Here is a 165,338-nt window from a genome sequence, read left to right as displayed (position 1 = left end):
TGTTACTATAGCCATCCTTAGTTACAATTCCCTCGACTTTTGTTACTATAGACGCCCTTAGTTACATTTCCACAGACTTTTGTTACTATAGACACCCTTAGTTACAATTCCCTCGACTTTTGTTACCATAGGCGTCCTTAGTTACACTTCGAACGACTTTTGTTACTATGGCCGCCCTTAGTTACATTTCCTACGACTTTTGTTACTATGGCCGTCCTTAGTTACATTTCGCCCAACTTTTGTTACCATGGCTGCCCTTAGTTACAATTCCTACGACTTTTGTTACTATAGACGCCCTTAGTTACACTTCGCCCAAATTTTGTTACTATGGCCTCCCTTATTTACTCTTCCCACGACTTTTGTTACTATAGCCAGCCTATTCATACTGCCACCAACCCATTACTTTATCTTCTCAATCACCATCACTCACTCCCCCCCAAAATCCACACAAAAAACCCTCAAAGCTTAAGCTTTGAGGGTTAATAGCAATTAGTATTGCTTCATATATTGATCTCTTTCCCATTCTGATACTTGTGTTCTGTAATAATCCCACTCTAATGATTTAGATTGTATGAATTGGCGATAGATATGATTACCTAATGCTTGTTTAACAACTTTATTTTCTTTCATTGCTTTAACAGCTGTATAAAGTGTTGATGGTAAGTCTTGTACGCCTACCGCTTCACGTTCTTCTCTATCCATTTCATAGATGTTTTGATCTACTGATTCTGGTGGTGTTAATTTATTTTTAATACCATCTAATCCAGCTTCTAGGATAGTAGCTAATGCTAAGTAAGGATTAGCTGCTGGGTCTACTGAACGAATTTCAACACGTGTTGATAATCCGCGAGATACAGGTATTCTTACTAATGGTGAACGGTTTTGACCACTCCATGCGATATAACATGGTGCTTCATAACCAGGCACTAAACGTTTGTATGAATTTACTAATGGGTTACATACTGCTGTAAATCCACGTGCATTTTTCAAGATACCAGCAATAAAGTGATATGCATCATCAGTTAATTGCATTTCTCCATTTGGATCGAAGAACGCATTTTCTTTACCTTTGAATAATGAAACGTTAAAGTGCATTCCGCTTCCGTTTACACCAAATAATGGTTTTGGCATGAATGTCGCATGCAAGTTATGTTTACGCGCAATTGTTTTTACAACTAGTTTGAATGTTTGAATGTTATCACATGCTGTTATAGCATCAGCATATTTAAAGTCGATTTCATGTTGACCAGGTGCTACTTCGTGGTGACTTGCTTCAATGTCAAAGCCCATATCTTCTAATTCTAGAACGATATCACGACGACAGTTTTCACCTAAATCTGTAGGTGCTAAGTCGAAGTATCCACCATTATCGTTTAATTCTAATGTTGGTTCTCCTTTTTCATCTAATTTGAATAAGAAGAATTCTGGTTCAGGTCCTAAGTTGAAATCTGTAAATCCTAACTCTTCCATCTCTTTTAATACACGTTTTAAGTTTGTACGTGGATCACCAGGGAATGGTTTGCCATCTGGATTGTAAATGTCACAAATTAATCGTGCTACTTTGCCTTTTCCTGCAGTCCAAGGGAAAATTACCCAAGTGTCTAAGTCAGGACATAAATACATATCCGATTCTTCAATTCGCACGAATCCTTCAATTGAAGAACCGTCAAACATCATTTCATTGTTTAATACTTTTTCTAATTGTGCAATTGGTACTTCAACATTTTTAATTGTTCCTAAAATATCAGTAAATTGTAATCTTAAATAACGTACGTTTTCTTCGTCAGCAAAACGAAAAATATCTTCTTTTGTAAAAGTTTGTTTAGCCATGTGATTATCCTCCAGTTTTTAATTAAAAAATCTTGATAAATCTCCACGGTTAAGTGGTCCCTCTGTTTTAGAAGTTCCTCTAATTACCCGCTCTCTCATCTTCAGTTCTTCATCAGAAAGGTCATTTTCTTCTTCTAAAAGAATTTGTTTGATCCCTTTCATATTAAATCCCTTTTCGATAAGATTTTTAATTTCCAGTAATCGTTCAAGGTCATTTAAAGAAAATAACCGTTGATTACCTTCAGTCCTTTTGGGCGAAACGAGCTCATTGCTTTCGTAGTATCTGATTTGTCTGGCTGTTAGCTCTGTTAACTTGATTACGACACCAATCGGGAACACGGCCATGTTTCTTCTGATTATATCTCTTGACAGCACGACCGCCTCCTTTTGTAAGAACTTGTTATAAATTTAGCACATAAATTTTCAGAAAACAAATGAATGTCAGGAAACCTTACATCTTTTATAATTCAACAAGCTTTTGCTTGATTAAATGCTCTACAGCACGCGTTATCGCAATTTTAACATGTTCATAAGTTAAGCCACCTTGAATGTATGCTTCATATGGTGGTCTAATTGGACCATCTGCCGTTAATTCAATTGAAGATCCTTGAATAAATGTACCTGCAGCCATGATAACATCATCTTCATAACCTGGCATATAGCTAGGCATCGGACTAAAATGCGCATTAATTGGAGATGCGTGTTGTATCGACTGACAAAATGCAATCATTTGTTCTTTTGTTTCAAAAGTAACAGATTGAATAATATCTGTGCGTTTATCTTGGTAATGCGGTGTCGTTGTCATATTTAATTTTTCTAACAAGCGAGAAGTAAATAATGCACCTTTCAAACTTTGACTGACAACATGTGGTGCTAAGAAGAACCCTTGATACATTTCTGGTAAACTTCCTAAAGATGCGCCCGCTTCTTTACCAATTCCTGGTGCTGTTAATCTGTATGCACAACGTTCTATCAGGTCAGCTTTTCCTGAAATATAACCGCCAATTTTAGCTAAACCACCTCCTGGATTTTTAATTAAAGAACCTGCTATTAAATCTGCACCAATTTCAATGGGTTCTTTATCTTCAACAAATTCTCCATAACAATTATCTACAAAGACAATTTTATCTGGATGTCTTTCTTTAATCGCTTTGATTGCTTGTTCAATTTGTGCAATTGTTAATGAAGGTCGCGAACTATAACCTTTAGATCTTTGTATCGCAATGACTTTAGTATTTTCATTAATATTTTCTAACACTGAGTTTATATCTATTTCATTTTGTTTCAATGGTACTTCTCGGTATGTGATACCTTGTTCGATAAAACTTCCTATACCATTACCATTTATACCGATTACTTCTAATAACGTATCATAAGGTGTTCCTGTAATATATAATAATTCGTCTCCATATTTCAGTTGGCTGTTAAGCGCTAATGTTATAGCGTGCGTACCTGAAATAATTTGAGGTCTTACTAAACTGTCTTCAGCTTTAAATACTTTACTATAAACATCTTCTAAATGATCTCGACCTACATCATCGTACCCATATCCAGTTGTACCGATTAAGTCTGATTCAGTGATTTTTACTTCATGAAATGCATCAAGTACATGTTCTTGCGCAATTAATGCATTATGTTCGATTTGATCAAAATATGGTCTTAATTCTTTTTCTACATCAATAATTAATTCTTTTAATTTCTGTTCCATTTGTTTACCTCTTATTTCTGTTTATAACCTTTTATGTGATATGTTTCTGTTTCTTCATCAAAATTCATTTTTTCAACTAAAGTATGGTTTTTTTGCCAATATAATTTGTCAGCATCACTTGATGGAATATCCATTTCATAGTAATCCATTGTCTCTTTAATCATATCGACTAATTTTTCTTTAAATATAGCTTTATCATTAGAATCTTTAGCTGAAACAAATATAGATTGTCCTGATATTGCTGAATGATTAGAAGGCGCTAAATCTTTTTTATTAAATACGACTAACATCGGAATATGGCCCATATCTAATTGATTGACTAAAGACATAACCGTTTCATACTGTTCCATATAGTGTGGATGACTTGCATCTACAACATGAACGAGTAATTGTGCATATTTCGCTTCTTCTAAAGTAGACTTAAATGCTGCAATCAATGTTGTAGGCAACTTCTGAATAAACCCAACTGTATCAGAAAGTATGACGTTAAACCCGTCATTTATTGTAATGGCGCGAGATTTAGGATCTAAAGTCGCAAATAATAAATCTTGTTCAAATGTTTCATCATTTGATAACTGATTAAACCACGAAGATTTACCGGCATTTGTATAACCAATTAATGCAACTTGGTATGCTTGATTATGTTGACGTCGTTCTCTATAACGTGAACGATGAGAAACGATTGTTTCTAGTTGATGCTTTATTTCATTCATTCGAGTACGAATATGTCTTCTATCTGTTTCTAATTTCGTTTCACCTGGACCTCTCGTACCGATTCCGCCACCTAAACGAGATAAGCTTTTGCCGTGTCCAGATAATCTCGGCAATAAATAATCTAACTGTGCTAATTCAACTTGCAATTGACCTTCTCTACTTGAAGCTCTTTGCGCAAAAATTTCTAAAATCAATTGAGTGCGGTCTATAATTTTTGTGTTAAATAACTCATCTAAATGTTTCGATTGCGCAGTTGTCAATTCATCATTTGCGATGACTGCATTCACTTTAATATCATTCAATTCGATATATTCAATGACTTCTTCTATTTTACCTTTACCAAAATAATATTGTTGATCAGGTCGCTCTCTTTTTTGAGTGAAGACTTCCATGACTTCTAGTTGGCTTGTAACAGCAAGAGATTCCAATTCTTGAACTGTTGATTTAAATGTTGCTTCATCATCTTTTTTATCATGAATTGCTAACAGGATTACTTTTTCAGTTTCTTGCTTTGTCGACTTCATATCATTTTTCATTTTTATCACGCTCACTTTAAATATATTTTAACATATAAACATGCATGCAAATTGATATGACTTTGATAAATTTTTGATTATAATAGAAATAAGAAAAGGAGTGATGGCAATGTCAATTTATGACTTCGTTGTTGCAAAAACGAACGGTGAAGAATATTCATTATCTGAGTATAAAGGAAAAGCAATTTTAATTGTTAATACAGCAAGTGAATGTGGTTTCACACCTCAATTTGAAGGGTTAGAAGCTTTATACCAAGATTATAAAGATCAAGATTTCGTGGTGTTAGGATTCCCATGTAATCAATTTGGTAATCAAGAACCTGGTGACTCTTATGAAGCATACCAAAATTGTAAATTAAATTATGGTGTAACTTTCCCAATGCATGAAAAAATAAAAGTTAAAGGTTCAGAACAACATCCACTTTATGAATATCTTACTTCTGCTAAAAAAGGTATTTTAAATGGATCAATTAAATGGAACTTTACTAAGTTCTTAGTAAATAAAGACGGAGAAGTTGTGAATCGATTTTCTCCACAAAAAAGTCCTGAACAATTGAGAAGTTCAATAGAAGCAGTATTATAATTGATTACACATAAATAAGCGGCTAAGACAATAAAATGTCCTAGCCGCTTATTTTTTCATACACGATTATTGTTCGCTATCTTGATTTTCATCATCTTGAGCATCTACGAAAGTTGAGATAGCATGTTTGTAAATTAGATGTTCTTTCCCTAGAATATCTAATAATACAACTTTGTCGTCAAAGTCGACAATTTTCCCTTTCATTTGAAATCCATTTAGTAAGAATACTGTAAGTTCAGTTCCTTCTGATTTGAATTTCTTAAGTAAAACTTCTTGAATATTTTCTTTCTCTGCCATATGACTTTCCCCTTCACTTGGATAATTGGATTACGTTGTCTGCGATTTCTGTTAAAGACTGTTTATCCCGTTGAAACCAAGTCACATTCATTTTATTTTTAAACCATGTCATTTGACGTTTGGCATATCTTCTTGAATTTTGCTTGATTTGTTCTGTAGAAGTTTCTATGTCTATTTCTCCTTTTACTACTGGTATCAATTCTTTGTATCCAATTGCTTGCATACTTTGTGAATCTTCATACCCTTTCTCAACAAGATTAGACACTTCTCTTAATAATCCTCGCTGCAACATCATGTCAACGCGCATATTAATTCTTTGATATAATGTTTCGCGCGACATTTCTATCCCAATTAATATTGTACTATATTTTCCAGAAAATGTCTGGCTTTTCTTTCTTTCACTTAAAGTTTTTTTTGTATTTAAGTAATATTCAATTGCTCGTTCTACTCTTTTACGATTGTTCGGATGCACTGATGACGCAGTTTCTGGGTCGATTTCATATAAATAATTGCGCAATTCAATATTTGAGCATTTAGATAATTTATTTAATTTATTTTTTGTAATTTCCATTTTTTCAGAACTGATTTTTTCTTCTTCAAGGTTATAATCATATAAAACTGACTGTACATATAAACCTGTTCCACCGACAAGTATCGGCAATTTACCTCTAGCATGAATATCCTTTACAATTCTTTCAAAGTCTTGTTTAAATCGATACACTGAATATGGTTCATCCGGTTCATATACATCTATTAAATGATGAACAACGCCTTCTTTTTCTTCTTCTGTCACTTTTGCTGTACCAATATCTAGACCTTTATAAATTTGAAAGGCATCACCATTAATAACTTCACCGTTTAAAGATTTTGCTAATTTAATGCTTAATTCTGTTTTACCTACTGCAGTAGGGCCTACTATTGCAATTAATGGTTTTTCATTCATTTGATATTTCCTCTTTTTCTAATTGTTTAATTTGTACCATCAACCAATTATATAAATGTTCATACACTGCATAACGGTTCGTCTCAAATAAAACTTCGTGACGCTTATTCTTATATAATTGTACTGTGACATGCTTAACGCCTGAACGTTTATAAATAGAAGCTAACTGTTTAATACCGTTACCGAATCCACCAAAGTGATCTTCTTTACCTGATACTAGTAAAATCGGCATATTTAAATTTTGTTTTTTAATATAATTGATTTTCTTCGTTTGGACAGCTGCCTTTACTGTTTCTAAAAGTACTTTATGTGAAATTGGAAATCCTGAATAAACATCTTTTTCATATTGCTCGCGATTTTCATCACTTTGACTTAACCATTTATTATCTTTATTTAAATCTTTATGTTGTCGATTCATTGTCTTAAAAGCAATATTATTGATAAATTTTGATTTCGTGCGACTACCTAAAAATAAATTCACAAACTTTAATGCATATAAATTTAACTTGCCTTGAATTTTAGGGTAAACAACCGTCCCTGAAAGTATCAACGCATCTACATCATTAGGATAATCGTGAACAAATTGTCTCGCAACTAGCGAACCCATAGAGTGTCCTAGCATTATAAATGGCAATTTTGGATTAAGTTCATTTTTAAACGTATCACTTACTTCTTTAACATCATCGACTAATTCTTGTAATGCATTAAAATGACCTCTTGAAGAAGCTTCTATGTTCATACCGTGACCTCTGTGGTTATGACGGATAACATGAAAACCTCTTTTACATAAATATTCTGCTACTGCATCATATCTATCTTTATGTTCAGCCACACCATGCAGTATATGTATAATTCCAAACGGTTTTTCATCCGTTTTATCAATTGTAACTTCTAAAGTTTGTTCTGTAGATAATGTAATTCTATGATTAAATCGTCTCAAAGACATGCGCCTCCCTTATAAGACATTATAGCAAAATCTATAGTGCTTAAAAATATATTCACAAATCAATCACATAATATATAAAAAACCTGCCGACAAAAATTGTCAGCAGGTTTAAATAGTTGGTTTATAAATTATTTAACAATAGCTGGTTGATCATTTGGATTAACCGCTTCTTTAATAGCTTGTTCTAATTCATCTTTATAAACACGTTTAGTATCATTATCATAATTTAATACTTGAGCCATTACTTCAACTATCGCATCTTTATGATCTAATACATATTGAATATCAAAGTATAAACGACCTGAACGACGTACTAAGAAGTCAGTTGGTTTATGAACCATTTCTTTTTGAATGCTGTAAATAACTTCAGCATATACTTCGATTGGAAGATTAACATCTGCAACTTGTGTAGCATGAGCAATAGCAAATACTTCATCTACATTAGATCCGTATTTTCTAGCTAAATAACGTGCTGCATCTTCTGATAAGTTGTAGTTTTTAGCTTCTTTAACTTTACTTTCAACGAATGATTCATAATTTTTACTACCACCAACGTTACCGCCAGAAATGTAAGTTTCTTTTGTACGACAAGGTTTGAACGATAATTTATATTCTTCTTTAAGACGTTTACTTAATAAATCAACAATATCTTGAGCCATATGACGGTAACCTGTTAATTTACCACCAGCGATTGTAAGTAAGCCTGAATCGCCTTCCCAAATTTCGTCTTTACGAGAAATTTCTGATGGATCTTTACCTTTTTCAAAGATTAATGGTCTAACACCAGCCCAAGTTGATTCGATATCCTTATCTTCAACTTTTACAGTTGGGAACATATAGTGAATAGCATCTAATAAATATTGACGATCTTCTTCTGTAACTTTAGGAGAAGATTTATCATTATCATAAATTGTATCAGTAGTACCAACGTATGCTTTTCCATCTCTAGGAATTGCGAAAATCATTCTGCCATCATTTTCTGTATCAAAGTATACAGCTTGACCTAATGGGAATATGCTTTGGTCTATTACAATATGAACACCTTTAGTTAATCTAAGTTGTTTATTGTTTGTTGAATAGTCTTTACCACGTACTTCATCAACCCATGGACCTGCCGCGTTGATAACTCTTTTACCTTTAATTTCGAAAATTTCATTTTGCAATAAATCAGTTACTTCGATACCTGATACTTTTTTCTTTTTGTTGTATAAGAATTTATTTGATTTAGCATAGTTAATGATATCTGCACCAAATTCACGTGCGCGTTTCATAACTTCAATTGTTAAACGAGCATCATCTGTACGGTACTCAACATAGTAACCACCAGCTTTTAAACCGTCTTGTTTTACAAGTGGTTCTTTCTTAATTGTTTCTTCTCTGTTTAACATTGTACGACGTTCAGCTTTTTTAACACCTGCTAAGAAATCATAAACTTTCAAGCCGATTGATGTTGTAAATGGACCCATGCTACCGCCTTTGTGTAAAGGTAATAACATCCATTCTGGTGTTGTTACGTGAGGACCATTTTCATAAACGATCGCTCTTTCTTTACCAGTTTCAGCAACTACGCCAACTTGGAATTGTTTTAAGTAACGTAATCCACCATGAACTAATTTCGTACTTCTAGAACTTGTACCTTGTGCAAAGTCTTGCATTTCAACTAATGCTACTTTCATACCACGTTGCGCTGCATCTAAAGCAATACCTGCACCAGTGATTCCTCCACCGATAACAACTACGTCATATTCAGTATTTTTAAGTTGATCTTTAACTTGATTACGATTTAATGCTGATAATTGTTGCATAACCATTTCCTCCTATAAAATGTAAAAAAATGAGAGACTTATCCCTACAAAAATGTACGAACAAAGCCTCTCATGTCTCTACGAAATATTAACTTAACTATATGATAACACAACTTAATCTAATTTAAAAGCTTGAGTGGCTTTTACTGCAGTTTTCCAACCTTTATAAAGTTTTTCACGTTCTTCTTCTTCAAGTTCAGGTTTGAATTCTGTTTCTAATTTCCAACGTTGTTTTATCTCATCTTTAGATTTCCAGAAACCTACTGCTAATCCAGCTAAGTATGCTGCACCTAATGCAGTTGTTTCATTTACTTCTGGTCTTTCTACTGGCGTATTTACAATATCAGCTTGGAATTGCATTAAGAAATTATTCTTAACAGCACCGCCATCAACTCTTAATGTTTCAACATTAATGCCAGAATCTTTTTCCATTGCTTCTAACACATCTCTAGTTTGGTAACATAATGATTCTAAAGTTGCTCTAATGAAATGTTCTTTTTCAGTACCACGTGTTAAGCCGAAGATTGCACCTCTAGCATCTGCATCCCAATAAGGTGTACCTAAACCAACAAACGCTGGTACGACGTATACGCCTTCTGTAGATTTAACACGATTTGCATAATCTTCTGATGCTGGTGCTGATTTAATCATTCTTAAACCATCTCTTAACCATTGAATAGCAGATCCTGATACGAAAATACTACCTTCAAGTGCGTAGTTTACTTTACCATCTAGACCATAAGCTAATGTTGTTAATAAACCACTTTCAGATTTTACAGCTTTTTCACCAGTGTTCATTAACATAAATCCACCAGTACCGTATGTGTTCTTAACTTCTCCACTTTCGAAGCAAGCTTGTCCGAATAATGCAGCTTGTTGGTCACCTGCTACACCAGCGATTGCAATTTTTTCACCGAAGAAGTGATGTTGTTGAGTATAACCATATACTTCACTTGAAGGTTTAACTTCTGGCAACATAGAAGCTGGTACATCAAGATATTCTAATAATTCTTCGTCCCATTTCAAGTCATAAATGTTATACATTAATGTTCTACTTGCGTTTGAATAATCTGTTACATGAACGTCACCTGTAAATTTCCAGATTAACCATGTATCAATTGTTCCGAATAATAAATCGCCGTTTTCAGCTTTTTCTCTAGCACCTTCAACATTATCAAGAATCCATTTAACTTTTGTACCTGAGAAATATGGATCTAATAATAGACCAGTTTTTTCTTTAAAAATTGGTTCTAAATCTTTAGATTTTAATTCTGTACAAATGTCTTGAGTTTGTCGAGATTGCCAAACAATTGCATGATAAACTGGGCGTCCCGTATTTTTATCCCATACGACAGCAGTTTCCCTTTGGTTTGTGATACCAATACCTTCGATTTGTTTTGGACTAATGTTATTTTCATTAAGTACACTTGAAATAACTGCTAATACTGAAGTCCAAATTTCATTCGCATCATGCTCAACCCAACCACCTTTAGGGAAGTATTGCTTAAATTCTCTTTGACTCACAAATTTGATAGTACCTTCTTTATCAAAAAGTATTGCTCTAGAACTTGTTGTACCTTGGTCAATTGATAAAATGTATTTTTCCATATTAAACACTCCTATAAATTTGTATATTACAGAATTTCTGAAACTTCGTCTTTAAGTATTGATTTATTTAAGAAAATACCAGACAATACGACAATCACTGTAAAGATGATTGAGAATATAACAAAACCGTTTACAACCCCGTTAAATAAAATATTAAATAATGCTGCACCTAACATACCGCCTGAAATCGGTCCTAAAATTGGCACAATTGCATATTTCCAATTTGAACTTCCTTTACCCGGAATTGGTAATAGCATATGCATGATACGTGGTCCGATATCACGAGCTGGGTTAATCGCATAACCTGTCGCACCACCTAAACTTAAACCAATTGCTACGATTAATAAACCAACAATTAAAGGATTTAAGCCATCAGTAAATTTATTAGTTCCTATAAATAATAATCCCATAACTAAGATCATAGTTCCAATAATCTCACTTAAGAAGTTTGCTACATAGTTTGGATAAGATGGACCAGTTGAGAATACACCTAACTTAGCACCTTGATCTTCAGTTTTTTTCCAATGTGGTAAATAAGTAGCCCATACTAAAAATGCACCAATCATAGCACCAAGCATTTGAGCCACAATAAATGGAACAACTTTAGACCATGGGAATGATCCGTCAATTGCAAAGCCAAGCGTAACAGCTGGGTTTAAATGTGCCCCGGAAACATTACCAACTGCATAAACACCAAGCATAACAGCTAGCCCCCAACCTAATGAAATAACAATCCAGTCTGCACCTTTACCAAGTGCCCCTTTTAGATTGACGTTAGCACATACACCGCCACCAAATAATATTAAGATGGCTGTACCAATTAATTCGCCTAAAAATTCACTCATATTAAACACCCTCCTAAATATAATATGCTAATACATAAAAAGCCCCCTACGTTGAACTACACATCATATTCATATAGTAATTTATACAAATTTAACGCATAGTTTCTTTTCGTAGAGGGTCTCATTTACTCATCTCATATATTAACTTAATTAGAAGTATAATACTTTATGAAAACGTTGTCAAATAAATTTACCAAATTGTAATATCGCTAGATGTAACATATTGTGCACCGCTTTCAATTGCTAAATCAATTTCTTCTTTCGTATTAATTAATCCACCTGCAATAATTCGCTTACCTGTTTTATCACTAATTTCCTTGATCACTTTAGTAGCAACTCCTGGCAGTACTTCTACTAAATCAGGGTCTGATTGTTTAATCAGTTCAATACTTCTACTTAACGCTGTGCTATCAAGAATGAACACACGTAATATCGTTAACGTATTTAATTTTTTGGCACGTTTAATAATTTTTGATTTCGTTGATATAATGCCATGTGGTTTATATTGTTGTATAACATATTCAACAGCCGCTTCATCATTTGATAAACCTTTAATTAAATCAATGTGTAGCATCACTTCTTTTTGATGCTTTTTCATTTGCTCTAAAATGCCTTGCAAATGACCGATATGTGTATCTAATAAAACGCATCTTTCATAATCCATTTTTAAAAACTTTTCCATATCTTTCATAGAGCGAATAGCCGGTAATATATGCTTATTCATTTTATCCTCCTACATAACGCGTTTAAATAATTTTTCTAATTCATACGTCGTCAATTCAATAATAATTGGTCTTCCGTGCGGACAAGTAAACGGGTCAGTTGTTTCTCTTAATTCATCAATCAAATGACTCATTTCATGATTTCTTAAATAATGATTAGCTTTAATAGATTTCTTACAACTCATCATAATTGCTGCATCTTCTCTTAATTTTTTAATATCAACTTTTTCATGATTTAACACGTAATCGATCATATCTTTTATGATTTCTTCTGCATCAACATTTGGTAGCCAAACTGGATATTCACTCACCATATAGTCATGATGACCAATTGGTTCTAAAAATACGCCCGCTTCAGCAAGTGATTGTAAATATTTTTCAATAATCATGTGCTCATCTTTAGAAAAATTAAATGTTAGTGGCAACAACAAACTTTGTGTTTCGTTTGTGACTTCACCAATTTTTTCTTTGAAAAATTCATATTTAATTCGTTCTTGCGCTGCATGTTGATCAATCATAAACATGCCCGTATCATTTTGTGCCACAATATATGTTCCGTGAACTTGACCTACAACTTCCATATACGGTACACGTGGCGCTTCAGATACTTGCTCTTCTTCAATTGGCGCTTGATATGGTGTATCGACATGCTCTACTGTATCTTGAACTTCATAAGTTTCTTCATTATTTTCAATATGCTCGGGTTCATCATGTTGAACATCTAAATCTCTATTAGTTTCCTGTTTGATAGTATCTTCTTGTATAACCGAATGATGTTCTGTCTTATCTTTAAATTGCCAAGAAGGTGAAGGTTCTCTGCTTGCAATGTCATTTGTTTTTTCAATTTCTTCAACACTTTTAGTATTATGAGATATATGCTGATGTTGAGTTGTATTTTGATTTCTTTTAGCTTCAAAATCTATTTTTTGTTGTTCAAAAATTTCTTTTTGTGATTTTTTAGGTTTTTGCTTTTCTAAAGATGTATCTGGAATTAATGACATACCTCTAAATGCTTCTTTAATTTTTTGATTAATCAAATCATAAAGTAGTTGTTCTTTAGAAAGCCTTACTTCTAGTTTAGTTGGATGTACGTTAACATCTACTAAAATCGGATCCATTTCAATATTTAAATAAACGATTGGATATCTACCGATTGGTAAGAGTGTATGATAACCTTCTATAATCGCTTTGTTAAGTACAAAGTTCTTAATATATCGCCCGTTGATAAATATAGAAATATAATGACGATTACTTCTCGTGTGCTCAGGTTTACAAATAAATCCGTTTACGACGTAATCATCTGTTTCTCCATTTATTGGTACAAGGTCTTTCGCAATTTTCATGCCATAAATTTCAGCCATTACTTCATTTGTTCTTCCCGAACCATTCGTTGAAATAACTGTTTTATCATCTGATACGAGATTAAATGCAATATTCGGATGACTCATTGCCATTCTATTCACTATATCCGTAATTTTACCCAGTTCAGTATACAAACTTTTAACATATTTTAATCTTGCTGGCGTATTATAGAATAAATCTTCAACAAGAATATCTGTACCTTTTTTAGCTTTAGCAGGTTGTTTTTTCGTAATTTCACCATTTTCAACGCGCACTTCATGTCCAAGCATACCATCCGTACAAGTCTTCATCGTCACTCTACTCACTGATGAAATACTCGCCAAAGCTTCTCCTCTAAAGCCAAGTGTACGAATATGAAACAAATCATAATCGTTATTAATTTTACTTGTCGCATGTCTACCAAATGCTTTGGCAATATCCTCTTCTTCAATGCCTGTTCCATTATCTACGACTCTAATAGATTGAATACCTGATTCTTTAATCGAAATATCAATTTGAGTTGCTTGAGCATCAATTGCATTTTCCAACAATTCTTTCACAACAGAAGCTGGTCTTTCTACCACTTCACCTGCAGCTATTTTGTTGGCTAAAGATAATTCAAGTTCTTTAATTTTTCCCAATGCACTCACACTTTCTATTTAAGTTGTTTTTGTAATTCATGCAGTTTTGATAATGCTTCAATAGGTGTTATGTTCATTAAATCAATTGATTTAAGTTTCTTTTCAATTTCAGATTGCCCTTGTTCTTCAAATAATTGGAATGACGGTTGTTCATACTTATCTGCTTCTTTCTCTACTTTTGTATGAGATTCAAGTTCTTGTAAAATAGTATTTGCTCTTTCAATAATTTCATCAGGTAAATCCGTTAACTTCGCTACATGAATACCATAACTTTGATCAACTGCGCCTTCTTTTACTTTATGCAAGAAAATCAATTCTCCTTGATATTCTTGTGCAGCTACGTGAATATTTTTAAGTCCAGATAACGTTTCATCTAAATGTGTTAACTCATGATAATGTGTTGAGAATAACGTTTTTGCTTTTGTATGATGATGTACATATTCAATCATAGACTGTGCAAGCGCTAGACCATCAAATGTAGATGTACCTCTTCCAATTTCATCAAATATAATTAAGCTATCTTCAGTTGCACCTACCATGGCTTTTTCAGCTTCTAACATTTCGACCATAAATGTACTTTTCCCTGATACTAAATCATCTGCAGCACCAATTCTCGTAAAGATTTGATCAAATATTGGCAATTGCGCATAATCTGCAGGCACGTATGCCCCCATTTGAGCCATAATACTAATAATAGCTATTTGACGCATATACGTACTCTTACCAGACATATTTGGTCCTGTTATTAAATAGATAAAGCCTTCTTTATCTAAATAACAGTCATTTGGAACATAGTCATTATGATCCATTACGCGTTCAACAACTGGGTGTCTCGATGATTTAAGTGATAATGTTTTATCTTCACTAAAAATCGGACGTGTATAATGATATTTTTGAGCAATTTCAGCAAAGCTTTGTAAACAGTCTATTTCTGATAGTAATTTAGCTTGTGCTTGTAACTTTTCAGTATAGGCTTTCACTTCTTGTCTTAAATCCAGGAATAGTTGATATTCTAGTTCGATTGCTTTATCTTCTGCACCTAAAATGATAGATTCTTTTTCTTTTAATTCTTCAGTTATAAAACGTTCAGCATTTGATAATGTTTGCTTACGTTGATATCCTAGAGCATCTGTATCAATATGATTTAAATTTGCTTTTGTAATTTCAATATAGTACCCAAAAACTTTGTTAAAGCTTACCTTTAATGATTTAACACCCGTTCGTTCACGTTCTTTTAATTGTAATTCTGCAATCCATTGCTTACCATTTGTTGAAGCTTCTTTATATTGATCTAGTGTTTCGTTAAAGCCTTTTTTAAATATCCCACCTTCTTTAACAGAAATCGGTGGATCTTCTACTAAACTTTCATCTAATAATCGTTCTAAATCATTTAATGGTTCAAGATCTTTAAATCGATCTATAGACGTTGAGTCTAATCTTTCAATAATTTCTTTAACATATGGAATTTGTTTTATTGAATAATTCAACTGTACTAAATCTTTAGCATTCACATTGCCGTAGCTAACTCTTCCGACTAATCTTTCAATATCATATACCATATTCAAATAACTTCTAAGTTCATCACGTTCAATAAACCCATTCACTAATTGTTCAACAGCATCTAATCTTTGTTCGATATCTCTTTGGTTAATAAGTGGTCTATCTATCCATTGCTTTAATCTTCTTGCGCCCATAGGTGTCTTTGTATCATCCATCAACCATAATAATGTACCTTTTTTAGATTTAAGTCTGATACTTTCTGTTAATTCAAGATTTCGTTTCGCGTAAAAGTCCATTTTCATATAATCTAAAGCTCTATATACGACAACTTCTTCTAAGTGTGGCATATCGCGTTTACCATTATCATGAATATAATTTAATAAATAATTTAATGATCTTTTTTGAGCGTGAGATGTGCCCGTGACAACTTCATAATCTCGTTCTTCATAGCTATCAATAACTGTGATTGTTTCAGTTATGAGCTGAATTTGTTTATATAAATTATCTGGTAACACTTTATTGACAATAATTTCATTAGGGTGAATCGTTGTAATTTCATTAATTAAAGTTGTTTCATCTACAAATGATGTTACTTTTAATTCACCTGTTGTGACATCACAGTAACTTAAATGAAACTCTCCGTCTTCTTTTATAAATCCTAATATATAATTATTTGTTTTTTCATCCATACCCTTTTGATCCATAACCGTACCTGGCGTTATGACTTGCACAACTTCTCTACGAACCATTCCTTTAGTTTGTGTTGGATCTTCCATTTGTTCACAAATCGCGACTTTATAACCTTTTGAAATAAGTTTTTCGATATATCCAGAAGCAGAATGATACGGTACCCCGCACATTGGAATTGGATCTTTCTTAGCATCTCTTCTTGTTAGTGTTATTTCTAATACTCTCGATGCTTCAATTGCATCATCGTAGAACATTTCATAAAAATCACCTAATCTGAAAAATAATAATGTATCTTGATATTGAGATTTTATCTTTAAATATTGAGCCATCATTGGCGTTGGTTTAGACATCTTTATTCACGTTCCTTTTTTTAACTTTCGATTTATCTATTTTATCAAAATTTCTACTATTAAACGAGTATGTTTATTTATTAAAAAAAAGAGCGTAATGAAGCAATTTATGCTTCACGCCCTTTAATTCATGATGTATCTTTAATTATCATTTTTTAATTTCTTTAATATACCTCTTTTTTCAAAAGCCTTTAATAATATATAACTTGCGATAGCGCCTATTAGACTACTAAAGAAAAATGATAAAAATAATGGCCAAAATGCAATTTTCCCTAGTCCTAGTAACCAACTTATCGGAATACAAACGAAGCTACCTATCACACCAGTACCTATAACTTCTCCTAGAGATGCAATCGATAATTGTTTGCGATATTTATAAAGTAAACTTGCTAATAATACACCTATCATACTACCTGGAAAAGCAAAAATCGTGCCTAAACCTAGTAAGTTTCTAATAAACGAAGATAACAAAGCTTGCGCTAAGCCATACCATGGTCCAAGAAATACGGCTGATATAACATTAATGAAATGTTGCATTGGCAATGCTTTTATTGGACCTATTGGTATCGTGATAAATGTACTAAAGACAACATTTATTGTTGTTAATATTGCGGTTAAAGTCATTAATTTTGTCTTCTTCATTATATTTCCTCCATAAAAAAATCATTAGTCTACGTATTGGCAGACTAATGATTATGAGCATATATAATCTTTAGTTGCACAATCTCTACGCCAGTATTACCTGGATCAAATCTACACGTATATTCTCAGCCTTGTTAGGCACCGTGTGTGCAATATATTAAATATTAATTTGAGCAGCTACTTGTATTTGGCGCATTTCTAACTGCTGCACCAGTTTCACCAGTAAGTTGATTACCACCTGTTGATTCAATAATTTCATTTGTAACTGTGTGGCTAATTGAATGAGATACCATTTGTAAAAGTTCATTTACTTCAACTTGTGCTTCTTTAAATTCACTTACAATTGGCATTTCATCTAATTCTTTTTCAATATTTTTAATTTTTTCTTCAACCATAGCTAATGCTTTATCTTTACCATAGTTTTGGAAATTAACTGCTTGTTTTTGTAAAGATTTCAAACTAGCCATTTTTTCTCTGACTGTTTGATTCTCATGAATTTGCGCTTCTGCACGTTTAAAGAAATCTACTTCTTCTGTTTCTGACATCATTTTCCCCAGTTTACGCGCTTGTTCTAAAATATCATCTTTTGTATACATTTAATGTACCACCTTTTCTTTAGATACAACATCTATAAATTCACCATTTAATGAATATTGTTTTGCTTCAGTAATTTTTACTTTTACGATTTTGCCGATTACATCTTTTGGTGCTTTAAAGTTAACTAATTTATTCTTTTCAGTATAGCCTGCTAATACCGCTTCATCTCTCTTACTTGAACCTTCACATAGAACAAACACTTCTTGTCCTTCGTATGGTTTCAATGATTCCGCAGCATATTCACCAACTACTTTATTTAATCTTTGAAGTCTTTCTTTTTTCTCTTTATCAGGCACATTATCTTTCATCTTAGCTGCTGGTGTACCTTCTCTCGGAGAATATACATATGTGTAAGCATGTTCGAAACCAACTTCATGATACAACTTTATTGTTTCTAAAAATTGTTCTTCTGTTTCATTAGGATAGCCAACAATGATATCCGTTGTCAATGCTACATCTGGAATTGCTGCTCTTATTTTTTGAACTAATTCCAAATAACTTTCACGTGTATATTTTCTACCCATAATTTTTAACACTTGGTTATTACCAGATTGTACTGGTAAATGTATATGAGGTACGATATTTCCACCATTAGCAATCACTTCAATTAAACGATCATCAAAGTCCCAAGGATGACTCGTCGTAAAACGTACGCGCGGTATATCGATTTTAGTGATGTCATTTAACAAATCACCTAATCCATAATTTAAACCTTCGATATCTTTACCGTATGCATTTACATTTTGACCTAATAAACATATTTCTTGGTAGCCTTGTCTTGCTAAGTCTCTTACTTCAGCAATAATTTCTTCAGGCATACGACTTCTCTCTTTACCACGAGTGAACGGTACAATACAATACGTACAGAATTTGTCACAACCGTACATAATATTTACCCACGCTTTAATTCTACCATTTCTTACTTTAGGTAAATTTTCGATGACGTCGCCTTCTTTAGACCATACTTCAACAACCATCGCTTTAGACATATATGCTTCTTCTAAAATTTCAGGCAATCTATGGATGTTGTGTGTACCGAAAATCATATCAACATTCTGGTATGATTTAAGAATCTTATTAACGACAGATTCTTCTTGTGACATACATCCACATACACCAATTAAACAATCTGGTCGCTCTTGTTTAAGATGCTTTAAATTCCCAATTTCACTGAACACTTTATTTTCAGCATTCTCTCTTATCGCACACGTATTAAGTAATATTACATCTGCATCTTCTACTGAATTCGTCGGTCCAAAACCTAACGCCTGTAAAATACCAGCCATTACTTCTGTATCATGTTCATTCATTTGACAACCATATGTTCTAATATAGAATTTACGACCTTTCCCCATACCTCTATGTCGTTCGTCTATTTTAAAATCATCATGATATTCAACTTGTGATTTCCCTCTTTGTTTAGCGTCCTTTAAATTTGGAGGTTGATAAACATGTTCGAAGTACTTGCTATAATCCTTCTCTAAATTAGGTTCTGTCTTCGCTTTGGCCCCATGTTTTCTTTGCTCTTCATTCAATTTCAAAACCCTTTCTGCCCATATATTTATACCTATATATTATATTAGAGTTCAACATAAAGTGCAAAAATGTTCCGACATTTTTGCACTTTCATTTCATGTATCAAATATTTAATTTTAAAGATGCTTAATCCAAAATCTTCTCGTATTTTCTTCTTCATCTGATTTATACGGTTCATCTTCTACACCATTATTATTTATAATGACTTTCGCACTTGCATCATTCGATTCATCACAAGTTACAAGAACAGAATGAACACCTTCATTATTTAAATTCTTAACTGCATAATTTAACAACTTTGTCGCATAGCCTTTTCCTCGTTCGCTTTTTCTAACACCGTAACCGACATGTCCACCCTTTTTATTTAAATAGTCATTTAAGGCATATCTAATATTTACAGCGCCAACAATTTTATCATCATCAATAAGTACATACGTTTTTGCTTTTACAAAGTTTGCGTCAACTGGGTCAATTGCTTCTTCTAACATGATTAACATCTTATCAAAACCACCGTGTTGACGGACGTCAGTCGCCCATGGAACAACGTGTTCTTCGTTTTCATACCATTCATTTATATATTCTGTGAATAACGATTCAATATCTTTATCTATTTCTCTGAATTCCATAAATGCATCCCCTTTTAATTTAATTCTTTTATTTGTTCATCATCATTTGTATTTAACATATGATAATAAATGCCTTGTTGTTCGATTAATGCATCTTGAGAGCCAGATTCAATCAATTCACCGTGTGATAATACAAAGACTAAGTCTGCTTTTTTAACTGTATTTAAACGGTGCGCAATAATAACACTCGTTCTACCTTGCATTAATGTATCTAACGCTTCTTGAATTTTAATTTCAGTAACTGTATCGATACTACTTGTTGCTTCATCCAATAAAAGTATTTTAGGATCTTGAAGTAAACATCTTGCGATAGAAATAAGCTGTTTCTCACCTTGAGATAATGAACCAGATTCACCTTTCAATACTGTATCATAACCATTTTCTAAAGCTTCTATAAAGTCATGTGCATTTGCTTTTTTGGCAGCTTCTACAACTTCTTCATATGTAGCATTTGGCGTTCCATACATAATATTGTCTTTAATCGTTCCATCAAATAAATAGGAATCTTGTAACACGACACCTATAGAACTTCTCAAAGATTCACGTGTTATTTTATTAATTGGAATGCCATCAATAAGAATGCGTCCTTTATTCACTTCATAATAATGTAGAATAAGTTGCACGATTGTCGTTTTACCTGCACCAGTTGCGCCGACTAATGCAACAGATTCACCGTTATTAATTTTAAAGGATAAATCTTTTATAGTCGGTACTTTTTGGTTAGGATCATATTTGAATTCAACATGTTCGAATTCAATTTTTCCATTAATATTTTGATAATCTTGCGCCTCTTTATCATCTTTCTCACTTGGCTCATCCATAATATCAAAGACACGTTCGGCACCTGCTATTGCAGATAATACTGTATTAAATTGGTTTGCTAAATCTGATAATGGTCTTGTAAACTGTCTCGCATATTCAGCGAAAATCACGATTACCCCAACTGTAACACCAGCAGTTTGATTAAGAGCTAATATACCACCAATACCGGCTACAATGGCAAAGCTTAAATTATTTAAATAGTTCATTACTTTCGGTATTAAACCACCAAATGTGATTGACCAAAAACTATATTCTCTCACGTCTTTCGCTTTTTCATTAAATGTATCTATAACATACTTTTCTTGAGAAAAAGCTTTAACTACTGTTTGTCCATTTACAATTTCCTCGATATATCCATTCATAATACCAAATTGTTTTTGGCGTAAAGCATATAACACACTTGTTCGTGTAGTAATCCATCTTAAACTTATAAACATGATTGGAATAATAATGACCGTCAATAATGTAAGTAAAGGACTTAAATAAAGCATAATTGAAAGTGTACCAATGAGTGTCACGACACTAGAAGTAAACTGTATAAATGATGAATTTAATACTTGTGATACATTTTCAATATCATTTTGCATTCGACTCATCAGTTCACCGTGTTGCTTTTGATCATAATAAGCGACAGGCAAAGTTTGAAAATGTTTAAAGAGTTGATTTCTTAATAAATATACCGTGCGCTGGGCAATACTGACCATCATAAATGAGCCTATATATGATGTAACTGACAGCATTATATATACAATAGCAAGCAGTATGATATATTGTGGCAGCCCATTTAATTCTTTCGGTATAATTTTCGTATCAATGATATGTCCGATTAAAAACGGTCCAACTAAACTTAATATGGATGAACAAATAATCATTAGAATTACGACAATCAATTGTATTCGCTTTTCATCTATTAATTTCCATATATTTAATAATGTACCTTTCGTATCTCTTGCTCTTTTTTTCTTTTTAGTTGGATTTTGAGTACGATTTTTATCTTCAAATACTGATTTATGACCATAAGGGTTTCTTAGACTCATGATGAACTCACCGCACTTTCTTGACTACTTGCAATTTCTTTATACAATGGTGATGTTTCTAATAGTGTTTCATGTGTCCCAATCGCTTCAATACGTCCATCGACTAGTAACATAATTCGATCTGCTGTTTGAGCAGTTGAAATTTTTTGTGTCACAATTAATTTAGTCGTTTCTTCATCTTCCAAAGCATCCCATAAAGCAGATTCCGTCTTAATATCTAATGCTGATGTTGAATCATCTAAAATTAATAAACCTGGTTTCCTAACAAGTGCTCTAGCAATAGATAGTCTTTGCTTTTGACCACCTGATAACGTCACACCTTGTTGGCCAATCATCGTATCATATTGATGATCAAAACGTTCGATAGATTGATGTATTTGGGCTTTTTCTGAAGATAATTCTAACATTTCACTTTCGGCTGATGGATCTCCAAATTGTAAATTCTCATAAATTGTTCCTGAGAATAACAATGCTTTTTGAGGTACGTATCCAATTGCATCTCTTAAAGATTCAATTTCCCAATCGTTTACGTTTTTATTGTTAAGCAATATTTCTCCAGATGTCACTTTATACATTTTAGGTATCAAACTGAGTAAAGTTGATTTACCAGAACCAGTAGATCCCATAATGGCAAAAGTTTCTCTCGGTTTCACTTCAAATGATATATGTTCTAAAACAGGCTTATGACTATTTGGATACGTGAAAGAAACATCTTTAAATTGAATAGGATATGCATAATTTGGCTTATGTTCGATTTCATTATTGAACACTTTTTCATCTGATGGCGTAATTAATACTTCTTCAATTCGTTCACTTGATGCTTTCATTCTGCTAAGTGTCATGATTAAGAAAGCAAGCATCCCAAATCCACCTTGCATTCTCATACCATAATTTAATATAGCAACTAATTTACCAACTTCTAAAGTAGAATGATCGACCATATCTGAACCAAACCATACAACAGCTAATATACTGCCATTTATAATCAATAATAATGAAGGATTGATAAATTCCATGAGGCGTAACGCGTATGTATAATTGCTTCTAATATCTTTGATTTTTTCATTAAATTGATTGATTTCTTGTTTGCTCGTTTGGCTTGCTTTAATTAATCTAACCGCTTCTAAATTCTGTTGGAAAAATCTATTCATTTCATCAAATTTTCTTTGTATTTTTGTGAATAGTTTAGATCCTTTTCGCGCAATTACAAATATAATAATAAAAATAATCGGAGAACCTATTACTAAATAAATTGCTAATTTCGGTTCGACTGCAAAACTTAATATAATGCTCCCAATAATCATTAAAGGTGCTCGTAACATGATTCGAATTGACATATATACTGCTTGATCACAATTGGTTACATCACTTGTTAACCTCGTAATTAAACTTGAAGTCTTAAACCTCTCTAATGTTGCTAAAGAAAAAGATTGGATTTTCTTAAATTGTTCAGTTCTTAAATCATAAGCAAATGCTTGTGATACATGACCCGCAACAAAACTATTCCATATCCCTGATAAAAGGGCTACTAATCCTGTTACAAGCATAATCATTAAATATAAATATACGTGGTTCAAATCATTCTTTAAAATGCCGTTATCAATAATTTCTGATATAAAAATGGGTTGAATGAGTTCAACCGCTAATTCTACTAACATTAATATTAAACCGAGTATAAACAACCATTTATACGGTCTAATAAATTTAAGTACCGTTTTCAATTTACATATCCCCTTTAATATATTTTCCTATAACATTCTCCTTTTCTTCTAACTCATTATTTTGAAATTATGATTTATACTTATCCGTTAATGTATCCATTGTTATACCTTCAGGCACATGATAGAACTTTATCTGAGAAATAATACTGTCACATTCAAGTTCAACCATACGTTCATTTATTTGTTCAATGAGAATAAGACATGCATTTAAATCTCCTTCTATCGTTGTTTCTAAAGGATGCACTTCATATTTAAGACCCGATTGATCGATGATACTGATTGCCTCATCAACTAATGGAATAACACCTGTTTGTTGATGTTCTGGAATAATTTGAATACTCATTAATGTATTTGTCATTTCGAATCCCCCTTTTCTATGTATAAAAGCTCATAGATAAATCTATGAGCTTAAAGTGGTATAATTATATAATTATTTAAACTGAGAAACAAGTTCATCAAATTGATTTTGTTCTAGTTTAAGTGATTTTTTAACAAGCGGTTGCTCATCAAACTGTTCAATTTGTGATTCATATGATGGTGTATCTTTATCTTGATAAATAATACCTGTAATCATTGATTCAGTATCTAATACAGTTTGCATTGCTTGAGATTTATTCGTATTATCATAACCTTCAATATCTGCAAGCTTTGTTAAATTTTCTTTAAACCAGTCGTACGTATTAATTTTATTATACGTTACACATGGTGAAAATACATTTACAAATGAAAATCCTTTATGTTTAATCGCTTCTTCAATAATACTTGTTAATTCTTTAATATCACTAGAGAAACTTTGAGCGACAAATGTTGCACCAGATGATATCGCCAATTCTAAAGGTGCAATATTTTGTTCGATGTTACCTTTTGGAGTTGATTTCGTTACAAATCCTTTAGCTGAACTTGGTGATGTTTGTCCTTTTGTTAAACCATAAATTTGGTTATCCATAACGATATAAGTCATATCCATATTTCTTCTTAATGCATGAACAGTATGACCCATACCAATCGCAAATCCATCACCGTCACCACCTGAAGCGATAACAGTTAAATCTTTATTTGCCATTTTAACACCTTGTGCTAATGGTAAAGAACGGCCATGTATAGAATGAACGCCGTATGAATTCACATAACCACTTAAACGGCCTGAACATCCAATCCCTGTAATAATGGCAACTTCTTCTGGCTCTAACCCAACATTAGCTGCAGCTTTTTGAATCGCAGCTTGTACTGAGAAATCTCCACAACCTGGACACCAGTTTGGTTTAACATTATTTCTAAAATCTTTAAATGTTGCCAATTAAATCAACTCCTTCATATTACTTACGATTTCTAACGCTTTATCTTCTATTTCATGTGGTAAGAACGGTGTACCGTCATATTTAGTTTGGTTAATAATTTTATTTTGATGATTAATATTCATCTTAATAATATTAGATAGTTGTCCTTGATAGTTATGCTCAGCTACAACAACTTTTTTAGCTTTGTTAAATGCTTCTTGCACAACATCTGAAGGGAACGGATGAAGTTGTCTTATTTGAATGTGATTGACTTTCACATTTTGTTGATCCAATCTTGAAATAGCTTCTTCGATTGCACCAGCTGTTGAGATAAAGCCAACATATAATATATCCGCTTCTTCATATTTTTCATTAGATTCTACTGGCTCATCTATCAATAATTGAGCTGTCTTGCGCATACGTTTATCCATTTGTTTTTGTCTGTTTTCAGCACTTTCAGAAGGTTTTCCTTCTTCATCATGTTCAACACCTGTTACGTGATGGATACCGCCTTTTGTACCTGGTAAGATACGTGGTGAAATACCTGAATCTGTTAAAGCATAACGTTTAAAGTACGCTTTATCTTCTTGTTTTTCTAAATCACCTTCAACCAATGCACCTCTACGAATTTCAACTTTGCTATAATCTAATGATTCGACAGTTTGTTTACCTAATGATAATTGTAAATCTGATAATAAAATAACTGGACATTGATATTCTTCAGCTAAGTTAAACGCTTCTACAGTTAAGTAGAACGCATCACTTGCACTAGTTGGTGCCAATACGATTTTAGGAATGTCACCATGTGTACCATAAATCATTTGCATTAAATCTGATTGTTCTTGTTTCGTTGGCAGACCAGTAGAAGGACCTCCACGTTGTGTATTGACAATCACAAGTGGTGTTTCAGTCATACCTGATAAACCTATTGATTCCATCATTAATGATAAACCTGGACCTGCTGAAGATGTGAATGAACGTACACCTGCATAGTTTGAACCTATAGCCATTGTACATGCTGCAATTTCATCTTCTGTTTGAATAACCGTACCGCCTAATGCTGGTAAACGATCAATCATATACTCCATAATTTCTGATGCTGGTGTAATTGGATATGCTGCCATAAATCTAACACCTGCTGCAACAGCACCTAAACCAATTGCATCATTCCCTATCATAAATAAATGACCTTCTGAGTCAGTTGGTTCTAATGTATGTTCACTTTGTAAATCGTCCATTTGTTCAGACATTAAGCGATATCCTTCATTTAAAGCTTGAATGTTTAAATCTACTACACTCTCACCTTTTTTACCGAATAGATCTTTTATTAATGATTCAAATACTGTCGTATCTAAATTCATTACAGCACAAGTTGCACCAACTGCGACCATATTTTTCATAAGTGCAGTGCCCAATTCTTTTGCTACACCTGTGAATGGTAAACTAACCAATTGTGCTTTACTATCTTCTGGATTTTGTGGTTTCGCTTTTTCATCTGCAATAATAATGCTGCCTTCAAGCATTTCATGATAGTTAACTTCTATCGTCTCTTGATCAAATGCAATTAATATATCTAAATCGTCACTAATAGCTCTTACTGGTTTTGACGATACTCTAATTTTATTATTTGTATGCCCACCTTTAATTCTACTTGAAAAATGGCGATATCCGTATAAATAATATCCTTGACGGTTCATAGCAGTTGCAAAAATTTCACCTGTTGATTCAATTCCTTCGCCTTGCTGTCCGCCCACTTTCCATGAAATTTGTGATTTCATTTTATGGCCTCCCCATGTAATATCTCATGTTATATCATAACAAAAAAACCCTTTTAATCCTATGAAATTAAAGGGTTTTAGTAAAAATCAGTCTAATGGACGATACTATTCAAATGGATGATCGTCATTAATTAATATACGTTGTATTTTTTTAGCTTTACCCGCACTATCAAGGTCAATAATAACACCTGACAATACTTTTCTACCTTCGTCTGGTAAATTATGACGTTGAGGTAAACTTGTTATAAATCTTTCTATAACTTCATCTTTATTAATACCTAATATGCCATCATAATAACCTGTCATACCTACGTCAGTAATATAAGCAGTACCTTCATTTAACACGCGCTCATCAGATGTTTGAATATGCGTATGTGTACCAACCATGGCACTTACTCTACCATTCAAATACCACCCCATTGCGTTTTTCTCTGAAGTTGTTTCAGCATGAAAATCGACAAATATATACGGCGTTATTTTTGAAGCTTGTTCTATAAGTTCATCTGCTTTTTTGAATGGGCAGTCAATTGCTGGCATAAATGAACGTCCTTGTAAATTAATGATTGCGATATCTTTATCATTAACTCTAATAATTCTCATGCCAAGACCTGGCGCTTCTTCAGGGAAATTCGCTGGACGAACCATTCTATTTGCTTGTCCGATAAAGTCATATATTTCTCTTTGACCATAAGTATGATTACCCATCGTTAAAAAGTCGGCACCCATTCTTAAAATATCTTTATAAATTTTCTCTGTTAAACCTTTACCATGTGCAGCATTTTCTGCATTCACAATCGTAAACGTTGGTTTATAACTCGCTTTAATTTTTGGTAAATATGTTTCTAACTGTTCTCTTCCTAGTTTGCCTACAATATCACCTATAAATAAAATTCTCAATATTGACATCCTCTCTATTCACTCTATATTCTAATTCAAATTAAAAAATTTTAAAAGAGATGATTATTAATTTTTTATTAGGGTATACATAATACGAGCGTTATTCAAACACATTTGTTTAGTAACGTTACAAAATCTAATAGGAGTGTTTATTTAAACATGGGAATTGAAATCCAACCAGAAAAATTTGCAGAATTAGTGGTTAGAGCAAATCCATCCGTAGAAGAAAATGCAGAAGATATCGCGAAAGACAGTTTAGAACTATACGTTACAGCATTCAAACTCGCTGAAAAATATGGTAGTTGTGGCGTAAATTCACAAGAAACGTCCAACGTTTTAAAAGAAGCATTAGATTTAGAACTGAACTTAACACGTTAAATTTATTATAAAATACTAATATCAAAAACCATCGCTATAGACTGTAGCGATGGTTTTTGGTTTGTATAATAAAAATGTTTGAATAGACGTGAGTTAAAAGATGAATAAACTCACGAGTTCTCTAATCTTGTGGGTTAATGTCTTCGTTAACTCACGAGTTCCCTAATCTTGTGGGTTAATGTCCTCATTAACTCACGAGTTTTCTAATCTTGTGGGTTAATGTCCTCATTAACTCACGAGTTTTCTAATCTTGTGGATTAATGTCCTCGTTAACTCACGAGTTCTCTAATCTTGTGGGTTAATGTCCTCGTTAACTCACGAGTTTTCTAATCTTGCGTGTTAATGTCCTCATTAACTCACGACTTTCCTAATCTTGTGGGTTAATGTCCTCATTAACTCACGAGTTTCCTAATCTTGTGGGTTAATGTCCTCATTAACTCACGAGTTCTCCAATCTTGTGGGTTAATGTCTTCGTTAACTCACGAGTTCTAAGATAACTATTTAAAATCAACACTTTGTATAATACTTACTTAAATATATAATTCACGATATTTTCAGTGGTACCTATTTTGTCATCTTGTAATAGTTGGTCTGTTATATTTTGATAATCTGGTTGTTTATTTTCTAGTAATTGTCTAGCCAGTATGCGTTCATCATTACTTGCAATTTCTATTGTGACAAGTTCGAATATATCAAAGTAAAAACCTATTTGTTCTGAGTAAACTTCTGTATCTTCTTGCAATAAGAAAATGGGTTTATTTAAATGTGCATAATCAAATATCGTAGATGAATAATCTGTAATCATGGCATCTGAAATTAAATATAGTTCTTGAATGTCTACAAGTTCATTATAAAAACAATGAATTCGATCACTTAATTCACTATATGTTACTCTCAAATGTGATTCGTTAGGATGTAATTTAACAATAATTTCATATTCTTCAGGCAATTGTTCTAATAAGATATTTAAATTGATTTTTGACAATAATGCTCTTTTTTCTTTTCTCCATGTCGGACAGAACAAAATATATTTTTTATCATTACTTTTAGTAAAGAAATATTTCGTAAGTACGCGTTCTTTCTCTGTTTCGTCATGCTTCATTAAATATTCATTTCTTGGTGCACCGAGTTGAAGGATTTGTAAGTCCTGCTCTGGTTGAATGTTAAATGATGACTCTAGTAACATTGTGTTTACTGCTGAAGAGGTTAATAAGTAATCCCACTTCTTCATTCTTGGTTTAAATGCTGCGACTTGAGCGTTTCTTTCAGTTTTATCTTCTAAATCATTCAACATTCTTTTAAGTGGAAAGCCATGCCATGTTTGTACAAATATTTGATCTTTATGTTTAAACACACTATCTAAAGTATTGCCATTCACCACGACATATTTACATGACCTAAATGTTTGATTATAGATGGCACTACCAAACCTTATAGGTATTAAATTATGATTTCTAATTTCCATATCTACTAACGCATTTCTAGAACTTACATATACTTCTTTTTCAGGAAAATGTTCTTTAATATATAATGCGATATATTTCGGATCTCCACTAAAGTTATTCCCATGAAATGATTCAATGAACACTTTGTTTTCTAATGGTGTAATAGCATCATATTGCTGTTTAAGCTTATCCATTTTTCTTTTTTCGTATTTCTTTTTAGCAAAATTAAAGACTTTTTCATTATTTAACACTGTTCTAATAACTGGTTTAGTCTTATATTGTTCATACAAATCTCTACCATATTCAAGCTTTGATTTTTTGCGGACTTTTTGTGTAACTTGTGACTTACTTCCTGACCCAACTTTTAAACCATCCATACATCCTTTAGATGCTTCAATAAAATCAGAAGCATAGTCTCTATCAATAAATGTTGCATTCAATAACGCTACATCTTCACCTCGTTCTTCCTTTGTATATTTATTATCAATAAACTCAATTAAGCGCTCACTATCTTCTTGAATATCTTTCTCCAAAAATTGAACGGCATGATACGGTTCATATATACGTTTAAGCACACCATCTTCTCCAGCGTAAATAAATGCTTTATTTCCTTCTGCTATAGATTCTAATATAGAATAACCTAATGTTTCATACGGAGAAGATGATATATAAATATAGTTTTTAGGTTCACGTTCATTCATATGAACATGTTCCTCTAGTTGATAATAATGAATTAAATTCTTATATAAAATTTCAGATGGTCCATACCCCTTGATATATAAATGTATATCATCATACCCCTTAACATTAATGATACGATTCATCATTTTTATAACATATGAAATATCCTTTATATTATCTTCAAATCTCGCTTTAATTAATAAATTTCTTCGTGTCACACTAGGTTCTTCATTCACAATAATATGTGACGCATCAACATATTGATTAAAGACATTCTCTTTTCCATAACGTTCGATGAAATCATGCTTAATATCAATAGAACTCACTCTATACGCATCAATTGCATCAAAAGCTAAATCTTGGTTATCATCAATATATGCTAATGGCCCATGTATCTCCCCTACGACCATTGCATTTGGATTGATGGATTTTATTTCTCTTGCTAAATAAAAGAAAGTTTCTCTCGTTAGTATAACGAGATCTACATTTACAAAATCTTCACTTGTTTTAAATTCTTCGAAACTTAAATGCTTATCAAATAATTGTTCATTAATCATTGTATTAAATTTCGCTGTCTTATCAAAAGTTTTAAAATTATAATAAACAACTTCATGATTAGCTTTAATAAACGATTTAATTAAATTGATATTACTTCTTGATGTTCCACCTTTAGCAAAAAGATTGAACCCTAAAATTTTAATTTTCATTCAATCTCGCCCCTTTGTAATTGTTTTTATCTTATAATTAAATTTTCATTCATACTAACACTCCTTATATACTTATTCCACAATTTTTAATTATTTTACACAGAATTATTTGTTAGAAATAATTAATTCTATTGAATATAAAAATAGAAGACAATCTAATATAAGATTATCTTCTATATTACAATATTAAATTCAATTTCTTTTTCTCATCAATCACTTACTAGTATATCTCTTTTTAATTGTATAGCTTGAATAACACCCTTTGAAATTTCTTCATGATTCAGCCAACGTTTAGTTCCATCATCATTTACTCGATGACCCAATTTTACCGTGAATACATTAAAGCCTTTATTCTTAAGCTTATTAATAAACTCAGCATCATCAAATTTATTTGTACCGACGACGTGAACATAAATTGGTTCAGCATGCTTATCCATACTTATATTTTTCTCAATGAACTTAAGATGATTGAAATAACCATTACTATGCACCCAACTCACCATAATATTGACATCTCGTATATGCTCATCACCTAACACATTATCATTTTCATAATCATATTGTTTAAAATGTATATTTTTTGAATGAAGTAAGTCCTCTGAGTATTTATTTTGATTTCTAGAAAGTAGCCAAATATCATCATCAAAATGTTCTTTAATCCATTTCGTTGCATCCCTCAACATACCAGATCCACCAGCAATCACAATTGTCACTTTATTCACCTACTTTAATTTTAAAATTTTTTCTTAAGTATGCTTAATATAACACAAGCTTTCAATAGATTTTCATTTATTAAGTCAAATTTATCTCTCACATTTCACTTTACAAACACGAACACTTGTTCGTATAATAAAAGAAAAGATTCTACGGGAGGTGTTTGTGATGAATAAGTATATTAACTTAATGATTCATAAATTTGAAACTTACATTTACATGTTAGATAGCGTTGAACCGACTAATGATACAGCGATATTTTTAAATGGTGAAGTCATTTATAAAGAAATAGACAAAGTTGAACGCTACCTTCAATCATTTGATTACCGAACTGAGAAGTTCATTTTATTTACGGGATATTTAAAGATTTTACGCGTCATTTATCGTGATGTTTATACATCTTCAACACAACGAAATACGATGATCGTTTCTTTGAATAACGCGATCCATTGCTTAAATAAAATGAATAAGGAGCTTGTATATGAAAATTATTAATCCTGACTTACCAGAACCTTATAAATATGAGACAGATTATCGCAAAATTCCTAATCATTATCTACAACGTAATATTCCTAAAGGAAGAGGCATGATTAAATGGGCACCATTTGCAACAATGCCTCAACAATATGAAATGATTAAACAATTTATAGCCGATCAAACAAAAGTAGAGAAACCTATATTAGAAGAAACTGCATTAAATGATTTGAATAACGTATTAGCAGAGAAAATATTTTATAATCCACAAGCACTTATTAAATATTGGGAAGATGGTTATTTTAAAGAAATAGCATGTGAAATTAATAAATTTGATAGTGAGCATAAAAAATTAGAAGTCATTGCAGAGGATAAGAAAGTACGATTGAGCATGGATTGTATTGTTAGTATTGAATAGTGTAAAACCATTTTCTTCGCTTATGCTATGATATGTAAACGGGGGTGGCATCATTTATGATAACGATTGAACGTATTACTAAAAATAATGAGCATGCACTTAAATTACCTAATGAACCATTTGAATTGTTCGGTAAACTTGTCGTTACGAGAACTGCTGATACATGGCAATATCATGAAGAGTTAACTGGTTCTGATACGATGATTTTTCCTGATGAAGATTATCAGCTTGATTCAATTGATCAGAAAGGCTTTGCAATAGGTGCCTTTGATGATAACAAATGTATTGGTTTAGGTGTTTTTGAAAAGGATTGGAATAAATATTTGTATTTAAGTGATTTAAAAGTCTCTTCTTCTTACCGCGGTCAAAATGTTGCATCAACATTGTTAAATGCAGCTATAGAATTCGCCAAAGATGAAGGAATGAAAGGGATTTATACGATTGCTCAAGACAATAATTTAAATGCTAATCGCTTTTATTTAAAATATGGATTTGAAATTGGTGGACTAAATACCAAATCATATCAATTCACACAACAAAAAGGTAAATTTGATATTTACTATTATTTGGATTTTGATTCGTAACTAAAAAGCGGGACGGAAATCTTTTTAAATAAATTAGATTTCTATCCCACTCTCATTTTCACTATATTACATTTAGTTTATTTTCTTCGCTTTAAAACATGATATCAGAATGAAAGCAATAAATTTAATGTTTTAATAACCCCGCTATCGTTATGATTGATAGCGATGAGGTTTGCCTCTTTTTTCAATTCTGGATAGGCGTTATCCATTGCTACTTTATATTTAGCTGATTTGAATAAATCTATATCATTAAGTCCGTCTCCAAAAGCAATTGTTTCAGCTGGATCAATGTTTAATATGCTTTGTATTTTATGAATAGTCGTTCCTTTATTCACACCTAACTTCGTAATATCAATCCAATAATCTTCAGATGCAATAATATACACTTCGTTGTTAAAGTAATCAATTTGTTGTGCTGTTTGTTTACATTTACCTGAAGCGTCATGAACCGTAATTTTCAAGAAATCACTTTTAATTTCTGTAAATTCTTTAATGTATGTAACATTTTGATATGACCCATGTACAGCTTTTCTCTCTTCATCAGAAACAGTATCTAGAACATATGCTACATCTTCCGTACATGCAATAATTGTTTGCTCTGGATCTATTTTTGTTAAAGCATCAATAATATTTAATCCTAGTTCATTTTGTATCGTTGCTGTGTAAAGAAATTCACCGTTATATTTTATACGTGTTGCACTATCTCCAATGATAAATGTATCTTTCGTTAAATCACCTACAATATTTTCAACTCTTTCACATTGTTTCCCTGTACAGAACACAAATCTAATATTATGTGAACCTAGATTTTCTTTTAATATACCAAACGCTTCTCTATCAAACTCACTATTCTCATCTAAAAAAGTACCATCCATATCTGTAACAACTAATTTTATATCCATCTTATTATCCCCTTTACTTTGTAACTATTTAATCATATTGTATCGGTATAATTATAATTTTTCAATAGAAAGCGTTTACTTTTTTATTTGTTTAAGAAATTGTTTTGGTGTTTGGCCATACCTTTCTTTAAACTTTTGTATAAAATAACTCGTTGTTGAAAAGCCACACGCGTATGAAATATCTGTAATCGACTTATCTGTATGTTTATTTAACATACTGACACTTTTTTCTAATCTATAGTTTAAGATATATTGAAATGGCGTTTGATGAACATATTTACTAAACAGTCGAACAGTCTCAGATTTACTCATATGGATATTGTCACTTAAATCATTCAAAGTTATTTTAGATTGATAATGATCTTGTATATACTTAATCAATGTTTTGATACGTTGATCAAAATAGTAATGTGCGTCTGTTTCAATTTGCGACATGATATTTATCAAATATTTCAATGACTCATAATAGCAAATTGAAATATCTAGTTTAAAATGTTGTTCTTTTTTATCAAATTTATCACCCGCTTCTTTAATAATATTAATCAACATTTGATGTTCAGAGAGATTCGGTGACAAATATATATAAGGTATTTTATGTGCTAATTCTAATACTTGCGTTAAATATTCCATCTCAATCTGTTTATGCATATCAGCAAGATCAATATTCCAACAAAAATATTCTGTATCAGACATACTTTCATTTATTTCATGAACAACTTGAGAATTGATAAATAACCCGTGCCCTTTTGGAATATATATCAACTCTTCACCTATCCCAACTTTAAGTTCACCATTAATGACATAAACATATTGCAAAGCACTGTGCCAATGAATGGGGATATATCCGTATAACGTTTTGTTTAAAACAGTATGTAAAATAATATGATGCCAATTTTTATAAGGATATTGAATTAATTCTTCTCTTGTTTCTTCAACAATAATTTCAGTATACAATCAACAATCACCTCAATATTTTGATATTATTACACAATATTTATGTATTATATCATGTTTTAAATCACTATAATCAATATATAATTATAAAATGAAGGTGAAACATATGGACAAGTATAATCGCATTAAAGGTATAACTTTAGCAATAGTTGGTGCTAGCTTTTGGGGACTTGGTGGTACAGTTTCTGATTATTTATTTCAACATCAACATATTGATATGAATTGGTATGTCACAGCAAGACTGCTTATAAGTGGTGTATTACTATTATGCTTGTTTAAATTAACGCATAAACAACATAGCTTGTTTAGTATATTTAAAGATAAGGCCAGTATCATTCAGTTGTTGCTATTTTCAATTTTTGGGATGTTTCTCGTTCAATACTCATATATGGCATCCATCAATTACGGTAATGCAGCAGTAGCAACACTTTTACAATATATCGCGCCAGTCTATATCATTATTTGGTATGTCTTAAGAAAGAAAGACACTTTTAAAGCATTTGATTTAATAGCCATTATTTTAACTATCGCTGGTTCTTTTTTATTATTAACAAATGGGAGTATCCACAACTTAATGGTTGCTAAAAGTAGTATTATTTGGGGAATTATATCTGGTTTATCATTAGCTTTTTATACGATTTATGTTGGTAATTTATTAAAAAAATATCCGTCAGTTCTCGTTGTTGGATGGTCAATGCTCATATCTGGTATATTTATCAATTTTAAAGCGCCTATTTGGGATATTGATATTCAACTATTAAATGGCCAAACTATTTTCTATCTCTTATTTGGGATTATTGCAGGTACAACGATTGCGTTCTTTTTCTTTATTTCTAGTTTGAATTATTTAAGTGCTAAAGAAACCGCATTTTTTGGAACAATTGAACCTGTAATTGCAATATTAAGCAGTGCAATTTGGTTAAATGTCGCGTTTTTACCATTTCAAATATTAGGGATATTGTTAATATTAGTATTAATACTCACAATAACATTAAAAAAAGGAAATACTTCCGAAGTTTAAAAATTAAAAACAACCATACTAAAACAAATATTATTGTCTCAGTATGGTTGTAAATCATTTATAAAAATATTTGATAAAAGTCTAAATCTAACCACTTATCAAATTTATATCCTACTTTTTCAATTTTTCCACTATATTTAAATCCTAATTTTTTATGTAAATCAATACTGCCTTGATTATCACCATCAATTCCTGCAACAATCGTTTTATAGCCATTTTTCTTAGCTAAATCAATAATTTCTAATAATAACTTTGAAGCAATACCTTGTCTTCTGAAATCTGGATTTACATAAATAGAATGTTCAATTGTATATTGATATGCTGGCCAATCTCTGAAAGATCCGTATGTTGCAAAACCAGCAACTTGACCATCCACTTCATACACAATAACAGGTTGGTTATTTTCTACTTTCGTATTAAACCATTTATGACGTTCTTCTAATGTTGTTTCATCATATGTGTATACAGCTGTCGTATTCTTAATTGCATCATTATAAATATATAGGATATCTTTTAAATCTTCTTCTTTTGCTAATCTAATCATCTTTCCATCCTCCTTATTTATATTTAGTATACATAAAGAATATAACTATACAAATTTATGTAAATATAACTGACATGCCCGTACAATTATTCAACAACATACTTTTGTTAACATAATATTATTATTTGAAATGCTTTTCTATCCATTTATTTAAACGTAATCTATTTGGATTGATTTGATCCATTTGTTCAAAATCTACAACATATCCTTTTTCTTCTAGCCAACTTTTTTCAGCAGTTTGACTAGAAAATTGACCTTTTATTTCAGTTTTTATGCCTGTTACATTTGTAAACGTATCAACGACTTCGTTTAATGTTAATTCATCAGAAGCAATTTCAATAGATTGATGATTGTATTCATCTACGTTTTTGAATATTTGAACAGTTATTTTAGCGATATCTTCAGAAGGAATCATCGCAAATTTTATATCAGGTGAAATAAGTTCTGGAATATATATGTTATCCGCTTCTACTTTTACAATGCGCAGAAAATTATCCATGAAAAATGATGGTTTAATAATTGTATAATTTAATGGAGATTCACTAAGCATGTCTTCAATTTTAGCTAACGCTTCGAAGTGTGGACCTGTACGATTTCTATTAACGCCTCCTGCAGTACTATATACGACATAAGAAATATTTTGTTTTACTGCTGTATCGATTATAGCTTTACCTTGTTGTAATTCTTGTTCTACATCATTCGGTATAATTGGCTGAACACAATATACACCATATTGTTCGTTCATAGCTTGTTCTAAATCACTTTGATTACTTAAATCACCTTCAAATATTTCTAAATTGTCATCTTTAATATTTGTTAATTTATCATTATGTTTATTACGCGTAAATGCACGAACTTTCCATCCATCACTTAGTAATTCTCGAACGACCGCATTACCTTGCTTACCTGTAGATCCTATTACTAAAATACTTTGAGTCATCTATTTCCTCTCCCTTGTAAGAAACTATAATCCTCTTTATTACCTTTTAAATACGTATACTCAATCGGTTCATTTCCTTGTGCTTTAATTTCTTTATTTATAAAATCTCTAACATCCCATACTAAATGAATAAAATCCATTAATCTATTTCTCATTAATCCATTTGGTGCTTCCATATTTAATGCTTTATGAATATCTTTAGGTGTTACATTCAATCCCTCAGCAATTGCTTCCTCTGTTAAATGAGATTCTTTAAAATGCTCAATTAATTCTTTGCTCGTAACTTTTCTTTGTTCTTTATTTAAAGACATGATATTCCTTCTTTCAATTCAAATTCTTTGAACTTTAACTTTATATTCCATATAATAAACGGACAGGTATCCGATTGTCAATTTATAAGCAAGGAGGCGTCAACATGAGGAGAGATGCCGAAGAAAATAAACATCGTATAGAAACTAAAGCTAAAGCACTTTTTAATGAATTTGGTGTTGAAAATATTAGCATGAAACGAATTTCTAATGAACTCAATATAGGCATGGGAACACTTTATAGACATTTTGAAGATAAAAGTGCCCTTTGCTACAAATTAATCTCAAATGATTTTGAAATGTTCATGTCGGATCTAAACACAATTTCACAAAAAGAGCATTCAAACAAAATGATTTTTATACAGTCAATCGATCGATTTTTACAGTTCAAAATGGAACATCAAGCATTACTGAAGTGTGTTGAAAATAGTACAAGTAAAAAGGATTTCAAACAAACTGAATTCTATCAACTGTTACATGACTATTATTCAAACCTATTTAATTATGAAGAAAATAAGCACTTTATTACATTCAAAGTAGATATCCTATTAAATGCACTTACGACTAAAAATTATGAGTTTTTAACAGAAAATAGGGAAATGTCTAATGAAGAACTTCGTAATGCACTTGTCCAATTATTTTATAACGATTATCAAGGAGACGATGAACAATGAGAAATGTACTGATTACAGGTGGAAACAAAGGTTTAGGATTTGAAACAGCGCGTGTATTGAAAGAACAAGGTTATAAAGTATATATCGGTTCTCGCGATGAATCACGTGGTAAAAAAGCAGCTGAGGATATTGGTGTTGATTACGTTCAATTAGATGTAACAGATGATCAATCAGTTACATCTGCTGCAGAAACAATTCTTAATCAAGAAGGACATTTAGATATTCTCATTAATAATGCAGGTATCTCAGGTGGTTTTACTAAAGTTAGAGATATTAAACCTGAAGATATGGAAAAAGTATATCAAACAAATGTATTTGGTATCGTACGTGTGACAAACCAATTCATTCCATTATTAGAGAAATCTGAGCAACCTGTCATTGTGAATGTTAGCAGTGGATTAGGCTCATTTGGAATGGTTACAAATGAAGAAACTATGGAATCCAAAGTTAACTCACTTGCTTATTGTTCTTCAAAATCTGCTGTCACAATGTTAACGGTACAATATGCAAAAGGATTACCACATATTCAAATAAATGCAGCAGACCCAGGTTCAACAAATACAGACTTAGTTGGAGATGCAAGTAACCAATCGAAACCAGTATCTGAAGGCGCTAAAGCAATTATTGAACTTGCGACAATAGATCAAAACGGTCCTACAGGTACATTTATAGATGCTAATGGAATAATGCCTTGGTAATACAAACAAATTAAATTTCAATTAATGATTTTTAAAAGGAGTTCTAACAATGAAAAGTATTAATTTCGAAGAACATTTTGTATTAAAAGAAGTTCAAGAACAAATGAGTAAAATTATTCAACCATCAGAAAACGGTGTGCCATTAAAAGCGATGTTAGAAGCATTGGAACATCAAACTGGTTTTACGAATGAAGATGAAATTAATCAACATGAGCAACGCATTAAGTTTATGGACGAACAAAATGTTCAAATGCAAGTGTTGTCATATGGTAATGGCTCACCTTCCCTTCTTACTGGTGATAAAGCAATCGAATTATGCCGATATACAAATGACACTTTAAAAAAATATATTGATCAATATCCTGATCGTTTTCTAGGATTTGCTACATTACCTATTAACGAACCAAAAGCAGCTGCTGAAGAATTCAAAAGATGTGTGAATGAACTCAACTTTAAAGGTGCGCTCATCTTTGGTCGTCCAAATGGTAAGTTTTTAGATAGTCCTGAATTTCATACCATTTTTGAAACTGCAGAAGCTTTAGATGTACCTATTTATTTACATCCAGCGCCCATAAGTAACGAAGCATATCAAGCTTATTATCAAAGTGATCAATATTCAGATGCAACTGCTGGATCATTTGCTTGCTTTGGTTATGGTTGGCATGTTGATGTCGGTGTCCATGCAATGCGTATTATTTTAAGCGGTATTATGGATAAATATCCAAACTTAAAAATGATTATAGGACATTGGGGAGAATTTACGCCTTTCTTCTATGAAAGAATGGATGAAACTATTTATGCACCAAACTTAAAACATAAACCAAGTCACTACTTCAAAAATAATTTCTTTATTACACCAAGTGGTATGTTAACTAAACCTCAATTTGAAATGGTTAAAAATGCTGTCGGTGTTGATCACATATTATATTCTGCAGATTATCCTTATATTCAACCTGAAGAATTAGGTACATTCTTAGATGAATTAGACTTAACAACTGAAGAAAAAGAAAAGATTAGTTTTAAAAATGCACAAAAATTATTAAAACTTTAAAAATGGAGGCAATATAATGAATACATTAAAATTGCAAGGCGCAAACTTGAATTACTATAAAGTTGGAGAAGGACCTGTTTTAATACTTGTCCCAGGTGCTAACGGTACTGGAGATATATTCTTACCTTTAGCTGAACAATTGAAAGATCGATTTACAGTTGTTGCTATAGATAGAAGAGATTACGGACATAGTGAATTAACAGAACCGCTTCCAGAACGTGCACAAAATCCAGACGATGACTATCGTGTTAAACGAGACGCACAAGATGTTGCAGAACTTGCGAAACATTTAAGTGATGAGCCAGTATATATATTAGGTTCAAGCTCAGGATCAATCGTTACGATGCACGTATTAAAAGATTATCCAGAAGTCGTTAAACAAATTGCATTCCATGAACCTCCAATCAATACTTTCCTTCCAGATAGTCAATATTGGAAAGAAAAAAATGATCAAATCGTAGAACAAATTGCATCTGAAGGATTACAAAAAGGCATGCAAACATTCGGAGAAACATTAAACATCTCAGCAATTGATGCTAAAGACATGTCTAAACCAGTTTCAGAAGACGACGAAGCACAAAAAGCACAATACGAACGTATGATTTTCTGGGCAAATTATGAAATCAGACAATATACACATTCAGATATTACATTAGGAGATTTATCAAAACATAAAGATATTGTCACATTATTAAACGGTACAGATTCAGTAGGTTCATTCCCACAAGACGTTAACTTCTATATAGAAGAACAAACAGGTATTAAAATCGTAGACATACCTGGTGGACACTTAGGTTATGTTCAAAAACCAGAAGGATTTGCAGAAACTTTAACAAAAATGTGGTTATAATATCATAAAACATCGCATGTCACTCATAAACGAATGGCATGCGATGTTTTTTGTACAAAATGTGATTGAGTTTATATATTTATTTACTCATGAAAATACTTAAGCATAAGCTATTTCTTTACTTTTTTTCTTTTAGTAAAATTAATATTTAGTTTAGGTGTACCACTCCATACAGAGAAAGTATCCATAAGAAAAGATATCAACTGTTTTAACAGATCAACCATTATATCTCCCTCCTATATTCCACTAAATAAAAAATATTATATAATTACTATACCCTATCTAATACTATAAAACTTTATCTTCAATCAACTTTTCAATAACTCTTTTAGTATTTTGATTATCTTTAAATTCGTTAATTTCTTCATACTTATGATTATATTCTTCATTTAGAATATAATTTCCATCAATTGCTTTGTTTATCTCGTCAATTAATTCCGCTTCATCGTAAGCAATTGGTCCTGGTGCATTTGATTCATTTAGGGGTGGTGTTGCTTTATAATTTTTGATTAAGTAATCTTTTTCTTTCCAATAAAATATTGGATATGCACCTCTATAAACAGCATCATATATAATAGACGAATAATCTGTAATAAAAATAATAGAATTTTTTAATGATTCTGTTGGATTAGTATCAATAATATGAGCATACTTTTTAAAGTTTTCTTTAAAGTACTGGGCAAATTTATTATGAGGTACGATCAATAATCTATCGAGTAAACCTGCTTTTTCAAATGCATCGATTACTTCAATAATTGATTGATAGTATGAAGTTTTTTCTATCTCATTATTTACAACATACATCTCTTCCCAATATCTCCAAGTTGGCATAAATGCTATTTTATTTGCATTTTTATTAAGATATGCATGATCTAATTTAGGCAATCCTGTTTTCATAAGATCCTGTTTATCATATCCCATTTTATAAAATTCTAAAGCTTCTAAATCAGAACTAATAACACTCTTTACTAAATTATTATTTTGATTTTCTTTATAAAAACTCCTACCTTGTGGATTTTCTACAGGTTTGGCAAACATAATACCATGTTGTAAAAAGTACAATGGTGTCTTTTTTATTTTATTAGAAAGTATATTATCAAAAGTTTTGGTTGCTATAACATGATTGCTAAGTTCACTTGAAATAAAATGATCTGCCATAAACAAATAATAGTAATGTTTGAATGAGAAACGTTTTAAAATATCGTGTTTATATTGCTTTCGTAAAATTTCATAACTACTAGATCTCTTATCGATAACAAATTTATTCACTGAGTTTAAATGTTCTAATTTTTTAATTGCTTCAAACATTACAAACCCTGATTCAGATGCACTTGAGGCATCTTTTTCAAAATACAAATTTACACTTTTCTTTTTAAATTTCACAACAGAATCAGCAATCATTTTCGATAAGCGAATTTTAAATTGATTGAATTGATTATAAATAGGTAATTTAGGTATTGCCGTAATAACTGCTTTATCAACTGCACTTATTCTTGAAATATATGATGTTTTTTATGATTATTTGTACATAATACTGTATTCTTTAGATTATCTGGATTTTCTACTATTAGCGGATGTATGATGATTTCGTTATATGCAAAGTATAAATTATTATGAACTTCTTTTAATTCCTTTAGTTTATTTTTGGAAACTTCAAATTCAAAATCCCCGTTATCTTCCCATTGAATTTTGGCTAAGATAAGTCCATCACGTGTCACAACATTATTAAAAAGATTATGAAAATGATACTTATAATCTATATGCCCACTAAATTTAATTCCATGCCTTGTATTACTCGAATTAATATGTGAAACATTGAAAGTCGGCTTTTCAACAAGATCTTGTTCTATATTTATTAAATCTGGACTATTGTACGAAATAGTAAATAGTCTATTATTTAATTTAACAATAACAGGATTAAAATTTTGCAAAGCAATTTTTGATTTTATTTTTAAATGTTTTTCTTTAATAAGTTCGCTTATCTTTATGACTTCATTTGATAAATTAGAAAGTTCAAAAGTGTTATTAGATATCAAATTAAAACCTGAGCGCTCTTCCAAATCTATCATCTGAACATATGACGTTTTTAACGAAAATTCCTTTTTAGAAATCGTATACTCTAAAAAACCCACTATGTGATGATATCTAATCTTTAAATAAATATAAGGTTCATTAGAATGAATTCTTTCTAATGAATCGATTTTTGAGTATCCCTTCAAAAAAATTGATTCATTTATTTCATATTTATTATTGTTCTCATCTAATACTTCATAAGCGTATTTAGTCTTTTGAATTTTAAATTTGTCATAATATGATTCAATGCTAATATCTAAACTTTTTTCTGTATTACCATTTAAATAAGGTGAAATATAAATCATGCCATTTTTAATATGAACATATAAAATCATTTGATCGATTTCTAATATCATTAAAATGTTATCTTCAAAATTAGTCTTTTTAATGGCATGTTCTCGTAAATCTAAATATTTTGGAGTGATATAGAAAAATTCATCGCTATCAAACATTTTAATTTTTAAAAATTCATTAGTATATTTTTCTATTAAACAAACTTCATTAAAAATCTTTTTTATATTCATTACATACCTTCCCCATTATTTTGACTTGTATTAATTTTAATTCCAACTTAATCATTATATTAACATACATACAATTTTAACTTTATAACTTATGAATTTTACCTTCTTCTAAAAATTTCACTTTTTAAAATGTCACATTTTAGACACAACGAATATAAATTCATTTTTCAAGCTCCCTCTCTTGTATTTGCAATAAATACATGTTTATTTATTCATCATTAAGTGACTTTATAATATTTATGAAATTTTAATGTGAGCATATATTCAATAAACCACAATTTATTAATTTATTTATCTTGCCTAGAACATATCCCCAAATGTATACTACAAAAGTTATTATTTTAAGGAGACAAATTATGAAAAAATTAAATTATCTATTTTGGTTGTGTTTTTTAGCTTTGATAACGATTATACCAATGCTTTGGGGAGGGCAAGGTTTATTAGTTATTATATTTACGGGATTAATGCTTCTATCATTCTATTTCACAATTGTATATTCATATAATATGATTGTTTCATTTTTTGGATTTAAAAACATAAAAAGAGATTACCTTATTAAACAAGATAGAACAAAGTTTTTAATTTTAGTTGCAGCTCATAATGAAGAAAGTGTGATTCGGGAAACAATTAGAAATCTTAAACAAATTAATTACGATAAAAATTTATATGATATATGCATCGTTAGTGATAACTCCACTGATCTTACAACACAAATTGCTTTAAATGAAAATGTACTTGTTGTAGATACTATTAAAAATGAATTTGAACGAGAAGGTGTTGGTAAACCTGCAGGTATTCAATACGCACTTAGAAAATTAGGTTTTGAAAATGTTAAACGTCAATATGACATGATTATGGTTTTAGATGCTGATAATTTTGTTAGTAAAAATATTTTAAAAGAAGTCAATTCACAATTTATTACTAAAGGTAGACCAACAGCAATTCAAACTTATCTTGATAGTAAAAACTACTCTAAATTTATGAGTTTAGCCTACTCAGTTGTATTTTGGACAAATAATCGATTTATGCAATTAGCAAAATATAAATTAAACTTACCTAATTCTATTGGTGGTACAGGATTTTTTGTGAAAACAGATTGGCTAATTGATAAAGGTGGCTTCAAGTTTGATTCACTTACAGAAGATTTAGAAATGGAAATTGAGATTATCAATGATGGCGGACGTATATTATGGAATGACCATGCGTCTATTTATGATGAAAAGCCAGAAAAGACAAAAGTAAGTATGGTACAAAGACATAGATGGATAAAAGGTCATTGGTACGTTGCTTTTAAACAAATTTTGCCATTAACTAAGAAATTTATTATGACTTTAAATATTAAATACTTAGACAAAATATTCTTCTTAATGAGTATGGGTAAAGCATTTCATATACTCTTAATATTTATGGTACTCATCATTAATATTATATTATTAACCTATCATCACATGTTGGTATCAACATTAGCAGCTTTGAATATTTTAGGTGCATTGCATTTATTGAATGATTACATGTTTTATATTACAGGAATAAACGCATTACTTATTATTTATAGTTTCGTCATTTTACCTATGTATAGTGTTTATGCAAAACTTAGAAATATTAATCCAATTAAAATTGTTTTATCTTTACAATGGTTTATGATAACTGATTTTATCGTACAATTATTCGGTTTATTTACATGGCCAAATCAACAAACTTGGATTAGAACACCCCACTCTAAAGTTAGTATAGAAACAAGTGAAGAAGCTTACCAAACACCAGGTATTTATGAACACGATAACCAACCTGCAATACAAGTACCAGAAGTTGGTTTAAATACAAGTAATCATATTGTAGAGCAACATAAATAAATAAAATCCCTTATGACTAATTGAAACATTAATCATAAGGGATTTTTTAATTACTAATACCTCAATAAACACCAAATATTCTTCCTGCTAATCCGAGTAGGACGAGTATGGTTGCTATAAACCATTTATTTTGAGCGTCTTTCATATTACTAATGTTGACGATAATTTTTTGATCTACTAAATTGATAATATCTTCTTTTAATGATTCAGATTCTCTCATTCTTTGATAACTTTCACTCTTTATATCATTCTTCAATTCGTTTTTCACTTCTCTTAAAGAGCTTTCTATTAGATCAAATCTTGTGTTCATATGTATTTCTAGCATTTGAAATTCTGCTCTTGTTACGTAGTCATTATTCATATATCACACCTCACTTTATATAAATCTACTATGAATGGTATTGTCATTTTCAGTTTAAATTACATTAAATATTTTTTTGCTTCCATATTATACATATATATTATACTATAATTTTGTATTGTGCAAAAGTATTTTTGATAACAACATAAAAAACCCTAACCTCATTTGGTTAGGGTTTTTAAAATTTGAGAACTCTTCTACTTAGCGTATTCAGTAGCTCTCATTTCCCGGACAACTGTCACCTTAATATGCCCTGGATATTGTAATTCGCCTTCTATTTGATCTTTAATATCTCTAGCTATTCTATGTGCTTTCAAGTCGTCAATATCTTCAGGAGAAACGATTACTCTAATTTCTCTACCTGCTTGTATTGCGAATGCTTTTTCAACACCTTGATAACCTTCTGATATTTCTTCTAATCTTTCTAAACGTTTCACATAATTTTCTAAAGTTTCTCGTCTAGCTCCAGGTCTTGCAGCACTTAACGCATCTGCTGCTGCTACCAGTATAGAAATAACTGATGTTGGTTCTACATCCCCATGATGTGAGTGTATTGCATTTATGACTGTATCATGTTCATGATATTTCTTTGCAAGTTCTACCCCTATTTCAACATGGCTACCTTCAACTTCGTGATCAATAGCTTTACCAATATCATGTAATAAACCTGCACGTTTTGCTAAAGTAACATCTTCACCTAGTTCAGCTGCTAACATTCCTGAAAGTTGTGCAACTTCTACTGAGTGTTTCAGTACACTTTGGCCATAACTTGTACGATATTTCATACGTCCTAAAATTTTAACCAATTCTGGGTGTAAGTTATGAATACCTAATTCAAATGTCGCTTGTTCACCTGATTCTCTCATTAGGTCATCCACTTCTCTTCTCGCTTTTTCAACCATATCTTCAATTCTACCTGGATGGATACGTCCATCAGATACTAAATTAGTTAAGGCTGTCTTAGCGATTTCTCTTCGAATTGGATCAAATCCAGATAATATAACCGCTTCTGGTGTATCGTCTATAATTAAATCTACACCTGTTAATGTTTCTAAAGTACGAATATTACGACCTTCACGACCGATAATACGTCCTTTCATCTCATCATTTGGTAAATTTACTACGGATACAGTCGATTCTGAAGTATGATCTGCTGCTAATCTTTGTACAGTAATAGACAACAGTTCTTTAGCTTTTTTATCGACATTTGCTTTTAGTTCTCTTTCTTTTTCTTTTACAAGTACAGCAATATCATGTGACAGTTCTTCTTCTACTTGTGAGAATTGCTCTTTACGAGCTTCTTCACGTGTGAGTCCGGAGATGCGTTCTAGTTCTTGTTCATGTTTCATTATTATTTCTTGAACATTACTCTCTTTTGCATCTACCTGTTGTTGTCGCTCTTCAATTTTAGCTTCTTTGTTTTCTAGAATTTCATCTTTTTTGTCTAAAAGATCAGATTTGCGCTCTAAATTTTCTTCTTTTTGAAGTAATCTTGCTTCTTGCTTTTGTAGGTCACTTCTTCTCTCTCTAATTTCACTATCAAGATGATCTCTAATTTGTTGATTTTCTTCTTTAGCTTCAATCAACTTTTCTTTCTTAAGACTCTCAGCTTCTTTATTCGCTTCACTTATAATATAGTGAGCAGACTGACGAGCTTGATCTTGCTTTTTCGTTAAGCTATTATGTGCGAAAAAGTATCCTACAACAACACCTAGAATAACTCCTAGCAAAATGAGTAAGAGGGTTAATAAGTCCACATAAACACCTCCTTCTATCTAGGTTCTACGTCTTATATATACAAAAATATGATTAAATGAAACTATGGAATCATACAACTCAATTGTACGTTTAAATTTGTACAAGTGTCAAGGACATGGACTTTAATTTTTAATTCTATTTTTATAAAAAAACATTCTATAGATTACACAATGAAACGTAATCTATAGAATGTTTAATTTAATGACAAAATACTATTTAGTCTAATAAAGTCTCTTGTTCAGGCTCATTAGGTTTTTCTTCTTTTTTAGCTTCTTCTTTCTTCTTACCGTTAAAGCCTAATTGATCTCTTAAGATTCCATCAATTTCTTCGATAATAGCTGGATTTTCTTTTAAGTAAGTCTTAACGTTTTCTTTACCTTGACCCATACGTTCTCCATTATATGAATACCAAGCACCTGATTTATCTACAATATCAAATTCAACTGCTAAGTCGATTAATTCACCTTCACGTGAAATACCTTCACCGTACATAATATCAACTTCTGCTACTCTGAATGGAGGCGCAACTTTGTTTTTAACAACTTTAATTTTAGTACGGTTACCCACTACTTCTTGACCTTGTTTCAATTGTTCAGCACGACGTACTTCTAAACGAACAGAACTATAGAATTTCAACGCACGTCCACCTGGTGTAACTTCAGGATTACCGAACATAACGCCAACTTTTTCACGAATTTGGTTGATAAAGATAGCTGTTGTATTTGATTTAGAAATAGCACCTGATAATTTACGTAAAGCTTGACTCATTAATCTTGCTTGTAAACCAACGTGTGTATCTCCCATTTCACCTTCAATTTCAGCTTTAGGTGTTAATGCAGCTACTGAGTCGACAATAACAATATCAACTGCACCACTACGAACAAATGCTTCTGCAATCTCTAAACCTTGTTCACCGTGGTCTGGTTGTGATAAATATAGGTTATCAATATCTACGCCTAAGTTTTTAGCATAAACAGGATCTAGTGCGTGCTCAGCATCAATAAAAGCAGCTACGCCACCTTGTCTTTGTGCTTCAGCGATAGCGTGTAAAGCTACTGTTGTTTTACCAGAACTTTCTGGACCATATATTTCAATGATACGTCCTTTAGGGTAACCACCCACACCTAATGCTTTATCAAGTGTGATTGAGCCACTAGAAACTGCTGATACTTCTCTGCTTGTATTATCCCCTAGCTTCATTACTGCCCCTTTACCAAAGGATTTTTCCATATTCTTAATTACTGTATCGAGTGCTTTTTGACGTTCGTTCACGCGATAACCTCCTATATATATAAAATGAATTTACTTGTTTAATTAGCTATTATTACTATAAATGCTTTTGTTCTAAATTGCAAGCATAAAGCGAATATTTGTTCGTGTTTTTGTACGCATTTTTTAAAATTAAGCGAACATAAGTACCGATTTTATGAATTATTGCAAGTTACCTTAATTGGTTCAAAAACTTTATAAGTGCTATATTGCTTATTCTATCACGTCTTCCAGCATATGATTGACTTAATGACGAAATAAATTTTTCCGTTTTTTGCATATGTGAAATATATACTGTTGATTCTTTATGAGCTTGTTTTAACACGATAACACTTTCTACGTTAAATGTTGATTTTAATTTATTTGCAATTTGTTCAATTGAATCATCTTGACTAATATTCAACATTTCATCAGTCCATGAATTTTGTAAGAGATATGATTTTAAATATTGCTTGCTGTCTTTAGATAGTTTAAGTCGAGCATTTAATACACCGTCTGTAATGCCATCATAGATAACAAGTGGTTGGTCTAATTCATTAAATACAGCATCTTCAACTGTTAAATCATCACTACCATAATAAAATTCGCCGATTCTATTTAATATTTCTGTTTTAACAGGCTGGATTAAATCTATCGCTTGTTGTTTAGTATTCGCATTAGCCGTAATGCGGAGTGATACTTCATGTTGACCAGCAAGTGGTGCAATTGTAGGATTGGATTGATTATCTATTAAGTCAATCAACTCTGTTTCCAAACTAGATTCACCAATACCCATGAATTTCAACGACTCTGAAAAGATGACACGTTCTTCATTTAAGAAGAAAGGTACAAGATATTGATTGACCATTGGTTGAAGTTCTTTCGGCGGACCTGGTAATAATACGACTTTTTTGTCATCCACTTCTAAATACATGCCTGGTGCCATACCAAAGTCATTCTTCAGTACTTCACTACCTTCAATAACAAGTGCTTGTTGTCTGTTATTAGGTGTCATCGTACGGTTTTCATTTTTGAAATATTGTTCAATCTGATCCATAGCTTGTTTATTTGTTTCTAGCGATTTACCTAATACTTTACCAACAGTTTGTTTTGTTAAATCATCTTTCGTTGGTCCTAAACCACCTGTTAAAATTACAACGTCATGATGCGCTAATTCTTCTTTAAAAGTACGTTCTAACCTTCCAGGATTATCACCTACAGCAACATGTCTCATCACACTTGCACCGAGTTCATTAAGTACTTTTGATATAAACTGTGCATTTGTATTTGCAATTTGTCCTAATAAAATTTCAGTACCTACGCTTAAAATACTAACTTTCATACTTTTGCCTCCTACAGAAAAACCTACAAACGAAATGTTGTAGGTTAAATGTTGTTATTATTTTGATCCTTTAAATACATCTCTACCATGATAAAAATACTCTATACCAGATAGAATTGTAAAGAAAGTAGCAATATACATGAGCCATTGCCCAAGATTAATTTGCCATAAAGTAGAGAATGGTTCTTGTAATAGGATAAATACGATTGCAACCATCGTTACAGCCGTTTTAATTTTACCTAATTGACCAGCCGCACTTACAAAGCCTTGTTCAATTTGAAGTAATCTTAGACCTGTTACAGCGAATTCTCTAGCAATGATGATAATAGCAATAACTGATGATACTTTATCAAGTTCTACTAATGCAATTAATGCACTCGCAACTAATAATTTATCAGCTAGAGGGTCTAAAAATTTCCCCATGTTTGTAACAAGTTCCCATTTTCTCGCTAAATAGCCATCAAACCAATCTGTAACAGAAGCTAAAATAAATATAATACCAGCTATAAATTGTTCTATTCTCATTTCTTGTCCAAATAAGAAATGAATGTCACCCATATTAAAATCTACAAGTAAAAATAAAACAAATACAGGTATTAAAATAACACGTAATACTGTTAATTGATTAGGAATATTCATATTCGTTCTCCTTCTTTTCTTACAACTGCATAATAATACTATTATAAATCAATACTATATATAATTAAATGATAATTATTAATAATATCCATCCAATTAAACATATACCAAAGAAGGTAACCATTTGTGTTATGAGTTTAGCTACCATTTTATTCTCTGATATTTCAGTTTGGCTTCTTTTTTCTTGCGTAAGCTGTCTAAAAGCTTCTTTAGCAGAAGGTGCTGTTTTAGGCAACTCACTTTGATGTTTATCAATTAATTCTGGTGCACTCATATTGATTGCCGAAGCATATTTCGTTATGAAACCTCTTGTATAATCGGGATTTGGTAGATTTTCAAATTCATTCTTTTCAATCATCATTAAAAATGGTCGTTGTATCTTTGTTTTTTCTTCAAGTTCAACTAAAGTCATCCCTAATTGTTCTCTTTTACTTCTTAACGTTTCTCCAATATATTTCAAATATATTCACCTCAAACAATTTATTCAAAAAATCCAAATCCATCTCCAAATGCCATATTGTCATTTGTAAATAAATCATTTTTATTTAATTGCTCATATGTAATTTCTTGGTCTTCTGTTTCTCTTAGTTCAATAATATAATCAAAATCTTCAAGGCTATATTCAGAGCGCTGTACAAATAAATCAGGATGTTCTACTACTTTAATTGTTGGTAAACTCATAACTTCTCTAACGAGTTGTTTATGCTTTTCGTCGGTTTGTTTAGACGTTACAGCCCCATCAATAATATAAACATTTTCATCACTATATTCACCTTTTAATAAAGAGCTTCTTACAGTTTGCTTAATAAGCGTCGAACTAATAAACAGCCATTTTTTATGGGCACACACACTTGCAGCAACAACAGATTCAGTTTTACCTACTCTTGGCATACCTCTTACACCAATCAATTTATGACGGTTCTCTTTAAACAGTTCTGCCATAAAATCAACTAACAAACCTAAATCTTTTCTTTCGAATCTAAATGTCTTTTTGTCATCAACATCTCGTTTAATATATCTACCGTGTCTTACCGCTAATCGATCTCTTAAGCCTGGTGTACGTAATTTTTTAATTGTGATATCATCAATTTCTTTAACAATATTTTCAAAACGTTTAACTTTATTCATATCATCTGTCTTAATGAGTAGCCCTCTTCGACCTTGATCGACACCATTTATCGTTATGATATTAATACCTAATATACCAAGCAAACTAGAGATATCCCCTAATAAACCTGCTCTATTTACTTGAATATCGTATTCTAAGTACCATTCTTTTTTAATGACTTCTTCCATAATATCCACCCCAATATTAAATATACCATCCTCCGTTTACACGAAGTACTTGACCGGTCACACTTTGAGATAACGGATTTAATAAATATCCCACCGTTGCCGCAACTTCTTTAGTTTGAACAAACCGACCTTGTGGTATTTCATCTTTTAATTGTGTTTGTGTAATTTCATCAAGTTCATCTGTCATTTTACCATGAACGACACCTGGACATATAGCATTTACTGTAATAGATGTTAAAGCAAGTTCTTTTGCTAAAGATTTAACAAAGCCAAGTTGAGCTGCTTTCATTGTTGAATAAATTGTTTCATAACTTGCACCAGTCTCGCCCCAAATAGATGATATAACGATTATTCTGCCATTTTCACTCTTTCTAATATCATCAACAAATAATTGAACAATTTTTATGAGCGCATATACATTCAAATTATATTGAACATCAATATTATCATCTGTAAAATCTTGAATCGCACCAAATGACGATTGCCCAGCTGCATATATTAATTGATCAATATGTCCGATTGATGTTAAGGATTGTAGATTATCTTTATTTGTTAAATCGAATTGTAGAAATGTTACGGGTTGTCCGCCATACCTTTCTTTGAGTTCATTAATATTAGATTGATTATAATGCAGTATCACTTCATGACCTAGTGATAAACATTCATCAACAATTGATAGTCCAATGTCACCACTACCACCAACAATAAATGTTCTAGCCATTTTGTTTCACCAAACGACTTTCTACAACATGATCGAAGTCTATTAATGAAGCCAATGTTTCTTGTACACTTTCTACTGTTATAGATTCTAAAATGTTTACAAGTTCAAATAGTTCTACACCTTCGAAATAGAATTTAGTATATTGATTCGCAATATATTCTGGAGAGTTTAAGCTTGATACAATTTCCCCTAAAGTTTGTTTTCTCACTCTTTCTAACTCTTCTGGAACAAATCCATTTTCAATATATTTCTTAAGTTCAGCTTTAACCGCTTCTTTAAATTCATGATGGTAATCAGTTGTCACAGCTAGAATTAAATAACTATATGTCATTTCGTTAGCAAATTGATAACCAAACGTATCATCAATCACTTCTTTTTCTAAATTTGATTGATAAAATTCAGTTTGTTCACCAAACATTAAGTCTAAAGCAATCATCATTTCCATATCATTTTTGACGCGAACTTTATCAGAAATTGTATTAGGCTTGAATTTATATGCCAGCATTGATTTTTCTTGAACGATATCCATTTTCGTTTCGACATATGGTGTATGTACAGATGTCGGTTCGTCTATAGCTTTTCTCGTAATAGGTGGCATTTCATGCATATTTCTTTTATCTTCATGTTCACGCACTAATTGTATAGTCTCATCTGGATCGACGTCTCCAACAATGATTAACACCATATTTGCTGGATGATAAAATGTTTCATATGATAAATATAAATCTTCAGCCGTAATATCATAAATACTTTCAACAGATCCTGCTATATCCACCTGTACAGGATGATTATGATAAAGTGCACCTAAAGTTTGGAACATTAATTTATAATTAGGCTGTTCTTGGTACATTTTAATTTCTTCAGCGATTATTCCTTTTTCTTTTTCTACTGTTTTCTCAGTAAAATATGGGCTTTCAATCATCTTTAATAAACGAATAATATTATCGTGTACATTTCCTGTCGCACTAAATAAATAGCTTGTTCTATCAAATGTTGTAAATGCATTAACTTGTGCATCATTTTCAGCGAAACTTGTAAAGACATCGCCATCTTCTTTTTCAAACAATTTATGTTCTAAGAAATGGGCTACCCCGTCCGGAACAGTTACAAAATCATCTTTGCCATGTGGCTTAAATGTATGATCAAGTGAACCGAAATGTGTTGTATATGTCACAAAAGTCTTTGAAAAACCTGCTTTCGGAATAACTACTACTTTTAAACCATTCTCTAAAGTCTCTTCAAATACAGTTTCATCAATCTGTTTATAATATTGATTACGCATTGTTATCACCTTCAGTCAGTATATATATTGTATCTAATTGTCCAAGTTGTGCGATCTTTTTAATATCTTCAATAGTGATAGATTCAATTTCTTTAATCCACTCATCATAGTTATAAACGGATTGATATCTCGCATGTGTATGCAATAAGTCAATCATTTGTCGTTGCTTATCAAACATTTCTCGTGCATGTGAGATTAGGACTTTCTTCGCTAACGTCAGTCTCTCTGTTTCAATTTCACCTTGTTGAATATCTTTAAAAATTTTTAAAATTGTTTCTTTAGCGACATGTACTTTATCTTTAGAGATGCCACCAACTATATATAAGAATCCATTTCTTGCATCGATTTGAGAATGTATTGAATATGCTAAACTTTGTTTTTCACGTACTTCACTAAATAAAATTGAAGAAGCATCTCCACCAAGTAACATATTTAATACTAAGAACGAATAATATTCTTTAGAATGGAATGTTATTGGGAACCTATATCCCATATTTAATTTTGCTTGATCAATCTTTGTATAATCTACTATTTCTTTTACTTCTTTAATATCTTTTAATAATGTCGTTTCGATTTCTAATTGACTATTATGATCAAAATTAAAATATTCATGACACAGTGATTTAACTTCATCTAATTCAACATTTCCAATAATATATGTAGATATCGCATTCTCATGTAACAAATCATGATATGTATTCACTAAAGATTCAGGCGTTACATTATCAATGTCTTCTAGTCGACCTGAAGCTAAATATTTATAAGGCTCATCTTCAAACATATGATTCATAAATTGAATAAATGCGCGTTGAGATTTATTGTCTTCAATTGCAGTTAATTTTTTATGTAGTAATGATTTTTCTTGCTTCGTATATTTTTCGTTAAATTTCCCATTTTCAATAAGTGGGTTAAAAATCACTTCGTGCAATAATTTAACGGCTTGCTCAAACAGTGGAATTTCACTATTTAAATATTTTTCATTTACGATTTCAATACCAATTGTCATGATATGATTATTAGCTTGTTTATTGACATAGCTAAATAAATGCGCACCATATAAGTCCGCAAGCAAATTATTCATTTCTTTATCAGTTTGGTATTGTTTTGTAACACGTGTAATTAATTTACTTAAAATTGACCTAGATGTAATCGTCTCACTGTTTAATGGTGCTACAAATTTAAAAACGATAGTCGTTGTTTTAAATTTTTCAGTTGGTATCACATAAACGTCATTTGAAGATAATTGTATATGTTCTGTTGTTATCATAATAGATACCTCTCTTATATGTATGTATATAGAGAAACAAAGCAACAATTGTTACTTTGTTTCTCTCAATATATTTATTATATCCTATTTCTTGTAATTCGAAACTTTACAAGACTGCTTTTAAAATAATTTAATGAATAAAGTACAGGTGTACCATGTTCGTTATAATGAACTTGAGTTAATAACATCATTGCATCGTCTGGCTCAGAGTTCAATATTTCACTAATATACGGCTCATAACTAATAGATTCTATAGATGTATTAGCATGTGTTATTTTAAATTCTACTTTACTTTCAATTGCGGATAGAATAGATGAATTGGATCGGTAGTCACTGCATGCAAATAAATCAGTAGCAATTTTATCTAAACAATAAACGACCGGTTCACCATTAGCTGTACGTACTCTTTCAATTACTGAAATATATGCGTCTTTTTCTAAGTTTAATACTTCTATATCTTTTAAAGTTGCAACTTCTTCATCTAAACTAATAAATTCAGTTCCAGCAACTTCACCATTTTTTTCAATCATTTTTGTAATACTGACTAATTCGTCTAATGGATAATAATATGGTTGTGTAGGTTTCACCACTGTTACGTCGCCTGTTTTTTGAGATAAAATTTGTTCCGTGACAAGTTCATGTATGGCTTTTTCGATTTCATCATAATTTATATTTAACAACTTTTTAATTTCAAACTCATTCGGAATAGCATCTCCCGGTTTAAGTTCAGCTGTTTGAATTTTTTCTAATATCCAATTTTTAACGAAATTTGTACTTGCATTTGTAGACATAATATCCCCCTATTCGTCTTGATAAATATCAACCAATACTTGTCTAGGTTTACTACCTGATTGAGGACCAATAACACCATTACTTTCCAAATCATCCATTAACCTAGATGCCCTATTATAACCTATTCTAAATCTTCTTTGTAATAAACTCGCACTTGCTTTTTGTTCTTCTACAACAAATAAATATGCTTCTTTATATAAAGCATCTTCACTTTCCATTTCATTTGTTTCAGTTGGTTCGTCAGGTTCCATCTCTTTAACATAGTTCGCTGTTTGCTCTCCAACAACATGTTGAACAACTGATTCAACTTCACCATCAGAAAGAAATGCACCTTGTATTCTTGTTGGTTTTGAAGAGTCTCTAGATAAGAATAGCATATCACCTCTACCTAGTAATTTTTCAGCACCACCACTATCTAAAATTGTTCTAGAATCTGTTGCAGAACTTACTGCAAATGCAATTCTAGAAGGTATATTAGCTTTAATACTACCAGTGATAACATCAACAGATGGTCTTTGTGTTGCAATAATTAAGTGAATACCTGCTGCACGTGCAAGTTGTGCGATTCTCATAATGGATGATTCAACATCTTTACCAGCAACCATCATTAAGTCAGCAAGTTCATCAACAATGACGACAATATAAGGTAATTGCGCTTGTTTTTCTTCCATTTCTTGATTCGTACGTTCAATAAATTGATTATATCCTTCAATATTTCTTGCACCAACGTGTTGGAACAAGTCATATCTTTTTTCCATTTCGGATACAATTTTTTGTAATGCTTGATTTGCCTTTTGAGGATTTGTAACAACAGGTGTTAATAAATGTGGTATCCCGTTATACACATTTAATTCAACCATCTTAGGATCAATAAGCATTAATTTTACTTCATGTGGTTTAGCATTCATTAATATACTTGTGATAATACCATTAATACAAACTGATTTACCACTCCCTGTAGCACCTGCTACGAGTAAGTGAGGTAATTTGTTTAATTCTGCTGTAATCGGTTCACCTGAAATATCTCTTCCTAAAGCAACTTCAAGTTTATTAGACGTTGGTTTTGCCTCATTCAGTACTTCTTTCAACGTTACCATTGAAATATGTTCATTAGGTACTTCAATCCCAACTGCAGACTTACCTGGAATAGGCGCTTCAATTCTAATATCTTTTGCTGCTAAATTCAGTGCAATATCATTACTCAAATTAACAATTTTATTTACTTTCACACCTTGAGCTGGCTGTACTTCGTATTGCGTAACAGCTGGTCCAATTCTTATTTGAGTCACTTTCGCATCGACATTAAAGTTTCTTAACGTAGCTTCGAGTAGTTTACCTTTTTCTTGCACGGTCTTTTTAGACACAGATTGTGATTTAGGCGGATCATTTAAAATCGTAATCGGTGGTAATTTATAATTTAAATTCTCAGTCTCATCTATTGTTGACTCGTTCATTTCAGGTTCATGATTTTCATGCTCTTTTTGAACCGTTTGTTTAGGTTGTTGCGCTCTTTTAGCAGCTAACTTTTCTTGTGATTCAAAGATTGGAATTTCTTCATTAGTTTGTAGTTGGTCATTTTTAGAAATTTCTTGAACTGGTTCGACTTCTTCTAAATGTGAAACGTCTTTAGGTTGCTCTTTTTGACGCTTTTCTTTTTCTAGTTGTTTAGCTTTCGCCTTTTCTTCTCTTTTTTGTTCAAGATTTGTCATTTTTGATTTAGTTTTACTTTGCGCCATATCAAATGCTGATTTCGTAATATCACGATGTCTTTTCTTCATGATTAAAATGACACTAGAAAGTAAAACGAGAACCGTTAATAAACTATATCCAAAGACAGAAATAAGCTTGCTTATGACATTAAACGCATAATAACCAATATAACCACCACCGTTAAAGTAAAATGCATTTCGTTCTAAACTTGAATATGTTTCACTCAATGTTGTCTTAAACGTATTAAACGATGGATCTTTGAAATATAATACTAACTGCATAATAAACAGCAATGCTACTTGAAAGACGAGCAATCCGTTTACTCTTCTTGTGAATTTTAATTTACCATTCACTGTTATTAACAGTGAAATAATTGCTATCAGTATATAGGTGAAGTATTTTGAGAATCCAAATAAGAAATGAAAGAAGCTATCAATCATTAAACCTATAAATCCTAATTGAAAAATACCTAACACGAGTAAAAACAACACAATCATCTGTATGACGTATTTTAAAGTATTATCTTTTTGCTTTTTCTTGCCACGTGTTGTTTTTCTTTTACGTGTTGCTGGCTTCTTCTTTTGTACCATTTTTGAAATAGCCTCCTTATCTATAATGCAAAAAGAGGCTGGGACATAAATAGATGTCTCAGCCTCATATAGTATGTAGGCAGTTAATGAACAGATAGCGTGTAAGACACATTATTTGTTCACCTTTGCCGAGATGGAAAAATCCATTATATTGATATAGAATTTAGTCTCATCTCTTGACTGTTAAAAATCATCCATAAAACAATTCATTAGATTTCTGAAATAATTGGAATAATCATCGGGCGACGTTTCGTTTGTTCATAAAGATACTTACCGAGTTTATCACGCATATTTTGTTTCATTTCAGACCATTCAATTTTCTTTTGAAGTAAACCTTCTTCAACAATTTCACGGACTTTTTCTGAAGCGTCGTTTAATAATTCTTCACTTTCTCTAACATAAACGAATCCACGTGATTGAATTTCAGGTCCACCAACGATTTTTCTATTTTTAGGATCTAAAGTTACAACAGCAATAAATATACCATCTTCAGCTAATAAGTGTCTGTCTCTCAAAACAATATTACCGACGTCTCCAACACCGATACCGTCAATTAATACGTTACCAGCTGTAACTTTTTCATTAGCAATCATTTTTTCGCCATCAAAGTTAACAACGTCACCTTTTTCTAGTAAGAAAATTTTCTCAGGATCTACGCCTGTTTCAGCTGCTAATTTCGCGTGTGCGATTTGCATTTTAAATTCACCTTGTACTGGAATAAAGTATTCAGGTTTCATTAAATTAAGCATCATTTTAAGTTCTTCCATACAACCATGACTAGATGCATGTGTTTTTTTGTTATTAGGCATAATGTGTGCGCCAGCTTTAACTAATTCATTTAAAGTTTGACCAATAATTACTTCCATATTAGCAGAAGCTGTTGTAGAAATATAAACATTATCGCCTTCTAAAATGTTTAAAATAGGATGTCTTTGTTGAGCCATTTGGCCTAATGCTTCAATTGGTTCACCTTGCATACCTGTAGCAATAATAATTAATTCATTTTTAGGATATTTACTAATGTCATGCACAGGTACTAAAAGATTTTCTGGAATATTAAAGTAACCTAATTTACGTGCAACATTGAAAGAACTTTCTAAAGAACGTCCTAAGAATGAAACTTTACGGTTTAATTTACTAGCCGCATTCAACACTTGTTGAATACGAATAAAGTTAGATGCATAACAAGACACGATAATGCGTCCGCTTGCTTTTGCAAATTCATCAACCATATGACTTTCGATTACATTTTCAGGAACGTTATAGCCAGGCTTTTCCGCTTCTGTTGAATCACTTATCAACGCAAATACGCCATTTTGACCAATTTCAGTCATCTTAGCGATATCTGGTGCATAGGCACCTTGTAAACTTTGGTCGAATTTAAATTCTCCAGTATAAACGATTGCACCATATGATGTATGGATACATACACCTAAACTATCTGGGATAGAATGTGTTGTATTAAAGAATGTCACGTTAACGTTTTTAAATCTCATGACAGAATCTTTATTTACTGTATAATAACGTACTTTTTTATTGATTTTTCTTGCTTTCATATGATCTTTAACTAATGCGATCGTCAATCTTGATCCGTATACTGGTGCATCAAGCTTTTCAAGTATATAACTTACAGCACCGATAGAATCTTCATGTCCGTGTGATAAAAAGATACCTTTAAGTTTATCTTTATTCTCAATAACATATTGTATGTCTGGTATAACAACGTCTACACCTAACATTTCGTCTTCTGGAAACATTAAACCAGCGTCTAACATGAACATTTCTTCGTCCACTTCAACGATATACATGTTTTTTGCAATTTCTCCTACACCACCGAGTGGTATGATACGAATTTTATCATTTTTCTTTTTTATTAAACTCAAAATTGTTCCTCCTAAATGTAGTCCCGTCCATAATATATTTATTTAATCATACCATTTATATAATCGATTATACAAGCACATACAACAGTCTTATACATATTTTAAATTAAGGAAGACAATAATTTTTATATCAGGTCATATCTTTATGATTTCTCTGTCAAAATAAACTCAGAATAAGGTGCATCTAGTAATCTTTTCGTAGCTGATTTAATATCTGCTAACTGTATTTGATTAATCTCGTGCTCGAACTGCTCATTCGTAACTAATTCACTATGAAACATGATTGAACGTGCATTTCTCGTCATTTTATTTTGGTTAGATTCAGATGCCATTAAAAAGCTTGTGATGATATGGCTTTTAGCATCGTCTAATTCATTCTGTGTAATACCGTCACTTAATAATGACTCGAGCACTTCAGTAATAAGTTCACTTGATGCATCAACATTTTCTTTATCAGTTGCTACATAAATTGTCAGCAAACCATCATTGTGAAAACTTTGAAAATCTGAGTAAACATTATAACATAATCCATGTTCTTCTCTTAGAACTTGGAACAATTTAGAGCTCATTGTTTCTCCTAAAATCGTGTTCAATATATTCGTTGCATAATAGTGTTCATCATTATAACTTGGTGCATCATAACTTCTCATAAAATGCGTTTGTTCTAGCTCGTTTTTATAATAAGTTTCTTTCTTCTCAATAAAAGTCATGTTTTGTTCTTGTTGATTAACTGGTATTTCTCCCCCATCAGATAATTGCTTAAGCAATGTTTCTTTCATAGACTTGCTATAGGCACCTGCAACTGAAACAATTAATCGATTACTTTGATAATATTTTTTATGGAAATCAACTAATGTATCTCTATCAATTTGATTGACACTATCCGGCGTACCAAGAATCATTCGTCCTAATGGTTGATCTTTATAAATTTCATGTTCCAATTTATCCATTAACCATTCTTCTGGTGTATCTTCAATCATTTTAATTTCTTCTAAAATGACTTTTTTCTCACGAATAATTTCTTCTTCAAGAAACAGTGGATTTTTAACCATATCTATAAGTAAATCAATTGCTTTATGTTCAAATCTTTTTAATGTTTTACAGAAATAACAAGTGTACATTTTTGTCGTATATGCATTGTTATAGCCACCAATTTTATCAAATTCATTTGATAATTGCTGTCTCGTATAGTGTTCACTACCTTTAAACAACATATGTTCCATAAAATGAGCAATACCTTCTGGATAATCACCTTCATCACCCGTTCCAGTATTGACATAAACACCTACACTAATTGTTTCACTGTTAGGAACTTCTTCAAAAATCACAGTCGTTCCATTATTCAGTCGTTGTAAATCAGCCATATTTATTCACCTCAAAATAAATAGGGACACGTCAATGTCCCTCTATTAGTAGACATACATACTTTCATAACCTCTCTTGCCTAGGGTACAGTCTCAGCCTGTAGTCTTCGACTTGTACGATTCCCTCAGGCGTATCGGTTATAAAAGTATTTTATATGAAGCAATCATTAATTTAAAACCTTTTGTGTTATAAGTATTGAGAAGTATTATGTACATGTATAATCGCAGTATTTACACCTTTAGCCAGAACTGCTAATAACGGTATCAGTATTTGCACTTTTAGTCAGAACTGCTAATAACGGTATCAGTATTTGCACTTTTAGCCAAAACTGCTAATAACGGCACCAGTATTTGCACTTTTGACCAGAACTGCTAATAACGGTATCAGTATTTGCACTTTTGAACAGAACTGCTAATAACGGTATCAGTATTTACACTTTTGAACAGAACTGCTAATAACGACACCAGTATTTGCACCTTCAGCCAGAACTGCTAATAACGGTATCAGTATTTACACTTTTGAACAAAACTGCTAATAACGGTATCAGTATTTGCACCTTTTGCCAGAACTGCTAATAACGACACCCTTATTCATACCACTACTAACATATGTCATGTAACTTCTTGTTCTACTTACTCATAAAAAATGCCAACAAAATCTATGACTTTGTTGACACTTTAAATTTCAGATTTTAATGATTGTCAATGTCCCTATCTGAATCATTTCTTTTATTATTTTTGTTCTTTTTCTTCGTTTAACAACACTTTGCGTGATGCGTTTACGCGTCCTTGACGGTCAATTTCAGTTACTTTTACTAAGAATTGGTCGCCAATTTTAGCTACATCTTCAACTTTGTTAACTCTTTCGTTAGAGAATTGAGAAATATGAACAAGGGCATCTTTACCTGGGAAGATTTCAACAAATGCACCGAATTTTTCGATACGTTTAACTGTTGCCATATAAATTGCACCGACTTCAGCTTCTCTTGTAATATCTTCAATAATTTGTCTAGCACGGTCGATCATTTCTTTATCTTTAGATCCGATAAATACTGTACCGTCTTGTTCGATATCTAATTTAACACCTGTTTCATCAATGATTTCATTGATTTTCTTACCACCAGGTCCAATAACATCTCTAATTTTATCTGGTTTAATATGCATAATTTCAATTTTAGGTGCATATTGGCTAAGTTCTTCTCTAGGTTCTCTTAATGTTTCAAGCATATGATTTAAGATATATAATCTACCAATCCTTGCTTGCTCAAGAGCTTCTTTTAAGATTTGTTCACTTAAACCATCGATTTTGATGTCCATTTGAATAGCAGTGATACCTTTTTCTGTACCTGCAACTTTAAAGTCCATATCACCTAGTGCATCTTCCATACCTTGAATATCAGATAAAATTGTGTAGTTATCATCTTTAGTAATCAAGCCCATTGCGATACCTGCAACTGGTGCTTTAATTGGCACACCTGCATCCATTAAAGCTAAAGTTGAACCACAAATTGAAGCTTGTGATGATGAACCATTTGATTCAAGTACTTCAGAAACAACTCTTATTGTATAAGGGAATTCTTTTTCATCAGGAATAACTTGTAGTAATGCACGTTCACCTAATGCACCGTGACCAATTTCACGACGTCCTGGTGCTCTCACTGGTCCTGTTTCACCAACTGAGAAGTTAGGGAAATTATAGTGATGCATGTAACGTTTTTGTTCTTCTGTACCTAGACCATCAATGATTTGATGTTCACCTAATGCACCTAAAGTCGCAACTGAAAATGCTTGAGTTTGTCCACGTGTAAATAAACCTGAACCATGAGCTCTAGGTAATAATCCAACTTCAGAAGATAATGGTCTGATTTCTTCAGGATTACGTCCATCTGGTCTCACTTTATCTTCAGTAATTAAACGACGCACTTCTTCTTTTACAAGTGCATCTAATACTTTACTTACATCTTTAAGAACTTCTTCGTTATCTGGATCTTCTTCGTTAGTAAAGTCATTCAGAACTTCTTCTTTAACTGCAGAAATATTAATATCTCTTTGTTGTTTTTCTTCAGTTCTGATTGCTGAAATAATATCTAAAGCTTCTGCTTTAGCACGAACTGTTTCTTCAAATGAAGCTTCAATTTCAACAGGTATAAATTCAGCTTTTTCAGGTTGAATATCTTCAATGATAGCTTCTTGGAATTCAACTAATCTTTGAATTTCTTTATGACCAAATAAAATAGCATTTAACATTGTTTCTTCAGTTACTTCTTTAGCACCCGCTTCAACCATGTTAATCGCATCTTTATGACCCGCTACTTGTAAATCCAATAAAGAGACTTCTCTTTGTTCAACATCTGGATTGATAACAAATTCGCCGTCTACTAATCCTACGTTTACACCTGCAATTGGTCTTTCAAATGGAATATCTGAAACAGATAATGCCATTGAAGAACCTATCATAGCTGCCATTTCTGGTGAACAGTTTGGATCTACACTCATTACGATAGAAATAACTTGAACATCATGTCTGTAACCTTTAGGGAATAATGGACGAATTGGTCTATCAATTAATCTACTTGTTAAAGTAGCATCTTCACCAGGTCTACCTTCACGTTTATTAAAGCCACCAGGAATTTTTCCTGCAGCATACATTTTTTCTTCATAGTTAACCATTAATGGGAAAAAGTCTACATTTCTAGGTTCTTTTGATGCAGTTGCTGTTGATAATACAACTGTATCCCCATATCTTACTAATACTGCACCATTAGCTTGTTTTGCTAATTGGCCTGTTTCAATTATTAATGGACTTCCTGCCCATTCTGTCTTAAAGACTTTCTTCTCTTGAGACATTTATGAATCTCCTCTCATACACTTAATCTCTTATATCATACCATTATACACATATTTTTTATATTTATTTATAAAAAAATCGAAAGAAATCTGATTGATTTCCTTCGATTGAAATTACGATTAGCGACGTAATCCTAATGATTTAATTAAATCACGGTAACGTTGAACATCATTTTCACGTAAATATGTTAATAAATGTTTACGACGACCAACCATTTTTAATAATCCACGACGTGAATGATGGTCTTTCTTGTGAGTACGTAAATGTTCGTTTAAAGCAGTGATTTCTGCTGTTAAAACTGCGATTTGTACTTCTGGAGAACCAGTATCAGTTTCATGTACGCGGTATTGTTCGATTAGTTCGTTTTTTCTTTCTTGTGAAATTGCCATTGTCAATTTCCCTCCTATAATTGTATTCACCGTAAACCTGAGCTGATCGTCGGAGTGTCGATAAGCCAAGGATTAGGCACTCAAATCATTATACATAACTCTTTATGTTCTTTCAAGTGATAATAACGCTTTTGCTTCTTCTTTGTCTTGCTTAATTTGATTAACAAGTGCATCAATGCCATCAAATTTTTGTTCTGGTCTAATAAAATGGTGCCAATATACTTCTACACGCTCACCATATATACTTTCTTCAAAATCAAAGATATTAACTTCAATACTTATTTGAGAAACAGATGGATCATGGAATGTTGGTTTCACACCAACGTTACATACACCTTTATATGACTTATCTCTTGATTTAATTAATAATGTTACGGCGTAAACACCTTTTCTCGGTAATACATAGTCATCGCTTGGTTCAACATTAGCTGTAGGGAAACCAATCGTACGACCTCTTTTTTCGCCTTGAACAACCATACCTTTAATAACATATGGACGTCCTAAAGCTAAATTACAAGCTTCTATTTCTCCTAGTTCAAGTGATGTTCTAATATTCGTAGTTGAGATTTTTTCATCCTCATGTAATGTTTGCTTAGATACAACAAATACATCAAATGGGTAATCATTTTCTTGTAACGATGCCATATTTCCTTTTCCATATTTACCGAAACTGAAATCATAGCCAGCAATAACAGCTTTTACATGATTTTGAATAAAATATTGGTCAATAAAATCATCTGCAGACACATCTGCAAATGTAGAAGAAAAGTTAACGACGAAACAGTAATCTACGCCTAACTTTTCAATTGCTTCAATTTTATCCGCAATAGGTGTTAAATACGTTGTTCTTTTCTTTTCAGGATTTAAGACAACTGAAGGGTGTGGATCAAATGTCATAACAGCTTTTTTTAAATGTTTATCTTTAGCTACTTTAATCATTTTTTTAAGAACTTGTTGATGACCTAAATGTATGCCATCAAAAAAACCGATAGCTAAAGCAATATTTTCATTTACAAATTGTTTAGATTTTATTGGGTGTGTAATTTCTATAACTTCCATCAATATACTCCTTTAAAGAAAAACTTTTTTCGGTTTATAAAGTGTTTCATTTTTATCGTAAGTATCCATAATAGCAATTGCTTTGTCTTCATACCAAACAACAAATTCGCCATCATGTTTACTTTCATCTATTAAAGATTTTTCTATTTTTTGTCCGTTCTGAATACGCGTTACGATATTTTTATCATGTACGGTAATTTTCGTTAAACCATTCAATCCATATTCTAATGGAAGAATCACATCTTGTAACTTATCTTGCTCAACAATTTCTCTTAAGTCATCTAATTTAATAGCCTGATTTAAAGTAAAACCGCCACTTTTCAATCTAATTAAATGAGACATATGTGCAGGATAATTTAGTAACGCACCAATTTGAGTTGCTAACGTTCTAATATATGTCCCTTTGCCACATTCAACTTCAATTTCAAACTTACAAGTATCATTCTCATAAATAATATCAGAAATTAAATCAATACTGTTAATATGTACCCTTCTAACAGGACGTTCAACTTCAATATTTTGTCTAGCATATTCATATAATTTCTTACCATTAACTTTAACAGCAGAATACATAGGTGGAATTTGTTCTATGTCACCTTCTAATTGTTTTAAAGTCGCAATCATTTCATCTTTGTCCCATAAATTTTGACCAACACGCTTCTGATCTACAATCTCACCAGTTTGGTCTTCAGTCGTTGTACTCATACCAATCGTTACTTCAGCTCTGTAAGATTTGCCACTTTCCATCACATAATCACTCACACGCGTCGCTTTCCCAACACAAATCGGTAGTACACCACTTACCTCAGGATCCAAAGTTCCAGTATGGCCAACTTTTTTTGTTTTTAAAATTTTACGAAGTTTAAATACGACGTCATGACTTGTCATACCAACTTCCTTATGAATTGCTAGAATGCCATCCAAATTTACGACCTCCATAATGTTTCTATTCTTTTTAATTTTACATGAAAATATTCATAAAAAGAAGAAATAACTCAATTTCATAAAAAAAGCGATTGTGTTGGGGACAGAATTCTGAGTAATGTCCCTATCGAGGACGCTTACGGACAGAATTCTGAGTAATGTCCCTATCGATGGTGCTTAGAGACAGAATTCCAAGAAATGTCCCTAACGAGGGTGCTTACGGACAGAATTCTGAGAAATGTCCCTAACAGAGGTGCTTAGAGACAGAATTCCAAGAAATGTCCCTAACAGATGCGTCGCTCTTATTACCACAATTCGAAATTATGGTAGTTAGCACATTCTAATTACCAGAATTCGGAATAATGGTAGTTACAGCATTCTTATTACCACAATTCAGAATAATGGTAGTTACAGCTCTCTTATTACCACAATTCGGAATTATGGTAGTTATAGCGTCCTTTCACCTACTTCTAGGCTTTCTCACCAACAAAAAAAGACTAAGACATCTTATAGTGTCTTAGCCTAAATTCAGATCAATCATTACGATTTAAATCTTGAATCATGCGTTCAATTTTATTACCGTAATCGATTGATTCATCATATTCAAAATGCAATTCTGGTAAAATACGTAATTTCATACGATTACCTAATTCTGATTTAATAAAGCCTTTTGCTTTTTCTAAACCTTTAAATGTATCTTCTTTTTCTTTATCAGTACCTAATACAGTTAAATAAACTGTAGCGTGTGATAAGTCTCCTGGAAGTTCTACATCTGTAATTGTTAAAAATCCAACTCTTGGATCTTTAAGTTTATTGTTGATAATATCCATTAATTCTTTTTTCATTTGTTCGCCTACTCGTTCAGAACGAATACTCATATCTTTCACCTCTTAACATTCTCATCTCTCTATATACATTAGTACATTATAGCACATGCTTGAATGCTTAAAAAGATAATCACTCCATTAATTATTTGTTTAAATTACATTAGAAAAATAAATGAAAGATTATCGAAAAATAAGTTAAAAAAGAATTCATAAACTATCCATCAATACTTCACTATATACCATCTTATGCATGCTTAAAAATGATAATAAATGAAACAATAAATAATATTTGCAACAGTGCTCTTAAATATATATTCATCGGTACTTTTCCACCTATAGATATATTTTTGGCATGTGCTTTCATATAACCAGGGAACAATACAAAGCATAAAATAATACCAATCACACTGAATACAAAATTAACTTTAGGAATAAACACACTTATCGCAATAACAAATTCTAACCACCCAGTTACATACACAATCATTTTCGGATTTGGAATACTACTCGGAACCATTTTAATAAGTGAATTTCGAATAGAAGGCATAAATCTACCAATAAATGTATACATAAATGCGAAAAATATTGAAAACTGAGCGACATTCATCCACATACTTTCAGTTTGAAATATACGGTGTACGATAAATCCAATAAAGCAGCCAACAAAATAAACGATCATTGTTTGCATAAGAACCACTCCAATACGTCATATTTGTAGTTCATGTTTAACTTTACTGCATCCAATCTATTTACTTACCTATTCCCTTATTACAGTGTAAATATACATCAAAAATAATGATTATCACTTAAATGAATGTCATCAACTGTCACATAACAAGTCATCATCCATAACACAAATTTCACTTTTCTAAATAAACAGTTATGCTATATATATCAAGTATATTTATATACTTGAAGAGAATCCGTATTCTCGACTCAACAATAAAAGTGCTTATCTTCCAAAAATGGGAAGTATATCTCCAGCTAAGGTATACTTCCCATTTACATGTCAGTAAATCCAGTTATTTGATTATGATTATATTTAATAACCTTATTTGCTTCCATAGTTTCAATTCCTATATTTAAATCTTTGGCTACTTCGACTGATAAAATATAAAATTGTTCTGTAATACTTAATAATGAATTTGTTATATCATCAACTTCACCATGTGGATATGATGCCAACAATTTATTCCATTCAGACTTAGAAATGTATTTTTTTAATAATTTATGATTTTTTCCAGTTGAGATTTGCCATTCAAATTTGTTTCCGACTTTCCAATCATACATAGTAAGAAGTAAATCACGCATCATATTTAAATGATCAATAGCATAAAAAATTTCTTCTCTTTTAATGCCTTTAACAACATACGTTGATAACCACCAAAATTCATTACAAACAAAATCAAACCGCTTCTGATTAGGTTTCTTAATATGATATTTTTTATCACTTGGTTCACTTTGATCACTAAAATAATGATCCTTATCAATTAATACCTTCAGTAAATAATCTTCATGTCTATATGCTTCTATACATTCAATTGGTATAAATCTGAAATCTACTCGCATGTGTTTTTCAAACAACACCATATAAAATAATTGATCCTTTATACCACTATCAGAACGCTCTCTATTACACTGAGAAATAATAGGCTCTCCAAAATTTTTAATAAATGATAAATGTTGAATAAACGACTCATAATTCTTTACGATAAATGCAATATCAAAATCTTGATATTCATCCGGTTCAATAAATTTATTAACCCTAGACCCATTCATGCAAACTGCTCTAATATCATCCTCAATCGAAGCAATATTAAAAATTTCTTCCAATACCTCACGTTCTGTTTTCATGATATCACCTACTACTCATTATGATAAATTAATTGTATAACACCTGATTTAAATTTTCTTGAATGTACAAGTTTAAGTTGTTGTCTATCTTCTATATCTATAAATAGTGGTTTTCCTTTTCCTAAAACTATAGGATGTATGGATAGTCTATATTCATCTACTAATCCATAATTTACAAATGTCGTGATTAAGCTAGATCCACCATATAACCATATATCTTTACCTGGCTTACTTTTTATTTCATTGACATGTTCTACGATATTATCTTTAATAACATTGACATGTTTATCTTCAAACTTAAATTTCTTTGAAAAGACATATTTTTCTTTGGCATGAATGTTTTTCCACATTAATTTGTCTTCTTCTGAATCTTCTAAACTCGGTTGAAAATCTCCCCATGCTTCATAACTTTTTCTTCCATAAAATATTGTATCGACTTGATTTAAAAAGTCATCAAAATTCATTTCAGGATCCATAATACACCAGTCAATCTCGCCATTTTCACCTTCTATAAGCCCATCTAATGTAACAGCTAAATCTAAAATGACTTTCCTGCTATTATCATCACTACTCATATATTGACCCCCCAATCATCTCTTTCTATTATCATACACGAAATGATAATAGAAAACACACCACATTATTTATGATAAATGGGTGTGTCTTGATTCTAATTCTAATAATGATTGCTTCATTTCAAGTCCGCCTCTATATCCTCTTAGTTGTCCGTCTTTGCCTATAACACGATGGCAAGGTATCACAATGTTTAATGGGTTTTTACCGACTGCTGATGCAACAGCTCTAACTGCATTTGGTTTATCAATTTTATTGGCTAAATCTGAATAAGTTGTTGTTTCTCCATATGGGATTTTGGTCAACGCTTGCCACACAGTTTCGTTAAAAGGTGTGGAATTTATATCTATTTTTAAGTCAAAAGTTTTTCTTGTGCCATTAAAATATTCATTCAATTGGTCGATATATGGTTTTACTTTGTCTTGATTTTCTTTAATTTCTATATTTGAAATAAACTGATGTATTTCATTTCCTTTATCAAATGAACCTACAAATACGAGACCCTCATCACTTGCATAAATATCGAGATGTTTATTAAGATGCTTAAGAATACCATGATAAATTATTTTCATCGTCTACCTCCTTTGTTGAAAGTTTATATGAATTTATTTGTAAACTCAATATAAATAGTCGTTTTCATAATTAGATAGCAATATAAGGATATTTTTATATGTTATGATATTTTTGAGGTGATAGATTTGGCAATGTATTTAACTGAGAAAAGATGGCAAGACATTCAAACAAACAATAAATTAGCAAATGATGATTTTGTATATGCAGTTAAGACGACAATGATATTCTGTAAACCTTCATGTAATGCTAAATTACCTAATAAAGAAAATGTTTCAATATATCGAGACTATCACGAAGCTATAGAAAATGGTTATCGTCCTTGTAAAAAGTGTAATCCAACAGGTCAATTATTAGAAGATGAAGAATGGGCATTACAAATAAAAAATTTCATTCATCGATATTATCATTTAAATCTTACATTAGATGAAATTTGTAACCAATGTCACGGTTCAAAATTTCATTTATCAAGATTATTCAAACAAGTTACTCATCAAACAATTATGCAATATTTACATGAAATAAGAATCGAAAAAAGTATCGTATTGCTTAATGAGAATATAATGACAGTTGAAGACATTGGTAGAAAAGTTGGTTATAAAACAACATCACATTATATCAAAGTATTTAAGCAATTCTATTTTATGACACCTTTACAATATCGCAAACGAAAAAACAGCTAAGATAGCTTCCTATCTTAACTGTTTTTTAAAAGATTAACAATGTTACATACAAACCTACTAATGTAATAAATAATACGGGTATCGTTATGATAATACCTGTTTTAAAGTATGTGCCCCAAGGTATTTTAACACCTTTTTGAGACAATACATGAAGCCACAATAATGTTGCTAATGAACCGATGGGAGTAATTTTCGGACCGAGATCTGAACCGATGACATTTGCATAAATCATGCCTTCTTTAAGCGGACCAATAACATCTGATTGATGGATAGCGAGTGCATCTATAAGAACGGTTGGTAAGTTATTCATAATCGATGATAAAAATGCTGCTATAAAACCCATCCCCATAATACTTGCAAATAATCCATGTTGAGAAACGTCTGTTAGTATATGACTTAAAATTGTTAGGATACCTACATTTTTAAGCCCAAAGACAACTAGATACATACCAATTGAGAATACGACTATATTCCATGGTGCACCTTTAAGTACTTTTTTAGTATGAACTGCAGGAGATTTTCTAGCAAACCATACAAATATAATCGCTACTAAACCTGCAATAATTGATACGGGTATGTGTACAAACTCACTGATAAAATATCCGATGAGTAAAATGGATAGTATAGCCCATGACATACGAAACAGTTTCAAATCTTTAATTGCTTCTTTTGGTTGTTTTAAATGATGATCATCAAATGTACGTGGTATTGACGATTTAAAGAATAACCACAATACGGCAATACTAGCCAATAATGAGAATATATTCGGTATGAACATATGTAAGAAATATTCAACAAAGCCAATATTAAAATAGTCTGCAGAAACAATATTCACTAAATTACTCACTGTAAATGGTAGCGAAGTTGTATCTGCTATAAATCCACTTGCTATCACAAAAGGAAAAATGATTTTCTTATTAAATCCTAGATGACGTACCATTGCCAATACTATAGGCGTAAGTATCAAAGCTGCACCATCATTCGCAAAAAATGCCGCAACAATTGCACCTAATATCATAATATAAACGAACATCTTTACACCATTTCCTCGAGAGGCTTTAACCATATGAATCGCAGACCATTCAAAGAATCCTATCTCATCAAGTATAAGCGAAATGATAATTATCGCTATGAATGTCAATGTTGCATTCCAAACAATGCTAGTCACTTCAAATATATCTTCTATTTGTACAACACCAGTTATTAAGGCAATTAATGCACCAATAAAAGCTGTTACACCGATATCTAGTCCTTTCGGTTGCCAAATAACGAAAGTCAGTGTCAATACAAAAATAATGATTGCAAGTATGGTCATCATCGCTTTCCTCCTTTCATGAAAACCCCAAAATTATGTGCTATATCAAAAAAGACTGAGACAATAAATAAATAATGTCCCAGTCTCTTAAGATTTATATTAAAGTATTCACTTTATTTTCTTTCAATTTCAACCATTTTGAAAGCTTCGAAGATGTCGCCTTCTTTAATGTCATTGAATTTTTCAATTGTGATACCACATTCATATCCAGCTGCTACTTCTTTAGCATCATCTTTGAAACGTTTAAGTGTATCTAGTTCACCTTCAAAGATAACAATGCCGTCACGAATAATACGTACACTTGCATCTCTTGTAATCTTACCGTCTGTTACGTAACTACCAGCGATTGTACCGACTTTAGATACTTTAAATGTTTGACGTACTTCAGCTTGACCAATAACTTGCTCTTCAAATTCAGGGTCTAATAGACCTTTCATAGCTGATTCGATTTCTTCGATTACTTTATAAATAATACGGTGTAATCTCATATCAACATTTTCTTCTTCTGCAGCACGTTTAGCACCTGCATCTGGTCTTACGTTAAATCCGATAATAATACCGTTTGATGCTGCTGCTAATGTAACGTCTGATGCATTAATCGCACCAACTGCTGTATGAATAATACGTACATTAACACCTTCAACATCTATTTTCATTAATGATGCTGCTAAAGCTTCTACTGAACCTTGAACATCACCTTTAATGATGATATTTAAATCTTTCATTTCACCTTGTTTCATTTGTTCAAACAAGTTATCTAATGAAACGCTCTTACTATCTTGACGTTGTTTTAAGATATTTTCTTGTTGACGTTTTTCACCGATTTGACGAGCTTGTTTTTCATTTTTGAATACAACAAAGCGATCACCAGCTTGTGGTACATCATGTAAACCAGTAATTTCAACAGGTGTTGATGGTCCAGCTGTTTTGATTCTTTTACCTAAATCGTTAACCATCGCACGTACTCTACCGTATGTGTTACCCACTACTAATGAGTCTCCTACTTCTAAAGTACCGTTTTGTACTAATAGAGAAGCTGCAGGTCCACGTGATTTATCAAGCTCTGCTTCGATTACAGTACCTACTGCAGCACGGTCAGGGTTAGCTTTTAATTCTTCAACTTCAGAAACTAAACCAATCATTTCTAATAAATCATCGATTCCGTCACCTTGGATTGCTGAAAGTTGAACGAAGATTGTATCTCCACCCCAGTCTTCAGGATAAAGACCATATTCACCTAATTCTTGCATAACACGATCAGGATTTGCTGTTGGTTTATCAACTTTGTTTACCGCAACAATAATTGGTACTTCTGCTGCTTTAGCATGGTTGATTGCTTCAATTGTTTGAGGCATTACACCATCATCAGCTGCAACAACTAAAATTGTGATATCTGTTACTTGAGCACCACGCGCTCTCATTGTTGTGAAAGCAGCATGTCCTGGTGTATCAAGGAATGTAATTTTCTTGTTATTATTAACAATTTGGTATGCACCAATATGTTGTGTAATACCACCCGCTTCACCAGCTGTAACACGTGTATTACGGATTGAATCTAGAAGCGTTGTTTTACCATGGTCAACGTGTCCCATGATTGTAACAACTGCAGGTCTTTCGATTAAGTCTGCATCATTTTCATCAACTTCAAAGTAATTTTCTAAGTCAGTAGCATCTACATGTACTTCTAACTCAGCTTCAATATCATAATCTGCACAAATTAATTCAACAGTTTCAGTATCTAATGCTTGGTTAATATTAGCTACGACACCAAGTAAGAATAACTTCTTGATAATTTCAGAAGCATCTTTGTTGATTTTATCAGCTAATTCACCAACTGTAATACCTTCTTCATACGTAATTAAAGATGGTGTTTCTTTAACTTCAGGTTTAGGTTGTTGCTGTTGTTGATTTTGTTGTTTTTTGTTATTTTGCTTTTTATTCTTTTGATTTTTTTGATTCTTTTGTTGATGATTAGGTTTATTGTTTTGTTTGTTATTCTGTTTGTTGTTATTTGATTTATTTGTATTTGCGTGAGTAGTTGATTGGTCTTTTTTAGCAGAATCCTGCTTTTTAAATGCTTTATCTAAAATTTTAATGTCATTCTCCTCTAATGCTTGCATGTGATTTGATACTTCTATGTTATTCTTTTTTAATTCATCTATGATTGCTTTACTCTTTACATCGATTTCTTTTGCATACTCATATATTCTCTTTTTACTCATATACTCACTCCTCATGAAAATCATGAATCATCGTTTTTAGCTTTTTGCTAAATCCAATGTCAGTTATGCCCAACACCACTCTGCTTTCTTTTCCAATTGCGTAGCCTAATTCATAGCGTGTAGCAAAAGTTAAAAGTGTTACATGATAAGTTGCACATTTATTTTTTATAGTTTTTGTAACATTTGCTGCAGCATCTTCTGAAAGTATGACAAGTTTAACATTGCCTTTTCTTAACTCACTTATGACAATTTCTTCGCCAGTCTTAATCTTTCTAGCTCTTGTTGCCAGACCAAGAAGATTTAAAATTTGATCTTTCTTTTCTATACTCATTTAGGTATACGCTCACGGTAAATTAAACGAATGATTTCTTTATAGACAGGTTCAAGTGTTTCTTTATTACTGTCAAAATAACGTTCTAACTTTCCTTGTTTCTGTGCATTTTCAATAACTTCTAGATCTTTAGAAACATATGCACCGCGACCTGGTGCTTTACCTGTCGCATCTGCTGTTATTTCGCCTTCTTTATTTTTAACGACACGAATCATATCATTTTTAGGTTTCATTTCATTTGAAAGTATACATTTACGCATTGGTATCTTTTTCTTTTTCATGATAAAAGCACCTCACTTTATGATTCTTCAGTTGAAATAATGCCTGCTTCTCTTGCATCAGTTTCTGATTTAATATCAATCTTCCAACCTGTTAATTTCGCAGCAAGTCGTGCATTTTGTCCACGTTTACCGATTGCTAATGATAATTGATAATCTGGTACGACAACTGTAGTCGATTGATTTTCTTCGTCTACAATAACTTCTACAACTTGTGAAGGACTTAAAGCATTTCTTACGAATACTTTTGGATCTTCGTCCCACTCAACGATGTCGATTTTTTCGCCACCTAATTCATTAACGACTGCTTCAACACGAACACCTTTAGCACCAACACATGCACCTACAGCATCGATATCGCCATTTTCTGAAGTGACACTAATTTTAGAACGGTCTCCAGCTTCACGTGCTACAGATTTAACAATTACAGTACCATCATAAATTTCAGGAACTTCTTGCTCGAATAAACGCTTTAATAAACCAGGATGTGTACGTGATACAAAGATTTGAGGACCTTTAGTCGTTTGTTCAACTTTATTCACATATACTTTAATACGTTCATTTGGTAAATATTGTTCATTTGGACTTCTCTCAGCTTCAGAAAGTACAGCTTCAGTACGGCCTAAATTAACATATACATAACGATGATCGACTCTATCGATAACACCTGTTACAATGTCATCTTCTTTATCAATAAACTCATCATAAAGAATGCCTCTTTCAGCATCTCTTAAACGTTGCATAACTGCTTGTTTAGCTGCTTGAGCACCAACACGACCGAAGTCTTTAGGTGTAACGTCTTCTTCAAAGACATCTCCAATTTCGTATGCTGGGTTTGTAACTAACGCTGTATCTAATGCTACTTGATCTCTATAATCTTCAACATCTTCTACAACGTCTTTTCTTGAAATAACTCTATAAGTACCTTCATCAAGATTCAATTCGATTCTAACATTTTTGGCACTGTCATAGTTCTTTTTGTAAGCTGTGATTAAAGCCGCTTCTATTGCATCAATAAGTACCTCACGAGGTATTCTTTTTTCCTTTTCAAGGTATTCAATTGCAAGTAATAATTCATTACCTTTCACAATGTATCCTCCTTTATATTATAACATTACTGATCGACGTGCTTTAGCGATTTTCTTGCGTGGCAACGTGACATTTTTAGTTCTTGTTTTAATTTTCACTTCTAGCGTTATAGATGTTTCAGTAACTTCTTTTAAAACGCCTAACCATTCTTTATCTCCTTCAACAGGTTCGTATAACGAGATAAATACAGGTTGTTCAATTGCATTTTGATAGTCTTTTTCTTTTTTCAATGGGCGTTCTGCACCAGGTGAAGATACATCCATGAAATAAGGTTCTTTAATAGGATCTTCTTTGTCCATAACTTCACTAATCTTTTCAGAGGCAATTGTGCAGTCGTTCAAATCAACGCCACCGTCTTTATCAATTGCAATACGTAGATAATAGTCTGATCCCTCTTTGACATATTCGACATCTACAAGTTCATAATTTAAATCTTCAAGTATTGGTTGAATAATTTCCTCAACGTGTGCTGCAACTTTACTCATAATGACCTCCCTCTTAATACAAACAGAAAAGAGCGGGAAATGTCCCACTCTTTAAACGTCAGAGTATTATTTTAAGCAATAACAGTATATCACATAATGGCGCTATGCTCAAGAACATGCATTATAAATCAAATATTGAAAGCTGAGCTTTATCAGGCATATTTGGTAATGATCCAAGTTCATCGAGATATTCGATGATTTTTTGTGATACACCTGCTTTTTTATTAAGGTCTTCTTTAGCTAAGAATGGACCTTCTTCTCTTGCTTCAACGATACGTTTCGCAACGTTTTCACCTAGTCCAGGAACTGCGATAAATGGTGGAATAAGTGAATCACCTTCAATTTTGAATTCAAACGAATCACTTTTCTCTAAGCTTACTGGCTGGATTTTGTAACCTCTATGTGCCATTTCATTTGTAATTTCTAAAACTGTTAATACATCTTTTTCTTTTTTAGCTAATTCATGGAATCGGCTATAATATTCTTTCACCGTTGATTTAATAGACTCTTTATCTTTTGTCATTGTTTTTAAATCAAAGTCTGTCGCACGTACTGTAAAGTAACTTGCATAATAGAACAACGGATGATGAACTTTGAAGTATGCAATTCTTAATGCCATTAAAACGTATGCAGCAGCATGGGCTTTAGGGAACATGTATTTAATTTTTTTACATGAATCTAAATACCAATCTGGTACATTATTTTCTTTCATAGCTTCTTCGAATTCATCTGTTAAACCTTTACCTTTACGAACTGCTTCCATAATTTTAAAGGCAAGTGATGGTTCTAAGCCGTTATACATTAAGTAAACCATAATATCATCACGACAACCGATAACACTTGATAAATCACATGTACCTGATTTGATTAACTCTTGTGCGTTTCCTAACCAAACGTCTGTACCGTGTGATAACCCAGATATTTGTACGAGCTCTGAAAAAGTAGTTGGTTTCGTATCTTCAAGCATTTGTCTAACGAATCCTGTACCGAATTCTGGCACACCAAATGTTCCAGTCTTACAAAGAATATCTTCTTCTGTTACACCTAATGATTCAGGTGTACTAAAGATTTTCATTGTTTCTTTATCGTCTACTGGTATTGTCTTAGGATCAATGCCTGATAAATCTTGTAACATTCTAATCATTGTTGGATCATCGTGTCCTAATATATCCAGTTTCAAAATATTATCATGAATAGAATGGAAGTCGAAATGCGTTGTTTTCCATGGTGATTTTTGATCGTCGGCAGGGTATTGGATTGGTGTAAAATCATAAATATCCATATAATCTGGTACAACAATGATACCACCTGGATGTTGCCCGGTTGTTCTTTTAACACCGGTACAACCTTTAACAAGTCTATCAACTTCAGCTGCACGTTTATGAATACCTTGATCATTTAAATATCCTTTAACATAACCAAAAGCTGTTTTTTCAGCAACAGTACCGATTGTACCTGCTCTGAATACTTTGTCTTCACCGAACAGTACTTTCGTATAATTATGGGCTACTGGTTGATATTCACCACTAAAGTTCAAGTCAATATCCGGTACTTTATCTCCTTTGAAACCTAAGAATGTTTCAAACGGTATATCTTGTCCTTCTTTAATCATATCAACATGACATTTTTCACATTGTTTATCTGGTAAGTCGAAACCTGATCCGACTGAACCATCATCAAAGAAATGACTTTCTTTACAAGATGGGCAAATATAATGTGGCGGCAATGGATTCACTTCAGTTATTTCAGTCATTGTCGCAACAAAACTAGATCCGACTGAACCACGCGAACCAACTAAATAACCATCATTCAATGATTTCTTAACTAACCTTTGTGAGATTAAGTAAATAACCGCAAAACCATTTCCGATAATACTTTCTAATTCTTTTTCAAGTCTATCAATTACGATTTGTGGTAAGTCTTCACCATATAATTTTCTAGCATTCTCATAACTCAATTCACGAATTTCTTCGTTCGCACCTTCCATATTAGGTGTATATAATTCATCCCTAATAGGTATCACGGTTTCGAGTCTATCTGCTAAGTCGTTCGTATTTTTCACAACGATTTCATATGCTTTTTCTTCACCTAAGAAGTGGAATTCATCTAACATTTCATCAGTTGTTCTAAAGTGTGCTTCAGGTAATGTTTGTCTATTCAATGGATTACCTGGTTGAGAGGCGATTAATATTTTTCGTGCAACAGCATCATGTTCGTATAAATAATGAGCATTTCCTGTTGCGATAACTGGAATATTAAGTTTCTCACCAACGCTTAATATACGACTATATATTTCTTCCATCGTTTCATTATCTTTAATTAATTCTCTATCAATTAAATCTTGATATAACCCTTTTGGTTGAACTTCTATATAGTCATAATATTTCGCAACTTTTTCAACTTCATCTTGGTCTTTTTGCATAACCGTTGTAAATACTTCCCCTTCATCACATGCACTACCTACTAGAATACCTTCTCTATATTTGTTTAATAACGAGCGTGGTATACGTGGTGTACGATAAAAGTAATCAACTAATGAGGCACTGACAATTTTGAATAAATTTTTCAGTCCGACTTGGTTTTGTACGATTAGCGTTACATGTGAAGGTCTTGCACGTTTATATGCTTCATCATTTGATAGCTTCTCGTTTATTTGATTATGATTATGAACATTGAGTTCTTCTAACTGTTTTAACATCTTAATAAAGATATGTGCTGTTGTTTCCGCATCATAAATCGCTCTATGGTGTTGTGTAAGTTCTACACCATATTTTTTAGCTAAGAAATTCAAACCATGTTTACCATATTCAGTATTCACTGTACGTGATAATTCAAGCGTATCGATAACACCATTTGTCGTAGCACCAAGTCCGATACGTTCAAATCCTGTATCTATAAAGCCCATATCAAATGATGCGTTATGCGCAATATAAATTGCGTCTCCAACCCATTCATGGAAATCTTTTAGAACTGTTTCAATATCAGGTTGTCCACGTAACATTTCGTCTGTAATACCAGTTAAATTTTTAATTGTTTCTGATAGACGTTCTCCTGGGTCAGAAAAACGTTCAAAGGTATCAATTACTTCGCCATCTTTAACCTTAACAGCCGCTAATTCTATAATTTGATCATATTGACTTGAAAGTCCTGTTGTTTCAACGTCAAATACAATATACGTTGCAGCCTTAAGCGGAATATCTTGTGACTTGTACGCAATCGGCACACCATCATCTACAAGCATACCTTCCATACCATAAATCATTTTAATACCATTTTTCATGGCAGCTGCATGCGCATCTGGATATCCTTGAACACCATTATGGTCTGTTATCGCGATTGCTTTATGTCCCCATTTAGCAGCTTGTTCAACATACTTACCGATATGTGTAATGCCATCCATTTGACTCATAGATGTATGTAAGTGAAATTCAACTCTTTTTTCATCTGCTTTATCAAGTTTAGGAGACTTCTTAATTTCATGGATATCCGTCATCATCATCACTAAATCACGTATAAATTGATCTTGTTCAATTCTACCTTGTGCTCTAACCCATGTACCTACTTTTAAAGCTTTAAAATGTTCAAGGTCATCTTTACCTTTTCTCGTAAACATTTTAAGTATAAGTGAATCGGTATAGTCCGTAATTTTTAATGTGACAATATGTCTACAACTTTTAAGTTCTTTCATTTCGATATCAAAAATAACACCTTCAAGTGCTACTTTGAACTCTTCTTCGATAATATCTTCTATTTTACGAATGGAATCTACAGGAATGTCTTTACCAATTTGACATCGTGATACCGCATTTTCATTATCACTAGATTCTGCTTTTTCTTTCTTCATACGTTCCATTTTTTCTGATGCAATTCGTGCAGCTTCTTCATCTTCTTGTTGGATGTGCGCTTCAAATGATTCAAGTTCTCTTCTCATTTGTTCTTCATTATCCATCGTTTCGAATATAACACGACTTATTTGAAAGCCACATTTTTGGAGCGCTTTTACTAATGAACCATTAACACGCTTATCGAAATAGTCGCGTTCAATATCATTGTTCACTTGAACTTTCACGATATCATCAGCAAAGATAATAGGCTTTTGTTTAAGTTGATGTTTCACTTTATCACTTAATTCAGTACCATCAATACAATGTGGAATGTATTTCAATATATGTTCATCTATTTGTTCTTTAGTTGTCACTTCAATTGTCCAATCAACTTGCGCAATACTACTAAAAGTATTTTTCAGTTGATTTGTAAAAACAAGATACATTTCACTTGATAAATAATATGGCAACTTAATGTAGAAATGCCACAATCTTTTTGATTGGGACACATCAATTCTTGTAAGTTCACCTTGTTCTACGACATCTTTATCAAGTTCGTCTGTTATGTTCATTTGCGTGAGAAGCGTTTGGAATTTCTCTTGCCCTGTCATTGACACTTATACGACCACCTTCATCAAAATGAAAAAGAGGCTAATCATTAAATAGCCTCTTTAAATATCTTATATTATATCAGATTTAGTTGTTTTTATCAGTCTATTTTACTGCATCATAGAAAGTAGCAAGTACTTCATCTAATTCATCAATATGGACTTCTTTACTTTCTGAATTATCACGGCGTTTTACTTCTACGATACCTTCTGAAGCTTTCTTACCAACCATAACACGTACTGGTAAACCTATTAAATCTGCATCATTAAATTTAACCCCAGCACTTTCTTTACGGTCATCATATAAGACATCATATTTATTTTGTAATTGACCATAAAGTTGATCTGCTAATGCTTGTTGCTCTTCTTTTTTAGGATTAATCGCAATTAAATGTACTTCATAAGGTGCAATAGCTTTTGGCCAAATAATCCCTTTATCATCATGATGTTGTTCAATTGCTGCTGATAATGTTCTAGAGATACCAATACCATAACAACCCATAATAAGTGGTTGTGCTTTACCTTGTTCATCTAAGAATGTCGCATTCATACTTTCAGAGTACTTCGTTCCAAGTTTGAAGACTTGACCAACTTCAATACCTTCAGCGAATTTAGCAGTACCTAAATCACCCGGTAATGCTTCTCCTTCAAGAATAAATCTAAAGTCTCCATATGCTTCAATCTTAAAGTCTCTATCTACGTTCGCATTAATAAAATGATAACCTGTTTCATTCGCACCAACAGCTAAATTATTAATATCTTGAACGAAATTGTCTGCATAAATTTTGATTTGGTCTACATTAACTGGTCCTAGACTACCTGGCTTAGCACCTAAAATATTCACGATTTCAGACTCAGTTGCCATTTCGATATTATCTGTTTTGAAATATGATTTTAACTTAACATCATTTACTTCATGATGACCTCTAATTAAAATCATGACATATTCATCATCAACTTTAAGAATCATTGATTTAATAATTTTATCTAAAGTCACATTTAAAAAGTCTGCTAATGCTTGTGCTGTCGTCACATTAGGCGTTTCCACTTTTTCTATATCTTTTAATGGTGTATGTTCATGATTAGGTGTGTAAGCTACTTCAGCTTTTTCAATATTTGCAGCATAGTCACTTGTTTCACTATAAACAATTGTATCTTCACCAATATCAGCTAAAGCCATAAACTCATGCGTGTGGTCTCCACCGATAGCACCAGAGTCAGCAAGTACTGGTCTAAAGTTTAAACCTACTCTTGTAAAGATATTATGATAAGCATGATACATATCTTGGTAAGTATCATCTAATGAATCTTCATTAGCATGGAAAGAATAAGCATCTTTCATAATAAATTCACGGCCACGTAATAATCCAAATCTTGGACGTTGTTCGTCTCTAAATTTTGTTTGAATTTGGAATAAAGTGATTGGTAAACGTTTATAAGATTTCAATTCATCTCTTACAAGAGAAGTCACAACTTCTTCATGTGTAGGTCCTAAACTAAATTCACGTTTATTACGATCGTGCAATCTCATTAACTCTGGACCATACGCATCCCATCTACCTGATTCTTTCCAAAGTTCAGCTTGTTGTAACACAGGCATAAGCACTTCTACACCATCGATTTTTTCCATTTCTTCACGTACAATTTGCTCAATTTTGTTGAGTACACGTTTTGCAGTTGGTAAATAGCTATATATACCTCTTGCATTTTGTTTAATCATACCTGACTTTAATAAAAGTTTATGACTAATTGCTTCCGCTTCTGCAGGAACTTCTCTTAATGTTGGTATAAATATTTTCGACTGTTTCATAAGTTTCCTCCTATAAGCTACATGAAGTACCTTTGAATATCATTCCATGTAACCATAATCATTACAAATATTAAAAATACAGCACCAATTGAAAGCATAACCATTTCTGCTTTTTTATTAATCGGTCTTCTGAAAATCATTTCATAAATAACAAATAATAATCTTCCGCCATCTAAAGCTGGAATAGGTAATAAATTCATAATACCTAAGTTAACACTTAATAACGCTGTGTAACCCATTAATGTAATAAATCCTTGCTTCACAATAGAATCTACATTGCTATATATACCAACAGGTCCATTTAACATATCAAAGGAGAATCCACCCGTGAATATGCTCGTAATCAAGCCAAGAACTGCTTGGAATATTAATTGACCTGCCACTATTGTTTTTTCAATACCTGCAATTAATGGACCAAACACAGTGTGTTCTGTCGGTTGTGCAACACCGATAATGTATCGTGTTTCATATTTACCTTTACTAACTTCTAGTTTATCTTTTTTAGCTGCTACTTTGAAAGTCTTTTCTTGACCATCACGATCAACTTTAATTTCTACAGGTTCAGTTTTCTTCTCTTTAAAAATAGGTTGTAAATCTGTAAACTTTTGAATTTTTTGTCCATCTACTGATAAAATTTCGTCACCTTTTTTAATACCTGCAGTTTGTGCAGGAGCACCGTCTTCTAAATCTCCAAAAACTGGTTCATTCGTTGGCACACCATTCCAATAAGCAAGCCCAATAAAAATAACAAAAGCTAGAATAAAATTAAATAACGGACCTGCAAATAAAGTTAGGAATCTTTGATAAGGCTTTTTAGACATTAATTGTCTATCTTTAGGTGCAATTTGTATTAAATCTCCACCTTGAACAAAGTAAGCTTCTCTCGCTATTTTAAAATGATGTCTTTCTTCATCGCTTGCTGTAATACCTTCAATGAAAATATCATTTTCGAAATCACTATCTTTAATTTCAATATGTTCAATTTGTTGGAATTTATGTTGATCATCCATAATAACATGTGTTATTTCGTTTTGATCGTTTAATTTAATTGCGATATGCATACCTGGTGTTAATGGATTTTGTTCTAATCCATCTCCAGCCATTCTGACATAACCACCTACTGGAAGTAGTCTAATTGTATAAAGTGTTTCATTTTTCTTATATGAATATATTTTAGGTCCCATACCTATGGCAAACTCTGGGCACATGATACCTGCACGTTTCGCAAAGAACATATGTCCATATTCATGTACTGTCACTAATAGTCCAAATACAAAAATAAATGCTAATATTGTATAAATCACGCCTACACCCCGTAATCCTTAGATTTATATGTAGCATCAATTTTTAGAATCGTTTCTAAATCTGGATGCTCAATAACTTCATGGTTTTTCATTGCTTCCCCAATCATGTCTTCAATTTCCAAAAATGTTATTTCATTGTTTAAGAACTTATTTACAGCTACTTCATTTACAGCATTTAAAACAACGGGCATTGTGCCACCTATTTTAATGGCTTCATAAGCATACTGTATACATTTAAAGCGATCGAAATCCATTTCTTTAAAATTCAACTGTCCAATTTGAGCTAAATTTAATTTTTCTGCATCTCTTGTATATCTTTCTGGATATGTAAATGCATATTGAATGGGTGTTCTCATATCTGGTGTACCCAATTGTGCAATCACACTCGTATCCTTAAATTCAACCATAGAATGAATAATACTCTCTTTATGTAAGACAGTTTCAATTTGATCAATATCTAAATCAAATAACCATTTTGCTTCAATGACTTCTAAACCTTTATTCATCATTGTTGCAGAATCTATCGTAATCTTTTGCCCCATAGACCAGTTAGGATGGTTGAGCGCTTCATCACGTGTTACAGATTTGAGTTCTGTACGTGTTAAATCACGAAATGATCCGCCACTCGCAGTTATGATTAATTTATTAACCTGTTCTTTCTTCTCACCATTTAAACATTGAAATATTGCTGAGTGTTCTGAATCTACAGGTAGAATGTTAACATTATGTTCTCTAGCTTTTGACATCACAAGTTCACCAGCTGCAACTAAAGTCTCTTTATTCGCTAGTCCTATATCTATACCAGCTTCTATAGCTGCAATAGTAGGTCTTAAACCTATACTACCGACAATTGAATTTAATAAAATATCGGTATTATGGTATGTTGCAACTGCTAATAAACCTGCGTCCCCATGTACAATTTCAATATTTAAATGTTTAAGTTTATCTATATCTTCTTCATTTTGAACAGATATGAGTTCTGGATGAAATTCTTCAATTATATTCTGTGCATAAGCAATGTTTTTACCGACTGAAAATGCAACTAAATTAAATTGTGATGCATGTTCTCTTATAACATCTAATGCTTGCTGTCCAACAGAACCACTAGCTCCTAAAATAGCTATATTTTTCAAAGACTTCACCCCAATTTACAATTGAAATAGGAATAGATTTAACAGTGGTAATACAAAGATAAAGCTATCAAATCTATCTAATATACCACCATGTCCTGGCATAATATTCCCTGAATCTTTCACACCGAAATGTCTTTTAAGCCCTGATTCTACTAAGTCACCTAATTGTCCAAACATACTTAATAACATCGTTAATGGAATTAATAACCATAATGATACATCCATATCAAAATATTGTCCAAAAATAACTGCAACGATTAAACTTGAGAAAATGCCGCCAATAAATCCTTCAATCGTTTTGTTCGGACTAATTAATGGCCAAAGTTTATGTTTACCAAATAATCTACCAAATATATATGCACCTGTATCAGTTAACCACACTAATAATAATGCGAATAAGATAAATTGTAAGCCATGTTCTCTTGTCTCATAGAAATACATAAAGCCTATTCCGATATATGTAACGGACATGACACAGAAAGAGGCATCCATAAAATTAAATCTATTTTTAGACATCACTGTATAACTCAACATTAAGAAACTCATAACGATTAGAAGTCTAAGTTGAACACTTATATCGTTATTAATGAGTTCTTGAGGCAATAATATTATACATAGTGAAACAGTGGACAAAAAACCTGGTATAGAAATAATTGATAAATTATTCATATTTAAAATTTCTTTTAAAGCAATAATCGCTAATAAATACGCTAACGCTATTACGGGTAATCCACCATATATTACGACTGGAAGAAATACAGCCATAGCAACAATTGCCGATATTGTTCTTGTCTTCATTTTTATCTCCTTTACAGCCCACCAAATCTTCGTTGTCTCGACTGATAAATTTTTAAACAGTCTATGAGTGATTGTTCATCAAAATCTGGCCACAGTGTCTTAGTAAATATAAATTCACTATAAGATGATTGCCATATTAAAAAATTACTTAATCTTTCTTCACCTGATGTACGAATGAGCAACTCTGGATCTGGAATATCTGAAGTGAATAAATATTTCTTTATATTATCTTCACATAGATCATCAATTGTTAAATTGCCTTCTTCAACTTCATGGTAAAGTTCTTTAACAGCATTAAGAATTTCTGCTCTACCACCATAGTTCAACGCAAACACAAGATTTAGCCCTGTATTATGTTTCGTTTTTTCGATAGCTTCTTCAATTGCATTTTTAGTATGCTTCGGCAAAGCTTCGGTAAAACCAATTGTTGTGACTTTAACATTTTTTTCGATCAATTCAGGTAGAAAAGTCTTTAAAAAATCAACAGGTAATTTCATTAAATATTTCACTTCATCTTCTGGTCTCGACCAATTTTCCGTAGAAAAAGCATATAAAGTCAAATATTTCACACCTAAATCACTTGCTTTACGTGTTATTTTCTTAACCGTTTGCATACCTTCATAATGTCCTTTTATACGAGGCATTTTTCTATTTTTAGCCCATCTACCATTTCCGTCCATAATAATTGCTATATGTTCAGGTATCGATAATTCATTGTCTTGATTATTTATTTGTTGTTTTTGCTTTATAAACTTTTTTATCATAGCGTCCTCCATCAAACAAACGCGAATTTATATGTAAAATTAATTAAACATATCGTAATACATTTTATCACAAAAAGAGTGATTCTGTTATATATAAAGAAAAAACCGTACCAAAGTCTGATTTGGTACAGCTCTTATCTTTAAACTTCCAAAATGTCATTTTCTTTTTGAGTCGTTAAATCATCTATTTGTTTGATGAAATCATTTGTAATGTTTTGAACTTCTTCAGTTTGATTTCTTAAATCATCTTCTGTAATTTCGCCATTTTTTTCTTGTTTCTTCAAATCTTCATTTGAATCACGACGAACATTACGAATTGCAACTTTAGCATTTTCAGCTTCTTTTTTAGCTTCTTTTACTAATTCTTTTCTGCGTTCTTCAGTTAATGCTGGTACTGAAATTCTAATAACTGTACCATCACTTGTTGGATTAACACCTAAGTTAGCAGCATTTATTGCTTTAAGTACATCATCAACTGATGATTTGTCATATGGTTGAACAACTAACAAACGCGCTTCAGGTACTGAGATACCTGCTAATTGTTGAATAGGTGTTGGAACACCGTAGTACTCAACATTTACTCTTTCTAAAAGATTTGCATTTGCATGTCCAGTTCTAATACCAGCTAAATCTCTATTGAAACTTTCAATAGTTTTGTTCATTTTTGACTTCGTTTCTTGAATAACATCTGCCATGGAATTACACCTCAAGTTTATTTTGTAATAATCGTACCGATTTCTTCACCTTGAACAGCACGTTTAATATTTCCTTCTTCCATAATTGAGAATACAACAAGTGGGATATCATTGTCCATACAGAATGATGAAGCAGTTGAATCCATAACTTGTAATCCTTCTTGTAACATTTGAATATATGTTAATCTTTCGTATTTTTCTGCTTTAGGATCTACTTTAGGGTCAGCAGAATAAACACCATCAACATTGTTTTTACCCATTAAGATAACGTCAGCCTCAACTTCAGCTGCTCTTAAAGCTGCAGTCGTATCTGTAGAGAAGTAAGGATTCCCTATTCCCGCTGCAAATATAACGACTCTCTTTTTCTCTAAGTGACGAATCGCACGTCTTCTAATATATGGTTCAGCAACTTGTTTCATTTCGATTGAAGTTAATACACGAGTATCACAATCTAATTGTTCTAAACTATCTTGTAATGCTAAAGCATTCATTACAGTGGCTAACATGCCCATATAATCAGCTGTTCCACGATCCATACCTAAATCGCTTCCAGTTTTACCTCTCCAAATGTTTCCACCACCAACGATTACAGCAACTTCGCAATCCATTTGAGCAACTTCTGACACTTGTTGAGCGATACTTTTAATTACGACTGGGTTAATGCCAAACCCTGAATCTCCTGCTAAAGCTTCACCACTTAGTTTTAATACGACGCGTTTATATTTAGAATTCTTAGTCATCTTGATCCCTCTCTATGCTTATAATTAGGTCTTTATATATAACGAAAGAAGACACAAAGCGTGTCTTCTTCCTAAAAAGCAATCTTAGTTGCCTTTCATTTGTCCTTTTACTTCATCAGCAAAGTTATCAGAACGTTTCTCGATACCTTCCCCAACTTCGTAACGAACGAAATCTACAAGCACGCCACCGTCTGTTTTTAAGAATTCAGCAACAGTTTGGTCTGGATTTTTAACGAATGCTTGGTCAACAGCACAGATTTCTTCTAAATATTTACGCATTCTACCTTCAACCATTTTTTCAACGATATTTTCAGGTTTACCTTCATTTAAAGCTTGTTGTTTTAAAATTTCTTTTTCGTGAGCTAATTCTTCTTCAGATACTTGGTCACGAGAAACAAATTTAGGGTTTAATGCAGCGATGTGCATAGCAACGTCTTTAGCTGCTTCTTCATTTGTTGAACCTTCAACAACAGTTAATACACCAATACGTCCACCCATGTGTAAGTACTCACCGAATGAATCGTTATCAGTTTTTGTTTTTAATGTAAATCTACGTAAAGTTAATTTTTCACCAATAGTAGAGATAGCTTCGTTCATTTTTTCTTCAACAGTTTGACCACTAGCTAATTTTGAAGCGTTTAATTCATCAACATCAGCTGGTTTAACATCAAGAATATGATCAGCCATTTCTTTAACTAAGTTTTGGAAACCTTCGTTACGAGCAACGAAGTCAGTTTCTGAGTTTAATTCAAGAATTACTGCATCGTTACCTTTAGATGCAACAAAAGTAGTACCTTCTGCAGCAATACGGTCTGCTTTCTTAGCAGCTTTAGCGATACCTTTTTCACGTAAGTAATCTACCGCTTTATCGATGTCACCATCAGTTTCTGTTAAAGCTTTTTTACAGTCCATCATACCTGCGCCAGTTTTTTCACGTAGTTCTTTAACAAGTTTAGCTGAAATAGCCATAATCTAATTCCTCCATTTATTCAAATAATATATTGTTTATCTTAAATCTTTCTAAAAAAAGGTGATAAGTTATAGAACCTTATCACCTTTTTGAAATTATGCTTCAGTAGTTTCAGTTGATTCTTCTTCAGGTGCTTGTTCTGTTTCGTTTAAGTCGATGTTTTGCTCTTCAGCAACATCTTCATTTGAAACGCCTTGTTGACCTTCTAAAATAGCATCAGCCATTTTACCAGTTAACAATTTAACAGCACGAATAGCATCATCGTTCGCAGGGATAACATAGTCGATTTCATCTGGGTCACAGTTTGTATCAACAATACCAACGATTGGAATGTTTAATTTACGTGCTTCAGCAATCGCATTACGCTCTTTACGAGGGTCTACTACGAATAATGCTTGAGGCATTGATTTCATATCACGAATACCGCCTAAGAATTTGATTAAACGGTTATATTCTTTTTTAAGTTCTACAACTTCTTTTTTAGGTAATACATCAAACGTACCGTCTTCTTCCATTTTTTCAATTTCAGAAATACGTTTTACACGTTTAGAGATTGTTTTATAGTTAGTTAAGATACCACCTAACCATCTTTGGTTAATGTAGTAGTGTCCAGCACGCTCAGCTTCTTCTTTAACTGACTCTTGTGCTTGTTTTTTAGTACCTACGAATAATACTTTACCGCCTTCTTCAGAAACAGATTTAATAAAGTTGTATGCTTCGTCAACTTTTTTAACTGTTTTTTGTAAATCGATAATGTAGATACCGTTTCTTTCTGTGAAAATGTATTTTTTCATTTTTGGGTTCCAACGGCGTGTTTGGTGACCGAAGTGAACACCTGCTTCAAGCAATTGTTTCATTGAGATAACTGCCATGATAATTCCTCCTAATTGGTTTTATTCCGCCATAAACACTTATTATAGAAACAACTTAGTTAAGTTGCACCAATCCATAATTTTTGTGATTATGTGTGAATTTGGCTTTTATAGCCGTTTTCAAATATATCATATCTTATTCTGTTCATCAAGTATTTTATTTAGATAATCCTAACTCATCTAAGAATTTTTCTTTTTTAATTCTAATGAATGTACCCTTCATACCTAAAGAACGAGATTCAATTACGCCAGCACTTTCTAATTTTCTTAATGCATTGACGATAACTGATCTTGTAATACCTACTCTATCAGCAACTTTAGAAGCAACTAATAAACCTTCAGGTGCACCAAGTTCTTCAAAGATATGTTCAATCGCTTCTCTTTCTGAATATGAAAGTGAATTAATTGCCATATTGATTGCTGCTTTATCTCTAGCTTCTTGTTCAATTTCATTATGTTTTTCTCTTAATATTTCCATACCAATAACAGTAGCTGCATATTCACCAAGTACTAAATCGTTGTCATTGAAATCTTGAGATACACGTCCAACTACTAATGTACCTAAACGTTCACCACCACCAAGGATTGGGAAAATTGTTGTTTGACTATCAACGAATAATTCTTTATTTTCTGGTGGGAATACAGTTAATACTTCTTCAATACCGATATTTGATTTCGTTTGTTCTACATGCATTAATTGATCAGTATATTCTTTAGGAATATGTCTGTCTTCTAACATTTTGATAATACGTTCATTGCTTAATAATTCATTTAAACTTGAACCTAAAATTTTACCTCTTCTTGATACGATGAATACGTTTGTCACCGTTACATCACTGATAGTTTTAGCCATATCTTTAAAGTCTACAGCAATACCTTTATGCTTTTGTAATAACGTATTTAATTCTCTTGTCTTTGATAATAAACTCATTTAATTTTTTCTCCTTTTTTATAGAATAAACGCGCTTAAATCTTTATTTGTCGCAATAGATTCTAATTTTTGATTAACATATTCAGGTGTTATATCTACAACTGCATTTGGCATATTTGAAGCTTCAAAAGAAAGATCTTCTAGCATTTTTTCAAGTATAGTATGCAGTCTTCTTGCACCGATATTATCTGTCTCTTGGTTAACTTGAAAAGCAATTTCAGCTAAACGATTAATGGCTTCATCTGTAAAGTTGATTGTCACCATCTCAGTTTCCAACAATGCTTTGTATTGATCAAGAAGCGATTGTTTCGGTTCTTTTAATATTTTAACGAAATCTTCAGTAGTTAAACTATCTAATTCAACACGAATTGGAAATCTACCTTGTAACTCAGGTATTAAATCACTTGGTTTAGACATATGGAATGCACCTGCACCAATAAATAAAATGTGCTCAGTATTAATTGAACCATATTTCGTTTGAACGACACTACCTTCAACAATTGGTAATATATCTCTTTGTACACCTTGTCGAGATACATCTTGTCCACCATTACTGTTGCTCACAGCAATTTTATCGATTTCATCGATGAATACCATACCCATTTGTTCAGTTAATTGAATTGCTTCTTCGTTAACTGACTCTTGATCAATCAATTCATTCGCAATCTCATCTGTTAAAATTTTTCGTGCTGATTTAACTGGCAAGTTTCTTTCAACTTTTTTCTTAGGCATCATTTGGCTAAGCATATCTTGCATTTGAGGGTTATTTTCCATACCCATCATGCCTAACGTTTGTTGTTCTTGTTCTACTTTTATTTTAACGATTTCTTCTTCAAGTTCACCGTTTAATAATTGTTTTTTAATATCTTCACGTTTTGTTTTTATCTCTTCAGTTGGTGTTTCTTCAACTTCTTCTTGTTGATTGAAGTTCGGGAATTGTCCACCAAATAATGACTCTAACGGATTATTACTATTACTTTGTGCTTTTTTCTTCATGCTTGGCACAAGCAATTTCACTAATTTTTCATTAGCTTTTTGAGTTGCCTCATCAAGTACGCCTTTTTTCTTTTCTTCTTTAACAAGTCGACGACCAACTTCAACAAGGTCACGTATCATACTTTCAACATCTCGACCTACATAACCTACTTCAGTAAATTTAGTAGCTTCTACTTTTACAAAAGGTGCACCAACTAATCTAGCCATTCTTCTAGCTATTTCAGTCTTACCTACACCTGTAGGACCTATCATGAGAATGTTTTTAGGTATGATTTCGTTTCTAAGTTGTTCATCTAATAAACTTCGTCTATAGCGATTTCTTAGAGCAATTGCTACTTTACGTTTAGCATCTTGTTGACCAATGATATGATCATTTAATCGATCAACGATATCATGCGGTGTCATTTTTAATTGATTTTGTGACAACCTTAAACCCCTCCAATTATATTTCTTCAACTTTTATTTCATGGTTTGTAAACACACAAATATCTGCAGCCGTATTAAGTGAAGCTTCTGCAATTTCTTTAGCCGATAAATGAGGTGCATATGACTTAAGCGCTCTACCAGCACTTAAAGCGTAATTACCACCAGAACCAATAGCAATGATACCATCATCTGGCTCAATCACTTCTCCAGTACCACTTACGACTAATAAATCCGTCTCATTCATAACAATGAGCATCGCTTCAAGTTGACGTAACATTTTATCTCCACGCCATTCTTGAGCAAGCTCAACTGCAGCTCGCGTTAAATTACCGCTATATTCTTGTAATTTAACTTCAAATTTTTCGAATAAAGTAAATGCGTCTGCAACGCTGCCAGCGAAACCAGCAACAACTTTATCATGATATAATCTTCTAACTTTTCTTGCTGTTTGTTTCATGATGACTTGCTCACCTAATGTAACTTGACCGTCACCTGCCATTGCAGAATGACCATTATGTCTTATTGCAAATATAGTTGTAGCATGTAATGAAGAACTCATTATCAAATCTCCTTTACGCACGTGGATGTGCTGATAAGTATACTTTTCTTAATTGATCTTTTGTAACATGTGTATATTGACTTGTCGTTGATAAACTTTCATGTCCCAGTAAACTTTGAACACTTCTCATATCGGCTCCTTGATTTAGCAAATGTGTTGCAAAAGTATGCCTTAATTTATGAGGGTGAATATGATACACACCTTGCGTTCTCTTTACGATTTCGTTGAGTGCATATCTAACACCACGTTCAGTTATAGGTTTACCTCTCATGTTCACTATCAAGAAATCATGATCTAAATGCATCTGACTTCTAAATTGTTCAATATAGTCAACGATTGCACTTTGACAATACTCTCCAAAAGGAACGATACGTTCTTTATTCCCTTTACCTAGCACTTTGACAAATGCATAATTCAAATCAATATCACTCATTTGAATATGAACTAATTCTGACACTCGAATACCTGTCGCATAAAGCAACTCAAGAATGACGCGATCTCTTATATTCGTTTTTTTACCATCATCAAGTGTTTTAAATAGCTTTTCCATTTCTTCTTCATAGAAAAAGCTTGGTAAATGATGTTCTTTTTTGGGATGTACAAGTTGAATAAATGGATTCTGAATTTCGCTATCAACACTCATCCAATATTGATAAAAAGATCTTAATGTAGAAATTTTACGCGAAACACTCGTCCTTTTATGTCCTTTATCATACAAAAACGCAAGGTATCTCCTTGCATCTTTATATTCAAATGATTCTAAAGATAAATGTTCTGATTGTAAAAAATCATTAAATTCATTCAAATCAAGTTGATATGCATTTAAAGTATGGGTGGAAAAATGTTTTTCATAAGTTAACATATCAACAAACTGTTGTTCAATTGTATGTACCATAACTCATTCCTCCCATTTTATCTGAATTGTATCACAATTCTAAAAAATCTTAAAATAATTTACTAAAGCATTACTTTAAATGAATCTAAATGTTTTAATGCACGATTTGCAAGTGTTTCATATCTTTCTTTCTTATCTTTAATACGTTTTTCTAATGTAGGTAATAAACCAAAGTTCGCATTCATCGGTTGGAAGTTCTTATTATTATTCGCATGTGTAATGTAATAAGCCATACTTCCGATTACTGTTTCTCGAGGGAAAACGATTGGATCAAGACCTGAAACGAGTTTACTTGCATTAATTCCTGCAATCAGTCCACTTGCTGCACTTTCAACATATCCTTCTACACCTGTCATTTGACCAGCAAAGAATAAATCTTCTCTTGATTTTAATTGATAAGTTTCTTTAAGCGCGTTTGGTGAATTAATAAATGTATTTCGATGCATCACGCCGTAACGTACGATATCAACATTTTCTAATCCAGGTATAAGAGAAATAACTTCTTTTTGCGCGCCCCATTTTAAATGTGTTTGGAATCCTACAATATTATATAACGTTCCAGCTGCGTCATCTTGTCTTAATTGAACAACTGCATATGGTCTTTTACCAGTTTTAGGATCTTCTAAACCTACAGGCTTCATAGGACCAAATAATAAAGTTTTCTTACCACGTTCAGCCATTACTTCAAATGGCATACAACCTTCAAAATAAATTTCTTTTTCGAATTCTTTTAATGGCACAACTTCAGCATTTATAAGTGCATCATAAAAAGTATTGAATTCTTCTTCAGTCATTGGACAATTCAAGTACGCTGCATCACCTTTGTCATAGCGTGATTTCAAATATACTTTATCCATGTTAATAGATTCTTTTTCAATAATTGGTGCAGCTGCATCATAGAAGTACAGTTGTTCTTCACCTGTAATATTCATAATTTGTTTCGTTAAACTTTCTGTCGTTAAAGGACCAGTTGCAATAATTGTTGGTCCGTCAGGAATCTCAGTAATCTCTTCATTCTTTACAGTAATATTCGGATGATTCTTAAGCGTATCTGTAATGTATCCCGCAAAATCATGTCGATCGACAGCAAGTGCACCTCCCGCTGGTACACGCGCATTATCTGCTGCTTTTATAATTAATGAATCTAATTGTCTCATTTCTTCTTTTAAGACACCGACAGCATTTGTTAATTGATTACCTCTTAGAGAATTAGAACATACAAGTTCTGCAAATTTATCTGTATGATGCGCTGGTGTTTGTTTTACCGGTCTCATTTCATATAGATTAACGTTGAATCCTCTCTTGGCAATTTGGTATGCCGCTTCTGAACCTGCTAATCCAGCACCGATAACATTTATTGAAGTCATTATTTATGCCTCCTTGATTTTCGAATTTTTTTATTCCATATTGAATTGTATAACAAATCTGAATTTAATCAAATGATAAAGTGATGATAAATTTTAAAAATTAGTGACGTTTTACTATTAAAACATTAAATCAAAAAACAAGTGCAAAAAGTTATCATTAAAATAACTTTTTGCACTGTATTATAACTATTTTTGTTCTTGCTCTTTATAATCACAATTTGGACATATAACTTGAGCTGATTTTCCTTTTTTACGTTCAACAAGTACTGTTTCACATTTAGGACATGAACGGTCTAAAGGTTTATCCCATGATGTATAATCACATTCTGGGTATCTTGAACAACCATAGAATACTCTATTCTTTTTAGATTTACGTTCAACTACTTCGCCCTCTTTACATTTAGGACATTTAACGCCAATCGTTTTAATGATTGCTTTCGTATTTCTACAATCTGGGAAATTTGAACAAGCCATAAACTTACCGTATCGGCCCATTTTATAAACCATTGGTGAACCACATAATTCGCAATCCTCACCAGCCGGTTCATCTTTGATTTCAATTTTCTCCATTTCTTCTTCTGCTCTTGCTACATCGATTTTAAAGTTTTCATAGAACATATCTATGACTTTCTTCCACTCAATTTCACCATCTGCTACTTTATCTAGCAATGTTTCCATATTAACTGTAAAGTCAACATCTATAATTTCAGGGAAGTATTCTTTAACTGACTCATGTACGATTTCTCCTAACTCTGTAGGTACAAATCTTTTCTGGTCTAATTTTACGTAGTTTCTTTTTTGAATCGTATCGATTGTAGGTGCATAAGTTGAAGGTCTACCGATTTTTAATTCTTCTAAAGTTTTAACCAATCGTGCTTCAGTGTATCGTGGTGGTGGTTGAGTAAAATGTTGTTTTGGATCGATTTTCTCAGCCGTAACGATATCACCTTTTTCTAACGGTGGTAATTTACCTTCTTTTTCTTCATCAGTATCATCTTTAGCTTCAACGTATACTTTCATGAAACCTTTAAATTTGATTGTTTGACCATTTGCTCTGAATTTCAAATCGCCTTGAGTAATATCTGCCGCAACTGTATCAGCAATAGCAGGTGCCATTTGACTTGCCATAAAACGTTCCCAAATCAATTTATATAATCGATATTGATCTCTAGATAAGAATGTTTTCATCTGATCTGGTGTACGTTCCACACTTGTCGGTCTAACTGCTTCATGGGCATCTTGTGCGCCTTGTTTACCTTTTGCTGCTTTTGTTTTAGATAAATACTCTTTACCGTACTCTTTTTCAATAAATGATGCTGCTTCAGCTTGAGCACTATCAGCTATACGTGTAGAGTCCGTTCTCATATACGTAATCAAACCAACAGTACCTTGTTTTTTCAAATCTATACCTTCGTATAATTGTTGTGCTAACATCATTGTTTTTCTAGCTTTAAAATTCAACTTACGTGATGCTTCTTGTTGTAAAGATGAAGTTGTAAATGATTTCGCAGGATATCTTAATTTTTCTTTCTTAGTAACTTGCGTAACTTCAAATTTATCCCCATCTAATTGTGTTGTAATTTTTTGTACGTCTTTTTCATTTTTTAATTTAACGGGTTTACTTTTCTCATGTAAAAACTTCGCACTAAATGTTTTAGTTTTATGTTTAAATAAACCTTCAATAGTCCAGTATTCTTCTGGATTAAAATTATTAATTTCGTTTTCACGATCAATAACGAGTCTTAATGCAACAGATTGTACTCGACCTGCTGACAAACCTTTTTTAACTTTTTTCCATAACACTGGAGAAATATTATACCCAACAAGTCTATCTAGTACACGTCTTGCTTGTTGTGCATCAACTAACTCATGTTCTATTTCTCTAGGATGCTTAAAACTATCTTTTACTGCATCTTTTGTAATTTCGTTAAATACGACTCTTGATTTTTTATTTTCATCTATATCTAATATATGTGCTAAATGCCACGCAATTGCTTCACCTTCACGATCGGGGTCACTTGCGAGATAAACGTTTTTTGCTTTTTTTGCATAGCGTTTTAAATCTTTTACAACTGGCCCTTTGCCGCGAATCGTAATATATCTAGGTTCATAATTATTTTCAACATCTACGCCCATTTGACTACGAGGTAAATCTCTAACATGCCCCATAGATGCAACGACTTTATATTTTTTTCCTAAATATTTTTCAATGGTTTTTGCTTTTGCGGGCGATTCAACGATGACAAGATTTTCTGCCAAAGTAAGTCCCCCTTGCTATTCTATTGATTACAAATGTAAATGATAAACTGATAAATTCAGCTTTGTCAATTAAAACATTTTATAAAATTTATTTTTGTTCAGTAAATATACAATAATCCTCAATGATATCTTGAGCATTTTGTACGAGCTTGGCACCTTCTTTTATTCTATTATTGCCACCTTTGCTTAGAGATTGAAAAATCGTGCCCGGGCAACAATATACATTTCTATTTTGTTCCAATGCCAAGTCTATCGTGATTAAAGAACCACTACGTTCATTTGCTTCAGTTACTAATACACCTTGTGACAATCCACTAATAATACGATTTCTTTCTGGGAAACGCCATTTTTGAACTTTCGTTGTTGGATAATACTCAGATATAACAAGATGATCTTTACGCATCAGTTCACTTATATATTGTGTCGCTTTAGGATAATGGTAATCTAAACCAAATGCAGCAACACCTATAGTTTGACCACTATACTCTATCGCTTTTAAATGTGCAAAATAATCTGCTCCCATGGCCATTCCAGAAACAATTGTAATATGCGACTTAACCAGTCCTGGCACGATAGCATCACAAATTTGTTCTGAATATTGAGTAGCCTTCCTTGAACCGACTATAGCCAATTTTTGTTTATTTTGCAATAACGACATATTACCCATTCCAAAAAGTACAAGCGGATAATCATAAATTTCCTTCAATAAAGTTGGATAACAATCCTCATCAGAAAACACCATTTGAATATTTCTTTTCTTTAATGAAGAACGTATTTTATCTATATGACTATCATTATATTTGTGATACATCGTTAATATTGTTCTCTCTTTAAAACCACTTTTATATACAAAATCAATAAACGCAGTTCTATATGAAAGAAAATTTAACTCAGGATCATAACGAATCATCTTGTGAATTTGATTAGTCGTAAAACCACTGTAAATTAATTTTAAAATTGATTGTTGATAATCATTCATAAATATACACCTCTTATAATGTAGATTTTTTCTGTTTTTTTGGGGGGCGGCTAACGATCTTGTTTTGGTTTCTTGAGCGTTAGAATTTCTAACGATCTTGTTTTTTAGTCTTGATCGTTAGCGCGGGGCTCACCCCTCATTTTTTAAATTTTTTTACGGCTAACGATCTTGTGTTAGTTTCTTGAGCGTTAGAATTTCTAACGATCTTGTTTTTCAGTCTTGATCGTTAGCGCGGGGGTCACTTCTCATTTTTTAATTTTTTTAACGGCTAACGATCTTGTTTTACTTTCTTGAGCGTTAGAATTTCTAACGATCTTGTTTTCCACTCTTGAGCGTTAGCACGACGGTCACCCCTCATTTTTTTAAATTTTTTTACGGCTAACGATCTTGTTTTGGTTTCTTGAGCGTTAGAATTTCTAACGATCTTGTTTTTCAGTCTTGATCGTTAGCGCCGCATCACCTACTAAATTCTTCTAAATAATACGTCTTATACCTTTGACCTTTACTCTTAAAATATTGATTGCATATTCTTTTTACAGTTTGAACATTATTCGCCTCACACCATTCAACTGCTTCTGGTATTGTAAATCCTTCTTTTCCTTTTATTATGCCTAGTTCTATTATGTTGAAATAGTAAATTTCCACTCTTTTAAAAGTTTTTAAACAATTTTTACAAGGCATAATCTTCTTCTTTTCTTCAATTATAATAGTATGTAACTTTTTACATTCTGGACATTTTATACCTTTAGTTATCTTATTAAAAGCGACTCTTTCGACTGGTTTAAATCTATGAGAAAATATTTGCTGCTTAGCTAAAATTTGCTGAAGTATATGCTTATCTTTATCGATTTGTTGAGATTGAAATAGCTGTGGAAATTTATAAAATTCAGATCGCAATAGTACTTGCGAGCGGTTTGGTATGTGGTTTCTTAGTGTAAATGTGGGATTTGAAAATACTAAATAGTGATTTATTGGTAGGTTTAGATTGATTTCTTGAAGTATTGATTGGAGGGTATTTTTAGCTTTGTATAATTGTACAAATGGTGATGTGTAACGTTTATTATAAGAACTCTTTATATAGCTGTCATAGATTTCGAAATCACCATAGTAGTGTTTAACTTCTAATATACTTATTTGACTGTTATGTATGATTAAAAAATCTATTTGTACTGCATTTGAAGATACAAATTCAAGATTATGACTAAACACAATTTGATGTTGTTGCTTTAGTAGATTTTCTACTAGTTGTTCGCCTTCATAACCTTTAAATTTATTCATGATTTCAAAATCATGACTGTCTTCATTTAATCTTGATGTTAGTGCATTTACATATGCTGTTTCATCGTTAAATTTCATGCCTCACTCCTGTTTGTTAATATTTTACATATATTATAGTTTATGCATTTAATATTGTCTACAAAAAAACCACTAACAAACTAAAATTCAGTTCATTAGTGGGATATATAAATTAAAACACCAAATAAGCACAGTGCTTTTCTATTGTAGAAAGACACTGTACTTATATATATGGTTATTATTTAACTGTTAAACATTTTTCGTATAAACCGTCTTCTTTTTTAATACGGTTTATAAGTGTTTCAGCGATAACAGATGGTGTATCTGCTGTATCAATACCACAGTCATTTAAAGTTTTGATTTTTTCAGATGCAGTACCTTTACCGCCTGAAATGATTGCACCAGCGTGACCCATACGTTTACCTGGAGGTGCTGTTTGACCACCAATGAATCCTACTACTGGTTTTGTCATGTTAGCTTTAATCCATTCAGCTGCTTCTTCTTCAGCAGTACCACCGATTTCACCAATCATAACAACTGCATATGTTTCGTCATCTTCATTAAATGCTTTTAATACATCAATGAAGTCTGTACCATTAACTGGGTCTCCACCAATACCAACTGCTGTCGTTTGACCGATACCAGCTTGAGTTAATTGATGAACCGCTTCATATGTTAATGTACCTGAACGTGAAACTACGCCTACGTGACCTTTTTTATGGATGTAACCAGGCATAATACCAATTTTACATTCATCTGCAGTGATCACACCAGGACAGTTTGGTCCTACTAAGCGAGTTTTCTTACCTTCTAAGTATCTCTTAACTTTAATCATATCAATAACAGGAATATGTTCTGTGATACAAATAGCTAAGTCTAATTCAGCATCTGCACTTTCAATAATTGCATCAGCCGCAAATGGAGCTGGTACATATATTACTGAAACAGTTGCGCCAGTTTCAGCGACTGCTTCTTCTATAGTGTTAAATACTGGTACACCTTCAACCACTTGCCCACCTTTACCAGGTGTTACCCCAGCAACGATTTGAGTACCGTATTCTAGCATTTGTTTAGTATGGAAAAGTGCTGTTGCACCCGTAATACCTTGAACTAATACTTTTGTATTTTTATCGATGTATACACTCACGTAACTCTCCGCCTTTCTTATCGTTCTTGAACTAATTTAACAATTTTTTGAGCACCATCAGCCATGATAGATGCTGGCTCGATTGCTAAACCAGATTCTTTTAAGATTTGTTTACCTTGTTCAACATTAGTACCTTCAAGTCTTACAACTAAAGGCATATCTAATTCAACTTCTTTAGCAGCAGCTACGATACCTTCAGCAATGACATCACATTTCATGATTCCACCAAAGATATTTACAAAGATACCTTCAACTTGTGAATCACCTAAGATGATTTTGAATGCTTCAGTAACTTTTTCTTTTGTTGCGCCGCCCCCAACGTCAAGGAAGTTAGCCGGATTACCGCCAAAGTGATTAATTGTATCCATCGTAGCCATAGCTAAGCCAGCTCCGTTTACCATACAACCAATGTTTCCATCTAGTGCGATATAAGATAAGTCGTATTTAGAAGCTTCGATTTCTTTTTCATCTTCTTCTTCTAAATCACGCATTTCAACGATATCTTTATGTCTAAATAAAGCATTATCATCGAAGTTTACTTTTGCATCTAGTGCTAATACTTCACCACTACCTGTTGTAACAAGTGGGTTAATTTCAACAATTGAGCAGTCTTTTTCTACAAACACATTATATAAAGACATCATTAATTTAACAGCTTTGTTAACTGATTCTTTAGGGATGTTAATATTAAATGCTATTCTTCTAGCTTGGTATGGCATTAATCCAGTAACAGGATCAATCACTTCTTTGAAGATTTTTTCAGGTGTTGCTGCTGCAACTTCTTCAATTTCAGTTCCGCCTTCTTCTGAAGCCATTAAAGTAATTCTGTCTGTAGCTCTATCGATAACGAATCCAATGTAATATTCTTTTTGAATATCGCATCCTTCTTCGATAAGAAGACGTTTTACTTCTTTACCTTCAGGGCCAGTTTGATGTGTAACAAGTACTTTGCCTAATAATTCTTTAGCATATTCACGTACTTCATCAATTGATTTAGCAATTTTAACGCCACCAGCTTTACCACGTCCACCAGCATGGATTTGCGCTTTAACAACATATACATTTGAATCTAATTCTTTCGCTTTTTCTACTGCTTCAGCAGGTGAAAAAGCCACTGAACCATTAGGTACAGCTACGCCCATAGAGCGAAAAATCTCTTTACCTTGATACTCATGGATATTCATTCTCCATCCTCCTAATACATACAATAATGTTTGCTTACTTCTCAATTATAGAAAATGTAAGCGTTATTGTAAACAAGGAGAGTCCAATTTTACGAATTGTTAGACTAATATTTCACTTTTGATTTGATAGGTTCGAAAGTTTTACGGTGTATCGGTGTAATACCATAATTTTCGAGCCCTTCTAAATGTGATTTTGTGCCGTAACCTTTGTTTTTATCAAAATCATATCCAGGATATTCTGTATGATATTGAGACATTAACTTATCACGATATTCTTTAGCAATCACACTTGCTGCTGCTATAGAAACACTATTTAAGTCTCCCTTTATAATAGATGTTTGTGGAATGCCATTATCTAGCTTCATCGCATCTATTAATAAGTGGTCTGGTTTAACTGACAATTGATCTATCGCTCGTTGCATCGCTACCTTTGTTGCTTCATATATATTGAGTTCATCAATTTCTTCAACAGTTGCAATGCCAATACCTACTGCATGTGCACGATTATATATTTCTTGTTCGAAATAAGAACGTTTAGCTTGCGATAAAGCTTTCGAATCTGTAATGCCTAAATATTGATGGTCTTGTTCAAGAATGACCGCACTTGCTACGACTGGGCCTGCAAGTGGACCTCTCCCTACTTCATCAATTCCACAAATAACAGCATCTTTGTTTGAGTCTAATACTTGTTTTTCATATTGATTCATTTGAATATATTTATGGTGAAGTTGTTCTATTTTTTTTAACTGCTTGATTCGCTTACTTAAAGCACTTTGGACACCTTTACGTTCATCTTCGTTATAAGGTGATGCTTCAACTTCTTGAATCGTTAAATATTGATTAATCTCTTCAACAATTTCTTTAATGCTCTTCTGTTTCATGCATGCCATCCTTCATTTCTTCATATATATCGAAGCAGTAATGACCAATTTTAGCATTACGTAAATCTCTAATAATCAACTCAGTAACAGACTCATAATCTACTTCATTACCACGTTTTAACATGCCTCTTCTTTTACCTATTTGATCGAACAAACCAATGACGTCACCGTCTTCAGGTAATTCAATTTGATAAAATTGCTTTAATTTTTCCGGATCATGATCAATTAAAAAGTTTAATCCATATATCGCAACTTCATCTAAATGTACAATACTATCTTTAATTGCCCCTGTTAAACTCAACTTTTTACCAATCGTTTGGTCTTCAAATTTCGGCCATAAAATCCCTGGTGTATCTAACAATTCTAATTCTTTTCCTACTTTAATCCATTGTTGTTTTTTCGTCACACCCGGTGTATTACCAGTTTTAGCAATTGATTTTTTAGCTAATTTATTGATAAGTGTGGATTTACCTACATTCGGAATACCAACTATCATAGCTCTGATTGCTCTCGGACGAAGACCTTTACGTTTTTCTCTATCAAATTTTTCTTTAGTGGCAGCTTGTGCAGCTTTCATAAGCTCACCTAAATGCTTACCATGTTTCGAATCAATTTGAACTGGGAAAAAGCCTTGATTTTTAAAATATTGCGTCCATTTATCTGTCTCACTTTGTTTTGACATATCTTTTTTATTAAGTATTACAACACGAGGTTTTTGTTTAACAATGTCATCAATCATTGGATTTCTTGAAGATAGCGGAATACGTGCATCGACTAATTCGAATACCACATCTACCATTTTTAATTGTTCTGTTACTTCGCGTCTCGCTTTGGCCATATGACCTGGAAACCATTGAATTGTCATTTATATTTATCCTTTCTTATCTTAAACTATCGAAATATGATATATTAACCATATCTATATAGGAGGTTTGTTATGTTTATTTCAATTATAGTTCCTCTTTATAATGAGGAAACTAACATCTCTATTTTACATGAAAAAGTATCAAACGTCTTTTTAAATTTGCCACATCAATTTGAAATCATTTTTGTTGATGATGGTTCTACAGATGCTTCACTCAATTTAATTCAATCACTATCAGAAAAAGACGAACATGTTAAATACATATCTTTCTCTAAAAATTTCGGCAAAGAATCTGCTATGTATTGTGGACTTGAGCACAGTATAGGAGATGCTGTTATCATCATGGATTCAGACCTTCAACACCCACCTGAGATAATCCCACAAATGATCGAATTACACCTTGAAGGCTATCAACAAGTCGTCGCATTACGCAACCGCGACAAAGAGTCATTTTTAAAAAGAATTCCTGCTAAAATTTTCTACAAATTATCTAGAAATATGATTGATGTTAAATTAAAAAGCGGTGAAGGTGACTTTCGCTTAATATCTAAAGAAGTTGTTGAGTCTATCATTAAAATGACTGAGTACAATCGCTTCTCTAAAGGTATATTTGAATGGGTTGGTTTTAATAAGACAACTATTACATATGATCATCTAGATAGAAATCAAGGACGTTCTAAATATTCCAACTTTAAATTAATCGATTACGCAATTGATGGTATCGTTAGTTTTAATAATAAACCGCTTCGACTATGCTTTTATTTTGGTGGTATTACAATGTTTATCTGTCTTCTATATATTTTAATTACATTTATAAATATTATGATACATGGCATCGAAGAACCCGGTTATTTCACAATTATTTCTGCCATTTTATTCTTAGGTGGTCTTCAATTATTTAGTTTAGGTGTTATAGGTGAATACATTGGTCGTATTTATTATGAAACAAAAGATAGACCAAAATATATTATTCAACAAACAAACCTTAAATCTCATGAATAACACATATAGGTGAATCAAATGATAAATAAAATAAAAACATTTTTGAATAACAACGCTATTTTCAAATACATTTTACTTTTCGGTGTCTTAGCCATTTTAGGGCATAGTTATATACTATATCGCTATTTTAAAGATGGTATTATTTTCACTGGTCCAAATGATGGTATCGAACAAATGTTGCCAATTCAAATGTATTTACATGTACATTGGACACACGGAACATTTTTCTATTCAACTGATTTAGGTCTTGGTGGAGATATGTTTATGGATTTGTCCTATTACTTCTCTACGAATATTTTGTTCATTATCAATGTCATTTTTGTTTGGATAGGCTCATTTATCTTCCATTTTAATACGGACCATATGTTATTTTGGACTCAGAATGCCATTGTCATATCAATCGTAAAATCATTTTTAATTATGAGTTTTACCTATTTATATGTTAAGAAGATTGGCTTAAATCAAACTACTTCAATAGTCGCTGCTTTTCTATTTGCAGTTTCACCTATATACTTTAGATTTACTGTATATTGGTCATTCTTTAGCGATGTCTTTATGCTATTGCCATTATTATTATTCAGTATTGAAAGATTTTTAAAAGATAAAAAGATTGGCCTGTTTATCCTAATCGTTGCCTTAACGTTTATCAATAACTTTTATTTTGCATACTATCAATTTTTAACAGGACTCATTTACTTTTTCTATCGATTTATTTTTCAACATAAGGCTGATATTGTACCAAGAATGCAACAACTTAAATTACTTGTAGTAGCGAGTATACTTGGACTTGGAAGTAGTTTATTTATATTCTTCCACTCTGCCCATAGTTTCATTGGGAATAATCGTGCAATTTATAATGGAACGATTCCATTACTGTCTAACTTCAATAAACATGACAATATATTCTATGACAATTATTTAATTGTTGTACTTTTTATAGCCATTCAGGCGCTTTTAACAATAAAGCTTTACAAACATTATTATTATAGATTATTTAGTATTTTCACGATTATCTTAATGATTGCGAGTTTCTTACCTTATGTAGATAGTATTTTTAACGGCTTTTCTGCACCACAAAAAAGATGGCATTATTTATTAACGTTCTTTTCTAGTGGTTTAATTGTGAGTTACGTATATTACTTTAAATCAATCAGCATCAAGCAATATATCATCACGGCTATACCTGGTATTGTTGTTATCTTTTCAAGTTATTATATAACTAAAGATTATGTCAGTTGGATTTGGATGGTACCTATTCTATTTATAATAGGATTACTCGTATTAACCATAAAGCGTTTTACACGTTTATTAACACTTGTATTTGCGGCTTTGATATTGTTAACTTCTTTCGTAGTCTCAAAAGATCATAGTAAGAACCAAATCTATCACGATGATCATGAAAGACGTGCGAATAAATTCTTTATTCAAGCAAGTACGTTTGATAGTGGCCTACAACGAAGTCATGTATCACATTTAAACCAACAATTGAATCCTGATGAAAGATTAGGATGGCGCGTATTAACACAAGATAATACACCTATGTATCAACATTTTAAAGGTCTTAGTTTATACTCGAGTATTTTTGATGGCGGTTTGAATCAATATCTTTTTGAAGATGCAAAAGTTAATCTACAGAATGAATCGTTAAGTCGTTATAGCGATATGCAAAATCGATCAAACTTATACAGCCTTTGGTCAACAAAATATATAATGAAGAAATCGTATCAGAAATCATCGCCAGCAAACTTTAAATTAATTCAAGACGATGGCAAATATCAAATATTAGAAAACGAGCAACCATTACCTGCAGTTAAAGTAACCGATCAATATTATGATGCCCATGATATTGATAATCCATTAGATCTTGAACACGCCATGATTAAAGGTGTTGTTACAACAGATAAAGATAAAGTTAATACAGAAATAAACAAAGCACCGAATCTATTAAATCAAACGACCATTACAACGCGTGATGCCGATTATAAAGATGACATGTTGACCGTGCCTCGAAATGGAGATGGTTTAACGATTCAACTACCTAAAAAGTTAACGAATCAATATCAAGATTTATATTTGATGTTACATTTAGAACGTGAATTACCGCAATCAAACTTTACGATTCAAGTAAATGATTATCCAAATAATCGTCTCTTCCAAGATTCAAAATATCGCATGAATCAAGATGATTTACTTTATCGTGTTCCAGTACCTAAAGATGGTAAAATATTCATCTCATTGACGAATGGAAAATATAAATTAGAGTTACAAGGTTTATATGGTGAAAATTATCAAACATTAAAGCAAGCTCATAAAGAGAAACGTTATACTTACCATGAAACAAATGGGAAAATTAATATATCTTTAAAAGAACATAAAAAAGGAACTGCAGTCATCAATATACCGTATAGAGAAGGCTTAAAGGCTAAAGTAGACGGTAAAGACAAAGCCATTCACAAAGTCAATCATATTATGACAGGTATAGATGTAGAACAACAAGACAAAGATATAGAAATCACTTATCAACCCCCCTATTTTAAAACGATGATTTTGGTTTCAATTGTTTCAATTATTTTAAGCTTTGTCTTCACAAGAAAAGTGAATTCGAAGCAGCAAACTTAAATATATTCATTACATTTTAGTAAATAAAAAATAAGCATATCACCAGCAACTGAGTAATCAGTTCAGTGATATGCTTATTTATTTTGTGTCGGGATATATGTCCCAAACACTTAAACGCTTAGCAAGCAATGCCAAGGTTTATATTATCTAATTTCTTTAATACGAGCAGCTTTACCACGTAGGCTACGTAAGTAGTAAAGTTTCGCACGACGTACTTTACCGCGACGTTTAACTTCGATTTTCTCGATTTTTGGAGTGTGTACAGGGAATGTACGCTCAACACCAACACCGTAAGAAATTTTACGAACTGTAAACGTTTCAGAAATTCCGCCACCACGACGTTTAATAACTACACCTTCGAACACTTGGATACGTTCGCGGCTACCTTCAACGATACGTACGTGTACAGTTAAAGTGTCACCAGCACGGAATGTTGGAATATCCGTACGCAATTGGTCTTTTGTTACTGCTTCGATTAACTTATTATTACTCATTATATTCTCTCCTTCTGACTATGTTCTTGCCCAATGTAATTGTTTCATATAAATGCTAGCAGCGGATCATAGTGAATTTGTGCTCACACACTTATATTAATATATCACATTGCACAAGTTGATTCAATCTATTTTTTGTTATCATTTAAGAAACGTTTATCCGCTTCTGTTAATGGATAACTATCTAACAAATCTGGTCTTCTCTGTTGTGTTCTTAACAATGATTGTTCATGTCTCCATTTTTCAATGTTGGCATGATTCCCAGATAATAATACATCTGGTACTTTTATGCCTTCATAATCTGCTGGTCTTGTGTACTGAGGATGTTCTAATAATCCAGATGAAAATGAATCATCTTCATGTGATACTTGATTACCAAGAACACCTGGTATTAGTCTTACGATTGCATCTGTCATTGTCATGCTCGCAAGTTCTCCACCTGTTAATACAAAGTCCCCAATTGAAATTTCATCCGTTACACAATGTTCTCTAATACGCTCATCATAGCCTTCATAATGACCACAAATAAAAATAATATGATCACTTTCTGATAATGACTCCGCTTTTGCTTGTGTGAATGGCTCACCTTGTGGACACATTAAAATCACGCGCGTATTTTCATCTTTATCTAATGATTGAAGCGCATTGAATACAGGTTCTGGTTTAAGGACCATACCTTGTCCGCCACCATAAGGATAATCATCAACTTGTGAATGTTTATTATTCGCAAAATCTCTAAAATTCACTGTATTAAATTGAACAATTTCTTTATCTTGTGCTCGTTTCATTATGGAATGATTGAGTACACCTTCATACATTTCTGGAAACAGTGTTAAATAATCAATCTTCATCAGTCTAATAAACCTTCTAATGGTTCAATTTTAATAGTCTTCAGATCAACATCAACATGTTTAACAACATCTTCAATATAAGGAATTAAATATTCTTTATCTCCCTTAACGACCCATACATCGTTCGCACCTGTTTCCATAATTTCAATTACTCTACCTAACGCTTCTTCTTCAACAAATACTGTACAACCAATAATATCTGAATAATAGTATTCATTCTCTTCAAGTTCAATCGCTTCATTTGATTGTTCTTGATAAATTTTAGAACCTTTTAAATGTTCGATATCATTGATGTTATGAATACCTTCAAACGTTAATAGATGAAAATTCTTATGAATTCTATGTGATGCTATAGTAAATGAAAATGATTCATTATTTTTCTTAACTGTAATAAGTTGACCTTTTTGAAATCGTTCATCGGTAAAGTCAGAATCTGATAATACTTTCACTTCACCTTTAATACCATGTGTATTAACAATTTTGCCTATTTCAACATTCATTGAGCTGTGCCTCCTCAACTGTTTCTTTCATTATTAACATAAAAAAGAGCACCAATTAGGTACTCTTAATTAACTTCTACAAACACTTTCTTGCCTTGCTCGTTCATTGAACCAGACACAATTGTACGAATTGCTTTAATCATTCTGCCCTTCTTACCAATAATTCTGCCAATGTCTTCTTCATGAACGTCTATATTGAACGTAATGCTAGAATCTTGTTCATCTTTAGATATATTGATGTTCTCCGGATAATCTACGAGCGGTACTATAATTGTTTGTATTAATTTTTCCAATATAATCTACGCTTTACTTAGAAAGTTTAGAATTATGGAATTTCTCCATGATACCTTGAGTTGATAAGATATCACGAACTGTATCAGTAGGTTTTGCACCGTCAGCTAACCATTTTAAAGCTAACTCTTCGTCAACTTTGATTTCTGCTTCTGGTTTAGCAACTGGATTGTAAGTACCGATTGGTTCGATAATACGACCATCACGTGGAGAACGTGCATCTGCTACTACTATACGATAAAATGGGTTTCTTTTTGACCCTTTACGTGTTAAACGAATTTTAACTGCCATGTTTAAAAAACTCCTTACTCATTTATAATTTCTTTTCTACAAGTAAATACTATAACAGGATATAAATTGTTTGTAAAGTGTTTTCTCTTTACCAATTTAAATTTCATGCAAAATAAGAGAGCAAAGCTGGCATGATCACTTAAAGATAGCTGCCATAACTTTGCTCTATATTATAGATGCGTCACGCTTCTATTAGAATGGTAAGTTCATGCCTTGGAAAGGATTTCCGCCACGTTTACCTTTTTTACCTTTTTTATTGCTTCCTGTAAATTGTTTCATCATTTTCTTCATGTCGCCAAATTGTTTGATCAATCTATTTACTTCTTGGAGAGAACGACCTGAACCTTTAGCAATACGACGTTTTCTAGAAACATTTAAAATGTCAGGATTATTTCTTTCTTCTAAAGTCATAGAACGGATAATCGCTTGAACATTATCGATTTGTTTAGGATCCATGTTAGCATTTTTCATGCCTTTCATTTTGTTAGCACCTGGAATCATATTCATCAGATCATCTAACGGACCTAATTCTTTAACTTGTTCTAATTGTTCTAAGAAATCATCAAACGTAAATGAAGATGTTCTCATTTTCTTTTCTAATTCTTTAGCTTTTTCTTCATCGACACCTTGTTGGGCTTTTTCAATTAAACTTAATACGTCACCCATACCTAAAATTCTAGATGCCATACGTTCTGGATGGAACAACTCAAGTCCATCTAGCTTTTCACTCATACCAATAAATTTAATTGGCTTTTCAGTAACAGAACGGATTGAAAGTGCTGCACCACCACGTGTATCACCATCTAATTTAGTTAATGTTACACCTGTTACATCTAATGTATTATCAAATGATTCTGCAACATTTACAGCATCTTGACCTGTCATAGAGTCTACAACAAGCATAATTTCATCTGGTTTAGATACTTCTTTAACGTCTACAAGTTCATTCATTAATGCTTCATCAATGTGCAGACGACCTGCTGTATCGATAATAACAAAGTCTAAATGTTCTTCGCGTGCATATTTCAATGCGTTCTCAGTAATTTGTTTCGGACTTACTTGATCGCCTTCAGTGTATACAGGTATATCAATTTGCTTACCAACTGTTTGTAATTGTTGAATCGCAGCTGGTCTATAAATATCACATGCGACAAGTAATGGCTTTTTGTTGTATTTTTTCCTCATTAATAATGCTAATTTACCTGCAGTTGTTGTTTTACCTGCACCTTGTAAACCGACCATCATCACAACAGTAGGTGGTTTACTGCTCATGTTAATTTTACTATTTTCTCCACCCATTAAAGTTGTTAATTCATCTTGAACAATCTTGATGACTTGTTGTCCAGGTGTTAAAGATTGCATAACATCTGCACCTAATGCGCGTTCAGATACTGTGTTTACAAAAGATTTAACAACTTTAAAGTTAACGTCTGCTTCTAATAATGCTAATCGTACTTCACGCATCATTGCTTTAATATCTGACTCTGTAACTTTACCCTTACCTTTGATGCGTTGCATCGTGGCTTGAAGTCTTTCGGATAACCCTTCAAATGCCATAAATTTCTCCTCCTATTCAAGAATTTCTAAGCGTTCAATCGCCTGATTAAGTTCTTGATTATCTCCTGACAATCTTTTTAATTCATCAATAATAGATTGTCTTTCTTTAAATTTTTTAAAGAGTTGTAATTTCGTTTCATACTCTTCTAATAATTCATCTGTTCGTTTTATATTATCATATACTGCTTGTCGACTCACATGAAATGTCTCTGCAATTTCACTTAGTGCATAATCTTGTAAATAATATAACTCTAAATAATTGCGTTGTTTTTCAGTTAATAAACCTTGATAAAAATCAAATAAGTAATTCATTCTCATTGTTTTTATAAGTTCATTATTTTCCGTCATTTTGATCAGCTTCTTCAGTAGTATTTTCAACAGACTCATTTGCATCTATCATGTCTGCAAATAATCCATAAACATAGCTTTCTGCATCAAATGGTTGTAAGTCATCAAGTTTTTCACCGAGTCCTACAAATTTAACTGGAATTTGTAATTCATTACGTATCGCTAACACGATACCACCTTTTGCTGTTCCGTCAAGTTTCGTTAATACGATACCTGTAACTTGTGTCACTTCTTTAAATGACTTAGCTTGTGATAATGCATTTTGTCCAGTTGTCGCATCTAATGCTAATAATACTTCATGAGGTGCGCCAGGTACGTTACGATCAATAACTTTTCTAACTTTTTGTAATTCATTCATTAAGTTGGCTTTATTTTGTAATCGTCCTGCCGTATCACAAATTAAAATATCAGCACCTCTATTTTTAGCAGCATTTACTGCATCATACATAACTGCTGCTGGGTCAGAACCTTCTTTTTGACTAATTACTTCTACGCCAACACGTTCTCCCCAAACTTTCAATTGTTCAATAGCACCTGCACGGAAAGTATCTCCAGCTGCTAACATAACTTTTTTACCTTCTTGTTTATAACGGTGTGCTAATTTACCGATTGTCGTCGTTTTACCAACACCATTAACACCAACCATTAATATAACATTTAATCGGTCATTTTCAATATTCATTCGATCAATATCTTCATCATCTTGTACATAAATTTCGACTATTTTTTCAACGATGACTTCTCTTAATTCAGATGTTTCACTAATATTTCGGCGTTTAGCTTCCATACGTAATTCATCAACAAGTTCCATAACTGTGTTAAATCCAACATCTGCTTGAATTAACATTTCTTCTAATGCTTCAAAGAAATCTTCGTCAACTTTACGATACACTGCTAATAAATCATTTAATTTATTTTGGAAGTTCTCTCTAGATTTTTCTAATCCTTGTTTGAACTTAGCACCAAGTTGTTCTGATTCCCATTCTTCGAACTCATCTAATGACATTAACCCATCGTCAAACTGAACCGCTTCAGGATTTTCTTTTTCATTAGACTCAGGTTCTAAGTCTTGGAATGGTTGTTCTTCTTGGTTTTCAATCTCTTTGTTTTTTTCTTCACTAGGAGAGAATCTATCCTTTAATCGTTTAAAAAAACTCATGATTGTAATGCCTCCAATTCTTCTTTAATTGATTTTAAGTTAACACTCACAAGTTTAGAAATGCCCGCTTCTTGCATTGTAACACCATATAAGCTATCCGCGTATGACATTGTACCTTTTCTATGTGTAATAACGATAAATTGAGTTTCTGATTTGAGCTGATCTAAATATTCTGCATATCTTATGACATTTTGTTCATCTAATGCAGCTTCAACTTCATCTAGAATTACAAAAGGCGCTGTACGTGCTTTTAATATCGCAAAGAGTAAACTAATGGCAGATAACGCACGTTCCCCACCACTAAGTAGTGATAAGTATTGTCTGTTCTTCCCTGGAGGTTGTACGACAATTTCAACACCCGCATCTAAAATATCTTTGTCTGTAAGTTGTAACTCAGCACGTCCACCATTGAAGAGTGATTTAAACACATTTCCAAAATGATGATTCACTTCATCAAATGTTTCTTTAAATCTAGTCGATACTTCGCTATCCATTTCTAATATGACTTGTTCTAATGTTTCTTTTGCTTCTAATAAATCTGTTCTTTGATCACTTAAGAAAGTATATCTTTCATTAACTTCTTTAAATTGTTCAATGGCATTTAAATTTACATGTCCAAGTTCATCTATAGACATTTTCGTTAATTTAACAGTTTTTCTTGCTTCTGAAATATCTTCTGGCATTTCATACAATGATTGTGCTTTTTCAAAAGTTAATTGATACGTTTCATTTAAGTGTGTCAATTGATGTTCAATCATAATATCTATTTTCGAGTGCTTACTCACCATATCTTGTAAGCCTGTTTCTAATCCAGAAATACTTTGATGCATAGATTGCGTATCGCGCTCTATTTGCTCGATTTCTTCTTGAATAGATTTATATTTATCTTGATCATCCATCATTTTCGTTTCTATTTCTTGCTTTTTAGCTGTAAATAGTTGAATTTGACTTTCGACTTTTTCAAATTGACCGCTACCCATATAATCATCAGAATTGATTAATTCAATTTGGTCATTAATCTTAGTTAACGTATGTTCATATTCGTTTAAATCTTCTTTAAGTCGTTTCTTATCTTGTTCTTTCAAACGATTTCGTTCTTTTTCAACGGCAAGATTCGAACGTTTTTCATTTAATGTATTTTGAATTGTTTTTTCGCTATCTTTACTATGTGAAAGTGATGCATTTAATTGATTGATTTCGTTATCAATTTTCTCTATATCTTGTTTAATCGTTACAAGTTTATTTTGCTTTTCTTGTAATGTTTCTTGACCTTTCACAAAGTTATAGCCATCATTCTTTTCAAATTCAAACGTTTCATTTTCGTCTTTTAATCGTTTTTCTTTAGCTAATACTGCATCTAATTGTAATGTTACCTCATGTTCTTTAGCTCTTAATTCAGTACCTTTTTCTTGTGTTTCAGTTAAGGACTGTTCGATATGTTGAACTTCTTGTTTTAATGCTTTAACATTCTCCTCAATTTGAGTTGTTTGTTGCATAAAGTTCTGATACTTATCTTCAGTCGTTTTCAGTTCATCTTTTTGTGATAACAAACTTGCTTTCTTCTCTTTGCCACCACCGGTCATAGCACCGCCTGGCGTAATCACATCGCCTTCAAGTGTCACAATTCTATGCTTGAACTGAATTAACCTCGCAAGCTGATTGGCAGTTTCTAAATCTTTAGCAATAATTGTACTACCTAACAAATGCTCTACAATATTTCGATATTTCTCGTCATATTTAACACCTTCAGAAGCTACTGTAATGAAGCCTTGTTGATCATTAATTTGCTCGATAACAGATTGTGGTATAAATCGTTTTTTAACCACATTCATTGGTAAGAATGTAGCACGGCCTAGCTTTTTATCTTTTAAATATTTAATCGCTAATCGCGCATCTTTCTCTTCTTGTACAATAATGTGTTGTAAAGAAGCACCTAGTGCTATTTCAATAGCTGTTGTCAATTTCGAAGGTGTATCGATAATTTCAGCAACTGCACCTTCTATACCATTGAGTGACTTTTCTTTCAGCACATGTTTAACACCAGAATAAAATCCAGAGTATTCATCTTGCATACTCTTTAACGTATTAATACGAGTCTTCATTTGTTCTGTATAACGATACGCTTGATACAGTTTTGATTCCATATCTTTATATGCTTGCTCTTTACTTTTTAACAACTTATGGTCAGCTTTATATTTTTCAGTTGTTTCTTGAAGTTCTTTTTCAACAGATTGTAGCTTTTCGGTATAAGTTGATTTATCTTCCCAAACACGTTGAAGTTCTTCGTATACTTCTTTTTGTCTGCCATCTAATCTTGATTGTTTTTCTTGATGTGTTGCTAATTTGTCTTCTAAAAATCTAATATCATTATTAATGTCTGATTGCTCTGTCATCAGTTGATAATAACGATCTTTCAGTTGTTCAATTTTCTCTTCAAATGTACCTTCTTGATTCGATAATTGACCTTCAAGTCCATTAATTTCTTGCACTAATACTTGATATCTATCTTTAAATTCTTTTAGTTCTGCATCTATTTCTTTAATTTGTTCAGTAATTTTGTTAATTCTCGTTTGAGAAGCTTGCTTTTCTTCTTCTAATCTTTCATTTGTCGCATCACTATTTTTTTGACGTTCTTTTAAGACTTCTAATTGACCAGTAAATCGTTCTAATGATTCAGTCGCTTCAACTAATGCCTTGTTATCATTTTGAATTTGATTAGAAATCTGATCTCTCGATTTTTTCTTTTCATTTAATTCAAAAGTCTTAGCGTCTAATTCATTTGTTTTTTGTTCTTTTTGATATTGAAAATGCTCAATTTCTTGTTCAAGCTTTTTAAAATCTTTATTTAAACTTTCAATATCATATACCGTTACAGTAATATCACTTTTTTTCATTTCTTCTTTTAAAGCAATATACTCTTCAGCAATCGCAGCTTCTTCTCTTAGAGGCTCAACTCTAGCTTCTAAATCGAATACAATGTCTTCAACACGATTTAGATTTTGTTCTGTTTCGTCTAATTTTTGCGTCGCTTCTTTTTTACGTTTTTTATATTTTAATACGCCAGCTGCTTCTTCTATGAGATATCTTCTATCACTAGGCTTAGCATTCAATACTTCATCAACTTTACCTTGAGAAATAATACTAAAAGCTTCTTTACCAAGACCTGAATCTAAAAATAGATCAAGGACTGATTTTAAGCGTGTTCGTTCTTTATTTAAATAATATTCACTGTCACCATTTCTATATAAGCGGCGTTCAACTGTTATTGTATCTTCATCTATATTTAGTTTTCTTGAATGATTATCCAATGTTAATTTTACTTCTGCATATTGGCACTTTTTACGTTCTTTCGACCCGTTAAAGATGACATCTTCCATCTTAGATCCACGTAAACTTTTTGCTGATTGCTCACCGAGAACCCATTTTATAGCATCCGTAATATTACTTTTACCGCTACCATTTGGGCCTACAATAGCTGTTACACCATTATCAAAGTCTACATGTGTATGTTCAGCAAAAGATTTAAATCCATATGCATCTATTGATTTTAAATAAACCATAAACTACCCCTTATTGACCATTATTCAACGCTTTTTTAGCAGCATTTTGTTCTGATTCTTTTTTCGTTCTACCTTTTCCTGTTTCTAAAGGTTTGCCATTTAATAGTACTTCAGAAGTAAACATCTTGTGATGTGCTGGACCACTTTCATCTAATAAATGATACGTAATATTGCCTTTATTATGACGATGCATAAATTCCTGCAATTCTGTTTTATAATCACGATTCGCTGTATAATTTTCATCAACGACATGTGGAAATACGACTTTTTCTAAAAATTGCTCTACAATTTCAAGTCCTTTATCTAAATACAATGCACCAATAAATGATTCGAATGCATCGGCGATTAATGATGGACGTTCACGACCGCCTGTTTTTTCTTCACCTTTACCAAGTAAAAGTAATTCGTTCATATTTAAACTCATTGCAAATGTTACAAGTGATGGTTCACATACAATTGATGCGCGCAGTTTAGTGAGCTTACCTTCTGGAAGTAATGGAAATTTCTTAAATAAAAACTGTGACACCGTCAATTCTAACACCGCGTCTCCTAAGAACTCTAAACGTTCATTATGACTTAATTTATCTAATTTAAAGTCATTAATAAAACTTGAATGCGAGAATGCTTGAACATAAATATCATATTGTTCAAATTCGATATTTATGTCTTTCATAAACACATCGAATTGAGCTTTAAATTGTGCTATGATTTGTGCTTTATTTTTAACCATGCCTGTCCTCCCTAATATTATGTTTCCTATCTATTTTACGTTATATTTCATAAAAAAAAAAGAATATTATCATAAACGACAATATCCATTGACACAATATATAAAACGCCTGAACAAATTGCTTTGTTCAGACGTTTATCTTATCTTATGTAATCATCATGGATTGCTTAATTTGGTCTTATAAACCACATTTCAGTTTCATAATCATGCGTGATACGTTGTGCAACTTCTGTCTTGTCAGCGCCGCCACCATACCAATTTTGATCTAAACTTGTAAATTGCATCACATTACCGTCTGCATTACCGTTTAATACAATTGCTGTATGTCCAGCACCTGATCCGAAATCTTCATTAAATACAACAACGTCACCAGGTTGTGCTACAAATGATGGTGTGTTTTTGTACACTGTTGCTTCACCACTAAAATTATTAGCAGTTGGAATATCTTTTGCATAATCTCCATGTAAACCGTGACCATATAAATAATTCCAATAATAATTCACTAAATCAAAACATTGCCAACCGTAGTAGCCATCAAAATCCCAACCCTTACCTTCCAATGAATAAACATAATTCATGGCAGCCGTTGAAGATTTTGCAACTTCTTTTTGGACCTTGCTTGATTTCTTATCGTAATCTCTATGTTCAACCTCTACGTTCTGTATCTTAGGTGTCTTATCTTTAGATGTATCACTACCGCCGCCATCCTTAGCGTCAGCATGCAAATTCAAATTCAATGCAGTCAAGCTCGTAAATGCAATAGCTAACAATAATTTGCTTTTAATCTTCATACATCCCCCTAAAAAATATGTATTATATATATTCTTAAATAATATATTAAAACATTTTATCATATATAAAGTATACTGGATAGGTTATAAAGATTAAGTATTGATTACAAAAAGACCACTAATCTCCCTCTCTATTTTATTAAAATTCATGATAACACTTGTTGTGACATAAAAATGCCCCACCAATTATGGCGGGGATATTTTTACTTTGTCTTATCATATATAAAATCTCCAATAATTTTAGAAGATTGACCTTTTTCTATAGAACAGAATTTATCGTAAAACCTTTCTATTTTATCTTTATATTTTTCTTTATGTTTATCAATATCTTTTAATTCCTCAGCTAATTTAAACTCATCTGTAATAATTTCTCCAGGTAAATCATTCATATAATCCATATAAAATCCTCTCAAACCTTTATCATATTTCTCAATATCATAAGCAAAGAAATATTGTGGTCTTTTTAGAATACCAAAGTCAAACATGACTGAAGAATAATCTGTAATGAGTGCATCAGATATTAAATATAATTCGGATATATCATTATAATTAGATACGTCGATTGCAAAATCTTCATATCCACTTAAATCTAATGCATTTGAAATTAAATAATGCATTCTTAGTAAAATGACAAATTCATCACCTAATTCTTTTTGTAGGTTTTCTAAATTTATTTTTAAATCGAATAAATATTTACCTTTTTTAACAAATTCATCATCTCTCCATGTCGGAGCGTACATAATAATTTTCTTACCTTTTGGTATGTTTAATTCTTTTTTCAGTTTTTCTATATATTCTTGATCATTACTTCTATTAACTAATATATCATTCCGAGGATATCCTATTTCTAAAGTTCTATTCTCATCCATCCAAAATGCCGTTTTAAAAATGTTCGTTGAGTACCTATTAGGAGAAATTAAATAATCCCATCTTGATGTTTCAGCGTAGAAATTCTTTTTATATTTAGGTGTAGTTGTTCCTGGCATTCTTACTATCTTCATATCATTAGCCAAACGTTTTAATGGTGTTCCGTGCCATGTTTGAATGTAAATTTGGTTATCTTTTTTATTTAAATACAGTGGTAACCTTGCATTCGTAACCCAGAATTTAGCTTTTGAGTATGCATCATAATATTCTTTAGATCCTTTTTTAACCTTTACTGCATTACCAGTTATGACATTTTGATTAGGATTTTTAAACACCCATATATAGTTTAATTTAGGATAATGTTTTTGCATATATTCATAAATATATTTAGGACTATCACTATAATTTTTACCACCGAAAGACTCAAAAACGATAGTTTCTGTATTAACAGCTTCTTCTTTATCTAATAGTTGATATTTTGATCTATTCTTCATTTTATTATTCTGAACTATATTTTTTACATGTCTACTTACACTTCTAATATTATTTATATATTTAGCATTTTCAATGTCGTCCATAGATAAAAACAATAATTCTAATTTGTAGAGTATTTTTCCATCTTTTATAATGTTCCACTTTAGTGTTTTAACAATATTAATTAAAGGTTTCTCAAGAACACTATATCTTATATTTATATCTCTCAAAGATGGATCGAACCCTTTTTTAATTTCAAGTTTCATTTTTTGAGATAAAAAGTTAAGAATATCTTTATTATCCGTTCTTTTAATGGAATCAAGATAACTATTAACGTAATCCTCGAATGTAAAAATGAAATCTTGATCACTTAAAGTATTACCTTCAAATGGATCATAAATTTCACCTCTAAAATAGAAAGGAAAATTACGTAACCTTACAAACCTCTCTACGTATTTAATATATTCAAGTGTAAATGAAGTATCGATATATATTTTTAAATCTTCATTAAACCTAATGTTATGCGCTTTGACAATAGATGTTTTAAATAAAATATTACAAACCGTATTTTTTCTTAAAAAGGAATTAGGATTATTACCTTTAGTTAAGTAGTCAATTCTAATTTTATCTTTATTTACATATTGAGGTTTTTTTAATGAGAATTTATTTATTGGCCCAATTAAGCCGTCTAATCCATTGATTTTAGATAAGTAATACTCAACTGAATAGCTTGCAAGTTGGTCATCAGCATCTAAAAACATAAAATATTTTGTTTCAACATTTTCTAAAGCAATATTTCTAGCATAGGCGTGCCCATAATTTCTATCTAAATTAATGTGATTTACATTTTTATCATAATTATTTATCGCTTCATTAACTAATCTATTAGAAGAGTCTGTTGATCCATCATTAACTATGATTAAATCAAAGTTTTGATTTCTTTGGTTTTTAATACTACCAATACAATCAAGTATATAATCTTCTTTATTATAATAAGTAATGATAATTGTTAATTCATTCATGATATTTCTCCTTAAAGTTTTTTAATATAATTAATATAAAAATATAATGCGTACTCAAATTTTTTATGACGACTTTAGTCATTCTTTTTTAGTACTCAAATAAAAGTACTACCTAAGGCATTTATTTCAATATCTAAAGAATAAATCAATGTATTATTAGGAGAATGGCTAATATTGAGTTTTAAATATTAATTTTACATTATATTATTATAGCTCCTTAATACTATTTGGCAATATTAATAAACAAAAATCTTAAACTGAATTAATTATCCATTTACTTATTTGAATTATTGTTAAATTTTCCAAAACTATTAAAACACTAAAAATATAGATTTTACATCTTCTATAAAAAAGCATAATAAAAAGCCCGTAACCATTGGTATACGGACTTTAGTAATTTGAATTATTTTTCTAATGATTCAATATATTTTACAGCGTCACCAACTGTGTTGATTTTTTCTGCTTCCTCATCAGGAATTTCCATATCAAATTCATCTTCTAATTCCATTACTAATTCTGCGATATCTAAAGAATCAGCACCTAAATCATCTTTAAATGAAGCTTCAGGCGTTACTTTTTCAGCGTCTACACCTAGACGATCTACAATAATGTCTTTAACTTTGTCGAAACTTGCCATTCCATTCACCTCCTTTAAATGATTTAAATCTTATATAATAAGAAATTCAATTTCTCTTACTATCCTATTCTACTATAAAAGTAGTTATTATTGCATATACATTCCGCCATTAACGTGAATTGTTTGGCCAGTAATATAGCTTGCTTTATCACTTACAAGAAATGCTACTGTATGTGCAATATCACTATCTTCACCAAATCGTGCAAGTGGAATTTGTGATTTCATTTGTTCTTTTAATTCATCAGATAATTGATCTGTCATATCTGATATGATAAATCCTGGTGCAACTGCATTACAAGTAATGCCTCTAGATGCTAATTCTCTAGCAAATGTTCTTGTCATACCTTCAACACCTGATTTAGTTGCTACATAGTTCACTTGTCCTGCGTTTCCTAATGATCCTACAACACTTGATAAGTTAATGATGCGACCAGATTTTTGTTTTAACATTGGTCTTGTTACTGCTTGAACACAGTTAAATACACCTTTTAAGTTTGTATTGATTACGTCATCCCATTCGTCTTGTTTCATACGCATCAATAAATTATCTCTTGTAATACCTGCATTATTGACGAGTACGTCGATAGTACCAAATTGAGATGTTGTTTCTTTAATCATAGCTTTCACTTCATCTTGCTCACTTACATTTGCTTGAAATGCAAATGCTTCTACACCAAATGATTTAATTTCAGAAACGACTTCTTCTGCTTTTTCTTTATTTCCTGCATAGTTTACAACTACATTGTAACCTTCTTTACCAAGTTCTAATGCAATTTTACGACCAATACCTCTAGAAGCACCTGTAACGATAGCTGTTTTTGTCATTATTCATTCCATCCTTTAATATCATCAATTGTTTGAATTGATGTTATTTTAACATCACGACTAATTTTTTTAACTAACCCAGATAATACTTTGTTAGGACCGACTTCGATAAAGTGATCTACACCTTGTTCAATTAAATACTCAACAGATTGACTGAATTCAACTGGTGAGAATAATTGTTTAACCATGTTCGCTTTAATAACTTCATGATCTGTTTCAGGTTTAGCATATACATTTTGTACAATTGGGTGTTCAGCATCATTCCACTCAAATTGATTAATGTAGTTTTCAAAATCATCTGCTATAGTTTTCATCATTGAAGAATGAAATGGACCTGAAACTTTTAAAGGCATAACACGTTTAGCACCTAGTGATTTACCTTCTGCTGCAAGTTTATCAATGAGTTCTGCATGACCAGATACAACGATTTGACCTGGGCAATTGATGTTTGCTGGTTCAATAAGTTTGTCCTCTGTTGATAATTGTTCACAGATTTCTCTCACTTTTTCAATGTCTAAACCTAGTACCGCTGCCATAGAACCTACACCTTGTGGAAAAGCTTCAGACATTAATGTACCACGTTTATGTACGATTTGAACGGCATCTTCAAACTTTAATACACCTTCTGATACTAATGCTGAATATTCACCTAAACTATGTCCTAATGCGTAGTCATAATTTAAATCTTTTAAAGCATTCATTAAAGCTGAACTATGCGTTAACAATGCTGGTTGTGTATATTCAGTTAATCCAAGAATTTCTTCTGGATCTTTAAACATAATTTCAAGTAAATCAAATGATAATGATTCATTTGCTCTTTCTAAAATTGATGTTGCATTAATTTCTTCTTGATATAAATCTTCTGCCATTCCTACTTTTTGTGACCCTTGACCAGGGAACATGATTGCAACTTTACCCATTTATTTCACCTACTGCTTTCTTCATTTTATCTACTATTTTAGTATCTGCAGCTAGCTTAGCTTGTTTAATTGCATTATAGAATGCACGTTGATCTGATGATCCGTGTGCTTTAACAACAACACCATTTAATCCTAATAGGACTGAACCACCGTATTCTGCATAGTCCATTTTATTGCTGATTTTTTTAATATCTTTTTTCAAAGTAAGTGCAGCAAGTTTATTTTTAGTTGAAGCAGTCATCGCTTCTTTCAACATTTTAAATATACCTGTTGCTGTACCTTCGATTGTTTTTAACACCATGTTACCGTTATAACCATCTGATACAACGACATCACATGCATCTAACAATAAAGATTTTGCTTCAACATTTCCAATAAAGTTATCAAATTGTTCTTCTTTAAGTAATTGATAAGTCTTTTTCATTAAAGCATTACCTTTTGTTTCTTCAGTACCAATATTTAAAAGAGCCAATGAAGGATTTTCAATACTTCTAATTTGTTTGGCATAAATTTCACCCATTTTAGCATATTGCACAAGATGTTCAGGTTTAGCATCTGAGTTTGCACCAATATCTAAAAATACAAATCCTTTACCTGTCACAGTTGGGAAAGTCGCAACTAATGCAGGTCTTTCAATACCTTTTATTCTGCCGACAATAAATAATCCACTACTCATAAGTGCACCTGTATTACCAGCTGATACACATGCTTCTGCTTTACCTTCTTTAACAGCATTCGCCATTAAAACCATTGAAGCATTTTTCTTTTTCTTAATTGATCTAACAGGTTCATCATCCATTGTTATCTTTTCATCTGTATGATAAAAAGTGATACGATCATGTTTGTAATCAAATTGTTTTTCGTCACCATATAACAAAATCTCTAAATCTGGAAAATCATTAACTGCTTGTTTAACCGCTTCTATTACGATACCTGGCGCGTCATCTCCGCCCATCATATCTATCGCAATCTTAACCATTATTTTCACCCTCGCTCGAATAATACATTTCAAATTGTCCTTGGAAAACAGTTTCTCCATGAACAGTGCTTGTGACATCTACTTTAGCTATATGTTTCGATTTATGAATCACAGTAGCTTTAGCAATGACTCTTTCATTTAGTTTTACTGATTTTTTGAATTGAACATTACTCTTAGTTGTTAATGCTAATTCATCATTAATCAATGCTACACATAATGAGTTAGCTTGGGCAAATAAATAGTGTCCTCTAGCAATACCGTTACGTGTAAAAACATGTTCTTCCTTAATATCTATAATAGATATTGCTGATTTATCTAATTCAATATCTATAATTTCCCCAATGACATCTTCAATGGGTAATGATTTAATTTCATCATGATTTTGTGTTGCTACATCTTTGATGCGGCGTCTTAATTCTGGAATACCTAGCTCCATTCTATCTAGTCTAATAGTTTGGATGCTTACTTTAAAATATTCACTTAAAGTTTCGTCAGTTATGAAAGGTTCAGCTTTCAAACGATTTGTTAATTCCCTCTGGCGATCTGCTTTTGATAATTTCATTTCATCCAAATCCATTCTATTATGTACTTATAGCTAAAATTAGCACCTGCTATCATGACCTACCTTACTTATACTAACATGGGTATAACAATATACTCAACAAATTATACAATAAAAAGAGCGAAATTTAAAAAATTGGTCATAAGACTTAAATAATAAGATGAGAAGACAAGGTGGAATGAGTAAATTTTTTTGGGGGTGGTTATGGATTTGAGGAGGAAGGTCGGGTTATTTTGGGTGCGAGGTTAGGTGTTGGAATTGGGAGCTGAGGCTTAAGCTATCACTTGGCTTAATGTAGGCATTAAGCTACGATTTGGGCGATTTCTTGGCTTAATGTAGTAGTTAAGCTACGACTTGAGCGATATCTTGGCTTAAGTTAGGAGTTAAGCTATGACTTGAGCAATCTCTTGGCTTAATGTAGGACTTAAGCCATGACTTGGACAATCTCTTGGCTTTATTTAGGACTTAAGCCATGACTTGGACGATCTCTTGGCTTTATTCAGGACTTAAGCTAAGACTTAAGCAATTTCTTGGCTTAATGTAGGACTTAAGCTACGACTTGAGCGATCTCTTGGCTTTATTCAGGACTTAAGCTACGACTTGAGTGATCTCTTGGCTTAATGTAGGCATTAAGCTACGACTTGGGCGATTTTTTATGTAATCAAAAATGTTCATTTCTAAATAATCATTTAATTTTTAAAAAGATGTGAGTTTACTACCACTTTAACTCACATGTTCACCAATCTCGTGGGTTTATTACTTCTTTAACTCACATGTTCACCAATCTCGTGAGTTTACTACCTCTTTAACTCACATGTTCATCTATCTCGTGGGTTTATTACTTCTTTAACTCACATGTTCATCTATCTTGTGAGTTTACTACCTCTTTAACTCACATCTTCTTCAATCTCGTGGGTTTACTTCTTCTTTAACTCACATGTTCGACAATCTTGTGAGTTTACTACCTCTTTAACTCACATCTTTTTCAATCTCGTGAGTTTACTGCCTCTTTAACTCACATCTTTTCAAAACTCGTGAGTTTACTGCCTCTTTAACTCACATCTTTCACAATCTCGTGGGTTTACTGCCTCTTTAACTCACATGTTTTCCAATCTTGTGAGTTTACTACTTCTTTAACTCACATGTTCACCAATCTCGTTGGTTTACTACTTCTTTAACTCACATCTTCTTCAATCTTGTGAGTTTACTGCCTCTTTAACTCACATGTTTTCCAATCTCGTGGGTTTAATACCTCATTAACTCACATCTTCTCGAATATCTCACATTCTCCCTACCTACTCGATGAATCCTCCACACCTATATCCAACAAATCACCCACCTATCTCTCATACCCACTTCATCCAACTCATTTCTCCCAACAAAAAAAGAGCAAAATTTAAAATTTTGCTCTCCTCTATCGTAGTTATGCTGCATTTTCTTCTACTGCTGTAAATATCATGCGCTCTTCGAACAATAAAGTATCTGGATTATAATTATCACATGTTATTAATGTTAATTGATTCGGTTTACCTTTATGTTCATCTAATACTTCTACTTGATTTGGCTTCACATTTTTAATGTTTTTAATTATATATGTCTTTTTACCTTTTAATGTGATGAGTTCTACTTTATCGCCAACTTTTGCGCGATCGAGATAGTTAAATCTTATTCCCGCACCTTCTACACGATGTCCTGCGATTGCGACATTCTGCTCACTTAACTTTTCATTCTCATCTACTAATGACAATCCGTTTTTTAAATTTTGTTCTGTTGCTGGTCCTTTAAATATAGGCTCTGATATATCTGCTGCTGGTACTTTTAAATAACCAACCATGTGTTCATTTACTTTTAAGTTATCTGTTTCTGTTTTTGTAATCCATGATTCTATTGGATTTATTTTAACGCTGTCATCATGATTTTCATACGACTCAATGACTTTATCATTAACACGGTCTGTAAAATACGTTCTAATATCATTCCAGAAGAAAATAGATATTGCCGTCATGATTAATAAGATACCTATAATTTTATATAACCATCTCATGTTTCTAACCTACTCTCAAAATATGGTAATTCAAATTTATACAATACGTGTTCCAATGTCAATCAAAATTTTGTTCTGACATAGATTCTTGTACTAATAATCTCAATTTATCATATTCAGGTTTGAAAAATTCACCTGATTGCACTAATTCACTCGCTTCATCTCTTGCAACTTCTAACATCCTATAATCTTCTACAATATTTGCAACTCTGAAATCAGGTAAACCACTTTGTTTAACGCCAAAGAAGTCACCTGGTCCTCTCATTTCCAAATCTCGTTCTGATAAATAAAAACCGTCAGTAGATTCAGTCATAATGTGCATACGTTCTACACCACTCTCAGTTTTAGGTGATGCTACTAACGTACAGTAACTTTGGTGATGACTTCTACCGACACGTCCTCTTAATTGGTGTAACGTAGATAAACCAAATCGGTCAGCATCATAGATAATCATAAATGTTGCATTAGGGACGTTTACACCAACTTCAACAACAGTCGTAGAAACTAATATCGCGATTTCATTATTACTAAATTTATTCATGATTTCATCTTTTTCATCTGCATGCATTTTACCATGTACAAGACCGACTTTATCCGCACCGAAACGCAACTGTAATTGCTCATAAATTGCGACTACATTTTGAACATCCAACGCTTCACTTTCTTCTATTAATGGACAAATGACATACGCTTGTCGACCTTTTGATATTTCACTGTTTAGTTGATTCAGTACATGATCAATTTCTTCATGTTTAGCCCACGATGTCAAAATTTCTTTTCTCCCTTTAGGCATTTGTTTAATCGAGGTTACATCCATTTCCCCGAACGCAGAGATAGACAATGTTCTCGGAATTGGTGTTGCTGTCATAAATAAGACATTTGTATCTGCACCTTTTTCACGCAGCTTCTTACGTTGATTTACACCAAATCGGTGCTGTTCATCAATGATAACTAATCCAATATCATTAAACGCTACATCATCTTGAATTAGTGCATGCGTGCCTACAATAACGTCAACTTCTCCTGCTTCTAACTGTTCAAGTAATAATTTTCTTTTTTTACCTTTAACTGAACTTGTTAATAAAGCGACATTTAATTGCCCACCAAACAACTCATCTAAACTGATTGCATGTTGTTCAGCTAATATAGCTGTTGGGACCATAAGCGCACTTTGCTTACCAGCATTAAACATTGCATAAATCGCAATAGCTGCAACTACCGTTTTACCTGAACCTACATCACCTTGCAATAATCGATGCATTTTAATAGGCGCTTTTAAATCTCTAAAAATTTCATTCACACTATTTTTCTGAGCATCTGTTAATTCAAAAGGTAATGTTTCGATAAAAGATTTCACCGCATTAACATCATAATTTAAACCTTCTATTTTATTAGATTCTTTTTCTAATTTGCTTAACCATTTCATCTTTAACTGAAATAAGAATAATTCATTAAATGAAAATGTGCGTCGTGCTAATTTGAGGTGATTAAATTGAAGTGGTTTATGTAAAATTGGAATGACATCTTTTAATGGCATTAATTTGTACTTATCCATTAAATTTGGAGATAACCATTCATCAATTTCAACAAGTTGTAATGCTTGTTCAATATATTTATTAAGCTGCTTTTGTTTTAAACCTTCTTTTAATCGATAAATAGGTGTTAACGCATTTCCACCGTCTTCTTTTTCAGCCATTACTTTTTGACCAGCAATAATTTGTTTCTTTTGATCCCATTTACCTTTGATCGTAACTGTTTCACCCATAATGAGTCTTTTTTTCAAATAAGGTTGATTAAAGAATGTGACTTTAACGGCAATTTGATCAATTAGCATATGGCACGTTAATTTAGATTTATTTCTACCAAAAAATGCGACAGTCGGACTAGAGTACACTTCTCCAGTAACAGTGACAACATCACCATCAGTTGCTTCGTTTAAATTTATGACAGATTCATCTTCGTAACGTGTTGGTAAATACAACACTAAATCTTCTAATGTATAGATATTTAATTCATTTAATAACTGTAAACTTTTTGGTCCAACACCTTTAAGTTCTTGCAAAGTTCGGTCTGTATATATTAGATGTTGCTTATTCATTTTTATCACCTATATTTATTAATACTCTAATTATAGAACAAATACATGATATAAACCAATCGATTTCACCAAAATGAGCTTTATACAAACAAATAAAGACTAGGACAATGAATCATGTCCCAGCCTTATAAATTAATGTTTTGGTTAATTTCCAAATATCTCTTGTTTTAACCTTTCTCCTGTTGGCGTACCTGCTAAACCACCACGACCTGTTTCACGTAGTGCTGAAGGCATTGTTTGGCCAATTTTATACATAGCTTCTATTACTTCATCAGTAGGAATTCTTGATTTCACGCCTGCTAAAGCCATATCAGCTGAAATAATTGCATTTGAAGCACCTGCAGCGTTTCTCTTAACACAAGGTACTTCTACTAAACCTGCAACTGGGTCACATACAAGACCTAACATATTTTTTAAGCTTATCGCAAATGCTTCTGCAGATTGTTGAGGTGTACCGCCAGCCATTTCTACTGTTGCAGCAGCACTCATCGCAGCAGCTGAACCAACTTCAGCTTGGCAACCACCAGCAGCACCTGATATAGATGCGTTATTCGCAACAACAAATCCAAATGCTCCTGTTGTAAATAAGAAATGTAACATATCTTCTCTAGTTGGGTTTAGTCTTTTTTTCAGTGCAAATAATACACCAGGCGCAACCCCTGCAGAACCGGCAGTTGGTGTTGCACATATTTTACCCATTGCTGCATTCACTTCGTTTGTCGCAACAGCTTTACTTACTGCATCAATCATTAAATCTCCTGAAAGTGATTGACCACTTTTTAAATAATCTTGTAAAAGTACAGCATCCATTCCAGTTAAACCTGTTGTTGACGTTACACCATTTATACCACGTTCAATAGCTTTTTCCATTGTATCTAAATTGCGTTCCATATTTTGATAAACTTCTTCTTTAGAGAGTTTAGACACACGCATTTCTTGTTCAATCATGACTTCATAAATTTTTTTATTTTCTCTTTCACAAATTTCAATAAGTTCTTTTACACTTTGAAACATGATAACCCTCCTTTTATGATTCCCCCATTAATGTGACTGTCTGTACACCATCAATTTCTTTAATTTTATTTAAGACTTCTTGTGGAATATCATCATCTAATTCACACGTCATTAATGCAAGTTCACCTTTCTCTTTACGGGCCACTTGCATACTACCAACATTAATACGATAATCACCAAAGACATTGGTCACTTTCCCGATTGTGCCAAATGTATCCTTATGAAAAACAAGTAAAGCAGGATAATTCCCACTAATGGCAATTTGGAATCCGTTTATCGCAACGATTTCAACTTTACCACCACCAATTGAAATACCTTCTACTGAGATTTCCATTTCTTTATTTCTCATGTTGATAATTGCTGTATTCGGATGTGATCGTTCTTCATACATTTCGATAAAGTTGACATCAATCTGTTGTTGCTCAGCATCTTGAAGACTTGTTTTGATTCGGTCATCGTCTGTATCATAGCCTAGAATACCGCCGACTAACGCAACGTCAGTACCATGTCCTTTATAAGTTTCCATGAAAGACCCATATAAATATATATCAATATGTTCAGGTTTACCATCAAATAACCCTCTAGCTATTAATCCAATTCTTACTGCACCAGCAGTATGTGATGAAGATGGTCCAACCATTACTGGACCAATAATGTCAAAGACACTTCTATATTTCATCAATAATCACTCGTTTCTCTTTTAATTTCACCATACCATTATAACAACTTTCGCTCGTTTTGTAAGCGTTTTACAACACAAAAGACAACAACGCTTTTGTTTAACATTGTTGTCTTTTATCTTGAGATTATTCTACTGAGAATAAGAATGAGTAAATTGGTTGGTCACCTTGATGTACTTCTACTTCAACTTCTTCATAGTTTTCTTCAACATATGATACTAATTGATCGACTTCTTCATCAGTAGCGTCTTCACCTTTAATAATTGTTAAAATTTCACTATCTTCATCAATCATTTCATCGATAAGCTTTTTACTAGCTGTTAGGTGGTCAGCATCACTTACTTTAATACTGCTTTCATGGATACCCATGAACTCACCTTTTTTAATTGTAATACCATCTATATTTGTGTCTCTAACGGCATATGTTACAGAACCTGATTTTACAAAACGCATTGCATCTTCCATATGCGCTTTATTCTCTTCGATTGATTGCTCTAAGTTAAGATTTAACATTGCTGAAAGTCCTTGAGATACTGTTTTTGATGCTACAACAGCTACAGGAATATCAACTAAATGTTCAACTTGCTCAGCTGCCATAATAATATTTTTATTATTTGGTAAGATGATTGCATTTTTACAACCTGATTGTTTTACAACTTTTACGATATCTTCAGTTGAAGGATTCATAGTTTGGCCACCGCTGATGACATGTGTTGCACCAAGTGATTTAAATAATGTTGTGATTCCTTCACCCATTGAAATTGTAATAACTGCTGTTTCAATCTCTTCTTGCTCTTGTTGTTGTTCTTGTTTGATCTTTTTATCTGCGCTTTTACGAAGTACTTCTCTATGTTGTTCGCGCATGTTTTCGATTTTAATTTTAATGAGTTCACCGTATTGGCTACCGTAAGATAATACTTCACCTGGTGTTTCAGAATGAACATGTACTTTTACGATTTCATCATCAGAGATTACGAGTAATGAATCACCGAATTGACTCATATCTTCTCTAAATTGTTCTTCATCGAAAGCTTTTTTATCTTTTCCAAAGCGAACCATAATTTCAGTACAGTAGCCGTAGACGATATCTTCAGTATTCATGACGCCACCGAAATCATGGTCATCATTAATAAATTCGTCTGTATCTACTTTTTCTTTAGCAGGTTGAATTTTTTCGCCTTTTAATGTTGCTAAGAAGCCTTCATAAACAAACATTAAACCTTGTCCACCACTATCCACAACACCTACTTCTTTAAGTACAGGTAGTTGGTTTGGTGTGTTTTCTAATGCTGTTTGACCTTCTTTAATGACTGCTTCCATAACTGTTATAACATCTTCTGTTGATTCAGCTGCTTTAACAGCTGCTTCTCCAGCTACTCTCGCAACTGTTAAAATCGTTCCTTCAACTGGTTTCATTACAGCTTTATATGCTGTATTCACACCTGATTGGAATGCTTTAGCGAATTGTTGAGCATCAATTTCTTGTTCATTCTCAATCGATTTTGAGAATCCTCTAAATAATTGAGATAAGATAACACCTGAGTTACCTCTTGCGCCCATTAACAATCCTTTAGAAAATATTTTACCAACCTCACCGATATGTACATTACTATGAGCTTTAACCTCTGCTGCACCTGATGACATTGATAAATTCATATTTGTTCCTGTATCTCCATCTGGTACAGGAAACACATTTAAAGAATCTACAAAATCTGCATTGTTTGATAAACTATCTGATCCTTGAACGATCATATCAGCAAACAATTTGCCGTCAATCTTATTCATACTGTATTTGCCTCCCTATGCTTCCTCATCATCATTAATAACTCTAACACCTTGGATATATATGTTGACTGCGTTGACTTTTAAATTTAATGATTGTTCTAAAGTATATTTAACAGCAGATTGGACATTGTTTGCTATTTCTGAGATTTTCGTACCATAACTCACAATTATATACATATCTACATCAAGAACACCTTCGTTTTGAGATACAATAACACCTTTGGCATAATTATCACGCCCAAGAATTTCTGCAATGCCATCTCTAACTTGATGTTTACTTGCCATACCAACGATACCATAACATTCTACGGCAGCACCGCCAGCAAGCGTTGCAATAACGTCATTTGAAATATCGATACTTCCATACTCATTTGTAATTTCTAAAGTCATGATTACGTCCCTCCTACACATTTAAATTTTTTCGTTTTATAAACTACTTTATATATGTTCTGTTTAATTATACTTAATATCACATTCACATCGCAAGAATTCATCATTTTAATCACGTTATTTATACAACGTTTTCACAAGATATTATTATAACAAATAAATTGAACTTTAAAATACTTTTTGCGAAATTTGTTATTATTTTTTCGCTAATTTACAAAAAAGGCGTTGAATAAATGACAAGTGCGTGTTATATTATTAAGGTGTGTAAACGTAAATAAATGTGTATTTATATTTCATTAAAGGAGGATATTTATGGCTAAAGAATGTTTCGTAACAGGTCGTAAAGCTAGAACTGGTAACCACCGTTCTCACGCATTAAATGCTAACAAACGTCGTTGGAACGCTAATTTACAAAAAGTTAGAATCTTAGTTGACGGTAAACCTAAACGTGTATGGGTTTCAGCTCGTGCGCTTAAATCAGGTAAAGTTACACGCGTTTAATGAATATAAGTCACATATAATAAAGAGAACCTTTGTGTGGAAGGTTCTCTTTTTTTTATTTATCTTTACTTTGTACCATCAATATATTACCAAGTTCAACTGTTACTAATGGGTGTTCATGACCCGCTTTAAACTCATTACTAATTGTTAACGTTGAGCCTTGAGCCAAAGTTGTAAATGGCAAATCATATTTAAATTCTTCTAATTTTATTCTAATATTCGTACTTAGCGGAATAAACGATACATATTTCATGCCTTCTACTTGTGAAATTCGATGATTTCCTGCTTTTAATACTGTAATTTCATTTTGCTCATCTACAAGCGTAATTTGAATATTATCTTCCAGAAATTCTGGTTTCGTTAATATTTGAACAGCACCCATAAAATGATCTAATCTGCCACCTGTCGCACCATATATTCTTATTTCTTCGTATCCGAGTTCAACTGCTAAGTTAACTGCTAATGCAAGATCAGTATCATCCTTTTCTTTTTTTACTGGATCAATATCGATATGTTTAATAATTTGTTGATACTCTTCATCTGATACCGAATCAAAATCTCCTATAGCAGCAACAGGCTTAATGTCATGTTTAATTAATTCAATTGTGCCTCTATCTACACCTATCCAATCAATGTGCTTTTCATCTTGAAGTATATGTTCATTGATATGACGCATACTACATAATAGATTTACTTTCATGATTAATCACCCTTTAATTTGTGTACAGGTTCTTTGTAGTCTTCATGTTTGAAGTAATAAGATCCTGCAACTAATATGTCTGCTCCTTGTGCTTTACATATCGCACCAGTTTCTTCATTAACACCACCATCAACTTCAATTTCAAAGTTTAAGTCATGTTCATTTCTATATTCGTCTAACCAAGTAATTTTACTTAACGTAGATTCTATAAAGCTTTGACCACCAAATCCAGGATTCACAGTCATAATTAAAACAAAGTCCACGTCACCTAAAATTTGCGACAATGATTCTACAGGCGTTCCAGGATTGATCACAACACCTGCTAATTTATGATGCGCTTTGATTTGTTGTATCGCTCTATGAATGTGTGGTGTCGCCTCAAAGTGAACAGAAACCATGTCACTACCCGCTTCACAAAATGCATCAATCATTTGTTCTGGGTTCTCGATCATTAAATGTGTATCAATCGTCATATCAGTTACTTTTCTTAATGATTCTAAAATAGGTAAACCAATTGATATATTCGGTACAAACTGACCATCCATTACATCAAAATGTAAAATGTCTGCGCCAGATTCTTTAACGCGTGTTACTTCTTGTTTTAATTCTGCAAAATCACAAGCTAAAAGTGAAGGTGCTATTTTTACCATTAATATCTTACCTTTCTATTTTGAATTTCTTCGAATAATGTCAAATAGTGCTTATATCTTAACTGATAAAAATGATTGTCTCGTATGCGTTCTTTTACTGCACATTTAGGTTCATTAATGTGCGTACAATTTCTAAATTTACACTGTGATTTAATGGCTTCAAATTCTGGGAATAAATCTGCAAGTTCTTCCTTTTCAATGTGAGAAAAGTCTAATGCACTAAATCCAGGTGTGTCCGCTAAATAACCACCATCTAACTCATACAACTCAACATGCCTTGTCGTATGTTTACCACGATTAAGCGCTTTTGAGATTTTGTTCGTTTCTAAATTCAAATCCTCGAACAATCTATTCATAATCGTGGATTTACCAACACCAGATTGGCCGCTTAACACGATAATACCGTCAATTAAAGGTTTAATCGCATTTGATACATCATCTTCTTCGCCTATAAATAATGTTTCATATCCAATCGATTGATATTGTGCTAATTTATCTTGAATTTGTTGAATTTCATCATCAGTAGCGAGATCTTTTTTAGTTACACATATTATCGGTGTAATATTGTATGAATGAACAACTACGAGAAATCTATCTAATAATTGTTGACTAAACGCTGGTTCTGATGCGCTCATCACGACGATAACTTTATGAATATTTGAGACTGGTGGTCTTAATAATATATTCTCACGTTCATGAATATGTTGAATATACCCACCCGTTTCATTTTCAACTTGAAAATCAACAATATCTCCGACAACAGGAGATGTCTTCTTCTTTCTGAATAACCCTCGAGCTCTCGTAATATATATACCATCGTCAGCTTGTACTGAATAATCTCCACTTATTGATTTAATAATACGACCCGTTTTCAATATAACACCTACCTCATTTTATTTTAATTATACCAAATCATACTGCTTAAATAATCAATTATTTATGTTGCTTAAACAAAATCGTTACTTCTGTCCCTTTATCGACTTCACTTTCGAAGAAGATTTGAGCATCATGATGTTCAATAATTGAATCAACAATTGATAAACCAAGACCGTTACTATCAACATGAATATTATGAGATTGATCACCTTTATAAAATCGATCTTTAATATGTTTCAATTGTTTCTCAGTCATGCCATAACCTTCATCAATAATAGAAACTTTTACAAATTCATTTTGTTCTTTAAGATCAATTTGTATCATACTATACTTAGGTGAATATTTAATAGCATTATTTAATATATTATAGAGCGCTTGATAAAGTAACTTATGATTACCTTTAATAGTTAAATCGTCCATATCAAATAGAACTGAGATTTCATTGTCTTCTAATAAGAAATTCAGATTTTGTACGACTTCTTTAATAACTTTTTGAACATGTACTGTTTCATTAAATGACAAATGTTCACTATTATCTAACTCCGATAACAACAATAATTGTTTCGTTAAATTACTCAAACGGTATGCTCTTGCATATATATCTTCTATAATTTGTATTCTGTTATTTTCATCTTGTTCATGTTCAAGTTCTCTTAATAAACTTAAAATAGATTGAAGTGGAGATTTAATTTCATGAGAGACATTTTGAACAAAAGATTGTCTCATCATTTCTAGTTGTTTAAGTTCATCTCTCATCTTAATAAATCGATGTTGTAATATACCTATTTCATCGTCACGTGTTACTTTGATATCGACATCAAAATCACCTTTACGTAATGATTCTGTCGTCTTCATAAGTCGTCTAATTGGGTTTGCCAATGAATAACTTGAAAATAGCACGAGTATTAATGAAATGACGACAAGTAATACAAGTAATATTGCTAAAAATATTCTAAACTCGCCTAACATAGAACCGACGCTAGGTCTTAAGAATAACGCATATTCACTACCTTGGTGTTGAATCTTGATACCGACAGTGTTTCTCGTTTCATTATCAAAGAATCCTGTAATAAAAATATTAAACGGTCTATTCTTAATACCATGATACGTTTTACCGTCTAAAACATCTTCAACTGCTTGATTATCTAAATTATATTTTCTGAAGTGATCACCATAATAAGTCGGTTTCAACTTATCATTATATAATACGGCTTGATAATGTAGCTCACTTAAGTGTTTTAAATAATTATCCAACGACATTTCATTGTCATGATCAATATAATCTTGAACATCTTTTAAAGTATTAAATACTTTGTGGTCATTTTTTTCTTTTAAATCTATATGATAATAAATGTTTGTCAGAATGAATCCTAAAATAGCACTTACGAGCATCACAACTATTGTATAGATTGTTATACGTTGCGCTAAAGACTTAAACCTCATGAGCAAGCACCGCCTTGTAACCAACGCCTCTCACGGTTTTAATCAAGACATCGCTCTCTAACTTTTCTAATCGCTTTCTAATACGTTTAATATGTACATCAAGTGTTCGCTCGTCTCCTTCGAAATCAATGCCCCATACAACTTCAATGATTTTGTCTCGTTGTAGTACTTTATCTTTGTTACGCATTAAATAATCTAGTAATGCAAATTCTTTCTTAGGTAAAAGCATTGTTTTCTGATTAATCGTTATTTCCATATCAACACTATTAATATGTGTGTTACCTATTTGAAGTTCATTGGATGAATTAATTTTAAATCTGCGTAGTACAGCTTTTATTCTAAAAATTAACTCTTTAATTTCAAATGGTTTCGTTACATAATCATCTGTTCCAGCAAGAAATGCATTTTCTTTATCACTCAACTCATCTCTTGCCGTTAATATGATAACTGGAATATCAAAACTATCTTTAAGTATTTGACACAATTCAAAGCCGTCCATACCTGGCATCATAATATCTACAACAGCAATATCAATATATTTATGCTCTACAACTTCTAAAGCTTCCTCACCACTGAGACTTGTTATAACATTTATATGTTCACGTTCAATTTCTCGCTTCAAATCATTTAAGATAAATTTATCATCATCTACAACCAAACAAGTTACCATGTCATCACCTCTTTACCTATGATACCAAATATCTTTGAAAATTTTCATATATACATGAATTCAGGCTGAAATTTCGAATGAAATTTCAGCCTGAATAATATTATTATAATGAATCAATTCATGATTAAACTGATTCTACGTTACGGTTTACTAATGCATTAACATTTTCAATGATTGTACCACTAACGACACGACCTGGTAATTTATTTAAATTAACAGATAGGTCTTGGTCTTTTTTTATATCATATGAAATGTTTCTAGCGAAGTATTTCATTGATTCTTCCATGATGATAATTGTCATCCATTCACCCGCACAACGGTGGTTTGTATAATAATCGCCGCCACCTTGAGGGATTAAATCAAATGGGCTTCCGTCCCAATCGCTGAAGCGGTTTGGATAGAATCTTTCTGGATTCTCCCATAAGCCTTCTCTATGCAATGTTCCGTAAATATCTAATACTAAGAACGTATCTTTCTCAATAGTATAGCCATCAAATTCGATATCTACTGCTGCTTTACCAGGTAAAAATGGAACGAAAGGATAGAATCTTCTAACTTCTTGTACAAATTTATAAGCATAGTCATTTTCATTATTGAAGACTTTTTCTGCTTCTCCTGGATAATCATGTAATGCTTTCACACCGAAACTAACAAAACGGTTAATTGCGACTAGAGGACGCACAACGTTCATTAAATCGATCGCACACAATCTAGAATCCATTAAATTACCTTCAAAATCTTCCCAATGACTAAATTCATGTAATGCTGTACCTTGTGGAGGTGTTAATTTACCTTCACGTACTGCAATAATTTGATTTTCTAGGAATGTTTCTACTCTATCTCTTGCTTTTTTAGCTTCTCTATATCCTTTGAATGCAGTACCGATATTTTTGAATGAATCGATCATAGTATCCATATCTTTAGCACAGCTTTCGATTTCTTCAGGAGAAGCGATAATGCCTGCCCATCTAAATCCAACTTTAGTTAATAGAATGATAGATTCTTTATAAACGTTAACTTCGTCCATTCTTTCCATACGTTCAGTATTCATAAACCAAGTACTACGTGTAAGTTCTCTCAAATATTCTAAGTTTTCTTCAGTCATTAATGACATAAATAGAGCTTTACGGTCTATGTGTTTTTTACCACCAGTAGTATGTATAGCGCCTTTACCGAATAAAGTATTAACAACACGTTTAGGTAATGTACCTTGTCTTTCGATTAATTCATTGTTATAAAAAATCTCTGCAGCTTCTTTACCGCTAAATACAACTGTTCTTCTTCCACCTAATGCTCTTAATTCAAAAATATTTGTATCAAATTTCTCAAGTCTATTTGGTACATATTTATAGCCTTCTTTTAAGACTTTTAATGTACTGTCTAGACCTCTATCTTTTGGTATTTGCTTACCCATAAAGTTAATGCCCCCTAGAATTTTTGTAAATTTCATATACTTACATATTATTTCATTTTCTGTGAAAATAATCAATCAACTACTATTATCAATTGAAAATTTTATATCTTTGTCAACTAATGCATGCCTTTTTGACCACTCAATTAGCGTATCTGGATAAACGACATCATCTTGAATCGATTGACTTAGATTATCAACTGGAAAACTGAGTATAAATCGTTGATCAATAATTTCCTCAACAACATTAAAAAATGCTAGATTTCCACTTGTTGGTCTTCCGACAAGATTGACTATTCCCGATTTTGCTATTTTATAAACAAGCCATTCAGCTGCATAAGATGTATCTTTATCAATTAATACCACAATTTCTTCAAATCGACTTAATCCGATAAAATCAATTTTATCATCATCAAAGAGTTTCCAATCGCCAACAGGTTGATCTAAAATATTTTGATAAAAAGCTTGTTCATTCATTTCACTACAAGCTTTATACAAACGTTCTAATTTTTGCTTAAATAACGTCTTATGACGCTCTCGCTCAACCTTTACGTGTGTGTCTCGCGTTAATATCGTATCTTGATTACCAATCTCATAAAAATAAGGTATAAGAAACTCTGCGATACTTAAATTTTTAAATTGTGCATTCCTAAAATCAAACACGACTTTTTTAGATGATTCTTGAATTTTGGATAATTTATATAACGCTTCAACAGCTTGTTCAAAACGAATATCACCGTTAAATTCTAATATTGGTACATCATCCTTAATCGTCACATCAATCGTATGTTCTGTATCGACCGGATAATGTCTCAATTCAAAGCGATAAGTTTGATTCGCTCTTTTTACTTCTACTTCATTTTGGAAAGTTAAAATATGTCCCCATTCTTCCCTATGGTATGGTTCATCTTTTAATAAACGATGATATCTCATTCTACAATATTCAATAGAATCCCCTGATAACTGTGTAATTTCATCACCAACAACAAAGCGTATATCATCCAGCACTTCCGTAACAACTAAAGCATCTTTAGTAGCTCTTACCTTAATTCCCACTTGCTTATCAGGAACTTTCAATGCCTTAATAGACGTACTCAACAAGCCTATATCATAGAAGAAATTATTCATAACTTCTATAAAGACTTGATCAGACAGGTGAGATGAGGTCACAATATTTTTATACTCTTCATAAATAGCGTGCTTTTGATCAGCATCTACAATAGCATGTTCTGTTTGACGATATACATATTCATATAAAGACACATAAGGAAGCATATTTTTCACCCCAGACTCATTTTCTAAATTTTACTAAGAACTAGGCATTAAATCAATAGTGTATAAAAATAGAGACTGAAACACTGGTTAATGTTTCAGTCTCTTATATAGCTATATACTTTTCATATATTTAGAAATCATCGTAATCAATTGTGTTACTTTCAATTTCTTTACCATCTACTTCAACGCGATATTCAGCTGATTCGCCTTTTGGAATCGTGAAATTTATGCTTCTTGTTGTATCTTTTTTAATCGTAAAGGAATCTGCAACTTTTTTAATATCATTTGATTTATCTTTAACAAAGATTTCTACTTTTTGACCTTTTTTACTATCTGATCCTGTAAATGGTATATAAACGGATTGTGTATATGTTTTATCTCTTGCATTATCATTGTTGTCATCTTTTTTATCTTTGTCATCTGATTTATCTGAGTCAGAGTCTTTATCTTCACCTTTAGATACATCAAAGTAAATCGTTGATTCGACTGGTAATTGTCCATCTTTAAATGATTGTTTGACGATTGTATCTGCTGGTTCATCACTTTCAACTTCAGATTGTTCTACTTTAAATCCAAGCGCTTCAAGTTCAGATGTCGCTTTACTGATTTCTTCACCCGTATAATCTTTAACGTATTCTTGTTTCACGCCGATTGATTTAGTCAAAATAATCATCGTATCTTTAGGTACGACTTTAGAACCTGGTTCGATATTTTGATTAATCACTGTACCATTCGCCGCTTTATCGTACTGTTCTTTTATACGGACAGATTCAAAGCCTTGTTTTTCTAATTGCTTTTTCGTTTTGTCTGCTGATTTTCCAACATAATCTTCCACGGTAAACGTCTTAACACCTTGTGATATCACTAAATCAACTTTAGTCATTTCTTTAACTTTACTACCAACTTTAGGTGTTACTTTCATAACTTCGCCTTCTTTAAAGCTATTACTATAGGCTTCTGTTATTTTGCCTTTACTTAAACCTTTTTCATCTATTAAAGCTAAGGCTTCACCACGTGATTTACCTAATAAATTAGGCACATCTACATATTTAGGAGCCGTTAAGGCAAAACCGATTGCACCTACTAACATACATAATAGTAAAATAGGCACAAAAACGATTAACCATTTATTTCGTTTACGTTTAGGCTTATTTGTTTCCGTATTTTGTTGTTGTGCATTAGCATCTTGTTGAGTCGTTGCAATTGGAACAGTCTTTGTATCACTTTCTTCTTCATCTGCTTTTATAACGGGCATTGTTTTAGTATCTGAATTAGAATCATACCTAGGTAATTCATCTTTACGTTCATCATCCAATGCTGTTAAAAGGTCATAATACATTTCATTTGTATCACGGTACCTGAGTGACTTTTCTTTACGCGTTGCTTTCATAATGACATTTTCTATACTTTGAGGTATAGATGGTCGTTCTTTTCTAATAGATGGCAACTCTTCTTGAATATGTTTAATGGCAACACTTACAGGCGTTTCCCCATTAAATGGCGGGTGTCCTGTTAATAATTCATACAATACAATACCAATAGAATAAATATCTGATGATTCATCTGTTGATTGACCTTTAGCTTGTTCAGGAGATAAATATTGAACAGAACCCATAACATGATTCGTTTCAGTTAGAGCTGTTTCACTTAATGCCCTTGCGATACCAAAGTCTAATATTTTTAACGTCCCATTTTTAGTCATGAGAATGTTTTGCGGTTTAATATCTCGATGAATAATTCGATGATGGTGTGCATGTGCGATACCTTTTAAGATTTGAAGGGTCATTTCAACCGCTTCATCTGCAGATAACTTACCTTCTTTACATAGATATTCCTTTAATGTTGGTCCTTCTATGTATTCCATAACAAGGTAATAACAATTATCATCTTCTTCTACATCTAGTACATTCACAACGTTACTATGACTTAAAATCGTCGTATTTTGAACTTCTCTTTCGAAACGTTCAACGGCTTTTTCTTTTTCATAAGGCGGTATGTTGATTACTTTCACTGCTACATCACGGTTCAAGATCTTATCTTTCGCTAAATAGACGTTACTCATACCACCGCCACCAAGATACTTCACAAATTCATAGCGACCGGCGATTATGCGACCTATCATATTTTTCCACCTTCAAATGGATATAATATTAACGAAATATTATCTTTACCTTCGACTTCGATTGTTTCTTCGATAAGCGTTTCACCAATATCCTCAACCGTACCTTTATGAGACATCACAATTTGTTGAACGTCATCTTCATGTAAGTAATCTGTTAAGCCATCTGAATTTAAAAGTAAATAATCATAAAATTTTGTATTGTAGTAAAAAATATCTGGGTTAACACGTTTATCTGTTCCCATAACTTTTGTAATAATGTTTCTTTGAGGATGCGTGAAAGCTTCTTCTTTCGTAATTTCCCCAATCGTAACAAGATGATTAACAAATGTATGATCATTTGTTAATTGCATCATTTCACGACTGTTCATCAAATAAGCACGTGAATCACCTATATTAGCTACAACGATGTCTTTTTCATAGACTAGAGCACAAACACAAGTTGTACCCATGCCTCTATACATCTCATTGTTCATAGACTCGTTATATAATTGTCTGTTTATATCAGCTAAGTTAGATTGCAACCAATCTTCAGCATGATCATATTCAATATAATTTTCATCTTCGAATCTAGCTTTAAGTGAATCATTCACAAATTGACTTGCAACTTCACCTGCAGCATGTCCGCCCATACCATCACAAATCACTAATAAAACTTGACCTGTTTGATTTGTATAGATTCCACCTGCATCTTCATTTTGTTCTCGAAATTGACCGACATCTGTAAAAAACCGTGCTTCCATGATTTGTTACCTCGTTTCTTCTTTTCGCTCTTTTGCTCTTAGTTGTCCACATGCAGCATCAATATCTGCACCTTGATTACGTCTTATTGTAGCATTTATCCCGTTTCTTTTTAATTCTTTTTCGAATTTAAAGATATCTTCTTTTGATGTTTTTACATAATCACGTTCTGGTACGTGGTTAACTGGAATTAAGTTCACGTGACAGTTTAAATGTTTAATTAATTTTGCCAATGCTTTTGCATGATGAACTTGGTCATTCACGCCTCCGAATAAACCATATTCAAATGTGATTCTTCTATTCGTTTTATTGACATAGTATTCAATAGCTTCCATTAATTTATCTAAATCATAAGCTCTGTTAATAGGCATCAATCTAGAACGTGTTTCATTATCAGCAGCGTGTAAACTTAATGCGAAGTTTATTTGTAGTGACTCATCAGCAAAATCATAAATTTTAGGGACAATTCCTGATGTAGACACTGTAATATGACGTGCTCCGATGTTTAAACCTTTATCATGATTAATGATTTTTAAGAATCCCATCATTTCATCATAGTTCTCAAATGGTTCACCAATACCCATAATAACGACTTGACTGACACGCTCATCCGTAGCATCTAAAGCTTTTTGAACTGTTAATACTTGCGCAACAATTTCACCCGCTTCAAGGTTACGTTTCAAACCACCGATTGATGAGGCACAGAACGTACAACCTATACGACAACCTACTTGAGTTGTCACACAAACTGAATTCCCATATTCATGTCTCATTAATACTGTTTCAATCGTGTATCCATCTTGTAATTCAAAAAGAAACTTGATTGTTCCATCTTTACTTTCTTGTTTAACAGCTACTTCTAACGTTGTAATTTCAAATGATTGTACAAGCTTTTCTCTCAATTCTTTTGAAAGATTTGTCATTTCGCTAAAAGCATCTACTCTTTTAACATATAACCAATCAAAAATTTGTTTAGCTCTAAACTTTGGTTCTGATTGATCGATCAACCAATCTTCTAATTCTCCTAATTGTAATGAATATATTGAAGGTCTTTCGAAGTTTGGCATAAATTTATTGCGTTTTTTCTGTATCGCTGGCATATTAACTTTCCTTTCTCTTAATTTTAGTAATAAAGAAACCATCTGAATTATAATCTTGAGGTAGTAGCTGTAATGTTTTAGTTTCTTGATTTGTTCTCGGATCTATAAATGGTGCGAATTCAAATTCTGGATTTGCTTTTAAGAATGAATAAACAACATTTTCATTTTCCATTTGTTCAATTGTACAAGTTGAGTACACTAATTCTCCATTAGGTGCAAGAGATTTACTCGCATTTTCAAGGATTTCTAATTGTAAGTGCCATAATGATTCAACATCTTTTGACGTCTTGTCATATTTAATTTCAGGCTTTCTTCTCATGACACCAAATCCACTACACGGTGCATCTACAAGGATGTAATCATATGTTTGATCAAAAGGCTGAGTTGCATCGTGTACAGCTGCTGTTACATTTTTTAGTCTTAATTTTTTAATATTAAAATCAATTAAATCTATTTTATGTGGGTGAATGTCAAACGCATCAACATGACCTGTTTGATTCATGATTTCAGCGATATGACAAGTCTTACCACCTGGTGCACTACATGTATCTAACACTGTGCTATTCGGTTTCGGATTCAAAATTTCTGCTACAAACATTGAACTCTTATCTTGTACTGATAATAAACCATCTTTAAACAGTCTATCATTTACAATAGCTTCACCTTTAACATGTAAACATCTTTCTATGTCTTTATCTATTTCGACAGTATAACCATTACTTTGTAATCTTTCAACTGCATCTTCAACAGATATACGTGTTGTATTTACTCTCACTGTTGTATCTGGCGGTGTTAAACTTAGTAAACACATTTCTCTTGTCTTTTCATATCCGAAATGCGTAATCCAATGTTTCGTTAACCATAAAGGTACACTACCTTCTATTGATAATTTCTTATCATCATGTTTGATTTCATCTAATGTTCTTAATGGTGCAGACATGAAATTTCTAAGAATTGCATTAATTGCTTTACTATTGTGTAAATCACCGCGTACTTTAGCAATATTGACAGCTTCATTGATAATCGCATGATTTGGGACTTTATCTAAATATACATATTGATATGCACTCATAATTAATAGACGTTTCATCCAACCTTTTAACTTCGTCTTAATAAAAGGCTCAATTAAATATTCTAAAGTGATTTTTCTTTGTAAAGTACCATATACAAGTTCCGTTAATAATCCAACATCTTTTTTAGATACGGCTTCGTTTTTTATCGCTTCATTAAGTTGTAGATTACTATATGCTTCACCTGTTAGTACATCATCTAGAATCGTTAATGCAACGTTTCTTACATTATTTTTCATCATATTAATTTAGTCCCATCAATTTTTGATTGTAATCCGCTTAAATAATCTCGTGCTTGCACTCGTTTTTTACCTGCTAATTGTATTTCAGTTAAAGCAACACCATCTTCACTGCCTGTTGCTACTATAATAGCTGATTTAGTTGTTTCAACAATTTCTCCTGGATTACCTTTAACATTTCTTACTATTTCACTGCGCCACAATTTCATATTTTTATCATTCATCGTTGTATATGCAACTGGCCAAGGTGATAATCCTCTAATATGGTTATGAATTGATTCAGCATCTTGTGTCCAGTCAATTCTTTCATCTTCTCTTGAAATATTAGAAGCGAAACTTACTAGAGATTCATCTTGAGGAATGCTATCATTTGTTCCATTAAAAATAGTAGGTAAAGTTCGTTTCAATAATGCTGTACCGAGTACTGCTAGTTGATCATGAACATCTCCTACTGTGTCGTTCTCTTTAATGTCGATTTCATCTTGGCTAATAATATTACCTGCATCTAATTTTTCTGCCATATACATAATTGTTACGCCAGTCTTCTTCTCACCATTCATAACTGCATAATGAATCGGAGCACCACCGCGATATTTAGGCAGCAATGAAGCATGCACATTGACTGCTTTGTATTTTGGCGCATCTAATAATGATTTTGGTAATAGCTGTCCAAATGCTGCAGTTACGATCAAATCAGGTTGTAAATTAATAATCTCTTCTAATTCTGGTGAATGATTTAATTTTTCAGGTTGATATACTGGAATATTGTGTTCAACTGCTACTTTTTTAACAGGAGGTGGTGTCAGTACTTTTTTTCTACCTACTGGACGATCCGGTTGAGTAACAACTGCAATCACTTCATGTTCTTCGATTAACATTTCAAGAATGCCTGTAGAAAAATCTGGTGTACCCATAAATACAATTTTACTCATCCTTATACATCTCCTCTAGTTCTTCTTCGCTAATTTCTCTTGTCATCTTATCCGTGAATAACTCACCATATAAATGATCTACTTCATGTAAAATAATACGCGCAATATCATCATACGCAGTTAGTTCAACTTCATTACCATTTAAATCATTACTTTTCACAACAATCATTTTACTTCTGTTCACTTCCCCAAAGACACCAGGTACGCTGAGACAACCTTCTACATCAGCTTCAGTTTCTTCAGATTGAGAAACAATCGTTGGATTGATCAGCTGCAAAATACCTTCTTGCTCCATATCTACAATCGCAACTTTAAGATCAACGCCAATTTGAGGTGCAGCTATACCCACCCCATCATTTTCAAACATTGTATCCTCTAAATCAGCAATTAATGTTTTTAAAGACTCATCAAAAGTCACAACATCTTTAACTTCTCTATTTAATATTGGATTTGGTACCGTAACAAGTGGTTTTACAGCCATATCTATCGCTCCTTTTTAAAAACTCATCGTATAATTATAACGTAAATCAATATAAAAAGCGACAGAGAAAATTCATCTACAGTCGCTTATATTGATTTGATAGAAATTTTTGAGTAAACGAAGTAAAATTGAATTACCAATAAATAACAAAAAGGAGTCCTATATGAACGCATCCGATTACTATCAATATTTACTCGCACTTGAATCACGGAAGATTTTATCGAAAGATGAGAGGAATAATCTTCTAACTTATTACAATGGTAAAGAAGGAGAACGGTATTTCAAATCGTTTTTAAACACGATACCAAATGTCACCTATATTTATAACTTCGAATTCGGTAATCAACATCATGTCCAAATTGATTATTTAGTCGCAACAGACAATACACTTTTCTTATTTGAAATTAAACATTATAGAGATGAGTGGCACTTCGAACAAGATTACTTAAAAAATAGTTACGGACTCACTACGAAATCCCCCATTAAACAAACTCAATTTATGAAATCTGAATTAGAAAAATTACTGCATCAAAATGGTATACATATAGATATTCAGCCTTATATCATTTTTACGAACCCTCATTTTATACCAGTTGGAAACTGGCCACATAATCAGAATATCATCTACTTCAATCAGTTAAATCAAATCAAAGAAATTTTACAATCTTATACATCAAAGTTTAACCCCGCAATATTAAACTTTTTATTACAACACAAGAAAATTCACTCCACTTATTATCAAAAAGAAATCACACCATATTTCGATCTCAGTTTAGCTGGTATTAAATGTCCGAGCTGTAGAAAAATGCACACTATCAATATAGTAGAAAGTAAAATCTACTATAACTGCACATACTGTTACTCTAAGATCAAATCCGAAGAAATCGTCCTGTACAATTTGAAAGAACTCTATTATTTAAAAAGAGACGGCTTCACATTTGATGAAGCCATCCAGTGGTGTTATCCGGTGAAGCAATATACAATTGGCCGTGTTTGTAACAAGTATTTCAAATCAGAGAAGAAAAGAAATAGAAAATTTTCCCCTAAATAAACTAGTGTGGTGTTTGCTATTTGCACTTTTAGCCAGAACTGCTAATAACAGGGTCAGTATTTGCACTTTTAGCCAAAACTGCTAATAACGGCATCAGTATTTGCACTTTTAGCCAGAACTGCTAATAACGAGGTCAGTATTTGCACCTTGGACCAGAACTGCTAATAACGGTATCAGTATTTGCACCTTTGGCCAAAACTGCTAATAACGGGGTCAGTATTTGCACCTTTGGCCAAAACTGCTAATAACGGGGTCAGTATTTGCACCTTTGGCCAAAACTGCTAATAACGAGGTCAGTATTTGCACCTTTGGCCAGAACTGCTAATAACGGCATCAGTATTTGCACCTTTGACCAAAACTGCTAATAACGGGGTCAGTACTTCTCCCCCCACATACATCAATCTCTTGAATTTAATCTATTTATTGATATTATCAACTTGAGATGAGGATTATGCACACTAAAAATAAAAATGAATTGGAATTCACCATATTCAATATTGATGTTAAGGTTGTTACTTTTTATAAATTTCTATATCAAATTAACGATATCATTCTTGCGATGATATTTATAACGGGTAGTTTTCTATTTTTTAATGAGTCGACTACTTTTGCAGGAACTGTTCTATTTGTAATTGGGAGTTTCCAAATGCTTATTCGTCCGTTGATTGCAATTTCAAGAGATATTCATATCAGTAAAATTAGAAAAGAGAACTAGAATTCACTCTCTTCATATGAAAAACCCGTGAAATCATCACATTTCACGGGTTTCTTTCTATTTACATCATCATTTGCGGATTAATATCTATTTCTAGTGATAGTTTATCTTTTAAGTATTGTTCGTGATAATAATCATCTAAATATTGTAAGGCTGTTAATAAATCTGGTTCGTTCTTAAATTTAATTAATATTTGGAATCGATGTCTATTATTAATACGTGACAACGGGCTTGGTGATGGTCCTAATACAAAGGATTGTGTTGTAACGTGTTGCAACAATATACCATGTATATGCTTGGATGCTTTTAATACTTTTTTAATATCGGTATGACTAATAGTCAAATTCACAAGATAATAATAAGGTGGGTACTTACCAATCTGTCTAAATTTCATTTCTTTTTGATAAAAGGACATATAGTCATTGCTTGTAACATCTAAGATTGCGTAATGATCCGGGTTATATGTTTGAATCATGACTTCGCCTTGTTTCTCATGTCGACCTGCTCTACCTGCAACTTGAGTTAATAATTGGAATGTCTTTTCACTTGATCTGAAATCTGGCAAGTTTAACATCGTATCTGCATTAAGTACGCCTACTAATGTAATATTTTCAAAGTCCAGTCCTTTAGCAATCATCTGGGTCCCTAACAAAATATTAGCTTCTTGGTTTCCAAAAGCTGTTAATAATTTTTCGTGGGCACCTTTTTTCGAAGTGGTATCGACATCCATTCTAATGACTTTAGCGCGGTCGAATGTGTCGTATATAATTTCTTCTACTTTCTGCGTGCCAACACCCATTTGTCGTATATGTTCACTTTCACAACTTGGACATCTTTGAGGCATAGGTTCACTGTATCCACAATAATGACATTTTAAATCATCATGTGTTTTGTGATATGTAAGCGAGATATCACAATTTGGACATTGTGGCACATGCCCGCAATCTCTACATAATACAAATGATGAATGTCCTCTTCTATTTAAGAACAATACAATTTGTTCACCTTTATCAATGCGATCTTGAATGGCTTTTGTAAGGTCATTAGAGAACATCGAACGATTACCTTCTTGAAGTTCTTCCCTCATATCAATAAGTTCAATTTCAGGCATTTTCTGTTGATTTACACGATCTGGTAATCCTAAATATTGATAAACATTTTTCTCTGCACGTGCAAAAGTTTCTAGACTTGGTGTAGCAGATCCTAATACGACTGGGCATTTGTGATATTCACTTCTCCATATCGCGATTTCTCTTGCATGATATCTCGGATAATCTTCTTGCTTATAAGTTGCTTCATGCTCTTCGTCAATGATAATAAGACCTAATTTTTCAAATGGTGCAAAGACACTTGATCTTGCACCGACTGAAACACTTGCTTTACCATCTCTTATTTTTTGCCATTCATCGTATTTTTCACCTTTAGATAAACCGGAATGTAATACAGCTACTTCATCACCAAAGCGCGCTTTAAATCGGTTAACCATTTGCGGTGTTAATGCAATTTCAGGCACAAGCATAATTGCCTGTTCGCCTTTTTTGAGTACATTCTCAATAGTTTGTAAATATACTTCTGTTTTTCCTGAACCCGTCACACCATGTAAAAGAAACGTCTTCGATTCATTATTTCGAACCGCTTCATCAATCTGTGTAAAAGCTTCATGTTGCGCCTCAGTCAATGCTTTATTATGTTCTTTTTCAAAAATGCGATGCTCATACGGATCTCTATTCATAATGCCATCGTATTTTTCTAATATTTGATTTTTAACAAGCGTATTGATACTCGATTCTGAGAACCCTTCTTCTTTTAATGTTCTGAGCATGACATCTTCTCGTCTATGTTCAATTAAATAGTTCATGACATCGAGTTGTTTTTCTTTTTTACTCAATGACATCAAAATCTCATCTAATCGATCTGTAGGGACGATTCTTACGCAAGTTACATATTTTCTTGTGAGTTGTTGACCTACAATTGTGTCTTTTATAATTGCCTCATTTTCTACAAAGTCTTCTAAAATAGAAACAATTTGAAGTTGTTGCGCTTGTTCAAATGTTAAAATACCTTCTTTATTAAAATGATTTAAATATTGTGCAGGAATCCCTTCTGGATCAGCAACACAATATACTTTTTGATATTTAGCTTTGACAGCACTCGGTAACATAATTTCTAAAGCTGAAATACGCTTAACTAAATGAAAGTTAGACATCCATTCACTCAGTTCAATGAGTTCCGCTGTTAACTCTGGTTTAAAATCTTTAACACGAATGATTGATTTTAATTTTGACTGATCAATTTCACTTGTTAATTCTTCACTTATGCCTATGACAAATCCTTGAATTTTACGTGGACCAAAAGGCACTTCAACTCTAACACCGACTTTGACGATATCTTCAATATCTTGCGGAATTAAATAATCAAATATTTTGTCGACATTTTTAGCTGGAATATCTACGACTACATTTGCAATCAATCTTCCCACCTACTAGTAATTTCATTTAAAATTTTGATGGCCACTTGTTGTTTAGAAGCTTTAGCAATTGGTACTTTATCACCATTTGCAAAATACATATCTACTTCATTATCTGAAGATCTAAAACCAATTGTCTCATTCGCAACGTGATTGGCAACAATGACGTCTGCATTTTTCTTTTTCAATTTACCCATTGCATATTCTTCGACATTATCTGTTTCAGCAGCAAATCCAACTAAATATTGCTTATCTTTATGTTCCCCTAAATATTTAAGGATGTCTGTCGTTCTTTTAAATGTAAGCTGTAAGTCGCCATCTTTCTTTTTCATTTTATGTTCAGAAGTTTCAACCGGTGTGTAATCAGCGACTGCTGCTGCTTTAATAATCATGTCCATATCATTCATACGTGATTTAACAGCTTGGAACATATCTTCAGCACTTGTTACTTGAACAAATTCTACGCCAACAGGTTGCGTTAAATTTGTCTCTCCACTTACCAATGTAACGTTCGCCCCTAAATCTCTTGCAGCTTCAGCTAATGCATAACCCATCTTTCCACTTGAACGATTTGTAAAATAGCGTACAGCATCTACTTTTTCAACTGTTGGTCCAGCAGTTACAAGTACGTTTTTACCTTTTAAAGCAAATGTTTGTGGTTGAGCTTGTTCTTTAAAATAATCATCAATAATTGTCAAAATGGTAATCGGTTCTTCCATTCTACCTCTTGCAACATAACCACAAGCTAAATAACCTTCCCCAGGCTCGATGAATTTATAACCATAATTTCTTAAACGAGACATATTTTCAACGGTAGAAGGATGTTCAAGCATATGAACATTCATTGCTGGTGCGATAAAAACAGGAGCAGTCGTAGCGAGTAATGTTGAAGTCACCATGTTATCTGCTAAGCCATTCGCTAATTTACTAATTGTATTAGCTGTTGCAGGCGCAACAATGACTGCATCAGCCCAGTCAGCTAATGTAATATGTTGAATTTCACTGACATCTTTTTCGTCAAAAGTATCTGTATAAACGTGATTGCGACTGATAGCTTGAAATGCCAATGGTGTCACAAACTGTTTCGCATGTTCAGTTAACATGACGCGCACTTGATAGCCGCTTTGTGTTAATTTGCTCGTTAAATCTATAGCTTTATAGGCAGCTATTCCTCCAGTTACAGCTAGAAGTATATTCTTCATTTGTGTACTCCTCCGATTAATTCGATTCTTAAACTTTATACTTATTATACATTCTTTAAAAAAGACTGTCATGAATCTAAATTACAATATCCATATTCAATAAAAAGACCTTTCATGTATGGATTGGTCGTCCAAACATAAAAGGTCTTTCGTTAATTCAAATGATTAGTCTTCTAATTTAGCATATACTTTATGAGCTGCTATTTCTTCTAGTGCTTGACCTACATTTTTTAGTGAACGATATTCATCTAATAATAAACTGTCAGGGTGTTCTTGTAGTTCACGTGCTCTCTTAGCTGCAGTTGTTACAACTAAATATTTAGAATTGATGCTGTCTTTTAATTCGTTTTGTGGTGGGTATAACATTATTTTTTTGCCTCCAATATCATTTTTCTGTAACGTGCTTCAACACGTTCTCTTTTTAAGTGTTCAGCTTCTACGATGGCTTGAATACGCTCTTTCGCTAATTCAACTTCATCGTTTACAACAACATAATCGTAAAGGTTCATCATTTCAACTTCTTTACGCGCTTCAAGAATTCGGTTCTGGATGATTTCATCTGATTCAGTTCCGCGACCGACAAGTCTTTCTTTCAAATGTTCAAGACTCGGTGGTGCTAAGAAAATAAATAATGCTTCAGGGAATTTCTTTCTAACCTGTTTCGCACCTTCTACTTCTATTTCTAAAAATACATCATAACCGTTATCCATCGTATCTCTTACGTATTGTACTGGCGTACCATAGTAATTACCAACATACTCAGCATACTCTATAAATTGGTCATCAGCAATTAAAGCTTCAAATTCTTCTCTTGATTTAAAGAAATAATCTACGCCATCCGTTTCTCCTTCACGCATGTTTCGAGTAGTCATAGAGATAGAATATTTAAAATCCGTACTCGGATCATCAAATATTGATTTACGTACTGTTCCTTTACCAACTCCAGATGGGCCAGAGAGCACTATCAGTAACCCTTTTTCTATGTTCATGTCAAACGACCTTTCCTAATGAATACTAACGATTTATTATCATTTTGTTTTTTTATATCTTACCATATTTCAATTCTATATGGCTAGAGACGTTTAAAGATTAAACAGAATTATACTCATTTAATCCCTTACATGTTACAATAAATTGACTTTTGATAAAGGTGTGAATGCAAATGGCTTTTGATGGCTTATTTACTAGAAAGATCGTTGAAGATATACAATCGCTCGTAACTGGGCGAATTCATAAAATTGCTGAACCTAGTAATGACACAATTATATTAACAATTCGAAGTGAACGAAAAAATAAACAATTACTATTATCAACACATGCAAATTTCAGTCGTTTTCACTTAACTGCTGAAAAATTTGATAATCCTTTCGACCCACCAATGTTTCTTAGAGTGCTACGTAAACATTTAGATGGCGGCATTATTCAAAGTATTACTCAAATTGGTAATGACCGTTTAGTAGAAATCGATGTTCATTCTCGAGATGAAATTGGTGATTTAAGAAAACGAACAATCGTATTAGAAATTATGGGTAGACATAGTAATATCATTTTAATTGATGGCGACCGTAAAATTATCGACGGCTTTAAACATCATACACCTAATACTAATACTGCTCGTACAATTATGCCAGGTTTCAAATATGAATATCCACCTACTGTTAAGAAATTAAATCCTTTCGAAGTGGATGATATTAATAAATATATTGATTTTAATTCGGGTAAAATTGACCGACAGCTCCTTCAACAATTTGAAGGTTTTAGTCCACTTATAACGAAAGAGATTACATCTAGACGTCCATTTATGAATCAAGAAACATTAGTGGAAGCTTTTAATGAAGTAATGGATGAAGTTCAACAATCACCTAATCCTGTTATTTATAGTGATGATTCGACTGGCAAAGAAATTTTCTATTTTATGCCGTTACATTCTTACGGAAATGACTATATGTCCTTTGATAATTTACATGAATGTTTAGATAGATTTTATGAATCACGTGGTGAAAGAGAACGCGTTAAGCAACGTGCATTAGATTTAGTTAAAATTGTCGACCAACATCTTCAAAAAAATCGCCATAAACTAGAGAAATTAATTAATGAGCGAGAAGCGGCTCGTAACAAAGATGAGCAACAATTATTTGGAGAATTAATAACGGCGAATATGTATCAAATTAAACAAGGTGACAAATCGTTAGAAACTATTAATTATTATAACAATGAGCCTGTTACGATACCTTTAAATCCAACAAAATCACCTTCAATGAATGCTCAATATTATTACAAACAATATAACAGACTTAAGACACGTGAAATAGAATTAGATAAACAAATCAAATTGACACAATCTAATATCTTATATTTCGAATCATTAGAACAACAACTTGCCCATATTTCTGTTGATGATATTGATGACATTAGAGAAGAATTAGAAGATCAAGGTTTTGTTAAGAAACGTAAAAATAAGAAAAAGAAAAATTCTAACAAAATTACGTTAACGACATTTATTTCTACAGATGGTCAAACGATTTTATTAGGTAAAAATAATAAACAAAACGATTACTTAACACATCGTGTCGCAAGAAAAAATCAATTATGGTTCCATACGAAAGATATTCCAGGTTCACATGTTGTCATACAAGAAGACGAACCAACGCAAAAAACAATCGAAGAAGCGGCAATGATTGCTGGGTATTATTCTAAAGCAAGTCAATCAGGTCAAATCCCAGTTGACTACACTGCTATAAAGAATGTCCACAAACCGAGTGGTGCTAAACCGGGATTTGTCACTTACGACAGTCAAACAACACTTTATGTCACAACTGATTATGACGATATTAAAAAATTACTTAAAAAATAACAAAAACTTTCATAACTCGATTGGCCAGAAATCATTTTCAAAGGCTTTTCAGTTATGAAAGTTTTTCTTTTATATATTGCATTTATGACTGTTGTTCAGGTAAAGCAAGTTGGAAGTTCACGCCAAATTTATCTTGAACCCATGCAAACTCTCTAAATGTTGGTGGTAATTCTGTTTTCGGCATAAGAATCGCGCCACCCGATTTAAGTTTTGAATATAAATGTTCCATTTCCATTGCTGATTCACACGTTACATATAATGACATTGCAGGATTCATCTCAATTTCAACACCATTCGTTTGATCGATTCCCATAAATATTTGTCCATTTATTTTAAATATAGAATGTTGAACAGTCCCAGGTTCACCAGGTCCCTCTTCACCATACTTAACCATTGTTAAAATTTCACTATCTTTAAAAATAGACGTATAAAAATTAATCGCTTCTTCAGCTTCACCGTTAAACATTAAAAATGTCGTAATTTTTGGTATCATTGAATAAACACTCCATCAACAGATTTTAATCATTTTTTAAATCGTATATAATTTAGTATAATCTTATTAAGCGTTAAAGACAAAGGAGAGATTTTATGTCACTTTCATTATTGTTACCGATCGTCATTATGTTAGCCATTATCATTGTCGGATATATATTTATTAAACTATTTATGGATTAAAATACAACATAAAGCAATGCTTGGATCAACATCCAAGCATTGCTTTTTTAATTTTATTTCAATTATTTACTTGCTACTAAATCTATACCAAATAACCACGGAACCATGAACCATACAAATCCGACGATAATTACACAGCTGATTAAGTTTAACCAAAATCCGGCTGTCGCCATTTCTCGGATTGTTACTTTGTCTGTACCAAACACAATCGCATTTGGTGGTGTACCGACTGGTAACATAAATGCACAGTTTGCAGCCATTGCTGCTGGAATCATTAATGCTAGTGGATGTACATGAATACCAACTGCAATTGTAGCTAAAATTGGTAAGATCATTGTAGCTGTTGCAGTATTAGATGTAATTTCTGTTAAGAATAATACAAACAGCGTAACAATTCCTATAATTAAGATGATATTGACGCCATCTAATCCTGAAATTTGTTTACCCATCCATTTATCTAATCCACTTTCTGTAATGGCAGAAGCTACTGCTAAACCACCACCAAATAGTAATAAAATGCCCCACGGTAAATCTTTAGCAATTGACCAATCAAGAATTCTAGCAAATTTGCGTTTTGCTGGAATTAAGAAAAGTATAACAGCGATAAACATTGAAATTGTGCCATCTTTAACTAATTCTGTAAAAGGTAATTGTGCTAATAAGAATTCTCTAGATACCCATAAAAATGCAGCTAAACAGAATAGTGTGAATACAACTTTTTCTTCATAAGTCGTCTTACCTAAAGACTTTAACTCTCTTGTAATAATTTCTTTCCCACCTGGAAGTTCTTTCATGTCATGTTTAAATACTACAAAATTTAAATATGCCCAAGTTATCGCGAGTATGATAATGACTGTAGGTACACCCATAACCATCCATTGACCGAATCCAATTTCTTCTCCGAAAATCTTCTCGTATTGACCTTTCAAAATAATAAGAGGCGGTGTCCCAATTAAAGTTCCCAATCCTCCGATTGTACCTGCATAACCAATACCAAGTACGAGTGATTTTTCAAATTGTGATAAGTTGTGGTGCCCATCACCTTCTGCTGTTAATTCATTTGCTTCTTTAATAATTGCCATACCGATTGGAATCATGATCATTACGGCTGCTGTGTTTGAAACAAACATCGATAAAGCACCCGTTGCAATCATAAATCCTAATAAAATTCTACCTGTACTCGTACCAATACTTTTAATAATGACGAGTGCAATTCTTGTATGTAAATTCCATCTTTCCATCGCAACTGCAATAATGAAACCACCTAAGAATAGGAATACAATATCATCTCCATATGCACTTGAAACTGTCGCGCTATCCATAATTCCGCCTAACGGGAAAAGGAATAAAGGCATTAAACTTGTTGCTGGAATTGGTATAGCTTCAGTAATCCACCATACGGCAATCCATAAAGTGGCAGCCATAACGTAGACACCATTTTGACTCAGTCCATCTGCTTTGAAAAATAATAACACAACTAAAAATAGTAATGGACCTAATATTAATCCGATAAGTTGTGCGGTATTGTAAGCTTTCAATTCAGGATCTGGTTTATTTTGATTTTTTAATGCATCCGTTGAAAAGAACTTTAACATTTCTTTCGTACGTCCACTTTCTTTCCAAAGTTGATTCGTAAACTTATTATCACGTTTATTCATACATTTCGCCCCCTTTAAAAGTGTATACGTTTACATTTTAACAAACGTCATTCTTAATTCATACAATTTTCTGAATATTCATGCTTGAAAAATAAAAACTACTAAAAAATTGATACCAATTTTTTTAGTAGTTTTTTCTTAATGTCTTATTAATCATCAAAGAATCCTTTTGCTTCTAATTCTTTTTTGATACTTTTGAATATATTTTTGTCGCCTAAATCATATCTTCTCTGTCTATTCACGTTTGTGTTATTCGAATAACCTGTACGTTCGTACATATTTTCGTCTCTTACTTCATAGTGATTAAAGTCAGGTTTCGCATTAGAATCTTTTTTAAGAAAATCATTAATATGTCCCCATTTTTTTATCTGCTCTTGTTCTTCTGCAGCAGATAATTTATGTTGGCTTTCCATAAAGACCCCCCTTATCTTGACTTTATTATAAAGTATCTTTCCAAGCTTTTAAAGTTTTTATATCTTTATTTTCGATATAACCTTCTTTTTCAGCTACTGAAATCAGTTCATCATAATTAGACAAAGTATAAAATGGGACATCGATTGCTTTGAAAGCTTCTTCTGCTTTGTTAATACCATATGTAAAGATTGCAAATACCCCTAATACTTCCGCGCCATCTTCAATTAAAGCTTCAACAGCATTAATTGAAGAACCACCTGTTGAAATTAAATCTTCAATTACAACTACTTTTTTCCCTTTGCTTAAAGCACCTTCGATTTGATTCCCTTTACCATGACCTTTGCTTTTAGACCTCACATAGCTCATCGGTAATTTTAGTTGATCCGCAACAAATGCTGCATGCGGAATACCTGCTGTTGCCGTACCAGAAATAATTTCAGCGTCTTGAGCGTGTACTTTGATCAATTGAATTAAACCTTGATAAATATTTTCTCTAATTTCAGGATATGCTAATGTCACTCTATTATCACAATAAATCGGTGATTTAATGCCTGAACTCCATGTATATGGATCGTCAGGTGAAAGTGTTACAGCTTTAATTTCTAATAATGATTGTGCGATATTTTGAGTCATATGAATTATCCTTCCCATCTTTGTAATATTTCGTGATATCTTGCTACTGGATCTTCATGTTGCGTAATTGAACGACCCACTACTATATGTGTTGAGCCTAATTTTTTAGCGTCTTCTGGCGTTGTCACACGTTGTTGATCATGTGTCTTATCAGATTCTAAACGTATACCTGGTGTTACTTTTAAGAAAGTTTCGCCGATATGGTCTTGAATTAAAGTAGACTCTAATGGTGAACAAACGACACCATCAAGTCCTGCTTCATGTGCCATTTTTGCATAGTGCACGACTGATTCATTGATGGATGATTGAATATTTTGTTCATCTTTCATTTGTTGTTCTGTAGTAGAAGTTAACTGAGTTACAGCTATTAACTTAGCATTAGGATTTGTCTCACGTAATCCTTCAAGTCCAGCAGCCATCATGTTTTTACCACCGGCTGCATGTACATTGATTAAGTCGATATTGAGTTTACCTAATCCTTTTAATGCGCCTTTAACCGTGTTTGGAATGTCATGTAACTTTAAATCTAAAAAGATATCATGACCTCTTTCTTTAATTCGGTTGATCGTTTCAGGACCATTTTGCAAATAAAGTTCCATACCTACTTTTACAAATAGGGGTTCGTTAAATAAATCTAAAAATTGATCAACTTCCTCTAGAGTTGCAAAGTCTAATGCAATTATTGGTGTATTCTTCATGTTATTTGACAACTCCTTGTTGGTTATAAGTTCTACCTTTAAGTTCTGTAATGTGATCAACACCTAATTTATCGAGTAATGTAGGTAATTCATCAATAATATCTTTACAAACTGTTGGATTTTCAAAGTTTGCTGTTCCAACTGCTACTGCATCAGCACCAACTGAAATGAAATCAATGACATCTTGAGCCGTTCTCACGCCACCCATAGCGATAATTGGAATATCAACATGTTGACTGACTTCATATACCATTCTTAATGCAACTGGCTTGATTGCTGGTCCGCTCAGTCCACCTATAACATTACTGATGATTGGTTTTCCAGTCTTCGCATCAATTCTTAATCCTACTAAAGTGTTGATCATCGTTATACCGTCTGCGTATTCTGCAATAGCTTTCGCCATTTCTACAATGTTTGTTACATTAGGAGATAACTTTACATACACTGGCACTTCTGAAACAGCTTTTACTTTTCTCGTCAGTTCTTTAGCCACTTCAGGTACTGTACCGAATTGAATCCCACCTTCTTTAACATTTGGACAAGAAATATTTAATTCTAGTGCATGAACATTTGATGCTTGTGAAATATGTTTGGCGACGTAAACATATTCTTCTTCAGTCGAACCTGCAACATTAGCAATAATGGGTACATCATATTGTTCAAGGTATTTCAATTCATGTTCCATAATATGGTGAACACCTGGATTTTGAAGACCAATCGCATTAATCATACCGCTTGCTGTTTCAGCGACACGTGGCGCTTCATTACCGTATCTTGCAAATTGAGTTGCAGCTTTAATCATGATTGCGCCAAGTTCTGATAAATCATAAAACTGACTGAATTCTTTTCCGAAAGCAAAGCATCCACTTGCTGGCATGATTGGATTTTTCAAATTTAACCCTGGTAGCGAAATATTTAATCGACTCATATGATGACAGCTCCTTTTTCAAATACGGGACCGTCTGTACAAACTTTGACATAACCCGCTTCATTATCCGTATGGCATACACATGCATAGCAAGCACCGATGCCGCAACCCATACGTTCTTCGAGTGAAATATAACCTTTCACATCACTTAATTGAAGTGTTAAAGCTTTCAACATTGCTTTTGGTCCACAGCTGTAAAAAATATCGAAGGGTGTGTCTAAATTTTCAATAACAGTTGTAACAAATCCTTTAGTACCAAGTGTTCCATCTGCAGTTGCAACATACGTATCACCTAGCGCACTAAATTCGTCTATATAAAATGCATCTTTAGCACTTTGAAAACCTAATACGTGAATCGTCTTGATTCCTCTAGCATTGAGTTGTTTCGACAATTCGTACATAGGTGGTACGCCAATACCACCTCCGACTAATAAGGCAGTATTTTGCGCTTCATCAACTGGGAATCCGTTTCCTAAAGGTGCAATCACATCTATTGGATCACCTTGTTTTAATTGTGAAATCAATTCTGTACCGTGTCCTTCTCTTCTAAAAAGCATAGTAAATGTGTCTTCTTCACGGTTCACTTCACAAATTGAAATTGGTCTTCTCAACATATGTTCAGTTCCTGTACCAGCTTTAATATGAACAAACTGTCCAGGTTTTTTCATATTTTTCGTAAGATTTCCACGTACTTTTAATTCAAAAATTGCGTCTGCTATTTGATTATTTGATACAACTGTCATTATCTCGGACATTATAATCCCCCCACTACATTTGTTCAGTTCTAAATGTCATACTTTCCACTACATCTGCTAAAGCATTTGCCGTATCAAGTGATGTTAAACATGGTATACCATTTTCTACAGATTCACGTCTAATTTGGAATCCATCTCTTTCATATACTTTACCTTTTGTCATTGTGTTGACCACAAGTTGTACTTCACCTTTTTGTATTACTGATAGAAGATCATGTTCGCCACCTATTTTACCAACCGTATACACTGGGATGTCATGTTCGTTAAAGTATTGTGCCGTACCTTCTGTTGCAAAAATTCTATAACCAATCTCATGAAATCTCTTAGCGATTGTTAATGCTTCACCTTTATCTTTATCACTTACAGTGAATAATGCTGTACCTTGATCTTGTACTTTTAAACCACTTGCTGTTAAACCTTTATACAATGCTTTTTCTAAAGTACTATCTTTACCCATTACTTCACCTGTCGATTTCATTTCAGGTCCTAATGTGATATCAACATTTTTAAGTTTATTAAAACTGAATACTGGTGCTTTAACATATACACCTTCTTTATATGGCGCTAAACCACTTTCATATCCTTGTTCTTTCAAAGTGATGCCTGCAATTGCTTTAGTAGCAATCTTCGCCATTGGAATTTCAGTAATTTTACTTAAAAATGGTACAGTACGACTAGCTCTTGGGTTAACTTCAAGTACAAATACTTCTCCTTTAGAAAGCACAAACTGAATATTGATAAGTCCAACTATGTTTAAGCCTTTTGCCAATTTCGTTGTGTAATCGACTAATAAATTAATTTCTTCATCCGTTAAAGTTTGAGGTGGATATACCGCAATTGAATCACCTGAATGGACACCCGCTCTTTCAATGTGTTCCATAATACCTGGAATGACAACTGTTTCACCATCTGAAATTGCATCTACTTCAATTTCTTTACCTGTTAAATAACGGTCAATTAGTACTGGATGCTCTGGGCTTGCTTTAACTGCTTGTTCCATATAATTTCTCAATTCAGGTTCAGCATATACAATTTCCATCGCTCTTCCACCAAGTACGTATGAAGGTCTCACAACTACTGGATAACCAATTTCATTTGCGTTATCTATCGCTTCTTGTACTGAAGTGGCTGTTTTACCTAATGGTTGTGGTACATCAATTTTTTGTAATAAAGCTTCAAATTCTTTTCTATCTTCAGCTCTGTTAAGATCTTCAAGCGTCGTACCTAATATTTGAATGCCTTTTTGTGAAATTTTATCTGCTAAATTGATTGCTGTTTGTCCACCAAATTGAACGACTACGCCTTTAGGTTGTTCGTGATTAATGATACTCATCACATCTTCTTCAGTCAGTGGCTCAAAGTATAACTTGTCAGATATTGAGAAGTCTGTTGAAACTGTTTCAGGGTTGTTGTTAATAATAATTGCTTCATAACCCGCTTCTTGAATAGCCCATACAGCATGTACAGTAGCATAATCAAATTCCACACCTTGTCCAATTCTGATTGGACCTGATCCGAGTACGATGATTTTTTCTTTTTCAGTGACTATAGATTCATTTTCTTCTTCATAAGTACCATAGAAATATGGAGTTTCTGATTCGAATTCTGCAGCACAAGTATCTACTGTTTTGTACACTGGGTTAATACCATGTTCTTGTCTTAAATCATATATATCTCGTTCTGATTGTTCCCATCTATGTGCAATGACTTTATCACTAAAGCCGTATTGTTTCGCCCATAATAATGCGTCTAAATCGCCTTTTTTCTCTTTTAAATCGTGTTCAATGTCGATGATGTGTTTGAATTTATTCAAGAAGAAGTAATCAATTTGTGTTAATTCATTTATTCTCTCAAGTGATGTACCACGTCTAATAGCTTCACCAATAAAGAATAATCTTTCATCATCTTGTGCTTTAATTCTCTCTTCAATGAAATCTAATTCAAATTCATCGCCATTTGGTAAACCTAAATGATGAACGCCATATTCTAACGAACGAATCGCTTTTAATAATGATTCTTCATACGTTCTACCAATTGCCATGACTTCCCCAGTTGCTTTCATTTGTGTTCCTAGATGACGTTCGCCTTTTTCGAATTTATCAAAAGGAAATCTCGGTATTTTAGAAACAACATAGTCTAGTGCTGGTTCAAATGCTGCATAAGATGTGCCCGTTACAGGGTTTAACATTTCATCTAAAGTCATACCGATTGCTATTTTGGCAGCTAACTTCGCAATTGGATAACCCGTTGCTTTGGAAGCTAATGCTGACGATCTTGATACACGTGGATTAACTTCTATTATGTAGTAATCTAGTGATTTTGGATCAAGTGCTAATTGTACGTTACATCCGCCTTCAATTTTTAATGCACGAATAATTTTTAGAGATACATCTCTTAACATTTGATATTCAACATCTGATAATGTTTGACTTGGTGCAACAACAATCGAGTCACCTGTATGAATGCCAACTGGATCTATGTTCTCCATGTTACATACTACGATGGCATTATCATTCTTGTCTCTCATCACTTCGTATTCAATTTCTTTGTAACCTGCGATGGATTTTTCTAGTAAACATTGTGTTACTGGGCTGTATTTCAAGCCATTTTGAACAACTTCTATTAGTTCTTTTTCATCGTGACAAATTCCGCCACCAGTACCACCCATTGTAAACGCAGGTCGCACGATTAGCGGGTAGCCAATTTCGTTCGCAAAATTTAAAGCACCTTCAATATCATTCACGATATCACTTTCAGGTACTGGTTCATTTAATTCATTCATAAGTGTACGGAATAAATCTCTATCTTCAGCTTGTTCGATTGAAGATAGTTGTGTACCTAATAAACGTACGTTATTTTCTTCTAATACACCATTTTCGTGTAATTCAATTGCCATGTTCAAACCAGTTTGTCCACCTAAAGTTGGTAACAATGCGTCTGGTTGTTCTTTACGAATAATGCGACTCACAAAGTCTAAAGTTAAAGGTTCAATATATACTGTATCTGCTATTTCAGTGTCCGTCATAATTGTTGCTGGATTAGAGTTTACAAGTATTACGCGGTAACCTTCTTCTTTTAGTGCTAAGCATGCTTGAGTGCCTGCATAATCAAATTCTGCAGCTTGACCTATAATGATTGGGCCAGAACCAATTACTAAGATGGATTTTATATCAGTTTGTTTAGGCATTGATTGTACGCTCCTTCGCTTTATGTAATTTAATCATTTCAATAAATTCATCGAATAAATAGTTTGAGTCGTGCGGTCCAGGTGATGCTTCTGGATGATATTGTACTGAAAATGCTGGATATTTTTTATGTCTTAATCCTTCAATTGATTTATCATTTAATGCGATATGCGTCACTTCTAAATCAGTTTGTGCAATAGACGCTTCATCAATTGCATAACCATGGTTTTGACTTGTTAAATCTACTTTTCCAGTTTGTAGATTTTGTACTGGATGATTGGCACCTCTATGACCAAATTTCATCTTATAAGAAGTTGCACCTTGAGATAATGCAAACAATTGATGTCCTAAACAAATGCCGAAGAATGGTATTTTGCCGACTAGTTGTTTAATTGTTTGAATGGTTTCTTGTACACTTTCAGGATTCCCTGGTCCATTTGAAACCATTATGCCATCTGGTGAGATATTCAGTATTTCTTCATATGATGTTTGATATGGTACGACTGTTACATCACAGCCTCTTCTATTAAGTTCTCTCACGATATTTTCTTTTTTACCGTAATCAATTAATACAACTTTATAGCCATCACCTGTTGAAATATATGGTCTAACTGATG

149 protein-coding genes, 1 pseudogene and 1 riboswitch (1 of these 151 only partly in view) are annotated in these 165,338 nt (G+C 32.4%); of the genes and pseudogenes, 18 read left to right on the top strand and 132 right to left on the bottom strand.

Going from position 1 to position 165,338, the window contains the following annotated elements; translation table 11 throughout:
- Positions 1 to 489: 489 nt before the first annotated feature.
- The 4 genes and pseudogenes from glnA to hflX all read right to left on the bottom strand — a co-directional run bounded on the left by glnA (position 490) and on the right by hflX (position 4,788).
- On the bottom strand, positions 490 to 1,830 hold the full coding sequence (gene glnA, locus LQ679_RS07810; protein WP_025905621.1) for a type I glutamate--ammonia ligase: 1,341 nt from the start codon (positions 1,828 to 1,830) through the stop codon (positions 490 to 492).
- Between the two features lie 137 nt (positions 1,831 to 1,967).
- A pseudogene (locus LQ679_RS07805) lies at positions 1,968 to 2,205 on the bottom strand (MerR family transcriptional regulator); the annotation flags it as partial.
- 85 nt (positions 2,206 to 2,290) lie between these two features.
- Complete coding sequence (locus tag LQ679_RS07800) at positions 2,291 to 3,538, bottom strand: methionine gamma-lyase family protein (RefSeq protein WP_126477431.1); 1,248 nt, start codon at positions 3,536 to 3,538, stop codon at positions 2,291 to 2,293.
- Positions 3,539 to 3,549: 11 nt separating this feature from the next.
- Positions 3,550 to 4,788, bottom strand: coding sequence for a GTPase HflX (gene hflX / locus LQ679_RS07795; RefSeq protein ID WP_239762366.1), 1,239 nt, complete (start codon positions 4,786 to 4,788; stop codon positions 3,550 to 3,552).
- Positions 4,789 to 4,897: 109 nt separating this feature from the next.
- On the opposite strand from hflX, the gene LQ679_RS07790 reads away from it, so the two are divergent.
- Positions 4,898 to 5,371 carry a glutathione peroxidase gene (locus LQ679_RS07790; RefSeq protein ID WP_037587881.1) on the top strand — a complete coding sequence of 158 codons (474 nt, stop codon included), beginning with the start codon at positions 4,898 to 4,900 and terminating at the stop codon, positions 5,369 to 5,371.
- Between the two features lie 66 nt (positions 5,372 to 5,437).
- On the opposite strand, the gene hfq is transcribed toward LQ679_RS07790, so the two are convergent.
- The 19 genes from hfq to LQ679_RS07695 form a co-directional block, all read right to left on the bottom strand.
- Positions 5,438 to 5,668 (bottom strand): RNA chaperone Hfq, encoded by a 231-nt coding sequence (gene hfq / locus LQ679_RS07785; protein WP_037587879.1) that lies wholly within the window; start codon positions 5,666 to 5,668, stop codon positions 5,438 to 5,440.
- A 13-nt stretch (positions 5,669 to 5,681) separates the two neighbouring features.
- Positions 5,682 to 6,611 carry a tRNA (adenosine(37)-N6)-dimethylallyltransferase MiaA gene (miaA, locus tag LQ679_RS07780; RefSeq protein WP_239762365.1) on the bottom strand — a complete coding sequence of 310 codons (930 nt, stop codon included), beginning with the start codon at positions 6,609 to 6,611 and terminating at the stop codon, positions 5,682 to 5,684.
- Positions 6,604 to 7,551, bottom strand: coding sequence for an alpha/beta fold hydrolase (locus LQ679_RS07775; RefSeq protein WP_159315067.1), 948 nt, complete (start codon positions 7,549 to 7,551; stop codon positions 6,604 to 6,606). Before LQ679_RS07775 ends, miaA begins: the two co-directional genes overlap by 8 nt.
- 134 nt (positions 7,552 to 7,685) lie before the next feature.
- Positions 7,686 to 9,362, bottom strand: a complete 1,677-nt coding sequence (locus tag LQ679_RS07770) for a glycerol-3-phosphate dehydrogenase/oxidase (RefSeq protein ID WP_037587873.1) — start codon at positions 9,360 to 9,362, stop codon at positions 7,686 to 7,688.
- Positions 9,363 to 9,476: 114 nt separating this feature from the next.
- Entirely contained in the window at positions 9,477 to 10,970 is a 1,494-nt protein-coding gene (glpK, locus tag LQ679_RS07765) for a glycerol kinase GlpK (RefSeq protein WP_037587871.1), read from the bottom strand.
- 26 nt (positions 10,971 to 10,996) lie between these two features.
- Entirely contained in the window at positions 10,997 to 11,815 is an 819-nt protein-coding gene (locus LQ679_RS07760) for an MIP/aquaporin family protein (protein WP_049319000.1), read from the bottom strand.
- Positions 11,816 to 12,005: 190 nt separating this feature from the next.
- Complete coding sequence (locus LQ679_RS07755) at positions 12,006 to 12,539, bottom strand: glycerol-3-phosphate responsive antiterminator (RefSeq protein WP_049319001.1); 534 nt, start codon at positions 12,537 to 12,539, stop codon at positions 12,006 to 12,008.
- A 9-nt stretch (positions 12,540 to 12,548) separates the two neighbouring features.
- Positions 12,549 to 14,519: a DNA mismatch repair endonuclease MutL gene (gene mutL, locus LQ679_RS07750; RefSeq protein WP_126477435.1), complete on the bottom strand. Its 1,971-nt coding sequence runs from the start codon at positions 14,517 to 14,519 to the stop codon at positions 12,549 to 12,551.
- 14 nt (positions 14,520 to 14,533) lie between these two features.
- Positions 14,534 to 17,059 carry a DNA mismatch repair protein MutS gene (gene mutS, locus LQ679_RS07745; RefSeq protein ID WP_126477436.1) on the bottom strand — a complete coding sequence of 842 codons (2,526 nt, stop codon included), beginning with the start codon at positions 17,057 to 17,059 and terminating at the stop codon, positions 14,534 to 14,536.
- 141 nt (positions 17,060 to 17,200) lie between these two features.
- Complete coding sequence (thiW, locus tag LQ679_RS07740; protein ID WP_126477437.1) at positions 17,201 to 17,701, bottom strand: energy coupling factor transporter S component ThiW; 501 nt, start codon at positions 17,699 to 17,701, stop codon at positions 17,201 to 17,203.
- Positions 17,702 to 17,765: 64 nt separating this feature from the next.
- A riboswitch (TPP riboswitch) is annotated at positions 17,766 to 17,857 on the bottom strand.
- 8 nt (positions 17,858 to 17,865) lie between these two features.
- Positions 17,866 to 18,297 (bottom strand): YlbF/YmcA family competence regulator, encoded by a 432-nt coding sequence (locus tag LQ679_RS07735; RefSeq protein ID WP_025905606.1) that lies wholly within the window; start codon positions 18,295 to 18,297, stop codon positions 17,866 to 17,868.
- Positions 18,298 to 19,833: a tRNA (N6-isopentenyl adenosine(37)-C2)-methylthiotransferase MiaB gene (miaB, locus tag LQ679_RS07730; protein ID WP_126477438.1), complete on the bottom strand. Its 1,536-nt coding sequence runs from the start codon at positions 19,831 to 19,833 to the stop codon at positions 18,298 to 18,300.
- 117 nt (positions 19,834 to 19,950) lie between these two features.
- A complete protein-coding gene (locus LQ679_RS07725) occupies positions 19,951 to 20,460 on the bottom strand; it encodes a GNAT family N-acetyltransferase (RefSeq protein ID WP_239762364.1) in 510 nt (169 codons plus the stop codon).
- Positions 20,461 to 20,474: 14 nt separating this feature from the next.
- The gene (locus LQ679_RS07720; RefSeq protein WP_239762363.1) at positions 20,475 to 22,319 is read right to left on the bottom strand and encodes an ABC transporter ATP-binding protein; all 1,845 of its coding nucleotides are present in this window, start codon (positions 22,317 to 22,319) and stop codon (positions 20,475 to 20,477) included.
- Complete coding sequence (locus LQ679_RS07715) at positions 22,316 to 24,040, bottom strand: ABC transporter ATP-binding protein (RefSeq protein WP_239739439.1); 1,725 nt, start codon at positions 24,038 to 24,040, stop codon at positions 22,316 to 22,318. The genes LQ679_RS07720 and LQ679_RS07715 overlap by 4 nt, the downstream gene beginning before the upstream one ends.
- A 67-nt stretch (positions 24,041 to 24,107) precedes the next feature.
- Entirely contained in the window at positions 24,108 to 24,398 is a 291-nt protein-coding gene (locus LQ679_RS07710; RefSeq protein ID WP_025905601.1) for a thiamine-binding protein, read from the bottom strand.
- 72 nt (positions 24,399 to 24,470) lie between these two features.
- Complete coding sequence (locus tag LQ679_RS07705; RefSeq protein ID WP_239762362.1) at positions 24,471 to 25,337, bottom strand: 2-oxoacid:ferredoxin oxidoreductase subunit beta; 867 nt, start codon at positions 25,335 to 25,337, stop codon at positions 24,471 to 24,473.
- Complete coding sequence (locus LQ679_RS07700) at positions 25,338 to 27,095, bottom strand: 2-oxoacid:acceptor oxidoreductase subunit alpha (protein WP_126477442.1); 1,758 nt, start codon at positions 27,093 to 27,095, stop codon at positions 25,338 to 25,340. It lies immediately after the preceding gene.
- 105 nt (positions 27,096 to 27,200) lie between these two features.
- A complete protein-coding gene (locus LQ679_RS07695; protein WP_037587854.1) occupies positions 27,201 to 27,992 on the bottom strand; it encodes a TIGR00282 family metallophosphoesterase in 792 nt (263 codons plus the stop codon).
- Between the two features lie 159 nt (positions 27,993 to 28,151).
- Between LQ679_RS07695 and LQ679_RS07690 the strand changes: the two genes are divergently transcribed.
- On the top strand, positions 28,152 to 28,370 hold the full coding sequence (locus LQ679_RS07690; RefSeq protein WP_025905597.1) for a hypothetical protein: 219 nt from the start codon (positions 28,152 to 28,154) through the stop codon (positions 28,368 to 28,370).
- A gap of 526 nt (positions 28,371 to 28,896) precedes the next feature.
- Here the strand turns inward: LQ679_RS07690 and LQ679_RS07685 are convergent.
- Together LQ679_RS07685 and LQ679_RS07680 are read right to left on the bottom strand one after the other, a co-directional pair.
- Positions 28,897 to 31,203 (bottom strand): CDP-glycerol glycerophosphotransferase family protein, encoded by a 2,307-nt coding sequence (locus LQ679_RS07685; RefSeq protein WP_126477443.1) that lies wholly within the window; start codon positions 31,201 to 31,203, stop codon positions 28,897 to 28,899.
- Between the two features lie 209 nt (positions 31,204 to 31,412).
- On the bottom strand, positions 31,413 to 31,916 hold the full coding sequence (locus LQ679_RS07680) for a Rossmann-fold NAD(P)-binding domain-containing protein (protein ID WP_126477444.1): 504 nt from the start codon (positions 31,914 to 31,916) through the stop codon (positions 31,413 to 31,415).
- A gap of 169 nt (positions 31,917 to 32,085) precedes the next feature.
- On the opposite strand from LQ679_RS07680, the gene LQ679_RS07675 reads away from it, so the two are divergent.
- From LQ679_RS07675 to LQ679_RS07665, 3 genes are read left to right on the top strand one after another with little or no spacing between them, the layout of a single operon-like run.
- On the top strand, positions 32,086 to 32,412 hold the full coding sequence (locus LQ679_RS07675) for a hypothetical protein (protein ID WP_159315081.1): 327 nt from the start codon (positions 32,086 to 32,088) through the stop codon (positions 32,410 to 32,412).
- A complete protein-coding gene (locus LQ679_RS07670) occupies positions 32,399 to 32,809 on the top strand; it encodes a YolD-like family protein (RefSeq protein WP_065381131.1) in 411 nt (136 codons plus the stop codon). Before LQ679_RS07675 ends, LQ679_RS07670 begins: the two co-directional genes overlap by 14 nt.
- Before the next feature lie 56 nt (positions 32,810 to 32,865).
- The gene (locus tag LQ679_RS07665) at positions 32,866 to 33,393 is read left to right on the top strand and encodes a GNAT family N-acetyltransferase (RefSeq protein ID WP_206167108.1); all 528 of its coding nucleotides are present in this window, start codon (positions 32,866 to 32,868) and stop codon (positions 33,391 to 33,393) included.
- Positions 33,394 to 33,497: 104 nt separating this feature from the next.
- Here the strand turns inward: LQ679_RS07665 and LQ679_RS07660 are convergent, their stop codons facing one another.
- Complete coding sequence (locus LQ679_RS07660) at positions 33,498 to 34,295, bottom strand: Cof-type HAD-IIB family hydrolase (RefSeq protein ID WP_239762361.1); 798 nt, start codon at positions 34,293 to 34,295, stop codon at positions 33,498 to 33,500.
- 75 nt (positions 34,296 to 34,370) lie between these two features.
- The gene (locus LQ679_RS07655) at positions 34,371 to 35,249 is read right to left on the bottom strand and encodes an AraC family transcriptional regulator (protein WP_239762360.1); all 879 of its coding nucleotides are present in this window, start codon (positions 35,247 to 35,249) and stop codon (positions 34,371 to 34,373) included.
- A 106-nt stretch (positions 35,250 to 35,355) separates the two neighbouring features.
- On the opposite strand from LQ679_RS07655, the gene LQ679_RS07650 reads away from it, so the two are divergent.
- Positions 35,356 to 36,270 carry a DMT family transporter gene (locus LQ679_RS07650; protein WP_239762359.1) on the top strand — a complete coding sequence of 305 codons (915 nt, stop codon included), beginning with the start codon at positions 35,356 to 35,358 and terminating at the stop codon, positions 36,268 to 36,270.
- A 58-nt stretch (positions 36,271 to 36,328) separates the two neighbouring features.
- Here the strand turns inward: LQ679_RS07650 and LQ679_RS07645 are convergent, their stop codons facing one another.
- The 3 genes from LQ679_RS07645 to LQ679_RS07635 all read right to left on the bottom strand — a co-directional run bounded on the left by LQ679_RS07645 (position 36,329) and on the right by LQ679_RS07635 (position 38,065).
- On the bottom strand, positions 36,329 to 36,814 hold the full coding sequence (locus LQ679_RS07645) for a GNAT family N-acetyltransferase (protein ID WP_037587840.1): 486 nt from the start codon (positions 36,812 to 36,814) through the stop codon (positions 36,329 to 36,331).
- A gap of 121 nt (positions 36,815 to 36,935) precedes the next feature.
- Positions 36,936 to 37,754, bottom strand: a complete 819-nt coding sequence (locus LQ679_RS07640) for an NmrA/HSCARG family protein (RefSeq protein ID WP_239762358.1) — start codon at positions 37,752 to 37,754, stop codon at positions 36,936 to 36,938.
- Entirely contained in the window at positions 37,751 to 38,065 is a 315-nt protein-coding gene (locus LQ679_RS07635; protein ID WP_239762357.1) for a DUF2316 family protein, read from the bottom strand. The genes LQ679_RS07640 and LQ679_RS07635 overlap by 4 nt, the downstream gene beginning before the upstream one ends.
- Positions 38,066 to 38,169: 104 nt before the next feature.
- Between LQ679_RS07635 and LQ679_RS07630 the strand changes: the two genes are divergently transcribed.
- Genes LQ679_RS07630 through LQ679_RS07615 form a run of 4 tightly spaced genes read left to right on the top strand, consistent with a single transcriptional unit; the run spans position 38,170 to position 41,335 of the window.
- Entirely contained in the window at positions 38,170 to 38,736 is a 567-nt protein-coding gene (locus LQ679_RS07630; RefSeq protein ID WP_239762356.1) for a TetR/AcrR family transcriptional regulator, read from the top strand.
- Complete coding sequence (locus LQ679_RS07625; protein ID WP_204167711.1) at positions 38,733 to 39,434, top strand: SDR family NAD(P)-dependent oxidoreductase; 702 nt, start codon at positions 38,733 to 38,735, stop codon at positions 39,432 to 39,434. The genes LQ679_RS07630 and LQ679_RS07625 overlap by 4 nt, the downstream gene beginning before the upstream one ends.
- A gap of 49 nt (positions 39,435 to 39,483) precedes the next feature.
- Positions 39,484 to 40,485: an amidohydrolase family protein gene (locus tag LQ679_RS07620; RefSeq protein WP_239762355.1), complete on the top strand. Its 1,002-nt coding sequence runs from the start codon at positions 39,484 to 39,486 to the stop codon at positions 40,483 to 40,485.
- Positions 40,486 to 40,501: 16 nt separating this feature from the next.
- Positions 40,502 to 41,335 carry an alpha/beta fold hydrolase gene (locus LQ679_RS07615; RefSeq protein WP_239748015.1) on the top strand — a complete coding sequence of 278 codons (834 nt, stop codon included), beginning with the start codon at positions 40,502 to 40,504 and terminating at the stop codon, positions 41,333 to 41,335.
- 288 nt (positions 41,336 to 41,623) lie between these two features.
- On the opposite strand, the gene LQ679_RS07610 is transcribed toward LQ679_RS07615, so the two are convergent.
- Complete coding sequence (locus LQ679_RS07610) at positions 41,624 to 42,736, bottom strand: CDP-glycerol glycerophosphotransferase family protein (RefSeq protein WP_239762354.1); 1,113 nt, start codon at positions 42,734 to 42,736, stop codon at positions 41,624 to 41,626.
- Between the two features lie 86 nt (positions 42,737 to 42,822).
- Entirely contained in the window at positions 42,823 to 43,932 is a 1,110-nt protein-coding gene (locus LQ679_RS07605) for a hypothetical protein (RefSeq protein ID WP_239762353.1), read from the bottom strand.
- 356 nt (positions 43,933 to 44,288) lie between these two features.
- Here LQ679_RS07605 and LQ679_RS07600 point away from each other — a divergent pair, with 356 nt between their 5' ends.
- Positions 44,289 to 45,785, top strand: a complete 1,497-nt coding sequence (locus LQ679_RS07600) for a glycosyltransferase family 2 protein (RefSeq protein ID WP_239748017.1) — start codon at positions 44,289 to 44,291, stop codon at positions 45,783 to 45,785.
- Between the two features lie 61 nt (positions 45,786 to 45,846).
- On the opposite strand, the gene LQ679_RS07595 is transcribed toward LQ679_RS07600, so the two are convergent.
- From LQ679_RS07595 to LQ679_RS07485, 23 genes are all read right to left on the bottom strand, one after another.
- Entirely contained in the window at positions 45,847 to 46,146 is a 300-nt protein-coding gene (locus LQ679_RS07595; RefSeq protein ID WP_239748018.1) for a hypothetical protein, read from the bottom strand.
- A gap of 197 nt (positions 46,147 to 46,343) precedes the next feature.
- Positions 46,344 to 47,903: a ribonuclease Y gene (gene rny, locus LQ679_RS07590; RefSeq protein WP_037587823.1), complete on the bottom strand. Its 1,560-nt coding sequence runs from the start codon at positions 47,901 to 47,903 to the stop codon at positions 46,344 to 46,346.
- 217 nt (positions 47,904 to 48,120) lie between these two features.
- Complete coding sequence (recA, locus tag LQ679_RS07585; RefSeq protein WP_049319417.1) at positions 48,121 to 49,134, bottom strand: recombinase RecA; 1,014 nt, start codon at positions 49,132 to 49,134, stop codon at positions 48,121 to 48,123.
- Positions 49,135 to 49,345: 211 nt separating this feature from the next.
- Entirely contained in the window at positions 49,346 to 50,494 is a 1,149-nt protein-coding gene (locus tag LQ679_RS07580; RefSeq protein WP_239748019.1) for a CinA family nicotinamide mononucleotide deamidase-related protein, read from the bottom strand.
- A gap of 57 nt (positions 50,495 to 50,551) precedes the next feature.
- Positions 50,552 to 51,133, bottom strand: a complete 582-nt coding sequence (gene pgsA, locus LQ679_RS07575) for a CDP-diacylglycerol--glycerol-3-phosphate 3-phosphatidyltransferase (RefSeq protein ID WP_204167719.1) — start codon at positions 51,131 to 51,133, stop codon at positions 50,552 to 50,554.
- 64 nt (positions 51,134 to 51,197) lie between these two features.
- Positions 51,198 to 51,593, bottom strand: a complete 396-nt coding sequence (locus tag LQ679_RS07570) for a helix-turn-helix domain-containing protein (RefSeq protein ID WP_037587819.1) — start codon at positions 51,591 to 51,593, stop codon at positions 51,198 to 51,200.
- 20 nt (positions 51,594 to 51,613) lie between these two features.
- Positions 51,614 to 52,429: a YmfK family protein gene (locus LQ679_RS07565; protein ID WP_025905363.1), complete on the bottom strand. Its 816-nt coding sequence runs from the start codon at positions 52,427 to 52,429 to the stop codon at positions 51,614 to 51,616.
- 16 nt (positions 52,430 to 52,445) lie between these two features.
- A complete protein-coding gene (gene ymfI / locus LQ679_RS07560) occupies positions 52,446 to 53,150 on the bottom strand; it encodes an elongation factor P 5-aminopentanone reductase (RefSeq protein ID WP_204167721.1) in 705 nt (234 codons plus the stop codon).
- Positions 53,143 to 54,432, bottom strand: a complete 1,290-nt coding sequence (gene yfmH / locus LQ679_RS07555; protein ID WP_204168432.1) for an EF-P 5-aminopentanol modification-associated protein YfmH — start codon at positions 54,430 to 54,432, stop codon at positions 53,143 to 53,145. Before yfmH ends, ymfI begins: the two co-directional genes overlap by 8 nt.
- On the bottom strand, positions 54,425 to 55,699 hold the full coding sequence (gene yfmF, locus LQ679_RS07550; protein ID WP_204167723.1) for an EF-P 5-aminopentanol modification-associated protein YfmF: 1,275 nt from the start codon (positions 55,697 to 55,699) through the stop codon (positions 54,425 to 54,427). The genes yfmH and yfmF overlap by 8 nt, the downstream gene beginning before the upstream one ends.
- 77 nt (positions 55,700 to 55,776) lie before the next feature.
- Positions 55,777 to 56,490 carry a GntR family transcriptional regulator gene (locus LQ679_RS07545; protein WP_025905359.1) on the bottom strand — a complete coding sequence of 238 codons (714 nt, stop codon included), beginning with the start codon at positions 56,488 to 56,490 and terminating at the stop codon, positions 55,777 to 55,779.
- A gap of 9 nt (positions 56,491 to 56,499) precedes the next feature.
- Positions 56,500 to 58,791, bottom strand: a complete 2,292-nt coding sequence (locus LQ679_RS07540; RefSeq protein WP_204167724.1) for a DNA translocase FtsK — start codon at positions 58,789 to 58,791, stop codon at positions 56,500 to 56,502.
- A gap of 209 nt (positions 58,792 to 59,000) precedes the next feature.
- Positions 59,001 to 60,674, bottom strand: coding sequence for a ribonuclease J2 (gene rnjB / locus LQ679_RS07535; protein WP_025905357.1), 1,674 nt, complete (start codon positions 60,672 to 60,674; stop codon positions 59,001 to 59,003).
- Positions 60,675 to 60,817: 143 nt separating this feature from the next.
- Positions 60,818 to 62,038, bottom strand: a complete 1,221-nt coding sequence (locus tag LQ679_RS07530) for a M16 family metallopeptidase (RefSeq protein WP_239762352.1) — start codon at positions 62,036 to 62,038, stop codon at positions 60,818 to 60,820.
- A gap of 732 nt (positions 62,039 to 62,770) precedes the next feature.
- A complete protein-coding gene (pnp, locus tag LQ679_RS07525; protein ID WP_025905355.1) occupies positions 62,771 to 64,885 on the bottom strand; it encodes a polyribonucleotide nucleotidyltransferase in 2,115 nt (704 codons plus the stop codon).
- Positions 64,886 to 65,005: 120 nt separating this feature from the next.
- Positions 65,006 to 65,275 (bottom strand): 30S ribosomal protein S15, encoded by a 270-nt coding sequence (rpsO, locus tag LQ679_RS07520; protein ID WP_025905354.1) that lies wholly within the window; start codon positions 65,273 to 65,275, stop codon positions 65,006 to 65,008.
- Positions 65,276 to 65,377: 102 nt separating this feature from the next.
- Positions 65,378 to 66,334, bottom strand: a complete 957-nt coding sequence (ribF, locus tag LQ679_RS07515; RefSeq protein ID WP_025905353.1) for a riboflavin biosynthesis protein RibF — start codon at positions 66,332 to 66,334, stop codon at positions 65,378 to 65,380.
- A 12-nt stretch (positions 66,335 to 66,346) separates the two neighbouring features.
- Positions 66,347 to 67,273 carry a tRNA pseudouridine(55) synthase TruB gene (truB, locus tag LQ679_RS07510; protein ID WP_202188944.1) on the bottom strand — a complete coding sequence of 309 codons (927 nt, stop codon included), beginning with the start codon at positions 67,271 to 67,273 and terminating at the stop codon, positions 66,347 to 66,349.
- Positions 67,274 to 67,791: 518 nt separating this feature from the next.
- Positions 67,792 to 68,136, bottom strand: coding sequence for a 30S ribosome-binding factor RbfA (rbfA, locus tag LQ679_RS07505; RefSeq protein WP_037587805.1), 345 nt, complete (start codon positions 68,134 to 68,136; stop codon positions 67,792 to 67,794).
- A 193-nt stretch (positions 68,137 to 68,329) separates the two neighbouring features.
- On the bottom strand, positions 68,330 to 68,773 hold the full coding sequence (locus tag LQ679_RS07500; RefSeq protein ID WP_239762351.1) for a hypothetical protein: 444 nt from the start codon (positions 68,771 to 68,773) through the stop codon (positions 68,330 to 68,332).
- 314 nt (positions 68,774 to 69,087) lie between these two features.
- Positions 69,088 to 69,939 carry an aminoglycoside 6-adenylyltransferase gene (locus LQ679_RS07495; protein WP_239762350.1) on the bottom strand — a complete coding sequence of 284 codons (852 nt, stop codon included), beginning with the start codon at positions 69,937 to 69,939 and terminating at the stop codon, positions 69,088 to 69,090.
- An 11-nt stretch (positions 69,940 to 69,950) separates the two neighbouring features.
- Positions 69,951 to 70,514 carry a dihydrofolate reductase family protein gene (locus tag LQ679_RS07490; RefSeq protein WP_159315105.1) on the bottom strand — a complete coding sequence of 188 codons (564 nt, stop codon included), beginning with the start codon at positions 70,512 to 70,514 and terminating at the stop codon, positions 69,951 to 69,953.
- A 69-nt stretch (positions 70,515 to 70,583) separates the two neighbouring features.
- Entirely contained in the window at positions 70,584 to 71,084 is a 501-nt protein-coding gene (locus LQ679_RS07485; RefSeq protein ID WP_239762349.1) for a methylated-DNA--[protein]-cysteine S-methyltransferase, read from the bottom strand.
- 132 nt (positions 71,085 to 71,216) lie between these two features.
- On the opposite strand from LQ679_RS07485, the gene LQ679_RS07480 reads away from it, so the two are divergent.
- Positions 71,217 to 71,765 (top strand): Ada metal-binding domain-containing protein, encoded by a 549-nt coding sequence (locus LQ679_RS07480; protein WP_239762370.1) that lies wholly within the window; start codon positions 71,217 to 71,219, stop codon positions 71,763 to 71,765.
- 25 nt (positions 71,766 to 71,790) lie between these two features.
- Here LQ679_RS07480 and arsB read toward each other — a convergent pair whose 3' ends face one another.
- The 28 genes from arsB to ylqF form a co-directional block, all read right to left on the bottom strand.
- Entirely contained in the window at positions 71,791 to 73,080 is a 1,290-nt protein-coding gene (arsB, locus tag LQ679_RS07475; RefSeq protein WP_239762369.1) for an arsenite efflux transporter membrane subunit ArsB, read from the bottom strand.
- Between the two features lie 113 nt (positions 73,081 to 73,193).
- The gene (gene infB / locus LQ679_RS07470) at positions 73,194 to 75,302 is read right to left on the bottom strand and encodes a translation initiation factor IF-2 (protein ID WP_206167130.1); all 2,109 of its coding nucleotides are present in this window, start codon (positions 75,300 to 75,302) and stop codon (positions 73,194 to 73,196) included.
- 4 nt (positions 75,303 to 75,306) lie between these two features.
- Positions 75,307 to 75,633 (bottom strand): ribosomal L7Ae/L30e/S12e/Gadd45 family protein, encoded by a 327-nt coding sequence (locus tag LQ679_RS07465; protein ID WP_025905336.1) that lies wholly within the window; start codon positions 75,631 to 75,633, stop codon positions 75,307 to 75,309.
- On the bottom strand, positions 75,630 to 75,914 hold the full coding sequence (gene rnpM / locus LQ679_RS07460; protein ID WP_025905335.1) for an RNase P modulator RnpM: 285 nt from the start codon (positions 75,912 to 75,914) through the stop codon (positions 75,630 to 75,632). Before rnpM ends, LQ679_RS07465 begins: the two co-directional genes overlap by 4 nt.
- A gap of 17 nt (positions 75,915 to 75,931) precedes the next feature.
- Positions 75,932 to 76,999 (bottom strand): transcription termination factor NusA, encoded by a 1,068-nt coding sequence (gene nusA, locus LQ679_RS07455; RefSeq protein WP_037587793.1) that lies wholly within the window; start codon positions 76,997 to 76,999, stop codon positions 75,932 to 75,934.
- 18 nt (positions 77,000 to 77,017) lie between these two features.
- Positions 77,018 to 77,485 carry a ribosome maturation factor RimP gene (gene rimP / locus LQ679_RS07450; RefSeq protein WP_037587791.1) on the bottom strand — a complete coding sequence of 156 codons (468 nt, stop codon included), beginning with the start codon at positions 77,483 to 77,485 and terminating at the stop codon, positions 77,018 to 77,020.
- 121 nt (positions 77,486 to 77,606) lie between these two features.
- Entirely contained in the window at positions 77,607 to 81,926 is a 4,320-nt protein-coding gene (locus tag LQ679_RS07445) for a PolC-type DNA polymerase III (protein WP_481817225.1), read from the bottom strand.
- 97 nt (positions 81,927 to 82,023) lie between these two features.
- Complete coding sequence (locus LQ679_RS07440) at positions 82,024 to 83,727, bottom strand: proline--tRNA ligase (protein ID WP_037587786.1); 1,704 nt, start codon at positions 83,725 to 83,727, stop codon at positions 82,024 to 82,026.
- 17 nt (positions 83,728 to 83,744) lie between these two features.
- Positions 83,745 to 85,031 (bottom strand): RIP metalloprotease RseP, encoded by a 1,287-nt coding sequence (gene rseP, locus LQ679_RS07435; RefSeq protein ID WP_058611079.1) that lies wholly within the window; start codon positions 85,029 to 85,031, stop codon positions 83,745 to 83,747.
- Positions 85,032 to 85,033: 2 nt separating this feature from the next.
- Positions 85,034 to 86,164: a 1-deoxy-D-xylulose-5-phosphate reductoisomerase gene (dxr, locus tag LQ679_RS07430; protein ID WP_037587783.1), complete on the bottom strand. Its 1,131-nt coding sequence runs from the start codon at positions 86,162 to 86,164 to the stop codon at positions 85,034 to 85,036.
- A 15-nt stretch (positions 86,165 to 86,179) separates the two neighbouring features.
- Complete coding sequence (locus tag LQ679_RS07425; RefSeq protein ID WP_037587782.1) at positions 86,180 to 86,962, bottom strand: phosphatidate cytidylyltransferase; 783 nt, start codon at positions 86,960 to 86,962, stop codon at positions 86,180 to 86,182.
- 11 nt (positions 86,963 to 86,973) lie between these two features.
- A complete protein-coding gene (locus LQ679_RS07420; protein ID WP_025905327.1) occupies positions 86,974 to 87,726 on the bottom strand; it encodes an isoprenyl transferase in 753 nt (250 codons plus the stop codon).
- A 140-nt stretch (positions 87,727 to 87,866) separates the two neighbouring features.
- Positions 87,867 to 88,421 (bottom strand): ribosome recycling factor, encoded by a 555-nt coding sequence (gene frr / locus LQ679_RS07415; protein ID WP_037587780.1) that lies wholly within the window; start codon positions 88,419 to 88,421, stop codon positions 87,867 to 87,869.
- Between the two features lie 17 nt (positions 88,422 to 88,438).
- Positions 88,439 to 89,161 (bottom strand): UMP kinase, encoded by a 723-nt coding sequence (gene pyrH / locus LQ679_RS07410; protein ID WP_025905325.1) that lies wholly within the window; start codon positions 89,159 to 89,161, stop codon positions 88,439 to 88,441.
- 84 nt (positions 89,162 to 89,245) lie between these two features.
- Positions 89,246 to 90,133: a translation elongation factor Ts gene (tsf, locus tag LQ679_RS07405; protein ID WP_204253025.1), complete on the bottom strand. Its 888-nt coding sequence runs from the start codon at positions 90,131 to 90,133 to the stop codon at positions 89,246 to 89,248.
- A gap of 93 nt (positions 90,134 to 90,226) precedes the next feature.
- Entirely contained in the window at positions 90,227 to 91,003 is a 777-nt protein-coding gene (rpsB, locus tag LQ679_RS07400) for a 30S ribosomal protein S2 (RefSeq protein ID WP_025905323.1), read from the bottom strand.
- Positions 91,004 to 91,160: 157 nt separating this feature from the next.
- Positions 91,161 to 91,934, bottom strand: a complete 774-nt coding sequence (gene codY / locus LQ679_RS07395) for a GTP-sensing pleiotropic transcriptional regulator CodY (protein WP_025905322.1) — start codon at positions 91,932 to 91,934, stop codon at positions 91,161 to 91,163.
- An 18-nt stretch (positions 91,935 to 91,952) separates the two neighbouring features.
- The gene (gene hslU / locus LQ679_RS07390; RefSeq protein WP_048542780.1) at positions 91,953 to 93,335 is read right to left on the bottom strand and encodes an ATP-dependent protease ATPase subunit HslU; all 1,383 of its coding nucleotides are present in this window, start codon (positions 93,333 to 93,335) and stop codon (positions 91,953 to 91,955) included.
- Between the two features lie 37 nt (positions 93,336 to 93,372).
- On the bottom strand, positions 93,373 to 93,915 hold the full coding sequence (hslV, locus tag LQ679_RS07385) for an ATP-dependent protease subunit HslV (RefSeq protein WP_037560086.1): 543 nt from the start codon (positions 93,913 to 93,915) through the stop codon (positions 93,373 to 93,375).
- 13 nt (positions 93,916 to 93,928) lie between these two features.
- Positions 93,929 to 94,810: a tyrosine recombinase XerC gene (xerC, locus tag LQ679_RS07380; RefSeq protein WP_239762348.1), complete on the bottom strand. Its 882-nt coding sequence runs from the start codon at positions 94,808 to 94,810 to the stop codon at positions 93,929 to 93,931.
- Positions 94,811 to 94,872: 62 nt separating this feature from the next.
- A complete protein-coding gene (gene trmFO, locus LQ679_RS07375; protein WP_025905318.1) occupies positions 94,873 to 96,177 on the bottom strand; it encodes an FADH(2)-oxidizing methylenetetrahydrofolate--tRNA-(uracil(54)-C(5))-methyltransferase TrmFO in 1,305 nt (434 codons plus the stop codon).
- 186 nt (positions 96,178 to 96,363) lie between these two features.
- A complete protein-coding gene (gene topA / locus LQ679_RS07370) occupies positions 96,364 to 98,436 on the bottom strand; it encodes a type I DNA topoisomerase (RefSeq protein ID WP_126476481.1) in 2,073 nt (690 codons plus the stop codon).
- 88 nt (positions 98,437 to 98,524) lie between these two features.
- Complete coding sequence (gene dprA / locus LQ679_RS07365) at positions 98,525 to 99,415, bottom strand: DNA-processing protein DprA (RefSeq protein WP_159315112.1); 891 nt, start codon at positions 99,413 to 99,415, stop codon at positions 98,525 to 98,527.
- A gap of 456 nt (positions 99,416 to 99,871) precedes the next feature.
- Entirely contained in the window at positions 99,872 to 100,771 is a 900-nt protein-coding gene (locus LQ679_RS07360; protein ID WP_239762347.1) for a nuclease-related domain-containing protein, read from the bottom strand.
- A 178-nt stretch (positions 100,772 to 100,949) separates the two neighbouring features.
- On the bottom strand, positions 100,950 to 101,858 hold the full coding sequence (gene sucD / locus LQ679_RS07355; protein WP_025905314.1) for a succinate--CoA ligase subunit alpha: 909 nt from the start codon (positions 101,856 to 101,858) through the stop codon (positions 100,950 to 100,952).
- A gap of 17 nt (positions 101,859 to 101,875) precedes the next feature.
- A complete protein-coding gene (gene sucC, locus LQ679_RS07350) occupies positions 101,876 to 103,042 on the bottom strand; it encodes an ADP-forming succinate--CoA ligase subunit beta (RefSeq protein ID WP_025905313.1) in 1,167 nt (388 codons plus the stop codon).
- A 104-nt stretch (positions 103,043 to 103,146) separates the two neighbouring features.
- Complete coding sequence (locus LQ679_RS07345; RefSeq protein ID WP_239762346.1) at positions 103,147 to 103,923, bottom strand: ribonuclease HII; 777 nt, start codon at positions 103,921 to 103,923, stop codon at positions 103,147 to 103,149.
- Entirely contained in the window at positions 103,904 to 104,788 is an 885-nt protein-coding gene (gene ylqF / locus LQ679_RS07340) for a ribosome biogenesis GTPase YlqF (RefSeq protein ID WP_025905311.1), read from the bottom strand. Before ylqF ends, LQ679_RS07345 begins: the two co-directional genes overlap by 20 nt.
- Before the next feature lie 72 nt (positions 104,789 to 104,860).
- On the opposite strand from ylqF, the gene LQ679_RS07335 reads away from it, so the two are divergent.
- The gene (locus LQ679_RS07335; protein WP_107576987.1) at positions 104,861 to 105,790 is read left to right on the top strand and encodes a glycosyltransferase family 2 protein; all 930 of its coding nucleotides are present in this window, start codon (positions 104,861 to 104,863) and stop codon (positions 105,788 to 105,790) included.
- An 18-nt stretch (positions 105,791 to 105,808) separates the two neighbouring features.
- Positions 105,809 to 108,409 carry a YfhO family protein gene (locus tag LQ679_RS07330; RefSeq protein WP_239762345.1) on the top strand — a complete coding sequence of 867 codons (2,601 nt, stop codon included), beginning with the start codon at positions 105,809 to 105,811 and terminating at the stop codon, positions 108,407 to 108,409.
- Positions 108,410 to 108,552: 143 nt separating this feature from the next.
- Here the strand turns inward: LQ679_RS07330 and rplS are convergent, their stop codons facing one another.
- The 23 genes from rplS to LQ679_RS07215 form a co-directional block, all read right to left on the bottom strand.
- A complete protein-coding gene (rplS, locus tag LQ679_RS07325) occupies positions 108,553 to 108,903 on the bottom strand; it encodes a 50S ribosomal protein L19 (protein ID WP_025905308.1) in 351 nt (116 codons plus the stop codon).
- Between the two features lie 128 nt (positions 108,904 to 109,031).
- Entirely contained in the window at positions 109,032 to 109,754 is a 723-nt protein-coding gene (gene trmD, locus LQ679_RS07320) for a tRNA (guanosine(37)-N1)-methyltransferase TrmD (protein ID WP_239762344.1), read from the bottom strand.
- On the bottom strand, positions 109,754 to 110,254 hold the full coding sequence (gene rimM / locus LQ679_RS07315; protein ID WP_126476473.1) for a ribosome maturation factor RimM: 501 nt from the start codon (positions 110,252 to 110,254) through the stop codon (positions 109,754 to 109,756). Before rimM ends, trmD begins: the two co-directional genes overlap by 1 nt.
- A gap of 65 nt (positions 110,255 to 110,319) precedes the next feature.
- Positions 110,320 to 110,547 carry a KH domain-containing protein gene (locus tag LQ679_RS07310; RefSeq protein ID WP_025905305.1) on the bottom strand — a complete coding sequence of 76 codons (228 nt, stop codon included), beginning with the start codon at positions 110,545 to 110,547 and terminating at the stop codon, positions 110,320 to 110,322.
- A 13-nt stretch (positions 110,548 to 110,560) separates the two neighbouring features.
- Positions 110,561 to 110,836: a 30S ribosomal protein S16 gene (rpsP, locus tag LQ679_RS07305; RefSeq protein WP_016910739.1), complete on the bottom strand. Its 276-nt coding sequence runs from the start codon at positions 110,834 to 110,836 to the stop codon at positions 110,561 to 110,563.
- Between the two features lie 192 nt (positions 110,837 to 111,028).
- A complete protein-coding gene (gene ffh / locus LQ679_RS07300) occupies positions 111,029 to 112,393 on the bottom strand; it encodes a signal recognition particle protein (RefSeq protein WP_159315116.1) in 1,365 nt (454 codons plus the stop codon).
- 12 nt (positions 112,394 to 112,405) lie between these two features.
- On the bottom strand, positions 112,406 to 112,741 hold the full coding sequence (locus LQ679_RS07295; protein ID WP_025905303.1) for a putative DNA-binding protein: 336 nt from the start codon (positions 112,739 to 112,741) through the stop codon (positions 112,406 to 112,408).
- A complete protein-coding gene (ftsY, locus tag LQ679_RS07290) occupies positions 112,728 to 113,900 on the bottom strand; it encodes a signal recognition particle-docking protein FtsY (RefSeq protein ID WP_239762343.1) in 1,173 nt (390 codons plus the stop codon). Before ftsY ends, LQ679_RS07295 begins: the two co-directional genes overlap by 14 nt.
- Positions 113,897 to 117,460: a chromosome segregation protein SMC gene (smc, locus tag LQ679_RS07285; RefSeq protein WP_239762342.1), complete on the bottom strand. Its 3,564-nt coding sequence runs from the start codon at positions 117,458 to 117,460 to the stop codon at positions 113,897 to 113,899. Before smc ends, ftsY begins: the two co-directional genes overlap by 4 nt.
- 10 nt (positions 117,461 to 117,470) lie before the next feature.
- Positions 117,471 to 118,190, bottom strand: coding sequence for a ribonuclease III (gene rnc / locus LQ679_RS07280; RefSeq protein ID WP_037587752.1), 720 nt, complete (start codon positions 118,188 to 118,190; stop codon positions 117,471 to 117,473).
- A gap of 167 nt (positions 118,191 to 118,357) precedes the next feature.
- Positions 118,358 to 118,981, bottom strand: coding sequence for a CHAP domain-containing protein (locus LQ679_RS07275; RefSeq protein ID WP_025905299.1), 624 nt, complete (start codon positions 118,979 to 118,981; stop codon positions 118,358 to 118,360).
- A 203-nt stretch (positions 118,982 to 119,184) separates the two neighbouring features.
- Positions 119,185 to 121,344, bottom strand: a complete 2,160-nt coding sequence (locus tag LQ679_RS07270) for a bifunctional glycosyltransferase/CDP-glycerol:glycerophosphate glycerophosphotransferase (protein ID WP_239762341.1) — start codon at positions 121,342 to 121,344, stop codon at positions 119,185 to 119,187.
- 403 nt (positions 121,345 to 121,747) lie between these two features.
- Complete coding sequence (locus LQ679_RS07265) at positions 121,748 to 121,981, bottom strand: acyl carrier protein (RefSeq protein WP_017000113.1); 234 nt, start codon at positions 121,979 to 121,981, stop codon at positions 121,748 to 121,750.
- Between the two features lie 87 nt (positions 121,982 to 122,068).
- Positions 122,069 to 122,806, bottom strand: a complete 738-nt coding sequence (fabG, locus tag LQ679_RS07260; RefSeq protein WP_239762340.1) for a 3-oxoacyl-[acyl-carrier-protein] reductase — start codon at positions 122,804 to 122,806, stop codon at positions 122,069 to 122,071.
- Complete coding sequence (fabD, locus tag LQ679_RS07255) at positions 122,806 to 123,726, bottom strand: ACP S-malonyltransferase (protein WP_204179223.1); 921 nt, start codon at positions 123,724 to 123,726, stop codon at positions 122,806 to 122,808. The genes fabG and fabD overlap by 1 nt, the downstream gene beginning before the upstream one ends.
- Positions 123,719 to 124,705, bottom strand: coding sequence for a phosphate acyltransferase PlsX (plsX, locus tag LQ679_RS07250; RefSeq protein ID WP_196307669.1), 987 nt, complete (start codon positions 124,703 to 124,705; stop codon positions 123,719 to 123,721). The genes fabD and plsX overlap by 8 nt, the downstream gene beginning before the upstream one ends.
- Entirely contained in the window at positions 124,698 to 125,267 is a 570-nt protein-coding gene (gene fapR / locus LQ679_RS07245) for a transcription factor FapR (protein WP_025905295.1), read from the bottom strand. Before fapR ends, plsX begins: the two co-directional genes overlap by 8 nt.
- Positions 125,268 to 126,690: 1,423 nt before the next feature.
- Positions 126,691 to 127,311 (bottom strand): class A sortase, encoded by a 621-nt coding sequence (locus tag LQ679_RS07240; protein ID WP_126476882.1) that lies wholly within the window; start codon positions 127,309 to 127,311, stop codon positions 126,691 to 126,693.
- A gap of 58 nt (positions 127,312 to 127,369) precedes the next feature.
- Entirely contained in the window at positions 127,370 to 129,409 is a 2,040-nt protein-coding gene (gene recG / locus LQ679_RS07235; RefSeq protein ID WP_204168241.1) for an ATP-dependent DNA helicase RecG, read from the bottom strand.
- Between the two features lie 144 nt (positions 129,410 to 129,553).
- The gene (gene sdaAA / locus LQ679_RS07230) at positions 129,554 to 130,423 is read right to left on the bottom strand and encodes an L-serine ammonia-lyase, iron-sulfur-dependent, subunit alpha (protein WP_239762339.1); all 870 of its coding nucleotides are present in this window, start codon (positions 130,421 to 130,423) and stop codon (positions 129,554 to 129,556) included.
- 13 nt (positions 130,424 to 130,436) lie between these two features.
- Entirely contained in the window at positions 130,437 to 131,102 is a 666-nt protein-coding gene (sdaAB, locus tag LQ679_RS07225; protein WP_037587617.1) for an L-serine ammonia-lyase, iron-sulfur-dependent subunit beta, read from the bottom strand.
- A 127-nt stretch (positions 131,103 to 131,229) separates the two neighbouring features.
- On the bottom strand, positions 131,230 to 132,888 hold the full coding sequence (gene fakA / locus LQ679_RS07220; RefSeq protein WP_037587615.1) for a fatty acid kinase catalytic subunit FakA: 1,659 nt from the start codon (positions 132,886 to 132,888) through the stop codon (positions 131,230 to 131,232).
- A 15-nt stretch (positions 132,889 to 132,903) separates the two neighbouring features.
- Positions 132,904 to 133,278, bottom strand: coding sequence for an Asp23/Gls24 family envelope stress response protein (locus tag LQ679_RS07215; RefSeq protein WP_016911554.1), 375 nt, complete (start codon positions 133,276 to 133,278; stop codon positions 132,904 to 132,906).
- Between the two features lie 312 nt (positions 133,279 to 133,590).
- Here LQ679_RS07215 and rpmB point away from each other — a divergent pair, with 312 nt between their 5' ends.
- The gene (rpmB, locus tag LQ679_RS07210; protein ID WP_017000124.1) at positions 133,591 to 133,779 is read left to right on the top strand and encodes a 50S ribosomal protein L28; all 189 of its coding nucleotides are present in this window, start codon (positions 133,591 to 133,593) and stop codon (positions 133,777 to 133,779) included.
- A gap of 55 nt (positions 133,780 to 133,834) precedes the next feature.
- Here the strand turns inward: rpmB and LQ679_RS07205 are convergent, their stop codons facing one another.
- From LQ679_RS07205 to def, 13 genes are all read right to left on the bottom strand, one after another.
- Positions 133,835 to 134,479 (bottom strand): thiamine diphosphokinase, encoded by a 645-nt coding sequence (locus LQ679_RS07205; RefSeq protein WP_037587612.1) that lies wholly within the window; start codon positions 134,477 to 134,479, stop codon positions 133,835 to 133,837.
- A 2-nt stretch (positions 134,480 to 134,481) separates the two neighbouring features.
- Positions 134,482 to 135,129, bottom strand: a complete 648-nt coding sequence (gene rpe / locus LQ679_RS07200; RefSeq protein ID WP_239762338.1) for a ribulose-phosphate 3-epimerase — start codon at positions 135,127 to 135,129, stop codon at positions 134,482 to 134,484.
- Positions 135,129 to 136,004, bottom strand: a complete 876-nt coding sequence (gene rsgA / locus LQ679_RS07195) for a ribosome small subunit-dependent GTPase A (protein ID WP_191836239.1) — start codon at positions 136,002 to 136,004, stop codon at positions 135,129 to 135,131. The genes rpe and rsgA overlap by 1 nt, the downstream gene beginning before the upstream one ends.
- 58 nt (positions 136,005 to 136,062) lie before the next feature.
- Positions 136,063 to 137,448, bottom strand: coding sequence for a sensor histidine kinase (locus LQ679_RS07190; RefSeq protein WP_239762337.1), 1,386 nt, complete (start codon positions 137,446 to 137,448; stop codon positions 136,063 to 136,065).
- Positions 137,438 to 138,118 carry a response regulator transcription factor gene (locus LQ679_RS07185; protein WP_239762336.1) on the bottom strand — a complete coding sequence of 227 codons (681 nt, stop codon included), beginning with the start codon at positions 138,116 to 138,118 and terminating at the stop codon, positions 137,438 to 137,440. Before LQ679_RS07185 ends, LQ679_RS07190 begins: the two co-directional genes overlap by 11 nt.
- A 124-nt stretch (positions 138,119 to 138,242) precedes the next feature.
- The gene (locus LQ679_RS07180; protein WP_239762335.1) at positions 138,243 to 139,532 is read right to left on the bottom strand and encodes a cytochrome P450; all 1,290 of its coding nucleotides are present in this window, start codon (positions 139,530 to 139,532) and stop codon (positions 138,243 to 138,245) included.
- 75 nt (positions 139,533 to 139,607) lie between these two features.
- On the bottom strand, positions 139,608 to 140,804 hold the full coding sequence (locus LQ679_RS07175; RefSeq protein WP_239762334.1) for a hypothetical protein: 1,197 nt from the start codon (positions 140,802 to 140,804) through the stop codon (positions 139,608 to 139,610).
- Between the two features lie 130 nt (positions 140,805 to 140,934).
- The gene (pknB, locus tag LQ679_RS07170; RefSeq protein WP_239762333.1) at positions 140,935 to 142,926 is read right to left on the bottom strand and encodes a Stk1 family PASTA domain-containing Ser/Thr kinase; all 1,992 of its coding nucleotides are present in this window, start codon (positions 142,924 to 142,926) and stop codon (positions 140,935 to 140,937) included.
- Positions 142,923 to 143,669, bottom strand: a complete 747-nt coding sequence (locus tag LQ679_RS07165; RefSeq protein WP_037587595.1) for a Stp1/IreP family PP2C-type Ser/Thr phosphatase — start codon at positions 143,667 to 143,669, stop codon at positions 142,923 to 142,925. The genes pknB and LQ679_RS07165 overlap by 4 nt, the downstream gene beginning before the upstream one ends.
- 3 nt (positions 143,670 to 143,672) lie before the next feature.
- Positions 143,673 to 144,764, bottom strand: coding sequence for a dual-specificity RNA methyltransferase RlmN (gene rlmN / locus LQ679_RS07160; protein WP_025904564.1), 1,092 nt, complete (start codon positions 144,762 to 144,764; stop codon positions 143,673 to 143,675).
- A gap of 1 nt (position 144,765) precedes the next feature.
- The gene (gene rsmB / locus LQ679_RS07155) at positions 144,766 to 146,076 is read right to left on the bottom strand and encodes a 16S rRNA (cytosine(967)-C(5))-methyltransferase RsmB (RefSeq protein WP_204252919.1); all 1,311 of its coding nucleotides are present in this window, start codon (positions 146,074 to 146,076) and stop codon (positions 144,766 to 144,768) included.
- Positions 146,073 to 147,005, bottom strand: a complete 933-nt coding sequence (gene fmt / locus LQ679_RS07150) for a methionyl-tRNA formyltransferase (protein WP_037587594.1) — start codon at positions 147,003 to 147,005, stop codon at positions 146,073 to 146,075. Before fmt ends, rsmB begins: the two co-directional genes overlap by 4 nt.
- Positions 146,998 to 147,486 carry a peptide deformylase gene (gene def / locus LQ679_RS07145; RefSeq protein ID WP_107565732.1) on the bottom strand — a complete coding sequence of 163 codons (489 nt, stop codon included), beginning with the start codon at positions 147,484 to 147,486 and terminating at the stop codon, positions 146,998 to 147,000. The genes fmt and def overlap by 8 nt, the downstream gene beginning before the upstream one ends.
- 163 nt (positions 147,487 to 147,649) lie before the next feature.
- On the opposite strand from def, the gene LQ679_RS07140 reads away from it, so the two are divergent.
- Together LQ679_RS07140 and LQ679_RS07135 are read left to right on the top strand one after the other, a co-directional pair.
- Complete coding sequence (locus LQ679_RS07140) at positions 147,650 to 148,537, top strand: nuclease-related domain-containing protein (protein ID WP_239762332.1); 888 nt, start codon at positions 147,650 to 147,652, stop codon at positions 148,535 to 148,537.
- A 451-nt stretch (positions 148,538 to 148,988) separates the two neighbouring features.
- Complete coding sequence (locus LQ679_RS07135) at positions 148,989 to 149,252, top strand: YrhK family protein (protein WP_037587587.1); 264 nt, start codon at positions 148,989 to 148,991, stop codon at positions 149,250 to 149,252.
- Between the two features lie 61 nt (positions 149,253 to 149,313).
- On the opposite strand, the gene priA is transcribed toward LQ679_RS07135, so the two are convergent.
- From priA to gmk, 4 genes are all read right to left on the bottom strand, one after another.
- On the bottom strand, positions 149,314 to 151,722 hold the full coding sequence (priA, locus tag LQ679_RS07130) for a primosomal protein N' (RefSeq protein WP_204168247.1): 2,409 nt from the start codon (positions 151,720 to 151,722) through the stop codon (positions 149,314 to 149,316).
- A complete protein-coding gene (coaBC, locus tag LQ679_RS07125) occupies positions 151,719 to 152,921 on the bottom strand; it encodes a bifunctional phosphopantothenoylcysteine decarboxylase/phosphopantothenate--cysteine ligase CoaBC (RefSeq protein ID WP_239762331.1) in 1,203 nt (400 codons plus the stop codon). Before coaBC ends, priA begins: the two co-directional genes overlap by 4 nt.
- Positions 152,922 to 153,086: 165 nt before the next feature.
- On the bottom strand, positions 153,087 to 153,287 hold the full coding sequence (gene rpoZ, locus LQ679_RS07120; RefSeq protein ID WP_016911048.1) for a DNA-directed RNA polymerase subunit omega: 201 nt from the start codon (positions 153,285 to 153,287) through the stop codon (positions 153,087 to 153,089).
- Positions 153,287 to 153,910, bottom strand: a complete 624-nt coding sequence (gene gmk / locus LQ679_RS07115) for a guanylate kinase (RefSeq protein ID WP_025904573.1) — start codon at positions 153,908 to 153,910, stop codon at positions 153,287 to 153,289. Before gmk ends, rpoZ begins: the two co-directional genes overlap by 1 nt.
- A 173-nt stretch (positions 153,911 to 154,083) precedes the next feature.
- On the opposite strand from gmk, the gene LQ679_RS07110 reads away from it, so the two are divergent.
- Positions 154,084 to 155,775, top strand: a complete 1,692-nt coding sequence (locus tag LQ679_RS07110; protein WP_191836230.1) for an Rqc2 family fibronectin-binding protein — start codon at positions 154,084 to 154,086, stop codon at positions 155,773 to 155,775.
- Positions 155,776 to 155,857: 82 nt separating this feature from the next.
- Here the strand turns inward: LQ679_RS07110 and LQ679_RS07105 are convergent, their stop codons facing one another.
- The 9 genes from LQ679_RS07105 to LQ679_RS07065 form a co-directional block, all read right to left on the bottom strand.
- Positions 155,858 to 156,268: a VOC family protein gene (locus tag LQ679_RS07105; protein ID WP_048542477.1), complete on the bottom strand. Its 411-nt coding sequence runs from the start codon at positions 156,266 to 156,268 to the stop codon at positions 155,858 to 155,860.
- Positions 156,269 to 156,512: 244 nt separating this feature from the next.
- Positions 156,513 to 158,045: an SLC13 family permease gene (locus LQ679_RS07100; RefSeq protein WP_239762367.1), complete on the bottom strand. Its 1,533-nt coding sequence runs from the start codon at positions 158,043 to 158,045 to the stop codon at positions 156,513 to 156,515.
- Positions 158,046 to 158,257: 212 nt separating this feature from the next.
- Positions 158,258 to 158,521, bottom strand: a complete 264-nt coding sequence (locus LQ679_RS07095; protein ID WP_025904577.1) for a hypothetical protein — start codon at positions 158,519 to 158,521, stop codon at positions 158,258 to 158,260.
- A gap of 25 nt (positions 158,522 to 158,546) precedes the next feature.
- Positions 158,547 to 159,155, bottom strand: a complete 609-nt coding sequence (pyrE, locus tag LQ679_RS07090) for an orotate phosphoribosyltransferase (RefSeq protein ID WP_232173401.1) — start codon at positions 159,153 to 159,155, stop codon at positions 158,547 to 158,549.
- 5 nt (positions 159,156 to 159,160) lie between these two features.
- A complete protein-coding gene (gene pyrF / locus LQ679_RS07085; RefSeq protein WP_126476906.1) occupies positions 159,161 to 159,853 on the bottom strand; it encodes an orotidine-5'-phosphate decarboxylase in 693 nt (230 codons plus the stop codon).
- A 1-nt stretch (position 159,854) separates the two neighbouring features.
- Positions 159,855 to 160,781, bottom strand: a complete 927-nt coding sequence (locus LQ679_RS07080) for a dihydroorotate dehydrogenase (RefSeq protein ID WP_107577360.1) — start codon at positions 160,779 to 160,781, stop codon at positions 159,855 to 159,857.
- On the bottom strand, positions 160,778 to 161,536 hold the full coding sequence (locus LQ679_RS07075) for a dihydroorotate dehydrogenase electron transfer subunit (protein WP_107565511.1): 759 nt from the start codon (positions 161,534 to 161,536) through the stop codon (positions 160,778 to 160,780). The genes LQ679_RS07080 and LQ679_RS07075 overlap by 4 nt, the downstream gene beginning before the upstream one ends.
- 13 nt (positions 161,537 to 161,549) lie before the next feature.
- Positions 161,550 to 164,723 carry a carbamoyl-phosphate synthase large subunit gene (gene carB / locus LQ679_RS07070; protein WP_239762330.1) on the bottom strand — a complete coding sequence of 1,058 codons (3,174 nt, stop codon included), beginning with the start codon at positions 164,721 to 164,723 and terminating at the stop codon, positions 161,550 to 161,552.
- Positions 164,716 to 165,338 carry the 3' portion of a carbamoyl phosphate synthase small subunit gene (locus tag LQ679_RS07065; protein WP_025904583.1) on the bottom strand. It continues 478 nt past the right edge of the window, so the window shows 623 of its 1,101 coding nt (coding positions 479–1,101); the start codon falls outside the window, past its right edge — the gene reads right to left on this strand; it ends in the stop codon at positions 164,716 to 164,718. Before LQ679_RS07065 ends, carB begins: the two co-directional genes overlap by 8 nt.

Source organism: Mammaliicoccus sp. I-M35 (assembly GCF_022386455.1).
In the GTDB taxonomy this organism is placed as follows: domain Bacteria; phylum Bacillota; class Bacilli; order Staphylococcales; family Staphylococcaceae; genus Mammaliicoccus; species Mammaliicoccus sciuri_A.
This window is presented reverse-complemented; position numbering and strand designations above follow the sequence as displayed.

Bases quoted from the DNA above. Each gene is read 5' to 3' on its own strand.
- rpsB (WP_025905323.1), bottom strand. From the start codon at position 91,003: ATGGCAGTTATCTCAATGAAACAATTGCTTGAAGCAGGTGTTCACTTC.
- LQ679_RS07690 (WP_025905597.1), top strand. From the start codon at position 28,152: ATGGGAATTGAAATCCAACCAGAAAAATTTGCAGAATTAGTGGTTAGA.
- LQ679_RS07755 (WP_049319001.1), bottom strand. From the start codon at position 12,539: ATGAATAAGCATATATTACCGGCTATTCGCTCTATGAAAGATATGGAA.
- ffh (WP_159315116.1), bottom strand. From the start codon at position 112,393: ATGGCATTTGAAGGGTTATCCGAAAGACTTCAAGCCACGATGCAACGC.
- LQ679_RS07495 (WP_239762350.1), bottom strand. From the start codon at position 69,939: ATGAAAACAGAACGTGAGGTATTGGAAGAAATTTTTAATATTGCTTCG.
- LQ679_RS07600 (WP_239748017.1), top strand. From the start codon at position 44,289: ATGAAAAAATTAAATTATCTATTTTGGTTGTGTTTTTTAGCTTTGATA.
- LQ679_RS07760 (WP_049319000.1), bottom strand. From the start codon at position 11,815: ATGAGTGAATTTTTAGGCGAATTAATTGGTACAGCCATCTTAATATTA.
- plsX (WP_196307669.1), bottom strand. From the start codon at position 124,705: ATGGTTAAGATTGCGATAGATATGATGGGCGGAGATGACGCGCCAGGT.
- yfmH (WP_204168432.1), bottom strand. From the start codon at position 54,432: ATGCGTAATCAATATTATAAACAGATTGATGAAACTGTATTTGAAGAG.
- LQ679_RS07630 (WP_239762356.1), top strand. From the start codon at position 38,170: ATGAGGAGAGATGCCGAAGAAAATAAACATCGTATAGAAACTAAAGCT.
- sdaAA (WP_239762339.1), bottom strand. From the start codon at position 130,423: ATGTTTCAAAGTGTAAAAGAACTTATTGAAATTTGTGAAAGAGAAAAT.
- hflX (WP_239762366.1), bottom strand. From the start codon at position 4,788: ATGAAAAATGATATGAAGTCGACAAAGCAAGAAACTGAAAAAGTAATC.
- yfmF (WP_204167723.1), bottom strand. From the start codon at position 55,699: ATGATAACAACAGAACATATACAATTATCTTCAAATGACGTTTATGTG.
- rpsO (WP_025905354.1), bottom strand. From the start codon at position 65,275: ATGGCAATTTCACAAGAAAGAAAAAACGAACTAATCGAACAATACCGC.
- pyrH (WP_025905325.1), bottom strand. From the start codon at position 89,161: ATGACTAAGAATTCTAAATATAAACGCGTCGTATTAAAACTAAGTGGT.
- LQ679_RS07650 (WP_239762359.1), top strand. From the start codon at position 35,356: ATGGACAAGTATAATCGCATTAAAGGTATAACTTTAGCAATAGTTGGT.
- LQ679_RS07565 (WP_025905363.1), bottom strand. From the start codon at position 52,429: ATGGAAGAAGTCATTAAAAAAGAATGGTACTTAGAATACGATATTCAA.
- LQ679_RS07685 (WP_126477443.1), bottom strand. From the start codon at position 31,203: ATGAAAATTAAAATTTTAGGGTTCAATCTTTTTGCTAAAGGTGGAACA.
- LQ679_RS07595 (WP_239748018.1), bottom strand. From the start codon at position 46,146: ATGAATAATGACTACGTAACAAGAGCAGAATTTCAAATGCTAGAAATA.
- coaBC (WP_239762331.1), bottom strand. From the start codon at position 152,921: ATGAAGAATATACTTCTAGCTGTAACTGGAGGAATAGCTGCCTATAAA.
- LQ679_RS07425 (WP_037587782.1), bottom strand. From the start codon at position 86,962: ATGAAGACAAGAACAATATCGGCAATTGTTGCTATGGCTGTATTTCTT.
- LQ679_RS07675 (WP_159315081.1), top strand. From the start codon at position 32,086: ATGAATAAGTATATTAACTTAATGATTCATAAATTTGAAACTTACATT.
- xerC (WP_239762348.1), bottom strand. From the start codon at position 94,810: ATGGTACATACAATTGAACAACAGTTTGTTGATATGTTAACTTATGAA.
- ylqF (WP_025905311.1), bottom strand. From the start codon at position 104,788: ATGACAATTCAATGGTTTCCAGGTCATATGGCCAAAGCGAGACGCGAA.
- pknB (WP_239762333.1), bottom strand. From the start codon at position 142,926: ATGATAGGTCGCATAATCGCCGGTCGCTATGAATTTGTGAAGTATCTT.
- LQ679_RS07625 (WP_204167711.1), top strand. From the start codon at position 38,733: ATGAGAAATGTACTGATTACAGGTGGAAACAAAGGTTTAGGATTTGAA.
- LQ679_RS07710 (WP_025905601.1), bottom strand. From the start codon at position 24,398: ATGACAAATACATTAATGAGTATTCAAATTATTCCAGAACATCAACAA.
- rbfA (WP_037587805.1), bottom strand. From the start codon at position 68,136: ATGAGTATTCGTTCTGAACGAGTAGGCGAACAAATGAAAAAAGAATTA.
- LQ679_RS07420 (WP_025905327.1), bottom strand. From the start codon at position 87,726: ATGATAAAAAAGTTTATAAAGCAAAAACAACAAATAAATAATCAAGAC.
- LQ679_RS07490 (WP_159315105.1), bottom strand. From the start codon at position 70,514: ATGAGTAGTGATGATAATAGCAGGAAAGTCATTTTAGATTTAGCTGTT.
- LQ679_RS07240 (WP_126476882.1), bottom strand. From the start codon at position 127,311: ATGAGATGGTTATATAAAATTATAGGTATCTTATTAATCATGACGGCA.
- LQ679_RS07135 (WP_037587587.1), top strand. From the start codon at position 148,989: ATGCACACTAAAAATAAAAATGAATTGGAATTCACCATATTCAATATT.
- LQ679_RS07335 (WP_107576987.1), top strand. From the start codon at position 104,861: ATGTTTATTTCAATTATAGTTCCTCTTTATAATGAGGAAACTAACATC.
- LQ679_RS07105 (WP_048542477.1), bottom strand. From the start codon at position 156,268: ATGATACCAAAAATTACGACATTTTTAATGTTTAACGGTGAAGCTGAA.
- rlmN (WP_025904564.1), bottom strand. From the start codon at position 144,764: ATGCCAGCGATACAGAAAAAACGCAATAAATTTATGCCAAACTTCGAA.
- glnA (WP_025905621.1), bottom strand. From the start codon at position 1,830: ATGGCTAAACAAACTTTTACAAAAGAAGATATTTTTCGTTTTGCTGAC.
- recG (WP_204168241.1), bottom strand. From the start codon at position 129,409: ATGAATAAGCAACATCTAATATATACAGACCGAACTTTGCAAGAACTT.
- sdaAB (WP_037587617.1), bottom strand. From the start codon at position 131,102: ATGAAATATAGAAGTGTCTTTGACATTATTGGTCCAGTAATGGTTGGA.
- LQ679_RS07720 (WP_239762363.1), bottom strand. From the start codon at position 22,319: ATGAGTCTAAGAAACCCTTATGGTCATAAATCAGTATTTGAAGATAAA.
- LQ679_RS07635 (WP_239762357.1), bottom strand. From the start codon at position 38,065: ATGTCTTTAAATAAAGAACAAAGAAAAGTTACGAGCAAAGAATTAATT.
- rsmB (WP_204252919.1), bottom strand. From the start codon at position 146,076: ATGATGAAAAATAATGTAAGAAACGTTGCATTAACGATTCTAGATGAT.
- trmD (WP_239762344.1), bottom strand. From the start codon at position 109,754: ATGAAGATTGATTATTTAACACTGTTTCCAGAAATGTATGAAGGTGTA.
- LQ679_RS07140 (WP_239762332.1), top strand. From the start codon at position 147,650: ATGAACGCATCCGATTACTATCAATATTTACTCGCACTTGAATCACGG.
- LQ679_RS07540 (WP_204167724.1), bottom strand. From the start codon at position 58,791: ATGGTACAAAAGAAGAAGCCAGCAACACGTAAAAGAAAAACAACACGT.
- hslU (WP_048542780.1), bottom strand. From the start codon at position 93,335: ATGACACCGCATGATATCGTTGATCGATTAAATGATCATATCATTGGT.
- LQ679_RS07605 (WP_239762353.1), bottom strand. From the start codon at position 43,932: ATGAATATAAAAAAGATTTTTAATGAAGTTTGTTTAATAGAAAAATAT.
- LQ679_RS07660 (WP_239762361.1), bottom strand. From the start codon at position 34,295: ATGGATATAAAATTAGTTGTTACAGATATGGATGGTACTTTTTTAGAT.
- fmt (WP_037587594.1), bottom strand. From the start codon at position 147,005: ATGAGTAAAATTGTATTTATGGGTACACCAGATTTTTCTACAGGCATT.
- fabG (WP_239762340.1), bottom strand. From the start codon at position 122,806: ATGACAAAAACAGCTATCGTTACAGGTGCTTCTAGAGGTATTGGTCGT.
- fapR (WP_025905295.1), bottom strand. From the start codon at position 125,267: ATGAAATTATCAAAAGCAGATCGCCAGAGGGAATTAACAAATCGTTTG.
- pyrF (WP_126476906.1), bottom strand. From the start codon at position 159,853: ATGAAGAATACACCAATAATTGCATTAGACTTTGCAACTCTAGAGGAA.
- LQ679_RS07295 (WP_025905303.1), bottom strand. From the start codon at position 112,741: ATGACGGAAAATAATGAACTTATAAAAACAATGAGAATGAATTACTTA.
- sucC (WP_025905313.1), bottom strand. From the start codon at position 103,042: ATGAATATCCATGAGTATCAAGGTAAAGAGATTTTTCGCTCTATGGGC.
- LQ679_RS07185 (WP_239762336.1), bottom strand. From the start codon at position 138,118: ATGGTAACTTGTTTGGTTGTAGATGATGATAAATTTATCTTAAATGAT.
- LQ679_RS07545 (WP_025905359.1), bottom strand. From the start codon at position 56,490: ATGTCTACAAATGCAAGTACAAATTTCGTTAAAAATTGGATATTAGAA.
- LQ679_RS07180 (WP_239762335.1), bottom strand. From the start codon at position 139,532: ATGGGTAAGCAAATACCAAAAGATAGAGGTCTAGACAGTACATTAAAA.
- frr (WP_037587780.1), bottom strand. From the start codon at position 88,421: ATGGCAGATGTTATTCAAGAAACGAAGTCAAAAATGAACAAAACTATT.
- ftsY (WP_239762343.1), bottom strand. From the start codon at position 113,900: ATGAGTTTTTTTAAACGATTAAAGGATAGATTCTCTCCTAGTGAAGAA.
- LQ679_RS07265 (WP_017000113.1), bottom strand. From the start codon at position 121,981: ATGGCAAGTTTCGACAAAGTTAAAGACATTATTGTAGATCGTCTAGGT.
- LQ679_RS07645 (WP_037587840.1), bottom strand. From the start codon at position 36,814: ATGATTAGATTAGCAAAAGAAGAAGATTTAAAAGATATCCTATATATT.
- carB (WP_239762330.1), bottom strand. From the start codon at position 164,723: ATGCCTAAACAAACTGATATAAAATCCATCTTAGTAATTGGTTCTGGC.
- LQ679_RS07270 (WP_239762341.1), bottom strand. From the start codon at position 121,344: ATGAATGAATTAACAATTATCATTACTTATTATAATAAAGAAGATTAT.
- LQ679_RS07700 (WP_126477442.1), bottom strand. From the start codon at position 27,095: ATGAAATCACAAATTTCATGGAAAGTGGGCGGACAGCAAGGCGAAGGA.
- LQ679_RS07670 (WP_065381131.1), top strand. From the start codon at position 32,399: ATGAAAATTATTAATCCTGACTTACCAGAACCTTATAAATATGAGACA.
- arsB (WP_239762369.1), bottom strand. From the start codon at position 73,080: ATGACCATACTTGCAATCATTATTTTTGTATTGACACTGACTTTCGTT.
- def (WP_107565732.1), bottom strand. From the start codon at position 147,486: ATGGCTGTAAAACCACTTGTTACGGTACCAAATCCAATATTAAATAGA.
- rpsP (WP_016910739.1), bottom strand. From the start codon at position 110,836: ATGGCAGTTAAAATTCGTTTAACACGTAAAGGGTCAAAAAGAAACCCA.
- miaA (WP_239762365.1), bottom strand. From the start codon at position 6,611: ATGAATGAAAAACCATTAATTGCAATAGTAGGCCCTACTGCAGTAGGT.
- ribF (WP_025905353.1), bottom strand. From the start codon at position 66,334: ATGGAAGTTATAGAAATTACACACCCAATAAAATCTAAACAATTTGTA.
- trmFO (WP_025905318.1), bottom strand. From the start codon at position 96,177: ATGACTTCAATAAATGTTATCGGTGCTGGATTAGCAGGTTCAGAAGCG.
- truB (WP_202188944.1), bottom strand. From the start codon at position 67,273: ATGGAGGTCGTAAATTTGGATGGCATTCTAGCAATTCATAAGGAAGTT.
- LQ679_RS07215 (WP_016911554.1), bottom strand. From the start codon at position 133,278: ATGACTTTAGAAATTACAAATGAGTATGGAAGTATCGATATTTCAAAT.
- LQ679_RS07735 (WP_025905606.1), bottom strand. From the start codon at position 18,297: ATGTATACAAAAGATGATATTTTAGAACAAGCGCGTAAACTGGGGAAA.
- LQ679_RS07770 (WP_037587873.1), bottom strand. From the start codon at position 9,362: ATGCAACAATTATCAGCATTAAATCGTAATCAAGTTAAAGATCAACTT.
- LQ679_RS07615 (WP_239748015.1), top strand. From the start codon at position 40,502: ATGAATACATTAAAATTGCAAGGCGCAAACTTGAATTACTATAAAGTT.
- rpmB (WP_017000124.1), top strand. From the start codon at position 133,591: ATGGCTAAAGAATGTTTCGTAACAGGTCGTAAAGCTAGAACTGGTAAC.
- LQ679_RS07465 (WP_025905336.1), bottom strand. From the start codon at position 75,633: ATGAGTATAGAAAAGAAAGATCAAATTTTAAATCTTCTTGGTCTGGCA.
- LQ679_RS07110 (WP_191836230.1), top strand. From the start codon at position 154,084: ATGGCTTTTGATGGCTTATTTACTAGAAAGATCGTTGAAGATATACAA.
- glpK (WP_037587871.1), bottom strand. From the start codon at position 10,970: ATGGAAAAATACATTTTATCAATTGACCAAGGTACAACAAGTTCTAGA.
- LQ679_RS07075 (WP_107565511.1), bottom strand. From the start codon at position 161,536: ATGTCCGAGATAATGACAGTTGTATCAAATAATCAAATAGCAGACGCA.
- ymfI (WP_204167721.1), bottom strand. From the start codon at position 53,150: ATGGCTAGAACATTTATTGTTGGTGGTAGTGGTGACATTGGACTATCA.
- LQ679_RS07190 (WP_239762337.1), bottom strand. From the start codon at position 137,448: ATGAGGTTTAAGTCTTTAGCGCAACGTATAACAATCTATACAATAGTT.
- rnpM (WP_025905335.1), bottom strand. From the start codon at position 75,914: ATGAAAAAGAAAAAGATACCAATGCGTAAATGTATACTTTCAAATGAA.
- LQ679_RS07485 (WP_239762349.1), bottom strand. From the start codon at position 71,084: ATGAAAATAATTTATCATGGTATTCTTAAGCATCTTAATAAACATCTC.
- LQ679_RS07480 (WP_239762370.1), top strand. From the start codon at position 71,217: ATGTATTTAACTGAGAAAAGATGGCAAGACATTCAAACAAACAATAAA.
- LQ679_RS07095 (WP_025904577.1), bottom strand. From the start codon at position 158,521: ATGGAAAGCCAACATAAATTATCTGCTGCAGAAGAACAAGAGCAGATA.
- LQ679_RS07640 (WP_239762358.1), bottom strand. From the start codon at position 37,754: ATGACTCAAAGTATTTTAGTAATAGGATCTACAGGTAAGCAAGGTAAT.
- LQ679_RS07100 (WP_239762367.1), bottom strand. From the start codon at position 158,045: ATGTTAAAGTTCTTTTCAACGGATGCATTAAAAAATCAAAATAAACCA.
- gmk (WP_025904573.1), bottom strand. From the start codon at position 153,910: ATGAACATAGAAAAAGGGTTACTGATAGTGCTCTCTGGCCCATCTGGA.
- rplS (WP_025905308.1), bottom strand. From the start codon at position 108,903: ATGAGTAATAATAAGTTAATCGAAGCAGTAACAAAAGACCAATTGCGT.
- pyrE (WP_232173401.1), bottom strand. From the start codon at position 159,155: ATGACTCAAAATATCGCACAATCATTATTAGAAATTAAAGCTGTAACA.
- fabD (WP_204179223.1), bottom strand. From the start codon at position 123,726: ATGGGTAAAGTTGCAATCATGTTCCCTGGTCAAGGGTCACAAAAAGTA.
- rimM (WP_126476473.1), bottom strand. From the start codon at position 110,254: ATGAATGTTGAAATAGGCAAAATTGTTAATACACATGGTATTAAAGGT.
- LQ679_RS07080 (WP_107577360.1), bottom strand. From the start codon at position 160,781: ATGAGTCGATTAAATATTTCGCTACCAGGGTTAAATTTGAAAAATCCA.
- LQ679_RS07205 (WP_037587612.1), bottom strand. From the start codon at position 134,479: ATGAAAGTAAATCTATTATGTAGTATGCGTCATATCAATGAACATATA.
- rpe (WP_239762338.1), bottom strand. From the start codon at position 135,129: ATGGTAAAAATAGCACCTTCACTTTTAGCTTGTGATTTTGCAGAATTA.
- rimP (WP_037587791.1), bottom strand. From the start codon at position 77,485: ATGAGTAAAGTTGCAGCACACGTTGAGGAAATTATTCAACCAATACTT.
- LQ679_RS07725 (WP_239762364.1), bottom strand. From the start codon at position 20,460: ATGGAATTCAGAGAAATAGATAAAGATATTGAATCGTTATTCACAGAA.
- LQ679_RS07275 (WP_025905299.1), bottom strand. From the start codon at position 118,981: ATGAAGATTAAAAGCAAATTATTGTTAGCTATTGCATTTACGAGCTTG.
- LQ679_RS07360 (WP_239762347.1), bottom strand. From the start codon at position 100,771: ATGAAATTTAACGATGAAACAGCATATGTAAATGCACTAACATCAAGA.
- LQ679_RS07580 (WP_239748019.1), bottom strand. From the start codon at position 50,494: ATGAAAGTTAGTATTTTAAGCGTAGGTACTGAAATTTTATTAGGACAA.
- LQ679_RS07790 (WP_037587881.1), top strand. From the start codon at position 4,898: ATGTCAATTTATGACTTCGTTGTTGCAAAAACGAACGGTGAAGAATAT.
- LQ679_RS07440 (WP_037587786.1), bottom strand. From the start codon at position 83,727: ATGAAACAGTCGAAAATATTTATACCAACATTAAGAGAAGTTCCTGCA.
- mutS (WP_126477436.1), bottom strand. From the start codon at position 17,059: ATGTCTAAACCAACGCCAATGATGGCTCAATATTTAAAGATAAAATCT.
- LQ679_RS07610 (WP_239762354.1), bottom strand. From the start codon at position 42,736: ATGATTGCTGATTCTGTTGTGAAATTTAAAAAGAAAAGTGTAAATTTG.
- hfq (WP_037587879.1), bottom strand. From the start codon at position 5,668: ATGGCAGAGAAAGAAAATATTCAAGAAGTTTTACTTAAGAAATTCAAA.
- LQ679_RS07665 (WP_206167108.1), top strand. From the start codon at position 32,866: ATGATAACGATTGAACGTATTACTAAAAATAATGAGCATGCACTTAAA.
- pnp (WP_025905355.1), bottom strand. From the start codon at position 64,885: ATGTCTCAAGAGAAGAAAGTCTTTAAGACAGAATGGGCAGGAAGTCCA.
- LQ679_RS07500 (WP_239762351.1), bottom strand. From the start codon at position 68,773: ATGCAAACAATGATCGTTTATTTTGTTGGCTGCTTTATTGGATTTATC.
- rnc (WP_037587752.1), bottom strand. From the start codon at position 118,190: ATGGTTAAAAATAAAGCACAAATCATAGCACAATTTAAAGCTCAATTC.
- fakA (WP_037587615.1), bottom strand. From the start codon at position 132,888: ATGAATAAGATTGACGGCAAATTGTTTGCTGATATGATCGTTCAAGGA.
- hslV (WP_037560086.1), bottom strand. From the start codon at position 93,915: ATGAGTTCTTCATTACATGCTACAACTATATTTGCAATAAGACATAAT.
- smc (WP_239762342.1), bottom strand. From the start codon at position 117,460: ATGGTTTATTTAAAATCAATAGATGCATATGGATTTAAATCTTTTGCT.
- LQ679_RS07330 (WP_239762345.1), top strand. From the start codon at position 105,809: ATGATAAATAAAATAAAAACATTTTTGAATAACAACGCTATTTTCAAA.
- recA (WP_049319417.1), bottom strand. From the start codon at position 49,134: ATGGAAAAATCCTTTGGTAAAGGGGCAGTAATGAAGCTAGGGGATAAT.
- LQ679_RS07345 (WP_239762346.1), bottom strand. From the start codon at position 103,923: ATGAAACAGAAGAGCATTAAAGAAATTGTTGAAGAGATTAATCAATAT.
- thiW (WP_126477437.1), bottom strand. From the start codon at position 17,701: ATGAAGAAGACAAAATTAATGACTTTAACCGCAATATTAACAACAATA.
- pgsA (WP_204167719.1), bottom strand. From the start codon at position 51,133: ATGAATATTCCTAATCAATTAACAGTATTACGTGTTATTTTAATACCT.
- LQ679_RS07800 (WP_126477431.1), bottom strand. From the start codon at position 3,538: ATGGAACAGAAATTAAAAGAATTAATTATTGATGTAGAAAAAGAATTA.
- LQ679_RS07530 (WP_239762352.1), bottom strand. From the start codon at position 62,038: ATGGCTGATTTACAACGACTGAATAATGGAACGACTGTGATTTTTGAA.
- infB (WP_206167130.1), bottom strand. From the start codon at position 75,302: ATGAGTAAAAAGAGAATATATGAGTATGCAAAAGAAATCGATGTAAAG.
- LQ679_RS07620 (WP_239762355.1), top strand. From the start codon at position 39,484: ATGAAAAGTATTAATTTCGAAGAACATTTTGTATTAAAAGAAGTTCAA.
- codY (WP_025905322.1), bottom strand. From the start codon at position 91,934: ATGAGTTTATTATCAAAGACAAGAGAATTAAATACGTTATTACAAAAG.
- dprA (WP_159315112.1), bottom strand. From the start codon at position 99,415: ATGAATGATTATCAACAATCAATTTTAAAATTAATTTACAGTGGTTTT.
- rpoZ (WP_016911048.1), bottom strand. From the start codon at position 153,287: ATGTTATACCCACCACAAAACGAATTAAAAGACAGCATCAATTCTAAA.
- LQ679_RS07175 (WP_239762334.1), bottom strand. From the start codon at position 140,804: ATGCTTCCTTATGTGTCTTTATATGAATATGTATATCGTCAAACAGAA.